228 protein-coding genes, 2 tRNA genes and 1 pseudogene (1 of these 231 cut by a window edge) are annotated in these 224,149 nt (G+C 62.8%); 98 read left to right on the plus strand and 133 right to left on the minus strand.

Annotation, left to right across the window (positions count from 1 at the left end; all coding sequences use genetic code 11):
• A partial coding sequence (locus ABFY71_RS10170; RefSeq protein ID WP_347945883.1) for a Crp/Fnr family transcriptional regulator occupies positions 1–228 on the plus strand: 228 nt, incomplete at its 5' end.
• Between the two features lie 86 nt (positions 229–314).
• Positions 315–1,538, plus strand: a complete 1,224-nt coding sequence (locus tag ABFY71_RS10175) for an NnrS family protein (protein ID WP_347945884.1) — start codon at positions 315–317, stop codon at positions 1,536–1,538.
• Here the strand turns inward: ABFY71_RS10175 and ABFY71_RS10180 are convergent.
• The 5 genes from ABFY71_RS10180 to ABFY71_RS10200 all read right to left on the minus strand — a co-directional run bounded on the left by ABFY71_RS10180 (position 1,535) and on the right by ABFY71_RS10200 (position 6,103).
• Entirely contained in the window at positions 1,535–1,990 is a 456-nt protein-coding gene (locus ABFY71_RS10180; RefSeq protein ID WP_347945886.1) for a globin family protein, read from the minus strand. The two genes, ABFY71_RS10175 and ABFY71_RS10180, sit on opposite strands and share 4 nt — an antisense overlap.
• Positions 1,991–2,133: 143 nt before the next feature.
• Positions 2,134–3,303 (minus strand): enoyl-ACP reductase FabV, encoded by a 1,170-nt coding sequence (fabV, locus tag ABFY71_RS10185; protein WP_347945887.1) that lies wholly within the window; start codon positions 3,301–3,303, stop codon positions 2,134–2,136.
• A gap of 205 nt (positions 3,304–3,508) precedes the next feature.
• The gene (pcaF, locus tag ABFY71_RS10190) at positions 3,509–4,711 is read right to left on the minus strand and encodes a 3-oxoadipyl-CoA thiolase (RefSeq protein ID WP_347945888.1); all 1,203 of its coding nucleotides are present in this window, start codon (positions 4,709–4,711) and stop codon (positions 3,509–3,511) included.
• Between the two features lies 1 nt (position 4,712).
• Positions 4,713–5,384, minus strand: coding sequence for a 3-oxoacid CoA-transferase subunit B (locus tag ABFY71_RS10195; RefSeq protein ID WP_305579306.1), 672 nt, complete (start codon positions 5,382–5,384; stop codon positions 4,713–4,715).
• Positions 5,381–6,103, minus strand: a complete 723-nt coding sequence (locus ABFY71_RS10200) for a 3-oxoacid CoA-transferase subunit A (RefSeq protein WP_347945889.1) — start codon at positions 6,101–6,103, stop codon at positions 5,381–5,383. The genes ABFY71_RS10195 and ABFY71_RS10200 overlap by 4 nt, the downstream gene beginning before the upstream one ends.
• Before the next feature lie 114 nt (positions 6,104–6,217).
• On the opposite strand from ABFY71_RS10200, the gene ABFY71_RS10205 reads away from it, so the two are divergent.
• Positions 6,218–6,979, plus strand: coding sequence for an IclR family transcriptional regulator domain-containing protein (locus ABFY71_RS10205; protein ID WP_347945890.1), 762 nt, complete (start codon positions 6,218–6,220; stop codon positions 6,977–6,979).
• A gap of 58 nt (positions 6,980–7,037) precedes the next feature.
• Here ABFY71_RS10205 and pcaG read toward each other — a convergent pair whose 3' ends face one another.
• The 19 genes from pcaG to ectA form a co-directional block, all read right to left on the minus strand.
• Positions 7,038–7,658: a protocatechuate 3,4-dioxygenase subunit alpha gene (pcaG, locus tag ABFY71_RS10210; protein ID WP_347945891.1), complete on the minus strand. Its 621-nt coding sequence runs from the start codon at positions 7,656–7,658 to the stop codon at positions 7,038–7,040.
• Positions 7,658–8,404, minus strand: a complete 747-nt coding sequence (gene pcaH / locus ABFY71_RS10215) for a protocatechuate 3,4-dioxygenase subunit beta (protein ID WP_347945892.1) — start codon at positions 8,402–8,404, stop codon at positions 7,658–7,660. Before pcaH ends, pcaG begins: the two co-directional genes overlap by 1 nt.
• Positions 8,401–8,787 (minus strand): 4-carboxymuconolactone decarboxylase, encoded by a 387-nt coding sequence (pcaC, locus tag ABFY71_RS10220; RefSeq protein WP_305579311.1) that lies wholly within the window; start codon positions 8,785–8,787, stop codon positions 8,401–8,403. Before pcaC ends, pcaH begins: the two co-directional genes overlap by 4 nt.
• Positions 8,780–9,574 carry a 3-oxoadipate enol-lactonase gene (gene pcaD / locus ABFY71_RS10225; RefSeq protein ID WP_347945893.1) on the minus strand — a complete coding sequence of 265 codons (795 nt, stop codon included), beginning with the start codon at positions 9,572–9,574 and terminating at the stop codon, positions 8,780–8,782. Before pcaD ends, pcaC begins: the two co-directional genes overlap by 8 nt.
• A 191-nt stretch (positions 9,575–9,765) precedes the next feature.
• Positions 9,766–10,143 (minus strand): monovalent cation/H(+) antiporter subunit G, encoded by a 378-nt coding sequence (gene mnhG / locus ABFY71_RS10230; protein WP_347945895.1) that lies wholly within the window; start codon positions 10,141–10,143, stop codon positions 9,766–9,768.
• Complete coding sequence (locus tag ABFY71_RS10235) at positions 10,140–10,421, minus strand: K+/H+ antiporter subunit F (RefSeq protein ID WP_347945897.1); 282 nt, start codon at positions 10,419–10,421, stop codon at positions 10,140–10,142. Before ABFY71_RS10235 ends, mnhG begins: the two co-directional genes overlap by 4 nt.
• Positions 10,418–10,903, minus strand: coding sequence for a Na+/H+ antiporter subunit E (locus tag ABFY71_RS10240; protein WP_347945898.1), 486 nt, complete (start codon positions 10,901–10,903; stop codon positions 10,418–10,420). The genes ABFY71_RS10235 and ABFY71_RS10240 overlap by 4 nt, the downstream gene beginning before the upstream one ends.
• A complete protein-coding gene (locus ABFY71_RS10245; RefSeq protein ID WP_347945899.1) occupies positions 10,900–12,507 on the minus strand; it encodes a monovalent cation/H+ antiporter subunit D in 1,608 nt (535 codons plus the stop codon). Before ABFY71_RS10245 ends, ABFY71_RS10240 begins: the two co-directional genes overlap by 4 nt.
• The gene (locus tag ABFY71_RS10250) at positions 12,507–12,839 is read right to left on the minus strand and encodes a Na+/H+ antiporter subunit C (RefSeq protein WP_305579317.1); all 333 of its coding nucleotides are present in this window, start codon (positions 12,837–12,839) and stop codon (positions 12,507–12,509) included. Before ABFY71_RS10250 ends, ABFY71_RS10245 begins: the two co-directional genes overlap by 1 nt.
• Entirely contained in the window at positions 12,839–15,778 is a 2,940-nt protein-coding gene (locus ABFY71_RS10255; protein WP_347945900.1) for a monovalent cation/H+ antiporter subunit A, read from the minus strand. Before ABFY71_RS10255 ends, ABFY71_RS10250 begins: the two co-directional genes overlap by 1 nt.
• 161 nt (positions 15,779–15,939) lie before the next feature.
• Positions 15,940–16,719 (minus strand): ectoine/hydroxyectoine ABC transporter ATP-binding protein EhuA, encoded by a 780-nt coding sequence (gene ehuA, locus ABFY71_RS10260; protein WP_347945901.1) that lies wholly within the window; start codon positions 16,717–16,719, stop codon positions 15,940–15,942.
• Positions 16,716–17,408, minus strand: a complete 693-nt coding sequence (gene ehuD, locus ABFY71_RS10265) for an ectoine/hydroxyectoine ABC transporter permease subunit EhuD (protein WP_347945902.1) — start codon at positions 17,406–17,408, stop codon at positions 16,716–16,718. Before ehuD ends, ehuA begins: the two co-directional genes overlap by 4 nt.
• 3 nt (positions 17,409–17,411) lie before the next feature.
• Positions 17,412–18,083, minus strand: a complete 672-nt coding sequence (gene ehuC, locus ABFY71_RS10270) for an ectoine/hydroxyectoine ABC transporter permease subunit EhuC (RefSeq protein WP_347945903.1) — start codon at positions 18,081–18,083, stop codon at positions 17,412–17,414.
• 84 nt (positions 18,084–18,167) lie between these two features.
• The gene (gene ehuB / locus ABFY71_RS10275) at positions 18,168–19,031 is read right to left on the minus strand and encodes an ectoine/hydroxyectoine ABC transporter substrate-binding protein EhuB (protein ID WP_347945904.1); all 864 of its coding nucleotides are present in this window, start codon (positions 19,029–19,031) and stop codon (positions 18,168–18,170) included.
• A 67-nt stretch (positions 19,032–19,098) separates the two neighbouring features.
• Positions 19,099–20,556, minus strand: a complete 1,458-nt coding sequence (locus ABFY71_RS10280) for an aspartate kinase (protein ID WP_347945905.1) — start codon at positions 20,554–20,556, stop codon at positions 19,099–19,101.
• Between the two features lie 70 nt (positions 20,557–20,626).
• Positions 20,627–21,556 (minus strand): ectoine hydroxylase, encoded by a 930-nt coding sequence (gene thpD / locus ABFY71_RS10285; protein WP_347945906.1) that lies wholly within the window; start codon positions 21,554–21,556, stop codon positions 20,627–20,629.
• 38 nt (positions 21,557–21,594) lie between these two features.
• Positions 21,595–21,987, minus strand: a complete 393-nt coding sequence (locus ABFY71_RS10290; protein ID WP_305579325.1) for an ectoine synthase — start codon at positions 21,985–21,987, stop codon at positions 21,595–21,597.
• A 14-nt stretch (positions 21,988–22,001) separates the two neighbouring features.
• A complete protein-coding gene (gene ectB, locus ABFY71_RS10295; protein WP_347945908.1) occupies positions 22,002–23,291 on the minus strand; it encodes a diaminobutyrate--2-oxoglutarate transaminase in 1,290 nt (429 codons plus the stop codon).
• 47 nt (positions 23,292–23,338) lie between these two features.
• Positions 23,339–23,893 carry a diaminobutyrate acetyltransferase gene (gene ectA, locus ABFY71_RS10300; protein WP_347945909.1) on the minus strand — a complete coding sequence of 185 codons (555 nt, stop codon included), beginning with the start codon at positions 23,891–23,893 and terminating at the stop codon, positions 23,339–23,341.
• A 333-nt stretch (positions 23,894–24,226) separates the two neighbouring features.
• Between ectA and ABFY71_RS10305 the strand changes: the two genes are divergently transcribed.
• The 4 genes from ABFY71_RS10305 (at position 24,227) to ABFY71_RS10320 (ending at position 28,369) form a co-directional block, all read left to right on the plus strand.
• Entirely contained in the window at positions 24,227–24,673 is a 447-nt protein-coding gene (locus tag ABFY71_RS10305) for a MarR family winged helix-turn-helix transcriptional regulator (RefSeq protein ID WP_305579328.1), read from the plus strand.
• Between the two features lie 465 nt (positions 24,674–25,138).
• Positions 25,139–26,188: a DUF2793 domain-containing protein gene (locus tag ABFY71_RS10310; protein WP_347945910.1), complete on the plus strand. Its 1,050-nt coding sequence runs from the start codon at positions 25,139–25,141 to the stop codon at positions 26,186–26,188.
• Positions 26,189–26,354: 166 nt separating this feature from the next.
• The gene (locus ABFY71_RS10315; RefSeq protein WP_347945911.1) at positions 26,355–27,482 is read left to right on the plus strand and encodes a Gfo/Idh/MocA family protein; all 1,128 of its coding nucleotides are present in this window, start codon (positions 26,355–26,357) and stop codon (positions 27,480–27,482) included.
• Positions 27,483–27,532: 50 nt separating this feature from the next.
• The gene (locus tag ABFY71_RS10320; protein ID WP_347945912.1) at positions 27,533–28,369 is read left to right on the plus strand and encodes a glycosyltransferase family 32 protein; all 837 of its coding nucleotides are present in this window, start codon (positions 27,533–27,535) and stop codon (positions 28,367–28,369) included.
• On the opposite strand, the gene ABFY71_RS10325 is transcribed toward ABFY71_RS10320, so the two are convergent.
• Both ABFY71_RS10325 and ABFY71_RS10330 read right to left on the minus strand, forming a co-directional pair.
• Entirely contained in the window at positions 28,366–29,244 is an 879-nt protein-coding gene (locus ABFY71_RS10325) for a glycosyltransferase family 8 protein (RefSeq protein ID WP_347945913.1), read from the minus strand. The two genes, ABFY71_RS10320 and ABFY71_RS10325, sit on opposite strands and share 4 nt — an antisense overlap.
• On the minus strand, positions 29,241–30,494 hold the full coding sequence (locus tag ABFY71_RS10330; protein WP_347945914.1) for an O-antigen ligase family protein: 1,254 nt from the start codon (positions 30,492–30,494) through the stop codon (positions 29,241–29,243). The genes ABFY71_RS10325 and ABFY71_RS10330 overlap by 4 nt, the downstream gene beginning before the upstream one ends.
• A 167-nt stretch (positions 30,495–30,661) precedes the next feature.
• Here ABFY71_RS10330 and ABFY71_RS10335 point away from each other — a divergent pair, with 167 nt between their 5' ends.
• The 3 genes from ABFY71_RS10335 (at position 30,662) to mbfA (ending at position 33,064) form a co-directional block, all read left to right on the plus strand.
• The gene (locus tag ABFY71_RS10335) at positions 30,662–31,117 is read left to right on the plus strand and encodes an RrF2 family transcriptional regulator (protein WP_347945915.1); all 456 of its coding nucleotides are present in this window, start codon (positions 30,662–30,664) and stop codon (positions 31,115–31,117) included.
• On the plus strand, positions 31,110–32,000 hold the full coding sequence (locus ABFY71_RS10340) for an NAD(P)/FAD-dependent oxidoreductase (RefSeq protein WP_347945916.1): 891 nt from the start codon (positions 31,110–31,112) through the stop codon (positions 31,998–32,000). The genes ABFY71_RS10335 and ABFY71_RS10340 overlap by 8 nt, the downstream gene beginning before the upstream one ends.
• An 83-nt stretch (positions 32,001–32,083) precedes the next feature.
• Positions 32,084–33,064: an iron exporter MbfA gene (gene mbfA / locus ABFY71_RS10345; RefSeq protein ID WP_305579336.1), complete on the plus strand. Its 981-nt coding sequence runs from the start codon at positions 32,084–32,086 to the stop codon at positions 33,062–33,064.
• 80 nt (positions 33,065–33,144) lie between these two features.
• On the opposite strand, the gene ABFY71_RS10350 is transcribed toward mbfA, so the two are convergent.
• The 11 genes and pseudogenes from ABFY71_RS10350 to ABFY71_RS10400 all read right to left on the minus strand — a co-directional run bounded on the left by ABFY71_RS10350 (position 33,145) and on the right by ABFY71_RS10400 (position 39,206).
• A complete protein-coding gene (locus ABFY71_RS10350; protein WP_305579337.1) occupies positions 33,145–33,780 on the minus strand; it encodes a peroxiredoxin in 636 nt (211 codons plus the stop codon).
• Positions 33,781–33,953: 173 nt separating this feature from the next.
• Positions 33,954–34,460, minus strand: a complete 507-nt coding sequence (locus ABFY71_RS10355; RefSeq protein ID WP_305579338.1) for a CreA family protein — start codon at positions 34,458–34,460, stop codon at positions 33,954–33,956.
• A gap of 58 nt (positions 34,461–34,518) precedes the next feature.
• Positions 34,519–35,319, minus strand: coding sequence for an amino acid ABC transporter permease (locus ABFY71_RS10360; RefSeq protein WP_347945918.1), 801 nt, complete (start codon positions 35,317–35,319; stop codon positions 34,519–34,521).
• Positions 35,320–35,486: 167 nt separating this feature from the next.
• Positions 35,487–36,287 carry a transporter substrate-binding domain-containing protein gene (locus tag ABFY71_RS10365; protein ID WP_347945919.1) on the minus strand — a complete coding sequence of 267 codons (801 nt, stop codon included), beginning with the start codon at positions 36,285–36,287 and terminating at the stop codon, positions 35,487–35,489.
• Positions 36,288–36,358: 71 nt separating this feature from the next.
• A complete protein-coding gene (locus ABFY71_RS10370; protein ID WP_347946111.1) occupies positions 36,359–36,559 on the minus strand; it encodes a YegP family protein in 201 nt (66 codons plus the stop codon).
• 12 nt (positions 36,560–36,571) lie between these two features.
• Positions 36,572–36,853, minus strand: a pseudogene (locus ABFY71_RS19315) (YegP family protein); the annotation flags it as partial.
• Positions 36,854–36,912: 59 nt separating this feature from the next.
• Positions 36,913–37,122, minus strand: coding sequence for a hypothetical protein (locus tag ABFY71_RS10380; protein ID WP_305579341.1), 210 nt, complete (start codon positions 37,120–37,122; stop codon positions 36,913–36,915).
• A 62-nt stretch (positions 37,123–37,184) separates the two neighbouring features.
• On the minus strand, positions 37,185–37,394 hold the full coding sequence (locus ABFY71_RS10385) for a cold-shock protein (RefSeq protein WP_347945921.1): 210 nt from the start codon (positions 37,392–37,394) through the stop codon (positions 37,185–37,187).
• A 466-nt stretch (positions 37,395–37,860) separates the two neighbouring features.
• On the minus strand, positions 37,861–38,499 hold the full coding sequence (locus tag ABFY71_RS10390; RefSeq protein ID WP_347945922.1) for a hypothetical protein: 639 nt from the start codon (positions 38,497–38,499) through the stop codon (positions 37,861–37,863).
• A gap of 86 nt (positions 38,500–38,585) precedes the next feature.
• Positions 38,586–38,960: a type II toxin-antitoxin system death-on-curing family toxin gene (locus ABFY71_RS10395; protein WP_347945923.1), complete on the minus strand. Its 375-nt coding sequence runs from the start codon at positions 38,958–38,960 to the stop codon at positions 38,586–38,588.
• Between the two features lie 6 nt (positions 38,961–38,966).
• Positions 38,967–39,206 carry a type II toxin-antitoxin system Phd/YefM family antitoxin gene (locus tag ABFY71_RS10400; protein ID WP_347945924.1) on the minus strand — a complete coding sequence of 80 codons (240 nt, stop codon included), beginning with the start codon at positions 39,204–39,206 and terminating at the stop codon, positions 38,967–38,969.
• A gap of 137 nt (positions 39,207–39,343) precedes the next feature.
• On the opposite strand from ABFY71_RS10400, the gene ABFY71_RS10405 reads away from it, so the two are divergent.
• Positions 39,344–40,258 carry an HNH endonuclease gene (locus tag ABFY71_RS10405; RefSeq protein ID WP_347945926.1) on the plus strand — a complete coding sequence of 305 codons (915 nt, stop codon included), beginning with the start codon at positions 39,344–39,346 and terminating at the stop codon, positions 40,256–40,258.
• Positions 40,259–40,572: 314 nt separating this feature from the next.
• Here ABFY71_RS10405 and lepA read toward each other — a convergent pair whose 3' ends face one another.
• On the minus strand, positions 40,573–42,378 hold the full coding sequence (gene lepA / locus ABFY71_RS10410) for a translation elongation factor 4 (protein WP_347945927.1): 1,806 nt from the start codon (positions 42,376–42,378) through the stop codon (positions 40,573–40,575).
• A gap of 102 nt (positions 42,379–42,480) precedes the next feature.
• Between lepA and ABFY71_RS10415 the strand changes: the two genes are divergently transcribed.
• Positions 42,481–43,413 carry an extensin-like domain-containing protein gene (locus ABFY71_RS10415; protein WP_347945928.1) on the plus strand — a complete coding sequence of 311 codons (933 nt, stop codon included), beginning with the start codon at positions 42,481–42,483 and terminating at the stop codon, positions 43,411–43,413.
• A gap of 9 nt (positions 43,414–43,422) precedes the next feature.
• On the opposite strand, the gene ABFY71_RS10420 is transcribed toward ABFY71_RS10415, so the two are convergent.
• Both ABFY71_RS10420 and ABFY71_RS10425 read right to left on the minus strand, forming a co-directional pair.
• On the minus strand, positions 43,423–43,908 hold the full coding sequence (locus ABFY71_RS10420) for a hypothetical protein (RefSeq protein WP_347945930.1): 486 nt from the start codon (positions 43,906–43,908) through the stop codon (positions 43,423–43,425).
• 52 nt (positions 43,909–43,960) lie between these two features.
• A complete protein-coding gene (locus tag ABFY71_RS10425) occupies positions 43,961–44,107 on the minus strand; it encodes a hypothetical protein (RefSeq protein ID WP_347945931.1) in 147 nt (48 codons plus the stop codon).
• 104 nt (positions 44,108–44,211) lie between these two features.
• On the opposite strand from ABFY71_RS10425, the gene ABFY71_RS10430 reads away from it, so the two are divergent.
• Positions 44,212–45,123, plus strand: a complete 912-nt coding sequence (locus ABFY71_RS10430) for a LysR substrate-binding domain-containing protein (protein WP_347945932.1) — start codon at positions 44,212–44,214, stop codon at positions 45,121–45,123.
• A gap of 53 nt (positions 45,124–45,176) precedes the next feature.
• Positions 45,177–45,467, plus strand: coding sequence for a hypothetical protein (locus tag ABFY71_RS10435; RefSeq protein WP_305579353.1), 291 nt, complete (start codon positions 45,177–45,179; stop codon positions 45,465–45,467).
• Between the two features lie 339 nt (positions 45,468–45,806).
• Here ABFY71_RS10435 and ABFY71_RS10440 read toward each other — a convergent pair whose 3' ends face one another.
• The 12 genes from ABFY71_RS10440 to ABFY71_RS10495 form a co-directional block, all read right to left on the minus strand.
• Entirely contained in the window at positions 45,807–47,099 is a 1,293-nt protein-coding gene (locus ABFY71_RS10440) for a bifunctional folylpolyglutamate synthase/dihydrofolate synthase (RefSeq protein WP_347945933.1), read from the minus strand.
• Between the two features lie 207 nt (positions 47,100–47,306).
• Entirely contained in the window at positions 47,307–48,287 is a 981-nt protein-coding gene (accD, locus tag ABFY71_RS10445) for an acetyl-CoA carboxylase, carboxyltransferase subunit beta (protein WP_347945934.1), read from the minus strand.
• Between the two features lie 215 nt (positions 48,288–48,502).
• On the minus strand, positions 48,503–49,327 hold the full coding sequence (gene trpA / locus ABFY71_RS10450; protein WP_347945935.1) for a tryptophan synthase subunit alpha: 825 nt from the start codon (positions 49,325–49,327) through the stop codon (positions 48,503–48,505).
• Positions 49,324–50,544: a tryptophan synthase subunit beta gene (gene trpB / locus ABFY71_RS10455; protein ID WP_347945936.1), complete on the minus strand. Its 1,221-nt coding sequence runs from the start codon at positions 50,542–50,544 to the stop codon at positions 49,324–49,326. The genes trpA and trpB overlap by 4 nt, the downstream gene beginning before the upstream one ends.
• A gap of 163 nt (positions 50,545–50,707) precedes the next feature.
• Positions 50,708–51,355 carry a phosphoribosylanthranilate isomerase gene (locus tag ABFY71_RS10460; RefSeq protein WP_305576806.1) on the minus strand — a complete coding sequence of 216 codons (648 nt, stop codon included), beginning with the start codon at positions 51,353–51,355 and terminating at the stop codon, positions 50,708–50,710.
• A gap of 8 nt (positions 51,356–51,363) precedes the next feature.
• A complete protein-coding gene (locus ABFY71_RS10465; RefSeq protein WP_305576804.1) occupies positions 51,364–51,723 on the minus strand; it encodes a LapA family protein in 360 nt (119 codons plus the stop codon).
• Positions 51,724–51,754: 31 nt separating this feature from the next.
• Positions 51,755–52,036, minus strand: a complete 282-nt coding sequence (locus ABFY71_RS10470; protein ID WP_305576802.1) for an integration host factor subunit beta — start codon at positions 52,034–52,036, stop codon at positions 51,755–51,757.
• Between the two features lie 37 nt (positions 52,037–52,073).
• The gene (gene sppA, locus ABFY71_RS10475) at positions 52,074–53,030 is read right to left on the minus strand and encodes a signal peptide peptidase SppA (RefSeq protein ID WP_305576800.1); all 957 of its coding nucleotides are present in this window, start codon (positions 53,028–53,030) and stop codon (positions 52,074–52,076) included.
• Between the two features lie 70 nt (positions 53,031–53,100).
• Positions 53,101–53,613: a GNAT family N-acetyltransferase gene (locus ABFY71_RS10480; RefSeq protein WP_347945937.1), complete on the minus strand. Its 513-nt coding sequence runs from the start codon at positions 53,611–53,613 to the stop codon at positions 53,101–53,103.
• A gap of 81 nt (positions 53,614–53,694) precedes the next feature.
• Positions 53,695–55,398, minus strand: a complete 1,704-nt coding sequence (rpsA, locus tag ABFY71_RS10485) for a 30S ribosomal protein S1 (protein ID WP_347945938.1) — start codon at positions 55,396–55,398, stop codon at positions 53,695–53,697.
• Positions 55,399–55,581: 183 nt separating this feature from the next.
• Positions 55,582–56,223 (minus strand): (d)CMP kinase, encoded by a 642-nt coding sequence (locus tag ABFY71_RS10490; RefSeq protein ID WP_347945940.1) that lies wholly within the window; start codon positions 56,221–56,223, stop codon positions 55,582–55,584.
• Between the two features lie 3 nt (positions 56,224–56,226).
• Positions 56,227–57,570 carry a 3-phosphoshikimate 1-carboxyvinyltransferase gene (locus ABFY71_RS10495; RefSeq protein WP_347945941.1) on the minus strand — a complete coding sequence of 448 codons (1,344 nt, stop codon included), beginning with the start codon at positions 57,568–57,570 and terminating at the stop codon, positions 56,227–56,229.
• Positions 57,571–57,736: 166 nt separating this feature from the next.
• On the opposite strand from ABFY71_RS10495, the gene ABFY71_RS10500 reads away from it, so the two are divergent.
• The 6 genes from ABFY71_RS10500 (at position 57,737) to ABFY71_RS10525 (ending at position 62,728) form a co-directional block, all read left to right on the plus strand.
• Positions 57,737–58,138, plus strand: coding sequence for a TIGR02300 family protein (locus ABFY71_RS10500; protein ID WP_347945942.1), 402 nt, complete (start codon positions 57,737–57,739; stop codon positions 58,136–58,138).
• A 140-nt stretch (positions 58,139–58,278) separates the two neighbouring features.
• A tRNA-Ala gene (locus tag ABFY71_RS10505) sits at positions 58,279–58,354 on the plus strand.
• A 271-nt stretch (positions 58,355–58,625) separates the two neighbouring features.
• On the plus strand, positions 58,626–59,771 hold the full coding sequence (locus tag ABFY71_RS10510) for a winged helix-turn-helix domain-containing protein (RefSeq protein ID WP_347945943.1): 1,146 nt from the start codon (positions 58,626–58,628) through the stop codon (positions 59,769–59,771).
• A 220-nt stretch (positions 59,772–59,991) separates the two neighbouring features.
• Positions 59,992–60,957 (plus strand): DUF4917 family protein, encoded by a 966-nt coding sequence (locus ABFY71_RS10515; protein ID WP_347945944.1) that lies wholly within the window; start codon positions 59,992–59,994, stop codon positions 60,955–60,957.
• A 90-nt stretch (positions 60,958–61,047) separates the two neighbouring features.
• Positions 61,048–62,358 carry a nicotinate phosphoribosyltransferase gene (pncB, locus tag ABFY71_RS10520; protein WP_347945945.1) on the plus strand — a complete coding sequence of 437 codons (1,311 nt, stop codon included), beginning with the start codon at positions 61,048–61,050 and terminating at the stop codon, positions 62,356–62,358.
• Positions 62,359–62,473: 115 nt separating this feature from the next.
• Entirely contained in the window at positions 62,474–62,728 is a 255-nt protein-coding gene (locus ABFY71_RS10525) for a hypothetical protein (protein ID WP_305576782.1), read from the plus strand.
• Here the strand turns inward: ABFY71_RS10525 and ABFY71_RS10530 are convergent.
• From ABFY71_RS10530 to trhO, 5 genes are all read right to left on the minus strand, one after another.
• On the minus strand, positions 62,725–62,967 hold the full coding sequence (locus ABFY71_RS10530; RefSeq protein ID WP_305576780.1) for a hypothetical protein: 243 nt from the start codon (positions 62,965–62,967) through the stop codon (positions 62,725–62,727). The genes ABFY71_RS10525 and ABFY71_RS10530 overlap by 4 nt on opposite strands.
• 123 nt (positions 62,968–63,090) lie before the next feature.
• A complete protein-coding gene (locus ABFY71_RS10535; protein WP_305576778.1) occupies positions 63,091–63,558 on the minus strand; it encodes a Fur family transcriptional regulator in 468 nt (155 codons plus the stop codon).
• A 9-nt stretch (positions 63,559–63,567) separates the two neighbouring features.
• Positions 63,568–64,047, minus strand: coding sequence for a ribosomal protein S18-alanine N-acetyltransferase (rimI, locus tag ABFY71_RS10540; RefSeq protein ID WP_305576776.1), 480 nt, complete (start codon positions 64,045–64,047; stop codon positions 63,568–63,570).
• Positions 64,044–64,658, minus strand: coding sequence for a tRNA (adenosine(37)-N6)-threonylcarbamoyltransferase complex dimerization subunit type 1 TsaB (gene tsaB / locus ABFY71_RS10545; RefSeq protein ID WP_347945946.1), 615 nt, complete (start codon positions 64,656–64,658; stop codon positions 64,044–64,046). The genes rimI and tsaB overlap by 4 nt, the downstream gene beginning before the upstream one ends.
• Positions 64,655–65,680 (minus strand): oxygen-dependent tRNA uridine(34) hydroxylase TrhO, encoded by a 1,026-nt coding sequence (gene trhO, locus ABFY71_RS10550; protein ID WP_347945947.1) that lies wholly within the window; start codon positions 65,678–65,680, stop codon positions 64,655–64,657. Before trhO ends, tsaB begins: the two co-directional genes overlap by 4 nt.
• Before the next feature lie 82 nt (positions 65,681–65,762).
• Here trhO and ABFY71_RS10555 point away from each other — a divergent pair, with 82 nt between their 5' ends.
• Both ABFY71_RS10555 and ABFY71_RS10560 read left to right on the plus strand, forming a co-directional pair.
• The gene (locus ABFY71_RS10555) at positions 65,763–66,800 is read left to right on the plus strand and encodes an aldo/keto reductase (protein WP_347945948.1); all 1,038 of its coding nucleotides are present in this window, start codon (positions 65,763–65,765) and stop codon (positions 66,798–66,800) included.
• Between the two features lie 200 nt (positions 66,801–67,000).
• Complete coding sequence (locus ABFY71_RS10560; RefSeq protein WP_347945949.1) at positions 67,001–67,792, plus strand: phytanoyl-CoA dioxygenase family protein; 792 nt, start codon at positions 67,001–67,003, stop codon at positions 67,790–67,792.
• A gap of 84 nt (positions 67,793–67,876) precedes the next feature.
• On the opposite strand, the gene ABFY71_RS10565 is transcribed toward ABFY71_RS10560, so the two are convergent.
• From ABFY71_RS10565 to rpmI, 10 genes are all read right to left on the minus strand, one after another.
• A complete protein-coding gene (locus ABFY71_RS10565) occupies positions 67,877–69,547 on the minus strand; it encodes a glycoside hydrolase family 3 protein (protein WP_347945950.1) in 1,671 nt (556 codons plus the stop codon).
• A gap of 152 nt (positions 69,548–69,699) precedes the next feature.
• Entirely contained in the window at positions 69,700–70,023 is a 324-nt protein-coding gene (gene trxA / locus ABFY71_RS10570; protein WP_305576762.1) for a thioredoxin, read from the minus strand.
• Positions 70,024–70,101: 78 nt separating this feature from the next.
• The gene (addA, locus tag ABFY71_RS10575) at positions 70,102–73,533 is read right to left on the minus strand and encodes a double-strand break repair helicase AddA (protein WP_347945952.1); all 3,432 of its coding nucleotides are present in this window, start codon (positions 73,531–73,533) and stop codon (positions 70,102–70,104) included.
• A complete protein-coding gene (gene addB, locus ABFY71_RS10580) occupies positions 73,530–76,547 on the minus strand; it encodes a double-strand break repair protein AddB (protein ID WP_347945953.1) in 3,018 nt (1,005 codons plus the stop codon). The genes addA and addB overlap by 4 nt, the downstream gene beginning before the upstream one ends.
• Positions 76,544–77,248: a nucleotidyltransferase family protein gene (locus ABFY71_RS10585; RefSeq protein WP_347945954.1), complete on the minus strand. Its 705-nt coding sequence runs from the start codon at positions 77,246–77,248 to the stop codon at positions 76,544–76,546. The genes addB and ABFY71_RS10585 overlap by 4 nt, the downstream gene beginning before the upstream one ends.
• A 199-nt stretch (positions 77,249–77,447) precedes the next feature.
• Positions 77,448–79,868 (minus strand): phenylalanine--tRNA ligase subunit beta, encoded by a 2,421-nt coding sequence (gene pheT / locus ABFY71_RS10590; protein ID WP_347945955.1) that lies wholly within the window; start codon positions 79,866–79,868, stop codon positions 77,448–77,450.
• Positions 79,869–79,880: 12 nt separating this feature from the next.
• Positions 79,881–80,513, minus strand: a complete 633-nt coding sequence (locus ABFY71_RS10595; protein WP_347945956.1) for a DNA polymerase III subunit epsilon — start codon at positions 80,511–80,513, stop codon at positions 79,881–79,883.
• 1 nt (position 80,514) lies between these two features.
• Positions 80,515–81,645: a phenylalanine--tRNA ligase subunit alpha gene (gene pheS / locus ABFY71_RS10600; RefSeq protein WP_347945957.1), complete on the minus strand. Its 1,131-nt coding sequence runs from the start codon at positions 81,643–81,645 to the stop codon at positions 80,515–80,517.
• A 194-nt stretch (positions 81,646–81,839) separates the two neighbouring features.
• Complete coding sequence (gene rplT / locus ABFY71_RS10605) at positions 81,840–82,241, minus strand: 50S ribosomal protein L20 (RefSeq protein ID WP_305576748.1); 402 nt, start codon at positions 82,239–82,241, stop codon at positions 81,840–81,842.
• A 20-nt stretch (positions 82,242–82,261) separates the two neighbouring features.
• Positions 82,262–82,462 (minus strand): 50S ribosomal protein L35, encoded by a 201-nt coding sequence (gene rpmI / locus ABFY71_RS10610; protein WP_035099236.1) that lies wholly within the window; start codon positions 82,460–82,462, stop codon positions 82,262–82,264.
• A gap of 360 nt (positions 82,463–82,822) precedes the next feature.
• Here rpmI and ABFY71_RS10615 point away from each other — a divergent pair, with 360 nt between their 5' ends.
• Positions 82,823–83,143: a hypothetical protein gene (locus ABFY71_RS10615; protein WP_347945958.1), complete on the plus strand. Its 321-nt coding sequence runs from the start codon at positions 82,823–82,825 to the stop codon at positions 83,141–83,143.
• Positions 83,144–83,187: 44 nt separating this feature from the next.
• Here the strand turns inward: ABFY71_RS10615 and ABFY71_RS10620 are convergent, their stop codons facing one another.
• Positions 83,188–84,036 (minus strand): glycosyltransferase family 2 protein, encoded by an 849-nt coding sequence (locus ABFY71_RS10620; RefSeq protein WP_347945959.1) that lies wholly within the window; start codon positions 84,034–84,036, stop codon positions 83,188–83,190.
• Between the two features lie 120 nt (positions 84,037–84,156).
• Here ABFY71_RS10620 and ABFY71_RS10625 point away from each other — a divergent pair, with 120 nt between their 5' ends.
• On the plus strand, positions 84,157–84,576 hold the full coding sequence (locus ABFY71_RS10625) for an Hsp20 family protein (RefSeq protein ID WP_305576738.1): 420 nt from the start codon (positions 84,157–84,159) through the stop codon (positions 84,574–84,576).
• A 15-nt stretch (positions 84,577–84,591) separates the two neighbouring features.
• On the plus strand, positions 84,592–84,879 hold the full coding sequence (locus ABFY71_RS10630) for a DUF1150 family protein (protein ID WP_305576736.1): 288 nt from the start codon (positions 84,592–84,594) through the stop codon (positions 84,877–84,879).
• An 87-nt stretch (positions 84,880–84,966) separates the two neighbouring features.
• Here the strand turns inward: ABFY71_RS10630 and ABFY71_RS10635 are convergent, their stop codons facing one another.
• The 9 genes from ABFY71_RS10635 to ABFY71_RS10675 form a co-directional block, all read right to left on the minus strand.
• Entirely contained in the window at positions 84,967–85,434 is a 468-nt protein-coding gene (locus ABFY71_RS10635) for a PTS sugar transporter subunit IIA (RefSeq protein WP_347945961.1), read from the minus strand.
• 47 nt (positions 85,435–85,481) lie between these two features.
• Entirely contained in the window at positions 85,482–86,051 is a 570-nt protein-coding gene (hpf, locus tag ABFY71_RS10640; protein ID WP_305576732.1) for a ribosome hibernation-promoting factor, HPF/YfiA family, read from the minus strand.
• Between the two features lie 234 nt (positions 86,052–86,285).
• Positions 86,286–87,797: an RNA polymerase factor sigma-54 gene (gene rpoN / locus ABFY71_RS10645; RefSeq protein ID WP_347945962.1), complete on the minus strand. Its 1,512-nt coding sequence runs from the start codon at positions 87,795–87,797 to the stop codon at positions 86,286–86,288.
• 151 nt (positions 87,798–87,948) lie between these two features.
• Positions 87,949–88,716 carry an LPS export ABC transporter ATP-binding protein gene (gene lptB, locus ABFY71_RS10650; protein WP_305576728.1) on the minus strand — a complete coding sequence of 256 codons (768 nt, stop codon included), beginning with the start codon at positions 88,714–88,716 and terminating at the stop codon, positions 87,949–87,951.
• Positions 88,713–89,165: an LptA/OstA family protein gene (locus ABFY71_RS10655; protein ID WP_305576726.1), complete on the minus strand. Its 453-nt coding sequence runs from the start codon at positions 89,163–89,165 to the stop codon at positions 88,713–88,715. Before ABFY71_RS10655 ends, lptB begins: the two co-directional genes overlap by 4 nt.
• A gap of 10 nt (positions 89,166–89,175) precedes the next feature.
• Positions 89,176–89,829 (minus strand): hypothetical protein, encoded by a 654-nt coding sequence (locus ABFY71_RS10660; RefSeq protein WP_305576724.1) that lies wholly within the window; start codon positions 89,827–89,829, stop codon positions 89,176–89,178.
• The gene (locus ABFY71_RS10665; RefSeq protein ID WP_347945963.1) at positions 89,829–90,446 is read right to left on the minus strand and encodes a ribonuclease D; all 618 of its coding nucleotides are present in this window, start codon (positions 90,444–90,446) and stop codon (positions 89,829–89,831) included. The genes ABFY71_RS10660 and ABFY71_RS10665 overlap by 1 nt, the downstream gene beginning before the upstream one ends.
• 105 nt (positions 90,447–90,551) lie before the next feature.
• A complete protein-coding gene (gene lnt / locus ABFY71_RS10670; RefSeq protein ID WP_347945964.1) occupies positions 90,552–92,162 on the minus strand; it encodes an apolipoprotein N-acyltransferase in 1,611 nt (536 codons plus the stop codon).
• Between the two features lie 133 nt (positions 92,163–92,295).
• Positions 92,296–92,787, minus strand: a complete 492-nt coding sequence (locus ABFY71_RS10675; RefSeq protein ID WP_347945965.1) for a chemotaxis protein CheW — start codon at positions 92,785–92,787, stop codon at positions 92,296–92,298.
• A gap of 412 nt (positions 92,788–93,199) precedes the next feature.
• Between ABFY71_RS10675 and ABFY71_RS10680 the strand changes: the two genes are divergently transcribed.
• On the plus strand, positions 93,200–94,987 hold the full coding sequence (locus tag ABFY71_RS10680) for a hypothetical protein (protein WP_347945966.1): 1,788 nt from the start codon (positions 93,200–93,202) through the stop codon (positions 94,985–94,987).
• Here the strand turns inward: ABFY71_RS10680 and ABFY71_RS10685 are convergent.
• The 3 genes from ABFY71_RS10685 to ABFY71_RS10695 all read right to left on the minus strand — a co-directional run bounded on the left by ABFY71_RS10685 (position 94,959) and on the right by ABFY71_RS10695 (position 96,574).
• The gene (locus ABFY71_RS10685; RefSeq protein WP_347945967.1) at positions 94,959–95,369 is read right to left on the minus strand and encodes an MmcQ/YjbR family DNA-binding protein; all 411 of its coding nucleotides are present in this window, start codon (positions 95,367–95,369) and stop codon (positions 94,959–94,961) included. The two genes, ABFY71_RS10680 and ABFY71_RS10685, sit on opposite strands and share 29 nt — an antisense overlap.
• 171 nt (positions 95,370–95,540) lie before the next feature.
• Entirely contained in the window at positions 95,541–96,197 is a 657-nt protein-coding gene (msrA, locus tag ABFY71_RS10690) for a peptide-methionine (S)-S-oxide reductase MsrA (RefSeq protein WP_347945968.1), read from the minus strand.
• A gap of 53 nt (positions 96,198–96,250) precedes the next feature.
• Complete coding sequence (locus ABFY71_RS10695) at positions 96,251–96,574, minus strand: hypothetical protein (protein WP_347945969.1); 324 nt, start codon at positions 96,572–96,574, stop codon at positions 96,251–96,253.
• 246 nt (positions 96,575–96,820) lie between these two features.
• Here ABFY71_RS10695 and ABFY71_RS10700 point away from each other — a divergent pair.
• The 9 genes from ABFY71_RS10700 to ABFY71_RS10740 all read left to right on the plus strand — a co-directional run bounded on the left by ABFY71_RS10700 (position 96,821) and on the right by ABFY71_RS10740 (position 104,951).
• Positions 96,821–96,910 (plus strand) — tRNA-Ser (locus tag ABFY71_RS10700).
• A gap of 280 nt (positions 96,911–97,190) precedes the next feature.
• Entirely contained in the window at positions 97,191–97,619 is a 429-nt protein-coding gene (locus ABFY71_RS10705) for a VOC family protein (protein ID WP_347945971.1), read from the plus strand.
• Positions 97,620–98,148: 529 nt separating this feature from the next.
• Positions 98,149–98,604 (plus strand): DUF3788 domain-containing protein, encoded by a 456-nt coding sequence (locus ABFY71_RS10710; protein WP_347945972.1) that lies wholly within the window; start codon positions 98,149–98,151, stop codon positions 98,602–98,604.
• Positions 98,605–98,817: 213 nt separating this feature from the next.
• Positions 98,818–99,819, plus strand: coding sequence for an Acg family FMN-binding oxidoreductase (locus tag ABFY71_RS10715; protein WP_347945973.1), 1,002 nt, complete (start codon positions 98,818–98,820; stop codon positions 99,817–99,819).
• Between the two features lie 420 nt (positions 99,820–100,239).
• Positions 100,240–101,418: an ABC transporter substrate-binding protein gene (locus tag ABFY71_RS10720; RefSeq protein WP_347945974.1), complete on the plus strand. Its 1,179-nt coding sequence runs from the start codon at positions 100,240–100,242 to the stop codon at positions 101,416–101,418.
• A 206-nt stretch (positions 101,419–101,624) separates the two neighbouring features.
• On the plus strand, positions 101,625–102,488 hold the full coding sequence (locus ABFY71_RS10725) for a branched-chain amino acid ABC transporter permease (protein ID WP_305575762.1): 864 nt from the start codon (positions 101,625–101,627) through the stop codon (positions 102,486–102,488).
• A 9-nt stretch (positions 102,489–102,497) separates the two neighbouring features.
• Positions 102,498–103,484, plus strand: coding sequence for a branched-chain amino acid ABC transporter permease (locus ABFY71_RS10730; protein ID WP_347945975.1), 987 nt, complete (start codon positions 102,498–102,500; stop codon positions 103,482–103,484).
• The gene (locus ABFY71_RS10735) at positions 103,481–104,242 is read left to right on the plus strand and encodes an ABC transporter ATP-binding protein (RefSeq protein WP_431021526.1); all 762 of its coding nucleotides are present in this window, start codon (positions 103,481–103,483) and stop codon (positions 104,240–104,242) included. The genes ABFY71_RS10730 and ABFY71_RS10735 overlap by 4 nt, the downstream gene beginning before the upstream one ends.
• Positions 104,235–104,951, plus strand: a complete 717-nt coding sequence (locus ABFY71_RS10740; RefSeq protein ID WP_347945976.1) for an ABC transporter ATP-binding protein — start codon at positions 104,235–104,237, stop codon at positions 104,949–104,951. The genes ABFY71_RS10735 and ABFY71_RS10740 overlap by 8 nt, the downstream gene beginning before the upstream one ends.
• On the opposite strand, the gene ABFY71_RS10745 is transcribed toward ABFY71_RS10740, so the two are convergent.
• The 3 genes from ABFY71_RS10745 to ABFY71_RS10755 are packed head-to-tail and all read right to left on the minus strand — an operon-like array spanning position 104,948 to position 106,881.
• On the minus strand, positions 104,948–105,814 hold the full coding sequence (locus ABFY71_RS10745; RefSeq protein ID WP_347945977.1) for an NAD(P)-dependent oxidoreductase: 867 nt from the start codon (positions 105,812–105,814) through the stop codon (positions 104,948–104,950). The two genes, ABFY71_RS10740 and ABFY71_RS10745, sit on opposite strands and share 4 nt — an antisense overlap.
• 22 nt (positions 105,815–105,836) lie before the next feature.
• Complete coding sequence (gene purU, locus ABFY71_RS10750; protein WP_347945978.1) at positions 105,837–106,685, minus strand: formyltetrahydrofolate deformylase; 849 nt, start codon at positions 106,683–106,685, stop codon at positions 105,837–105,839.
• Positions 106,686–106,698: 13 nt separating this feature from the next.
• On the minus strand, positions 106,699–106,881 hold the full coding sequence (locus ABFY71_RS10755; RefSeq protein ID WP_347945979.1) for a hypothetical protein: 183 nt from the start codon (positions 106,879–106,881) through the stop codon (positions 106,699–106,701).
• 214 nt (positions 106,882–107,095) lie between these two features.
• Here ABFY71_RS10755 and ABFY71_RS10760 point away from each other — a divergent pair, with 214 nt between their 5' ends.
• Together ABFY71_RS10760 and ABFY71_RS10765 are read left to right on the plus strand one after the other, a co-directional pair.
• A complete protein-coding gene (locus ABFY71_RS10760) occupies positions 107,096–108,016 on the plus strand; it encodes a methylenetetrahydrofolate reductase (protein ID WP_347945980.1) in 921 nt (306 codons plus the stop codon).
• Positions 108,017–108,139: 123 nt separating this feature from the next.
• Positions 108,140–109,264 carry a 5-methyltetrahydropteroyltriglutamate--homocysteine S-methyltransferase gene (locus ABFY71_RS10765; protein ID WP_305575778.1) on the plus strand — a complete coding sequence of 375 codons (1,125 nt, stop codon included), beginning with the start codon at positions 108,140–108,142 and terminating at the stop codon, positions 109,262–109,264.
• 80 nt (positions 109,265–109,344) lie between these two features.
• Here ABFY71_RS10765 and ABFY71_RS10770 read toward each other — a convergent pair whose 3' ends face one another.
• Genes ABFY71_RS10770 through ABFY71_RS10785 form a run of 4 tightly spaced genes read right to left on the minus strand, consistent with a single transcriptional unit; the run spans position 109,345 to position 111,559 of the window.
• The gene (locus ABFY71_RS10770) at positions 109,345–109,665 is read right to left on the minus strand and encodes a YciI family protein (protein ID WP_347945981.1); all 321 of its coding nucleotides are present in this window, start codon (positions 109,663–109,665) and stop codon (positions 109,345–109,347) included.
• Between the two features lie 2 nt (positions 109,666–109,667).
• Entirely contained in the window at positions 109,668–110,510 is an 843-nt protein-coding gene (locus ABFY71_RS10775; protein WP_347945982.1) for a class III extradiol dioxygenase family protein, read from the minus strand.
• On the minus strand, positions 110,503–110,853 hold the full coding sequence (locus ABFY71_RS10780; RefSeq protein WP_347945983.1) for an extradiol ring-cleavage dioxygenase: 351 nt from the start codon (positions 110,851–110,853) through the stop codon (positions 110,503–110,505). Before ABFY71_RS10780 ends, ABFY71_RS10775 begins: the two co-directional genes overlap by 8 nt.
• Positions 110,846–111,559: an alpha/beta fold hydrolase gene (locus tag ABFY71_RS10785; RefSeq protein ID WP_347945984.1), complete on the minus strand. Its 714-nt coding sequence runs from the start codon at positions 111,557–111,559 to the stop codon at positions 110,846–110,848. Before ABFY71_RS10785 ends, ABFY71_RS10780 begins: the two co-directional genes overlap by 8 nt.
• 209 nt (positions 111,560–111,768) lie before the next feature.
• Here ABFY71_RS10785 and ABFY71_RS10790 point away from each other — a divergent pair, with 209 nt between their 5' ends.
• Together ABFY71_RS10790 and ligM are read left to right on the plus strand one after the other, a co-directional pair.
• Positions 111,769–112,503: a GntR family transcriptional regulator gene (locus ABFY71_RS10790; RefSeq protein ID WP_305575789.1), complete on the plus strand. Its 735-nt coding sequence runs from the start codon at positions 111,769–111,771 to the stop codon at positions 112,501–112,503.
• Positions 112,504–112,725: 222 nt separating this feature from the next.
• A complete protein-coding gene (gene ligM, locus ABFY71_RS10795) occupies positions 112,726–114,138 on the plus strand; it encodes a vanillate/3-O-methylgallate O-demethylase (protein ID WP_347945985.1) in 1,413 nt (470 codons plus the stop codon).
• 236 nt (positions 114,139–114,374) lie between these two features.
• On the opposite strand, the gene ABFY71_RS10800 is transcribed toward ligM, so the two are convergent.
• Positions 114,375–115,166 carry a crotonase/enoyl-CoA hydratase family protein gene (locus ABFY71_RS10800; RefSeq protein WP_347945986.1) on the minus strand — a complete coding sequence of 264 codons (792 nt, stop codon included), beginning with the start codon at positions 115,164–115,166 and terminating at the stop codon, positions 114,375–114,377.
• Between the two features lie 119 nt (positions 115,167–115,285).
• Between ABFY71_RS10800 and ABFY71_RS10805 the strand changes: the two genes are divergently transcribed.
• From ABFY71_RS10805 to ABFY71_RS10840, 8 genes are all read left to right on the plus strand, one after another.
• The gene (locus ABFY71_RS10805; protein WP_347945987.1) at positions 115,286–117,142 is read left to right on the plus strand and encodes a feruloyl-CoA synthase; all 1,857 of its coding nucleotides are present in this window, start codon (positions 115,286–115,288) and stop codon (positions 117,140–117,142) included.
• Positions 117,139–117,900 (plus strand): SDR family NAD(P)-dependent oxidoreductase, encoded by a 762-nt coding sequence (locus tag ABFY71_RS10810; protein ID WP_347945988.1) that lies wholly within the window; start codon positions 117,139–117,141, stop codon positions 117,898–117,900. The genes ABFY71_RS10805 and ABFY71_RS10810 overlap by 4 nt, the downstream gene beginning before the upstream one ends.
• Positions 117,897–119,504, plus strand: coding sequence for an acyl-CoA dehydrogenase family protein (locus ABFY71_RS10815; protein WP_347945989.1), 1,608 nt, complete (start codon positions 117,897–117,899; stop codon positions 119,502–119,504). Before ABFY71_RS10810 ends, ABFY71_RS10815 begins: the two co-directional genes overlap by 4 nt.
• 295 nt (positions 119,505–119,799) lie before the next feature.
• Positions 119,800–120,291, plus strand: coding sequence for a MarR family winged helix-turn-helix transcriptional regulator (locus tag ABFY71_RS10820; protein WP_347945990.1), 492 nt, complete (start codon positions 119,800–119,802; stop codon positions 120,289–120,291).
• Between the two features lie 11 nt (positions 120,292–120,302).
• Positions 120,303–121,169, plus strand: coding sequence for an amidohydrolase family protein (locus ABFY71_RS10825; protein WP_305575805.1), 867 nt, complete (start codon positions 120,303–120,305; stop codon positions 121,167–121,169).
• 77 nt (positions 121,170–121,246) lie between these two features.
• Entirely contained in the window at positions 121,247–122,368 is a 1,122-nt protein-coding gene (locus tag ABFY71_RS10830) for a C4-dicarboxylate TRAP transporter substrate-binding protein (RefSeq protein WP_347945991.1), read from the plus strand.
• A 65-nt stretch (positions 122,369–122,433) separates the two neighbouring features.
• A complete protein-coding gene (locus tag ABFY71_RS10835) occupies positions 122,434–122,934 on the plus strand; it encodes a TRAP transporter small permease (RefSeq protein ID WP_347945992.1) in 501 nt (166 codons plus the stop codon).
• Positions 122,931–124,235 (plus strand): TRAP transporter large permease, encoded by a 1,305-nt coding sequence (locus ABFY71_RS10840; protein ID WP_347945993.1) that lies wholly within the window; start codon positions 122,931–122,933, stop codon positions 124,233–124,235. The genes ABFY71_RS10835 and ABFY71_RS10840 overlap by 4 nt, the downstream gene beginning before the upstream one ends.
• Before the next feature lie 65 nt (positions 124,236–124,300).
• On the opposite strand, the gene ABFY71_RS10845 is transcribed toward ABFY71_RS10840, so the two are convergent.
• A complete protein-coding gene (locus tag ABFY71_RS10845) occupies positions 124,301–125,728 on the minus strand; it encodes a mannose-1-phosphate guanylyltransferase/mannose-6-phosphate isomerase (protein WP_347945994.1) in 1,428 nt (475 codons plus the stop codon).
• Positions 125,729–125,930: 202 nt separating this feature from the next.
• On the minus strand, positions 125,931–126,740 hold the full coding sequence (locus ABFY71_RS10850) for a sugar transferase (protein ID WP_347945996.1): 810 nt from the start codon (positions 126,738–126,740) through the stop codon (positions 125,931–125,933).
• A 242-nt stretch (positions 126,741–126,982) separates the two neighbouring features.
• On the opposite strand from ABFY71_RS10850, the gene ABFY71_RS10855 reads away from it, so the two are divergent.
• The 3 genes from ABFY71_RS10855 (at position 126,983) to ABFY71_RS10865 (ending at position 129,661) form a co-directional block, all read left to right on the plus strand.
• Entirely contained in the window at positions 126,983–127,531 is a 549-nt protein-coding gene (locus ABFY71_RS10855; RefSeq protein WP_347945997.1) for a transglutaminase-like cysteine peptidase, read from the plus strand.
• A 58-nt stretch (positions 127,532–127,589) separates the two neighbouring features.
• Positions 127,590–128,267: a hypothetical protein gene (locus ABFY71_RS10860; RefSeq protein ID WP_347945998.1), complete on the plus strand. Its 678-nt coding sequence runs from the start codon at positions 127,590–127,592 to the stop codon at positions 128,265–128,267.
• Positions 128,268–128,644: 377 nt separating this feature from the next.
• The gene (locus tag ABFY71_RS10865) at positions 128,645–129,661 is read left to right on the plus strand and encodes an O-antigen ligase family protein (RefSeq protein ID WP_347945999.1); all 1,017 of its coding nucleotides are present in this window, start codon (positions 128,645–128,647) and stop codon (positions 129,659–129,661) included.
• Between the two features lie 208 nt (positions 129,662–129,869).
• Here the strand turns inward: ABFY71_RS10865 and ABFY71_RS10870 are convergent, their stop codons facing one another.
• A complete protein-coding gene (locus tag ABFY71_RS10870) occupies positions 129,870–130,532 on the minus strand; it encodes a hypothetical protein (protein ID WP_347946000.1) in 663 nt (220 codons plus the stop codon).
• A gap of 273 nt (positions 130,533–130,805) precedes the next feature.
• Between ABFY71_RS10870 and ABFY71_RS10875 the strand changes: the two genes are divergently transcribed.
• Both ABFY71_RS10875 and ABFY71_RS10880 read left to right on the plus strand, forming a co-directional pair.
• Positions 130,806–131,354, plus strand: a complete 549-nt coding sequence (locus ABFY71_RS10875; RefSeq protein ID WP_347946001.1) for a transglutaminase-like cysteine peptidase — start codon at positions 130,806–130,808, stop codon at positions 131,352–131,354.
• 122 nt (positions 131,355–131,476) lie between these two features.
• On the plus strand, positions 131,477–133,621 hold the full coding sequence (locus tag ABFY71_RS10880) for a GumC family protein (RefSeq protein WP_347946002.1): 2,145 nt from the start codon (positions 131,477–131,479) through the stop codon (positions 133,619–133,621).
• Here the strand turns inward: ABFY71_RS10880 and ABFY71_RS19320 are convergent.
• Together ABFY71_RS19320 and ABFY71_RS10885 are read right to left on the minus strand one after the other, a co-directional pair.
• Positions 133,606–133,869, minus strand: a complete 264-nt coding sequence (locus ABFY71_RS19320; protein WP_431021527.1) for a DUF488 family protein — start codon at positions 133,867–133,869, stop codon at positions 133,606–133,608. The genes ABFY71_RS10880 and ABFY71_RS19320 overlap by 16 nt on opposite strands.
• Before the next feature lie 52 nt (positions 133,870–133,921).
• A complete protein-coding gene (locus ABFY71_RS10885; protein ID WP_347946003.1) occupies positions 133,922–134,383 on the minus strand; it encodes a MarR family winged helix-turn-helix transcriptional regulator in 462 nt (153 codons plus the stop codon).
• Positions 134,384–134,610: 227 nt separating this feature from the next.
• Here ABFY71_RS10885 and ABFY71_RS10890 point away from each other — a divergent pair, with 227 nt between their 5' ends.
• The 14 genes from ABFY71_RS10890 (at position 134,611) to ureG (ending at position 147,671) form a co-directional block, all read left to right on the plus strand.
• Complete coding sequence (locus ABFY71_RS10890; protein ID WP_347946004.1) at positions 134,611–135,432, plus strand: alpha/beta fold hydrolase; 822 nt, start codon at positions 134,611–134,613, stop codon at positions 135,430–135,432.
• 53 nt (positions 135,433–135,485) lie between these two features.
• Positions 135,486–136,253, plus strand: coding sequence for an alpha/beta fold hydrolase (locus ABFY71_RS10895; RefSeq protein ID WP_347946006.1), 768 nt, complete (start codon positions 135,486–135,488; stop codon positions 136,251–136,253).
• Between the two features lie 438 nt (positions 136,254–136,691).
• A complete protein-coding gene (gene urtA / locus ABFY71_RS10900; RefSeq protein ID WP_371136200.1) occupies positions 136,692–137,978 on the plus strand; it encodes an urea ABC transporter substrate-binding protein in 1,287 nt (428 codons plus the stop codon).
• Between the two features lie 163 nt (positions 137,979–138,141).
• Positions 138,142–139,770, plus strand: a complete 1,629-nt coding sequence (gene urtB / locus ABFY71_RS10905; protein ID WP_347946007.1) for an urea ABC transporter permease subunit UrtB — start codon at positions 138,142–138,144, stop codon at positions 139,768–139,770.
• Positions 139,771–139,849: 79 nt separating this feature from the next.
• Positions 139,850–141,025, plus strand: coding sequence for an urea ABC transporter permease subunit UrtC (gene urtC, locus ABFY71_RS10910; RefSeq protein WP_347946009.1), 1,176 nt, complete (start codon positions 139,850–139,852; stop codon positions 141,023–141,025).
• Between the two features lie 3 nt (positions 141,026–141,028).
• A complete protein-coding gene (gene urtD / locus ABFY71_RS10915; protein ID WP_371136199.1) occupies positions 141,029–141,787 on the plus strand; it encodes an urea ABC transporter ATP-binding protein UrtD in 759 nt (252 codons plus the stop codon).
• Positions 141,788–141,930: 143 nt separating this feature from the next.
• On the plus strand, positions 141,931–142,632 hold the full coding sequence (gene urtE / locus ABFY71_RS10920; protein WP_347946010.1) for an urea ABC transporter ATP-binding subunit UrtE: 702 nt from the start codon (positions 141,931–141,933) through the stop codon (positions 142,630–142,632).
• Positions 142,632–143,462 carry an urease accessory protein UreD gene (locus tag ABFY71_RS10925; protein WP_347946011.1) on the plus strand — a complete coding sequence of 277 codons (831 nt, stop codon included), beginning with the start codon at positions 142,632–142,634 and terminating at the stop codon, positions 143,460–143,462. Before urtE ends, ABFY71_RS10925 begins: the two co-directional genes overlap by 1 nt.
• A gap of 10 nt (positions 143,463–143,472) precedes the next feature.
• Positions 143,473–143,775, plus strand: a complete 303-nt coding sequence (locus ABFY71_RS10930; protein WP_347946012.1) for an urease subunit gamma — start codon at positions 143,473–143,475, stop codon at positions 143,773–143,775.
• Between the two features lie 4 nt (positions 143,776–143,779).
• Complete coding sequence (locus ABFY71_RS10935) at positions 143,780–144,085, plus strand: urease subunit beta (RefSeq protein ID WP_347946013.1); 306 nt, start codon at positions 143,780–143,782, stop codon at positions 144,083–144,085.
• Positions 144,086–144,136: 51 nt separating this feature from the next.
• On the plus strand, positions 144,137–145,846 hold the full coding sequence (gene ureC / locus ABFY71_RS10940; protein WP_347946014.1) for an urease subunit alpha: 1,710 nt from the start codon (positions 144,137–144,139) through the stop codon (positions 145,844–145,846).
• Between the two features lie 28 nt (positions 145,847–145,874).
• Complete coding sequence (locus ABFY71_RS10945; RefSeq protein ID WP_347946015.1) at positions 145,875–146,339, plus strand: urease accessory protein UreE; 465 nt, start codon at positions 145,875–145,877, stop codon at positions 146,337–146,339.
• A complete protein-coding gene (locus tag ABFY71_RS10950) occupies positions 146,336–146,998 on the plus strand; it encodes an urease accessory protein UreF (protein WP_347946016.1) in 663 nt (220 codons plus the stop codon). The genes ABFY71_RS10945 and ABFY71_RS10950 overlap by 4 nt, the downstream gene beginning before the upstream one ends.
• Positions 146,999–147,038: 40 nt before the next feature.
• Positions 147,039–147,671, plus strand: a complete 633-nt coding sequence (gene ureG, locus ABFY71_RS10955) for an urease accessory protein UreG (RefSeq protein ID WP_305579942.1) — start codon at positions 147,039–147,041, stop codon at positions 147,669–147,671.
• Position 147,672: 1 nt separating this feature from the next.
• On the opposite strand, the gene ABFY71_RS10960 is transcribed toward ureG, so the two are convergent.
• Positions 147,673–148,272, minus strand: a complete 600-nt coding sequence (locus ABFY71_RS10960) for a HupE/UreJ family protein (RefSeq protein WP_347946017.1) — start codon at positions 148,270–148,272, stop codon at positions 147,673–147,675.
• A 555-nt stretch (positions 148,273–148,827) separates the two neighbouring features.
• Here ABFY71_RS10960 and ABFY71_RS10965 point away from each other — a divergent pair.
• The 4 genes from ABFY71_RS10965 (at position 148,828) to ABFY71_RS10980 (ending at position 151,785) form a co-directional block, all read left to right on the plus strand.
• A complete protein-coding gene (locus ABFY71_RS10965; protein ID WP_347946018.1) occupies positions 148,828–149,505 on the plus strand; it encodes an acylneuraminate cytidylyltransferase family protein in 678 nt (225 codons plus the stop codon).
• Between the two features lie 3 nt (positions 149,506–149,508).
• Positions 149,509–150,486 (plus strand): NAD(P)-dependent oxidoreductase, encoded by a 978-nt coding sequence (locus ABFY71_RS10970; RefSeq protein ID WP_347946019.1) that lies wholly within the window; start codon positions 149,509–149,511, stop codon positions 150,484–150,486.
• Positions 150,487–150,559: 73 nt separating this feature from the next.
• Complete coding sequence (locus tag ABFY71_RS10975) at positions 150,560–150,823, plus strand: spike base protein, RCAP_Rcc01079 family (protein ID WP_347946020.1); 264 nt, start codon at positions 150,560–150,562, stop codon at positions 150,821–150,823.
• On the plus strand, positions 150,823–151,785 hold the full coding sequence (locus ABFY71_RS10980; protein ID WP_347946022.1) for a phage head spike fiber domain-containing protein: 963 nt from the start codon (positions 150,823–150,825) through the stop codon (positions 151,783–151,785). Before ABFY71_RS10975 ends, ABFY71_RS10980 begins: the two co-directional genes overlap by 1 nt.
• On the opposite strand, the gene ABFY71_RS10985 is transcribed toward ABFY71_RS10980, so the two are convergent.
• The 10 genes from ABFY71_RS10985 to gmd (ABFY71_RS11030) form a co-directional block, all read right to left on the minus strand.
• The gene (locus ABFY71_RS10985; protein ID WP_347946024.1) at positions 151,782–152,954 is read right to left on the minus strand and encodes an MATE family efflux transporter; all 1,173 of its coding nucleotides are present in this window, start codon (positions 152,952–152,954) and stop codon (positions 151,782–151,784) included. The two genes, ABFY71_RS10980 and ABFY71_RS10985, sit on opposite strands and share 4 nt — an antisense overlap.
• Positions 152,955–153,019: 65 nt before the next feature.
• A complete protein-coding gene (locus tag ABFY71_RS10990) occupies positions 153,020–153,817 on the minus strand; it encodes a glycosyltransferase family 2 protein (RefSeq protein WP_347946025.1) in 798 nt (265 codons plus the stop codon).
• Entirely contained in the window at positions 153,807–155,177 is a 1,371-nt protein-coding gene (locus tag ABFY71_RS10995; protein ID WP_347946026.1) for a hypothetical protein, read from the minus strand. The genes ABFY71_RS10990 and ABFY71_RS10995 overlap by 11 nt, the downstream gene beginning before the upstream one ends.
• A gap of 28 nt (positions 155,178–155,205) precedes the next feature.
• Positions 155,206–156,273 (minus strand): 6-hydroxymethylpterin diphosphokinase MptE-like protein, encoded by a 1,068-nt coding sequence (locus tag ABFY71_RS11000; protein ID WP_347946027.1) that lies wholly within the window; start codon positions 156,271–156,273, stop codon positions 155,206–155,208.
• A 9-nt stretch (positions 156,274–156,282) separates the two neighbouring features.
• Complete coding sequence (locus ABFY71_RS11005) at positions 156,283–157,239, minus strand: glycosyltransferase family 2 protein (protein WP_347946028.1); 957 nt, start codon at positions 157,237–157,239, stop codon at positions 156,283–156,285.
• Positions 157,240–157,242: 3 nt separating this feature from the next.
• Positions 157,243–157,989 carry an FkbM family methyltransferase gene (locus ABFY71_RS11010; RefSeq protein WP_347946029.1) on the minus strand — a complete coding sequence of 249 codons (747 nt, stop codon included), beginning with the start codon at positions 157,987–157,989 and terminating at the stop codon, positions 157,243–157,245.
• Complete coding sequence (locus tag ABFY71_RS11015; protein WP_347946030.1) at positions 157,986–158,777, minus strand: class I SAM-dependent methyltransferase; 792 nt, start codon at positions 158,775–158,777, stop codon at positions 157,986–157,988. Before ABFY71_RS11015 ends, ABFY71_RS11010 begins: the two co-directional genes overlap by 4 nt.
• Before the next feature lie 26 nt (positions 158,778–158,803).
• Positions 158,804–160,051: a WcaI family glycosyltransferase gene (locus tag ABFY71_RS11020; RefSeq protein ID WP_347946031.1), complete on the minus strand. Its 1,248-nt coding sequence runs from the start codon at positions 160,049–160,051 to the stop codon at positions 158,804–158,806.
• Positions 160,048–160,995, minus strand: a complete 948-nt coding sequence (gene fcl, locus ABFY71_RS11025; protein ID WP_347946032.1) for a GDP-L-fucose synthase — start codon at positions 160,993–160,995, stop codon at positions 160,048–160,050. The genes ABFY71_RS11020 and fcl (ABFY71_RS11025) overlap by 4 nt, the downstream gene beginning before the upstream one ends.
• A 3-nt stretch (positions 160,996–160,998) precedes the next feature.
• Complete coding sequence (gene gmd / locus ABFY71_RS11030; RefSeq protein ID WP_347946033.1) at positions 160,999–162,066, minus strand: GDP-mannose 4,6-dehydratase; 1,068 nt, start codon at positions 162,064–162,066, stop codon at positions 160,999–161,001.
• A 363-nt stretch (positions 162,067–162,429) separates the two neighbouring features.
• Between gmd (ABFY71_RS11030) and ABFY71_RS11035 the strand changes: the two genes are divergently transcribed.
• On the plus strand, positions 162,430–163,197 hold the full coding sequence (locus ABFY71_RS11035; RefSeq protein WP_347946034.1) for a metallophosphoesterase family protein: 768 nt from the start codon (positions 162,430–162,432) through the stop codon (positions 163,195–163,197).
• A gap of 42 nt (positions 163,198–163,239) precedes the next feature.
• Here the strand turns inward: ABFY71_RS11035 and ABFY71_RS11040 are convergent, their stop codons facing one another.
• From ABFY71_RS11040 to ABFY71_RS11105, 14 genes are all read right to left on the minus strand, one after another.
• A complete protein-coding gene (locus ABFY71_RS11040) occupies positions 163,240–164,271 on the minus strand; it encodes a hydroxyacid dehydrogenase (RefSeq protein ID WP_347946035.1) in 1,032 nt (343 codons plus the stop codon).
• Positions 164,272–164,341: 70 nt separating this feature from the next.
• Positions 164,342–165,454, minus strand: coding sequence for a Gfo/Idh/MocA family protein (locus ABFY71_RS11045; protein ID WP_347946036.1), 1,113 nt, complete (start codon positions 165,452–165,454; stop codon positions 164,342–164,344).
• A 79-nt stretch (positions 165,455–165,533) separates the two neighbouring features.
• Positions 165,534–166,448 (minus strand): sugar ABC transporter substrate-binding protein, encoded by a 915-nt coding sequence (locus ABFY71_RS11050; RefSeq protein ID WP_305579619.1) that lies wholly within the window; start codon positions 166,446–166,448, stop codon positions 165,534–165,536.
• 88 nt (positions 166,449–166,536) lie between these two features.
• Positions 166,537–167,547, minus strand: coding sequence for an ABC transporter permease (locus ABFY71_RS11055; protein WP_305579620.1), 1,011 nt, complete (start codon positions 167,545–167,547; stop codon positions 166,537–166,539).
• Positions 167,531–168,328 carry an ATP-binding cassette domain-containing protein gene (locus ABFY71_RS11060; protein ID WP_347946037.1) on the minus strand — a complete coding sequence of 266 codons (798 nt, stop codon included), beginning with the start codon at positions 168,326–168,328 and terminating at the stop codon, positions 167,531–167,533. The genes ABFY71_RS11055 and ABFY71_RS11060 overlap by 17 nt, the downstream gene beginning before the upstream one ends.
• Before the next feature lie 337 nt (positions 168,329–168,665).
• Positions 168,666–169,499, minus strand: coding sequence for an IclR family transcriptional regulator (locus ABFY71_RS11065; protein WP_347946038.1), 834 nt, complete (start codon positions 169,497–169,499; stop codon positions 168,666–168,668).
• 8 nt (positions 169,500–169,507) lie between these two features.
• The gene (locus tag ABFY71_RS11070; protein WP_347946040.1) at positions 169,508–170,704 is read right to left on the minus strand and encodes an aminotransferase class V-fold PLP-dependent enzyme; all 1,197 of its coding nucleotides are present in this window, start codon (positions 170,702–170,704) and stop codon (positions 169,508–169,510) included.
• 62 nt (positions 170,705–170,766) lie between these two features.
• Entirely contained in the window at positions 170,767–171,258 is a 492-nt protein-coding gene (locus ABFY71_RS11075) for a RidA family protein (protein ID WP_347946041.1), read from the minus strand.
• Positions 171,259–171,271: 13 nt separating this feature from the next.
• The gene (locus ABFY71_RS11080) at positions 171,272–172,249 is read right to left on the minus strand and encodes an ABC transporter ATP-binding protein (protein WP_347946042.1); all 978 of its coding nucleotides are present in this window, start codon (positions 172,247–172,249) and stop codon (positions 171,272–171,274) included.
• Entirely contained in the window at positions 172,246–173,253 is a 1,008-nt protein-coding gene (locus tag ABFY71_RS11085) for an ABC transporter ATP-binding protein (protein WP_431021529.1), read from the minus strand. Before ABFY71_RS11085 ends, ABFY71_RS11080 begins: the two co-directional genes overlap by 4 nt.
• 8 nt (positions 173,254–173,261) lie before the next feature.
• Entirely contained in the window at positions 173,262–174,482 is a 1,221-nt protein-coding gene (locus ABFY71_RS11090) for an amidohydrolase/deacetylase family metallohydrolase (protein ID WP_347946044.1), read from the minus strand.
• Entirely contained in the window at positions 174,482–175,345 is an 864-nt protein-coding gene (locus ABFY71_RS11095) for an ABC transporter permease (protein ID WP_431021528.1), read from the minus strand. The genes ABFY71_RS11090 and ABFY71_RS11095 overlap by 1 nt, the downstream gene beginning before the upstream one ends.
• Entirely contained in the window at positions 175,345–176,286 is a 942-nt protein-coding gene (locus ABFY71_RS11100) for an ABC transporter permease (RefSeq protein WP_305579628.1), read from the minus strand. The genes ABFY71_RS11095 and ABFY71_RS11100 overlap by 1 nt, the downstream gene beginning before the upstream one ends.
• A 79-nt stretch (positions 176,287–176,365) precedes the next feature.
• The gene (locus ABFY71_RS11105) at positions 176,366–177,898 is read right to left on the minus strand and encodes an ABC transporter substrate-binding protein (RefSeq protein ID WP_347946045.1); all 1,533 of its coding nucleotides are present in this window, start codon (positions 177,896–177,898) and stop codon (positions 176,366–176,368) included.
• A 275-nt stretch (positions 177,899–178,173) separates the two neighbouring features.
• On the opposite strand from ABFY71_RS11105, the gene ABFY71_RS11110 reads away from it, so the two are divergent.
• The 3 genes from ABFY71_RS11110 (at position 178,174) to ABFY71_RS11120 (ending at position 182,036) form a co-directional block, all read left to right on the plus strand.
• Positions 178,174–180,702 (plus strand): membrane-bound PQQ-dependent dehydrogenase, glucose/quinate/shikimate family, encoded by a 2,529-nt coding sequence (locus tag ABFY71_RS11110; RefSeq protein ID WP_347946046.1) that lies wholly within the window; start codon positions 178,174–178,176, stop codon positions 180,700–180,702.
• A 72-nt stretch (positions 180,703–180,774) separates the two neighbouring features.
• On the plus strand, positions 180,775–181,527 hold the full coding sequence (locus tag ABFY71_RS11115) for a cytochrome c oxidase assembly protein (protein WP_347946047.1): 753 nt from the start codon (positions 180,775–180,777) through the stop codon (positions 181,525–181,527).
• On the plus strand, positions 181,524–182,036 hold the full coding sequence (locus tag ABFY71_RS11120; protein WP_347946048.1) for a CopD family protein: 513 nt from the start codon (positions 181,524–181,526) through the stop codon (positions 182,034–182,036). Before ABFY71_RS11115 ends, ABFY71_RS11120 begins: the two co-directional genes overlap by 4 nt.
• Here ABFY71_RS11120 and ABFY71_RS11125 read toward each other — a convergent pair.
• Positions 182,017–182,484 carry a DUF2231 domain-containing protein gene (locus tag ABFY71_RS11125; RefSeq protein ID WP_347946114.1) on the minus strand — a complete coding sequence of 156 codons (468 nt, stop codon included), beginning with the start codon at positions 182,482–182,484 and terminating at the stop codon, positions 182,017–182,019. The genes ABFY71_RS11120 and ABFY71_RS11125 overlap by 20 nt on opposite strands.
• Positions 182,485–182,646: 162 nt before the next feature.
• On the opposite strand from ABFY71_RS11125, the gene coxB reads away from it, so the two are divergent.
• The 4 genes from coxB (at position 182,647) to ABFY71_RS11145 (ending at position 186,326) form a co-directional block, all read left to right on the plus strand.
• Positions 182,647–183,252, plus strand: coding sequence for a cytochrome c oxidase subunit II (coxB, locus tag ABFY71_RS11130; protein WP_347946049.1), 606 nt, complete (start codon positions 182,647–182,649; stop codon positions 183,250–183,252).
• Positions 183,249–185,738 (plus strand): cytochrome c oxidase subunit I, encoded by a 2,490-nt coding sequence (gene ctaD, locus ABFY71_RS11135; protein WP_347946050.1) that lies wholly within the window; start codon positions 183,249–183,251, stop codon positions 185,736–185,738. Before coxB ends, ctaD begins: the two co-directional genes overlap by 4 nt.
• The gene (locus ABFY71_RS11140; RefSeq protein WP_347946051.1) at positions 185,735–186,049 is read left to right on the plus strand and encodes a hypothetical protein; all 315 of its coding nucleotides are present in this window, start codon (positions 185,735–185,737) and stop codon (positions 186,047–186,049) included. The genes ctaD and ABFY71_RS11140 overlap by 4 nt, the downstream gene beginning before the upstream one ends.
• A gap of 73 nt (positions 186,050–186,122) precedes the next feature.
• The gene (locus ABFY71_RS11145) at positions 186,123–186,326 is read left to right on the plus strand and encodes a CsbD family protein (RefSeq protein ID WP_347946052.1); all 204 of its coding nucleotides are present in this window, start codon (positions 186,123–186,125) and stop codon (positions 186,324–186,326) included.
• 247 nt (positions 186,327–186,573) lie between these two features.
• On the opposite strand, the gene ABFY71_RS11150 is transcribed toward ABFY71_RS11145, so the two are convergent.
• The 7 genes from ABFY71_RS11150 to ABFY71_RS11180 all read right to left on the minus strand — a co-directional run bounded on the left by ABFY71_RS11150 (position 186,574) and on the right by ABFY71_RS11180 (position 193,485).
• Positions 186,574–187,551 carry a Bug family tripartite tricarboxylate transporter substrate binding protein gene (locus tag ABFY71_RS11150; protein WP_347946053.1) on the minus strand — a complete coding sequence of 326 codons (978 nt, stop codon included), beginning with the start codon at positions 187,549–187,551 and terminating at the stop codon, positions 186,574–186,576.
• 97 nt (positions 187,552–187,648) lie between these two features.
• Positions 187,649–188,293 (minus strand): nuclear transport factor 2 family protein, encoded by a 645-nt coding sequence (locus ABFY71_RS11155; protein ID WP_347946054.1) that lies wholly within the window; start codon positions 188,291–188,293, stop codon positions 187,649–187,651.
• Positions 188,294–188,341: 48 nt separating this feature from the next.
• A complete protein-coding gene (locus tag ABFY71_RS11160; RefSeq protein ID WP_347946055.1) occupies positions 188,342–189,847 on the minus strand; it encodes a tripartite tricarboxylate transporter permease in 1,506 nt (501 codons plus the stop codon).
• A gap of 18 nt (positions 189,848–189,865) precedes the next feature.
• Positions 189,866–190,330 carry a tripartite tricarboxylate transporter TctB family protein gene (locus ABFY71_RS11165; protein WP_347946056.1) on the minus strand — a complete coding sequence of 155 codons (465 nt, stop codon included), beginning with the start codon at positions 190,328–190,330 and terminating at the stop codon, positions 189,866–189,868.
• A 57-nt stretch (positions 190,331–190,387) separates the two neighbouring features.
• The gene (locus ABFY71_RS11170; RefSeq protein WP_347946057.1) at positions 190,388–191,812 is read right to left on the minus strand and encodes an aldehyde dehydrogenase family protein; all 1,425 of its coding nucleotides are present in this window, start codon (positions 191,810–191,812) and stop codon (positions 190,388–190,390) included.
• A gap of 104 nt (positions 191,813–191,916) precedes the next feature.
• Positions 191,917–192,678, minus strand: a complete 762-nt coding sequence (locus ABFY71_RS11175; RefSeq protein WP_347946058.1) for an SDR family NAD(P)-dependent oxidoreductase — start codon at positions 192,676–192,678, stop codon at positions 191,917–191,919.
• A 33-nt stretch (positions 192,679–192,711) separates the two neighbouring features.
• Positions 192,712–193,485 carry an HpcH/HpaI aldolase family protein gene (locus ABFY71_RS11180; protein WP_347946059.1) on the minus strand — a complete coding sequence of 258 codons (774 nt, stop codon included), beginning with the start codon at positions 193,483–193,485 and terminating at the stop codon, positions 192,712–192,714.
• 191 nt (positions 193,486–193,676) lie between these two features.
• Between ABFY71_RS11180 and ABFY71_RS11185 the strand changes: the two genes are divergently transcribed.
• Complete coding sequence (locus tag ABFY71_RS11185) at positions 193,677–194,570, plus strand: beta-keto acid cleavage family enzyme (protein ID WP_347946060.1); 894 nt, start codon at positions 193,677–193,679, stop codon at positions 194,568–194,570.
• A 51-nt stretch (positions 194,571–194,621) separates the two neighbouring features.
• Positions 194,622–195,536: a cupin domain-containing protein gene (locus ABFY71_RS11190; protein ID WP_347946061.1), complete on the plus strand. Its 915-nt coding sequence runs from the start codon at positions 194,622–194,624 to the stop codon at positions 195,534–195,536.
• A 98-nt stretch (positions 195,537–195,634) separates the two neighbouring features.
• On the opposite strand, the gene ABFY71_RS11195 is transcribed toward ABFY71_RS11190, so the two are convergent.
• Positions 195,635–196,573 carry a DUF6282 family protein gene (locus tag ABFY71_RS11195; protein ID WP_347946062.1) on the minus strand — a complete coding sequence of 313 codons (939 nt, stop codon included), beginning with the start codon at positions 196,571–196,573 and terminating at the stop codon, positions 195,635–195,637.
• A 117-nt stretch (positions 196,574–196,690) separates the two neighbouring features.
• Here ABFY71_RS11195 and ABFY71_RS11200 point away from each other — a divergent pair, with 117 nt between their 5' ends.
• Positions 196,691–197,500 carry a helix-turn-helix domain-containing protein gene (locus ABFY71_RS11200; RefSeq protein WP_347946063.1) on the plus strand — a complete coding sequence of 270 codons (810 nt, stop codon included), beginning with the start codon at positions 196,691–196,693 and terminating at the stop codon, positions 197,498–197,500.
• A gap of 6 nt (positions 197,501–197,506) precedes the next feature.
• On the opposite strand, the gene ABFY71_RS11205 is transcribed toward ABFY71_RS11200, so the two are convergent.
• The gene (locus ABFY71_RS11205) at positions 197,507–198,511 is read right to left on the minus strand and encodes an NAD(P)H-quinone oxidoreductase (RefSeq protein ID WP_347946064.1); all 1,005 of its coding nucleotides are present in this window, start codon (positions 198,509–198,511) and stop codon (positions 197,507–197,509) included.
• Between the two features lie 235 nt (positions 198,512–198,746).
• On the opposite strand from ABFY71_RS11205, the gene ABFY71_RS11210 reads away from it, so the two are divergent.
• Both ABFY71_RS11210 and ABFY71_RS11215 read left to right on the plus strand, forming a co-directional pair.
• Positions 198,747–199,208 (plus strand): tripartite tricarboxylate transporter TctB family protein, encoded by a 462-nt coding sequence (locus ABFY71_RS11210; protein WP_347946065.1) that lies wholly within the window; start codon positions 198,747–198,749, stop codon positions 199,206–199,208.
• A gap of 2 nt (positions 199,209–199,210) precedes the next feature.
• Complete coding sequence (locus ABFY71_RS11215) at positions 199,211–200,707, plus strand: tripartite tricarboxylate transporter permease (protein ID WP_347946066.1); 1,497 nt, start codon at positions 199,211–199,213, stop codon at positions 200,705–200,707.
• 246 nt (positions 200,708–200,953) lie between these two features.
• On the opposite strand, the gene ABFY71_RS11220 is transcribed toward ABFY71_RS11215, so the two are convergent.
• Positions 200,954–202,336, minus strand: a complete 1,383-nt coding sequence (locus tag ABFY71_RS11220) for an MmgE/PrpD family protein (RefSeq protein WP_347946067.1) — start codon at positions 202,334–202,336, stop codon at positions 200,954–200,956.
• Between the two features lie 88 nt (positions 202,337–202,424).
• Complete coding sequence (locus ABFY71_RS11225; RefSeq protein WP_347946068.1) at positions 202,425–203,399, minus strand: Bug family tripartite tricarboxylate transporter substrate binding protein; 975 nt, start codon at positions 203,397–203,399, stop codon at positions 202,425–202,427.
• Between the two features lie 425 nt (positions 203,400–203,824).
• On the opposite strand from ABFY71_RS11225, the gene ABFY71_RS11230 reads away from it, so the two are divergent.
• A complete protein-coding gene (locus tag ABFY71_RS11230) occupies positions 203,825–205,252 on the plus strand; it encodes a mannose-1-phosphate guanylyltransferase/mannose-6-phosphate isomerase (protein WP_347946069.1) in 1,428 nt (475 codons plus the stop codon).
• A 260-nt stretch (positions 205,253–205,512) separates the two neighbouring features.
• On the opposite strand, the gene fcl (ABFY71_RS11235) is transcribed toward ABFY71_RS11230, so the two are convergent.
• The 3 genes from fcl (ABFY71_RS11235) to ABFY71_RS11245 all read right to left on the minus strand — a co-directional run bounded on the left by fcl (ABFY71_RS11235) (position 205,513) and on the right by ABFY71_RS11245 (position 208,770).
• Entirely contained in the window at positions 205,513–206,466 is a 954-nt protein-coding gene (fcl, locus tag ABFY71_RS11235) for a GDP-L-fucose synthase (protein ID WP_347946070.1), read from the minus strand.
• A 1-nt stretch (position 206,467) separates the two neighbouring features.
• Positions 206,468–207,535 carry a GDP-mannose 4,6-dehydratase gene (gene gmd, locus ABFY71_RS11240; RefSeq protein ID WP_347946071.1) on the minus strand — a complete coding sequence of 356 codons (1,068 nt, stop codon included), beginning with the start codon at positions 207,533–207,535 and terminating at the stop codon, positions 206,468–206,470.
• Between the two features lie 215 nt (positions 207,536–207,750).
• A complete protein-coding gene (locus ABFY71_RS11245; RefSeq protein WP_347946115.1) occupies positions 207,751–208,770 on the minus strand; it encodes an MraY family glycosyltransferase in 1,020 nt (339 codons plus the stop codon).
• A 330-nt stretch (positions 208,771–209,100) separates the two neighbouring features.
• On the opposite strand from ABFY71_RS11245, the gene ABFY71_RS11250 reads away from it, so the two are divergent.
• The 14 genes from ABFY71_RS11250 to ABFY71_RS11315 all read left to right on the plus strand — a co-directional run.
• On the plus strand, positions 209,101–210,915 hold the full coding sequence (locus tag ABFY71_RS11250) for a polysaccharide biosynthesis protein (RefSeq protein WP_347946072.1): 1,815 nt from the start codon (positions 209,101–209,103) through the stop codon (positions 210,913–210,915).
• A 216-nt stretch (positions 210,916–211,131) separates the two neighbouring features.
• Entirely contained in the window at positions 211,132–212,910 is a 1,779-nt protein-coding gene (locus ABFY71_RS11255) for an ABC transporter ATP-binding protein (RefSeq protein WP_347946073.1), read from the plus strand.
• 81 nt (positions 212,911–212,991) lie between these two features.
• Positions 212,992–213,765 carry a glucose-1-phosphate cytidylyltransferase gene (gene rfbF / locus ABFY71_RS11260; RefSeq protein ID WP_347946074.1) on the plus strand — a complete coding sequence of 258 codons (774 nt, stop codon included), beginning with the start codon at positions 212,992–212,994 and terminating at the stop codon, positions 213,763–213,765.
• Positions 213,762–214,838: a CDP-glucose 4,6-dehydratase gene (rfbG, locus tag ABFY71_RS11265; protein WP_347946075.1), complete on the plus strand. Its 1,077-nt coding sequence runs from the start codon at positions 213,762–213,764 to the stop codon at positions 214,836–214,838. The genes rfbF and rfbG overlap by 4 nt, the downstream gene beginning before the upstream one ends.
• On the plus strand, positions 214,835–216,070 hold the full coding sequence (locus ABFY71_RS11270) for a methyltransferase domain-containing protein (protein ID WP_347946076.1): 1,236 nt from the start codon (positions 214,835–214,837) through the stop codon (positions 216,068–216,070). Before rfbG ends, ABFY71_RS11270 begins: the two co-directional genes overlap by 4 nt.
• Positions 216,067–216,612, plus strand: a complete 546-nt coding sequence (gene rfbC / locus ABFY71_RS11275; protein ID WP_347946077.1) for a dTDP-4-dehydrorhamnose 3,5-epimerase — start codon at positions 216,067–216,069, stop codon at positions 216,610–216,612. Before ABFY71_RS11270 ends, rfbC begins: the two co-directional genes overlap by 4 nt.
• Positions 216,609–217,721, plus strand: coding sequence for a DegT/DnrJ/EryC1/StrS family aminotransferase (locus ABFY71_RS11280; protein ID WP_347946078.1), 1,113 nt, complete (start codon positions 216,609–216,611; stop codon positions 217,719–217,721). The genes rfbC and ABFY71_RS11280 overlap by 4 nt, the downstream gene beginning before the upstream one ends.
• On the plus strand, positions 217,718–218,752 hold the full coding sequence (locus ABFY71_RS11285) for an ATP-grasp domain-containing protein (protein WP_347946079.1): 1,035 nt from the start codon (positions 217,718–217,720) through the stop codon (positions 218,750–218,752). Before ABFY71_RS11280 ends, ABFY71_RS11285 begins: the two co-directional genes overlap by 4 nt.
• Positions 218,749–219,975, plus strand: coding sequence for an NAD-dependent epimerase/dehydratase family protein (locus tag ABFY71_RS11290; RefSeq protein WP_347946080.1), 1,227 nt, complete (start codon positions 218,749–218,751; stop codon positions 219,973–219,975). Before ABFY71_RS11285 ends, ABFY71_RS11290 begins: the two co-directional genes overlap by 4 nt.
• Entirely contained in the window at positions 219,975–220,781 is an 807-nt protein-coding gene (locus tag ABFY71_RS11295; RefSeq protein WP_347946081.1) for a class I SAM-dependent methyltransferase, read from the plus strand. Before ABFY71_RS11290 ends, ABFY71_RS11295 begins: the two co-directional genes overlap by 1 nt.
• Positions 220,782–220,807: 26 nt before the next feature.
• The gene (locus ABFY71_RS11300; protein WP_347946082.1) at positions 220,808–221,587 is read left to right on the plus strand and encodes a cephalosporin hydroxylase family protein; all 780 of its coding nucleotides are present in this window, start codon (positions 220,808–220,810) and stop codon (positions 221,585–221,587) included.
• 85 nt (positions 221,588–221,672) lie between these two features.
• The gene (locus ABFY71_RS11305; RefSeq protein WP_347946084.1) at positions 221,673–222,539 is read left to right on the plus strand and encodes an alpha-1,2-fucosyltransferase; all 867 of its coding nucleotides are present in this window, start codon (positions 221,673–221,675) and stop codon (positions 222,537–222,539) included.
• Positions 222,536–223,684: a glycosyltransferase family 4 protein gene (locus ABFY71_RS11310; protein ID WP_347946085.1), complete on the plus strand. Its 1,149-nt coding sequence runs from the start codon at positions 222,536–222,538 to the stop codon at positions 223,682–223,684. The genes ABFY71_RS11305 and ABFY71_RS11310 overlap by 4 nt, the downstream gene beginning before the upstream one ends.
• On the plus strand, positions 223,681–224,149 hold the 5' portion of the coding sequence (locus ABFY71_RS11315) for a glycosyltransferase family 2 protein (RefSeq protein ID WP_347946086.1). 407 nt of this gene lie beyond the right edge of the window; only the first 469 of its 876 coding nucleotides appear in the window; the start codon lies at positions 223,681–223,683; its stop codon lies beyond the right edge, outside the window. Before ABFY71_RS11310 ends, ABFY71_RS11315 begins: the two co-directional genes overlap by 4 nt.

Raw genomic sequence — 224,149 nt, forward strand, 5'->3', positions numbered from 1 at the left:
CACGCCGTGCTCCGGTTGATCATCCAGGCGGGCAAGACCGAGAGCGCCGGCATCCGCATCGATTTCCCGATTTCGCGGCAGGACATCGCCGAAATGACCGGCACCACCTTGCACACGGTGTCGCGCATCCTGAGTGCCTGGGAGGCCAAGGGACTGGTCAAGGGCGGCCGGCAGAAGCTGCTGGTACGCGATGCCACTGCCTTGCGTGAGCTGGCCGAGGGCGATTAGCCGATACTGCTTGCGCCAACGCAACGATACTGCTGGCCCGAGCCGCTAGACGCCTACCGAGCCAAGTGGCTCGCAGGAGATCGGGCATGCCGCCAACCGACGCCATAGCCAAGAAACGTCAACCCGTGCCGCGCGGCATTGCCCGCAGCGGACCGGTGCTGTTTTCCTACGGCTTTCGGCCATTCTTTCTTGCCGCCGGGATCTGGGCGGTTGCCGCCATGGCCTTGTGGATCGGCGCCCTGGCGGCGGGCTGGGAGATTGGCGGCAGCTATGGCGGGGCCTATTGGCACGCCCATGAGATGTTGTTTGGCTATGGTTCGGCAGCGCTGGCGGGATTTCTGCTCACCGCCGTGCCCAACTGGACCGGCCGCTTGCCGGTGTCGGGTCTGCCGCTGGTGATCCTGTTTGCTGCCTGGTGTGCGGGCCGGCTCGCCATGCTGGCGCCCGATGGCCTGGGGTTGCTGGCGTCGCTGGCAATCGAATCCGCGTTCTTGCCCCTGCTGCTGGCGATCTGCGCCCGGGAGATTATTGCCGGCCGCAAGTGGAAGGATGTCAAGATCCTCGCGGGCCTTGCCGCCCTGGCGCTGGCCAATATCGGCTTCCATACCCTGATCGCCACCGGCGGCGATGTTGGTTTCGCCAACCGGCTGGCCGTCGGCGCCTATGTCATGCTGGTATCGATCATGGGCGGCCGTGTCGTGCCCAGCTTCACCCGCAACTGGCTGGCCAAACGCCATATTGACCACTTGCCGGCGCCGTATGACCGGTTTGACACCATTGTCTTGTTGACGGGTCTGGCCGCCTTGCTGCTCTGGGTCACGACGCCGGAAACCCTGTGGACCGGCCTGGCCTGCGGGCTGGCTGCGGTGCTGCATCTGATGCGGCTATGGCGCTGGTGCGGGTGGCAGAGCTGGGACGAAAAGCTCGTGCTCATCCTGCATTTTGGCTATGGCTTCGTGCCATTGGGGTTTGCCTTGATCGCTCTGGCGCAACTGGGTTGGTTCGAGCCGGTGGCGGCACTGCATGTGTTCACCGTCGGGGCGATTGGCGTGATGACGCTGGCGATGATGACGCGGGCAACGCGCGGCCATACCGGCCAGCCATTGGCAGCCTCGCGCCTGACCAGCATCAGCTATCTGGCGCTGTTGACCGCAGCCGTGCTGCGTCCGATGACCAGCCTGTGGCCGGCGATGCACCTGGAGCTGCTCACGCTGAGCGGGGTGTGCTGGATGCTCGCCTTTTCGCTCTATGTGATCGAATATGGGCCGCTGCTCTGGGGACAGCGGCGGGAGCGTCCCATCAGGCCTTAGAGGCGCGCCATCAGCGCCCCTGCCCTCAGGCGGCCACGCACCTGCAACAGACGATCCTGCCGGGCGGCGCCCTGCAGCGCCACCACATCGCCCAACTGGCGCGTCAGGGCGTCCCCGATATCGGCGATCACCGCCGCGCTGTGCAGCGGCAATGCCACCAGGGCGCAATCGAGCAGGATATCGCCCAGGCGCTCCAGCGCCGTCTGGTCAAGCGCCAGCGCGGCGCGGTCAAACCAGTCGTCATCGAGCTGCGGGCAATCGAGCATGAACAAGGTGGCCCGCAAGAAGGCGCCGACTGTTGCTTCGGCGTCTTCCCAGCGATTGCCGATCAATCGATCCAGCACCGGTCGCAGGCTGGTATCGCGGCGGAGGCGTTCGCTGAATTCGCGCACCAGTGCATCAAGGTCGGCTTCGTCAAAATAGTTCGATGGGGCAATGGGCGAACTTGGCACGACGATATGCCTCTTCCAGCAACGGACAGTGGATGAAGGGCCAGTTCTAGTCTGTTCCGCCTGCGGCGAGGTTGATCCCGAACAAACAGGGCAGAGATCGCTGCGTTGATTGCCTGCGCGCCGGTCCCTGCCCGTTCCGGCGATCAGCCAATATCGCGCGGATCGACGTCGGCCGCGTAGTCTACGCCGCCCAGGCCGAAGCCAAACAGCTTGAGGAATTCGGCGCGGTGCTTGTCGAGATCGGCCAGATTGGCCAGGGTCTCGGTCGACAACAGGCCCCAGCGATAGGTCATTTCATCCTGCACGGTGCTGGACAATTCCCAGTCATCGACGCGGACACGATGGTCGGCGTCGAGCACGACCGGTGGCTGCAGCTTGTCGCGGAACAGCCGGTCGATCTGCTCGATGCAGCCTTCGCCAAGGCCCATTTCATCCATCACCCGAAGCAATAGCGTGCCATAGAGCGGCACGACGGGAATGGCGGAACTGGCCTGGGTCACCACCGCCTTGAGCGCCACGACATAGGCACTGTCGGCGCCAAACTGGCTGCGGATGGCGGCGGCGGCGCGGTCAAGGTCGGCCTTGGCGCGGCCCAGCGTGCCCTTGTTGTAGATGGGCCAGGTCAGCTCGCTCCCCAGATAGGTATAGTTCAGCGTCAGAAAGCCATCGGCCAGCACGCCGGCCTCCGACAGCGCGGCGATCCACAGCTCCCAGTCCTCGCCCCCCATCACCTTGACGGTGGCCTGGGCTTCCTCGGCGGTTGCCGGCTGGATCTCGACTTCGCTGACTTCACCAGTGCCGGTATTGAGGGTCTTGGAGCGCACCGCCGACTGCATCGGCTTGATGGCCGAGCGATAGACCTCGCCGGTCTTGGGATCGGTGCGAACGGGCGAGGCCAGGCTATAAACGATCAGATCGATCTGGCCGAGATGCTCGCGGATCTGGGCGATGGTATCGGCCTTGATGGCATCGGAAAAGGCATCGCCTTCAACAGTGATGGCGACACGCCCCGCCGCTTTGGCCCGCTTTTCGAAGGCCCGGTTATTGTACCAGCCGGCAGAGGCCGTCTTGGTTTCGCTGGGCTCTTTTTCAAATGACACGCCAATGGTGTCGGCGCCTGAACCAAAGGTATTGACGATGCGCGAGGCCAGGCCATAGCCCGTCGAGCACCCAAGCACCAGAACGCGCTTGCGGCTGGAGGTGATCGGGCCGGTGACGACCACATGGTCGATCTGGCGCTGGACATTGGTGGCGCAGCCAATGGGGTGGGCGGTCGTGCAGATGAAGCCGCGAATCTTTGGTTCAATAATCACTGTGTCATCTCCGCACTAACCTGCCCCTGTTCGTCAGGGGGCGCCTGTGAATCTATCGGGTTCTAGCCCGATGTGGCACTGAGCGCCAGCGCGACCTTGCCGAGAAACGTCGTTCTCGGCAAGCATTTGGCCGGTCCGACGGCAATTGCCACCGGGGCGCGGGGCCCTTGCCTCGCCCCTGCACCGGAGGTGCGCGGCGGCGGCCTCAGACCCGTTCGAGCGCCACGGCGATGCCCTGGCCGACGCCGATGCACATGGTGGCCAGGGCCCGCTTGCCGCCACCCAGCGCCAGTTCCAGCGCCGCGGTACCGGCGATGCGGGCGCCGCTCATGCCGAGCGGATGGCCCAGGGCGATGGCACCGCCATTGGGGTTCACCTGCGCCGCATCCTCGGCCAGGCCCAGTTCGCGCAGCACGGCGATGCCTTGGCTGGCAAAGGCCTCATTGAGTTCGATGACGTCGAAATCACGGGGCGACAGGCCGAGGCGGGCGCACAGTTTCTTGGTCGCCGGGGCCGGCCCCATGCCCATGATGCGCGGCGGCACGCCAGCAGCGGCGCCGCCCAGAATGCGGGCGATTGGGGTCAGGCCATATTTCCTGGCGGCCGCTTCGGAGGCGATGATCAGCGCGGCGGCGCCATCATTGACGCCCGAGGCATTGCCGGCGGTCACCGTGCCATTGGGGAACAGCGCGCGCAGCTTGCCCAGCAATTGCAGCGTCGTCCCGGCGCGCGGATGCTCGTCAGTATCGACGATGACGGGGTCGCCCTTTTTCTGCGCGATGGTGACGGGCACGATTTCCCTGGCCAGTCGACCGTTCTGCTGGGCGGCCAGCGCCTTGTCCTGACTGCGCACGGCAAATTCATCCTGCGCCTGGCGCGACACGCCAAACTCCTGCGCCACGTTCTCGCCGGTCTCGGGCATGGAATCGACGCCATGGAGCGACTGCATCAGGGGATTGACGAAGCGCCAGCCGATGGTGGTGTCATAGATTTCGGCTTTGCGCGAAAAGGCGCTCTCGGCCTTGGGCAGCACGAAGGGCGCGCGGCTCATGGATTCGGTGCCGCCGGCGATCAGCAGTTCGGCTTCGCCCGATTTGATGGCCCGCGCGGCGGTGATGATGGCGTCCATGCCCGAGCCGCACAGCCGGTTGATCGTGGTGCCGGTGACACTGACCGGCAGGCCGGCCAGCAGCAGGCTCATGCGCGCCACATTGCGATTGTCCTCGCCAGCCTGATTGGCATTGCCAAAGATCACGTCGTCGACTGCTTCCCAATCGACGCCGACATGCTCGGCCATCAGGGCCTTGAGGGGGATGGCGCCAAGATCGTCGGGACGCACCGACGACAGGGCGCCGCCAAAGCGGCCAATGGGGGTGCGCTTATAGGCACAGATGAACGCTTCTGCCATCTCAGATCTCCGGGGCTACGAGGTCGGCGATATCGCCGGCAATCACCAGTTCGGCGCCGGTCACTGCCTGCAGTTCTTCCAGGCTGAGGCCGGCAAGTTTTTCGCGCAGCACGAAGCGCTGGTCGACGATGTCGATAACGGCCAGGCTGGTATAGATCCGGGTAACGCAGCCGACGCCGGTCAGGGGCAGGCTGCAGCGTTTCACCAGCTTGGGCTGGCCATGCTTGGTCACATGATCGGTGATCACCGCCACGCGTTTGGCGCCATGCACCAGGTCCATGGCGCCGCCCACGGCGGGCACGCCCTTGGGGCCGGTGCTCCAATTGGCCAGGTCGCCATTCTCGGCGACTTCATAAGCGCCCAGGATCGCCACATCCAGATGCCCGCCGCGCACCATGGCGAAGCTGTCGGCATGGTGGAAAAACGCCGCGCCGGGCTTGAGCGTCACCGCTTTCTTGCCGGCATTGATCAGATCCCAGTCCTCCTCGCCCTCGGGCGGGGATTCACCGAAATTGAGGATGCCGTTCTCGGTGTGGAAAATGGCCTGGCGGCCTGGTGGCTGGAACTTGGCCACCATTTCGGGAAAGCCGATGCCCAGATTGACATAGGCCTCGTTCTCGATGTCCTGCGCGGCGCGCCAGGCGATCTGGGCGTTGGAGAGTTTGTTGCTCATGAGTAAGCCACCCCGGCGCGCATCAGCGCCTCTTCCTGTTGGGCATCGGCGATCTCGACGATGCGGTTCACAAACAAGCCGGGTGTGATCACCTGCTCGGGGTCGATCGCGCCCGGCTCCACCACGCGCATTGCCTGCACCACGGTGAGGCCGGCAGCAGCCGCCATCAGGGGGGAGAAATTACGCGCCGCCTTGCGATAGGTGAGATTGCCCTGGCGGTCGGCCAGTTCTGCCTTGATCAGGGCCACATCGGCCTTGAGCCAGCGTTCCTGCACATACATGCGACCGTCGAACTCGGCTTCCGGCTTGCCCTTGGCCAGATCGGTTCCATAGCTGGTGGGCGTGTAGAAGGCCGGGATGCCGGCGCCGCCAGCGCGGATGCGCTCGGCCAAAGTGCCCTGCGGCACCAGTTCAAGCTCGATCTGGCCGGCGAGGTATTTTTCGGTAAAGGCGCGCGGATCGGCCGAGCGCGGAAACGAGCAGATCATCTTGGCGACCATGCCGGCGTCGATCATGGCGGCGATACCAATGCGGCCATTGCCGGCATTGTTGTTGACGATGGTCAGATTGGTCGGGCTGCCGGTAGCGCGAAAGCGATCGATCAGCGCATGAATCAGCTCGATCGGCGCGCCAGCGCCGCCAAAGCCGCCAATCATCAGCGTCATGCCATCGGCAATGTCCGCCAGTGCAGCAGCAAGATCGGGAACAGTCTTGTCCATGGCCAGATTTCCTCGGTGTGGATTGGCCTGACCTAAGCCCGGGGGCGATTGGCCTGCAAGTCAATCTGTGCGATATTGTGCATTTGTTGACATATCGCACAAACTGGAGCGACCATGGCCACTGCCGAGCGCGACATCATGGGCGGCCTCGCCAAGGGCCTGCTGGCCATCGAGACCTTCACCGCCGAGCGACCGCGCCAATCCATCGCCGAGGTGGCCACGGCATCGGGACTGGACCGGGCCACGGCGCGGCGCTGCCTGCTGACGCTGTCGCATTTCGGCTATGCCGATTATGACGGCAAGTATTTCACCCTGACGCCGCGCGTCCTGCGGCTGGGCACGGCCTGTCTTGCCACCATGCCGCTGCCCCAGGTGATTCAGCCGCTGCTCGACCAATTGTCCAACCAGCTGGGTGAAAGCTCCTCGGTGTCCATTCTGGATGGCAGCGAGATTGTCTATGTGGCGCGCGCCGCCCAGCGCAAGGTGATGTCCATTGGCCTGATGCCCGGCTCACGCCTGCCGGCCTTCTGCACCTCGATGGGACGGGTGATGCTGGCCGCGCTGCCCGAAGCGGAGGCGCGCGCCGTGTTGACGAGCACACCCTTGCTGGCGCGGACCAGCCACACCATCACGGCGATACCGGCACTGATGGCCGAGCTGGCCCGGGTGCGCGAGGCGGGCTATGCACTGATCGATCAGGAGGTGGAACTGGGGCTGCGCTCGATCGCCATTCCGCTTTTCAACGCCCGCGGCGCTGTCGTGGCGGCGCTCAATGTTGGCGTAGCGGCCACGCAGGCGCGCAGCGAGGAGCTGACCACGCTCTATTTGCCAGCCCTCAAGCTGGTGCAGGACCAATTGCGGGCCCTGCTCAGCTGACACTGTGAGCGCCGCCAGCCCGCAACAGCGCGGTCCAGCGGCGCTCACTCAGGCGTCGTTACATATCAAAGAACACCGTTTCCTTGTCGCCCTGCAGGTGAATCTCCAGCACGTAGCGCGGCACATCGCCGGCCTCCTTGCGGGCGATCAGGGTCAGCCGGCGGCGCGGGTCCATGATCTTGTTGAGCACATAGTCCTGACCATTGGCCTCGGCCTCATCCTCGAAGTAGAGCCGGGTCTGCAGCCCGATATTGATGCCGCGCGCCACAATCCACAGATTAACATGCGGCGCCATGGGCTTGCCATCAGGACCAGGCACCGGGCCGGGCTTGATGGTCTCGAAGCTGAACACGCCATCGCCATTGGTTGGCTGGCGGCCCCAGCCGGTAAAGGCAGGCGCCGAATTGGAGTTCGGGGCCATGGGCGCCACATAGGACCCATCGCCATCGGCCTGCCATAGCTCGACCAGCGCGTCATTGACCGGCGCGCCCGCGCCATCAAAAATCTTGCCGACAATGGTGATGCGATCGCCCTTGGTGTCGGGCGTCAGCATGGTGCTGCCGGGATCGGTGTCATAGACGCCCTTGATCTCGGCAAAGTTGGGGGTCAGCCCGATATGGACATAGGGCCCAGCGGTTTGTGACGGCGTCTCTTTCAGCGTCGGAACCGGGTGCAACATCAGTTCCCCTCCAGCTTGTTCTCGAACATGGTCGAACGGCGGCCGCGCAACACGATATCGAAGCGGTAGGCCAGCGCATCCATCGGCGTGGTGTTGTGTCGGTCGAGCCGGGCCACGAGCTGGTCAATGGCCGACTTGTCGGCAATCGAGCCGACAATGGGGCATTGCCAGATCATCGGGTCACCCTCGAAATACATCTGGGTGATGAGGCGCTGCGCGAAGGCATGGCCGAACACCGAGAAGTGGATATGGGCCGGCCGCCAGTCATTGACGCCATTGGGCCAGGGGTAGGCGCCCGGCTTGACGGTGCGGAACGAATAGAAGCCGTTCTCATCGGTTATGGCCCGGCCGCAACCGCCGAAATTGGGGTCGATTGGGGCGAGATAGGCTTCCTTCTTGTGCCGATAGCGGCCACCCGCATTGGCCTGCCAGAATTCCACCAGCGTATTGGGCACGGCCCGCGCATTCTCGTCGAGCACCTGACCATAGACGATCAGCCGCTGGCCGATGGCCTCGCTGCCATCCTGGCTGTAATTGCGGATCAGGTCGTTATCCAGCGGGTTGATGGCGGAGTGACCGAAGGTCGGCCCCGTCAGTTCAGAGGCCGTGCCGCTCAGCGACAGCAGAGCGTTCCTGGGCGCCCGAAAGGTGGTGCTCTTGTAGCCCGGGGTATTGGCTGGCGGATGCCAGGCGCGGTCTCGCTGATAAAGGACGCCGTCAGCGCCCGGCAGGATGATATCGCTCATCGTTTCGTCTCCAACTTGGCCAGTTCTTCCTTTGCCACCCCGAAGGCCCTATTGGCGGCCGGAACGCCGGCATAGACTGCCACGTGCAGCAGGGCTTCCTTGATATCGTCCGGCGTGCAGCCGGTATTGGCGCAGGCCCGCACATGCATGGCCACTTCCTCATCATGTCCCAATGCCGCCAGCAAGGCGATGGTCACCATGGAGCGCTCACGCCTGGTCAGCCCCGGCCGCGACCAGACCGAACCCCAGGCCCCTTCGGTGATGAAGGTCTGAAAATCGGCGTCGAACGGGGTCTTGCGCGCCGTGGCGGCATCGACATGTCCGTTGCCCAGCACGGCGCGGCGGGTTGCCATGCCCTGCTCAAAGAGCGTGGTTTCAGCCATGAGAATTCTCTCCGAGAAAATGCTCGATCAACGCGGCCAGCGCCGCCGGTTGTTCAATGGATGGAATATGCCCGACGCCGGGCAGTATCTCAAAACGAGCGCCGGCAATCGCATCGGCGCAGGCCCGGACCAGCTCGACCGGCGTTGATAGATCGGCTTCGCCGACCAGCACCAGAGTCGGTGTGGTGATGGCGTCGATCTCGTCGGTCAAATCGGTGTCGCGCAGCGTCGCACAGGTCGCGGCGTAGCCGGCGGGGTCGCTGCGCACAAACAGATTGCGCCAGCCAGCCACGTCGTCGGGCCGCTGCTCGAGGAAACCCGGGCTGAACCAGCGCGCCATCACCGCATCGGCGATCGAGCCGAGCCCGTGCTTGCTCACCGCATCGATGCGGGCATTCCAGCCGGCAGTGTCGCCCACCTTGGCTGCGGTGTCGCACAATACCAGCGCCGTCAGGCGGTCGGGCGCGCGCAAGGCAAACCCCTGCGCAATCAGCCCGCCCACCGAAACCCCGGCCAGGGCCAGCCGCTGCAGGCCCAGATGATCGAGCAGGCCAAGCAGGTCATCGACATGGTCGGCCAGCGCATAGTCGCCTGGTGGCGTGTCGCTGAGGCCATGGCCGCGCTTGTCATAGGACAGCACGCGGTAGCGGCTGGACAGCTGTGCGATCACGCCATCCCAGATGCGCGCATCGGTGCCCAGCGAATTGACCAGCGCAACAACCGGCGCCCCGGCAGGGCCGGCCAGACGGTAGTGCAGCAGCACGCCATTGATCCGAACGAAACTCATGCCATCTCCTCACCCACGATATAAGGGCCTGCCGACGCCCAAGTAAAATGATGAGTGCCGGGACAGACATAACCTATAGGGTATGTAAACTGGGAAGAGACCGGTCAGACTGCAATATCACATAACCAGCGACCGCATTTGCCAGCAATCCCGGCGTCGCGCGTCGGTAGCAGTACGGCGCCCGGGCGGCGCTATAGGATGCGCGTAGCGTCCTCGACAGCTTCCTGGTCGGTGCCGGGTACGCCCTCATTGCCTTCGGCGCGGTCACGATACAGCGCGGCGCGCGCCAGCAGCATCAGCGTCACCGGCGTGGTCACGGAGATGAAGATGAAGATCAGGATTTCGTGCAGCACGGGTCGACCCGACGCCACCGAAAAATACAGCGACGAGCCGGCCAGCAACAGTCCTGCCCCCAGGCTGGTGCCGAGCGTGGGCGTGTGAACGCGCTGATAGAAGGTGGAAAAACGGGCCAGCCCGATGGTGCCGATCAAGGTAATGGCGGCACCGGCCAGCACCAGCACGGCAACCAGCACGGCCGCCCATTCCGGCAAGCTCGACGCATCAATCATTCGATGACCTCCCCGCGCATCACGAACTTGGCCAGCGCGACGGTGGCGACAAAGCTCAGCAGGCCGATGACCAGGGCCGCCTCGAAATAGAACAGGCTGGTGGTGCGAATACCGATGGTCACCAGCAGCAGCGCCGCGCTGACGTAAAGGCTGTCGACGGCGACCACCCGGTCCTGCGCGCGCGGCCCGCGCAGCAGGCGCCAGCAGGCTATTGCCATGGCCAGGGCCAGCATGATCTGGGCACCGGTGACCGACCAGAAAATAATGACGCCGCTCATTGGAATATCTCCATCAGACGCTGCTCATAATTGGTCTTGAGGGCCGCCGCCCAGACTGCGCCGTCCGGCGTATCGAGCACATGGATCATCACGGTGCCGAGCCGGGAATTGTGGTGAACCCAGGCGCTTCCCGGGGTCGCTGTGACGATGCAGGCCAACACTGCAAGTGCGTTGGGCTCCTTGAGTTCAAGCTGGATGGTCACAAAGACCGAGCGCGGTGGCCGGCTCCGCAGGATCAGTGCAATCACCGCGATATTGGACGCCACCACGTCAATGACCACCCGCCAGAGCAATCGCGCAATGGCGCCAACATTCCGGATTTTCGGCTGGGGAGGCTCGACGGCGGCCACGGCCCAGCAGGCCAGGCTGGCGATGATGACGCCGAGCAGCAACTGCCCCAGGCTGTAACTGCCATCCAGCAGCAGCCACATGCCCAGCATTGCCAGCCAGAGCAGTGGATAGGGCCATAGCCGCTTCATCATGGCACCCCTCCATCCGCGCCGGCCAGCACGCTGCCGAGATAACCGATGGGGACATGCAGATCCTGCGCGGTGGCCTGCATATAGCCCATCGCCGGACCGGCCAGCACTGTCAGCGTCAGGCAGAGGCCGAGCAGCAGCAGCACCGGCAGCATTTCCACCACGCGAATGCGCGGCACCTCGGCATCAAAGGAAATCCAGTAGGTGTTTATGCCGGCGCGCAGCAGGCCGATCATCGCGGCCAGCCCGGAAATGATCAGCAGGGCCACCAGCCACCAGCTGGCCCCCGACACCGCTTCGCTGGCGCCCAGCCCCTCAAGGTTGAGCACCGCGCCAATCATGGCAAACTTGGCCAGGAACCCCGAAAACGGCGGCATGCCCGCCAGCAAGATGGCACAGATGACGAAAGCCATGCCCAGCAGGGCCAGCGTTCGCGGCGTGGCGACGCCGACCTCTTCTTCGGGCTCGCCGTCATCGCCAAAGGCTTCCAGCGTCACCGCCAGCACATCAGCGCCGGCACCGCGCCCGCGTTCCACCAGTTCCACCAGCAGGTAGAAGCACGACAGGGCGAGCGTGGAATTGACCAGATAATACAGGGCGCCAGCAGTCACCCCGGCATTCTCGTAGCCAATCATTGCCAGCAAGGTGCCCGATGACACCAGCACGCTGAACCCGGCCATGCGCGCCATGCCCTGGGAGGACAACACGCCGATGGTGCCGAAGGCGATGGTCGCCATGCCGCCATAGAGCAGCCACTGGCCGCCGAAATGGGCGGAGACGCCGGCCTCCAGACCAAACAGCAGCAGCGAGAGACGCAGGATGATATAGACGCCGACCTTGCTCATGATCGCAAACATCGCGGCGACCGGCGGACTGGCCGCCGCATAGGTGGTGGGCAGCCAGAAGCTCAGCGGCCACATGCCGGCCTTGACCAGAAAGGCGATGCCCAGAATGGCGCCACCGGCTTCGAGCAGCATGCGGCTGTCATCGGGCACCAGGGGAATGCGCAGCGCCAGGTCAGCCATGTTGAGCGTGCCGGTGACCCCGTAGATCAGGCTCACGCCGATCAGGAACAGCGCCGAGGTGACCAGATTGACCGCAACATAGTGCAGCCCGGCCCGAACCCGCAGACTGCCCGAGCCATGCAGCATCAAGCCATAGGACGCGGCCAGCAGCACTTCGAAGAATACGAACAGGTTGAACAGATCGCCGGTGAGGAAGGCGCCGTTGACGCCCATCAGCAGCAGCTGGAACAGGGTGTGGAAGTGTTGCCCGGCGCGCGCCCAGCGCGCACTGGCAAACAGCGCCGCGCTGAGCGCCAGCACCGCGTTGAGCACCACCATCATGGTGGAGAGACGATCGGCCACCAGCACGATGCCAAAGGGCGCCGGCCAGTTGCCGAGCTGATAGGTACTGATGTTGTACCCGCCGGCATTGGTGTCCACCAGCAGGGCCACGGAGGCGGCCAGCAGGACCAGCGTCGCCACGATGCTGATCGTCAGCTTGAGCACATGGTGGCGATCTTCGATCAGCACCAGAATTATCCCCGCCAGCAGCGGCAGGGCAATGGGCAGGATGGTGAGATGGGTCAGCAGGCTATCCAGCATCAGCGCTCGCGCCCATCGACATGGTCGGTGCCGGTCAGCCCGCGCGAGGCCAGCAGCACCACCAGAAACAGGGCCGTCATGGCAAAGCCGATGACAATGGCGGTCAGCACCAGCGCCTGGGGCAAGGGATCGGCATAGGCGCCAAGGTCACTGCTGCCATTGACAATGGAGGCCGCGCCGCTGCGCAGCCGTCCCATGCTGAAGATGAACAGGTTGACGGCATAGGACAGAAGCGACAGCCCGATAATGACCTGAAAGCTGCGCGGGCGCAGGATCAGCCACACGCCCGAGCCGGCCAGCACACCGATACTGATCGCCAGGATCATGGCCATTACCGGGGCTCCCCGCTTTTTTGTGGCGCGACCGGGACCGGGCGCAACCGCGCCGGCTTGGCGCCGCGGATCGACTGGTGGGCAATGGCGATCAGGATCAGCACGGTCGCGCCGACCACCAGTACGAAAACCCCCAGATCAAACAGCAGCGCACTGGCCAGCGGCACTTTGCCGAGCAGCGGCAGGTCCAGATACTGGAAGCTGGAGGTCAGGAAGGGCGCCCCGAACAGCCAGGCGCCCGCGCCGGTCAGCAGGGCGATCAACAGGCCCGCGCCGATCCAGTAGGTGGGCAGGATGCGCAGGCGCTCTTCCACCCAGCGCGTGCCACCCCCCAGATATTGCAGCACGAAGGCAATCGACATGGTGATCCCGGCGATGAACCCGCCCCCCGGCTGGTCATGGCCGCGCAGGAACAGAAACAGCGCCAGCACGATGATCACCGGAAACAGCCAGCGCATGATGACCGAGGGCACAAACAGGAAATTGGAGACGATCGTTCCCTCGGCATCGGCTTCGGAGCTGCGGCCGGCCTCGAATTCGCGCTGGATGCGTTGCTGCTCCGGGCGCTCGATACTGTCGGCGGCGGGACGGAAGCGGCGCAACAGGGCGAAGGTGGTCAGGGCCACGATGGCCAGCACGGTGATTTCGCCCAGCGTGTCAAAGCCCCGGAAATCCACCAAGATGACATTGACCACATTGCGGCCGCCTCCCAGGGCATAGGCGTTGTCGAGGAAGAAGCGGGAGATGGAATCGGGTGCGTCGTGGCTCATCACCGCATAGGCGATCAGCGCGATACCCGTGCCGAAAATAACGGCCAGCACCACGTCGCGCAGGCGGCGAAAACGGGCGCCGCGTGATCGTGCGATGTCGATCCTGGCGGCCTCGTCACGCTTGGGCAACCAGCGCAGGCCGAGCAGGATCAGCACCGTGGTGACGATCTCGACCAGCAATTGGGTCAGCGCCAGATCGGGCGCCGAGAACCAGACAAAGGTGATGCTGGTGGCCAGACCGGCGCCGCCCATCAGCATCAGCGCGACCAGACGGTGGTACTTGGCCTGGATTGCCGCGCCGATGGCACAAATGGTGCCGACCACCCAGACCACCGCCAGCGCGGGATCGGCATCGGCCAGCGACAGGCTGATCGGCCCCAGGCCGGCCATGAGGGGCAGAGCGCCGGCCAGGACGGCAACGCTGATCAGAATGGCCAGCTGCGGCTGCAGCCGGCGCGTGCCGAACACCCGCTCCAGCGCCTTGGCCCATTTCACCGACAACAGGATCAGCAGCCGCTCGAAGACCCGGGGCGCCGCCAATCCGCGGATCAGCGGCGCGCCGTCGATGCCGCGCGCCAGATAGGGTTGCAGCGCCAGATAAAGGACGATGCCGCCCAACAGCGCCGCAAAGCTCATCAGCAACGGGGTGGTGAAACCGTGCCAGACCGACAGGCTGTAATAGGGGGCGTCTGGCCCCAGCACTGACAGCACCGCGCTGCCCAGATAGGGGCCTATGGTAATGCCGGGAATAACCCCGACCAGCAGGCAGATCAGCACCAGAACTTCGATGGGCCGGCGCATCAAGGCGGGCGGCTCATGCGGCACGCGGTCGAGTTCGGTGGGGGGTGGGCCAAAGAACACGCCATGGATGAAGCGCAGCGAATAGGTGACGGCAAACAGGCTCGCCAGCACGGCCACCACCGGCAGCGAGATATTGTAGAACGGGTTGGAATTGCGCAGCGCGGTCTCGGCGAAGAACATTTCCTTGGAGAGGAAGCCGTTCAGCAGGGGCACGCCGGCCATCGCCGCCGCGGCCACCATGGCCAGGGTGGCGGTGAAGGGCAGGAAGCCGAACAGTCCGCTGAGCCGGCGGATGTCGCGTGTCCCGGTTTCGTGGTCGATAATACCGGCGGCCATGAACAGCGAGGCCTTGAAGGTGGCGTGATTGACGATGTGGAAAATCGCCGCCACCAGCGCCAGCGGCGAACTCATGCCGATCAGCGTGGTGATCAGGCCGAGATGGCTGATGGTGGAATAGGCCAGCAGGCCCTTGAGATCGTGTTGGAAAATTGCCGAATAGGCGCCGATCAGCAGGGTGGCCAGGCCGACATAGGTAACGATCCAGAGCCAGGCTGCCGTACCCGACAGCACCGGCCAGAGCAGCACCAGCAGAAACACGCCGGCCTTTACCATGGTCGCCGAGTGCAGATAGGCCGACACGGGCGTCGGCGCCGCCATGGCGCGGGGCAGCCAGAAATGGAACGGAAACTGGGCACTTTTGGTGAAGGCGGCAAACAGTACCAGCAGCAGGAGCGGCAGATAGAGCGGGTGATCGCGGATGGTGTCGTCAGCGGCCAGCACCACATCGAGATCGTAGCTGCCCACGATATGGCCGATCAGCAGCATGCCCACCAGCAGCGCCAGGCCACCGGCGCCCGTGACGATCAGGGCCATGCGGGCGCCATCACGGGCCGTGGAATTATGGTGCCAATAGCCGATCAGGAAGAAGGAGAAGATCCCGGTCAGTTCCCAGAAGATCACCAGCTGGATCAGATTGCCCGACAGCACGATGCCCAGCATGGCGCCCATGAAGGCCAGGAAAAAGGAAAAGAACCGCGGCACCGGGTCCTTGGGCGACATGTAGTAGCGGGCATAGAGGACGACGAGAAAGCCAATCCCGGTCACCATCACCGTGAACAGCCAGGACAGCCCGTTCAGCCGCAACACGATGTTCAGCCCGAGGCTGGGCAACCACGCCAGATCATAGCGGATGATCTGGCCGTCGGCGATCTGGGGATAGCTGGCGATGGCCAGGCCAAAGCCGACCAGCGCAATGGTGCCGGCCAGAAGGGCCGCCGTGGTGCGGGCGCCTGCCTTGAGCAGTCCCGCAGCCAGACTACCGACAAACGGCAGGACGATCAGGACAATAAGAATCGTATCGCCTGCCATCCTGGGGTGCGGTTCCTCGCGTTATCGAATCGGGTATCTGCCTAGACAAAGCATATTGCGCGGCAAGACAACCGGAAATCAACTACGCGGGGCATTTGCTATGGTCTGTCGCGGCCATAGCGCTGGCTGGTCAGGTAATTGCCTGACCCCTGGATGGCGCCCTAGTCGAGTACGGCCTGCAGAAATTCGCGGGTACGCGCTTCGCTGGGGTTGGTAAACAGCTCTTCGGGCGTGCCCTCTTCGCGGATCTGGCCCTGATCGAAGAAGCAGACCCGATCGGAAATTTCTCGGGCGAAGCGCATTTCGTGGGTGACCAGCAGCATGGTCAGGTCATGCTCTTCGGCCAACCGGCCAATGACGGTCAGCACCTCGCCGACCAGTTCGGGATCGAGGGCCGAGGTGGGCTCGTCAAACAGCAGGATGCTGGGGCGCATGGCCAGGGCCCGGGCGATGCCGACCCGTTGCTGCTGGCCGCCCGACAGCTGATGCGGATATTTGTCGGCCTGATCGGACAGGCCGACCAGTTCAAGCAGTTCCAGGCCGCGCTCGCGGGCCGCCGTCTTGCTCAGGCCAAGTACCTTGACCGGTGCTTCGGTGACATTGCGCAGCACGCTCATATGCGGGAACAGATTGAACTGCTGGAACACCATGCCCAACTGCCCGCGCATCTTGCGCAGATGGGCTTCGCTGGCCGGCCGCAGACCGTCGGGACCCTGCTCGTGCCAAAGCGGCTCGCCATTGACGGTGACCATGCCGCCATCGATGCCTTCAAGCGTCATCAGGATGCGCAGCACGGTGGATTTGCCCGAACCGGACGGCCCGATAATGGTGACCTTCTCGCCGCGCTTGACTTCGAAATCGAGTTCGTTGAGCACCGTCAGATCGCCGAAGCGCTTGATGACCTTGTCGAATTTGATGATCGGATTGGTGGTGTCGGTCATTTCAAGGGTATCCCCTGCTTGGGCAGCCAGGCATCGAGCAGGCGGACGCCTGACGATGCAACCAGCGTCATGATGAGATAGAGGCCACCGACCAGCGACAGCGGGATGAGATAGCTGAAGGTGCGATCGCCGACAATTTTGGCGACGTTGAGCATTTCGAGCACGGTGACGACCGAGAGAACCGGGACGTCCTTCATGATCGACACCAGATAATTGCCCATGGCCGGCACGATGCGGGGCACGGCCTGCGGTACCACGATATGGGTAAACGTCCGCGCGGCCGTCAGGTTGAGGGCCCGCGCTGCCTCGTGCTGATCCTTGGGCACCGCTTCCAGACCCGCACGATACACCTCGGACGTGTAGGCGCTGTACTGGATGCCCAGGGCCAGGGCCCCGGTCATGAAGGCGGGCAGCACGATGCCGTATTCGGGCAGCACGTAGTAGAGAAAGAACAACTGCACCAGCAATGGCGTGTCGCGGATGAATTCGGTGATGAGGGTCGCCGGCCAGGAGATCCAGCGCGAGGGCGCGCTTTTGAGAATGGCAAACACCAGTCCCAGCACCAGCGCGACGAAAAAGCCGAGCACGGCAGCCTGAATGGTGACCCACATGCCGATCAGCAGGATCGGCATGATGGAGATGGCGAAGGCGAGCGGGCTGGAAAGGTCCCAGGCATATCCGAACAACATGGGCTAGCCTCCCACCGTGCGCCAGCGCGTCACATAGCGCTCGAGCAGTCGCATCGCGGCGGTGACCACCAGCGCCATGCCAAAATAGGTGAACAGCAGCATGGAGTAGATCGTCGTGCTGTCCTGGGTGAAATTGCGGATCTGCTCGGCGCGGAAGGTCAGGTCGCCCAGGCTGATCAGCGACACCAGCGCGGTGTCCTTGAGGTTCTGTACCGCCAGATTGCCGAAGGACGGCATCATCTCGGGAATGGCCTGCGGAATGGTGATGTTGAACAGGGTCTGGCGTGCGGAAAAGTTCAGCGCCCGCGCCGCTTCGTGCTGATCGCTATGGACCGCCTGGATGGCGCCGCGCACAACTTCAGCGCCATAGGCACCAATGTTGAGGCCCAAAGCCAGCACGCCGGCGATCACCGGCGGCAAGCGCAGGTCGATGCCTATCGCCGCGCCGGCCAGTGGCAGCGCGAAATAGAGCCAGAACAGTTGCACCAGCAGTGAGGTGCCGCGAAACACTTCGATATAGGCGACCGAGACGCCCTTGATGATCCAGTTGTGCGACAGCTTGCCGATGCCGGCGGCGAAGGCGAGCACGGTACCGAGCACGGTGGAGTAGAGCGTGAGCTGGACCGTGACCCAGGCACCCTCCATCAGCGGCGCAATATAATCTGTCCAATGCATGTGGAGATCCCTGCCGAGCGGCGTTGCAACACGACTTGGGCGGGCGCCGGAGCACCCGCCCAAAACTTTGTCAATTTGCGCAGTTTACTTGGCGCAGAGTTCTTCGGTGGTACGCTGGCCCGAGCCATCAATGTCAGACTGCGCGAAACCGTAGCCCGACAGGGTTTCGGCCCATTCGGGCGTCTGCTTGAATTCGGCGAGGGCCTCATTGACAGCATCGCGCAGTTCCTCATTGCCACTGGCAAAGGTGAAACCGCCCCAGCTACGCACCGCCACGCCGTCAATCACGGGGTCAGTGAAGTCGCCGGCCAGTTCGACGCCATCGCCCTGGTCTGCCAGACCGCTGGCGGTCAGGCTGGTAGCAGCATAGGCGTCTGCGCGGCCGGTGGCGACCGTGGAAATGGCGTCGGCATTGGCCGCAATGGTCACCATGTTGGCGTCGGCAACACCGAGCTTCTGCAGCATTTCCAGCTGATCGGCGCCGGCCATGATGGCCACCTTGTAGTCGGCATTGTCGGCGAAATCGCTATAGGCGTGGATGCCCTTGGGATTGCCCTCAGCCACCAGCAGGCCTTCGCCATAGGAGCTGTTGGGCTCCGAGAACAGCACCTGATCGCAGCGATCGGGCAGGATCGCCATTTCGGCGGCAACCATGTCGAAGCGATCAGCCTTCAGGCCGGGGATCAGCGAGGAGAAATTGGTGGTGACCCACTCGATATTCTCAACGCCCAGCTGTTCCATCAGCGCCTTGGCGACGTCTGGGCCGGCGCCCAGGGCCTCGCCATTCGGATCGACATAGCCATAGGGAATCTCGTTGGCCACGGCGATGCGGATGGTGCCCGATTCCTTGATCTCTGCGAGCGTGGCAGCGCTGACGGCCGTGGAGGCCATTGCGGACACGGCGATGGCAGACAGCGCCATCAGTGCAGTTGTTCCGAATTTCGTCATTGTGTTGCTCCTCGTTGATTTGGGCAGGTAAACCGGCTGCAGCCCAGAAATTTCAGCCGGCAAGGTGTCAGGCGGCGGCGTGCAGTTTCTCGCGCTGCGCCGGGGCCCAATTCTCGATCAGGCCCTTGTGCAGGGCCTTGATGGTTGCTTCGAAATCGACCTGCTCGACCACGACCTGCAGATCCACCTTGCGGATCAGGTCGTGCACGCCGAGCGGCTCGATGCTGGCATCGGCCAGCGCCTTGATGGCCTGCATCAGCACGGCGGTGCCGCTGAGGTCACGGCCAATGGCCGAGACGATCGACACCTTGCGCAGGCTGATTTCGGCGTTGGGAAAGGCCGCTGCAAGATCGCTTTCGACCCGGCGGATGGCCTTCATCGACCCCTTGAGAAAATGGGTGATGGTGTTGGCATTGGAGGTCTTGGAGATGATCCAGACGCTGTGGCGCTTGAGCGCATCGAGAATGCCGACGTCATAGCCTTTGACCCCCACCATGTCCTGATCGTAAAATTCGAAGGCAAAGACATTCTTCAGCCCGGTGACGATCTCGACCTGGGGGGCCCGGGCGCGCAGATCGGAACGGATCAGCGTGCCGGCATGCTCGGGGTCAAAGGCGTTCTTGACGCGCAGCGGAATGTCGGCCTGGCGCAGGCTCTTGGCAGCGCGAGGGTGGATGGCTTCCATGCCCATATTGGACAGCTGATCGGCCACGTCATAATTGGTTTCGCCAATCACCCGCACCACATCCACGCCAACCACCCGTGGGTCTGACGAGGACAGGTGGAACTCCTTGTGGATGATGGCTTCGCTGGCGCCGGTAACCACGGCCACGCGCGACAGGGTCACCTCGCTATAGCCGCGATCATAGGTGCCCATCAGGATTTCGCTGCACTGGGCATAGCCCGATACGATGGGCAGTTCGCTGCCCAGGTCGATATCGGCAAAGGCCCGGGTGATCACCTCGTCGAGCGGCAGATGGGTGTCGTCGCGCCAGCCGGTCAGATCAACGAAGCGTGCGGTGACGCCGTGCATGTTGAGCAGCATGGCCGTATTGAAAGCCGATTGCGCCTCCCCCAGCGAAGCGAGCATCTCGCGCACGGTGAGCAGGTGCTGCTGCAGCTGGAAATGGCCGAACGAGCACAGCCGCGACAGGTCAATCAGACAGGAGCGCACGCCTTCGACACGTTCCTGGGCAAAGCGGTTGGCGGTCTGGCGGGCGCCTTCATCGCTGAAAATCTCGGCGTTCTGGGCATACATCTGCTCGGCCACCGCGTTGAGGGCATTGCCCCAGCTCCAGCCGCCTTCGGCATTGGCGAACAGGGCATAGACGCCCGGCTCGCCCGATTTCTTGTGCTCGAGCAGGCTGTCGGTCATCCCGGCATAGGCCGAGACGACAAAGATGCGATTGTAGAGTTCGGCACCCCGGCGTTTGCCGATCAGCACCGTGTCGAGCAGTTCTGCGGTGCGCGACATCGAGGTGCCGCCGATTTTTTCGACCGTATGGCCGCTATGTGGTTCCGTCATGTCGTCTCCGGTGCTTCCCTGGACCAGCCAGGGAGGCGATGCCTTGGGGTAAAAATTCGGGGCGGCCGGCCTAGACGAGTTTGCCACCCTCGATCTCGATGGGCGCCTCGGGGTCGCGCGAGCTGAGGAAAGCCGGGCGCGGCTTGTTGGCGGCAAATGGCGCCACCACGCGATTGGACCAGGCGTTGTAGACAAAGAAGGCGTTCGAGCGCGGGAACGGGGTGATGTTGCCGTTCGAGCCATGGATGGTGTTGCAGTCAAACAGCACCACCGTGCCGGCCCGGCCCGCGGCGTAGTCGACGCCGAATTTCCCGGCCAGTTTGGACAGGCTCTCCTGCGAGGGCACCCCGATTTCCTGCTTTTTCAGCGAGGTCTTGTGGTTGTCCTCGGGGGTTTCGCCGGCACAGGCGATAAAGGTCTGGTGCGAGCCCGGCATCAGCATGAGCGGGCCGTTGAGCGCATCATTGTCGGTCAGAAGGATCGAGGCCGAGATGGCGCGCATGCGCGGCATGCCGTCCTCGGCGTGCCAGGTCTCGAAATCGGAGTGCCAGTAGAATTCCTTGCCGGTGAAGCCCGGCTTGTAGTTCAGGCGCGACTGGTGGAGATAGACATCGTCGCCCAGCAGATAGCTGACCCGGCCGGCCACCCGCTTGTCACGGGCGAGGCGGTCAAACAGGGCGTTCTGCTCGTCGAGCCGGAACACCGTGCGCACTTCGGCCGAATTGGGTTCGGTGATGACGTTTTCGGGCGCCAGCCCGGCATCGCCCGAGCGCATCCGGGCAGATTCGGCCTGCAGCGCCTCGATCTCGCTGGCGGAAAACACGCCCTTGAGCACGAGGTAGCCGTTCTTTTCAAACGACTGGGTTTCGGCGCGGGTGAGCGGCGCCTCGGGTGACCACTTGCCCCAGACCGTGGGGTCCTTGCGCTCAAGCCATTGTTCCTGTGGCAAGCGGGTGGGGTAGTCGTCCTGGGCAACGGGATTGGAAGCGGGCATTGTCATGTCATTTCCCTTCGATTGGAGGATGAAAAGGGACGCGACTAGGCGTCTTCGGGCACGGGGGCGTAGGAGCCATCTTCGCGATGGACCTCGGTGCCGGTCACCGGCGGGTTGAAGCAGCAGGCCATGACCAGTTCGCTGCGTGCGGTCAGGCGGTGCCTGTCGTGCTGGTCGAGCGCATACATCACGCCGGGGCGGATCTGGTGAACCTTGCCGGTGTCGAGCTCCTCGATGCTGCCCTCGCCGGACACGCAATAAACGCTCTCGAAGTGATGCTTGTAGTGGAACACGTGGCTGGTGTTGGCGTGGATGCGGGTGATGTGAAAGCTGAAGCCCATGGCGTCGCCGGCCAGCAACAGGCGGGTGCTGTCCCAGCCATTGGCCTTGACCAGGCGTTCGCCCGTGCGGGCTGTTTCAAGATCTCTGACGATCATGGTAAAATCCTTGGTTATTCGGCAGCAGCGCGGCGGGTGCCCATGGCCGATTCAAACGCGGCTTCAAGGGTGTCGAGGCCGGCGGCAAGCTGCTGCCTGGAGATGGTGAGGGGCGCCAGAACCTTGACGATTTCGTCAAAGCTGCCCGAGGTTTCGATGATCAGGCCATTGGCAAAGCAGGTCTTGCAGATGGCGGCGGCGTGTTCGCTGCTGCCGGCATCAACGCCCAGCATCATGCCGCGGCCCTTGACCGACAGGTCATGTTCTTCGGCAATGGCGCCCAGGCGATCAGCCAGATAGTCGGCCTTGCCGGCCACCTCGGTGGCGAAGCGGTCATTGCTCCAGAATTTCTCAATGGCAGCGGCAGCGGTGATGAAGGCGTGGTTATTGCCGCGGAAGGTGCCGTTATGCTCGGCGGGCTTCCAGATATCGTGCTCGGGCTTGATCAGCGTCACCGCCAGCGGCAGGCCCATGCCCGACAGCGACTTGGCCATGGTGATCAGATCGGGCGACAGGCCCATGCCGTCAAACGAGAAGAAGCCGCTGGTGCGGCCGCAGCCGGCCTGGATATCGTCGATGATGAACAGCGCGCCGTGCTTGCGGGCAATCGCCTCGATCTGGCGCAGCCATGCGGCGGAAGCCGCATTGAGGCCGCCCTCGCCCTGCACCGTCTCGACGATGATGGCGGCCGGCGCATCGACGCCGCTGGAGGGGTCCGACAGCTGACGCTCGAGCAGGTCGGCGGTGTTGATGTCGGGGCCGTAATAGCCATCAAAGGCGGCGCGGGTCACGCCGGACAGGGGGGTCGAGGCGCCCTGGCGATGCTTGCCATTGCCGGTCGCCGCCAGGGCGCCCAGCGTGACGCCATGAAAGCCATTGGTGAAGGAGATGACATTGGTGCGGCCGGTCACCTTGCGCGCCAGTTTCAGCGCCGCCTCAACGGCGTTGGCGCCGGTCGGGCCGGTGAACTGGACATGATACTTCATGTCGCGTGGCTTGAGGATGTGCTCCTCGAAACTGGCCAGGAAGTGCTCCTTGGCGTCGGTGAACATGTCCAGGCCATGGGCAATGCCGTCGGCCGAAATATACTCGATGAGCGCCGCCTTGAGGTCGCGATCATTGTGGCCGTAATTGAGGGTCGAGCAGCCGGCCAGAAAGTCGGTATAGGGCTTGCCATTGGTGTCGTAGATGGTGGCGCCGACCGCCTTGTCGAACATTTTCGGAAAGCTGCGCGAATAGGAGCGGACGCGGCTTTCAACGCGGTCAAAGGTGGCCAGTGGCGAAATTGTTTTGGTCAAGGTCATAGAGCAGGTCTCCCAGGCGGGTGTCGGTCAAATATGTGCAGGTCGGGTCAGGCAGCGCTGAGGCTGTCGACGCGATCCCGATGAATTGGTCCAATGGTGACGCCGAGTTCGCTGGCATGCTGCCCGGCAAAGTGGGCTGCCCGATCGAAGCGTTCGGCCCGCTGCAACGGCGCATCGAGCTTGCGGGCCACCGCCGTGAACAGCGCCCAGGACGCCGCATTGTCCTGGGTGATGGTGCAGGCAATATGCCGGATATGGGCATTGTCCGGACGCGCCAGAACCTCGCCGATCAACTGCCCGGCCAGGCCCCGGCCCCGTGCCGCGTCACTGACGCAGATTTGCCAGACAAACAGCGTGTCGGGCTGCATGGGCGGAATGTAGCCCGACATCCAGCCCACCAGTTCGCCATCTGTTTCAGCAAGGGCGCAGGTGGCCGAGAAGTCGCTGCACTGCAGCAGATTGGCATAGAGCGAATTGCCGTCGAGCGCCGGCGTGGCCGCGATCAGCGCCCAGACCCGGGGACCATCGGTTCCCAGCGGGGCACGCAGCCGGATTGCGGGGTTCCCGGACGCGTCTGTCAGACGCCGACCAGGACTATTCACAGTGGTGTTCCCTTCAATCATGTGGCATGTATTTAGCTTGTGAGAACTAAATGTCAACACGACGCTATGCGATGGACCGCGCTCCGAAACGGCATTAATAGGCCGTAACCCGCACATTTCCTCGTATTTCTCGATGGAAATCGCTTCGCAGATTATTTTATCCACCGGAGGCACATGGCGGGATATGGCAAATTACTTTGTCGTATCTAAGCAAAACTCGACAAGGGTGATCGTCTATTGTGCTTGGGTTCACGCGGCAGCGGCGCTAGGATAACAAAGAGGATCGACATGGGTGCCGCGGTGCAGAATCGTACAAAAATTGCCTTGACGGCCATGCGCAAAATTCTGCGCACCACCGAGCTCAACAGCAAGCGCCTGATGCGGGAGACGGGCCTGACGCCCTCGCAACTGATTTTCCTGCAGATGTTGGAGGATGAGCGCGAGCAGACGGCCGGCTATGTGGCGGGCCGCATGGGCATCACCCAGGCCACCACCACCGCCTTGCTGCAAAAGCTCGAAGCGCGGGGGATGATCCAGCGCCGCAAGGGGGAGGCCGACCGGCGCCAGGTCTGGCTCTCCCTGACCGATGCCGGGCACAAGGTGTTGCAGATCGCGCCGGACGGCGCCCATGCGCGCTTCCAGGAGGAATTCGGGGCACTCGAGGATTGGGAGCAGGCCATGCTGGTCGCCGCGCTGGAGCGGGTGGCTGCGATGCTGGGCAATGACGAACAGGGCGTCGCCGCCGTGCTGGACGCCACCGCCGTGCTCTCCAGTGACTAGCTGTTCAGTCCCGGCCTTTTGAGCGTCCGGGTTGCCGGATCATCGCGCGGGCACGCCCGCCAGAAACTTGTCCCCGCCCCGCTAGCCTGCCCCATACTGTGTCCGTTCCCGCCATTCACGCGGCCCCGACGCAGGGCCGGGCGGGAAGACCGTGGGATGGGGGCGCCTGTCCAGTGGGGTTGGAAACTCGGCAGCCGGGCCTGCAATACTGGTACCGCCTGAACCGGACCCTGCAGCAAAGCGGCTCGTGACGGGCGGCCTTTGGGCCCTTTATCTGTTTCGGAAGGTTCGATGGCCGTCCGTCACCCCGTGTCACCGCGACGCCGCAAGGCCGGGCGGCGCTGAGTCGTGTGGCGAACAGTTTCGCCGGCTGTCGGCAAAAGACGCCCCGTTGTTCGAACCCGGCTGTCCCGCTTGTCCCCGCCCCTCGTTCCAGCCGGATACTTCGTGCAAAGGAGAACCCCAATGGATCACACACCCCGCCTCACACTGCCATTCATCATGCCGGGCCAGGCGCAAAAGCACATCACGCACAATGAGGCCATCCAGACGCTCGACGCGCTGGTGCAGCCCACTGTGGAAAGCCGCACGCTGGCCACGCCCCCGGCCACCCCGATGGCCGGAGAAGCCTGGATCGTACCCGCTGGCGCAACGGGCGCCTGGTCTGGCCACAGCAATGAGATCGCCGCCTTCCAGTCGGGCGCCTGGAGCTTTCTTGATCCGGCTGCCGGCTGGCAGGTGTATGACCGTTCCGACCAGACCCAGATGGTGTTTGATGCCGGCGCCTGGACCCCGTTGGTGTCGCTCGGCGCCGCCCTGCCGCAGCTCGGCATCAATACCAGCGCCGACACCACCAATCGCCTTGCGGTCGCATCGGCGGCCAGCCTGCTCAGCCATGCCGGCAATGGTCATCAGGTAAAAATCAACAAGGCCGCGCCCGGTGACACCGCCAGCCTGCTCTATCAGACCAACTGGTCCGGCCGCGCCGAAATGGGTCTGGCCGGCGATGATCACTGGCGCCTCAAGGTCAGCCCCGATGGCGTCACCTGGATCGATGCGATTACCGTCAATGCGGCCACTGGCGCCGCGACCGTTGCTGCCAGCATCCAGCCCGCCACCGACAACGCCATGACGCTGGGCGGCCCCGGCGCGCGCTGGTCAACCCTGTGGGCGGCTACCGGCACCATCCAGACCTCCGACGCGCGTCTGAAAACCGACATCGGCGTCTGCGATCTCGGGCTTGATTTCATTCTGTCGCTGGCCCCGGTGCGCTATCGCTGGCGCGTCGGTGGCCAGGCGGCGGGCGCGAGCCTTCCCGGGCGGCGCACCCATTATGGCCTCCTGGCGCAGGACGTGGAGGCGGCCCTCGCCGGCAGGGATTTCGCCGGCCACATCCTGGCCGACCCCACCGATCCCGACAGCGAACAGGGCCTGCGCTACGATGCCTTCATCGCCCCCCTGATCGCGGCAGTGCATGAGCTGGCCCGCCGGGTGAAAGCACTGGAGAGTAATTGAGATCGCCGCCCGGTCGAAAGCTCCCCCGACAACGCTGTCGTGCGCCGGGGCGCTCCGGCCCGGCTGGCCCCGATACAGGGTGAGCGCGATAAATTTTGCCGCCCGGCTGGCGCGGCGCAATTCTCCCCGCTAGTTTGACGCACGTACGTCTGGGAGGAATACGCGCATGAGCGGCAAGCGCTTGGGGATCGGCTTTATCGGCGCCGGCAATATTTCGTCGGCCTATCTGCGGGCCATCACCGGCCATGAAACCATGGCCGGCTTTCCGGTCCTCGATATCAGGGGGCTGGCCGATATGCGCCCCGAGGCGTCGCAGGCCCGCGCCACCGAATTCGGCCTGAGCGCGATGAGCATCGACGAGATGCTGGCCAGCCCCGACATCCAGCTGATCGTCAACCTGACCATCCCCCGCGCCCATGTCGAGGTCGGCCTGCGCTGTCTGGCCGCCGGCAAGCACGTCTATTCGGAAAAGCCGCTTGGCATCAATTATGCGGAGGGGCGCCAGCTGCTCGACGCGGCCAACCGGGCTGGCCTGCGCATCGGCTCGGCACCCGATACCTTCCTGGGCGGCTCGCACCAGCAGGCGCGCAGCGTGGTCGATAGCGGGGCGCTCGGCCAGCTGGTCGGCGGCACCGCCTTCTTTCAGTGCCCGGGCCACGAAAGCTGGCACCCCGATCCGGCCTTCTACTACGATATCGGCGGCGGCCCGGTGCTCGACATGGGTCCCTATTATATCACCGACCTGGTCAACCTGCTCGGCCCGGTGGCGCGCGTCTCGGCCATGAGTTCGCGCCTGCGCGCCCAGCGCCCCGTCACCTCCGAGCCCCGGAAGGGCGAGATCATGGACGTCAGGATCGACACCCATGTCACCGGCGCGCTGGGCTTTGCCAATGGGGCCATCGTGCAGGTCGGGCTCAGCTTCGATGTTGCCGCGCACAAGCATGTGCCGCTCGAACTCTATGGCACCGAGGCCAGCCTGATCGTTCCCGATCCCAATTTCTTCGGCGGCGATGTGGAACTGCGCAAGCGCGGCAAGGGCGAGGACTGGACCCCGGTCCCGGTGACCCAGCCCTATGCCGATGGCAATTATCGCTCGCTCGGCGTCGCCGACATGGCGCACGGCATTCTCGACAATCGCCCGCATCGCGCCAATGGCGATCTGGCCCTGCATGTGCTCGAAGTCATGGAGGCCTTCGAAACCGCCTCGCGCGATGGCCGCACCATCGATATCAAGACCCCCGTCGCGCGTCCCGAGCCACTGGCAAGCTCGCTGCGCAACGGCGTGCTGGGCTGAGCCATGCTCCGGGGTGACAGCATGGCGCGTGCCGGGGTAAGCACACGGCAATGTCCCGTCACACCCGGACCACCATGACCGCGCAATTGCCCACCATTGTCAGCTTCTGGCATGGCCCGATGAGCTGGCTCGAGGCCCTCTCGATCGCCTCCTTCCGCCGCCATGGCCACGCCGTGGAGGTCTATTCATTCGACCCCATTGCGGGCCTGCCACCCGGCGCCATCGCGCGCGACGCCGCCGAGGTGCTGCCACGCGACAAGCTGGTATTCTACAAAGGCAAGGGCACGCCCGGCGTGTTTTCCGATTATTTCCGCATGATGGTGCTGCGGCAGGGTCGCGGCATCTATGCCGATCTCGACGTCTATTGCGTCCGCCCCATAGAAGGCCCGCCCGATTATCTGATGGCCTATGAGCGGCCCGGCTCGATCAACGGCGCGGTGCTGCATATCCCGGCCGATGCCCCGCTGCTCGACGATCTGCTGTCGATTTTCACCGACACCGAGCGCCCGCTGCTGGAGCCGCATCTGCCGCTGTTCCGGCGTCTCGAAGTCGCCGCTAGGCGCCTGCTGGGCGAAAAAATCGCGCCCGAAGACATGCAATATGGCGCCACCGGCCCGATGGCCCTGACCCATTATATGGCACAGCACGGGCTCGAGCATCTGGTGCGGCCCAGCACGGCGCTCTACCCCATCCCCTATGAAGGTATTCCCGCCCTGATGCTGGCGGGCTCCAGCATTGATGGCGCGATTGCCCCGGACACCCTGGCCGTCCATCTCTGGCGCAGCCAGCTGACCCGCCGCGGCCGCGCCGACCTGCCGCTGCCCGAACCCGGTAGTGCGCTCTGGACCCTGTGCGAGCGCGAGGGCATTGAACTCGATCAGCGCTAGCTGAGCCGCAGCAGCTTTTTCCACCAGCGCCGCCAGCGGTGCCGGGCGAAGCGATAGAACAGTTCATTGGTCATCACGTGCCGATAGAACCGGGCATGGGCGCTGGAGTGCAGGATGCCCGACAGCACCCCCCAGGGCTTGGCTTTGCGCGTGTAGTGCAGAATGGCCGGGTTCATCCCCTCATGGGCGGCATGGGCGTCGATGGTATTCCAGCGCCATGGCAGGGCCAGCCAGTTATTGTGAAAGATCAGGTTGAGCATGTCCTGGTCGTAATACAGCCGGCTCATGATGCCGCGCGCCGCCAGCTCCGTGACCTGCGCTCTGATATCGATGGCGCGCCACGCCACCAGATCGATCAGCAGCATGCCGGAGTTGAAATAGGGGTCGGCATATTCGAACAGATCCCGGTTCTGCACCATGTCGCGCTTGCCCATGATGAAGGGATCCACCGAGTCGCGTACGGCCGCCAGCGGGAAGCCTGCCAGATCGGTGTCATACAGCGTCTCGATCGGGTCGCGCACCATCATGTCGCAATCGAGATAGATCACCCGCTCGACGTGTTCGGGCAGGAGGCTGCCGAGCAGCAGGCGGCCATAGACCACCTTGGGCCATTGCGTGCTGGTGGGCAGGTCGCGGACGACGTGTTCGAATTCTGCATTGTCGGAGAGATTGTACCAGACGAGGCTGGCGCCGAATTCGGTGGTGATCGCGCCAAGGTCGGCCATATGCTGCTCGGTCAGCGGCAGATGCAGCAGATGAAACACTATATCGGCCCGCCGTCGGCTGCTCAGACAGATCGAACGCATCAGCGCATAGGCTGGCGCCCAGAAATTGTCGTCAAAGGTCAGGGCGATGTGGATCGGCGTGCCAGTCAAGCGGTCTCTCCCTGTGCCAGGGGCGCGGGTTGCGCCAATGCCGCGATCAGCGCCAGAATCACCGCATAGACCACGGTCTGGGTCAGGATGCCGAACATCGCATTGGTCAGCCCCATGCTCAGATAGCCCACACTGGCCGTGGCACCCAGATAGAGCGCAGCCTGTCGGTTCTGCCCCCGCGTCGCCAGCGCCCCGGCCAGCGGCGCCGCCAGCAGCAGGCCATAGCTGATCAATCCCAGCACGCCGCCGATCACCGCAAAATCGGCCAGATCGCTATGCAAATGCCCGGAGGGTGGATAGCCCGGTCCCGGGGGCGCAAACGGCGCGGCGCTGATCGTATAGTCGATCATGCCATAGCCAAACCAGGGCGAGGCCCAGAAGGCGTTCCAGGCGGTCTGATACATGAAAAGCCGCTCCCCGATCGCGCCGTCAGTGGGGCCGCCCGTCACCAGCGCCATGGCAGCCTCGCCCAGCCCCCCAAGCCGTCCGCCCAGCCCCAGGCCGATCATGGCGGTGCCGGCCACCGCAATCAGCAGGACCACCCCAGCAATGGCCGTCATGGCCTGCCTGCGCGACAGCGTCATCACGGCCAGAACAGTTGCGGCCACAACCAGCATCGGCACAAAGGCCACCAATGGCCCGCGCGAACCGGTGAACCACACCGCGGTCAGGGCCAGCACCGGCCCCAGCAGGAACACGAAGCGCACCCGGCGCCGGTCCAGCATGCCCACCAGCGCCACAAAGCCAAGCATCAGCGACAGATCGCCCAGATGGATGGGATTGTTGACCAGATACCCGCCGCGTTCCAGCTGCAGCACCAGCGCACCATAGGCGGCAATTGCGGCCCCAGCAGCCGCGCCGGCCAGGGCAAGACTGGCGATCACCAACGGCGTCAGCCGCGCTCCCAGCCAGGTCAGCAAACCGGCATGCGGGCCCGCCAGCCAGAGCGGCGCCAGCACCATGATCATGGCGATATGCAGCGGCGAAGACGCGGTAAACCCGAGCGCCACGAGCAGCACGACGCCCGCCGCCGCCGATAGCACAATGGCCGGCTGCCGCAATACCAGCCGCGCTGACGGCACCAGCGCCAGCAGCACCAGCCCCACCCCCATCAGCCCCAGCGTCGCAATATTTGCAACTTCAGGGGTCGGCGTTGGCAAGGTCAGCCCGGCGAACAAGGCCGCCCAGGCAAGCATGAAAACCAGTTTGGGCAGCACGTTCATCGACCCCGGCACAATTTGGCCGGACAATGTCGTTTCGCCACCGGGGCGTCAACTGCCCAACGTCACGCATCCGCGCTCGATTGGTCCAGATGGCGGCGCTATTTTCTTCAGTCAGGCTACCGCGCGACGTCGGCGCAACAGATTTCGGCCAGAGGCAGTTGACAGCAAAACCAAATTGTAACAAATGAAGTTACATGAAACGATCCAGCCGCCTGTCACTCGCCCTGCATGCTTTGGTGCATCTGCACCTGCAACCCGATACTGCCATGACTTCGGCCACGCTGGCCCAATGCCTGATGACCAATGCGGTGGTGGTCCGCCGTGTGCTGGGCGAACTGCGCGAGGCTGGGATTGTCGGCGCCACCAAAGGCCATGACGGAGGGTGGCGTCTGCTGCGGCCTGCCGATCAGCTGAGCCTGCAGGCCATCTATGTCGCCATGGGCGAGAGCCTGCTGATCCGCACCGAAAGCGATCCAGGAGATCAGCAATGCGGCATTGTGCGTGCCGTCGATACGGTCATGGGCGAGTTTCTGGCCGACGCCGAAGCGCTGCTGGCCGCCCGACTGGCCCGCGTCTCACTGGCCGATATAGTCCACCAGGCCACCCCCCATCCCCTCGGTCCTACGCCCGGAGTTTTATCCCATGGATGATGTTGTTATCATTGGCGGCAGCTTTGCCGGCCTGTCCGCCGCCCTGCAATTGGGCCGCGCGCGGCGCAAGGTCACTGTGCTCGACACCGGCCTGCCGCGCAACCGCTTTGCCGGCCATTCGCACGGCCTGCTCGGCCATGATCACCGGCCGCCTGCTGACATTCTGCACCTTGCCCGGCAGCAACTGGCCCGTTACCCCACGGTCAGGCTGGTCGCTTCGGGTGCCACCACGGCCAGCGGCACGCTCGACGATTTTGCCGTCCACACTGGTGCTGGTGACACGCTGCAGGCGCGTCGCCTGCTGCTCAGTTACGGCGTCACCGACCAGTTTCCCAGTCTGCCCGGCTTCGCCGAATGCTGGGGCAAAACGGTCGTACCCTGCCCCTATTGCGATGGTTTTGAAGTGGCCGACCAGCATTGGGGCCTGATCTATTCGGGCCTCCATTCGCTGCACATGGTCATGCTCTATGGCGATTGGACCAACCGGTTGACCCTGTTCGCTGATGGCCACCCTGTCGATGCCGAGGCCCGTGCCGATCTGGCCCGTCGCAATGTTGCGCTGGTCGAGGGCAAGGTCAGTGCCATCAATCATCGGCACGGCCGCATCGCCGCTGTCGAGCTGGATGATGGCAGGCAAATCGCGCTCGATGTGCTGTTCGCCCACCCCCGCAATCGCCCTTCGGCCGATTTGCACAGTCCACTGGGCCTGGAGCTGAGCGAGGGCCCGTTCGGCATTGCGCTCACCATCGATGATCGACGCCAGACCAGTCTCCCCGGCGTCTATGCGGCGGGTGATCTGGCCAATCCGATGGCCAGCGTGACCCTGGCGGTGGCGCATGGCGCCATGGCCGGCGTTTTTGCGCAGCAATCCATGCTGGTTTAGCCCCGATCGCGTATCGTCAGCAGTTGCCATCAGTTTAGAATGGTTCTAGAAAACTGCCAACTTCCTTCGGTAGATGGCACCTCATGTTCTCTCTCCTGCCCGACAATCGCCGCGCTTTTTCGTCTTTATCCGAACGCGAAATCCTTGCTCTGGCGATTGCCGGCGAGGAGGAGGACGGGCGCATTTATGCCGAGTTCGCGACTCGGCTGGCCGCCATCTATCCCGGCTCTGCCGCTCTGTTTGAAGGCATGGCTGCGGAGGAGAACGAACACCGCCGCCGCCTGCTCGATCTCTATGTCGCCCGCTTCGGGGATCATCTGGTACCAATCCGACGCGAACATGTGCGCGGCTTTCTCAGCCGCAAGCCGCTCTGGCTGATGAAGACCATGACACTTGAGGCGGTGCGCCAGCAGGCCTGGGAGATGGAGGAAAGCGCCTACCGCTTCTATCTGGCTGCCGCCGACCAGGCCACAGACGTCGCCATCCGCAAGCTGCTTGGCGATCTGGCCGAGCAGGAGCGCAAACACGCCCAGGCAGCCGACCGCATTGATGCTGACGTGCTCGGCGAGGACGGTCGCGACACCGAAAAGAGCGAAGCGCACCGCCAGTTCGTGCTGACTTATGTCCAGCCTGGCCTGGCCGGGCTGATGGATGGCTCGGTTTCCACCCTGGCGCCGGTGTTTGCGGCGGCCATGGCCACGGGCGATACGCACCAGACCTTCCTGGTGGGCCTGGCCGCCGCGGTCGGCGCCGGCATTTCCATGGGTTTTACCGAAGCGGCGTCGGACGATGGCAAGCTGACCGGGCGCGGTTCACCCATCAAGCGCGGCTTGGCCGCCGGTATCATGACTGCCATTGGCGGCCTCGGCCACGCCTTGCCTTATCTCATCGCCGATTTCACCGTTGCCACCACCATTGCCATTGCTGTGGTGCTCATCGAGCTGTGGGCCATCGCCTTCATCCAGAACCGCTACATGCAGACCCCGTTCTGGCGCGCCGCCCTGCAGGTGGTGGTCGGTGGCGCGCTGGTGTTCGCTGCCGGCATCGCCATTGGCATGGCCTAGCTGTTCAGGGCGGCGACGAGAAAGGGCGGCAGCTTCTGCTACCGCCCAGATCAGTCAGGGAGAAAACGGGCCGCCGCGGATTAGTCGCGGGGTTGCGGTACAACGCGGAGATAGGGCTTGAGTTCCTTCCAGCCCTCTGGATATTTCGCCTTGGCCGCCTCGTTGCTGACCGAGCCGGCAATGATGACATCATCGCCATTTTCCCAGTTCACCGGGGTAGCGACCTGGTGCTTGGCGGTCAGCTGCAGGCTGTCGATGACGCGCAGCACTTCGTTGAAATTGCGGCCGGTGGAAGCGGGATACTCGATCTTGAGCTTGACCTTCTTGTCGGGCCCGATGACGAAGACCGAGCGCACGGTCAGGCTGTTATCGGCATTGGGATGGATCATGTCGTATTTGCGGGCGACTGAACCATCGGTATCGGCCAGCAGCGGGAAATTGAGCGCGACGCCCTGGGTTTCCTCGATGTCCCTGGCCCAGCCGGCGTGATCCTCGAGCTTGTCGACACTCAGGCCCAGCACCTTGACGCCCCGCTTGTCGAATTCGGGCTTGAGCTTGGCGGTAAAGCCCAGTTCGGTGGTGCATACCGGGGTGTAGTTCTTGGGGTGGCTGAACAGCACGGCCCAGGAGCCCTCGATGTAATCGTAGAAGTGGATCGGGCCTTCGCTGGAGTCAGCGGTAAAATCGGGGGCGGTGTCGCCAATCAAAATGGACATCGTGCTGTTCCTTTTTGGGGCCGAAGCTGGCCCAGGTTTGCGTGGTACAAAGATAGAATTCTACGCGCTCGCCTAGTAGCCGCACCGGGCGGAATGATTTTGTGTTGTGCCCGAGGGCCACGCCAAGCCGTTCCAAGAAGCCAGCCCGGCACAGTATGGCGCAGATCGGCGTGCTATTGCGCGGCCGGACGGGCCGGGGCACCATTGCTCCAGACCACCTGCTCGGTATTGAGTGGTATGACCGACAGGCTCATCTTGCCGCTGCCCTGCTGGATCTCGCGGGCATGGGCAAGGTAGATCAGCGCATTGTTGGCAGTGTCATAGATGCGGGTGACGCGCAGCGACTTCCAGATCAGCGAACGACCCTCCTTGAAGATCTCTTCGCCACCGCCCCTGGTGGCAATATCGCCAATGGTGATGGGGCCGGTGACCGAGCAATCAAGGGCCGAATAGGAGGGATCTTCGAACCAGTTGCCCTGGCTGACGCGGTCGATGAAGGAGCGGTTGAAATAGGCCAGGTGGCAGACCACGCCATCGACCTCGGGATCGGCCAGAGCATCGACGGCAATGTCATTGCCGGTCCAGTCGACGCCGACGCTGCCGACCTCACGGGCATCGCCACAGGCGGCGAGGCTGACAGCAACCAGGGCGGTCAGGGCGAGGGTGGCAAGACGGTTCATCAGCAGGCTCCCAAAATTGTCTGCCACAGATGGGCCGCGCGCGTCGCCAGCGCAAGGGTCAATGCCGGTTTTCGCGCAGATGCCGCTCCAGCACCCGCACCAGCAGAGACAGCGAAATGGTCAGGGTGAGATAGAGCAGCGCCACCACATTATAGGTCTCAAAGAACAGGAAGGTGCCCGAGGAGTAGACCTTGCCCAATTGGGTGATGTCCTGCACGCCCAGCGCCGAGACCAGCGCGCTGTCCTTGATCATGGAGACAAAGTCGTTGGCCAGCGGCGGCAGGATGGTGCGCAGGGCCTGGGGGGCGGTGACCAGGCGGAAGCATTTCCAGCGGCTGAGGCCGAGCGAACGGGCGGCCTCGAGCTGGCCGCGATCGACCGACTGGATGCCCGCGCGAAAGATCTCGGCGATGAAGGCGGAGTAGCAGACGGTGAGCGCCACAATGGCGCGCCAGGCAAAATCGAACTGGCGCACGGTGATGGCGGTATCGAAGGGCTGCAGCACCCAGTTCAGCGCCCCGACCATGGCCGGGGCGCCGACAAAGGCGACGTAGAACAGGAACACCAGTACGGGAATGCCGCGGATGATCTCGACATAGAAGGTGGCCAGTTCGCGCAGGATGCGATTGTCGGAGGTGCGCGCCAGGGCGACCAGCAGGCCGAGCACGGTGGCGGCGAAAAAGGCAACGCCGGTGACCCACAGCGTGGTGCCCAGCCCACCCGCCACCGCGTTGAAGATCTGGCTGTAGCCGGCATCGGTGGCGATGCCCCAATAGCCGAGCACGAACAGCAGCAGGATCGCCATCAGCCACCAGGGGGTGCGGGCGAGAATGGAGGGTTTGCGGGGGATATAGGTCATTGATGATGTGTTCCACGCTGCAAACCGCGAACTCGGGGCAGCACCTGACCCTTAGCGGGGGAGGTTGGGAGGGGGTGCGAGAGCCGGGATATAAGGGCCGACCGCCCCCCACCCTTGATCCCTCCCCGCGACGGGGAGGGTGCCGACTGAAACTTCAGTGGTTCAAATCACTGCGCCGAATTGAACTCGTAGAACCATTTCTGCTGCAGGGCGTCCATGGTGCCGTCGGCCTTGATCTGGGCCAGAGCGGCGTTGATGGGGGCCGCCAGATCGGAGCCCGGGGTGAGGATGAAGCCGAAATCCTCGGTGCCGAGCGGGGTGCCGACCACTTTGAAGGCGCCCGGATTGGCGCCGATATAGCCATTGGCCGAGGTCTGGTCCATCAGCACGGTATCGACGTCATTGGCCTGCAGCGCCTGCACCGAAGCGCCAAAGGTGTCGAACAGCTTGATGCGCGGATTGGCCTCGTCGCCATCGAGAACATTGTAGACGGCGACGTAGAAATTGGTGGTGCCGGCCTGGGCGCCGACCAGCAGTTCGGCATTGGCGGCAAAGCTCTCGGCGCCGTCGAAGCGGTCTTCATCGGCGCGCACCAGCATCAATTGCTGGCTGGTGAGGTAGCTGTCGGAAAAATCGATCTGCGCCTTGCGCTCGTCATTGATGGTGATGCCGTCCATGCCGACATCGAACTGGCCATCGCGCACCGCCTGGATCATCACGTCCCAGCTCGAGAGCTCCCAGGTGACCGTGGCGTTGAGGCGCCGGGCGATCTCGTTGAACAGGTCATATTCAAAGCCGATGCCCTCGCCGGTGGCCGGATCGGCGAAGTTGAGCGGCACATAGGCGTTTTCGGTGACGGCGACGATGGCGCGCCCATCGAGGTCAGGCAGTTGCTGGGCGGCGACCGATGACAGGCCGAGCGAGGCGGTGACCGCAGCGGCGGCCAGCAATTTGGTGAGCGATGACATGAGGCGGCAGTCTCCCGGGCAATGATGTGGCCGGGAGACTAAACCAGCGGCTGGCGAAATGAAAATGGGCTTTACGCCTCGTCGACAAGTTCGGCGTCCGGGCCATTGGTCTTGACCGATTCGATGGCGTTCACCGCGCTGGCCTTGGCCTTGTAGCGCTCGGAGCGGACCATGGTTTCGCCATTGGAGGCGACAAAGCGCACATAGAACTGGCCATCGCTGGAGCCGGCGATCTCGAAGCGATAGCCGGTGCCGGTCTCGTCCCTGGTCAGATCGACCGTGGGCGCGCCGGGCGCGTTCTTCTTCAGCGATTCGATGGCCGACTTGGCGCTGGCCTTGGCCTTGTAGTTCTCCGACCAGACAATAGTTTCGGCATTGTAGACAAAGGCGAACTTGAACTGCTCGTTGGCGGCGGGGGTGATCTTGAATTTATGCGCCATGACGCTGGGCCTCCTCAACAAGGACAGCCTGCAGTGGCTGCCTGATGGGTGCAAGACTAGCCCGCGTGGCGAAAATTGGAAGGGGGCTGGTGGGCGCCGCGCGGCCTGGCCACGATGATAGCCCATGCTGCCGGCGCGGGGACAAGTTGCTCACCCCGCTGGCGTGCCCGCCGAGCGGGCGGCAATCAGGCCTGCGGCAGCGCTTCGGCGGGGACGCGCAGATCGGCTTCGCTGACGATGCGCTGATAGGCTTCCAGGCTCGACTGCACCTTGTACTGCACCATGTGGCCCTCGTAGGGCAGCAGGGCGACGATTTCGCAGGCAGCCGCCTTGCGGGCGCTGCTGCCGTGCAGGGGCAGCAATTCGAGGGTCTGGCCGACGGAATATTTGTGCATGATGGGCTCCGCAAATAGATTACGGGCCGCTGCGGCTAACCGCTGGCGGCCCGCAACAGGCTTTAGAGAACGGCGATATTGGTGGCGCTGGCGCGACCGTCGCGGCCCTTTTCGACTTCGAACGAAACCTTCTGGCCTTCATTGAGGCCGGACAGGCCGGCGCGCTCGACGGCCGAAATGTGAACGAAAGTGTCGTCGCCGCCCTCGTCAGGCTGGATGAAACCAAAACCCTTGGTGGCGTTGAAGAATTTGACTGTGCCGTTGATGGCCATGTGCGTAGATCCGAACTGAGTCCGCCCCACTGGGTGCGGGCAATTCCCCGTGGCAACATGCACACAGGGGCAGAAACGTTGACAAGGTTCCGGGGATCACCAGCGCGCCGGGATCGCCAGCAGCATGGGTAAGCCTGTGAAAGGCTGAAAACGTGGAGAGACCCTTAGCACCACGGGGGCCCAAGGGCAAGGAAAGCCATGGGCCGCGCAGGCCGGCGCGCCGGACGGCGCGGACGCCTCCGGGTGTTGCAGAAAGGCGGGTCCCGAGACGGCTTTCGCCTCTGAGGAATTGGATAGTGAGACGAACGCCGTCCCGGAACGCCGGTTTTTGGAACTGTACGGCGGCACGGGGATCGCTCGTCCCCACACGGCCGGACTGGAACCTGTGTGGCAGGCAAAGACCACACCCGGCTCACCCCGCCACTGTTCGCCTGCAGGCCGCCCATGCGGGGTGATGGGCATGAGTTTACGCCAGCCCGCGCAGCCGGGGATAAGTTTGCATGCCGCCCGACCCAGCCCCCAGCGGATCGGCGCCCGCCGCCTGGCCCGCCTCGACCGGGGTCTGGCCCGCAGCCGCGCGGGCCGAGAGGGAATCGGTGGGCGCCCCGGCCCGGGCGGCGCGCCCGGCCTCAAAACCCTCATGGTAGGCGCGCCGCTCGCGCTGCTTCATGCGCACCACCAGCTGGCCGCGTATGTAGTCCATGTCATCCCGTTCGAATTTCAGCGCTGCGGCGGGCGGCTTGAGGCGCATAATCGGCCGGTAGCCGGTGTGGAGGTTCCAGATGCGGCAGTTGAACTTCTCGTCCCAGGTGGTGTGGCGGCTCTCCCAGTCCTCGAGCCCGGCCAGCGCCTGGCCCAGCTGCACCGCCAGCCCCGCCAGGTCGGCCGCCGCGACCGGCAGGCGCTCCTTGGGCTTGCGGATGAAGGAGGCGCACTCGCTGAGCAGGCCTTCGGCGGCGATGCGCACGGGTTCGGACACCGGCGCGGTCGGCTTTTTGGCGCCGAGGGCGACGAGATCCTTATGCACGGCGCTGAGCCCCAGCCACAGCGTCTCGTGGCGCTCGGCAAGGGTGGCGGTGGTGGTGGGCAGATGGAAGTCGGGCATTGCTGGTACTCCTGGTGCGACGCGCCCTGGTGGCGCGGGGTGGACAGGAGAGGGTAAGGCCGGGTGGAGGGGGTGGGGATTAGTTGCTAGCGCGGCGCCACATGGTCACGCAGCCAGCTGTCCAGCACGGTCTTGGTAAAGGTCTGAGCCTCAAGATGGGTGTAGATAAAAGCGATAATGGCATCATTATCAGCAACAAGGCGCAGACCATTGAGACCCAGAAACAGGTCAACACAGGCATAGGCCACCCGCTTATTGCCGTCGATGAAGCCGTGGTTCATCGCCAGACTTTCCCATAGCGCGGCGGTTTCTTCGATGAGATCGGGGTAATAGCCAGTCTGTGGCCGCAGGAGCGCGGACTCGATCAGCCCCTTGTCACGCACGCCGGGCGCACCACCAAAGACGCGGATCAGCTCGGCGTGAATATAGAGCGCTTCATCAAGGGTGAGATAGGCCGTCACTGGCCGCTACTTGGCCAGCGCTTCATAGACGGTGCGGCGCTGCACCATGCTCTCGGCCAGCAATTGCTGCACGCGCGGGCTGACCTTGGCATCGGCATTGGCGGCGCTCAGCCTTGCATACTCGGCAGCGGAGATGACCACGGCGACATCGCGACCGTTTTTCTGCACATGCACGGGCGCGCGCTGGGCCTCGTCGAGGACTTGGCCGAATTTGTTCTTGGCGTCGGTGGCAGTGATCGTGGACATGGCGCTCGCTCCTGAATGGCTAATATAGCCATTTTAGGCGGTAAGCGCAAACGGGGGTCTCTGGCCAAAATGATGACTTAGGCTTGCAGCCTTGCTGCTCACGTTCCATGAATGGCGTGAGCAGCGGGGGCGGGTTTATGGGTTTCGGCGTTTTTATTCATCGCGCAGACTCGATCTACGACGACAGCCCGGCTGAACGCTATCAGTTCCCCAAGCCCTATCTCGACCGCGCCGCAGCCTGTGTGGGCGACTGGATTGTCTATTATGAGCCCGTGAAGGTGCGCGGCTCGAAGGGCTATTATGCCATCGCGCGGGTAGAGCGGATTGTGCCCGACCCCAGCGCCACCGACATGTATCTGGCACTGATCGAGCCGGGCAGTTATCTCGAATTTGCCTATCCGGTTCCGTTTGTCGATGCCGATGGCTGGGTGGAAAAGGGCCTGCTCAACGAACAGGGCCGGATTTCCGGACGGGCGCAGGCGGCGGTGCGGCCGATCTCGCCGCAGGATTTTGACCGCATTCTGGCGCGCGGGTTGGCCGAGGAGCAGTCGCTGCTGCCGCGCGTGGGCGCGGCGGAGGTGACAACGGACCTGCCCTATGGCCTAGGCGAGATGGGGCAATCGGCCTTTATCCATGAGCAGGAGCGCGAGCGAATCAGCGCCATGACCACGCGGGTGGTGCGCGACAGAGTGTTTCGCCGGGTGGTGCTGCGCGCCTATGGCGAGCGCTGTGCGGTGACCGGGCTCAAGCTGATCAATGGCGGCGGGCGGGCCGAGGTGGCGGCGGCGCATATTCGGCCGGTGGAGCACAATGGCCCCGACATCATCAATAATGGCGTGGCGCTATCGGGCACAGCGCACTGGATGTTTGATCGGGGGCTGATCGGGCTCAGCGATGAGTTCGACATCATCGTCTCACGGCAGGTCAATGACCGCGACGGCGTGGAAAGCCTGATCAACAAGACGGGCAAGCTGATCGGGCCGCTGATGGCGCGGGACCGACCGCATCCGGGCTATCTGGCCTGGCATCGGGAGAATTGTTTCAAGGCGTAGGCCCCCCACCTAACCTCCCCCTGAAGGGGGAGGGACCGCGCGGTGGGTGGGGCGGGATGGTGCACGGTCCGCTGGACGACTCCTCCCCCTTTCAGGGGGAGGCTGGGTGGGGGTGATCTTTGTGGTCGCGCGGCGATTGTGGGTGTTGCAGCATCTCAGGATGGGTCCCGGCCTGCGCCATGCGCCATTCGAGCGTAGCTCTCATGGCCTTCTCGCCTCGCATCGCGCCACTGGCGCGATGTGCCCTGTGGGACGGGTCGAAGCCCCTGAAGGGGGAGGGACCGCGCGGGGAGTGGGGCGCGGGCTGGGACTTGTTACTCGTCGCCCATCTTCAGCGCCTTGATGAAGGCTTCCTGGGGGATTTCGACATTGCCGTATTGGCGCATCTTGGCTTTGCCCTTTTTCTGCTTTTCCAGCAGTTTTCGCTTACGCGTGGCGTCGCCGCCATAGCATTTGGCGGTCACGTCCTTGCGCATGGCGCGGACGGTTTCGCGGGCGATGATCTTGCCGCCAATCGCCGCCTGGATGGGAATGACGAACAGGTGCGGCGGGATCAGATCCTTGAGCTTTTCGCACATCAGCCGGCCACGGCCTTCGGCGACGGAACGGTGCACCAGCATGGACAGGGCGTCGACCGGCTCGGCATTGACCAAAACCGTCAGCTTGACCAGATCGCCGACGCGGTAATCGGCCAGGGCATAGTCAAAGCTGGCATAGCCCTTGGAAATGGACTTCAGCCGATCATAGAAATCGAACACCACCTCATTGAGCGGCAGATCGTATTCGACCATGGCGCGGTTGCCGACATAGCTCAGATTGCGCTGGATGCCGCGGCGATCCTGGCAGAGCTTGAGGATCGAGCCGAGATAGTCGTCGGGGGTGAGAATGGTCGCCTTGATCCAGGGCTCGCGGATCTCCTCGATCTTCATCACATCGGGCAGATCGGCGGGATTGTGCAGATGGATCTGCGTGCCGTCGGTCATGGCGATTTCATAGACCACCGAGGGGGCGGTGGCGATCAGATCGAGATCGAACTCGCGGCTGAGCCGTTCCTGGATGATTTCGAGGTGCAGCAGGCCCAAAAAGCCGCAGCGGAAGCCAAAGCCGAGCGCCGCGCTGGTTTCCATTTCATAGGAAAAGCTGGCGTCGTTGAGCCGCAGCTTGCCCATGGCGGCGCGCAGCTCGTCAAAATCGGAGGCGTCGACCGGGAACAGGCCGCAGAACACCACGGGCTGGGCCGGGCGGAAATCGGGCAGGGCCTGGGCGGTGGGCTTTTTGTCCTCGGTGATGGTATCGCCGACATTGGTATCGGCTACTTCCTTGATCGAGGCGGTGAAGACGCCCAGTTCGCCGGGGCCCAGTTCCTTGACCTCGACCAGCTTGGGCGTGCTGACGGCGACGCGATCAAGCTCATAGACGGCGCCAGAGGCCATCATGCGGATCTTCTGGCCCTTCTTCATCACCCCGTCGATGATGCGCACCAGCACGACGACGCCGAGATAGGTATCGTACCAGCTATCGACCAGCAGCGCCTTGAGCGGCAGGTTGATATCGCCCCTGGGGGGCGGCAGGCGGTGCACGATGGCTTCGAGCACGGTGTCGATGCCCATGCCCGATTTGGCGGAGATTTCCAGCGCGTCGGAGGCGTCGATGCCGATGACGTCCTCGATCTGCTGCTTGACGCGCGGCACATCGGCGGCGGGCAGATCGACCTTGTTGAGCACCGGGACGATTTCGTGATTGGCTTCGAGCGCGTGATAGACATTGGCCAGGGTCTGGGCCTCAACGCCCTGGCTGGCGTCGACCACCAGCAGCGATCCCTCCACCGCGGCCATGGAACGGGAGACTTCATAGGCGAAGTCGACATGGCCGGGGGTGTCGATCAGGTTGAGGATATAATCCTCGCCATTGAGCGCGTGATATTTCAGGCGCACGGTCTGCGCCTTGATGGTGATTCCGCGTTCGCGCTCGATATCCATCGAATCGAGGACCTGCGCCTTCATCTCGCGCAGCTCCAATCCGCCGGTGAGCTGGATCAGCCGGTCAGCCAGGGTGGACTTGCCATGATCGATGTGCGCGACGATGGAGAAATTGCGAATGTGGGAAAGCGGCGTTGTCATGGGTGGCCTGATAGCAGATGCCAAAGGGCGCGCAAAGATGGTTTCCGCAGCGTTAAGGCGGCTGATGTGGCAACGAAGCGGCCGGGCCGGGCGTTGCAGGGGATGAAGATCACCCCAATCGCCCTCGCCCTCACCCTGACCTGCAGTTTCAGCCCCGCCTATGGGCAGGACTGGCTGGCGCCCCTGCAGGAGCTGGCCGACCAGCTGACCGGGCCCGCCAAGGCCAGTCCACCGCCGAAAGACAGCGGCGGCACGGCGCGCCCGGATTTCCCCAGGGCGCCGACGCCGCCGGTGGTGGCGCGGCCCGACGTCGCCCCGATTGCGCCGCCGATTCCCCTGGCGCGACCGGATTTTTCCGCCGCCGAGCCGGCAGTCGAGCCAGCGCCGGAAGAGGCCGAGACCGGGACGACGCCGGAACCCGTCGTGACGCCCGAACCCGAGGCCGAGGCGGCAGCAGAGCGCGCGGCACCGGCGCGGGTGTATCAGGGGGCCTGTCCGGCGGTGTTGCAGGGCCTGGTCGCGGCGACCATGCGGGCGCCAATTGCCGAGGGGGCGTGTGGGGAACAATCGCCGCTCGAGGTGACGGCGGTATTGAGCCGGGGTCGGCTGGTGCCGCTATCGAGCCCGGTCACCACCAATTGCGCCATGGCCAGCGCCCTGCCCGCCTGGGTGGCGCAGGTGGATGGCTATGCCCAGGCGATGCTGGAGAGCCCGCTGGCGCAGATCAATACCGGGCCGGGCTATATGTGCCGCAAGCGCAACAATGGCGAGACGGGTTTCGTCTCCGAGCACGGCTTTGCCAATGCGCTCGATGTCACCGGCTTCACCCTGCAGGACGGGCGGGTGCTGGCGGTCAAGACCGGCTGGCTACCGGGCAATGCGGCCGAGGGACGGCTGCTGCGGCTGGCGCATGACGCCGCCTGCGGCAGCTTCACCACGGTGCTGGGGCCCGAGGCCAATGCCGATCACGAGGACCATATCCATCTCGACCTCGGCTGCCACGGGCAGAGCTGCACGGCGCAGCTCTGCGAATAGGCGGCAGGCTTATTGCGCGGGGACGGCTGGTGCCGCCGGCGCGGCACTGGGGGCGGCGGTGCCGGGCGCCGGAACCGCGTCGGCCTTGGCATAAAAGGCGGTGACGGCGTCAACGCTGGCGCGGTCGGGGCTGCCTTCGGCGCAATCGGGCGCGGTGGCTTCGACATCGGCCCTGACCTTGGCATAGGCGGTGATGGCGCTGACTTCATCGAGGCCAACGCTGGCTTCGAGGCGCTTCTGGTCGCCGGCCATGCCGGCCTTGATCTCCTCGGGCACGGGCAGTGCACAGATCTCGATCACCGCCAGGGTGGCATAAAAGCCGGTCAGCAGCTTATCCTGCTTGGGGGTGCTGGGAAGGGTTGCCGCCGGATCGACCACGATATCGGTGGCCGCCGGAACAGCGGGCGCCGCCGGCGCGGGTGCCGGCGCGTCCTGCGCCAGGGCGGGATTGAGGCCAAGGGCGAGAACGGAGAGCACGGCGAGGGAACGGAACATGGTGACACCTTCAAGAAACTAGCTGTCTCCCTTGGACCTCCCGAATGTGGCCTCAGAACGACGTGGCGTCGGATTGAGGGTGATGCACGGGCAAATCCGCCCAATCGCGCAGCGACAGATTATCCAGTTCCCGATCAGATCGGGTGGTGGGGCTGGTGCGCGCGACGAGGCGGCGCACGAATTTGGCTAGACTAGACATTTTGTGACCTCCTTTGGGTCTTGCTGTGGTTATCGTCCGCATTATCAAGCCTAGAATGGCGATATACAATGGACAAGGTCGCGAAGCGGATATAGAAAAACTATATGCAGAACCCCTTCCCCATTCCGCTCAATGCACTGCGGGCCATCGAGATTGTGGCGCGGCGTGGCGCGCTGGCCCCGGCAGCCGAGGAGCTGGGGGTGACGATTGGCGCGGTGAGCCAGCATTTGCGACGGGCCGAGGAGCGGCTGGGGCTGGCGCTGTTCGAGCGCACGCCGAGCGGGCTGAAGCCGCTGCCGCCGCTCAAGGCCGCGCTGCCGCAGCTGACGGCGGGGTTTACCGGCCTGGCCGACGGGCTGGCGAGCCTGAAGGGCAGCGATGACAGCGTGCTCAACCTCACCGTGGGCAGTGTGTTTGCCTCGCGCTGGCTGATCTGGCGGATCAACAAGTTCAGCCAGGCGCATCCCGATATCGAACTGCGGCTGAGTGTCACCGCCAGCATGGTGGATCTCAGCCGGCCCGATGTCGATTGCGGCATCCGCTTCGGGCATGGGCGCTGGCCGGGAGTGACCGCCGAGCTGGTCGGCGGCACGGCCTATCAGCCGGTGTGCGCGCCATCGGTGGCGCCACGGCTGGGCAAGCTGGCCGATCTGGCGCAGGTGCCGGTGATCCAGGATGTGACCACCATGCTCAGCTGGGAGGCGTGGCGAAGCGAGGTGGGGCTGGACCCGTCGATCAAGCTGACCGGGCCGATCTATTCGGACGCCTCATTGGCGTTTGACGCGGCGATTTCCGAACAGGGCGTGCTGATGGCCGCCGACATGATGAGCGCCGACGCGGTCAGCGACGGGCGGCTGGTGCGGCCGTTCAACCATAGCGTGGAAGGGCCACAGGGCTATTTTCTGGTGGTGGCCAAGGGGCGGCGCGAGAGCGCCAAGCTGCGGGCGCTGCGCAGCTGGCTGGCCGAGGAAGTGCCGGCCAGCGTCAATGGCTATCTGGGACTGACGCGGGGATGAGGCCATGCGGCAATGGGATAGCCAGCGGACGGGCGCTCGCGCTATGGAGAGCCATGGCAGATAGTTATCGAGCATGGCTGCGCGGCGCACTCAAATGGCAGGACATTGCGGTAATCGACCTGCGGGACGAGGACGGCACCGGCAAGAAGCTGCAAAGCTGCGGGCTGAAAACCCTGGGCGAGATCGACAAGATCGCCGGCCCCAAACTGCTCGAAATCGAGGGCATGGGCATTGGCGTGATCAAGCGCGTGCGCGCCATCATCAAGAAATGCAAGGCAACGGAACGGCGCCGGCGACCGACGGCAGTGAGCTATGTGCGCACGGAGCGGGAATTTCCGGAGTGAGGGGATGGGCCGCCTTGAGCTCTGCCGACAGCCATTCGCCGCTGCGGGGCACAGGCGATTTTGCGGGGGTCGTGTCAGGCATTGCCTTGCCTTTGACCAGGCACGGTCCTAGAGACCGGGCATGAGTGCTGACAAGTTCTTTCTCGTGGCCACCATTCTTGCCCTGGGTATTGCCGTCGCCATCGCCATGTTTGGCGCCTGAGGCGGCAATTGATGGCTGCCGGGTGGAGCGGGACGCTTGATCCTCACCAATGCCGGGCGGCGGGTGGTGATCCACGCCGGCTCGCGCGTGAGTGGACGTGACCCTTCGACGGTAAGACGCGGCACGGCATGAGCACATCAGTCCGGGGGGGTGTGGTTCCTGGCCAGCACATCACCGGCCAGATAGAGCGAGCCACAGATCAACACCCGCGCATGGGGGATTGCGGCTGCCGCCTGCAGCGCCGACAGGATCGAGCGTTTGGCGGAGGCCGCAAACCCGGCCGCGCGCGCCATCCCGGCAATGGACTCGGCCTTGTGGGCATTGGGCTCGCCCGGCACGGTCAGCGTGAAGATCTGCTGCACCTGGCCGGCAAAGGGTTTGAGAAAGTCTGCCGGATGGCGCGTGTTCATCATGCCCATGATCAGCACCAGCGGCGCTGGCCGTGTCTGGTTCATCTCGGCGATGACCCGGGCCAGGGCGGTGGCGCCATGCTCATTGTGCCCGCCATCCAGCCACAGCTCGCCGCCCGGCCCCAGCATATCGCGCAGCCGGCCATGCAGCGCCATCATGCGCGCCGGCCACGCCACCTGGCGCAGGCCCTGGGCCAGCGCCGCCGCATCGACCGGCAAGCCGAAGTGCCGCGTCGCGGCAATCGCCAGCGCCGCATTGTCGAACTGGTGGGCGCCGATCAGCGCCGGCGGCGGCAGATCGAGCAGCCCGTCCTCGTCCTGATAGACCAGCCGGCCATCCTGGGCCGTGCCGTGGAAGTCCTCACCCTGCCAGATCGGCCTGATCCCCAGCCGATGAGCGGCCCGCTCGATCACCGCATGCGCCGCGTCCTGCTGCAGCCCGATCACCGCCTGGCTGCCGCGCTTGAGAATGCCGGCCTTGTTGGCGGCGATCTCGGCAATGGTGGTGCCCAGAAATCCCTGATGGTCCAGCGCCACCGGGGTGATGATCACCCCCAGCGGCTGCGCGACCACGTTGGTGGTGTCATAGGTGCCGCCCATGCCGGTTTCGAGTAGCAGATAATCCGCTGCAGTTTCGGCATAGAGCACTAGGGCGGCCACGGTGGTCACCTCGAAAAAGGTGATCGGCCGCCCGGCATTGACCGCCTCGACCCGCTCAAGCACCTGGTTGAGCCGCCGGGTGCCGACCAGTTTGCCGGCGAGGCGAATGCGCTCGTTGAAGCGCACCAGATGCGGCGAATTATAGACGTGCACGCTCTTGCCGGCAGCCTCGAGAAAGGCGCGCAGATAGGCAATCGTCGAGCCCTTGCCATTGGTGCCCGCCACATGGATCACCGGCGGCAGATTGTCCTGCGGCCGCCCCATCGCCTCCAGTAGCGGCATCATGCGCTCCAGGCTGAGATCGATCAGCTTGGGGTGCAGCTGCGCCAGGCGCTTGAGGATGGCATCGGTTCGCGACATGAGGGTTCACCAGAGCTCGTGGAGCCCCGGTTTACGCCGCCGGACCGGGCCGGCTCAAGGGCTTCCGCGCAGTGTCGTCAATAAAGCTCCGAAAAGCCCCGGGGCTTATCGACGCTGGCCGGCCGGTGCGGCTGATGGGCTGGAAGACAGTGGAGGGACGCCCGTGGCGTCCTTCATGTCCTGACCGTCTAAAGCGGGGCAGGCCCGCTATTCGGCATGGGCTGCCTGCGGCGGGGTATCCAGATCGCCATCTTCGCCCTCGGCCGCCACGGCGGCGTCGCGCATCGTGCTGCGGGCGACAGTGGTCACGGCGGTACTGGCCAGGGCGTCGGGCGCATCGTTCCGGGTCAGGATGGCGGCAAGCGAGCCGATGGTGGAGCGCAGGTCGTGGCGATGCACCACCATGTCCACCATGCCGTGTTCATAGAGGTATTCGGAGCGCTGGAAGCCCTTGGGCAGCTTCTCGCGAATGGTCTGCTCGATCACCCGGGCGCCGGCAAAGCCGATGCGCGCGCCGGGTTCGGCAATATGCACATCGCCCAGCATGGCGTAGGAGGCGGTGACGCCGCCCGTGGTCGGATCGGTGAACACCACAAAGAACGGCAGCCCGGCCTCGCGCAGCCGCAGCACGGCCACGGTGGTGCGCGGCATCTGCATCAGGCTGAGCACGCCTTCCTGCATGCGCGCGCCGCCCGAAGCGACGAACAGCACGAATGGCGTCTTGCTATTGGCTGCAGTCTCCAGCCCGGTAATGATGCCCTGGCCGGCCGCCATGCCGAGCGAGCCGCCCATGAAATCGAAATCCTGCACCGCCACGGTAATGGCGCGCTCGAACAGCTTGCCGGTCGCCACCAGCACGGCATCGTCATAGCCGGTCTTGGCCCGGCTCTCCTTGAGGCGGTCGGTATAGCGCTTCTGGTCGCGGAATTTCAGCGGATCGAGCGGCACGCTGGGCAGTTGCACCAGCTTGTAGGCGCCGTCGTCAAAGAATGTCTTCAGCCGGTCAGCCGGCTTGATCTTCATGTGGTAGCCCGAATTGGGCACCACCCACTGATTGGCTTCGAGATCGCGATAGAACACCATCTCGCCGGACTCGGGATCCTTGACCCACAAATTCTCGGCAATCTGCGACCTGTCGCCCAGAATGGAGCGGATTTTGGGGCGGACGAAGTTATCGATCCAGTTCATGGCGGGCCTCGCGTGGTGACACAGGTGTCACCTAAGCTTGAAATTGTGGCATTTCTTATCAGGGTGAGGGCAGGAGGGCAAAGGGTGCCGTGGTGCCTGTGCACAGACCCCCACCTAACCTCCCCCTGGAGGGAGAGGGACCGTTTGGCTGGCGGGGCGCGATCGTGCCGGATGCAGGGTCTGTCCCTCCCCTCCAGGAGGAGGTCGGGTTGGGGTTAGCCCCGCGCCCGCTTCACCCCGGCAAAGATATCGGCCACCAGCTCGCGCACCGCGCTCACCGTGGTGGGGCCGGCCTTGCCATCGACCAGCGAGCGGGCCACCGCATCGACCAGCACCGTGCCCACCACGATGCCATCGGCATGCTTGCCGATATCGGCAGCATCCTCGGCCGTCTTGATGCCGAAACCCACCGCTACCGGCAGGTCGGTGTGGCGCTTGATGCGGTCCACCGCTTCACCCACCGCACCGCGCGACTTGATCGCCGCGCCGGTGACGCCGGTCATCGACACATAATAGACAAAGCCCGAGGTGTTCCTGAGCACCGCCGGCAGACGCTTGTCGTCGGTGGTCGGCGTGGTTAGCCGGATGAAGTTGAGCCCGGCGGCCATCGCGGGCAGGCACAATTCGTCATCTTCCTCGGGCGGCAGATCGACAATGATCAGCCCGTCGACCCCGGCATCCTTGGCCGCAGTGACAAAGGCCGGCACGCCGAAACTGTAGATCGGGTTGTAGTAGCCCATCAGCACGATCGGGGTGGTCTCGTCCTTGCGGCGGAAATCCTCCACCATGCCGAGCACGCCGCGCAGCGTCTGCCCGGCCGCCAGCGCCCGCTGTCCGCCCAGCTGGATGGCGACGCCATCGGCCATCGGATCGGAGAACGGCATGCCCAGCTCGATAATGTCGGCCCCCGCCTGTGGCAGCGCCTCCAGAATGGCCTGGCCGGTGGCCAGATCGGGGTCGCCCGCCATGATGAAGGTCACCAGCGCCGGGCGGCCTTCAGCCTTGAGCGCGGCAAACCGCGTGTCGATGCGTGTGGTCATTTGAGCAGCCCCAGATATTTGCCGACGCTCTCGACGTCCTTGTCGCCGCGCCCCGACAGGCACAGCACGATTGACTGCTCCTTGCCCATGGTCGGCGCGATCTTCATCAACTGCGCCAGCCCATGGGCGCTTTCCAGCGCCGGGATGATGCCTTCGAGCCTGGTGCACAGCTGAAAAGCTGCCAGCGCCTCATCGTCGGTGATGGGCGCATAGGTCACCCGCTTGCTGTCATGCAGGAAGGAATGCTCGGGGCCGACGCCGGGATAGTCGAGCCCCGCCGAAATCGAATGGCCCTCCAGGATCTGCCCGTCGCCGTCCTGCAGCAGATAGGTGCGGTTGCCATGCAGCACGCCGGGGCGGCCGCCGGTCATGCTGGCGGCGTGGCCGTTTTCGACATCGATGCCGTGCCCGCCCGCTTCGGCGCCATAGAGACTGACGTCGCTGTCGTCGAGAAAGGCATGGAAGGCGCCAATGGCATTGCTGCCACCGCCGACGCAGGCCACCACGGCGTCCGGCAGTCCGCCTTCAGCCTCGGCAAACTGCTGCTTGATCTCGGTGCCGATCACGCTCTGGAAGTCGCGCACCATTTCGGGATAGGGGTGCGGGCCCGCCGCCGTGCCGATCAGGTAATAGGTGCTGTCGACATTGGTCACCCAGTCGCGCAGCGCCTCGTTCATGGCGTCCTTGAGCGTGCCGGCGCCCGCGGTCACCGCGCGCACTTCGGCGCCCAGCATCTTCATGCGCAAGACATTGGGCATTTGCCGCTCGACGTCGGTGGCGCCCATGAAAATGGTGCAGGGCAGATCGAACTTGGCGCAGACGGTGGCCGTGGCCACGCCATGCTGGCCGGCGCCGGTTTCCGCGATCACCCGGGTCTTGCCCATGCGCCTGGCCAGGAGGATCTGGCCCAGGCAATTATTGATCTTGTGACTGCCGGTATGGTTGAGCTCTTCGCGCTTGAACCACACCTTGGCCCCGCCCAGATGCTGGGTCAGCCGCTCGGCATAGTAGAGCGGGCTCGGGCGCCCGGCATAATGGGTGGAGAGATTGTCCAGCTCGGCCTTGAACGCCGGATCGTTCTGCGCCGCCCGATAATGGGCTTCGAGATCCAGGATCAGCGGCATCAGGGTTTCGGCGACAAAGCGGCCGCCAAAGATGCCGAAGCGCCCCTGGTCGTCCGGACCATTGCGCAGGGAATTTTTTCCGGTGGTGTCCACGTCAGCCTCAAAATGCTCCGGCGCCTGCGTCTCCCTCCCCCTTGTGGGGCGGGACGGCGCGCAGCGCCAAGGGTGGGGGTGGGCCAAGCGAGCCGGATGACGGAATACCCCATCCGACCCCGTCGGGGCCACCCTCCCCGCAGGGGGGAGGGAGAAGAAAGACTTATACGGCGGCGCGGGCGTTTTGGATGAACGCTTCGATCAGCCGTTTGTCCTTGACCCCGGGTGCGCTCTCGACCCCCGACGACACGTCCAGCCCGAAGGGGCGCACGGTCCTGACGGCGTCAGCGACAGTCTCTGGCGTCAGCCCCCCCGAAAGCATGAAGGGGATGGACGGGTCAAGCGCCTTGAGCAGGGCCCAGTCGAAGGTATCGCCCAGCCCGCCGGGGCGGTCGGCCCCCTTGGGCGGCTTGGCGTCGAGCAGCAGCCGGTCGGCCACCTCATGGAAATCGCTGACATGGCCGACATCTTCGGCCGAGCCGATCGGCAGCGCCTTGATGATTTCAACGCCCGCCTCGGCGCGGATGGCCTCCACCCGATGCGGGGTTTCGGGGCCATGCAACTGGATCCAGTCCGGGCCCAGCGCGGCAAATTCGGCCACCGTGCTATTGTCCGGATTGACCAGCACCACGCAGGTCTGCACCCGTCCGCGCGCCTGGGAAATCAAATCGGCAATGGTATCGACGCTGGCATGGCGCGGCGAGCGCGGGAAATGCAGGAAGCCCACCATATCGGTGCCGGCTGCGATTGCCGTCTCCAGAACGTCAGGGGTCTTGATGCCGCAAATCTTGATGATCAGGGGGTCGGCCATAGGGGTGCTCAGCGCAGCTCCAAGAGATCGTCGACATCGGCAGCGCCGCTGGACGGGCTGCGCGGGGTCTTGCGCAGGGTTTCCAGCTCGCCAGTAAGGGTTTGGGCCTCGCGGCGCCAGTGTTTTTCGCCGCGGCGATGGTGGCTTTGCGCAAACCAGGTGGCAATGCCACCGGCCAGCACACCCACCAGCAGCACCATATAGAGCACCACAAACATCGGCACGCCATAACCGGGCATGGCGGCGCCGTCACCGGGAGCGAAAGGATTGAAATTGACCACCACGAAGTGCCGGTTCGCCAGGGCGAACACCACCAGGCCCAGGCAGATCGGCACCAGTATCAACCAACCGACGATTTTATTGACCATTGCCTTGCGTGCCTATGGAGCCCTGGCCCCGTTACGAACGGTTGAGCCGCTCGCGAATTTCCTTGCCAGCCTTGAACTGCGGCACATATTTCTCGCCCACATCCACCTGCTCGCCGGTACGCGGATTGCGCCCGATCCGGGCCGGCCGGTTCTTCACCGAGAAGGCGCCAAAGCCGCGCAGTTCGACGCGATCACCGCGCGCCAGGGCCTCGCCGATCTCATCGAGGATCGCATTGACGATGTTCTCGATATCGCGCTGGAACAGATGAGGATTTTCCGCCGCAAGCTTCTCGACAAGTTCCGACTTGATCATCCCAGGCTCCACTTGGCAGGCTGCCGCCCCAACAGATTTATGAGGCGGCTCCAACCTGCCAAAGCGAGACCAGCCCGTCAAGCGTGATAGGGCCCTGCGGCAATCCGAGCATGCTGCGGGCCTGGCCGTTCAAAAAGGTGCCGATCAGGTCAAAGCCCTGGTCTGGCCGGGGCCAGATGGTCCTGATATCCAGATCGGCGGCCACGTCATGGCTCGCTTCCAGCCACGCCATGGCTTCAAGCTCGCCGCCGATTTCATCGATCAGCCCGCTTTCGAGGCCAATCCGCCCCGTCACGATGCGCCCGTCGGCCAGCGCCAGGGTCTGGCTCCGGCTCAGGCCGCGGCGTTCGGCGACAATATCGACGAACCACTGAAAGCTGTCATCGACCAGTGCCGCAATCGAGGCGCGCGGCGCCCCGCTCAGCGGCTCGTTGACGTCCGGCTCGGCCTTGAGCGGGCCCGAGGCGACCTTGTCCAGATCCACCCCGATCGTGTCGAGCAGCTTGCCGGCATTGACGTGCTGATACAGCACGCCGATCGAGCCCACGATCGACAGCCGACGCGCAAAGATGCGGTCCGTGCCGATTGCCGTCATATAGGCGGCCGAGGCCCCCAGTTCCTTGATCACCGCCACTGTCGGTTTGGCGGCGCGCAACTGCCCCAGCGCCTCGTACAATTCCTCGCCGCCCGCCGTGGTGCCGCCCGGCGAGTTGATCGCAATGATCACCGCCTTGACCGCATCGTCCTCGGCCAGCGCCGTCATGGCGGCCAGCCGGTCCGGATCGGAGGCAATGGCGCCATCCACGACCAGCCGCGCCACGTAATCGCCGCTGCCAGCTTCGGGCAGGGCAAAGCGCCCCACCCCGACAATGACGGCAATGGCCAGGGCCATGAACGCCAGTATCCGCCACAGGCCGCGCGACTTGCGGAAGGTCTCGGCGGCGATCACGCCATGCGGATCGCTGGCTGGGGCAGCTGGATTTGGGTCAGTCATCGGGGCCTCGCTCTTGGGCATTGCCGTCCGGTACGGCGACTGTCGGGCTTTGGCAAGACCGCGCGACGCGTCAGAATGTCTTGACCATGAAGCGGGCCGCCGCCTCATAGCTGGCCAGCTTGGCCAGCAGCTCCGGTGATAGCACAGAAGGGCTCAGCGCGCGAAAGCCATGCTTGTGCCAGAACGGCAGCGAGTCATTGACCGCCACCAGGCTCATATTGGCAAAGCCGTGCGCGCGCGCATGGCGCTGGATCTCGCCGACAATCCTGGCCGCCGCCCCGGTGCCGCGCGCCTTGTTGAGCAGCGCCAGATCATGAATGTAATAGGTGTCGGCGGGCTCGGGCACCGCGCCCAGCAGCGCATTGAGCGCCGGCAATTGCTTGAAGTGCCAGGGATGGCTCAGCACATAGCCCGCCGGAACGCCATCCAGCTCGAGCAGCCGCGTGCCGTCCGGATAAAGGCTCTGCCGTTCGGCAAACACGGCCGCATCCTCGGGAAAGCCCGGATGCACGATCGCGGCGATGGCTTCAACTGCCGGCAGGTCAGACGGCGTCAGCGGGCGCCAATGGATCGTGTTGCTCATGGGATTGTTAGAAAGCAAAAGGCCCGCGCTGTGAAGCGCGGGCCCAAGGTTTTGCAGGTAAGCTTGTGCAGCTTACAAGACCTATTCCTTTTCGCGATCCTTGAGGGCAGCGCCCAGGATGTCGCCCAGCGATGCGCCCGAAGCGGACGAACCGTAATTGGCAACAGCTTCTTTTTCTTCGGCGATTTCGAGCGCCTTGATCGAGAGCTGGATGCGCTGGGTCTTGCGATCATACTGGGTGACGCGGGCGTCAACCTTTTCGCCCTTGCTGAAGCGCTCAGGACGCTGATCGTTGCGATCGCGGCTGAGGTCGGCACGGCGGATGAAGGCAGTCATTTCGCTGTCGGCGAGACGGACTTCGATGCCGCCATCGTTGACCTCGGTGACGGTACCGGTGACGATCGAACCCTTGCGGATGCCGCCTTCGGTGCCGGCAGTGTCGGCGACTTCGCCGGTCGACAGCTGCTTGATGCCCAGGCTGATGCGTTCCTTCTCGACGTCAACATCGAGGACCTTGGCCGAAACCATGTCACCGCGGTTGTAGTCTTCCAGAGCGATTTCGCCTGACTTCTGCCAATCGAGATCGGAGAGGTGGACCATGCCGTCGACATCGCCGTCGAGGCCAATGAACAGGCCGAATTCGGTCTTGTTCTTGACTTCGCCTTCGATGACAGCGCCCACGGGGAACTTCTCGGCGAAGCTTTCCCACGGATTGGCCAGGGTCTGCTTGAGACCGAGCGAAATGCGACGCTTGTCCGGATCGACCTCGAGCACGACAACTTCGACTTCCTGGGAGGTCGAAACGATCTTGCCGGGGTGGACGTTCTTCTTGGTCCAGCTCATCTCGGACACGTGGATCAGGCCTTCAATGCCTGGCTCCAGCTCAACAAAGGCACCGTAGTCGGTGATGTTGGTGACGCGACCGGTGAACTTGGCCTCGATCGGATACTTGGCTTCGATGCCTTCCCATGGATCAGCCTGCAGCTGCTTCATGCCCAGCGAGATACGATGGCTCTCGTGGTTGATGCGGACGATCTGGACCTTGATGGTCTCGCCGATCGTGAGCACTTCGGAAGGATGGTTCACCCGACGCCATGCGATGTCGGTGACGTGAAGCAGGCCGTCAATGCCGCCGAGATCGACAAAGGCACCGTAATCGGTGATGTTCTTGACCACGCCGTCGACAACCTGGCCCTCTTCGAGCTGCTGCACGATTTCCGAACGCTGTTCGGCGCGCGACTCTTCGAGAATGGCACGACGCGAGACGACGATATTGCCGCGACGTTTGTCCATCTTCAGAATCTGGAACGGCTGCGGCACGTTCATCAGCGGCGCGATATCGCGGATCGGGCGAATATCGACCTGCGAACGCGGCAGGAAGGCAACGGCGCCTTCGAGGTCGACGGTGAAACCGCCCTTGACCTGGTTGAAGATGGTGCCTTCAACGCGCTCGTTGTTGTTGTACATGACTTCGAGCTTGACCCAGCTCTCTTCACGACGGGCCTTCTCGCGGCTCAGAACGGCTTCGCCGGCAGCGTTTTCGACGCGGTCAACATAGACCTCGACGATCGAGCCAACAACGATCAGGCCGTCACGGCCGGCGGCGCCGAATTCCTTGAGCGGAATGCGGCCTTCGGTCTTCAGACCGACGTCGATGATCGCCAGGTCCTTTTCGATCGCGACGACGGTGCCTTTGACAACCGAACCTTCTAGCGGCTCGTTATCAACGAACGAATCCATCAACAGCGATTCAAAATCTTCTTTCGTCACAGTTTGCTGTGCCAAATATCTTCTCCGTTGTGCCGGTGGTTGGGGGTGAGCATCGCCAGAAATGGAACCCGCCTGCTGAACCTTGCTCAGCAGCCGGCACACGGGGCCATTCGGGAATGGCGATGAATCTGATATCGGTCCGCTTGCTTCGCTGAGGCTGATGGCCGGGGCCGGTTCGCACAAGGTTGGATTTGAGCTTTACAGCCCTGCCTTGCGCGCCATGGTCCCATCGACAATCGCGATGGCTGCGCGGAGTGATGCCTCTATATCGAGAAGCGTCGTATCGAGCAAGTGCGCGTCGTCAGCTTTGTAAAAGCCGCCATGGGGATTGGCCATGTCGCGTGCGTCGCGCTCTTCGATCTGGTGATAGAGGGCGTAGCGGTCAACCGGCAGGCCGCGCAGTTCGAGCTGCCGCGCCCGGCGCTCCATGCGCACCTTGCTGTCGGCAACAATGAACAGCTTCGCATCGGCGTCCGGGCAGATCACCGTGCCGATATCGCGCCCGTCCAGCACCGCCCCGCCCGGCTGGCGGGCAAATTCGCGCTGATATTGGCGCATCGCCACGCGAACCTCGCCAATCACCGCGACGCGGGACGCCAAGATCCCGGTATTGGCGCTGGTCAGCGCCTCCAGATTGCCCAGATGGGCCGCGTCGAGCCTTTGCGCCGCAGCGATCGCCTTGGCCTCGAAGTCCGGCCCGTCGGGCTCGTCCCGCAGCGCCCAGCCCACCGCGCGATACAGCAGCCCGGTGTCCAGATGCGGCAATTGATAGTGTCGCGCCAGCCCTGCGGCCAGCGTGCCCTTGCCTGATGCGGCCGGTCCGTCCACGGCAATAATCATCGCTCAGCGTCCCTTGCTTGGGGGAAATCGGCCGCCCAGGGCGGTCATGGCGGCCACGAAATCGGGGAAGCTGTCCGCCATTGGGCCCACGTTCTCGATTGTCACCTTATGGCGGCTGGCCAGGCCCAGCACGGCAAAACTCATCGCCATGACCGGGTCGTCCTGGCAGTCGACCTTGCCGCCACCGGCCACCTTGCCGTCGCCGACAATGCTGAGGCTGCCGGGCTCCTGGCGCAGTTTGACCTTGTTGGCCCGCAGCCCCGCCGACAGCCGCTCCCAGGGGTCGCCATTGGACGCGGCAGCGCCGGTGTGGATCACCGTCTCGCCCTCGGCAAAGGCGGCGGCCACCGCCAGCATCGCCATATCGTCGCGCATGCTCTCGAGGTGGCGCTGGTCCACCCGCACCCCCTTGAGCCAGCTGGAGCGCACCCGCAGATCGGCGATGTGCTCGCCGGCGGTCTCGCGCTGGTTGAGAAACTGGATATTGCCGCCCATTTCCAGCAGCGTGTCGATCAGCCCGGTGCGCAGCGGATTGATCAGCACGTTTTCCACCACCACGTCCGATCCCTTGATGATCAGCGCCGCCACAATCGCGAAGGCCGCCGCCGAGGGATCGCCCGGCACGCTGATGGCCTGTGGCGTGAGCTCGGGCAGGCCTGCCAGCCGAATCGTCACGCCGCCGCCGTCATCGGCATCGGGCGTCACCGTGATATCGGCGCCAAAGGCGGCCAGCAGCTTTTCGGTATGGTCGCGCGCGACCATGGCCTGGTGCAGCTGGCTGTCGCCGGCCAGTTGCAGCCCGGCCAGCAGCAGCGCGGTCTTGGTGGCTTCGGCGGGGGTCACCAGATTGAGCTGCAGCGGCAAGGGCAGGCAGGCGCCATGCAGGGTCAAGCCGCTCTTGCCCCGCCGCTCGAGGCGCGCGCCGATGGCGGTCAGGCCCTCAAGCAGTTCAGGGTCGATGCCCTTGCCCACGGCCGGATCGGCGCGCAATGCGGTGGCAAAGCCATAGGGCGCCAGCAGCCCCAGCAGCATGGCCAGGCTGGTGGCCGATGGCCCCGCCTGCAGCGGCGCCTCGGGCTTGAGCAGCCCGGCCACGCCCAGCCCGGTCACCTGCGTCTGCGGCCCGCTGGTCTCGATGCTGACGCCCAGCTGGCGCAGCCCGGCAATACAGCGCTGCACATCGGCGGACAGGCGCAATCTGGTGAAGCTGCTGGTGCCCACGGTCAGCGCCGCCAGCAGCACGGCGCGCAGCGAGATGGCGGGGTCGCCGGGCGTCGCAAAGCGGCCGCTGAGCGGATCGGCACCGTGGGCGGTGAGCGGGGCGGAACTGGCTGGCAAATCGGTCATGACGCGCCCGGACTTAACACGGTCAGCCCCGTGATTGCCATCACCCCGTCGGCCCGGGAAGCTGCTCTCCACATTTTCGGTTTGACAGGGGCCTGCTTTGCTCATAACCGGACTGACCAAACACGGGGCGAAACCGCCCACCAAACCCCATCCACGAGGAACATCGATGGCCAGTTCCGACCGCGGCACCAAGCGGACCGACCCTGATACGGGTAAAAAGTTCTACGATCTCAACCTCGATCCGGTTGTCTCGCCCTATACCGGCAAGAGCTATCCGCGCGCCTTTTTCGAGCAGGCTGCGGTGACGCCCAAGGCGGCGCCCGCCAAGCCCAAGCCCGTCAAGCCGATTGACGACGAGCTCGACGACGAGATTGAAGACGTCGCCGCGCCCGAGATCGTTTCGCTCGAGGAAGCCGACGCCGAAGAATCGGGCGACGACATTCCCGAGACCGACGACGTCGAAGTCGATGAAGAACTGGGCGAAGATGACGCCGACACCTTCCTCGAAGAAGACGAAGGCGAAGACGACGCGCTCGGCTTTGACGTCAATACCGACGACGAGCCCTGATTTCATGTGATTTTTCAACCGGCTGGGTCACCCGGCCGGTTGAATCAAAAAGTGTCATTTAGGCACTTGCAAGGGCCGGGATCATCCAATAGGTTCCGCCTCGATTTGGAAGGCAATTGTCCTCCAAAGACCCAAATAATGGGGCCTTAGCTCAGCTGGGAGAGCGCTTGCATGGCATGCAAGAGGTCAGCGGTTCGATCCCGCTAGGCTCCACCAATTTTCACTTTTCATGTCCTGTTGCGTCCAGATGTTAGCAGACTGTTAACATTGAACGTCGACTCAAGGCACTTTCCGGCGCAGGGCGCGGTGAAAAACCCATCTCCGGCATTGGCTTGCGCGGTGGCTACTGGATGTTGCGCGCTCATCCGCCCCAGCCCGGACAGCATAGCATAAAAAAGGCGCCCCGTGGATTGGCCCTGCTGCCATGGATTGACGGGCCGGCGGGCCAGGGTGACGCTCCACTTCCAACCGGATTCGGATACCGCCCTTGGCCAAAGCCCCGCTCGTTCTCGACCCCGCCCGCGCCCGCCAGATCTGGATTGCCGCGCAGCGTCTCGACGGCGCCGCGCCGTTCGGCAGCGGCCCCGAGGCGGTGCGCGCCGCTATCGCCCATCTGGGCTATGTGCAGATCGACACCATCAATGTCATCGAGCGCTGCCACCATCACATGCTGTTCTCGCGCATCCCGGCCTATCGCCGCGCCGATCTGGTCGCGGCCCAGTCCGCCGACAAATCGGTGTTCGAATACTGGACCCACGCGCTCAGCTACGTGCCCAGCGCCGACCTGGCGTTCTTCCTGCCGGCCATGCAGGCCCAGCGCAATGGCGTCAGCCGCTGGTTCGGTTCGGTCACCCCCGCCGAGTCCAGAGCCATGCTGGCCCGCCTGCGCCGCGAGGGGCCGCTGTCGATGCGCGATATCGGCGACGACCGGCTGGTCGACAAGGATCATCCCTGGGCCAGCCGCAAGCCATCCAAGCGCGTGCTCGAAATGCTGTTCTACCAGGGCCATGTCACCGTCGCGGCGCGTCAGGGCATGCTCAAGAGCTATGATCTGATGGCGCGCCATTTCGGCTGGACCGGCAGGCCGAAGCCGGCCACCGCCCGCCAGATCATTGCCTATAAGCTCGATCGCGCCCTGCGCAGCCAGGGTGTGGTCAGTCTGGATTCCATCTGCCACCTCGACGCGCCCAGCAAGCCCATGGTCAAGGCGCTGATCGACAGCCGTGTCCGCGCCAGAAAGCTGGTGCCGCTGACCCTGGCCGGGCCGGACCAGACCCTCCATTGGGCCGCGCCGGAAACGCTCGAGGCCCCCGCCAGCATCCCGCCGGGGCTGGTGCACATCCTCTCCCCGTTCGATCCGCTGGTCATCCAGCGCAAGCGGCTCAAGCGCTTTTTTGGCTATGAGCATCTGTTTGAAGCCTATCTGCCGGCCGAAAAGCGCCGCTACGGCTATTTCGCCCTGCCGGTGCTGCTGGGCGACAATATCGTCGCCGCCCTCGACCTCAAGACCGACCGCAGCGCCGGCAAGCTGCTGATCCGGCAAGAGACCTGGCTGGCTGATGTCGGGGCCGAGGGCCGGGCCGCGGTGGATGAAGCGCTGGGACGGTTCGAGCGGTTTCAATTGGGGGATTGAGGGGCAACGGAGGCTGGCTGAGTGCTCTTTTCTCAGCAGTCATAGTTGCTGATACACAGCGTTCTACGGACAGACTATCTTCTGAGCCGACCATCCGGTCACGATTAGCGAATTCGTCAATAATTTCTACACACGGTGCCGATATTATCAATATATCGTTTTTATCGGCGCTTCCAATATCCGTACTTTAGATTATAGATTTTTGGTTTTGGAGAAAATATTGATTTCATTTAGTGAAGCTATTGAGCAAACTGCGGACGAAGATCGTGCACTGCTGATCGGAAATGGGTTTTCTTCAAAATACACATCTTATTCTACACTCCTTTCTAAATCTGGCCTCGAAGAAGGGTCGGATTTGCGTTCGCTGTTTGATGCTTTGGAGACCGTGGATTTTGAGGCCGTTGTACACTCACTCGAGCAGGCGGCTATCGTCGAGATGGCATATGGGAATGCTGTGCATTCAAATGAGCTCGTAACGGACGCACAAAAGGTTCGAGAGGCCCTAGTAAACGCGGTCAGAACTACTCACCCGGCACATCGGGACGAGTTGGCTGCATACTATGAAAGCGGGGCTTCGTTCCTGAGCAATTTCAAGAAGGTCTTCACTCTCAACTATGACTTACTGCTGTACTGGGTGAACCTAGAGAGCAGGCATCTGAGTGACGGCTTCGGGAAAGGCACCGACGCGGACAACTTCAAAGGACCATTCTATGAAGATGCTTGGTGCGACATCTACAATCTGCATGGGGGCCTTCACCTGTTCCAAGATGATAGGGGCGACGTGATTAAGGCGCTCAACGGCGGAGACGGCGTAATTGCTACAATTACGAAGACGATTGTAGAACGAAAGCGCTTACCTGTTTACGTCGCTGAGGGATCATCAAACGCCAAGATGCTGAAGATAAATTCAGTCGGATATCTTCGTCATTGTTACGACGAGTTGCTTTCGAACACTGCTAGCCACCTTTTCGTATATGGTCACAGCGCAGACGACAATGACGCTCACATCTATCGCGCAATTTTCAGCTCAGGTGTAAAAAAGGTCTATTTCGGAGTGTATAAGCCAACCGAAGAAAAAATTAGGGTCTTTAGGGGGCAGCTAGCTAGGCATAAGGAACTAGGAGGAAGAAGTATTGACTTCACGTTCTATGATGCTGCCAGCGCAGATCTTTGGGCTGACGCCTAGATCCCGACATGGGAACGCAATCCGCCCGCCCCCGGCCTTCCCATTGCCACCCCTGCGCGGTACAAGCCTCGCCGCGAACGGGGAACGACAATGGCAACTTTCACAGACATGGCCCGCCGGGTGTACAACCACACCTGGAAGCTCGATCCGATCGTGCGCAGCCTGCTCGATACCGATTTCTACAAGCTGCTGATGCTGCAGATGATCTGGGGGCTGTATCCCGGCGTCAACGCCACCTTCTCGCTGATCAACCGCACCAAATCGGTGCGGCTGGCCGACGAGATCGACATTGACGAGCTGCGCGCCCAGCTCGATCACGTGCGCGAACTGCGTTTCACCAAAAAGGAAATGATCTGGCTGGCGGGCAACAGTTTTTATGGCTCCAAGCAGATCTTTTCGCCGGCCTTTCTCAAATGGCTCGAGGATTTCCGCCTGCCCGACTACACGCTTGAGCGCCGCGACGGCCAGTTCGTGCTCGAATTCCCCGGCCTGTGGATGGAAACCTCGATGTGGGAAATCCCCGCGCTCGCCATCATCAACGAGCTGCGCAGCCGGGCCGCCCTCAAGCATTATGGCCCCTTTACCCTCGATGTGCTCTATGCCCGCGCCAAGGCCAAGATGTGGGAAAAGGTCGAGCGGCTGCAAAAGCTGCCTGATCTGCGTATTTCCGATTTCGGCACCAGGCGGCGGCATTCCTTCCTGTGGCAGCGCTGGTGCGTCGATGCGCTCAAGGAGGGCATTGGCGACAATTTCACCGGCACCTCCAACGTCAAGCTGGCCATGGACACCGACCTGGAGGCGCTGGGCACCAATGCCCATGAGCTGCCCATGGTGCTGGCGGCGCTGGCGTCCAGTGACGAGGCGCTGCTGGCCTCGCCCTATCAGGTGCTGACCGATTGGGAGCGCTATTATGGCGGCAATCTCAAGATCGTGCTGCCCGATGCCTTTGGCACCGACTCGTTTCTCGAGCATGCGCCCGACTGGGTGGCCGACTGGACCGGCTTCCGGCCCGACAGCGCGCCGGCCATTGCCGGGGGCGAGCGCATCATTTCGTGGTGGAAAAGTCGCGGTCGCGATCCGCGCGAAAAATTACTGATTTTTTCCGATGGGCTCGACGTCGACATGATCGAGGAGGCCTATCTGCATTTTGACGGCAAGGTACGCATGGCTTTTGGCTGGGGCACCAACCTGACCAATGACTTTGCGGGCTGCGAACCCGATGGGCCAAACCCCGGACTGGAACCAATTTCCATCGTTGCCAAGGTCAGCGAAGCGAATGGACGCCCCGTGGTCAAGCTATCCGACAATCCGGCCAAGGCCACCGGCACGCCCGAGGAAATCGCACGCTATATCCGGCTTTTTGGCGAGTCCGGGCGGGTTGAATACGCCGTCAAGGTGTGATCTAGGCGCCATTCCTTCAATAAAGCACCGCAGCGGAACAACCAGCCCGCACCGTGCGTTAAGAGCTCGGGATACTCCACGCGTGCCACTGCGTTGGGGGTCCCTCGGGGCCGGTATGACCTTTGAACTTATCGATATCGCTGTGCGGGACAAACAGTCCCATCCTCGGCTTGCCGGTCGCGTGACCGGTCACGTCCGCGCTGTGCTCAGCGAGGTGCTGGACGGGCATGCGCAGACCCATGAGCTGTCCATTGCCGTCTGGGCCAATGTCGCCCCTGATACGCCGCCCGCCGATGTCGATATGGCGCTGCTGCTCAAGGCCGCAGAAATCGTCGCCCGCATGAAGAAATCCATGGGTACGGACGATTAGGCCTTCTGCGCCAGCGCCTTGAGGAATGCCCGCTGCGTTTCGCTCAGCCCGCCTCGGGCAAGCCTGGGCGGTGGCGGCAGCACGGCCCGGCTCGGTTGATGCCGGTATTTGGGGGCATGGGCATAGTAGCGCGCCGACCGCGCCAGGGCGGCATGGGCGCGCAGCCGGCGTTCATCGCGCACAAACCAGATGATGGTGGTCAGCACCACCGCCCACATTGCCAGAACCTGCCAGACCATTGCCGTCTCCTTCAGTGCAGGAGCCAGACTTAGCTAACGAGACGTTAACGCCCAAGCCGAATCCGGCGTTAGGCTTACCCGCTAAAATTGCAATCAATCGGGCCGGCAAGGGCCCGGACCGGCCTACGCCTTGTCCTTGCCGCTGGTCAGGGGCACCGCATAGAGCTCGAGCCGGTGGTCGACCAGCCGGTAGCCCAGCCGCTTGGCAATGACCTCCTGGATCGCCTCGATTTCCTCATTGCGGAATTCGATGACCGCGCCGCTGCGAATATCGATCAGATGGTCATGATGCTCGTCCGGGATCAGCTCGAACCGCGCCCGCCCGTCCTTGAAGTCGTGCTTGGTGACCAGGCCCGCCTCTTCGAACAGATTCACCGTGCGATACACTGTCGACAGCGAGATGCGGTCATCAATCGCCGAAGCGCGGTGATAGAGTTCTTCCACATCGGGGTGGTCAGCAGCCGATTCAATCACCCGGGCAATCACGCGACGCTGTTCGGTCATGCGCATGCCTTTGGCGACGCAGGCTTCTTCCAGCGTTGGCTCGGTCTGGCTCTTGCTCACATCACGGCTCCCGACCGGATCTGTCATGGCACCGGCCTATCCAAGATCGGTGGCCATGACAAGCGCCGTGGCCGCCGAGCCATCGGCCCGGGGGTAATAGCCCTGGCGCTGGGCAATAGTGGTAAAACCCAGCCGCTGATAGAGCTTGATCGCCGCCGCATTCTCTTCGCTGACCTCAAGAAACATCCGCCTGGCCGGACTGGTCAGCAGATCGGCAAAGGCGGCCTGCAGCAGCGCCCGGCCCAGGCCCTTGCCGCGCCATTTGGGGTCCACCGCAATGGTCAGCAATTCGGCTTCATCGGCAGCGATGCGCACCAGCGCAAACCCGGCAATTCGCCGCTTGGCATCGCAGGCCACATAGACCGGCGTATCGCGCTCGCTCAAAAAGCTGGCAAATTCAGCGCTCGGCCAGCCGCGGTAAAACCCCTTGGCATGGATGCGCGCCAGCTCATCGGCATCCCTGGTCTGCCCCGGCTCGATATGCAGGCCCCCCGGGGCCATCCACAGCTTGATCACGTGGCGCTTCTTTCCACCCGGCCGGCCGTCTGCGGCTTGGCATCGGCGTCGCGCACATAGGCCGCCTCGGGCGGGTGGGTCGCGGGATCAGCCGTGGCGCCATATTGCGCCAGCAGCGCCACATCGACAAAGGGCGTGGAAATCAGCGTGGTTTCGGGCGGTGTCGCCGCCTGTGCCAGCGCCATGGGCAGCAGATCGGGCGCCGTCACCGCCATGCCGGCCCCGGCAAAAATCTGGAAATAGGCCTCGCCGCGCCGCGCATCGAGCAGCACGGTGGAGGGCCCTGCCACGCTCAGCGACAGCGCCAAAAGGCTCGGCACCCCGATCACCGGTATGCCCCGCGCCAGCCCGATGCCGCGCGCCGCGCTCAGCCCGATGCGCAGCCCGGTGAACGAGCCCGGCCCGGTGGTGGTCACCACCCGGTCGAGATCGGGGTAGCCCAGCTTGTTGCGCGCCAGCAATTGGGCAATCCGCCCGAAGATCGCCTCGGCCTGGCCGGTCGCCATGTCTTCCACCGACTCATCCACCCGGCCATCGGCCAGCAACAGCGCCAGCTGCAGCCGGGGCGCCGCCGTATCAATCGCCAGCACCGGCCCCTGAGTCGGGTTCATGGCCTGGCAGCCGCGTTGCGCGCCCGCGACGCCTCGGCCTCGGCCCGCTTGCGGGCCCGGGCATCAGCTGCCGCCTGCACCGCGCCATCGCCCAGATGCGCCGCGCCGCGCCGCGCGGCCAGCGCCATCTGTTTCTGCCGCTCCTGCGCCGCGGCGTGCCTGGCGGTGTCCTGGGCGCAATAGGGGCAGCTTATCCCCTCCACGTAGGCCTTGTCGGCCCGGTCCGCCGGCGTCAGCGGATGCCGGCAGGCGCGGCACAAGGTGGCCTCGCCCTCGACCAGCCCATGGCCCACCGCCACGCGCTCGTCGAAAACAAAGCACTCCCCGGCAAACCGGCTCTCGGCCTCTGGCACCACTTCGAGATATTTCAAAATCCCGCCCTTGAGGTGAAACACCTCCTCGAACCCCTGGCTCAGCAGATAGCTCGAGGCCTTTTCGCAGCGAATGCCGCCAGTGCAGAACATTGCCACCTTCTTGTCCCGGCTCGGGTCGAGATGGGTGGCGACATAGTCCTTGAACTGGGTGAAATGCTGGGTCTTGGGGTCCAGCGCCCGTTGGAAAGTCCCCAGCCCGACCTCGTAATCATTGCGCGTATCGACCAGCACCACATCATTGCGCTCGATCAGCCCGTTCCAGTCGGCCGGCTCGACATAGGTGCCCACCGCCCTGGCCGGATTGGCCTGCGGCGCCCGCAGCGTCACGATCTCGCTTTTCAGCCGCACCTTGAGGCGCAGGAACGGCATGGTGCTGGCGGCCGAATATTTCACTTCCGCCCCCTGCAGGCGCTGCCCGAACGGTCCATTGTGCAACAGGAAATCCGCCAGCGCGTCGATCGCCGCCGCCGTGCCGGCCACCGTACCATTGATGCCCTCGGGCGCCAGGATCAGCGTGCCCTTGATCGCCTGTGCGGCGCACAGTTCGGCCAGCGCCGGCTGCAACTGGGCGGCATCGGGCAGGTCAGCGAATTTATAGATCGCCATCACCTTGTATGGCAGTGCGTCTTGGGGCAGATTACGGGTCATGTGACTTTTTCGGCGGGTTGTTTGCCCGCTCATACCATTGCCCGCCCGCGCGGCCAAATCAGAACATGACACGGAGCCTACCATGACCTATCGGGCCGATACGGCACGCTATGACACCATGCAATACCGCCACTCCGGCCGCTCGGGCCTCAAACTGCCGGTGATCAGCCTGGGCCTGTGGCAGAATTTCGGCGGCACGCGGGACTATCCTTCGGCCATGGAAATCCTCGGCTATGCCTTCGACCAGGGCATTACCCATTTCGACCTGGCCAATAATTACGGCCCCCCGCCCGGCTCATCCGAAGAGCTGTTCGGCCAGGTGATGGCCCGCGATTTCCGCCCCTATCGCGACGAGATGATCGTCTCCACCAAGGCCGGCTACAATATGTGGCCGGGCCCCTATGGCGAATTCGGCAGCCGCAAATATCTGCTGGCCAGTCTGGATCAGTCGCTCCAGCGCATGGGCCTCGACTATGTCGATATCTTCTATTCGCACCGCTTTGACCCCCATACCCCGCTCGAGGAAACCATGGGCGCGCTGGCCCATGCGGTGCGCAGCGGCAAGGCGCTCTATGTCGGCATTTCCAGCTATCCCGAGGCCGAAACCCGCGAGGCCTATCGCATTCTGAAAGAGATGGGCGTCGCCACCACCATTCACCAGCCCTCCTATTCCATGATCAATCGCTGGATCGAGAACGACCGTACCCTCGACACCTGCGGCGATCTGGGCATTGGCGTCATCGCCTTCTCCCCGCTCGCCCAGGGCGTGCTGTCGGGCAAATACAACCGCGGCGACAAATCCGGCACCCGCGGCGAAAACCCCAATGGCAGCCTGCGCGCCAGCCATATCGAGCCGCGCGTGCTGGCCGCTGTCGACAAGCTCGGCGAGATCGCCAAATCCCGCGGCCAGACCATGGTGCAGCTGGCGCTGAGCTGGGTGCTGCGCCGGCCGGAAATGACCTCGGCCCTGATCGGCGTGCGCAATCTCGATCAGCTCAAGGACAATCTGGGCGTGCTCAACAATCTGGCGCTGTCGCCCGAGGAAATCGCCGCCATCGACGCCGCCACCAAGGATGGCCAGATGGAACTCCACCCCCGCCCCTCCGGCTGGCTGCGCTGAGCGTCGGCCCGCCCCTCAAGGGGGGCGGGTTACCCCGCCCGGCGATTGCGCCGCCACGCGCGGTCTACTAAATTTCGCCCATGGTGTTCCAGTCCACATTCTTCCCGCTCTGAGCTGACGACCCGTTTCGTCGCGGCACGCCAGTGCCGCTCAGCTTGTTGACAGCGCCCCGCAGAGGCCGCTGTGCGGAGAATTCCTGAATGTCGGATGCTTCTCATTGCGGACTGAGCACGGCTCAGCTCGATCACTTCATTGAACATGGCTATCTAAAGCTCGAAGCGGCCTTCGATGCCGAGCTCGCCCGGGCGGGACGGCACGTACTCTGGCGCGCCATGGGGCTGTCGCCCGATGCGCCCGAGACCTGGACGCGCCCGGTTGTCCGCCTGGGCTTCATGGCGGGGCCTCCCTTTGTCGACGCTGCCAACACGCCGCAGCTGCATCAGGCCTATGACGCCCTGGCCGGGGCGGGACGCTGGCTGAGGCCCAATGGGCTGGGCACCTTTCCGGTGCGCTTTCCCGCCACCGAGGAGCCGGGCGATGCGGGCTGGCATGTCGATGCCAGCTTCGGCCTGGAAAATCCCGACTGCATGCAATGGCGGGTCAACGTGAAAAGCGCGGGGCGCGCCTTGCTCATGCTGTTCCTGTTTTCCGACATTGGCCCCGATAATGCCCCCACCAGGGTGCGCAAGGGATCGCACCTCACCATCGCCCGCCGGCTGCTGCCCTTTGGCGAGAGTGGCCTGACGCTGGGCGAACTGGCTGCCGATGGCTTCGCCTCGACGGCGTCCTGCCCGGACGCCCTGGCGACCGGACGGGCCGGAACAGTCTATCTGTGCCACCCCTTCCTCGTTCATGCGGCCCAGCCGCATCGGGGAACCCAGCCGCGCTTCATGGCGCAACCGCCATTGCTGCCGCGCGGCGAATTCGACCCCGCCCTGCCGCCATCGCCGGTGCAACGCGCCATTCGCCAGGCCTGTGGCCTGACGTTCTAGCCCGGCGCCCCGCGCGCACCCCTCCCCTGGTGGGGAGGGGTGCGTGGTGGCCGGGATGGGACCGTGCCTATGGAAGCAGAATGATCAGTATTTGCCCTGGTCGCTGCCGACAAAGGGGTCGACGGGGCTGGTGCCGGTGAAGGGCGTGCGGCCCATAATGGCCTCGACCACCGCCGCCTGCAGGGCTTCGCTCGAACCATAGGCGTTGATATAGGCGGGCACGCGCGGCGCATCGTAGAGATAATAGGGATAGCCGAACGAGATCATCAGCGTGGGCACGTCGTGCCAGTAGCGGGTCATGCCGCCCAAGGTGGAGCCGGTGAGCTTGACCCAATCAAGGAAGATCCGGCTGCGCCCCAGAGTGGTCTCTTCGGCGAAGAGATAGAGCACCAGATCAAAATCCCTGGGATTGACCGCCATGCCGGGGGTGAAGACGGTGACGGCAAAGCCCTCCTCCTCAAGCCGCATCGGCACGCTGAGCGGCAGCGGCTCGGGCACGAAGGGCACGATGGCGCCGCCGGAATACACCAGCACGCGGTGGTGCCGGGACGGTGAGAGCGGCAGCAGCTTGTTGGTGTCCTTGACCAGGGTGGGGACGCGGGCCGTGACGGCGGTCGCGGTGGCCTGGTGTGCCTCGCTGGTCACCTGCGGGCGGGCTGCCTCCAGTTCAAGCAGCGGGCGGGGCCGGTGCAGGCCCTGGGCGGCCTTGAGGGCGAGCACGCGGGTAACGGCCTCGTCAACGCGGTCCTGGCTCAGACGGCCATCGGCAACGGCTTTGACCAGCCGCATCAGGTCGGCATTGGGGTCGTCGGAGAACAGGATGACATCGCAGCCGGCGATGACCAGTTCGGGCAGGGTCTGGTCGCGCGGGCCCCAATCGCCCATTCCGGCCATGGCGGTGGCGTCAGAGACAATCAGGCCATTAAAGCCCAGCTCGCGGCGCAGCAGATCCTCATTGAGAATGCGGCTGAGCGAGGCGGGGCGCCAGGCTTCGGCACCGGCATCGGGATCGAGCGCCAGCGCATAGGCGGGAAAGGCGATGTGGGCACTCATCACACTCATCACCCCGGCCGCGATGGCCTTGCGGTAGAGCCGGCCAAAGCTGGCCTCCCAATCGCTCATGGACAGTGGATTGACGGTGGTGACCAGATGCTGGTCGCGATCATCATAGCCTTCACCGGGCCAGTGCTTGACGGTGGCGGCAATGCCATTGGCCTGGAAGGCGGCGATCTGGGCCAGCGCGTGGCGCTCGACCTTGTCGATATCGCTGCCAAAGGAGCGGGTGCCGACAATGGCGCTGCGCCAGGCAATGTTGAGGTCGATGACCGGGGTAAAACTCCAGTTGAGGCCGACAGCCGCCGCTTCGCGCGCCATCAGGGTGGCGATGGCAGTGGTGGCTTCCAGATCATCAACAGCGGCCAGACCGAGCGGATTGGGCACGCTGGTGCCCAGTGGCAGGCTCATGCGGCTGCCCTCGAGATCGGCACTGACCAGCAGCGGCACGGCGCTGAGTTCAGCCAGTTCGCGGGCCAGGGCGATTTCGGAGGCCAGGTCGGCGGAATAGATACGGGTGATGCCACCGGGCTTGAAGCTGCGGACCTGTTCGGCGGCTTGCTGGGGGGTGCCGCGCGCCAGCAGCACAAACAGCTGGGCCAGCTTGTCGCGTGGACTGAAGCTGTCCCTGGTGGTGTGGACCCAGGCCATGGCGTCGTCATCGAGATGGAACGGGGCGGCTGCGAGATCGATGGGCGCCATGGGGCTTGCTCCCTGAAGTCTTCTTATGTGGCAAAAGGCTTAGCAGATGTGCCCCTGGGGGGGAACTCGCACGCCGCGCAGGCTGTTGTCAGGGCAAACGAAAACACCGCCGGGTCGCCCCAGCGGTGTAATTTCTGTCGCACTGCCTGCAATCAGGCTGCGTGGCCTTCGAGCCATTTGGTGAGACCGGCCTTGGGCGTGCCCGCGCCGACCTTCATGTCAGCCGCTTCGCCGCCCTTGAACAGGATCATGGTCGGGATGGAGCGGACGCCATATTTGCTGGCGGTACCCGGGTTCTCATCGACATTGAGCTTGACGATCTTGACCTTGCCGGCCAGTTCGGTCGAGAGCTCGTCGAGCACGGGAGCAATTGCGCGGCATGGCCCGCACCACTCAGCCCAGAAGTCCACCAGGACGGGCTGTTGGGAGTTGAGGACTTCCTCGCCAAAATTGGCATCGGAAACATGAGTAGTCATGGGATTCTGCCTTTTGTTCTGAGCGGCGGTCTGTGTGCGCCCAAAGCTGGTGCGTGTCCAGCATGGGTACAAGCAAGATCACTGCAAGGTGAAGCCCCGGGTGCCAGCCGACAGGGCGTCCGGGGAGAGATTGATCAATGATTCCAGTGTTGTCCATAAGATTGCGGCACGGATGGCCCGTCCCGGGAAGAGCTGAGTTGCAACCAACGCATATAGTCCAAGCTGGGTGACGTAACGCCCCGGTACCTCGCCCGGTCCCCCCGGCACTGACGCATCGGACTTGTAGTCGACCACCAATACCCCCTGTGCGTCAATCACCAGTCGGTCGATGCGACCACTCAGGCGAATGGGCTGGCCATCGCGTTGCGCGTCCAGCAAAAACGGCACTTCGGCGCGGCTGCCGGGGCCAAACAGATGGGCCAGTTCGGGGCGGGTGAGGATGGCGATGGCCTTGGCGGCCAGCCTTGCGTGGTCCGCAGGCGAATCAGGCAGCAGGGCGGCCAGCGCCTTGTCGGCGATCTCGGGCCAGATGGCGGGATCGAGCTTGCCCAGATGCTGCAGCAAGGCGTGCAGGGCAATGCCCTCGCGCCGCGCCGCCTCGGCATCGCGGACCTGTTCGGCGAGGCTATCGAGCGCGGCGCCGGGAAAAGCGGCCTTGCCGGCCAGCGATGGCGAAACCTGGGGAATGTTGAGCGGGGTGGGCAAGGGAGCAAAGCTGAGCGGCGCTGTGCGGGCGCTGGCCCGCTCGGGCGTGGCGCCGATGGCGGCGGGCGCGACGCGAAGCCGCGGATAGACCAGCGCCGATTCGGCGCCATCGGCATCGGTCTGGCTCTGGGCATGCGGGCGCAGGGCGGTCTCGATGGACTCGTACCAGCTGCCCTCAAGCTGCTTGCCGGCGTCCGAGCCCGGGGTCAGCGCGCCGGTGACATAGAGTTCATCCTCGGCGCGGGTCATGGCGACATAGAGCTTGCGCCAGTATTCGCGCTCGAGATTGTCGTCGCTCGCCTGCTTGATGGGCAGGGTGGCAGCGACATGGTCGGCGGTGCTGGAAGCGTGGATGAGTAAGGGCCCAGGCGCCTCGGCCAAGAGATAGACCGGCTTGCCGATCATCTGCTTGCGCTGCTTGGTCGCGGCATCGGCAAGGATGACGATGGGCGCTTCAAGCCCCTTGGCGCCGTGCACGGTCATCACCCGGACGCCGCCACCGGATTCGGGCAGTTCGCGCTTGATGGTGCCCGAGCGCTGGCGCATCTCGGCGACAAAGCCCTGCAGCGAGGGCTGGGGGCCCTGCTCGTGGTTGAGCGCCAGCTCGAGCAGTTCGGCGACCACGTCATCGACCTCGCCGCCAAAGCGGGCATGGAAGCGCTTGCGGCCGCCTTCGGCGTAGAGCACCTGGGTGAGGAATTCGAAGGGGCGCTCGAAATCCAGCGCGCCGCGCCAGCGGAGCAGGCGCTCGGCGGCGGCGACACAATTGGCGTCGGCGTGTTCAGCCAGTGCGTGCCAGAGAGTCTGGTTCTTGGCGCGGGGCTGGGCCAGGGCGAACAGGGTTTCTTCGTCGATATCAAACAGGGGCGAGCGCAACAGCGCCGCCAATTGCAGATCATCGGCAGGGTTGAGCAGCACGTCGCACAGCGCCAGCAGATCCATGACCGCGATATGGCTGGTGACACCAAGGCGGTCGGCGCCCGGCGTGGGGAGATTGGCATTGCGCAGGGCGCGAATGACTTCCTGAAACACCGGGCCGCGCGACTGCACCAGGATCAGCACGTCATCGGCGGTGACGGCGCGGCCACGGCCGGTGAGCGGGCGTTGCCCATCGACCCAGCGCCTGATCTCGCTGGCAATACGCTCGGCAATCTGGCGCGGGGCGCTGCGCTCGGTTTCGAGCACGGTGGTGGGCCAGTCGCTGCCGGCGGGGGCATCGGCCACCTGCTGGGTGGGGGGCCAGAGCGTCACCGAACCGCCGCGCATGGTGCGGGCGGTATTGTGGTGCACCTTGTCGGTTTCGAGCAGGGCGGCCTGAATGTCCTGCCGATCGCTGACCAGATCCACGGCGGCGAGGATTTCGGGCAGGGTACGGAAGCTGGTGCGCAGCGGCACCGGCTGGAATGGCAGGTCGACGCTGTCGGCCCTGAGCGAGAAGTCGCGCCCGGTATCGGCGAACAGGGCCGGCTCGGCGCCCTGGAAGGAATAGATCGACTGTTTCTGATCGCCCACCGCAAACAGCGAGCGCGGGCGGCTGACGGCCCCTGCCCCGGCGAAATACTCTTCGGCAATGGCCCGCACCACGCGCCATTGCTCGCCATTGGTATCCTGGCTTTCATCGACCAGAATGTGGTCGATGCCGGCATCGAGCTTGTAGCGCACCCAATCGCCGGACTGGTGCTGGAACAGATCGGCAAGGCGTTCCACCAGATCGTCGAAATCGAGCAGCGAGCGGGTGCGCTTTCGCGCCTCGTAGCGCTTGCCGACGGCGGCGACGATGTCGAGCAGGGCGTCGCTGCGCGCGACCAGGCTGGCGGCACGACGGGCGGCAGCGAGTTCGGCGAGGCGTTCGGCTTCGGCAGTGAGCAGATCGGCGAGATCCGGATCGGCCGTGCTGACCGCCTTGACGACAAGGCGGGCCGGCACGGTTTCGTCGGCGGTGAGGAAGGCGCGCAGCCAGGCGGCGGGCGACGGGTTGGCCGGGTCTATGGCGGCCAGTTTGTCCTCGAGTTTGCGATTGCCGCCCGAGGGCGGGCACAGGGCATAAAGCCGGGCGAGGTCGGCCCCGGTCAGCAGGCGCTCGGCGAGAATGGCGGTGTTGATCTCGCTGACGGAGCGATTGGCAGCGGCGCCGATCAGCGCGCGCAGATTGGCCTTGGCCTGTTCGGGATTGGCCAGCACCAGCTTGAGCTTGCGGCCATCGGCGAGGGCGGCATTGATGGCGTTCTTGATCTGCTCGTCGCTGAGGGTCTGGAACAGGGTTTCCACCGCCCCATCGACATCAAGACCGGCCGAGAGCACGGTTTCGCGGGCCGAGAGCAGCATGGCGCTGCGCTCATCATCCTCGATGACGGCAAAATCGAACGGTACGCCGGCCTCGAGCGGAAAGCGGTGCAGCACGGATTCGCAGAAGGCATGGATGGTGACGATCTTGAGCCCGCCGGGGGTTTCGAGCGCCTTGGCAAACAGGGTCCGGGCGCGTTCGCGCAGCTCGGGGGAAACATTGCGCCCTTCGACCTTGGCCAGTTCGAGATCGAGGTCGGCATCGTCGAACAGGGCCCATTTGGCCAGTTCGCCGGCGACGCGGCGGCGCATTTCGGCGGCGGCGGCCTTGGTATAGGTCAGGCACAGCACCGTTTCGGGCGCCACGCCGGCCAGCAGCAGGCGCAGCACGCGGCGGGTGAGCACGAAGGTCTTGCCCGATCCGGCATTGGCCGACACCCAGATCGACCAGGACGGATCGGCGGCGCGCGCCTGCTGGGCGCTGGTATCGAAGGGAACGACGAGGGTGCCACGATCGCTCATGAGGCGTCCTCCCCGCCATCGACAGCCGTCCATTCGGCGAGCCGGGAGAGATGATCATAGGCGCCGGCGAAGCGCTGGCCGGGCAGCGGCAGCAGGCGGGCCGGCATGGGCGTGTCGCGCAGCAGGAAGAATTCGACGTGGCGCTGCATGCGCGCGGTGATTTCGTCGGCGGCAGCCATGATGTCAAAGCCGTCGGCGGGCACGAAGGGCCGGGCGGTGAAGGCGTCGGGGCCGAGGCCGACCTTGATATAGGTGAGGGCCGAGGTGGCAGCAGGGGCGATATCGCCCTTGAGCGTGCCGGCATTGGCCATTTGCGCTTCGAGCAGCAATTGGGGGACTTCGAAGGCCTGCATGGCGCCCTTGCTGGGGGGCGAGCCGGTCTTGAAATCGATGATCTCGAGCGTGCCATCGTTGAGCGCATCGATGCGGTCGGCCCGGCCGCGCAGGGTGAAGGGTTCGCTCAGATGCAGCTTGAGCTCGCCATCGATTTCAGCGTGACGCCGAGCGACCAGGGGCTCGCGGGCGCGCTCGAAATCGAGGAACTGGGTGGCGGCGGTGTGGAAGCGGCGCAGCCAGATATCGCGGCGCTCGCCAATGGCGTCGAGCCCGGAGAACTTATCGGCGGCGATGGCCATCAGCGTGTCGATGGCGTCTGGCGCCATGACGTCGCACCTGTCCTGGACAAACTGGGCGAAGATATCGTGGATGATGGTGCCGCGCTCGCGGGCATCGGGGCTTTCGCCGAGCGGATCGAGCGGACGCAGCTTCAGCACATGCTTGGCATAGATATCATAGGGCGAGCGCATCAGTGTCTCGATCTCGGTGACCGAGAGGGCGCGCGGGCGAGTGCTGGCGGGCGGATTGGGTGCCGGGCGCGGCGCCGATTTTGTTTCTTCCACCGCATCGAGACGGCGGGCCTGCTCCAGCCAGGTGGCGCCGCGCTGCTCCCAGATTGCGGCGGTCTCGGTGCCGGCAAAGGCGGTGAGTCGCTGCAAGAGGCGCGAGGCAATGGCGGGGCTGGCGCCAACGCGGTCGGCATAGGCGATGATGACTTCGGCATTGCCCAGCGCCTGGGCAAAGTCATGCGCGGCCAGGCCCTGCCGGCGTTCGGGCGGGTTGAGCCCGGCCGCCAGGCGCATGCCACGGCTGAGCCAGGGGCCGGGATCGGCCGGTTCGGGCCATTTGTCTTCGTTGAGCGCCGCCAGAATCAGCAGATCGGGATTTTGCAGCCGGGCCTCGAGCTGGCCCCAGATGGCGATGTCGCTGCGGCGCTCCTCATGGGTGCGCACCTGGGCGCCGAGCATCAGGGCGGTCAGCACACCATCAAGCTGGCGCGGCCGGAAGGTGTGGCCTTCGCCGCTGAGGTCGGCCATTTGCCGGGCCCAATCGCCCAGCTCGAGACGCCCGGGAATGTCGGCGCCATCGGCCACGGCATCAAAGGCGGTGCATAGTGATGACGCCAGGGCGCTGGCCCGGATGGTCTTTTCCGCCAGCAGGGCGAACAGTGGCGCCAGCGCGGCTTCGATCTGGTCGAACAGGGCGGTGATGGGCGCGCGATCGCCTTCGCTCAGCTGGCGCGCGGGATGGGTGGTGGTGCCCGCGATATTGGCAGCGAGCAGCTGGCGCAGTCCGGCAAGGCCAGGATTGGCCCGCTGGCCACGCAGCAGCCCGAGTTCGATGGCGTCGGCCAAAGAAGAGATGGCGGCGCGGCTCTGGCCGAAGCGGGTGGCGCGGTTGCGCAGCAGGGCCATCAGATCGACGGCGGCACAATTGGTTGTCGCCAGCGCCAGTATCTGTCGCAACAGCCGGCCGGCACCGGACTGGAACAGCGGCACGCCTGCGGCGTCATCGACGTCGACATCAAAGCGGCGCAGCTCGGCGGCGATGCGACGGGCCAGATTACGGTCGGGGGTAACGATGCCGACGGTCTTGCTTTCACTGAGGGCCTGCCGGGCGGCCAGGGCGACGGCGCGGGCCTCCTCGTCCTCGGTGCGGGCGCGAATGACAGAGAGGTTCTCGCTGGCCTGGTCGAGCTGGGCCGTGGTCAGGCGCTGGGTGGACCAGCGGGCGGTGTCCTTGGTCAGGGCCAGAGCGCGATGGACCAGCGTGGTGCGGGGATGATCACCGGGGGCCAGCTCGGTGACGTCGCTGATGGCAGCACCCATGGAGCGCAGCAGCCTGGCCAGGCCGAACTGCGGATGGCCGTGCGGATTGTTGCTGTCATCGAGCAGGGCGGCGTGATCGTTCGCGCTCATGGTGCAGTCGAGCCCGGGCAGCACCACCGCGCCGCGCGGCAGATCGTTGATGGCCTTGAGCAGGCGCGCCGTGGCGGCGATGGAGCCGGTTGAGCCGGCGGCAATGACCGGCCGGTCACCATAGACCAGGGGCGCGGCCTTGGCCTGACGATCAAGGCGCTGGCCGCGCAGGGCGGCGGTATCGGCCTGCCCCTTGGCCTCGAGCCGCACCGGCCAATAGGTCAGGGCGATGTCGAGAAAGGTCAGCGTCTGCTGCCAGTATTCGCCCAGATTGGCCTCGATCTCGGGGACGATGGCACGGATCTCGGCGGCGCCGCGCTCCTCGGTGTGCAGATCATCGATCAGCAGGCCGAGCGATTCGGCCATGGAGAGGATTTCGCCAGCGGTGGGCGGGCTGGAAAAGGCGCGTTGGCCGGCAGCGGAATTGGCCCATTGGTCAACGAGGCTGGAGAGCACCAGACGGCGTTCGAGCCCCGAGGCAGCGGGCAAGGGCGTGGGCGCGTCGAAGGGCGGCAGGAAGGGTTCCTCGTCTTCGACTTCGCCGCCAAAGCTGCGGATGTCGGGCAGAAGACCGTGACCCCTGCGGGCGAATTCATCGGCCAGCGCCAGCTTGGCGCGGCGGGTGGGCAGCACGATGGTGACATCGGTGAGCCAGAAGGGCTGGGTCTGGTCGGCGCCGCCCAGCAGGGTGCCGTCAATGACCCGGTCGGCCAGGGTGGCGATGAAGCGGGCATGGGGGGCAATGGAAAACAGCGTCATGGCGCGGCCGGCGCGACGAGCCGCGCTTCGGCTGCGGCAAGGCCAGCCGCGTCGCCGACATGAAACCAGGGGGCATTGAGCGCAACGCCATAAAGGGATTCGCGCTCGAGGCACTGCTCGAACAGATGGTTGAGCGAGAAGGCGCCGTCGCGGGTATTGTTGAACAGGGCTTTGCCCATCAGCGCCACGCCGCCATAGATCACCGGCGCACCGGTATCGCGGGTGATGGTGCCGTGCGGCGACAGGCAGAAATCATGGCTGCGGCCAAAGCCGGCGGCGTCGCGCGGGTGCACGCAAAGCAGCACCATGTCAGTGCGCTCGTCAAAGCGCGCCAGCATGCGGGCGAGCGGGGTGTCGCTACCGGCGGGCCAGAAGGCGTCGGTATTCATCACCAGAATGGGGTCCGAGAGCAGCATGGGCAGAGCGCGCTTGACGCCGCCGCCGGTATCGAGAAGCTCGTCCTCGCGACTGACCTTGAGCAGGCCGCCGAAATGGGCCAGCAACTGGTCGGTGCGGTAGTGGGCATTGGCGACAAAGCGCCGGGCGCCCTCGGCCCTGGCATTGTCCATCACCCGCTCGATCAACGGCACGCCGGCCACCGGCACCAGCGGCTTGGGAATGGAATCGGTAATGGGGCGCAGGCGGGTGCCCAGGCCCGCGGCCAGCAGCATCACATCGGGGAATCGGCTGGGTTCGGTCATGTCGGGATAAGAGCCGTACACCGTCGCCGAGGCAAGAGCTGTAGACCGCTGCACCGATTTAGCAGTCGACACCGTCCCCCTTGCGGGGAGGGTCAGGGAGGGGATGGGCGCCCCGGTATCGGGGCTCTCACACCCCCTCCCAACCTCCCCCGTCGAGGGGGAGGTGCCGCTCCGTGGGCGGGGCGAAACGGTGCGCCCGCTATGCCCGCAGCACGCCGCCGGTGGATTTGGTGACGGCGGCGACGATGGCGGCGGATATCGTGTCGATGTCCTCGTCGGTCAGGGTCTTGTCGCTGGGCTGGATGGTGACGGCGATGGCGACCGACTTCCTGCCTTCGCCGAGATGGGCGCCCTCGAAGACGTCAAAGATGGTGACGTCCTTGATCAGCGCCTTGTCGGCACCGCGGGCGGCGCGGAGGATGGTGGCGGCCGTGACCGAAGCATCGACCACAAAGGCAAAGTCGCGGGTGAGCGGCATCAGGGATGACAGCGCCAGGGCCGGCTTGGTCTTCGTGGCTTTCTGGCGCGGCTCGGGGATGGCATCGAGGTCGATCTCGAAGGCGGCGACGGGAAAATCAATGTCGAGCTCGGCGGCCATGGCCGGGTGCAGTTCGCCGAACCAGCCCAGGGTGATCTTGGGGCCCAGGGCGATGCGGCCACCACGACCGGGATGGCTCCAGGGCGCGGGTTCGGCCAGGATCTGGACCTTGTCGATATCAACGCCGAGCGCATCGAGCGCGGCGGCCAGATCGGCCTTGGCGTCGAACACGCCGACCTTGTCGGCCTTGCCCGACCAGTGGCGGCCCGCGCCGGTAAGCCTGGCCGTGCCGGTGCGGATGCCGCTGGCATAGGTGTGCTGGCCCTCGGGACTGGCGGAGAGGAAAACCTGGCCAACTTCGAACAGGCCCAGATCATCTATGCCGCGATTGGCATTGCGACGGGCCGCGGCGAGCAGGCCCGGCAGCAGCGAGGGGCGCATATCGGTCATGTCCGCGGCAATGGCATTGGCCAGCTGCAGGCTTTCCTGACCACCGCCAAAACGGGTGGCTTCACCATGGCTGATGAAGCTCCAGGTCACCGCCTCATCGAGACCGCGCGACGCCAGCGCCCGGCGGGCGATGCGGCGGCGGTTCTGGATGGTGGTCAGCATGCGCGGCGCGACATGGCTGAGACGGGCCAGCGGCTCGACAGGGATATTGTCGACGCCGACCATGCGCATGACTTCCTCGACCAGATCGGCCTTCAGCGTCACGTCGGGACGCCAGCTGGGCACCTTGACGGTGAAGCTGTCGCCCTTGGCGGTCAGCTCGAAGCCGAGCCTGGTGAGGATGGCGGTAATAATCATCGGCTCGACATCGAGACCGGTGAGGCGTTTGACTTCGGACAGCGGAAAATCGACCACGGTATTGGGGTAGATATCGTCGCCGGAAATGGCAGGCTCCATCGGCTCGCCACCGCAAAGCTCGAGCACGAGGCGCGTGGCCAGTTCCAGACCGGGATCGGTCAAGGCCGGATCGACATGGCGTTCGAGGCGATAGCGGGCATCGGAGACAATGCCGGTCTTGCGGCCGGTGCGGGCGACCAGATCGGGGTCCCAGCTGGCGCATTCCATGAAGACATTGGTGGTGGCTTCGGTGACGCCGGAGCGCACGCCGCCCATAATGCCACCGAGGCAGAGCGGACCGAGATCATCGGCGATGACGGTCATGGTCTCGTCGAGCGTATAGACCTTGTTGTCGAGCGCCTCGAACGCCTCGTTGCGGGCATTGCGCAGCACGGGCTGGCCAACGATCTTGTCGGCGTCATAGGCGTGCAGCGGGCGGCCCCAGCCAAGCGAAACGAGATTGGTGATATCGACAATGGCGTTGATGGGGCGCAGGCCGACGGCGCGCAGGCGCTGCTGCAGCCAGGCGGGGGACGGGCCATTCCTGACCCCCGTGATATAGCGGCCACCAAAGCGGCGAATGGTCTTGGGCTCATCGGCGCTGAATAGCTGCGGCAGCGGCAGAATCGGGCTGGGGCCCCTGGAGGGGACCGGCGACATGTCGGTGGCTTTGAGCGTACCCAGGCCATAGGCGGCCAGATCGCGGGCAATGCCATAGACGCCGGTGGCGTCGCCGCGATTGGGGGTGATGGAAATGTCGAACACCACGCCACCAATGCCGGCATACTGGTCATAGGGCACCCCGATCGGCGCATCGGCGGGCAGCTCGATAATGCCGTCATGGTTGTCTGAGAGTTCGAGCTCGGCATCCGAGCACAGCATGCCATTGCTGACCTGGCCGCGGATATTGCCCTTGCCGATGGTCATGTCCTTGCCCGGAATATAGGTGCCGGGAGCGGCGAACACCGATTTGAGGCCGGTGCGGGCATTGGGGGCGCCGCAGACCACGTCGATCAGTTCGCCGGTGCCGGCATCGACCTTGCAGACGCGCAATTTGTCGGCATTGGGGTGCTGTTCGGCCGAGACGATATGGGCGGTGACGAAGCTGGAAAAGGCCTTGCCCTGATCTTCCATGCCTTCGAGTTCGAGCCCGATCAAGGTCAGCGTGGTGGCGATCTCGGTCGCCGACGCATCGGTGTCGAGGTGCTGCTTGAGCCAGTCGAGGGTGAATTTCATGAGATCGGCACCTTAGCGGAAGTCGCTCTGGCTGCCGGAGATCGGCGGCAGAGCGTGGGAAATTTTCATCAGTTCAACGAGCACATTGGCAAAGCCGCGGGCATCGTCGATGGCTTTATGGGTATGGGCGATGTGACCAAAGAACTCGGCGGGCAGCCGGCTCATGCCCCATTGCGGATAGGGGACGCCGCGCAGCGTGCCGGCCATGGTGTAAAGACAGACCCCGCCGCCCTTGAAGATCTGGCGCTGGGCAAAGGGGCCGCCCAGCACGCGGGTATCGGCGAAGCTGTCGAGATAATGGTCCATCCACAGCCCGTCAAACATCATCGGCGCGGCGGCAAAGACGCAGGGACCGGGCAGGCTGTCGACCCAATCGGCATAGCGCGGCATGACGATCTCGGCCGGCTCGGCGCCGGTGGTGGCTGCCGCCCAGGCTTCGGGCTGGGTGGCCCACCAATCCATGGTCATCGGGCTTTGCGTCTTGTCGGCGCGCGGCTCCAGCACGGCCTCGAACTCGCCATAGCGCTGGCCATCGGCATCAATGGCGACCGAGGCAAAACTGAGCATGGAATGGCGCAAGGGCGTGGGGCCATCGGCTTCAATGTCGGTGACGATGAAAATCGCATGGTCTGGCGCGTCAGTCATGCTAGCTGCTCAACCCACCAAACAGGGTCGGCAGGTCCAGCGGGCGGAAGCCGTAATGGTCGAGCCAGCGCTGGTCGGCGTCAAAGAAGGCGCGCAGGTCGGGCATGCCGTATTTCAGCATGGCGATGCGGTCGATGCCCATGCCCCAGGCGAAACCCTGGTAAATTTCGGGGTCGAGGCCGGCATTGGCGATGACATTGGGATGGACCATGCCGCAGCCCAGGATCTCGAGCCAGTCACTGCCTTCGCCGATCTTGACTTCGCTGCCGGAGCGGTCGCACTGCACGTCCACTTCCATGCTGGGTTCAGTGAAGGGGAAGAAGCTGGGGCGGAAGCGAAGGGTGACGTTGGGGACCTCGAAATAGGCCTTGAGGAACTCCTCGAGCACCCAGCGCAGCTGGCCGATATGGCTCGACTTGTCGATAACGAGGCCCTCGACCTGATGGAACATCGGGGTGTGGGTCTGATCGCTATCATTGCGATAGGTGCGGCCGGGCATGACGACGCGGATCGGCGGATCCATGGCGGGAGTGAGATAGGCCGCGGCGGGCTTTTCATTGGTTTTCTGCATGACGCGCATCTGCACCGGCGAGGTGTGGGTGCGCAGCACCTTTTTGACGCCATCGGGGCCCGGCTTCATGAAGAAAGTGTCGTGCATTTCCCGGGCCGGATGGCCTTCGGGGAAATTCAGCGCGGTGAAATTGAGGTAGTCGGTCTCGATATCGGGGCCTTCGGCGATGGAAAAGCCCATGTCGGAGAAGATCGCGGTGATCTCGTCAATGGTCTGGCTGATCGGGTGGATGCGGCCGCGCGCAGTGGGCGCGGGCTGGACTGGCAGGGTGACATCGAGGGTTTCGGCGCGCAGGCGGGCGTCGAGCGCGGCGGCTTTGAGTTCGTTGCTCTTGGCGTCGACAAGCCCGGCGATCTCGAGCTTGAGGCCATTGATGGCCGGGCCGGCGCTTTTGCGCTCCTCGGGGGCCATGGCGCCGAGCGAAGCCAGCAGCGCCGAGACGCTGCCTTTCTTGCCCAGGGCAGAGACGCGGACGGTATCGAGCGCGGCCTCATCGGCGGCTGCGGCAATGGCAGCGCTGAGGTCGCTGCGCAGGGTGTCGATCTGGGTATCGAGAGACATGGCATTCTCATTCGGTCGTTTTGCGGGCTTTAGAGCATTTTGAGCCAGCAGAGTCAGGTGCAAATTGCATGGTCGTCCCTCTCCAGTTGAGGGAGAAGGGTAAAAGAGGCCGACGCCAACAAACAGAAACGCCCCGCGCCAGCCCAGAGGGCGGCGCAAGGCGTCAAAATCGACCTCAGCGAAGCTGGGGAGAGTTAGGCGGTGACGCGAGCGTGGGTAACAGTGTCCACGTCTTCCAGATACGCCAGAGCAGCCTTGGCCTTGGTGACCAGCACGGCGAACGCTTCAGGCTGGGTGATCGCGAGATCGCTCAGCACCTTACGATCGACAGCAATCTCAGCTTTGCTGAGGCCGTCGATAAATCGACCATAGGTCAGGCCCTGGTCGCGCACGGCAGCATTGATGCGCTGGATCCAGAGGGCGCGGAAATTGCGCTTCTTGATGCGACGATCGCGATAAGCATACTGGCCGGCCTTTTCGACAGCCTGCTTGGCGATGCGAATCGTCGACTTGCGGCGGCCATAATAGCCTTCAGCAGCCTTGAGAACTTTTTTGTGGCGGGCGTGATTGGTAACGCCTCTTTTAACGCGTGACATGTGTCAGCTTCCTTTCAGCGTTAGCGATTGTACGGCATGTACCACTTGACCAGACCCTCGTCGCCCTTGGACAGGATCTTGGTACCGCGGTTCGTGCGAATGTACTTGGCATTGTGGTTGATCAGGCGGTGGCGCTTGCCGGCGACGCCTGCCTTGACCCGACCGGTCGCTGTGAAACTGAAACGCTTTTTGGCGCCAGACTTCGTCTTCATCTTGGGCATTTTGCGGGTCCTTATAAGAAGATTGGATGGATTTGGCCCATCGCATTCAGAGATCGCCACGGCATGCCTGTTGGCCGGGCGATCCGGAGAAGTTGGCTCTATAAGCGGAAACCGGGGACAGAGCAAGAGGCTCAAGCAGAGTCTGACGCCGTCAAATCCGTGGGGCGCGGCGGCCGCGATCGTCCAGCTTGCCGAGGCGCTGACAAATGGAAAAACGGGCCGCTTAACGGCATTGTTGATGACTGATCACGGCTCAGTGTTCAGCTTCTGCGAACGGCAGTGAAACTTCCTGCGCCGGCACTGCGTATTTCCCAGCGAGATCAAAACGACCTCTACCCCCATCAACGCAAGGAAATCACTATGAAACTGCTCAAGATCGTCGCCCTTTCCGCTACCCTTCTGGCCGGCGCGTCGAGTGCCAGCCTGGCCGCCAACCCGTATGACGTGATGGACGGGGTCAGCTCGCTCAGCGCCATTCAGGAGGCCTTTGGCGCCACCGTATTGCAGGTCAACCAGAACGAGGCGGCCGTCCTGTCATTCGACAACGACCTCAATTCGGTACAGGCCCGGGTGGGCAACAATCATCGCCTGCTCGAGACCATTGAGCGTCAGGGCTATACGCTCGAGCAGATTGTCGGCGTCAGCGGCGAACAGAACAGCCTGACCCTTTACGCACTGTAAGCCTGGCGACAGACTGGCCGGCTCCTGCGGGGGCCGGCCACAGGCTAGGCGCGTTTTGCCTGGGCGAGCCTGGGTTCCAGGTGATCCTCAAACAGCAGGCCGGGCTGTGCGGCCAGGGCGGGCCCATAGAGGGGCTCGGCAGCCAGCGAAATGTCGAGGAATTGTTCGAGCCCGGCGACATCCTCAGCCGGCAGGCCGTAAAAGCCGGCGCGCAGGCGCTGCAGCAGCGTGGTCTTTGAGGCGATCATGCCGGCAGCGACATTGGCGCCATTGCTCATCGAGGCGCTGCGCTTGATGTAATCGTGCAGCGGGGTGCCCAGATGAAACGAGGCCGGCACCTGGCGATAGAGCTGCAGCAGGAATTCCAGATCGGTCATATTGCTCATGGTGGCGTCATAGCGGCCATCGGTGCGGCGGCGATCCCAGACCAGCATTGAATCCATGGAGAGGCTGACCCATTTGTGCTGGCCCGGCGTCAGCGCCTGATCGGCCCCCTGCCCGACAAAACGCAGATGATTGAACGCTTCGTCCATCACATCGAGCGCGGTGGTGACAATGGCGTGCTCGGCGAGGGCCTCAACAGCCAGTTCGAGCTTTTGCGGCTTGAGCCGGTCATCGGCATCGAGAATGGCGGCAAACGGGGTGTCGAGACGCTCCAGCGCGCGATTGCGGGCGGTGGCGGCCCCCAGCCCGACCCCGCCGCTGCTCAGATGCAGGATGCGGCTGTCGTCCAGCCCGGCCTCCGCCAGCAGCCCGGCATAGTCAAAGCCATCATCGGCAATGAGCCAGAGCTGCCAATCGGCATGGGTTTGGGCCAGCACGGAGCGCACGGTGGCCAATATGGTGGGCTGGGCCCGAAAGGCCGGCGTGATGATGGAAACGGTGTGGGACACGGCAGCAAAACCTCGACCTTGAACGATGGGCGTGCAGGTCCCATATTCGTGGCAGACGCGCGATGCCACTGCAATCGGGTCGCGTGTCGGTGCGTTGCTTGACGATCAAGGACGGTGTGTATGACGCGTGTTTCGGTATTTTCCGCCCCATTTCTCCTCGGCTTTGACAGCTTTGAGGAGCGCGTCGATCGGTTGGCCAAATCTGCCGACGGGTATCCGCCCTATAACATTGAGCGCACTGTCGATGCCCAGGGCACCGAGCACTTTGTGGTTTCCATCGCCGTTGCCGGTTTTGGCGCCCATGAGCTTGAGGTTCTGGCCGAAGACAGCCAGATCATCGTGCGCGGCAAGCAGAAAGACGAGCCAGGGCGGGAGTTTCTGCATCGCGGCATTGCCGCCAGACAATTCCAACGCTCGTTCCTGCTGGCCGATGGCATGATGGTACTGGATGCAACTTTAGGGCACGGTATGCTCGTTATTACCATTGAACGCCCGCAAGCGCCCAAGAACGCCCGCCGTATCGAAATTCGCTCAATCTGAGGAAAGGCCGACACCATGTATGAAAAACCAACCGACGTGGCCGCAGCAGATCGCGTGATCCATCCGTTGAAATCACTGACACGGGCGCAATTTGCAGCCCTGGGCGGCGATGCCGTAGCCTATCTGCGCCCGGTGACCGGCGCTGTGCTGGGCACGCTGATCGAGGATGCGGTGTTTGAGGCCGAGACCGAGTATCAGCTGCTGATGGCGGCCAATGGTACGCCGCTGCTGGTGACCGACACCGAAGATTCCGTCAATGACTGGCTCGGCGAGAACAATCTGGGCCTGGCCACGCTGCACTGAACCCCACCAGGGCCAGCGACAAAATGAAAAACCCTCCAGCGTCACCCGCTGGAGGGTTTTTGTTGAGTGACTGACTGGCCCAGCCGATCAGGCGGCGTAGGTGCCCAGCAGGGATTGGGTGAGAATGGCGTGCATCTGGGCCGGGTCATCGGTCTGGCGCAGTTCATCGACCACATTATCGGTGCGCAGCAGCCGGGCCACGCGCGACAGCACCTTGAGATGATCGGCGCCGGCCCCGGTGGGCGCCAGCAGCAGGACCACCAGATCGACCGGCTGATCATCAACCGCATCAAACTCGATGGGATGATCCAGCCGCGCGAACAGCGCGGTGACACCCTTGAGTCCGGGGAGCTTGCCATGCGGAATGGCGATGCCATTGCCGAGCCCGGTGGAGCCAAGTTCCTCGCGGCCATTGATGGCAGCGAGGATGTCGGCCTTCGGGTACCCGGTCAGTTCAGCAGCACGGGTGGCAAGGTCCTCAAATAACTGGCGTTTGGCTGTTGTATCGGGATAAAATAGCACGGCACGCTCAGCCAGAATATTGGCCAATTCCATTCAAATTACCTTACGATTAACTGCGCCAGTTGTGGTTCAGGAGCACATCAACTGGCTCCGAGGGCGGGGTCGATCCAACCTATGTTACCGTCGGTGCGGCGGTAGACCACATTCAGTCCACCATGTCCAGCATGGCGGAACATCACAACTTGGCCACCGGTCAGATCGAGCTCCATCACCGCTTCCTCAACACTGAGCTGGCGCAGGCTCTTGGTGCCTTCGGCAATCACGGGCGGCGCATAGTCGGCGTCGAGCTCATCGAGCTGGGTGCCGGCATCAAGCACGGTATATTGCGCCGTCACGTCGCCGCCATTGGCGCCACGGCGGTGCTGCTTGAGCTTGCGGTTGTAGCGGCGCAGCCGCTTTTCAATGTTAAGTGCCATGACCTCATAGGCCGCGGTGGGGTCGCCACCCTGGGCACTGGCCTGCAAGGTCGCGCCGGAATCGAGGTGCACTACGCAATCGGCGCGGAAGCCGATGCCATCGGGTGAGAGGGTGAGATGACCGTCATAGCCGCCGTCGAAATACTTCCCGACAACGGTGTTGAAATGCTCCTCGGCTTTGCCGCGCAGCGAATCGCCGACATCCATGTTCTTTCCCGAAACGCGTAAGGTCATGGCTTCTATTCCCTTCTTGTCGTGTGCGACGTGAAGATCGCCGAAAGCCGTTCCCGGTTTCGGGATCACGCCTGCTGCCTACCCCTTGAGATATGGGTGGCCGCTACGCCAATGCTAGACCTGAGGGCGCGACCGAAGCAATGCGCAACTCCCGGTTCGGGGTGGTTTATCCCTTGGACTTGGCCACAAAAGCGCCTTATCCTGCGCGAGCCATCGGGCCGGGCGCTGGCGGGGTCAGGCCATTTGCTGGGAATTTTTCATCCGGCGGCGGCGCATCACCGATGAGGGGATATTCATCCCCTCGCGGTATTTGGCGACGGTGCGGCGGGCCAGCTCGATACCCTGCTCCTGCTTGAGCATCTCGGCAATGGTGTCATCGCTGAGCACCGCGGTGACCTGTTCAGCCTCAATCAGCTGCCGGATGCGGTGGCGCACCGCTTCGGCCGAGTGATCGCCGCCCCCATCGCTGGACGCAATGGCGGTGGTGAAGAAGTATTTCATTTCAAACAGGCCGCGCGGGGTGGCCAGATATTTGTTGGCGGTGACCCGGCTGACGGTGGATTCGTGCATCTCGATGGCTTCAGCCACCATGCGCAGGGTCATCGGCTTGAGATGGGCAATGCCGTGGGTCAGAAAACCATCCTGCTGGCGCACAATCTCGGCCGCCACCTTGAGAATGGTCTGGGCCCGCTGATCGAGGCTTTTGGTGAGCCAGTTGGCGGTGGAGAGACAATCGGACAGGAAGGCCTTTTCACCGGGGGCACGGGCCTGTTTGGTGACGCTGGCATAATAGACCCGGTTGACCAGCACACGGGGCAGCACCTCGGTATTGAGCTCGATCTGCCAACCCCCATCGGGGCCGCGCCGCACGAACACATCGGGCACCACGGTTTCGACCGGGCCGCTGTCAAAGGCCAGACCGGGGCGCGGATCGAGCCGGCGCAGTTCGGCCAGCATATCGACCAGATCTTCGCGATCACAGCCAATGACCCGCAGCAGGCCGGCCATATCGTGCGCGGTGAGCAGCTCCAGATTGTCGAGCAGCGCCTGCATCATCGGGTCGAGCCGGTCGCGCTCGCGCAGCTGGATGGCGAGGCATTCGGGAACGCTGCGGGCAAAGACGCCGACGGGATCGCAGCCCTGCAAGGCGAGCAGCACGGCCTCGATATCGGCCCGTTCGGCGCCCAGCTGCTCAGCCAGAGCATCCAGATCGGCGGTCAGGTAACCGGCTTCGTTGAGGCCATCGATCAGGTAGCGGGCGATCAGCCGATCGGCCGCCGTGCGCAGGATGAGGTTGGACTGGGCTTCAAGGTGTTCGCTCAGCACCGGGCGGGACGCGACAAACTGATCGATATCGGGCGCTTCGCCGGCCTCGGAGCTGCCATTGCGATCCAGCCGGCTGGCCGGATTGAGCTGATCCTGCGCGGTCTGGTCGGGGAACACATTCTCGACGGCGGTATCATAGCCATCGGCAATGGAATCGGCATCCTGGATGCGATCACCCCGATCGACAGTGTCTTCATAGGCAGTGATTTCGGTGGAGCGTTCGACCACTTCGGGGATGTCAGGCTCGCCGGGCTCGGCGCCATCGCCGCGCTCGAGCAGTGGATTGCGCAGCAATTCGTCCTCGACGAAATTGTTCAGCTCAAGGTGGCTGAGCTGCAGCAGGCGGATGGACTGCATCAGCTGCGGCGTCAGTGTCAGGCTCTGGGCCTGACGAAATTCCAGACGCGGCGAAAGTGCCATCAAACGAAACCCTGAGCACAAGTTCGGGCCAAAACTGCCCAATTTTCAGCGCGACCATGCCTCATTATTGCGCAGCGGGCAAGCAACGGCGCCCAATGCGGGCAAATTTCGTGCCAAGTCCCTTGCCAAGTGCGATGAGCGAGCTGCGCGGTCAGATTTCGAAATTTTCGCCCAGATAGACGCGGCGGGCATCGGGATCGGCGCTGATGGTCTCGGGGCGCCCCTGAATCATCACCTTGCCGCCGTGAATGACATAGGCGCGGTCGACCAGGCCCAGCGTCTCGCGCACGGCGTGGTCGGTGATCAGCACGCCAATGCCGCGCTGGGTGAGCTGGCGCACCAGTCCCTTGACCTCGGCCACCGCAATCGGATCCACCCCGGCAAAGGGCTCGTCGAGCAGCATGAAGGCGGGATCGGCGGCCAGCGCCCGGGCCAGTTCGACGCGGCGGCGTTCGCCGCCCGACAGGGCCAGCGCGTTGGATTTGGCCAGATGCTGGATGGAAAACTCCGCCAGCAAGGAGGCCAGCCGCGCCTTGCGCGCCGGCTTGTCGCTGATGTGGTTTTCCAGCACCGCCATGATATTGCCGCTGACCGTCAGGCCGCGAAAGATCGAGGGCTCCTGAGGCAGATAGCCAATGCCGAGCTGGCCGCGCTGGAACAGCGGCAGGTGGGTGATGGCGCGGCCATCAAGCTGGATGGAGCCGGCATCGGGTTTGACCAGGCCCATGATCATGGTGAACACCGTGGTCTTGCCGGCGCCATTGGGGCCGAGCAGACCGACGGCCTCACCGCGGCGCACCGCAATGGAGACATCGCGCACGACCACGCGCTTGCCAAAGCTCTTGGCCAGGTTATGGGCGACGAGCCAGCCGGTCTGGTCGAGGCGCGGCCTGGCCGGCTGATCGGGACTGGCGCTCATTGTGAGGTGAAGACGCCGGTAACCCGGCCCTTCTGGCCGCTGGTGAAAGTCGAGACATTGGTTTCAAGATTGACCACGAGCTCGTCGGAATTGACGGTACCACCGGCATTGACCACCACCACATCGCCAGTAAGGCGCAGCAATTGGTCGCCGGGGGTGAACACCGCGCGCTGACCGGTGGCAGTCTGATCGGTGGTTTCGAGCTTGACCGCGCCGGTGGCCTCGAAGGTCTTGATGTCGCTGGTGCCGCCGGCGCCATAGGTGGCCACCACCTTGGGGGCCCAGACCGTGACGGTGGGGTGAACCACCACCACATTGCCGGTGAACACGGCCGTGCTGGTCTGCTCGTCCAGCGTGAACAGGTCAGCCGTGATGTTGACCTCCTGCTGGGCAAGGGCCGGGGTGGCCGCAAGGGCCAGCGCGAGGAAAGCAAACAGGCGCAGCATCATGGTGACTTGATCATGGGGTGTCGGATCCGGGCGTGGAGGGCAAAGTGACGGTCACACGAGAAAATGTCCAGATGGCGTTGCTGACATCATAGGTCATGCCGACGCCATCGAGCGTGGTGCCGTCGGCATAGTCAATATGCACTGCGCCCTGGCCCACCAGGGTCTGGGCGGCATAGTCGAACAGCGAATCGCGGATGGTGCCGGTGGTGCCGGTCGATTCCTCGACCAGGGCGACGCCGGGGATGGTCACGGTCTCGCGGCCGGTATCGAGCGTGGCATCGCGCGCGGTGACCTCGGTCACCAGCCCGCTGCGGCGGCGCATGGTGAGGGCCGCCTCGCTCAGGGCGATCTGATCGGCGGCAGCAATTGCCGCCTCGGCCGACCTGGCCCAGACGCGGTAGGTGGTGCCATCGTCGAGCACGCCGGAATATTCGGGGGTCTCAATGGCGATGGTGTCGCGCGAGACCTCGATACGCCCGATTTCAAAGCGGCCGGTTAGGCTGGACAGATAGATCTGGCCGAGCAGCGCCACCAGGACGAGAAGGCCCAGCGCCGGCACGCCGATGCGCAGAATGGCGACCAGACGATTGCGCCCCTGCAGCCGGCGATAAATCGCCGCGCGCTGGGCGGCATCGGCCTGCAGGTCCAGCGCCAGATTATCCATCAGCTATGCGCGAAGATGTCGGTTTCGTCCCAGCCCAGCAAATCCAGTTCGCAACGCGTCGCGAGGAAGTCAAAGCAGGCCCGGGCGAGCTCGGTGCGGCCTTCACGGGCCAGCATGCGGTCGAGATGGCGCTTGAGATCGTGCAGATGCAGCACATCGGCGGCGGCATAGTCGAGCTGGGCATCGCTGAGCTTGTCGGCCCCCCAATCGGAACTCTGCTGCTGCTTGGACAGGTCGAGGCCCAGCAGTTCGCGGCTGATATCCTTCAGGCCGTGGCGATCGGTATAGGTGCGCACCAGCCTGGAGGCGATCTTGGTGCAGTAGACCGGGCCGGTGACCACATCGAAGCGGTTCCTGAGCACGGCCACGTCAAAGCGGGCATAGTGGAAGATCTTGGTGACCTTGGGATCGGCAAGCAGTTTGGTCAGATTGGGCGCCTGGCTGGCATCCTGCGGAATCTGGACGATATCGGCGCTGCCATCGCCGGGCGAGAGCTGGACGACACAGAGCCGGTCCCGATGGGGATGCAGGCCCATGGTCTCGGTATCGATCGCCACTTCGCGGCCGTCGTAATTGGACAAGTTGGGCAGGTCGCCGCGGTGCAGTCGGATCGCCATGAAAACTCTCGCAAGCTTGGGGTCTATCCCTGATGCCACAGCATCAAGGCGTTGGAAAGGCCGGCCCGCGATTGGCCGGCCCGAGATGGGGCGGCAGGCGACAGTCTAGGCCGGCCGCCGGCGCGGGCGGCGGGCCAGCACGGAAATGGCCAGGCCGAGCAGCAGCGCGATCAGCAGGGGCCAGTAGCGCAGCCGGGTGAACGGGGTGCTCTCGAGCCGATCATGGGGGCGAACATCAAGCGCCGCCATTTGCAGCGGTTCCAGTTGCGCGGTGATGCGGCCGAGCGGGTCGGTGGCAAAGGTCAGGCCGGAATTGGCAGCGCGGATCAGGCTCATGCCCTCCTCCACCGCCCGGATGCGGGCGTGATGGGCATGCTGGGCCGGACCGATGGAGTGATCAAACCAGGCATCATTGGTGATGTTGAACAGGAATTGCGCGTTCCCGGTATCGCCCAGATCGCCGGAAAACAGGATTTCGTAGCAGATCAGCGCCAGCAGGGAGGGCCTATTGGGCAGGCTGATCAGACGCCGACGGGCATCGCCATGGCTCCAGCCCTCAGCGCCGGGCACGAATTGCTTGATCCCCAGGCCGGCAAAGAATGGACCGAAGGGCAGGAATTCGCCGAACGGCACCAGATGGGACTTGTCATAGCTGGCGATGATTTCGCCATTGCTGTCGATGGCCAGAATGGCATTGAAGGGCGGGCCCGAGGGCAAAGCCGAGCCCGGCTCATATTGCTGGCGCGGCGCCCCGGCCAGCAGAGTGGTCTGTTCGGGCAGCAGCCGGGCAATGCGGGCCAGGGCCTCAGGATAGGTCGAGAGATAGAACGGCAGGCTGGATTCGGGCCAGACCAGCAGATCGATATCGGCCAGGCCCTGATCGGTCGGGTCCATGCGCATATCCGAGAGCATCAGCAGGCGATCGATGAGGGCGACAGGATCGGCATTGTTCCAATCGGCATGCTCATAGACCAGCGGCTGCACCAGCCGCATGGCGGTGTCACTGCGCTCGGTCGCGGTGATGCCGGCAAGGCGGTTGTAGCCATAGCCGAGCTGGGCGGCAATCACGGCAATGGCGACGAAGAAGGGCAGAAGCCGGCGGCTGAGACTGCGCCCGTCGGCCGGCCAGATCAGGGCCGGGGTCATGGCCAGCAGCGCTGCCAGCAGGGTCAGCCCGTAAATGCCGATGACCGAACTGAGCTGCATCATCTCGTCATTGGGGGTCAGGGCATAGCCGAGCAGATCAAAGGGAAAGCCGGTCAGCACATGGCCGCGGGCCCATTCGGCCAAGGTCAGAAAGGTGGCGAGGGTGACGATGCGCCAGGGCCCATGGCTCCACAACAGATGGGCCAGCGCACTGGCCAGCCCCCAGAACAGGGCAATCAGGGCGGCGAGCGCCAGAATGGCCAGCGGCATGACGGCCAGCATGATGCCGCCATCGACAAAGAAGGCCGCGCCCAGCCAATGGAAGGCGACAGCGAAATAGCCCCAGCCAAAGGCAAAACCGATGGTAAAGGCCGGGCCGAAAAGGCGGCGCCAGCCCCGCGGCGTCTCGGCCCCATCAAGGCACCAGATCCAGACCGGAAAAGCCAGGAACAGGGCGGGCAGGACAAAGAGCGGCGGCACCGACAGCCCGGCCAGTGCCCCGGCGGCCACCAGCAGCACGAAACGGCGCCAGCCGTGGCTGAGCATGGCGGTTTCGGCGAGCCAGGTCATGGCGGGTTAATCGGCGAATCAGGGCGCATGATGGCAAGCTGGCGGGTGCGACCCACAGCGTCAAGACACGGCGCGCCCCGGCCCGGGCGGGCGCGCGACGTTGGTTCGGGGGCGGCAATGCCGCCCGCTCGCTTCAGTGCATGCTGGCGTAGGGAAACAGGGCCTGCAGGTTCAGAATGGCGATCAGCCGATCTTCCTGGCGCACCAGGCGCGAAACCTTGGCGCTGGCGGGGTCGCCGCCATGGCCCGGCGCGTCCCGGAATTCGTCATCCTTGGCAAAAATGATATCGGACACCGAATCCACCAGAATGCCGACATTGGTCGCGCCCAGCGAGACCACCAGCACCACATGCCCGGGTGCCGCCTGCAGTTTTTGTCCGCCCAGCATGGCGGCAAGATCATGCACCTCCACCACGGTGCCGCGGATATCAAGCACACCGCAAGCCGAATGGGCGCCATCGGGCAGTTCGGTGGTGGGCGACCAACTGCGAATTTCGCGCACCGCCATGATGTCGACGCCATAGCCCTTGTCGCCGGCCGAGAAGGTCACGAACTGGTTGGCCTGCGTCGCGCCAAGCAGGTCTTGTCCGCCCTCTGATGGTTCAAATTGCAGTGCTGTACTCATCAAAAAACTCCGCCCATGCTGTCCGTGTCACGCTATCGCTCATCGCTCGCTGGCACCGGTTTTGTTCCTGCAGCGCGCCCCCATTGTTTTTCAAAATGCTTTCTAAACCATTGAACAAGTTCTGCGGGCATTGTTATTGCCGAATTAAATTCATGCACGCAGTGCCAAATGCTTGCAGAACAAGGAATTTTGATGGAGCTGCCACCGCAGGCAATGGTCCGTGGCGGTGCCGTCGGGCGCTGATGGGCTGCTCCGGGGACCCGCTGCGGATCCACAACGCCCCGTCCGCTGCCACTGTCTCGCGTGGCGCTATGGGGGGCCTGCGCGGCGCAATTGAGCGCAGCTCCTGCGTCGAACGCCATTTTAACCCGTTCTGCGCCAAGCTGATGGCCTCCAGCTTCAGGATCGCGCCTTGACCAGCTCCGCCCCACACCGCCGCAGCCCCGATTGGCGCCTGGTCCTGCTCGCTGGCGCTGGCGCTGCAGTCATCCTGGTCCTGCGGACACTGTTCGCCCGGGCCGAATTGCCATTCTTTGCCGATACCGACGACGCCATGCGCATGGTCAGGGTGGTGGATTTTATCCAGGGGCAGCCCTGGTACGATCTGACGACGTACCGGCTCAATACGCCGTTCGGCGCCGAACTGCATTGGTCGCGGCTGGTCGATCTGCCGCTAGCCGGTCTGGTCATGGCCTTCACCCCGCTGCTGGAGGCCGATCTGGCCATCATTGCCACAGGCTATGTGTGGCCCATGGCCCTGCTGGGAGTGCTGCTGTGGATCAGTGCGCTGCTGGCCAATCGCCTGGTGGGCCCCGAGGGCGTCCTGCCCGCCGTGGTGCTGCCGGTGCTCAATCCGGCCATCACGGCCGAATTCACCCCCGGCCGGGTCGACCACCACAACCTCGTCATCATTCTCACCCTGGCCACGGCCTGGGCCAGCATCGAGGCGCTGCGCCGCCCCCGCTTTGCCGTGCTCAGCGGCCTGCTGGCGGCGACCGCGCTGGCCATCGCCACCGAAGCCCTGCCCACCATTGCCGCCGCCATTCTGGTGCTGGGCCTGCTCTATGTGTTCGACGCCGGCAAGGCCGCCACCATGCGCAGTTTCGGGCTGGCCTTTGCTGCCGGCGCCGTGGGCCATCTGGCGCTGTTCCGCCCGCCCGGCCGCTGGCTAGAACCGGCCTGTGACGTGCTCTCGCCCGTCTATGTGGGGGTGGCGCTTGCCGTGGCCGCCGCCTTCACCCTGGCCAGCCTGATCCCCGCCCGGGCGGCCTGGCAGCGCTTTGCCCTGCTCGCCCTGCTGGGCGGTCTTGGCATGGGGCTGGTCGCCCTGGCCTGGCCGCAATGCCTGCAGGGACCCTATGGCGCGCTGGACCCCTGGCTGCAGGACAACTGGATCGCCAATATCGTCGAGGCCAAGCCCTGGCTGGTCAGTGTGTTTGAACTGCCCGCCTATGGCTTTGCCGTCGGCCTGCCGGCGCTGCTTGGCACGCTGGTGGTGCTCTATCGGGTGCTCAGGGTGCGAGAGGATCGGGGCGCATGGGCCGCGCTACTGATGTTCCTGCTCTGCGTCGCGCTGACCATGCTGGCCCAGGTGCGCGGCGCCCGGCTATCGGTAATGCCCGCCATGCCGGCCGCCGCCTGGCTGATCGTGGTGGCCCGCCAGCGCTATCTGGCCAGCCCGCGCCTGGCCAATATCGCCGGGCTGATGGGCAGCTGGCTGGCGTTTTCCGGCGTGATCCTGGCGCTGGTGGTGAGCCAGTTGACCACGCTGACGCCGGGCCGCGCGCAGGAGGTCACTGCGGCCCGCGCCAGCAAGGAGCCGTGCCTGTTGCCAGCGGCCTTCGTGGCACTGGCGGCCATGCCGCCGGCGCGCATCATGTCCCCCATCGATCTGGGCGCCCACATCCAGCTCTATACCGGGCATGCGGTGGTCGCGGCGCCCTATCACCGCAATCAGCAGGGCGTGCGGGACGCCTTCCGCTTCTTTAATGACCCGATTGCCGATGCCCGCGCCGTGCTGGCCGCGCGCGACATTGGTCTGGTCGTGCTGTGCCCCGGCATGGCCGAACTGCAGGGCCTGCCCAGCCGCGCCGAAGACAGCTTTGCCGCGCTCTATGCGCAGGACCGATTGCCGGCATGGCTGGTGGCGGTGAGCCCACCCGACAGCGTGCTCACGATTTATGCGGTGCAGCCGCAGTGAGCGGGTCGAGCCCCAGCTCGGCCCGGCGCTTGCGGGTCAGCCTGCTCGCGACCAACCGGTGCGCTTCGCGCACATAGGCGCGCAGATCATCGGGCGTCAGGGGCGATCCGGGCAGCACCTGCACCCATTGGGCGCGCGCCAGATAGGGGGCCGGGCGCACGTTTTCCAGTTCGGGCAGCATCGCGAAGGCCAACTCGGAGCACTTGAAGCTGAGCCCGGGTCCCCCATCGGCGCCCCAGCCCGAGAGGATGGCAAAGATCCTGCCACCCACTTTGGCGACGCTGGCATCGCCCCATTGCCGCACCAGCGTGGCGCCGGGCAGGCTCAGCGCGAAGGCTTCAAAGCCGGTCCGGTCCATCAATGCGCTGTCGGTAGCCGTCATGGTACACGCTCTGCTCGCCAATTGGGGCTTTGGGGTCTGACAGATCGCGGACCCTGCGGGCCGGTTCTGCCAGAGCATTTCACCGTTCGCTGAAACGGTGAAATCGCTCCAGGTCTTTGATCGGTCGCGCTTCCGAACCGCACAAATGGCGCCACTTTTGCCGAAAACGCTCTATGCAGCGGTAACGCCCAGCCCGATCGGGCAGCTCACCCCGGTCCCCTGCAAGCCGCAATAGCCGTTCGGATTCTTGGCCAGGTATTGCTGGTGATACGTCTCTGCGTAAAAGAACTCCGGCGCCGGTTTGATCTCGGTGGTGATCGTCCCCAGACCCCTGGCCTGCAGGGCTTCCTGATAGGCCGCGCGGCTCTGCTGCACCAAAGCTGCCTGAGCGGGCGTGGTGGTGTAGATGGCGCTGCGATATTGCGTGCCCACATCATTGCCCTGCCGCATGCCCTGGGTCGGGTCATGCTCCTCCCAGAAGGTCTTGAGCAGCGCCTCAAGGGTGACCCGGGCAGGGTCAAACACCACCTTCACCGCTTCGGTATGGCCGGTCTGGCCCGAACAGACTTCCTCATAGCTCGGATTGGGCGTGCTGCCGCCCTGATAGCCCACGGCGGTGACGACAACCCCGGGCACTTCCCAGAACAGCCGCTCGGCGCCCCAGAAGCAGCCCAGCCCGAAATAGATGGTTTCCGCCCCGCTCGGGTACGGCCCCTTCAGCGCCGCGCCATTGACAAAATGCTCAGCGGTTACCGGCATCTGCGCATCGCGTCCGGGCAGTGCTGCAGCGGCGTCCGGTATGGTGTTCGGCTTGGATTTGAAGAACATGGTATTTCCTTTCATGGGCTATTCGGCCCGTCGCGGCCATAGGTTACCCCCGCCTAGATCTGCTCCTGCCGCAGGAAGCGTTCGCGCCGCGGCTTGCGACCCAGCAGCGCCAGCAGCACGCCCGGCACAGCCGCTACGGCAAAGGCCGGATAACCCAGCAAGGCGCCCAGCGTGGCATCGAGCAGATCCCCGAAGAACCGGCTGTGCAGGAAATCCTGCACGCCCTGCAGGCCCACCGGGTGCAGCTGGTTCCACAGCGTACCCAGGCTGGTGAACAGCAGTTCATTGGCCCCCAGCGACTTGGTACCGTCAATAACCGCCAGAACCAGCGCCAGGCCAATCAGCCAGGTGCCCAAAACTCTCAAGATCAGCCGCATCCATATTCCCTGTGCCGGCGGGGACAAGTGCGAGGCTGGCCTGCCCCATCGGCGCCCCGCGCACGGCCTTGTTGTGCCATGGCGGCGGGACGTCTCACAAGGTGGTAGCGCCCGGCGATGAAAACAATTGCCCTCGCAACCCCGTGATCCCTTGCGCCCAGCCTCGCGATAAGTATATTGCGCCTCGCTCGCGTCGGCCAACCAGCCGACCCCTCCGGTGTTTCCAACCGGGGTTACAGGCGATGCGGAGAGGTGGCCGAGTGGTCGAAGGCGCACGCCTGGAAAGTGTGTAGGCGGGGAACCGTCTCAAGGGTTCGAATCCCTTTCTCTCCGCCACCCCTACTAAATGCAGCCATTACAACGGGGTACAGCGGCATACCGACCCTTTGTAGCCAGAATGTCCCTAGCGCATTTGGTCAGGGAAAGCTGCCATTTCCCTTCTCACGTCGCCATACTCATCTGCGATTATCCTCCACACGGACTATCACTTTAGCTTGCCTGTTGCCTATAATTACGGCGATCCTGGACAGGTGCGCGGTTGAGTGTTGCGCGTAGTTATCATTCACACCGCCGCTCAGGAAAAAATTCACAAGCTCAATTTGCGGGGAGAACCAACATGGAAGCCACCCAACTGTATCGCGGCCGGCTCATCGACCACATCCAGCTCGTCGTGCGCGATCTCGAGGCCAGCCAGGACTTCTATACGGCGGTGTTGGCCGTGTTGGAGATTCCCATCGTCGGCACGAGCGACGGCTATTTCTGGGCTGATGAACTCGTCGTGTCCTCGGCAGAAAGCCCGGCGGCATTAGGTGCACTGACAGGGCGCCATCACCTGGCCTTTCAAGCCAAGGATCGCGCGACAGTGGACGCTTTCTATCGCGCAGCGCTGGCCCACGGCGGTCGAGACAATGGGGCACCAGGAGAGCGGACATATCACCCCGGATACTACGCCGCTTTCGTGCTCGACCCCGATGGAAACAATATTGAAGCTGTGTACCATGGCGAGGCACGACGCAGTGCGCCTTCAGTGGTGATTGAATTCTAAGGTTCTATCGAGTGGCGCACGGCGGGGCGGCTGGAGAGATTCGCTGAACCAACGTAGCGTCGCACCCCAAAATACGGTGGCGAGGATTTCAGGGGCTGTGAGACACCTGACACCGGCACATTGGCAATTCCACAAATCGCAGCCTGAAATCTCAATGATCGCGCCCCGCTCGGATGCCGCGACGAATACATGATTTCTATCCGGCAGATGAAACGCGAGCAAGGCCGCGTTCATCGCTGCCGGACAGCGCCGCCGAACCCGGCCAGATCACACGTCAGCTCGACCGAGCCGGTTGTGCGGCCAGGTCGCCCTCAGTCGGCCCAACTGCACTTCCACGTCCTTGTGGGCACGATAGTGCGAAGCTGTAGCACTGACGTACGTTCAGCTTCGTTGTTTGGGTTTTCCGGCTTCCCGCAACCCGACTTTGGCGCTGCGGCTGGTTGATTGAGAGATTGCTTCAAGCCCAACAACAGATAGGCGATCCAGGACACAGCATCTAGGATGAACTTCGGTGCCAGAAGGATGAAGCATGGAACAGTCGCCCCAGGTCGGAGATCGTCTTGCGGACAAGTCCGCTCCACCGAGCAGCGAGACCGTTCGCGATTGGACCGGGCCGGAAGCCTTTGCGTATTGGAAGGCCCTTCAAGACTGGATCGAGAGCTCATACCCCGGGAGCTTCATTCCTGAGTGGATCTATGGCGGAAAGAAGCATGGTTGGTCTCTACGATACAAGAAATCGCGGGCCTTCTGTACTTTCCTGCCGGAGTATAGGCTGTTCTCTGTTGTGGTCGTTCTGGGGCGCGCGGAAAGGGATAAACTCGACGCGCGGCGCGAAAGCCTGAGCCCACAACTGGCTGATCTTTATGACTCGACCCAGACATACCGCGACGGCAAGTGGTTGAAGATCGGTGTATCGAACGCTGAAGATCTGCGGGATGTGACCGAGTTATTGGCTATCAAGCGGCCGCTCCGCTCACGCCATTGAAGGGCATATCCCTGAGCGGGTAGCGTCATCTGGCGGCAGGCCAATGAAGCACCGATGGCAGCGACCCCGCGCGTCGGTCTTTTGACCCAGATCAACCGCATGTTGCGCCACCCCGTGTAGAAGGGCGGTGAAGGGAGCTGACATGAAAAGGCGGGACATGCTTATCGGCGCAGGAGGTGCGTTGCTGTTGGCTGGCGGTCGGCGGTGGGTTTGATGGGCGATTTCGATGCCTATGCAGGCAGTCTTCGCGCTCCGATCCGCGTCGACGCGGGCATCGTCGACATCCTCCGATACGCAACACTTGCCGCCAACGGCCACAATACCCAACCTTGGCGTTTCCACGTCGAGGCAAACGCAATCGACATACTGCCCGACCTTTCGCGCGCGACACCGGTCGTCGATCCTGACGATCATCATCTTTGTGTCAGCCTGGGTTGCGCGGCCGAGAACCTGCTGATCGCGGCCACGGCGACCGGACGGCCCGGGCAGTTGGAAACGAACGCTGAAGGCGATCGCATCCGCTATTCCTTCTCCAGGGCTGAAGCCCGTCCTCACCCGCTGCTTGCCGCCATTCCCCTGCGACAATCCACCCGAGCGGAATATGACGGGCGCGCGGTGCCTGCCGCCGATATCGAGGCGCTTCGACAATCCGCCGAAACGCCGGGTGTGCGTCTCATCCTGCTTTCCGACCGGGCGCGGATCAGTCAGGTGCGGGACCTGATCGTTGCCGGCAACGATGCGCAGATGGCCGACGGAGCCTTCATGGCCGAGCTGAAACAATGGCTGCGGTTCAGTCCGCGTAGCGCCATGGCGTCCGGTGATGGGCTGTTCTCGGCGACAAGCGGCAATCCCGTGCTCCCGGATTTTCTCGGTGGTATCGCTTTTGACACGTTCTTTGCGGCTGGTGCCGAAAGCGACAAATATGCCCGTCAGATCGACTCCTCGGCCGGTATCGCGATCTTTCTGGCGGAGCGTGAGGACAAAGCGCACTGGATCGCGGTCGGTCGCGCCTGCCAGCGCTTCGCGCTTGCCGCAACCGCTTCCGGCCTCAAACACGCCTTCGTCAACCAGCCTGTCGAGGTCGCACTGCTGCGGCCTGAACTGGCGGCGCTGATTGGGGAAGGTGGAATGCGGCCCGACATCATCATGCGCTTCGGCTACGGCCCGACGCTGCCTTTTTCGCCCCGCCGCCCGGTGGACGCTGTTCTGGTCTAGCAACGCCAGCTACTTTTAAATCCCATAGATTGATTATGTTGTACAATTATAAGGCGGCGTTTCAGGTAGCAGCGCACACGCCTGCCTTATATGGCAGTCCAAGCTGCAGTCAGTCATCATCTCACCCTTAGTCAACACAATGGCTGCCGGCTTGCCGCACCTCGCGTGGGACCTTCGCCCGGCATGAGCGGCACCGTATCGTGGCAGCGCGAGGCGAGAATTCACGCCGGCACATACCGAGCGGCGGCGACCCTGCAAGTTGGCGTCGGCCGGGATGAGATTGTCGCGCTCAAAGAGGGATGCCGGACCACGCAGATACTTGGCGAAACCGGCCATCGTGTATACAGTCCGTCGCAAGAGGCACAAGAGAAGTCGCAAACGACCCTGTGCCCTCTCGTCAAAACTATCAGGGAGGATATCATGTTGAGAAGAACAGCAGTTGCCGCAGTGCTTGGCCTCGGCTTGGCCTGGTCGGCTGGGGTCATGGCGCAGGAAACGCTCAAGATCGGCGTTATCCTGCCCTATTCGGGGCCGTTCGCGGACGCGGCGAATCAGCTCCAGGCCGGCATTGATCTGTATCTGGCCGAGCACGGCAATGAAGTTGCCGGCCGCACCATCGAGCTTATCAAGCGCGACACTGGCGGCCCGGCTCCCGATGTGGCCCGGCGCCTGGCGCAGGAGTTGGTGGTGCGCGACAATGTCGACATTATCGCCGGTTTTGCCTTGACGCCCGAGGCTCTCGGGGCCGCCGAGATTGCCACCGAGGCCAAGAAGCTGATGGTGGTGATGAACGCGGCAACCTCTGTCGTTACCGAGCAGTCGCCCTATATTGTACGCACGGGCGTGACCATTCCGCAGCTCAACTATTCGTTCGGCAGCTGGGCCTATGAGCAGGGCATCCGCGAGGCCTATACGCTGGTTGCCGACTACGGTCCCGGCATCGACGCCGAGGCATCGTTTGCCAAGGGCTTTACCGAAGCCGGCGGCAAGATTGTCGGCGCCGACCGCACCCCGGTCGCCAATCCCGACTTCTCGGCCTATGTGCAGCGCGTCGCCGACGCGGCACCCGAAGCTGTATACATTTTCGTGCCTGGCGGCGCCCAGCCTGCTGCCATCGGCAAGGCGCTGGCCGACCGTGGCCTGTCCCCACCCGACATCAAAGTGCTGGCGCAAGGTGAACTGACGCACCCCGAGGCGCTCGAAAGCATGGGAGAGACGGCCCGCGGCATCATCACCACCTTCCACTACACGCTGGAACGCGATGATGAGATGAACCAGGCCTATGTCGAGGCCTACACGGCCGCCAATAATGGCCGCGAGCCGGACCTGTTCTCGATTGGTGGCTATGACGGCATGCATCTTATCTTCGAGGCGCTCGAGGCCACCGAGGGCGATTCCAGCGGCGATGCCCTGATTGAAGCTGCCAAGGGCATGGTCTGGGACAGCCCGCGCGGTCCGATATCGATCGACCCGGAAACCCGCGACGTGGTCCAGACCGTCTATATCCGCGAAGTCCAGGAGGTGGATGGCAAGATGCAGAACGTGATTCTGGAGGAAATCCCCGACGTCAAGGACCCGCTGCACGGCGCGGCGAAGTAAGGCTCGTTTGCCTGGATATCCCGCTGTCGCCACCATCCCCGATCTGCCTCCCTCCCCCCGCGGGGAGGGACTGAGGGTGGGGGGCGACGTCCCCGATATCAGAGCCAAACACCCCCACCCTTGATCCCTCCCCACAAGGGGAGGGAGACGACTGAGAGCTCCGGATAAGGTCAGCAGATGACGCGTGAACCAGTAGCAGGAATGCCATGATCAGCCAGATTGCCATTGTGCTGTTTGACGGCTTCGCCTTCGGTATGCTGCTGTTTTTGTTGTCGGTAGGCCTGTCGGTCACGCTGGGCATGATGAATTTCATCAACCTGGCGCATGGCGCCTTTGGCATGTTCGGCGGCTATGTCGCCGTCACCGCCATGCGCCAGCTCGGCCTGCCTTTCCTCGCGGCCCTGCCCCTGGCCTTCATCGCCATGGCGCTGCTCAGCGTCATCGTCGAACGCACCCTGTTCCGCCGGCTCTACCGGGCCGGTGAACTCAATCAGGTGCTGTTCACCATTGGTGCCGTCTTTGTCTCCGCGGCGGTCGCCACGTTCGTTTTTGGCACGGTGCAGCAGGTCATCATCCTGCCGTCCTGGCTGCGGGGCTCGGTGGAAATCGGCGACGTGCGCTTCGGCGTCTATCGCGCCTTCATTATCCTGGTGGCGCTGATCGTCACTGCCCTGCTGGTGTTCGGGCTGGAACGCACAAGGCTGGGCGCGCAGGTCCGCGCGGCCGTGGACAATCAGCGCATGGCGCAGGGACTGGGCCTTGATGTCGAGCGGGTTTTTGCCATCACCTTTGCCCTGGGTAGCGGGTTGGCGGGCCTGGGCGGTGCGCTGGCGGTCGAGATCGTCGGGCTGTCACCGTCCTTTGGCTTCCAGATGCTGGTCTATGTGTTGATCGTGGTGTCGGTCGGCGGGCTGGGCTCGATCACCGGCTCCTTTGTCGGCGCGGCCCTGCTCGGCATCGGCGATGTTGCGGGCAAGTATTTCTGGCCCGAGATCGGCAGCTTTCTCATCTACCTGATGCTGGTGGCCATCCTGCTGGTGCGGCCGCTCGGCCTGTTCGGCAAGCGCTAGGAGATGGCTATGCAAACACCGGTCTCCGCCCCCATCGAAGCGCGCGACTGGCTGCGTCGCCGCAGCCGCTGGTCACCCTTTGAAATCCTGTTCTGGCTGGCGACACTGCTGCCGTTCATCTTCTTTCCCACCTACCTGCCGCTGGCCAACCAGATCGCCATCGCCGCGCTGTTTGCCATCTCGGTCGACCTGATCCTGGGCTATGCCGGCATCGTGACGCTGGGCCACGCCATGTTCTTCGGGCTGGGCGCCTATTTTGCCGGCATCATCAGCGTGCATGGCTGGGGCGAGCCCATTTCCGGCCTGCTGATGGCCGGGCTGTTTGCCGGCGTCATCGGCTATATCATCAGCTTCCTCATCACCCGGGTGCAGCATCTGGCGCTGATAATGGTGACACTGGGCCTTGGCTTCCTGACCTACGAACTGGCCAACGCCCTGCACTGGCTGACCGGCGGCACTGACGGGCTGCGCGGCATCAGCACCTGGCCGGTGTTCGGCCAGTTCCGCTTCGATATGTGGGGCTATACCGCCTATGGCTATGCGCTGGCGGTGCTGTTCCTGTGCTTCCTGCTCAGCCGCCGCCTGGTCAATTCGTCCTTCGGACTGGCGCTGCGCGGTATTCGCGAGAACGTCAAGCGCATGCCGGCCATTGGCGCCGACCACAAGAGCCACCTGCGGCTGATCTATGCCATTTCGGCTGCCATTGCCGGGCTGGCCGGGGGACTGCTGGCCCAGACCACCAATACGGTAGCGCTGGACTCGCTGAGCTTCGAGCGCTCGGCCGATGTTGTGGTCATGCTGATCCTGGGCGGCACCGGGCGACTCTACGGGGCAATCCTGGGCACCTTCATATTCCTTGTCGCCCGCGATCAACTCGCCGGCATCAATCCGCAATACTGGTATTTCGGCATCGGCATGCTGCTGATGGTCGTCGTGCTGTTCATGCCCAAGGGCATTCTGGGCTTTCTCGCGCGCATCGTGGCGAGGGCCAAATGATGGCGGGCGAAGACATCGTATTGCGCGCCACCGGGCTCACCAAGAATTTCGGCAAGCTCGACGTGACCCGCGACGTCGCCATCGCCCTGCCGCGCGGCGCCCGCCACGCGCTAATCGGCCCCAATGGCGCGGGCAAGACCACACTGATCAACCTGCTGACCGGCCAGCTGCAGCCAGATGCCGGGCGGATCGAACTGGAGGGCGGCGATATCACCGCTCTGGCGCCGGCCAACCGGGTGCGGCTGGGCCTGAGCCGCACCTTCCAGATCAATACCCTGTTTCCCGACCTGACCCCGATCGAGGCGGTCACCCTGGCGGTGCTCGAGCGCCAGCGCTGCGCGGGCCAGTTCTGGCGCCGGCTGGCATCCCATAACGAGGCGATCGAGGAGAGCTTCACCATTCTGGGGCAGTTGGGCCTGGCCGATGTGGCCACCCGCACCACCCGGACCTTGCCCTATGGCCAGCAGCGACTGCTGGAGATTGCCCTGGCGCTGGCTGCTCGGCCGCGCGTGCTGTTGCTCGACGAGCCGGCAGCCGGCGTGCCCAAGGACGAGAGCGCGGCACTGTTTTCCGTGATTGCGGCGCTGCCCGCCGATATCTCGGTACTGTTCATCGAGCACGACATGGATATCGTCTTCAAATTCGCCTCCCGCATCATCGTGCTGGTGGGGGGCGCGGTGCTGCTGGAAGCTGATCCGCAAACTGTGCGCAGCGATCCACGGGTGCGCGAAGTCTATCTGGGGCGTGGACATGACTGAGCCGCTGCTGGAATTCCGTGACGTCCGCTCCGGCTATGGCGAGGCCGTGGTGCTCGACAACATGTCGCTAAGCCTGCCCCCCAATGGCAGCCTGGCGCTGCTCGGCCGCAACGGCGTCGGCAAGTCCACCCTGCTGCTCACGGCCATGGGTTTTGTTACGCTGGCGCGCGGCTCCATCCATTGGCGCGGCACCGATATTTCGTGGCTGGCGCCCCACAAAAGAGCCCAGCTCGGCCTGGGCTGGGTGGCGCAGGAGCGCGATATCTTTGCCTCGCTGACAATCGAGGAAAACCTCACCGTCATCGCCCGCCCCGGTCGCTGGGACCTGCCGGCCATCTATCGATTGTTTCCCCGCCTGGCTGATCGCCGGGCCAATATGGGCAATCAACTGTCGGGCGGCGAGCAGCAGATGCTGGCGACAGGCCGCACGCTGATGACCAATCCGGCGGTGCTGTTGCTCGACGAGCCGTTTGAGGGGCTGGCCCCGATCATTGTCGAGGAGCTGACGGCCGCCGTGCGCCAGATGGCGATCGACGAAGGCATTGCCCTGATACTGGTGGAGCAGCATGCCGAGGTGGCGCTGGGGCTCACCCAGCAGGCGATCATCATCGAACGTGGCATGATCGCCCACCGCGCCGCCTCCGCCGATCTGCTCAAGGACAGTGTCACGCTGGAGCGCTATCTGGGGCTCAAGCTCGGCGCCAGCTAGGCGTCGGACTTTGCCACCCTGCGCGCAAGAACCTGTTGCACGGTGTCGGGCAAGGGCGACTGTGGTGTAACGCCGGCGGCCCCCATCGCCTCCTGCACCGCCGCTATTTCGCGCGCCAAGGCGCCATGCAGGCCCAGCGCGTCGAGGGTCGCGCCGCTCTCGCGCATTTCAGCGGCGCGGCGATGGCCGTGGCGGGTGGTGCGCTCGAACTGGTAGGCGGCAAAGCGCGACCAGTCCAGGCCGGGATAGGATGCCGACAGCGAAGCAAGGATTTCGTCAAAGCACCCGGAGGCGCGCGCAGCCAGCAGTGTCTCAACGGTGATGGCTTCAAGGCCCTTCACGAACAGCGATCGGACCATCTTGATGGCGGTGGCCGCACCCGGTTCGGCGCCAGCTATACTGGCGGAGAACCCCAGCGCCAGCAATTGCGGCAGCAGGCGCTCGGCAGGTTCGCCCGCCAGCAATACCGGCGTGGCATGGTTTTTGGGATGGACCGGCGCCATGACCGCCATGTCGAGATAGTCGGCGCCCGCCGCTTCCACCGCCGCCGCCGTTTCACGCTTGCGGCCGGGCGAGACGGAGTTGATGTCGATGAGCAGTTGCCCCGGGCGCAGGTGGGGCAGCAGCGGCGCCACAGCGAGCAGGCTCTGGTCGGCGGTGACGGCGCTGAAAATCCAGTCGGCGTCGGCGAGGCCGGCAATGGCCACCGGCGTGGCGCCGCGCGATTTCATCGCCTCACGCATGGCATCGTCATCGTCATCGCCATCGCCATCGAGCAGGATGTCATAGGCCAGAACGGCTTGAGCCAACCCTTCATGGAAGGCACGGGCGGCTTCGCCATAGCCCAGGAAACCGATTTTCAACTGCACTCTCCTGTCCTGCGCACTAGCGCTGGAACACCACCGTCTTGTGCTTGTTGATCAGCACGCGGTCTTCCAGGTGCCAGGCCACGGCGCGGGCCAGCACCCGACGCTCGATGTCGCGGCCCTTGCGCACCAAATCCTCGGGTGTGTCGGCGTGACTCACCGGCTCCACATCCTGGCAGATAATCGGGCCTTCATCGAGATCGGCAGTCACGTAATGCGCGGTGGCGCCAATCATCTTGACGCCGCGCTCATGGGCCTGGTGATAGGGCTTGGCGCCCTTGAAGCCGGGCAGGAAGGAATGGTGAATATTGATGCAGCGTCCCGCCAGATAACCAGAAAAATCATCGGACAAAATCTGCATATAGCGGGCCAGTACCACCAGTTCGGCCCCGGTTTCCTCGATGATCGCCTTGATCGCGGCCTCCTGCGCTGCCTTGTTATCCTTGGCCACGGGCAGGTAATGATAGGGGATGCCCTCCATCAGTGTCAGGTTCAAGGCCTCGCGCGGATGGTTGCTGACGATGCCTACGGCCTCGATATCGAGTTCACCGATGCGCATGCGATAGAGCAAGTCGCCCAGGCAATGGTCGAACCTGGAGACAAGGAACAGCACCTTGCGCTTGTGGCCGATCAGGCGCAGCGAGAAATCGAGCTTCAGATTGGTCACTTCCTCGGCGATGCCGGCGCGGAAATCGGCCTTGGGCGTTGCCATGGTGAAGGCTACGCGCATGAAGAACATGCCGGTGGCCGGATCGTCGAACTGGTGAGCCTCGAAAATGTCGCCGCCATGGCTGGCGATGCGGGCGGCCACGGCGGCCACGATGCCACTACGATTGCCGCACCGCAGGGTGAGAATATAATCGGTCACTGCTGGTCTCGCTTCATGCAAAGGAATTTCTGTCCGGATCTGTCAGGCGCGAGGCGCGCAACCAGGCGACGCCGCCCTCGAGCAAGCCCGCGGTCAGCCCATAGAGGCGGATGGCGAAATCCAGGATCTCTCCGATCCGGTCGCCAAATCGCCCGAGGTGACCGAGACGGGCGACGCTAAAACTCGATTCGACCATGGCACCCTCCTCCCATCAGCCCCGCGCAAGCATTGCTGCGTCTCGCCTGTTCAATGCGCCGGTCTGAGCCGGTTTGTGTATGCACTATGCGACAACAGTCATGGCGTTGCAACGGTGGTTATAGGGCCAATATGGCCGATATCGGCGTTTTTACGACTCCACTTGATTTGAATCCTATTCGCTATGTATACATATAGGAGCTGAGGAGGAGCGAATGGCCTTGTTGAATTTTGATGCACATCCCGGCGCTAGGACGTCTCCTGAGCGCGGTGCCGACATCATCTCCGGCTGGTCCATCGAGGTCATGCCGCGTACGGCGGCCAAGATCGAGGACTTCCGGGCGCTGCTGCCCGCAGACACGCTGGTCTATGTCGCCCACATCGCCGGCACCCCCATTGAGGACATGGTGGCGACGGCGCGCCGTTTGCACGAAGAGGGTTTTGCCGTGATGCCGCACTTTCCGGCGCGCGCCATTGCCGATGCGGCGATGCTGGAGGAGTGGATCAAGCGCTATCGCGACGAGGCCGAGGTAACCAGGGCGCTGCTGCTGGGCGGCGGCAATGCGGCGCCGGTGGGCCGCTTTGACAGCTCGCTACAGCTGATCGAAACCGGGTTGTTCGACCGCCACGGCTTTACCCATTTGCATGTGGCCGGCCACCCAGAGGGCAATCGCGATATTGACCAGGGCGGCGGCACCGTCAATGTCGACAGCGCGCTGGCATTCAAGCAGGATTATGCGGCGCGTACCGATGCACAAATGGCCATCGTAACGCAGTTTGCCTTCGAGACGGCAGCGGTGACGGCGTGGGCCGAACGAATCGCTGATCTGGGCATTACCATGCCGATCCATGCCGGCATTGCCGGGCCCGCCAAATTGCAGACGCTGATCCAGTTCGCGCTGGCCTGCGGCGTCGGTCCATCGGTCAGCGTGCTGCAGAAGCGGGCGCGAGACCTGACCAAGCTGCTAACGCCGTATGAGCCGACCGAGGTGGTTGCCGGCTTTGTTGACTACAAGGCGCGCCATCCCGACAGCCTGATCAGCCAGTTGCATATGTTCCCGCTGGGGGGCATCAAGACGGCCGCCGAGTGGATGAACCGCCAGACCCTGCCACAGGCAAAAGCGGGATTTGCCTGAAGCAGGCGTGTACATTTGCTGGCAATTTCCGGCGGATTTCTGGCTGCGGCGGCTTGATACTTGCCGGGCGCGGCTTGGGCTGTGTACACAGTGATTGCAAAAGTGCCGCTTCAGGAGAGATCAATGACGATTGCCCGCCCCCCGTTTCGTGCCGACCATGTCGGTTCCCTGTTGCGCAATTCTGCGGTCAAGCAGGCGCGGCGGCAGCACCTTGATGAGCACAGCATCAGCCGCGAGGCATTGACTGAAGTCGAGGACGAAGCCATCCGCGAAGCCATCAAGTTGCAGGAGGATGTCGGCCTGCCGGTGGTGACAGATGGCGAGATCCGCCGTTCGTTCTGGCATTACGATTTCATGCAGGAGCTCGACGGATTCAAGTTTGTCGAGCGCGACGTGGCTACCGGCCATAACTTCAAGGGCGCCAATACGCGGCCGATCTTCCCGACCATTACCGGCCCGGTGGATTTCCCGGCCGACCATCCGATGCTTGAGCATTTCAAGTTCGTTGCCGCCAATACCAAGGTGATGCCCAAGATCTCGATCCCGGGCCCGAGCTGCTGCCATTTCCGCGTTAGCAAGGACGATATCGGCCACAAGCCCTATAGCGATGATCTCGAACTGCTGTTCGCCGATCTGGCCAAAACCTACAAGAAGGCTGTTCAGGCGTTCTACGACGTCGGCTGCCGCTATCTGCAGATGGACGACATCTTCTTTGCCTATCTGTGCGATCCCAAGATCCGCGCCGAAAAGCAGGCGCAGGGGCTCGATCCAGACTGGCTGATCGAGCAATATGCCAAGATGATGCATGACGCGATCGAGGGTCGTCCCGACGACATGGTGATCGGCATGCATATGTGCCGTGGCAATTTCAAATCGACCTGGATCGCCGAGGGTGCCTATGACCCGGCGGCCGATGCCGTATTCAACAAGACCGGCGTCGACATCTATTTCATGGAATATGACACTGACCGCGCTGGCGGGCTCGAGCCGCTGCGCCTGCTGCCCAAGGGCAAGAAGCGCGTCATGCCCGGCTTCATCACCACCAAGACCGGTGAGCTGGAAAGTCTCGACAGCCTGCGCCGCAAGTTTGACGAGGCGGCCAAATATGCCGATCTCGACCAGTTGGGCATTGCCCCGCAATGCGGGTTCTCGTCCACCGAAGAAGGCAATTCCATCACCATGGACGACCAGAGGCGCAAGCTCGAGCTGGTGGTCAAGACTGCAGAGGCGATCTGGGGCTCGGTTTAATCGCTGTCGCTCAAGGCCAAATAATCGCTGTCGCTCAAGCACATTTAATCGCTGTCGCTCAAGGCTAGCCCCGTTCGGGGCTAGCGCCGCGGCGTCATGGGTTCGACGATCCGGTGCGCCTGGAAAGTGTCAGGCAGTGCGGTCAGCTCGATGCTGGCGACAATGCCAGCCTGGTTGAACGGGTCACCCTCGGCAAAGGCGCGAGCCTGATCGAGGTCGGCCGCTTCAAGAACGCCGAAATTGCCCAGTCCATTGCCGGCGTCATCCAGCAGTGCCGATCCTATCAGCACCACTGCCAGCCCATCCCCGCCGGTCCGCACCCATTCGCGGTGGGCCGGCCGGTGCGCGTCACGGACAATGTCCTGTTGGGCATGGTGCAGGCAACGCATCAGGAAGAACATGGCTATGCCGCGTTCTCGACCACAATCATCCCGGCACCCGTCATCGAGGCCGGGGCGTGGTAATGCTTGTGGACCAGGTTGACGTCCTGGTTCATCGCGGCGCGCATCACCAGCCACATGATGAGTTCGGCCCCTTCGGAGCCGAACTGCTCGACATAATCCTGCCGGCTCATATTGCGGTAGGGCTCGGGATTGGCGGCAATGCCTTCGAGCCAGGCACGGTCGGCTTGCTGGTTGATGAAGCCGGCGCGCGCGCCCTGCAACTGGTGCGACAAGCCGCCGGTGCCCATGATGACCACGCGCTCATCGCCCGGCCAGGATTCGATGGCCTGGCGCAGCACCGTGCCCATGTCCCAGCAGCGCTGCGGCGTCGGGATCGGATACTGGATGGTGTTGACCCAGATGGGCAGTATCCTGACGGGCCAGGCGTCGGGCCGGCCGAAGAACAGCTCCATCGGCACCTGCAACCCGTGGTCCACCTCGATCTCGCGGCATACCAGCGGGTCGAAATGGCTCTCGACGAGCTTGTCGACGAAGTGCCAGGAGAGATCCACCGCACCAGCGAAGGGCGGAATAGCGCGTGGCCCCCAGCCTTCGTCGATGGGCTGGTAGCTCTCGGCCATGCCCACGGCGAAGGTCGGCACCTTGTCGAGAAAGAAGGTATTGCCATGGTCGTTGAAGATGACGACCGCAATGTCCGGCTTGGCGTCGCGCATCCAGGCCTTGCCGGCCTCGTAGCCGTCAAAGAACGGCTTCCAGTCCGCCGTGTCGCGCAGGCCCTTGTCGAGTGCCACGCCAATGGAAGGCACGTGGCTCGTACCCACCCCGCCGATGATCTTAGCCATTGCGCTGCTTTCCAAGTCGTTGGTAGAGAAAATCGTCGTGCGACATCCCGGCCTGCGCCGCGCCGATCTGGGTGATCGGCGTCGGATCGACCGCTGCGATCTTGAGGATGAAGAACAAATTGCCGCCCAGCCGCACCATTTCGTGCCAGTCGCGCGCCAGAACCGCGCGCTTTTGCGCGGCGCTGAGGCCGAAGCGGTCGAGATAGGCTTCCTCATCCGCCCGAAAGGCGTCGCGGTTGACCGCCTGGCTCAAGGCCATCGCCATCTTGTTGAGTTCGTAGCCCAGGATCGACCCGTCACGGTCGAACAGCGGCGTATCGGGTATAGCCCGGTGTTCAGGCATGTCGGTCTCCAAATCGGCGGTCGAGCCAGGATGTGATGGCGGTGGTGACTTCGTCCGGCCGCTCCAGCGGTGCGAAATGGCCGGCATTGTCGATGATGCTCAGTTCGGCATCGGGCGCCGCGGCCGCGATCTCGCGGTGCTGGGCAATGGGACTCCAGCCATCCTGCTGCGCTGCGACCAGCAGCATGGGGCAGGCGAGGCTGGGGATATAGGCCATGGCATCGGGCCGACCGAGCAGCGCGCGAATCTGGCGCTCATGCACGGCAGGGCCCGCCCGTCGCACCATGGCCCGCAACTGCGCCATCAGCGCCACATCAGTGGTCCGCGCCGGGTCCAGCATGGGCGGCAGCCACACATCGGCCAGTAGCTCGATATCGCGGTTGCCCAGATCTATCATTTCCTGGCGCCGCGCATCCTCGCCCGCGCGCCTGGGATGGTGACCGGTATTGGCCAAGACCAGACCGGCCAGTCGTTCCGGCGCCAGGCGCGCCATTTCCATGGCCACGCGCCCGCCCATCGAATGGCCGACAGCGATCAACGGACCTGTGGTCTCCGCCAGCAGGCGCTCGGCCATGGCCGTGATCGCGCTATCGCGCGTCAGGTCGGCATGATGGCTCCGCAAGGCCGCGGCGTCGGCAAGCGGCTGCCAGACGACAGCATCGGAAGCCAGGCCGGGTATGAGCACCAGAGTGGTCAATATGGTCATCCCTTCGGTCACGACACAGACATTATGCATACACCGCTGTCAATCCGAATGTATGCATCACTTGCCAATTGCGCTATTATTTCACGTATTGCGCTTGTTTTCATGCTGTCATGTATACACTATTGTCGGTTGAGAGACGGCAGCGCGCCGCAGGACTTCGCGCCGCCGCGGTGGGGTGCTATAGGATGCGACGGAACAGGAATCGCCCCATGAAGCCGACTGAAGTTGCGACCCATGGCCGCCGCGCCGTGATCGAGCTGCGCGAGAAAATCATCAATGGTGAACTGGCTGGCGGCACCCGCCTGTTCGAAGTTTCGCTGGCCGAGACCCTGCAGATATCCCGCACACCGGTACGCGAGGCGTTGTCACGGCTGGCCGAGGAAGGGCTGCTCGATCGGCTCCCCAATGGCGGCTTTGTGGTGCGCCGCTTCGGCTATGCCGATGTGGTCGATTCCATCGAACTGCGCGGCGTGATGGAGGGTACGGCGGCGCGCCTCGCCGCAGAGCGGGGCACGACGCCAGAGGCGCTGGCGCGCATGCAGGCCATCGTCGTCCGGCTCGATGCCTGTTTCGGGCCGACCGAAGACAGTGTCGACTTCGACACCTATTCCGATCTCAACGCAGCCTTCCACGTCGAGCTGGCCGCACTTTCAGGCAGCGAGATCATCCGCCGCGAAGTCGAGCGCGCTACCGTTCTGCCCTTCGCCTCGCCTTCGGCCTTCCTGCCCAACAAGATGGAAATCGTCGCCTTCCATCGCTCCCTGCGTATCGCGCAGGAGCAGCATCACGCCATGCTCAATGCGATTGCTGCGCGCGAAGGCGTGCGGGCCGAATTCATCGCCCGCGAGCACGCGCGGATCGCCCGCCAGAACCTTGAATACATTTTCAGCCAGGACCCCGAACTGCTGCAGAAAATCCCCGGGCTGGCACTGATCCACCACTAGCGGGGCCCGCCCGGCCCGTTTTCCTGCAACGGCAGCCTCCGGCGCCAACACGTCGCGTTCATCCCCACAAGCGCGGGCGTGAGCGCGGCTGCCGGTTCAGGCGCCTGTTTCCCAATCGCGATAATTCCCGCCATCCCACATTCATGCAGCGAAAGGGCTTGCAATCAGTCCATCATTTGGCACTATGTATACACAGTTCTAAAAATGACGGAGGAGACGGCCATGGCGCAATCCAGTTTAAGTGACATTTTGAGCGACAACCCGGACATTGTTGGCCGGTTGCGTAATTCGCAGATCGGCATGTATGTATACCCGGTGGTCACACCGGAGTTCAGCAACTGGAGGACCGAGCAGGCCGCCTGGCGCCATTCCGCCGTGCTGTTCGACCAGTCCCATCACATGGATGAGCTGACTGTCGAGGGCCCCGACACCGAGAAATTCCTCTCCCATCACGGCATCAATTCCTTCGCCAATTTTGACCTGAACCGCGCCAAGCACTTCGTGCCGGTGACGCCCAATGGCCACATTATCGGCGACCACATCATCCTGCGTGAGCGCCTCGACAAATTCGTGCTGGTGGGCCGCGCGCCGACCTCGAACTGGCTGATGTTCTGTGCCGCCAATGGCAAGTGGAATGTCCGCCTCAAGCACGATCCCCGTTCCACCTCGCGGCCCGAAGGCGAGCGGGTGCTGCGCACCCATTATCGCTACCAGATCCAGGGTCCCGAGGCGACGAAGATATTCGAGAAGCTGCATGGCGGACCCATCCCCGACATCAAGTTCTTCCACACCGATTTCATCAATATCGGCTCCAAGAAGGTGCGGGCACTGCGCCACGGCATGTCCGGTGCGCCGGGGCTGGAAATCTGGGGTCCCTACGAGGACAAGAGCTATATTCTCTCCTGCATCCTCGAAGCGGCCCAGGCCGCCAAGGTCGACCTGGTGCGCTGCGGTAGCCGGGCCTATTCCACCAATACACTTGAATCGGGTTGGATTCCCTCCCCGCTGCCCGGCATCTATAGCGGCGACGGCATGCTCAAGGAGTATCGCGACTGGCTCGCGGCCGACAGCTATGAATCCATTGGCGCCATTGGCGGCAGCTATGTCTCGGACAATATTGAAGACTACTACGTCACCCCGTTCGAGCTGGGCTACGACTTCTATGTGGGCTGGAAGAAGGACGATTTCGTGGGCAAGGCAGCCCTCGAAAAGATGAAGGGGCAGCCGCACCGCAAGAAGGTAACCTTCGAGTGGAATGCCGACGACGTGGTCAACGTCATCGCCTCGGCCTTCCGCCCGGGCGAGGATCACTACAAGTGGATCGACTTCCCGCAGCCTAACTATGCCTCGACCAGCGCCGATATGGTGATGCGCGATGGCAAGATGGTCGGCATGTCGATGTTCAACGGCTATTCCTATAACGAGCGCTGCATGCTCTCGCTTGGCGTGGTCGATCCCGACGTGCAGATCGGTGATGTGCTGACCCTGGTTTGGGGCGAGCCCGATGGCGGCACCAAGAAGACATCCACCGAACGCCACAAGCAGGCCGAAATCCGCGTACGGGTCTCACAGACCCCCTACGCCGCCGAAGCCCGCGAAAACTATGCCGACAGCTGGCGCAGCAAGCGGAGCTGATCGCCCGCGACAAATCTCCCTCTCCCGGCATCGGGGGAGGGAAAGTGGGGTAAGGGTGCGGCGACACTCCCGCGCACGCACCCAGCCTCCATTGAGGGCGGCAAGGCTGATGATTGCCGGAAGGCGAAGGACCATGCAGCCGCTAAACAGCAATCCCCGCTTGCGCGGGGATTCGTGAGAGGAGAACGGCAATGGGGCGGATGGCGTCGTTCACCAGATTTGCGGGCCGGTCCGGCTCACTCCGCGCTGGGCGCCTGCAATCGTGCCACCCGCTTCTCCAGAAACGCGCGCAGCCGCTGTTCGGCTTCCGGACTGGTGGCAGTGAACGAAGCAATGAAGGACTCGACGAACAAGCCGTCTTCCTTGGCCATGTCCTGGATGCGCGGCAGCGCGTTGATGATGGCGTAGTTGGAAATCTCGGCATTGGTCGCCATGATCTCGGCCAGCGCATGCGCCTTGTCCAGCGCAGCACCCTTGTCCACCACATACTGCACCAGATTCCAGCGCTCGGCCTCGTCAGGCGAAATCACCCGCCCGGTCAGCATCATGTCGCTCATTCGCGCCACACCCATCAGCCCGGCAATGCGCACCGAACCGCCGCCACCCACGAAAATACCGCGCTGACCTTCGGGCAATGCGAAAAACGCCGAGCGATCGGCTACCCGAACATGGGTCGCCGCCGCCAGTTCAAGGCCTCCGCCAATGACCCCGCCATGCAGCGCCGATACCCACGGGATCGTGCCGTGCTGCATGCCTGCGGTGACGGTGTGCCAGCGACGCGAGCCGCGCACGCCTTCGAACGGGGTTTTTTCCACATGCTCAGCCAGATCCAGCCCCGCGCAGAAGTGGTCGCCGTGACCGAACAGCACTGCCGCCTTGGCTTCGCTCTCGGCCCGCGCCACAGCTTCGGCCAGCATTTCAACAAAGCGGTCGTTCATGGCGTTGCGTTTTTCGGGTCGGTTGAGCCCAATATGGGCGACAGCGCCCTTCAGTTCGTAGCTGATAAATCCGCTGGTCTGTGCAGCCATTGCCGGCGCTCCCTCTTTCCCATGCAAGCCATGGGCTCCCCTGACATTTTTGATTGTTTACAGGTAGATAGTTTCCTTGTAAACAAAATTTGGGATTGGGTGACCGGAGGGGAAGCATCATGACCACAGGGGCCAAACACAGCGTCAAGCTATGGTCGCCGGTTGTCGCGTGGGAGGAACGGGCCAATGGTGAGTTCATCATCTGGCGCGAGGATCCACTCGGACCGTATCCAGTCAAGCTCAACGAGCGCCTGCTGCATTGGGCGGCTGTGGCGCCCGATCGTGTCTGGATGGCCGATCGTGAGGGCACCGGCCCCTGGCGCGAGGTAACCTATGCCGAGGCACTCGATAAGGTGCGCCGTGTCGGTCAGTTTCTGTTGTCGGCCGGCCTGTCGCCCCAACGGCCACTACTCATTCTGTCGGAAAACTCCATCGAGCACGCGCTGATGGCACTGGGCGCCCAGCATGTGGGCATTCCGTCCGCCGCCATCGCCCCCGCCTATGCCAGTGCCTCATCGGGCTTCGCCAAGCTGCACGACATTGCCGCCCAGATCGACGCCGGCATGATCTTTGCCGATGACGGGGCCCGTTTTGCGCCCGCCGTCGACGCCGTCTTCGGTACGGACATGGCTTTTGCTGCGGTGCGCAATTTGCCAGCCGGCCGCGCCAACACCTATGGCTTTGACGCCATTGTCGCCACCGAGCCCACTGAGGCGGTCGACCGCGCCTTTGCCGCGGTCGGACCCGATACCGTGGCCAAGTTCCTGTTTACCTCCGGCACCACCGGCTCCCCCAAGGCGGTGATCCAGACCCAGCGCATGCTGTGTTCCAACATGGAAATGGTCGCCGATTGCTATGCCTATATGCGTGACGAGCCCCCTGTGGTGGTCGACTGGGCGCCCTGGAACCATACCGCCAGCGGCAACAAGGTCTTCAACCTCACCATCTATAATGGCGGCAGCTATTATATCGACCGCGGCAAGCCGACGGCGGCGCTGATCGGCCAGACTATCGCCAATCTGCGGGAGATCGCCCCCACCTGGTATTTCAACGTCCCCGCGGGCTTTGAGATGCTGGTGGGCGCCATGCGCAGTGACCCGGCGCTGCGGCAGAACTTCTTTTCCCGGCTCAGGATGCTGATGTATGCTGGCGCCGGGCTGGCCCAGCATACCTGGGACGCCCTGGTTGAGCTCGCCGAGCAGACCACGGGCGAAAGCCTGCCGATTGGTACCGGCCTGGGTTCCACCGAAACCGGCCCCTTTGCGCTCTACTGCACCGAACAGCAGGATCGTCCGGGCAATATCGGCATCCCCTCCCAGGGCGTCACCGTCAAGCTGGTGCCCATTGATGACAAATATGAACTGCGCCTCAAGGGTCCCAATGTCACGCCCGGCTACTGGAACAATCCCAAGCTGACCGCAGAGGCCTTCGATGCAGAGGGCTTCTATCGCATCGGCGACGCGGTCAAGTTTGCTGTGCCCGGCGATCCGCGCCGGGGGTTTTACTTCGACGGTCGCACAGCCGAGAATTTCAAGCTCGATACCGGCACCTGGGTTGCCGTCGGCGTGCTGCGGGCACAGCTGGTCAACCAGTTTGGCGGGCTGATCCGCGATGCGGTCATTACCGGCGAGAACCGTCCGGAACTGGGGGCGTTGCTGGTGCCGTTTCTGCCGGCTCTGCGCGAATTGATAGCCGACGAGCCCGACCTGTCCGACGCAGAGCTGCTGGCCCACCCCAAGATCCGCGCGGAGCTGGCCGCCAGGCTTGCCGCTCATCAGCGCGAAGCCAGCGGCTCGGCAACCCGCATCAAGCGCGTGTTGCTGATGGCTGAACCGCTGCGCTTCGACAAAGGTGAGGTGACCGACAAGGGCTCGATCAACCAGCGGGCGGTATTGGCCCATCGCGATGACCTGGTTCAAGCGCTGTACGGCGATGGCGCTGACGTTATTCAGGCAGACAGGGAGGTCGTCGCATGAAGATCGAGGGTTCCAGCGCACTGGTCACTGGCGGCGGTTCCGGGCTCGGCGCGGCTACGGCGCGGCTGTTGGCGCAGCGGGGCGCCGTGGTGCATGTGTTCGATCGCAACAGGCAAGCCGCCGAAGCCGTGGCAGGTGAAATCGGCGGCGTGGCGCTGGCCGGCGACGTGACCAGCGAGGCCGATGCTGCCGCCGCACTCGACACGGCAGCGCGCGCCGGGGACGGCCTGCGCATTCTCGTCAACTGCGCCGGTATTGGCGTGGCAGGGCGTATTCTCGGCAAGTCGGGGCCGATGCCGCTGGCCGATTTCGAAACCGTCATCCGCGTCAATCTCGTGGGCACCTTCAACATGATGCGGCTGGCCGCCGAACGGATGGCCACGCTGTCCGAACGGGTGGACAAGGCGCGTGGCGTGATCGTCAACACCGCCTCGGTTGCCGCCTTCGAAGGCCAGATCGGGCAGGCCGCCTATGCTGCATCCAAGGGTGGCATTGTTTCCCTGGCCCTGCCGGCGGCGCGCGAATTCGCCCGCTTCGGTATTCGCGTCAATACGGTGGCGCCCGGCATATTCATGACGCCACTGTTGCACAATCTTCCGCAGGAGGCACAGGAGAGTCTGGCGGCTGCCATCCCCTATCCGTCCCGGCTTGGTGACCCGGCCGAGTTCGCCGACGCGGTGCGCTTCGCCATCGAGAACCAGTATATCAATGGCGAGGTCATCCGGCTCGACGGCGCCCTCCGGATGCAACCGAAATGAGCTTCACCGACCAGGCCAGCCGCACCCTCGCCATGCTCGCGCTGACACCGGGCTGGTCCCGCGTGCAGGCGCTGCGACCCGATTGCGACGATGACATCGTGGCGACCATGCTCGACGCCGCTGCCGGCTTTGCCGAAACCGTGCTGGCGCCCCTCAATCCGGTGGGTGATCGCATCGGCGCCCAGGTGACGGACGGGCGCGTCAAGCTGCCGCCGGGCTTTGTCGACGGTTTCCGCCAATATGCCGAAGCCGGCTGGCTCGGCATCGACGCGCCGATCGATTTTGGTGGGCTGGACATTCCCCTCACCCTGCAGGCGGCCTGTGGCCCGCTGTTTGATCGCGGCTGCATGGCGCTGATGATGGCTGCCGGCTCCAGCCGGGGCGCCATCCACCTGCTGGCCGCGGCGGCCGATGCCACCACGGCGGCCGAGTGGGGACCCAAGCTGGTATCGGGTGAATGGGCCGCCACCATCTGCATTTCCGAGCCCGAGGCCGGCTCCGACGTGGGCCGGATTCGCACCAAGGCCGAGTTGCGCGATGGTGCCTGGCTGGTTACCGGCCAGAAGATCTGGATTTCCTTTGGCGACCATGACATGGCCAGCCGCATTGGCCACTGCATGCTCGCCCGTACCAATGATCAGCCCGGCACGCGTGGTCTCAGCCTGTTCCTGGTACCCAACCAAATCGATGGCGCGCCCAATGGCGTCTCCCTGGAGCGCATCGAGGAAAAGCTCGGACTGCATGGCTCGCCCACCTGTGCCATGCGTTTCCGCGATGCAAAGGGCATCCTGCTGGGCGAAGAGGGAAGAGGCCTGCCCCAACTCTTCGCCATGATCGAACCAATGCGGCTGCATACCGGGATTCAGGGACTGGGTATCGCCTCGGCCGCCGCTGATATCGCCGAGGACTATGCCGGCCAGCGCCGGCAGGGCGGGCGCCCGGACCAGACGCCGCCACCGATCGCCAGCCATCCCGATGTGCGGCGCCAGTTGCACGATATCCGGTCCGCTACCGAAATCCTGCGCGCCGCCGTGCTGGAACTGGCGACGATCATGGATCTGGCCCGTCTCGAAGCCGATACCGGCAAGGCCGACCTTGCCGCCTGGATGCTGCCGCTGATCAAGACCTTCGGCGCGGAAACCGGCTTCGATACCGCCCATGCCGCCATCCAGGTGCTGGGTGGGGCGGGCTATGTCCAGGACTGGCCGCTGGAGCAGTATCTGCGCGATGCTCGCGTCATGGCGCTTTATGAAGGCACAACCGGCATGCAGGGTCTCGATTTCCTCACCCGCCGCCTGTGGCGCGACGACGGGCGGGGACTGGCAGCATTCCTGCAGCGAGCGCGGCACGAACTTGGTGAGGCGCCGGCCGGACGCGCCGAGGAGGCCCGCAGCGCCAGCGCCTTGCTGGACAGCTTTGAAGCGCTGAGCAGCCATATGGTGGCCATGCAGTCCGACCCCGATGCCGCGCTATACCGGGCCGACAGCTACCTGCGCGCCGGCTGGGCCGCTTTATCGGGCTGGATGGCGTTTCGCATCGGCGCGACGGAGGCTATCCATCTGTGTGTATTGGCGCATGCCCGTCACAGCGCCCGATGTGCCTGAGCTTGCCCAGGAAATTGTTGCTTTGCCACTTGACGCCAGATTGTTTATTTCCGAATAATTCAATTGTGGACTATATTGAACTACAGCAATAGCCAGGGCGGGGGAGCCTTGGACGCGGAGGCTGGCGGGGAGGAAATTTCTGCAGCACCAGGCTGGTAGCGGCGCCACAAGGCGGCCCTGCGGAAGCCTGATGTTCTGACCCGGCTGCGGGCTGTTTGTCTTGCTGACCTTTGCACAGCAGTCGTGCTCTCGATGCAGCGACGTGCAATACCAAAGAACTCTGGAGAACCGATTGATGGCCGTCCGTAAGCTCGATGACGAGGAAGTAGACCGCCTGGCCGGAAAGGCCGACGTCTCGCTGGGCGCGCTGGAAAACTCGGGTGGCTTCGTGCTGCGCATTGCCCAGCTTGCTGCCTTTGAGCGCTTCTTCACCGTGTTCGGCCAGAGCGAGATCAGGATTTCGGAGTTCACCGTCCTGCTGGCGCTGTCCGAGAATCCGGGTATTCGCCAGGGCGTGCTGGCCGACGTGCTGAAGATCAAATGGTCCAATATGACCAAGCTGGTGCGGGCGCTCGAAGAGCGCGGCCTGATCTCCCGGCGCATTCCACATGATGATCGGCGCTCCGTGGTGCTCAGCGTCACCGAAGCGGGCCGCAAGCAGATCGAGGCCTCGGCCGAGAAGATGTCTCAGTCAGACCGCGCCGCCCTGTCCATGCTGAGCGACGTTGAACATGCCCAGTTGATCGCGCTGTCGCGCAAGATCGCCGGCTGGCCGGAGACGAAGTGATGGGCGCGCCAATGAATCTGGACGACATCGTCGCCATCGACTTTCATACCCATGCCGAGGAAGCCTGCGGCATGCATGCCGATGACGGCTATGATGATCTGCAACAGGCGATGGCAGACTACTTCCATTCCCCGTTCAAGACGCCCCCGACCATTCCCGAAACGGCCGACTACTACCGCAAGCGCCGCATTGCCGCGGTGATCTTCGCCGTCGACGCCGAGGCTGCCACCGGTCACCGCCGCTACAATAACGAAGACATCGCCACGCTGGCGGCCGAGCATTCCGATATCCTCATACCGTTCGCCTCGATCGACCCGGCCAAGGGCAAGATTGGCGTGCGCGAGGCGCGTCGGCTGGTCAGCGAGTTCGGCGTGCGCGGCTTCAAGTTTCACCCGACTTATCAGGCATTCTACCCCAATGACCGCGCGGCCTATCCGCTCTATGAAGCGATTCAGGAAGCGGGCGTGCCGGCCTTGTTCCATACCGGACAGACCGGGGTGGGCGCGGGCATGCGCGGCGGCTATGGCATGCGGCTGAAATATTCCAACCCCATCTATATCGACGACGTCGCGGCCGATTTTCCCGACCTCAAGATCATCATGGCGCACCCTTCCTTCCCCTGGCAGGAAGAGGCGCTGGCCGTCGCCACCCACAAGCCCAACGTCTACATCGACCTGTCGGGCTGGTCGCCGAAATACTTTCCACCACTTCTCGTGAAATACGCCAACAGCTTGCTCAAGGAACGGATGCTGTTTGGTTCGGACTGGCCCGCTATCCTGCCTGATCGCTGGCTAACCGATTTCGAGAAACTGGATATCAAGCCGGAGGTTCGTCCGTTGATCCTCAAGGAGAACGCGCGACGCCTGCTCGGAATCTAACACCAAGACCGCAGCAAATGCGGCTCGTACTTAGAAACCATGAGAGCGGTCGGATTTCCGGCCGCGGGAGGACAACGATGAATAGATATGTCAGACTACTAGGTGTGGTATCGCTGGCGGCCCTTGCCGTTGGCATGGTTGAGGCCCGCGAACTACGCCTCGCCTCCGGCGCGCCGCCGGCGCACCCGGCGAGCGATCCGCTCTACAACAGCTTCGCGGAATTCCTGCCCGAGGAAACCAATGGCGAGCTGACCGGCCTGATGATCGGCCCCGAAGTCGTCAATATCGGCACAGTCAAGCAGGCGCTGCAGTCATCGCTGGCTGAAGTCGGCAATCTGCTGCCGCTCTTTGTTCCGGCCGACCTGCCCAATACGGCCCTGATGGGCGATCTTTCCTTCCTTGCCACGACGCCACACGCCATGGGCGCGGCGATGACCGAATATGTCGTCACCTGCGGGGAATGCCAGGCCGAGTTCAAGACCATGGGCGGCGTCTTCGTCGGTGCCGGTTCATCCGATGTCTATGTGCTGCTGACCACCAAGCCGGTCAATTCGCTGGCCGATATGAAAGGGCTGCGTCTGCGTTCGGGCGGCGCTCCCTATGCCCGCTGGGCCGAAAAGCTCGGCGCCGCACCGGCCCAGGTGCCGGTGAGCGATCAGTTCGAAGCGGTTTCCCAGGGCGTGCTCGATGGCACAATGGCGTCGATCTCCGACCTGATCTCGTATCGCCTGATCGACGTTGCCAAATACATCATCGACGTGCCGCTGGGCACCTATCACACGACGTCCAACTTCACGGTGGCCACCACAGCCTGGTCGGAACTTACTCCCGAGCAGCGTGAGGGCTTTGCCCGTGCCGCCAACAAGTCCAGCGCCCTGTTCACCCAGAGCTGGGGCTATGACCGGGCTGCATCGGCACGCCAGGCCGCTGTCGACGCCGGCATCCAGGTTATTCCTGCCAGCCAGGACCTGCTCGACGCCACCAACGAGTTCCGCTTCAGCGATATTCCCGATGCCGTCGCGCTGGCCGAAAGCCAGCTTGGCGTGACCGACGCTGCAGACAAGATCGCGCGCTTCCAGACCCTGGTCGACAAGTGGACCGCGATCACCGCTGCAACCGAAGGTGATGTCGACGCCATTGCTGCCGCCGTGCAGACCGAAGTCTGGGACAAGGTGGACTGGTCCACGTACGGTCTGTGATGCAAAGACCCGCGGCTGCGTCGCATCCGCGGGTCACTTTGCCACCTGTCGTTGGGAGCAAGAGCATGCGCGAAAGACTCGACCGGCTGGTCAACAGCGTGACAAGCGGCCTGGCCCTGCTGGGGTCCGTCGCCGTCATCGCCATGCTGGTACACATCACAGCCTATGTCATCCTGCGCAACCTGGCCTCAGCGCCGGTGCCGGCGACGGTTGAGATCGTCTCCCACTACTACATGGTCGCTATTGCGTTCCTGCCTGTCGCCTGGGCAGAGCGCCGCGGGGATATGATCTCCGTGGAAATCTTCAGCCGATTCCTGGTCGGTCGCGCCGGCCGGATCAACCAGATCTTTGTCGCTTTGGTCACCTTCGCTGCCTATCTGGCGCTGACCTACACGACCTGGCTGGTGGCCATGCGCGAGTTCTCGGCCCGCAGCTATGTCATTTCGCTCAGCGTGGCGATTCCGGTCTGGCCCAGCTATTTCATCCTGCCCGTGGCCTTCGCTCTGGCGGCTCTCGTGGCCCTCTACCGGGGCATCGCGCCACCGGTGCAAGGAACCGCCAAGTGAACGTGACACTGGGCCTGATCGGCCTCGCCATCCTGTTCGTACTCCTCGGCCTGCAGGTGCCTATCGCCATCGCCATGATCGCCGTTTCCTTCGTGGGCGTCTGGGTCATGCTGGGGCTGGGACCGGCGATCGGCGTGCTGGCCAATACACCCTATGAATTCATCGCCAGTTGGACCCTATCGGCCGTACCGATGTTTCTGCTGATGGGCTTTGTGGCCTTTCACGGCGGTCTTACTGCAGGCCTGTTTGACGCTGCCAAGGTGGGGCTGCGCAAGGTGCCGGGTGGTCTGGGTATCGCTGCCATCGTTGCCTGCTCGGGCTTCGCTTCGGTCTGCGGCTCCAGCCTCGCCACCGCCGCGTCACTGGGCCGTATCGCCATCCCCGAAATGGTCCGCGCCGGCTACAAGCCGAGCTTTGCCACCGGGGCACTGGCCGCCGGTGGCACCATTGGTGCGCTGATCCCGCCCTCCATCCTGATGATCATTTATGGGGTCTTCGCTGAGACCTCGGTCACCAGTGTGTTCATGGGGGGCATCGCCGTCGGCCTGTTCACGGCGCTGAGTTACGTTATCGTCATTCTGCTGGTCGCCTGGCTGCGCAAGGATATCATTCCGGCCGAACCGGTGGGGGTCGAACACCTCGATACCCGCAAGGTGATGCTGGCGGTATGGCCCATTCTGGTGCTTATCGCCCTGGTATTCGGCGGGTTGTTCTCGGGCCTGTTCACCGCCACCGAGGCGGGTGCCGTCGGCGCCGCCGGCGCCCTTGGCCTGGTGGTCATTACCGGCCGGATGAGCTGGGCCGTGTTGCGCCAGTCGGTGCTGGAAACGCTCGTCACTTGTGCCTCGCTGTTCATTATCGGCGTCGGCGCGGTGATGTTTACCCGCTTCCTGGGCCTCAGCGGTGTGGCCGGGCTGATCAGTGGCGCCGTGCAGGGTTCCGATCTGAACTACTTCCAGCTGATGTTCGTCATCGTCCTCATCTACCTGGTCCTGGGCATGTTCATGGAACCATTCGGCGCCATGCTGGTCACCCTGCCTGTGCTGCTGCCGGTGCTGCAGGCGCAGGACATCAACCTGGTCTGGTTTGGCGTATTCGTGGTGAAGCTGCTCGAAATCGGCATGATCACCCCGCCATTGGGCATGAACGTCTTCGTCATCCGAAACGTCGCCGGCCAGTACGCTTCGCTGACCGACGTGTTCAAGGGCGTGACATTATTCCTGGCGGCCGACCTGGTCGTGGTTGTCGCGGTGGTATTGTTCCCCGACATCGTGCTGTTTCTGCCGTCGCTGCTGCGCTAATCGCACATAACCCTGCAGCAGTCAGAGGGGGCCGTTTCAGGCCTGCATAGAGTTCGGCGGCCCGTTCAGGCGCGGCCGAACTCATCCTCGATGCGGATGATATCATCTTCGCCCAGATATGACCCGGTCTGCACTTCTATGAGTTCGAGCTCAATCTTGCCGGGATTGGCGAGACGATGGGCGCAGCCGAGCGGCAGGTAGATGGACTGATTTTCACTCAGGGTGGTCATGGTACCATCAATGGTCACGTCGGCCGTGCCGCGGACGACGATCCAATGCTCGGCGCGATGGTGGTGTTTCTGCAGGCTCAGCTTCTTGCCCGGTTTGACAAACAGCCGTTTGACCTGGAAGCGATCGCCGCTGAGAACCGATGAATAGCCGCCCCAGGGACGGTAGGCCGTCCTGTGGATTTCGGTGAGCCCGGAAGTATCCTTGCCGGCACGCAGCACCTTGACCATGGCGCCCACCTTCTGCGCCTCGGACAGCTTGCCGACATAGACGGCGTCGTCAGTGGCAATCACGGCGATGTCGTCAAGACCTTCAACGGCAATATGGGCATGGTCGGAAACGATCAGGGAGTTGCTGACATTACTCAGCGTTACCTTACCCTGGCTGACATTGCTCGAGGCGTCCTTGCTGCTGGTCTTCCAGACGGCATCCCAGCTGCCCAGATCTGACCAGCCGAAATTGACCGCCACGACCACGGCGTGACTGGTCTTTTCGAAGATGGCGTAATCCACCGAAATATCGGGCGCGGTAGCGAACGCTGCGGCATCGAGGCGCACAAAATCCAGATCAGTCGTGGACTGGCTCACCGCTGCCTTGGCTGCCGCCAAGGTTTCCGGTGCCAGAATTTCGCCCTCGTGCAGGAAGACGCCGGCGCCGAACATGAACATGCCCGAGTTCCAGAAATAGCCACCCTCGGCGAGCATTTGTTCGGCGCGCTGGCGGTCGGGCTTTTCCACGAAGCGTTCGATTGGACTGGCGCCACCGCCCAGTTCGGCTTGCGCCTTGATATAGCCAAAGCCGGTTTCAGCATGGGTGGGCAGCAGGCCGAAGGCAACCAGATCGCCGGCTCTGGCTGCGCGCGTGGCGTGCTGTACCGCTTCATGATAGCTGGAATCAACGCTCACATCGTGATCGGAGGGCAGCACCAGCATGATGGTGTCGGCGCCAAAGCGGGCGCTGACAAACGCGGCGGCAGCAGCGATGGCGACCGCCGTATTGCGCGCCACCGGCTCAAGCAGGATGCCGCTGAGCGGCGCGCCAAGTTCGGCGGCCTGCTCGGCCACAATGAAACGATACTCGGCATTGGTCATGATCAGGGCGGGCGCGTACTGGCTGGCGCCAGCCACCCGCTGCAATGTTTGTTGAAACAGGCTGAGCGCCCCCGTCAGGGGGAGAAACTGCTTGGGCCGTGCCGCGCGCGACATTGGCCACAGCCGCGTGCCTTGCCCGCCAGCCAAAATCACGGGGACGATCAGGTCTGACATCCGCAGGCACCTCAAATAATTGCTGTTAAGTGGGCATCACGACAACCGCAATGCACGTGTCATGGCCGCATTGCGCACTTGGTGCAACAGTCGTGACTTACGGTGGCGGCGCGAGAAAGGGTTTTCCAGAGTGGCATTTTGCTGGGCCCGCTGCGTCGCAGGCCAGATCGCAAAAGCGGGAATACTGCCTTGGTCACCATGGTCAGTGCGCCGTAGAACTCAGCAGTTCCGTGGCGATCGTCTTGAGCAGGATCTTTGCGTCCAACCACAGCGAGAAATTCTGTATATAGGCAAAATCATGGCCAACCCGTTGCAGCGCCTTATTGGGGTCGACAGTCGGACCGCGCAACCCATTGCATTGGGCCCATCCCGTCAGCCCCGGCCGCATTTCATGGCGGAAATCATACTGCGGCACCAGTTTTTCATAAGGTACGCCTGCAGCCAACATGCCCCTGACATGAGGCCGAGGTCCCACCAGAGACATATCCCCAGTCAGCACGTTGATGAGCTGCGGCAGTTCATCAATACTGGTCCTGCGAATAAAGCTGCCAATGGGCGTAACACGATGATCTTTGGCAACGGTCTGGGCCACGCCGGAAATATCACAACGATCCCAATGCATGGACCGGAACTTGAGTATCTCGAAGGCTTTGCCTTCCCGGCCCACACGCGTCTGGCGAAAAAACACCGGGCCGCGGTCCGTCAACTTCACGCAAATCGCGGTAATGGCAAGCAGAGGCGCCAGCACCAGCAATCCAATTAGTGCCCCGACAATGTCCAGGCCACGCTTCGCCACAAGCGCCGCCCGGCGCCTGGAATTCATGACAGGCGGTTTGGGGGCGTCCTCCTGCCAGAAAACGCGCAGGCCACTTTGGCGCCGCGACAGAGCCCAAGGTATGAGCAGACTGTCAGGCTCCAGATGCGATGGCTTGCTCTCCGTTGCGGAATGAAAAGCGATATGCGTCTCGGTAGCGGCCACATCGTGGCCCATTATGCCCGTTGTTTTGTCCATCTACCGGCCTTTAGCGCTTAGCCGTCAATTAACCTTCAGTAACTATTGCAGACCTCGAACTTTCTGTCTCCTGCATTCAAGACATGGGTGATATTTATATTAATACTGCGGCGGCAGCTCAACCCCGAGCTCGCCCCCTCAGATCCGCGACAAATTTCATAAAATTTGATTGGTTTTTTACAGAGTACGGCAAAATTGACCTCCTAGGCTGCTGGCATCGGATCAGTCCAAGGATGGACAATATGAAGACGCTAGTATTGGCAACCGTGATCAGCGCCATCGCCACTTTCGGAATGGCAAATGCCGCCTTGGCCAACCGCCCCAGCCAAGTCACCGTGCAGGAATTGGTCGGCTCGGCCGGCCCGATGAGCTTCCAGATGTTCTGCGCCATGACCCCGGCGGAATGCCGCCCCGGCGGCGCCGCCAAGATCACCCTCGATCAAGAGATGCTCCGCACGCTGGCGCGGGTCAATTCCCGGGTCAATCGCGCCATCCGCCCCCGGCTCGACAGCGCCTCCTTGCAGGTCTGGCGCGTCAATCCAAGTTCGGGCGACTGCAAGAGCTATGTGGTGAGCAAGCGCCACCAGCTGATCGGGGCCGGCCTGCCCTCCAGCGCATTGCGCATTGCCTATGTCAAAACCCGCAGCGGTCAGGGCCACGCCGTGCTCGTGGTCAAGACGTCGCAGGGCGATCTGGCGCTCGACAATCTCACCGGCGAGATCAAGCTCTTCGAACAAACCGGCTATCGCGTCGTCGCCATGTCAAAGGCAGATCCGCGCAAATGGGGTTGAAAACTACGCCATGATGGAGAGAATCTGTTTTGCTGATTTGCCTGACTAGAGTGATACCATGCGTAGATCGACGGGGGTGTGGCTGATAATGTTTGTGTCGGCCGCCCTGGCGACCGGCTCAAGTTTGGCAGCTTATCGGGAAATGATGCCGTTCATCGCCAGCGGCGGGACTATTGAGACGAAGTTCGAGGCCCTGTCGGGCGGCGCCATCAGGCCCGGCCTGTCGTTCTACTCGAAAAAGATACTCCTGGATGACTGCAATTATTCCCTGAATAGCTTTTCCATTCTGATGCTTGACGAAAAATTGCAGGATAAAATTCGCCAGAATTGCAGTGCCATGGCGTCTATGATCGTCGACGAAGCGCCGACCTTCTCCTACGCTTGGTATGTTCGGGCCTTGGCCAGCAGCTCGGCCGATGAACCCGGCACGTTCGAAGATGCTCTGTTGTGGTCCCAGCGCACGGCACCAAATCAGGAAGATCTGGCGTACTATCGGGCGGTGCTCGCTTACTACAACTGGAGTGCACTGGCCCCGGCGGCACGCGAGACGCTGGCCGCAGATATCGTGGTTTCGGCACATTCCAACCGGGGCCTCGCATGGCTCGCCCGCCGCTATGCCGAGGATGAAAGCTTCAGAGAGGTCATCATCAAGGCGCTGGAACAGGCTCCAGCAGATATCCAGCGCCGTTTCCTGCAAACCATAGCGATCACCAGCCGCCCCGGACCCAAGACATGACGCGGGCGAATGATCTTGCCGGATACTTCATCGTCGCAATCGTCGCCCTTTCTCCTATTCCGTTTGGCAGCAATCGCCCATTTTTCTGGGCCTTGTCAGGCACTCTGGTTGGTTTGGCGGCGACGACATATTTTGCGGTCGCCATTTTGCGCGACGCGCCCTTGCGCATGCCGCTTCGGCAAGTCCGAGCCTATGCCGCTTTGTGGCTTGCTCTTGCGGTCTGGCTCTGTTTGCAGGCCCTGCCGCTGGGCGCCATTTTCGGATCGTTCGAATTCAAACTGCCTGATGGCAGCACAGTCCTGTCAGACTCGCTCAGCCTTGCCCCTGGCTCCACCTGGCTCATGCTTGTTCGCATGACCAGCTACGCCCTGATCTTTGTGCTGGCGCTGCAAGCCGGAGCCAAAAGCAGTCGCGCGCGATGGCTGCTGATCGCCATTTTCTGGGCCATCGTGTTGCACGCCGCATTTTCCCTGCTGCAGCTGACCCAGCTTGGCGACACGATCCTGGGCTTTCCGAAAGACAGCTATTTGGGCGTTGCAACCGGGACCTTTGTCAATCGCAATTCATTCGCCACATTCCTCGCCATGGGCCTGAGCATCGGCGTATCATTGCTGCCGGGCATTGTGTGGAGCCCCCTCGCCCGCAACCAATCTCGGGCGGATGCCGTGTTCCGGGTGGCTTTTTACGGAGCAGGATTGTTCGTCATCGTGCTGGCCATGCTGGCAACGGAATCTCGCACGGGCCTCTTCGCCGGCGCCATGGGCGGCTTCGTCGTTACGCTCCTGGTACTCCGGTGGCTCCCCCGGGCGGTGATATTCATTCCCGCAGCAATCGCTGCCGCCTTGACACTGTCAGTGGTCGCCATCTGGGTATTTGGTCAAGGCTTGCTCGAGCGCGTGCTCGATCTGGGCGGCGCCACCACTGGCCGACTGGATTTGTACCAGCAAGTCCTCGTCATGATCGCGCAGCGTCCTTGGCTGGGCTATGGCGGTGGTTCGTTCGAGCTCGCCTATCCCAGCTTCTTTGGACCGCCATTGACCTTGACGCTCCTCTACAACAAGGCCCATTCGACATATCTGACACTGATATCAGAACTGGGGCTGGTTGGCGCCCTGCTGCCCATATTGATCTTCGTGTTGTTGCTTCTGCGCCTTGTCTGGAAGCAGCTAACGGTTTCCGAATTCAACGCACCGCGCCTTGCCGCGATCGGGGCTATTGTCGTGTCCGCTATCCATTCGACCGTGGACTTCAGCCTGGAAATTCAGGCAAACGCCTATCTGCTCGTCGTCCTGGTCGGCATCGGGCTCGCCTCTTCGCTGAACGTGGTCAGCAAGCGTGTCTCAAGCCAGACCAGTACAATCAGTGTTACCCGGCAGGAGATGCCTGTCGCCTAGAAAGGCAGCAATTGCTCGCCCTGGCACTGAGCGAGTCACCTTGCCTCACCGCGACTTTCGTCAGCCCAAGTGGTCACGGACAATAGTGTCGCACGCCGTCCGGCAGCGTCGGCTGGTTTGAATGCGCAGCTTTTGCCGGGGTAGCGGCGAAACACCACGAAAAAGCCCGGCAACAAGCCGGGCCTTGAAGAGAATATGGGTAAAGCGACTAGGTTGGGCTGGCTTCGTTCAGAGCACCGATCGCGGGATCAACTGTTGTGCTGCCGCTGGCTACTGCGGCTGCCGCTGTCTGCAACACAGCAATCTGGGGGCTGTTAGCCGGTAGGCTGGTCGCCGCCGCCGTGACCACGGCCTGAGCATTCTGACGAATGGGCGCGCCTGCCGGCGCCGCGGCGGCCTCTTCAGCCACATTGGCCGCGACGCCAACAGTGACTGAATTGAGCAGCGCGGTGTTTTCCGTCGCGAGCAAGGCCCCATTCAACTGCGCCATGGCTGCACCAACAGCAGCAGTTCCGCCTGTGCGCGCAGCACTATTGACGTTCGCTACCGCCGAAGCCACTGCGGCAAACTGAGCAGGCGGCAGGGAAACGATAGCTGTCACCTGATCGGGCCGCAGAGTGGCTACGGCAGCAATCTGGGCAGCCGGCAATGACAGGAGTGATGCGCGCTGGGCCGGAGAAAGCGCACTGATGTTTGCCAGAAGGCGGCGCTGTTGTGCGGCCGGCAAGACTGCAACTGCCGCCTGCAAGTCCGCAGGCAATGCCGCAACATCCTGGGACTGCTGGCCAACTGCCACCTGCGTCATTACAGGCGTTGCCGCAGCAAATGCCAATATGCTGGAGGCCAGAACAATCTTGACGAGCTTCTGCATGCCGCTCTCCAGTCTAATTGTTGGAAGTTTCAATAAGTGTAAACTCATTTCCAATCAAAAAGTCAATTCACTTTACGACCGCTGCCCCTCCCCCCGCGCAATGCTGCCCCTCCCCCCGCGCAATAGGGACCGTGGCAGTGACGATGAAGTCAGTTTTGGCCCGCCCCCCTCATATCCGCGACAAATTTCATAAAATTTGATTGGTTTTTTACAGAGTACGGCAAAATTGACCTCCTAGGCTGCTGGCATCGGATCAGTCCAAGGATGGACAATATGAAGACGCTAGTATTGGCAACCGTGATCACCGCCATCGCCACTTTCGGAATGGCAAATGCCGCCTTGGCCAACCGTCCCAGCCAAGTCACCGTGCAGGAACTGGTTGGCTCGGCCGGCCCGATGAGCTTCCAGATGTTCTGCGCCATGACCCCGGCGGAATGCCGCCCCGGCGGCGCCGCCAAGATCACCCTCGATCAAGAGATGTTCCGCACGCTGGCGCGGGTCAATTCCCGGGTCAATCGCGCCATCCGCCCCCGGCTCGATAGCGCCTCCTTGCAGGTCTGGCGCGTCAATCCAAGTTCGGGCGACTGCAAGAGCTATGTGGTGAGCAAGCGCCACCAACTGATCGGGGCCGGCCTGCCCTCCAGCGCATTGCGCATTGCCTATGTCAAAACCCGCAGCGGTCAGGGCCACGCCGTGCTCGTGGTCAAGACGTCGCAGGGCGATCTGGCACTCGACAATCTCACCGGCGAAATCAAGCTCTTCGAACAAACCGGCTATCGCGTCGTCGCCATGTCAAAGGCAGATCCGCGCAAATGGGGTTGAGTGCAACCTTGAGTAGTTCTGAGGCAAACTATTGACACCAGACGTTATATAGAGTGCCAAATGGGTTGCACTGATCAGCCGCACCGTTAATAAACATCCGGCGCCAAGTCACGGGTGAATCAATGGACGAGCAGGAAATCGATATTCGGGCGATCCTGGGAGTGCTGCAGCGCCACGCCCGGATGATCCTTTTGGTTATCGTCACTGTTCTCGTGGCTACGGGCGGAGTCGTTTATTCCCTTAAGCCAGGGTACACCGCAACGACACTGGTCTATGTGGACACGGCGCGTAAGGATCTGCTTGAGCCCGATGCTGGCAGCGGCGTGTCGAGTTCGGCCGACAACGCCCGGGTGGACAGCGAAGTCGAAATCGTTCGCTCCGTCCCAACCCTGCATCGCGTGATCGAGCAGGCCAATCTGCTCTCAGATCCTGAGTTCATGCCCCGGATCGGAATGCGCGAGCAGTTGATGGCCTTCTTTCGCCTGGCGGACCCGACCCTGGCCACAGGCGACCAGGCAATCAACAGCATTGTCGACCAGCTGCGCCAGGCTATTTCCGTGCAGCGGCGTGGCCTGACCTATTTGATTGCGATCAGCGCCAACGCTGCCTCTCCTGAAACAGCGGCGCGCATCGCCAACGCCACGGCAGACGCCTATATCGCGCTGCAGATTCAATCAAAGACCCAGTCTGTGCTCAATTCATTGCAGGTTCTTGAGCCCCGTATTGCCGAAGCGGCAAAGAGTCTGGCGGCCAGCGAAGGTGCCTTTGACAACTTTGTTGAAGACAATGTTGATCGCCTGACAGCACAGCCGGGCTTTGAGAATATCGCCGATCTGCGCGACCGCCTGACCGAGGCAACATCGGAGCGCGAACGACTGAGTGGCGTGCTTGAAAATGCCAGCCAGAATTTGGCCCAGCTAAACTACGACCAGCTTGCAAATTCATTGCAGTCAGAAGCCGTTGCCAGCCTCGAACGCCAGCGCTCGGCCTTGTTGGCCCGGCTCAACGCGTTGGCGCCGGAAAACAACGCGGCGGTCGATTTGCGCGGCGACCTCGCCAATATCGAACAGCAATTGCAGGCAACCGCAGGTCAGGAAATCCAGTCTCTGCAACAGCAGGTGGTCAGCTATCAGGACCAATCCGTTGCCCTGCGCGAGCAGGTGCGCCAAACCTTCATGGCCAGCAATCTGCCTCCAGAAATCCTCACCAGCATCTACGAGTTGCAGCAGAATGCTGCCCTTGCGCGTTCCAACTATGAGCGGCTGGTTGCGCGCGTCAACGACCTGCGCGCCCAGGCCGATCTGCAGATCGCCGATAGCCGCGTGGTGGCGACGGCAACCCCGCCATCCTCGGCGTCTTTTCCAAACACACGCCTAATTCTGGCTCTTGCCGCCCTGGTTGCCGTCGGCCTGGGCGTCGGCCTGGCATTTATTGTCGACAATTTCATTGGGGGCTTCACCTCCACGGACCAGCTCGAGACAGTCACGCGGCGCGAGGTGGTGACGGGCATTCCTCTGCAAAAGCCAGTCAGACTTGACGATGGACATATCGCCAGCGCCGCCGATCAAGTCATCAATGCACCGATCTCGCTGTATTCGGAGAGCTGGAGGCGCATCCGATTGCGGATAGACCAACGCCTGGCGCAGACGAATAAAGGCGCAGACACCCACCGTGGCCAGGTGATCGTCGTAACATCGTCTCTGCCGATTGAAGGCAAGACAACCGCTGCACTGTCCCTGGCCCGCACCTACGCGGCGGCAGGCCAACGTGTCCTGATCATCGACGCTGATCTGCGCAAGCCGTCGCTGCACAAGCAGCTCAACGTCACCTCATCGACGGGGCTGAATGAGTTTCTGGCAGGCGAAGTATCCGCCCAGGAAACTACATCGATCATCGTCCAGGATCCGCTGTCCAGCTTGTCCGCCGTCCTGAGCTCAAACCAGAATGACCTGCCGACAGAGCATTTGCTGACCAGCAAGCCGTTCGCCCGGCTTGTCGATGCGGCCAGGCAGACCTTCGACATCATCATCATCGATACGCCTCCTGCCGGCGTGGTCGTCGATGGCATCTATCTGATGCAGTTCGCCGACGCCGTGCTGTTCCTGACCCGCTATGCCAGCACTACCCAGAGGGAAGTGCTTCATGCCCTGCGCACCGTTGACCGCGCCATTTCAAGCGACACGCCTCTGGTTCTTGCGATGACACAGCAGCCGGTCAGAAGCCGGGCCTACCACTACACCTACCATTCCTACTATTCCGAGAGTTGAGGCAGATCGGCCAGGACCGCTGCGGCCAGGGCGTAGTCGGCATAGTTGTGAAAACTCTGGACCCGCCACATCCCGTGGAGACTGGGTTCGATATCCCTTTGCCCGGGTCGGCGCCCACCCAGAACCGGGCAATGCCGATAGGCGGTCTGCTTCCTGGCAAGGTCATCCGGCAAGAGGTCAGTATTGAACGCCGGGTTGGTGCGGGGTCGCGGAAACGTGCGGACGTCGACCAGAGACGCGTCTGTCACGCCATGCGGAAATGTAAACCAGAGTCAGGCCCCTCTGTGCTGATCGTCTCACTCAGACTTTGGCTTTGACACGGTCCCTGATGGTAACAAGGGTGTGCTGCAAGGTCTTGACGTCCTGGGCGTCAATGCCCACCACGTCGGCAATGCAACCGGGGATATGCGCGGCGCGCTGTTTCAGCGCCTCGCCCTGCGGGGTCAGCCGGATGGTCACCTTGCGCTCATCTTCGGTGCTGCGCGCCCGCACGATGAGACCGGCCTTCTCCATGCGCTTGAGCAGCGGTGTCAGGGTGCTGGAATCGAGAAACAGTTCATCGCCCAATTCCTTGACCGAGCGGCCGTCGCGTCCCCACAGGGCGACCATCACCAGATACTGCGGATAGGTCAGGCCGATGGCGCTCAGCAGCGGTCGGTACAATTGATTGAAGGCATGGCCATTGGAATAGATGGCAAAGCACAACAGGTCATCGATTGCAGGCATTGCGGGCGCTGCAGTCGTCGGATCGGATTTGGTCATCTGGACCTCCTGCACCCAAAATAAATCGCGCACGACTGAATAGCAAGCGATTGACGATGCGGCAACCGGCGCCATCGCGGAAGCTGCGCCCGGTTCTCTCACGCCCACTTCCAGAATAATTTGTGCACGATCTATTCGTTTGCGATTGACACCACGTGAAACTGCCGTCATATAGCTTGCACACCAATGATTTGTGTACGATCTAAATGAGGAAGATGAGGTTTCAGATGAGCAGTTTCACCACCACCGACGGAACGCGCCTGTTTTACAAGGACTGGGGCACCGGGCAGCCGATCCTCTTCGCCCATGGCTGGCCGCTATCGTCCGACGCCTGGGACCAGCAGATGCTGTTTTTCAGCCAGAACGGCTACCGCGTCATCGCCCATGACCGTCGCAGCCATGGCCGTTCCGACCAGACCTTCGACGGCAACAATATGGATCAATATGCCGATGACCTGTCCGAACTGATCGAAGCGCTCGACCTGCGTGATCTGGTCCTGGTCGGCCACTCGACGGGCGGCGGCGAAGTCGCGCACTATATCGGTCGTCACGGCACCGCCCGCATTGCCAAGGTCGTGCTTGTCGGCGCAGTTCCTCCCCTGATGCTGCAGACCGACGCCAACCCAGCCGGCACCCCGCTTTCGGTGTTCGATGGCATTCGCCAGGGCACGGCAAAGAACCGCTCACAGTTCTTCTTTGACCTGACCGTGCCGTTTTACGGCTTCAACCGCGATGGCGTTGAGAGCAATGACGGCTTGCGCGAGAACTTCCGCCGGATCGGCCTACAGGGCGGCATCAAAGGCCAGTACGACTGCATCCACGAGTTTTCCGAAATCGACTACACGCAGGACCTGCGCCGGATCGACAAGCCGACACTGATCATCCACGGCGACGACGACCAGATCGTGCCGATCGAGGCTTCGGCGCATCGCGCTGCTGACATCGTGCCCAATGCCACGCTGAAGATCTATGCCGGCGGGTCCCACGGATTGGCCGAAACCGAAGCTGACCGCTTCAACGCTGATGTTCTGGCGTTCATTGGCGGCTGATCACCGCTTTCCAAGACCGAACCCATAACGCTGAAATCGAAAAGGACGTTCCCATGTACAAACGTGTCGCTACTGCTGCTGTTATCAGTGCCCTATTCTCGGGTACCGCTTTCGCCCAACCCGCCAAACCGACGGTGGTCCTAGTCCACGGTGCCTTTGCCGACTCTTCGAGCTGGGATGGCGTGGTCGAAATCCTGAGGAAGGATGGCTATGCAGTCATCGCCGCCGCCAACCCGCTGCGCAGCGTCTCGGGTGACGCGGCCTATGTCTCCGACATCGTTGGCAGCATCGATGGCCCTGTCGTGCTGGTGGGTCACTCTTATGGTGGTCAGGTCATCTCGACTGCCGCCAATGGCAATGACAACGTCCAGTCGCTGGTCTACGTGGCCGCCTTCGCTCCCGACGCCGGGGAAGCCGCGGCTGATCTGGCCGGCAAGTTTCCAGGCGGCACACTCGGCGAGGCGCTGGCGGCGCCGGTAACGCTCGCCGATGGTGACATCGATCTGTCCATCGATCAGGCAAAGTTCCACGATCAATTTGCTCAGGATGTTCCGGCGGAAAAAGCGGCATTGATGGCTGCCGGCCAGCGACCGATCACCGAAGCCGCGCTGACGGAAAAATCCGGGGAACCTGCCTGGAAGACCGTGCCCTCCTGGTTCATCTATGGCGATGCCGACAGGAATATCCCGGCACAGGCACTCGACTTCATGGCGGAGCGCGCCGGGTCCAGGCACACCGTTGTCGTCGAGGGCGCATCCCATGTCGTCATGGTCTCGCAGCCTCAGGCCGTGGCCGATCTTATCGAAGAGGCCGCGCAGTAATCTCTGTTTGCCACGCACCAACCATGGTCATCGCTCACCAAGGAGCGATGACCATGCCGTATCAAAGCTTGGCGGCAACGACATTCTGCGGTCCTGGCGGCACTGCTGGCGCGGTTCTGGCCGGCGGCGTTGCATCATGCGAGATATTCCTGCCGCGGGCCACGAAGGGAGCTGGCTAGTCTGACCAGTCCGGCGCTTGCCAGGCAGAGTGCACAAAACGCCCGCACTGCCGATGCGCATATTTTAGGCCTAGTAGGCGATGATGCCTAAATTTTGGGCGTTAGTTCGAAGATGGTGCAGCGGCGTATATAGACCGCACTCTCAAACGCCATAAAACCCAACGACTTAGCCTTTCGATCGGCCTTGGCATGGGGTTTGCAAGTTTTCCGGCGGTGCAACCACACACTGTTGGGAGACAACATGACAGCCGTAAACCGGATGATTGCTGGCCTGGGGCTTGGCGTGACGATGACTATGGGAGCGATGGCCGTGCCGGCCCTGGCTCAGGATGAAACGATCAAGGTTGGCGTGCTGCATTCTCTCTCAGGCACGATGGCCATTTCCGAAACCACGCTGAAGGACACCATGCTGTTCCTCATCGAGGAGCAGAACAAGAAGGGCGGATTGCTGGGCAAGCAGCTTGAAGCCGTGGTGGTCGATCCGGCCTCCGACTGGCCACTCTTTGCCGAAAAGGCCCGCGAATTGATTGCCGTCAATGGCGTCGCCGCCGTGTTTGGCTGCTGGACCTCATCGTCGCGCAAATCGGTGCTGCCGGTGTTTGAGGAACTGAACTCCATTCTCTTTTACCCCGTGCAGTATGAGGGCGAAGAGAGCCAGCGCAATGTGTTCTACACCGGTGCGGCGCCCAATCAGCAAGCCATTCCCGCCGTCGATTACCTGATGGAAAACGAAGGCGTCGAGCGCTGGGTCCTCGCCGGCACCGACTATGTCTATCCCCAGACCACCAACAAGATCCTTGAGCAGTACCTCATGGACAAGGGCGTGGCCAAAGAAGACATCATGATCAACTACACGCCCTTCGGTCATTCCGATTGGCAGACCATCGTCTCGGACATCAAGAGCTTCGGCTCGACCGGCAAGAAGACCGCCGTTGTCTCGACCATCAATGGCGACGCCAATGTGCCGTTCTACAAGGAACTCGCCAACCAGGGCATCAAGGCCGAGGACATCCCGGTCGTCGCCTTCTCGGTCGGTGAAGAAGAACTCGCCGGCTTTGACACCACCCCGCTGGTCGGCCACCTGGCTGCCTGGAACTACTTCCAGTCCGTCGATGTCCCGGAAAACGCCGCCTTTATCGAAGCCTGGCAGAGCTTCATGGGCAATCCGGACAAGGTGACGAACGATCCGATGGAAGCCACCGTCATTGGCTTCAACCTCTGGGTCCAGGCTGTTGAAAAGGCCGGCACCACCGATACCGATGCCGTGCTCGACGCCATTATCGGGCTGGAAACCCCGAACCTGACCGGTGGCGTCGCCACCATGCTGCCGAACCATCACATCACCAAGCCGGTGCTGATCGGGGAAATCCAGGCTGACGGTCAGTTCGAAGTCGTCTCGGAATCCGATCTCGTCCCCGGTGATGCCTGGTCCGATTTCCTGCCCGAATCCAAGATGATCGAGGCCGATTGGACCGCGCCGATCTCGTGCGGCAACTACAATACCGAAACCAAGATGTGTGGCGGCGACGTCGCGGCGGCAAGTTAGCATTCTGATAACACCGATGAGGGCGACGGGTTCGCCCTCATCACTGCTGCTTCAACAAGCACGGTGTCGCCCCGGCTTCGAGCCGGGGCCATCCTGCGATCCCAAAATGGATCCCGGATCACGTCCGGGATGACATCGAGTTTCTGACCAGATCGGGGCCGCCATGGCGCTTCTCAGACACCTCATCATTGTGATGATGCTTCTCGGCACCGCAGCCATGGCCGTTCCAGCCCACGCCCAGGTCGCGGATGACGAGCTTTCCGCGCTGGTCGATGCCCTCGCGCCGGGCAGCTTCAAGGATCGCGAAGCGGCCATTGCCGCACTGGTCGCGACCGGCGATCCACGGGCCGTGCCCGTGCTGCGCGTGCTGCTCGATGGCGAACTCTATGTCGAGGACACCTCGGGCAAGGTCGTTTTTACCGCCAATGCCGGTGGCAAGGGCGCCCGCACCGACCCGATAAACGGCGCAGAATTGCCCGAACTGGCCGAGGCCAAGCTCGGCAAGGTCAAGGTCAACAACAACCTGCGGCGCACCCTGCGTACGGCCATTGGCCAGATGACGCTGCTCAGCCAGAAGGATGATGTCCGCCTTGCTGCCGCCCAGTCGATCCTGCGCGACGCGGATCCTGAAAATCTTGAGCTGCTCGACAGCGCCATGGCCGCCGAAACACAGCCCGCCATCGCCCTGGTGATGGCACAGGCCCGCGCCGCCATTATCGTCAAATCGCCCGACGCCACGCTCGCCGACTGGCAGGCCGCCATCCCTGTCCTGCGCGATATCGGTGGCCGGGACGCGCTCAATGTCCTGACCAATGCAAGAGGCAGCGCCCCAACCGAGGTGGTGCCGGCAATTGATGCCGCCATTGAGGGCCTCGCCCGCGACCGGGCCGTCTGGGATGTTGCCCAGAACGTCTGGTTCGGCATTTCGCTTGGTTCAGTGCTGCTGCTGGCCGCCATCGGTCTGGCCATCACCTTTGGCGTGATGGGCGTCATCAACATGGCGCATGGCGAGATGGTCATGCTGGGCGCCTACACCACCTTCGTGGTGCAGGAGATCATCCGGCAGAATTTCCCGGGCCTGTTCGACTGGTCGCTGGCCATCGCCCTGCCGCTGGCCTTCCTGGTTACGGCCCTGATCGGCATCGCCATTGAGCGCGGCGTCATCCGCTTTCTCTATGGTCGACCGCTGGAAACCCTGCTGGCCACCTGGGGACTGTCGCTGATCATCCAGCAGGCCGTGCAGCGCATCTTCACTGCCAATATCCGTGAAGTGGGCAATCCGAGCTGGATGTCCGGCTCGTTCGATCTGGGCGGGCTCGCCATCACCTGGAACCGCTTCTACATCGTCATTTTCGCCGCCATGGTGTTTGCCGCCCTGCTGCTGGTGCTGAAATATACCGCCATTGGCCTGCACATGCGCGCCGTGACGCAGAACCGCCGCATGGCTTCGGCCATGGGCATCCGCACCCCGCTGGTTGACGCCTTGACCTTTGGTCTGGGCTCGGGCGTCGCTGGCCTCGCCGGCGTGGCGCTGAGCCAGATTGGCAATGTTTCACCCAATCTGGGCCAAGGCTACATCATCGACAGTTTCATGGTCGTGGTGTTCGGCGGCGTTGGCAATCTGTGGGGCACCCTGGTCGGCGCGCTGACGCTGGGCATCGCCAACAAGTTCATCGAGCCCTATGCCGGGGCCGTGCTGGGCAAGATCATCATTCTGGTCCTTATCATCCTGTTCATCCAGCGCCGTCCCCGCGGGCTCTTCGCGCTCAAGGGAAGGTCTGTCGAAGCATGATTTTGTCTGACGCCAATGTCGCAGTCGTCCTTCCCACCCCCTTGAGGGGAGGGGAGCCAACGGCCGGAGGTATCAATCCATGCTGACGCAAGCCCTGTTCCGCGCGCTGGACAAGAAGGCCATCTGGCTGGTCTCGATATTGCTGGTCGTCGCCATCGCGGTACCGATGTCCAATCTGGTGCTGCCAGAGGGCCATCCGCTGCACCTGCCCAATTATGCCGTGCCGCTGCTGGGCAAATACCTCATCTTCGCCATGCTCGCTTTGGCGCTCGATCTGGTCTGGGGCTATTGCGGCATTCTCTCACTCGGTCATGGCGCCTTCTTTGCCATTGGCGGCTACGCCATGGGCATGTATCTGATGCGCCAGATCGGCACGCGCGGCGTCTATGCCAATCCCACGCTCCCCGATTTCATGGTGTTCCTGAACTGGAAGGAACTGCCCTGGTACTGGATGGGCATGGACAATTTCTGGTTCGCCATGGCGATGGTCGTGGTTGTGCCCGGCCTGCTCGCCTTCGTCTTCGGCTTCCTGGCCTTCCGCAGCCGCGTCACCGGCGTCTATCTTTCCATTATCACCCAGGCCATGACCTACGCCCTGTTGCTGGCCTTTTTCCGCAACGATATGGGCTTTGGCGGCAATAACGGGCTGACCGACTTCAAGGACATCCTCGGCCAGCCCATCTCGGCCACGACAACCCGTGCCGCGCTGTTCGCCGCTTCGGCCATCGCCCTGGCGCTCGCCGTGCTGGCCTGCTCGATGATTGTCAATTCCAAGCTCGGCAAGGTCATGGTGGCGGTGCGCGACGCCGAAAGCCGGACACGTTTCCTCGGCTATCGCGTCGAATATGTAAAACTGTTCGCCTTCGTCGTCTCGGCCGTGATCGCCGGGATCGCGGGGGCGCTTTACGTGCCGCAGGTTGGCATCATCAACCCAAGCGAATTCGAGCCGGCAAATTCCATCGAGGTGGTGATCTGGACTGCCGTCGGCGGCCGCGGCACGATTGTCGGGCCGATCATCGGCGGCATCCTGGTCAATGTCGGCAAATCCTATTTCACCGGCGCCTTTCCCGAATACTGGCTCTTCGCCCTTGGCGCGCTGTTCGTCGTCACCACCCTGTTCCTGCCCAAGGGCATAGTCGGGCTGATCGGGCAGTACCGTACCGCCACCACCAGGCGCGAACAGCACGACCGCGACGCGCCCACGCCGATACAGGTCGAAGCCGGTGTCGATCCCCAACCCAAGCCGGCGGAGTAAGCCATGACAGCAATGGCGGACAAGACTGGCACCATGCTCTATCTCGATGGCGTCTCGGTTTCCTTTGATGGCTTCAAGGCCATCAACAAGCTGTCGATCATCGTCCACCCTGCCGAAATGCTGGCCATTATCGGCCCCAATGGCGCGGGCAAGACCACGATGATGGACATCATCACCGGCAAGACCCGGCCTGACGACGGCCAGGTGCTGTTCGACGGACGGACCGATCTGACCAAACTGGACGAGGCGGCCATTGCCAATCTGGGCATTGGCCGCAAGTTCCAGAAACCCACCGTGTTTGAGAGCCAGACGGTCTGGGACAATATCGAGATGGCGCTGAAAAAGCCGCGCGGGGTGTTTTCAGCGCTGTTCTACGTCGCAGACCAGGCCGATATTGATCGCATCACCGAAATTCTGGAGACCATCCGCCTGCTGCCCCGCAAGGACGAGCTCGCCGCCGACCTCAGCCACGGCCAGAAGCAATGGCTCGAAATCGGCATGCTGCTGGCGCAGGACCCCAAGCTGCTGCTGGTCGATGAACCCGTCGCTGGCATGACCGACAGTGAAACGGTCGAAACCGCCAAGCTGCTCAGGGAGATCGCCAAGACCCGCTCGGTCGTGGTGGTCGAACACGACATGAGCTTCGTGCGCGAACTGGGCTCGCGCGTCACCTGTCTGGCTGAAGGCGCGGTTCTGGCAGAGGGAACACTGGATCAGGTCAGCGCCAATCCGGTTGTCATCGAAAGGTATCTGGGACGATGAGCACCAGCTACGCAGTCGCTTGCTCCTTGTGGGGCGGGATCAAGGGTGGGAGCGGGTCACCAACACCGTGCTCGTGACTCCCCACCCGACCCCTTCGGGGCCACCCTCCCCACAAGGGGAAGGGAGAAGAAAGAAGGCAAACAATGACCGCCCTCACCATCAATGCGATCGACTTGCACTATGGCGCCGCCCAGGCGCTCAAATCGGTTTCCATCACCTGCAAGCCCGGCCGCATCACGGCCGTTCTCGGCCGCAACGGCGTCGGCAAATCCTCGACGCTGCGCGCCATCACCGGCATTAGCAACATCACGGCCGGTGAGATCCGCTTCGGTGACGAAATGCTGAAGAAGTCGCCGCCCTACAAGCGCGCCCGCATGGGCATTGGCTATGTGCCGCAGGGCCGAGAAATCTTTCCGCTGCTGACGGTGAAGGAAAATCTCGAAACCGGCTATGCCGGTCTGCCCCGTGCCGACAGGACTATTCCACCTTACATCTTCGAGCTTTTCCCCGTGCTCAAATCGATGCTCGGCCGGCGCGGTGGCGACCTCTCGGGTGGCCAGCAGCAGCAATTGGCCATTGCCCGGGCGCTGGTCACCCGACCCAAGGTGCTGGTGCTTGATGAGCCGACCGAAGGCATCCAGCCCTCAATCATCAAGGACATTGGCCGGGCGCTGCAATTTTTGCGCGACGAGAAAGGCATGACCATTCTTCTGGTCGAGCAATTTCTGGATTTCTGCCGCGAAATCGCCGACGATATCTATGTGATGGATCGCGGCGAAATCCAGCATGCGGGACCGGCGAGCGATCTCGACCTGCCCGCAGTACGCCGCCATTTGATGGTTTGATGAACGCTACACTCGCCCTCCAACTGCCAGCAATGATGCAGCGTGCGCGCGGCAATGGCCGCATCGCGACCAAATTGCGCGCGGGTGTCACCGTCATCGATCGCCTCTATCAGGATGGCTGCGCCAAGATCCGCCTGCCGCACACCCATTCTAATGCGCTTGAGGCGGTGCTGATCAACACGGCAGGCGGCCTGACCGGCGGCGACCGGATGGACTGGACCGCTGAGATTGCAGCCGAGGGCAAGGCCGTGCTGACCACCCAGGCCTGCGAGCGCATCTATCGCTCGCTGGGCGATCCGGCCAGCGTGCACACCCGGCTCAGCATCGGCGCCGCGGCTCATCTCGACTGGCTGCCGCAGGAAACCATGCTGTTTGCCAGCAGCCAGCTCAACCGCCGCATCGACATTGATCTGGCCGAAGGCGCCAGCCTGACCGCTGTTGAAGCCATTCTGCTGGGGCGCGATGCCATGGGCGAGCTCGCCCTTGATGCCAAGCTGCGCGACAATTGGCGGGTGCGTCGCAATGGTCGACTGATTCATGCCGAGGCCACGCAGCTGACCGGGACCGGCAGCGAGCGCGGTGCCGCATCGCTGCTCGACGGCGCCTGCGCCTTTGCCACCATCGTGCATATCGCTCCCCTGGCCGAGCGCCGACTCGAAACGGTTCGGGCGCTGCTGCCCACCACGGGTCGCATCGCCGCTAGCGCCATGGGCGAGCGCCTGATTGTCCGGGCGATGGCCGAATCCGGCCTGGCGCTGCGCCGCATGATCGTCCCCATTATTGCCGAACTGTCGGCGGCGGGCAGCCTGCCGCGCCTCTGGCATCTCTAGGAATAGCCACATGAACCTGACGCCGCGCGAAAAAGACAAATTGCTGATCTCGATGGCCGCCATGGTGGCGCGCAAGCGGCTGGAGCGCGGGGTCAAGCTCAACCATCCAGAAGCCATCGCGCTGATCACCGACTTTGTGGTGGAAGGCGCGCGCGACGGCCGCCCGGTGGCCGAATTGATGGAGGCGGGCGCCCATGTCATCAGCCGCGACCAGGTGATGGAGGGGATTGCCGAGATGATCGCCGATATCCAGGTCGAAGCCACTTTCCCCGACGGCACCAAGTTGGTGACCGTGCACGAACCCATTCGGTGAGCCCATGATTCCCGGCGAAATCATCCCAAAATCCGGCGAGATTGAACTCAATGCAGGCGCGACCCAGATTACCCTGGAAGTCGCCAATACCGGCGATCGACCCATTCAGGTCGGCTCGCACTTTCATTTCTACGAGACCAATGCCGGCCTGCGCTTTGATCGCGAAGCGGCACGCGGCATGCGGCTCGATATTGCCGCCGGCACGGCGGTGCGGTTCGAACCGGGCCAGGCGCGCGATGTGAAGCTCGTGCCGCTGGGGGGCGCGCGGATCGTTTACGGTTTCCGCCAGAAGATCATGGGGCCGCTCTAGACCCCAATCGTGCCATCAGCCATTCGACCACTGAGTCAGACGGAGCCTGCCATGCCCGCTCGCATTTCCCGCGCCACCTATGCCGACATGTACGGCCCGACCACCGGCGACCGCGTGCGGCTGGCCGATACGGAGCTGTTCATCGAAGTGGAGAAAGACTTCACCACCTATGGCGAGGAGGTCAAGTTTGGCGGCGGCAAGGTGATCCGCGATGGCATGGGCCAGTCGCAGCGGACGCGGGCCGAAGGGGCGGTGGATACGGTCATCACCAATGCGCTGATCGTGGACGTGACCGGCATCTACAAGGCCGATATCGGGCTGCGCGACGGACGCATCCACGCCATTGGCAAGGCCGGCAATCCCGATACCCAGCCCGGTGTCAGCATTGTCATCGGCCCGTCAACCGAAGTGATCGCGGGCGAAGGCCGCATCGTTACGGCCGGGGCGATGGATGCCCATATCCACTTTATCTGCCCGCAACAGATCGAAGAGGCGCTGATGAGCGGCGTCACCACCATGCTGGGCGGCGGCACCGGCCCGGCGCATGGTACGCTGGCCACGACCTGCACGGGCGCCTGGCATATTGGCCGGATGATCGAGAGTTTCGACGCGTTTCCGATGAATCTGGCGCTGGCGGGCAAGGGCAATGCGTCGCTGCCGGCGCCGCTGGAAGAGATGATTTTGGCGGGGGCATCCTGCCTCAAGCTGCATGAGGATTGGGGCACCACCCCTGCCGCCATCGACAATTGCCTGTCGGTGGCCGACGCCAATGATGTGCAGGTGATGATCCACACCGATACGCTCAACGAAAGCGGGTTTGTCGAGGATACCATCGCCGCCTTCAAGGGCCGCACCATCCACGCCTTCCATACCGAAGGGGCGGGCGGCGGGCATGCCCCCGACATCCTCAAGGTCGCCAGCCTGCCCAATGTCATCCCCTCTTCGACCAATCCGACGCGGCCCTACACGGTCAACACCATTGCCGAGCATCTCGACATGCTGATGGTGTGCCACCATTTGTCGTCGTCAATTCCCGAGGATGTTGCTTTCGCCGAAAGCCGGATCCGCAAGGAAACCATCGCGGCCGAGGACATCCTGCACGATATCGGCGCACTCTCGATCATCTCATCGGACAGCCAGGCGATGGGCCGGGTCGGGGAGGTGTTGATCCGCTGCTGGCAGACCGCCGACAAAATGAAAAAGCAGCGCGGCAAACTGGCCGGCGAAACCGGCGACAACGATAACTTCCGGGTCAAGCGCTACCTTGCCAAGTACACCATCAACCCGGCGATTGCCCATGGCATGAGCGCCCATATCGGCTCGGTGGAAGTGGGCAAGCGGGCTGATCTGGTGCTGTGGAGCCCGGCCTTTTTCGGCGTGAAGCCGGAACTTGTGTTGCTGGGTGGCTCGATCGCGGCGGCCCCGATGGGCGACCCCAATGCGTCGATCCCCACGCCGCAACCCATGCATTACCGGCCGATGTTCGGGGCCTATGGCAAGCTGCGCACCAGCTCGTCGGTGACCTTTGTTTCGCAGGCGGCGCTCGACGATGGGCTGCGCGGAAAGCTGGGCGTCGACAAGCAGATGGTGGCCGTTGCCAATACGCGCGGCGGCATCGGCAAGGCGGCGATGATCCACAATTCGGCGACGCCGCAGATCGATGTCGACCCGGAAACCTATGAAGTGCACGCCGATGGCGAATTGCTGACCTGCGCGCCGGCAACCGTGCTGCCGATGGCGCAGCGCTATTTCCTGTTCTAGAACCAGACCACTCCGAAAAGGCAAAGCCATGCTGCGCGCCGTCTCCCACCTGCCTGCCGGCCACAACCAGGGCACGCCATTCGATGGTGTCGAGCTTGAGCACGACGCGCGGCGGCTGCGGCGCAAGCTGCTGACCCTGCGCGGTGGTGGTGAGGTGATGGTGGATTTTCTCCAGACCATAACGCTCGAACACGAGGGCGCCCTGCAGCTCGATGATGGGCGGCTGGTGGCGGTCATTGCAGCGCCCGAACAGCTCTATGCTGTGCACGGGCGCGATAGTGGACATCTGGTCCGGCTGGCCTGGCATATCGGCAATCGCCACACTGCAGCGCAGCTTGAGGCCGATCGCATCCTGATCAAAGCCGACCATGTACTCAAGCCGATGCTGGAGGGGCTGGGCGCGCGGATCACCGCCGTGCGCGAACCATTTTTTGCCGAGCATGGCGCCTATCATAGCCATGAAACGCCCGGCCACGCCCTGTTGGCGCGATGACTGCGACGGGCGACCTGCAGAAGCTGCTGACCTGGCTGTCACCAGCGTTTCCGGTGGGCGCGTTCGCCTGGTCGGCGGGACTGGAGACGGCCATTGTGACGCGCGCGGTGCGGGATCGCGTCACAACGCAGGACTGGATCGCTGGCAATCTGGCACATGGTGGCATGCGCACCGATGCCATCCTGCTCGCCCATGCGCATCGCTGGGCGGACAACGCGCCGGCCCTGCGCGACCTGGCTGAGTTGTGTCTGGCATTGACCCCGGCGCGCGAGCGCCATGACGAGGCGGTCACCACCGGCGAGGCATTTGCCATGGCGGCCAAGGCCTGGCCAGCGCCGGTCTATGGGCTGCTGCCGCAGCCCTGCCCCTATCCGGTCGCTGTTGGCGCCGTGGCCGGGGCGCACGGGATCGCGCTGGAGGCAAGCCTGACCGCGTTCCTGACTGCGCTGGTGCATGGGCAGGTGTCGGTGGCGGTACGGCTGGTGCCGATTGGCCAGAACGATGGCCTGGCCATCATGGCAGCGCTGGAGCCTGCCATCGCGCTGGTCGTGGGGCAGGCGCAGTCCGCCAGCCTCGACGATATTGGCAGCATGGCCTACGCCACCGACATTGCGCAAATGGCGCATGAGACTTTGCCGACGCGGATTTTCCGCTCATGATCGACACCAATTACCCATCCATCACGCATGCGAGGTTGCTATGAAATCCCCCAATGGACCGCTGCGCATCGGTATTGGCGGCCCGGTAGGCTCGGGCAAGACCACGCTGTGCGAAATGCTGCTCAAGGCGATGCGCGACCGCTATTCGATGGCCGTGGTGACCAACGATATCTACACCAAGGAAGACGCGCTGATCCTGGCGCGCGCGCAGGCGATCTCGGAGGACCGCATTGTCGGGGTGGAAACCGGCGGCTGTCCGCATACCGCCATTCGCGAGGATGCCTCGCTGAACCTGGCGGCGATTGCCGGCCTCAACCGCAGCTTTCCCGATCTCGACATCATCCTGATCGAAAGCGGCGGCGATAATCTGGCGGCGACATTTTCGCCCGATCTGGCCGATATGACGCTCTATGTCATCTCCGTGGCGCAAGGCGAAAAGATCCCGCGCAAGGGCGGACCGGCCATCGCCCGCTCGGACCTGCTGGTGATCACCCATACCGATCTGGCCCCCCATGTGGGCGCCAGCCTGGCGGTGATGGAAAGCGATACGCAAAAGGTGCGCGCGGGGCGCCCCTATGTGTTTACCGATCTGCTGCGGCGCGACAGCCTCGAGGTGATCATCGCCTTTATCGAGAAAGCCGGCGGCTTGAGCAGCACCCAGGCCGCTCAATAGGTCATAGCACGCCGGTCAGCAGCCCCACGCCGGCCATGGCAGCGAGGCCACCGGCAGTGCGCGACGCCATCGCGCCATAGCGCCTGCTGAGCCGGCCAAGCAGGGAGCCGGCAAGAATGCCACCGGCGTGCAGCAGCGCCGTGGCAATGAGGAAGCCAGCACCATAGGCCAGGCCGGTTGCCTGCACCGGCATTTCACCCCCATGCGCGTGGCCATGAAATATCGCGAACAACCCCACCAGTCCCATGGCTGCCGCCACCGGCGCGTTGATACCAAGTGCCACCACCAGACCGAGCACGACCACCGACAGGGCAATGCCCAGTTCCACCGAGGGGACCGGGATGCCGGCGGCTCCCAGCGCACCGCCCAGAGCCATAACCAGCATGAAGCTGCCCGGCACCAGCCAAAGTGCACGACCGCCCTGCCGGAAGGCCAGCATGCCCACCAGCAGCATGGCAAGGATGTGATCCAGCCCCGACATCGGGTGAACCATGCCGTGGATGAAACCGGCGCTGCCATCTCCCGAATGGGCGAAGGCTGCCGTGGGCATGATGGCCAGCGCCACGCCAATGATCGAAATTCTCAACAGTCTGGCCGCCATTCCTGCACTCCATTTATTGCTCGCGGCGAGCAACGCCCTACCGTCGGCATGTCCCGCGCAACAGCAGTTTGCTGGATATAACGGCAATTTGTCAAATTGCCTTCATATTGGTCACTATGCCTGTTTTATTCCCGGACCGACGGCGCCTTGCCACGGCAAAGTCCGTGCAGGCAGAAAGTGATGGCCGGCCCGGCCCGCGTCCAGTCGGTTTGCTGAACTTGCCTAAATCTATACTGGTAAAGTTCCGCTGCAACCCAGTTGCGGCGGGCAGCGGAATGTGCGTTTACACTCGGTTTTCCCACCGCTACTGTATGATCTACCCCTACGTAAAGCACGGGCCAGCGCTTAAGGAGTAGTATTCTTTTAATACTGGAGACGCCGCTACCTTCACGCTGGGCATCGGAAGTCATTCGATCGACATCTGGCCCAGCAAGGATGGACAGGCCCGTTCTTGGTGCTGCAAGGAATTTCAATGCGACCCGCCACAGATAAACTGCCTTGGCGCCCGGCAACCTGGCGGAACACCCCTCAGTCGAATAGTGGATGGCAGGACAATTGCACAAACTCGTCGCCCTGATGCCGATGCGGCATTCCTCCGAACGTATCAAAGGCAAGAACTATCGGTCGTTTGGCGATGGCCGCCCGCTGTTCCAGCACATGCTGGACGTGCTGGTGAGCACGGATGGCATAGACCAGGTCGTTATCAATACCGACTCGCCGGTGGTCATGGAGATCTGCCAGCGCGACTATCCGCAGGTCATTGTGCTGGAGCGGCCCGAGCATCTGCGCGCCGGCACCACACCCATGAACAATGTGCTGATGCACGATGTCAGCATCGTCGACAGCGAGTTCTACCTGCAGACGCACTCGACCAATCCGCTGCTGTCGGCTGAAACGTTGAAGCGCGCCGTCGACACCTTCTTCGAGCATTACCCGATCAACGATTCATTGTTTTCGGTAACCCGTCTGCAGACACGGCTGTGGGATCAACTGGCGCGGGCGATCAACCACAACCCCGCTATCCTGCTGCGCACGCAGGATCTGCCGCCGATCTTCAACGAGAATTCGTGCCTCTATATCTTCGAAAAACGCACCCTGCTGGAGCGCCAGAACCGCATCGGCAATCGGCCGTTCATGCTGGAAATGGACCCGTTCGAGGCGCAAGACATCGACGAAGAAATCAACTTCCACGTCGCCGAGGCGATCTTTCGTTCTACCCGGATGAAGGGGTAGGCGATGAAAAAGCTCCTGGTCACGTGCGGGCACCTGCAGCGCCATATCGGCCGCTATGACGCGGAACTACGATCCCATGGCATCGAGCCCTGGGTGCCGACCCTTGCGGGGCAGCAGTTCGACGCCGCCGAAATGGCCGCGATGCTGCCCGAAGCTGACGCCGCCATTGCCGGCGATGACGACCTCAGTGGCCCGGTGCTGGAAGCGGGTGTCCGGGGGCGCCTGCGCGGTCTGGTCCGCTGGGGTATCGGCACGGACAATGTCGACAAGCCGGTGGCGACACGCCTCGGTCTGCCGGTGTTCAACACGCCGGGAATGTTCTCGAACGAAGTGGCGGACCTGGCCTTCGGTCACGTGCTCAACCTCGCCCGGCACATCCACAAGATGGACCGCGAGGTGCGGGCGGGGCGATGGACGCGTTATGAGGGGACCTCGCTGGCCGGCAAGACGCTGGGCGTCGTCGGGCTCGGGGGCATCGGCCGCGAAATCTGCCGCCGCGGCGCGGCGTTTGGCCTGCGTGTGACCGGATCGGATGTGGTGCCGATTGATCCGGCATTGCTCGCCGCGGTGGGCGCTGTGCAGCAGCCGTTCGAGACCGTGATAGGGCAGGCCGATATCATCATCGTGGCGTGCAACCTGACGGCGGAAAATACCCATCTGTTCAACGCCGAGGCCTTCGCACGGATGCGGCGGGGCGTGATGTTCGTCAATGTGGCCCGCGGGCCGATCGTGGCGGAAACCGCGCTGATCGCGGCGCTGCAATCGGGGCAGGTCGGTTCGGCCGGGCTCGACGTCTTCGAGGTGGAGCCCCTGCCCGCCGACAGCCCGTTGCGCGGCTTCGACAATTGCCTGTTTGGCACCCATTCGGGCTCGAGCACGGGTGAGGCTATCGAGCGGACCAACCGGATCAGCGTCGATATCGCCATGGCCATGCTCGGCATTGGCGCCGACCGGCTGGCCGGGTGGAACCGGGTGGCCTGACAGCCAAGTTATCCCCGGCCCTGGGCGCGCGCTTATGCTGGCTCGCATTGTCACTGATGCTGCGAGGGCCGCGATGCCAGACCGATTTGCCGACCATGCCCAGGGGCTGACCGCCCCTGCCGACCACGCCTTTGCCATCACGCCCCATGACGGCGCCGATCTGGACGAGGTCACGCGGGCGCTCTATGTGGGGAGCGGGGGAAACCTCGCCATTGTCTTTGCCGGCGGCAGCGAAGCCAGCCTGCTCAATGTGCAATCGGGCACGGTGCTGCCGGTCCGCTGCCGCCGCATCAAGGCCACCGGCACCACGGCCACCGATCTGGTGGGGTTGCTCTGATGCTGGGCAGCGCCATCAGCCTGGCCTCAGCCCGCGCTCCGATTGCGCCCTGGTGGCCCGCCGGGGCTCGCTACGCCGCCGATTTCACGCGCGGGCTCTATATGCGCGACGGCCAGCTCATCCCGGCGAGCCAGGCCTTCTCGTTCACCCGCGCCAGCAGCAAGATTGCCCAGGGGCGGGATGGCCGCTGGACCAGTTTCGGCGTCGATGTCCCGTGCATTACCGAGCGCGGCATCCTGCTCGAGCCGGAGCGCCAGAACACGGCGCTCAATTCGAGCTGGTTCGAACATTGGGGCCTGGTCCGGGCGGCGGTAACCCCGAACGGACGGCTGGGCATTGACGGAACGATGAGCGCCGATCTCATCACCGCGAGCTCCAGCAACATCAACGGCGCCTTCGCCGGCGCCAGCAGCCAGACCGTGGTGCCGGGCCTGCCCTACACCTTCTCGATGATCGTGGAGCGGGCAAACTCGGACTGGGTGGCGCTGATGGCCACGACCGCCGATTTTTTGCACCGGCAGACCGTATGGTTCAACCTGGCCACGGGGGCGGTGGGAAGCACGAGCGGCGTGGGGAGCGAGATCGTGCTCGCGGGAGCGGCGACGATTGAGGTGCTGGGGGCGGCGCAGTATCAGGTGGGGATGACGGTGAGCACCAGCGCAACGATCACGCCCGCGTTTCGACTTTACCTGTGTGATGGCAATGGCGCACTTGCAGTTAGCTTGGGTACCAACGTTTGGGCATTGCATGGGCAAGTTGAGGCCGGCGAGGTGGCAAGTTCTCCAATAATCACATTCGCAGACGTTCACGTACGTGCAGTAGACGTTTTGCTGTTGCAGGTGCCGACGAGCGCAGAGTTTGCCTCGTTGACCTTTGAGGATGGGCCAATTGAAGTCATCGATGGTACACAGCCCTATGAGGTGCCGACCTCCGTCCGACTTTGCCAGGCTTGGTGCACCTAGAATGGGCCGGGCCTAACAGCAACGGCTCTGGGGCCGACGAGCGCCGCGATTACATAGGAAGTCATCAATCCTCCGGCGTACGCCATCGCATAGCCCGTGACGGGCAAGTGGGGGACTAAAACCAAGGCCAGCAAAGCGGTCACACAAAGCGAGACTATAACAGACAAAATCGCAACCCATTCTCCGCCGCGCAAAAGTACTATCTGTCCGTACGCGCCAAATATGCTAATCAGACCGTATGTTGCAATCAGGACCTGCGCCCCTAGAACAGCTTCTTTAAAATCTGATCCAAACAGCATGTAGATTACCGGAGGGACCAGAATAATACCAATCCCTGCCACAGGGAGCCCGATTAGTCCGATACGTGATGACTGCCGAGCCACTTGCTGAACTTCACTTAGACTGCCTCTTCCTATTCTGGGGGAGTAGTACATAGCGAGACTACCGACACCTAGCTGCATCACCATCCCGAAGACCAGTGAAACTCGCACTACGCCAGCCGTCTCTACAGAGGACATAACTCCTGCAAGCAAGAGTGGCGTTTGGTTGAGAAGAATGTTTAACGCCCCTACGATGAAAAAGCGGAACCGCTCCGCAACACGCGGGCGACTAATTTGAACTCTTCTCCAAAAGTAAGGCGGCAGCCTGGCCTTGGCTCCGAATGTCAGCGCGGCCGCAGTGCTGAGAACCATCGCGGCTGCGTATAAAGTTGCCAACGGTGCGATCGTTAACCCCGTCATCGCAGCAATGACGAGAACGACGATATATATAGACTGCCGCATCCCTCCGGCTACGAACTCCGCCGTCACAAACCATCGCCGGGATCTCAGAGTTTCGCTCAACAAGAGTTCAAAAGCGAAGCCCATGCCGATGGGAGCAACCAGAACATATAGCCACTTGTCTGGATATGCCCGGACGGCCAAGGCCAACATCACAAGAACGAGCAGGACGGCTAATCCTCTAGCGGCGATGTCAATCGCCGTAGCTCCGAGAGCTCGCCGAACGCGCAGACGAGACCCCATAAGAAAAGTCCGACTGTGCTTACGAACATATATCGTCGAGCCAAAATCCAACACCGCCGCTACAAATGTAGCCGCGGCCAGAAGCAGAGATATAGTTCCGAAGTCAGATAGGGTAAGCACGCGCGAAGCAATGATGGTCGACGACATGACCAACAACGCTCCGGCCACCTTCCCACCAACCATCGATATCAGTGCCACAATAGGAGGCATGGCTAGCGATAATTATAGTACAAATTTGTAGCGAGACGCCGAACGGCGCTGAAAGCGCGGTGAGGCAGAGGCACACCCAAGATCGTTCTCTGGATACTCCACGCCTCGCTTATCCTCGACCATAGATTTCGATTGCTGACACTGGCGGTGTTGTTTGAAAATCTTGACACAACACGATCCCATAAAAGCGTTCGGGCAGTTTCCTCTAATTGCATCTCCGCCATCACGGCATAGTCTGCCGAGATCTTGTACCGCTCGTAGGGGTAACGGTGCCTCTGATGCGCTGCAAGGCTGAAAAATACCGATTGGTGTAGCGTGGGCTGGCCATGCCAGATGTACTCTAGGTTCCGAACGCGTCTCAAGAACACGCTTCCATTCTGGAACTCAATTAATGTGTGGCCATAGACTATTGTAGGCGCCTGCTGGCTCATAGAAAGAAGCTGAGCAAAATCAGCCAAGACGTGTGCATCCGCCAGTCCGTCCCCAGAGTTTATGAAGATGACATACTGACCGTGGGCTCTGGCTATTCCCTTGTTCATGGCGTCATAGAGACCGCAGTCGGGCTCCGATAACAAGTTGATGCAAGGCAGGGCTTCGCCATTTCTGCGAATAATGTCCACCGTTTCGTCTGTTGAAGCTCCGTCCACCACCACCAGCTCAAACTCACGGAACTCCTGTTGAGCTAAGGTGTCTAGCGTATCTTGAATGGTTTCAGCAGCATTGAATGTGACCGTTATAACGGTCACTAACGGCCCCGGAGCCTGCAATGCGGCGGCCCCTTTTCCTAAATCACGCATCATGACGTTCTTTCAAGGTGGCCAGCACGGAGTTACTGCTGGAAGCAACAGCTGATGGCCTTGAACAAACTACGAAGAAAACAATGATATAAAGAGGTATAGAAAACCCATGCATGAAGAGCGGGCTTAGTAGCGGCACGACCATTATGAATGCGCATATGTAGGTGGCGGCAAACTGCCCAAGACCGTCGGATCTATTTGCGGCCATTCGCCATACGCCTCCGAGGAGTGCAAACATAGCGAAACCAAATACTGGCGCACCTAAGCTGCCGAAATCGATGAACCAGTCTCGGTAGGAGGAGGCCCAAGGATTCGTACTGGGGCCGCGCAAACTCCAAAACTCAGTAATACCCGCTCGCACCGAAATCCAGTCCGTAAGACCAAACAGGTCCAAGATACTAAAATTATATGCCCCGAACGCATAAAGGCAGCGACAAGATTCATGCTCCCGCATAAACCTCTCAAAGAAGGTCAGTGTTGATGAAAAATAGCTAGCACTCGCCGCAATAATACCAGCAACACCCCCCGACCGATCACTCAAATTCAAAAGAAACGCAGATGGAAATTCTCCCGCAATATTTCTGTAATAATACGGAAATCTATCCGCAAGATCCGGAACCCTTTCAATAAAATATACATATAGAAAGTAATACAATCCTACCGCAGATAGAATTATAAACACAGAGAACATAAGATAATTTCTTTGGATGTTTCCGGCAACTGATCCGCTATGTTTTTGTAGCGACGCAAGAATTACAACAAACGAATAAAAGATAATTGCAGTTCTCGATGCATCGGAAAGAGCCAAAACCATGATGAGACAGAATGCCAGTAACGACCCGAAGTAGGCCAGGGATCTTGAACGCATCACGCTCCATGAAAGCGCAAATGGTATAGCGACATAGCTCGCAAGGTACACCAATGCGTCTAAAGCGGTAGCCGCTCCAAAACTCTCCCAGTGTTCGGCCCGGATTTCGGAAACGCTGGACGAAAGCAGCCTAGAAACATCGACAAAAAATTGCCCGGTACCCAGGTAGAGCAATATAAACGGGAGCGCGAAAAGGAAAAACAAGCGGCCCGATTGTAGTGCTGAAAGGCCTATGTTGACGCGCGTAAATTTTATTCTGGAACCCAAAGTCCACCCCAATATACTCGCACCAGCGGCCAAAAAATAGAATGTGAACCACCAATATTGAATAGCGGGATCGCGCTGAGATAGAGGCAATAGCCACAAGAGGCTGATGGCGAGTAGCACGCGGCGGTAAAGTACTATTGGGTCCCAAATGCCTTGGCGATGAATTCCAGACGTCGCGTGACGCGTTGCAGCCCAGAATACAGCGAGACAAAGCAAGTAAATTGGCATTCAGCAGCGGCCCTTTATAGTGCCGGGTTCAGCGGATGAGCTTCAGTATCTGAATCAGTGTTTGGCCATCTTTAAGTCTGCGCTGGCGGGTCATCTCAGTAACCTTATCCAGCGCGACATTCACCGCTACCACCGATAATCCTCCGAACATTAAAAACAGAGCTAGTAGGAGTGGGAGAAGTCGGTCATCGCTTACGATTTGTAGGAGTAGCCAAAAAGAACCAATGGCGAAGGCCGCTACACCGAAAGGAACTAGGAACTTGCGCAGCCTCCCGTTAAGCAAAAATTCCGCCAGGGGGCGTTTACCGACAACAATTGGTATGTCCATAGCCTCAGACTCGGTTGGAGTGAGTGGAGGTTCAGATGCCTCGGTCGAAAACCCGCCGATTTTAGGAAATACCATGAGTTTGCCGCCGACGGTGCCATCATAGATGTTACGGCCACCTACCCGGAACACCTCGCGTGCTACTGCGAAGTTTAGTTCAGACTCGACCAGATCAGGAAATTGCCAAATTACATTTTTTCCGAAGTAGCTTGGATCAAAATGATTGATATCGGGACCTTTGGCTGCCGACTCTAGGTGAGGCCGTCCCGAAGATGCAAAATTATGGTCCACGCCAAGCAGAACAACCTCAGAAAAACCAAGATGATACGCAAACTGCAAAGCGCAGTATGTTACTGTGGCTCCAGTGTACCAAGTATGATTTGATAGGTCGGTGTTGAAGCCGATGCCAGCCGCCGATTGCATAAATACCGTGCTGGAATCGGGTTCTATTGACGCGGCCGCCTTGCTGCTCAGCAGCTTCAGGCCGGGCTGTTGGACGATCTCTTTTCCGAACTGCCGTAGCACGTGATCATTGACGCAACATATTGCACTGGTGGCATATCCCATATCTGGGAATTTGAGATATATTCGGTTGAGGCCAATCGTAAATTCGTTCTTTAGATTGTCCAATCGGGTCTTGTTTAAGCTAGGGCCATTTCCCAAAATGAAGCATTGGCGCCCTTGGTAGCGTCCGGCTAGTTCAGCAAGATTTTGCATTGATGGCTCGCTACTGGAGAAGGCAGTTGTCACGGTCTGATCAATTGAAACCACGATCTGTTCCTAGCTCTTATATTCGATGTTGGCCGTGAGCGTCGAAGGTGTCCCGTTCGAGCTGACTGCGGCACTGTCGGGTTGCGTTTCTGCGGGATAGTAAAACCGCTCCCGCAGCGCCCCGTCCACCGCGCCCGGGGCGGCGTGGCCGCGCCAGGTGCCGTAGAACTGGTTGAAGCGGAACAGGGCGATCTCGGCCCATTGCTGGCGCAGCTGGCGCTGGCGGGCGGCGGCCTTGAGGTCGGACACGATATTGGACGTGGTCAGGCCGACGAAATCGGCCAGGCCGAAGCGGATCGAGGGTTCGATCTGGCGCAGGGCCATGGCCTCGCGGCGGTAGCGGTTGCGGATGCGCGACCAGGTCTCTTCATGCACATGGGCAATAGCGGCTTCGGCGACATAGGCGATATGGCCACCCTGCTGGCGGGCCAGCCGGGCCCAGGCCAGATCCTCCAGCCCGGTCAGCACCTCGTCATAGCGCCGCTCCTGCCAGCCCTGACGGCGGATGGCGCAATTGGCGTTGTTGCAGAAATTGTGCGGCTGGCGGCGCGTGGAAACGGCGGGAAACCAGGCCTCGAACACCTGATGCTCGGAAAACCTCGTGCACTCATTGCCAACCTGGCGCCCATAGGACAGCGCCACCTGCGGATCGGCCAATGGCGCCACCAGGTGTTCGAGCCAATCCTTGCGCAGCGGATAGACATGGGCGCTGGCGAACACCAGGATATCGCCGCTTGCCGCCGCGCAGCCCCGGTTCAGCGCCCGCCCGAAGGAGAACTCCTCCTTGGCGATATGCACGATGCGGGCGCCGCCACGCTCGGCAAGGGCAACCGTGTGATCGGTCGAGCCGGAATCCACCAGGATCACCTCGACATCGTCCAGCGTCTGCGAGCGGATGCCGGTCAGCAGCTTGGCGATGTGCTTTTCTTCGTTGTAGGAGCGGATGACAACAGAAACGGCCGGCATGGATCAGGCTCCCCGCGCGTCGCGGGCCGGCGCAGCGGCCATGGCCCGGTTTTCAAACAGCAGATCGGCCTGGGTCGGGCCATAGCTGGGCGATTGCACCACATTATAGACGCCGCGCAGCGCAAAACCGGCGTCATCGAGCATGCGGATCAGTTCACCGGCCAGCGGCTGACCGGCGTAGAGTTCGACAAAGGCCACCTCGGCATAGACATGGCGAATGGCGCCATAGAGACCGCTGGCGCCGGTAATCACCCGGGCCTCGGCGCCCTGTACGTCGATCTTAAGCAGGGTGGTGCCCTGCAGCGTTTCGGGCTGCAGCACCTCATCGAGGCGGCGCAGCTGCACGGTCTGCGTGCTGGCTTCGGCGACGCTGAAGGCCCTGGTCTGGCCGGCGCCAATGGGCAGAAGCGACGAGCTGTCCGGCCGATCGGCGACGTGGAAGGTCGCTTCGCCGGCCGCCTCGGCCAGGGCAAAGCGATGCAACGTCACCCGGCTGTCGCTGCCCAGATTGCGCACGAACAGGTCGGCTTCGCTTGCCAGCGGTTCGAAGGACACGACGCGGCTGGCGCCGGCGGCGAGGGCGGCCAGGGCGAACTGGCCCTTATTGCCCCCCACATCGATCACCGTATCGGGCCGGATGCGCTGCAGCATCTGCATATGCTCGACGGCCGCAGCGGTGCGCGTCGCGATCAAGGCCGGCCAGGTCGCGGGATAAAGGGCCAGGGCCCCGAGTTTGGCAAGGCGGCTCATAGGTCGGCCTCGGCGCGCTTCTGAATATAGATCATCAGAACGGCCCCCATGGGCGACGGAGTGAGCCAGAACATGAGCTGCGCCAGGCGCCACATGAACACCGACTTGCCAAAATAGGCGGGCTCGTTGGTGTGGCAGTGAATGTAGACCTTCCAATGCCCGGGATCGAAATGACGCTCGATGTCCCGCCGTGTATTGAGCAGATAGTGCGTGGGAAACACGTCCTTCTGTTCGCGATCGGGCTGGGCCCACCCAAGCACGAGATCGTGCAGCCTTTCCGGTATCAAGCGTGCGGCGACGCTGATGTATCCCCACTTGTTCGGCGTTCTGGCGCAAAACCAGCCGCCGGGTTTGAGCACACGGTGAACCTCGCGGCTAAAGGCAGCCGGATCGGGGATGTGTTCCAGGGTCCAGTCGGCGAAGGCGACATCGACGCTGGCATCGGGCAGAGGGAACTTGTTGTCCTTGATCAGATGGGCCTCATCGAGGGCCGGATTGGTCAGGACGACCTCGTCGACGTCCAGCCCGATCATCCTGGCGACCCGTCCCTTGAAGCCGATGAGGTGGCGACGGTAGGCAGAGGGGTCCTCGATATGGTTCTGGCCGCGGCCGGCGCCGATGTCGAGCACGGTATCGGTCGGCTGCACCAGCGCATTCACCCGCTGGTAAAAATGCACGATGCCATCGACGCGGCTGAAGCCACCGACGTCAACTTCGGGGTAGATGATCTGCATGATGCCGCGGGGCCCGGCGGCATCCCGCTCAGTGGTCTGGTCCTTGGTCGCCATGGCTTGAGCCTGGTGTGTCTGGGTCATCACGCGCTCCGGAACTCGGTCGCGAGCCCTGTCAATGCATGCAGGGCACGGTCGAAATTGGCGAAGATGGATGCCGGGCTCCATCGTTCCAGGGCCCGGGCATAGGCGGCTTGGGAGAATTCATGCCGCAGATCGGCGTCGTTGAGCAATTGCTCGATGGCAGCGGCAAACTGCTCGGCATCCTGGGGCGGGGTGGCGATGCCGCAACCATCGATCTCAATTGCCAGGTCGGAGCCGGGAGCGGCAGTGGCAATCACCGGACGGCCCGAGGCCAACATATTGGTGAGCTTTGAGGGCAGGACGGCGCCTGCCGCGCCGGCAAGCTGAGGCAGCAGGTGCACCGTGGCCAGCGCGAGCAGCTCGTTCAGTTCCGAATGCGGCTCAAGGCCATGAAACTGCAGATTGGTCAGGCCCGCAGCCTGTGTCTCGAGGTTGGCCCGGCTGGTCCCGTCGCCGCAGATGACAAAGGTCAGGTCGGTCCGATGCGCCAACCGCCGAGCCGCTTGCACGATAATCTCCAGCCCCTGCTTGTTGGCGATATTGCCGGAGTAAAGCGCAACATAGGGGGTGGTGATACCCCAGCGTTGGCGAAAGGCCGATGGTCGACGTAGCGGCGCAATATTGCCCAGATCGGCCCAGTTGCGGAATTCAAAGATGCGGTCGGCCGCTACACCCTTGTGGTGAAGCTTGCGGCACATCTGCGGGGAAATCGTGCTGACCGTGTCGAAGCTGCCCAAAATGCCGCGCTCGACGGCCCGGGCCAGGCGGACGAGTGAACCGGAGCCGGAAACCAGCCCGGTACCAATGGCGGCGTCGATCTCGAAGTCCTGAATATGCAGCCATGCCTTGGCCCCGCACAGCCGCGCTGCGATGCGTGCAACCGGCGCGGCAGCCAGCGCTGGCGCCACCGCAACAACGATGTCGGGGCGTCTGGTGAGCGCGGCCCAGAGGGTCGGGAACAAGCTGGTCAGGGCAAAGCTCAGATAGTGCAGGATGCGGCGTGCTGCACCTGGCCGGGAGGGTACATAGTGCGGGCAACGCGTGATGCGCACGCCGTTTTCCACGGTTGCGCTGTACCAGAAGCGGGAATAGCCCGGCCGGACGCGCCACTCCGGATAATAAGGCTGGCCGGCCACAACCTCGACCTGATGACCACGCTCAGTCAGAATCTCGGCCATCCCGGCGGTGTAGACCGCGATGCCGACACGCTCCGGCGCGTAGTTGAGTCCGAGAATGAGGACCTTCACGGGACTGGTTCCTCGGCCAGGTTTTCGAGAAACCACTGATACGTCGCGGCCAGACCCTGCCGCAGGCCGATGCGCGGCTGCCAGCCGAGGGCACGGAGCTTGTCGGCGCTCATCAGTTTGCGCGGCGTACCGTTCTTCTTGCTCAGGTCGTGGACGATCTCGCCTTGGAAGCCCACCACATCGCAGACCATCTCGGTCAGGGCCAGAATGGTCAGATCCTCGCCCGAGCCGACATTGACATGTTCGTCGCCGGAATAGGTCTTGAGCAGAAAGACCAGTGCGTCCGCACAATCGTCGGCGTGCAGGAATTCGCGCCGCGGCGTGCCAGTGCCCCAGACGACGAGCTGGCGATCCCCGTGCAATTTGGCTTCATGAGCCTTGCGCATCAACGCCGGCACGACGTGGCTTGAGTGAAGATCAAAATTGTCGCCCGGCCCATAGAGATTGGTGGGCATGGCCGATATGTAGTCGCGCCCATATTGGCGCCGATACGCCTGGGCCAGCTTGATGCCGGCGATCTTGGCAATGGCGTACCATTCGTTGGTTTCTTCGAGCGGGCCTGTGAGCAGGGCGCTCTCCTGGATCGGCTGCGGCGCAAGCTTTGGATAGATGCAACTCGATCCCAGAAACAGGAGGCGCCCGACATCATTGGCATGAGCGGCAGCCACGATATTGGCCTCCATCATGAGATTGTCGTACAGGAAATCGGCCGGATAGGTCTCGTTGGCGAGAATGCCGCCGACCTTGGCCGCTGCCATGACGATCGCATCGGGCCGCGTATCGCGCAGGAAGACTTCCACTTCGGCCTGGCGTTTGAGGTCGACAGCGTCGCGCCCAGCCGTGATCACCGTACAGTCTTCACGGGCCAGACGCCGCACGACGGCACTGCCAACCATGCCCCGGTGACCGGCGACCCAGACCGACTTGCCCGCGAGGTCATACATCGATCAGGCTTCCTTCATCACGGCGTCGGTCTGCATGACCTCAAGGTCGGCCTGAACCATTTCGCGTGCCAGATCACGGATCGGGGTCGTATGGACCCAGCCCAGCTTTTCCCTGGCCTTGGTCGGATCGCCCAGCAGCAATTCCACCTCGGTGGGACGGAAATAGCGTGGATCCACGGCGACCAGCTCCCGGCCGGTTGCCGCATCGACGCCCTTTTCCGCGATCCCGGTGCCGCGCCATTCCAGCGTGACGCCGATCTCCTCAAAGGCCCATTGCACGAAATCGCGGACGGCAGTGGTGACGCCGGTGGCCAGCACATAGTCGTCGGCAACGTCCTGCTGCAGCATGCGCCACATGCCTTCCACATATTCCCTGGCATGGCCCCAGTCGCGCTTGGCGTCGAGATTGCCGAGATAGAGCCGTTCCTGCTTGCCCAGCTTGATGGCCGCGACGGCGCGGGTGATCTTGCGCGTAACGAAGGTCTCGCCGCGCAGGGGGCTCTCATGGTTGAAGAGGATGCCGTTGCTGGCATGCATGCCATAGGCCTCGCGGTAGTTTACCACGATCCAGTAGGCATAGAGCTTGGCAGCGGCATAGGGCGAGCGCGGATAAAACGGCGTGGTTTCGCGCTGCGGCGTTTCCTGCACCAGGCCGTACAGTTCGGAGGTCGAGGCCTGATAGAAGCGGGACTTTTTCTCGAGGCCCAGTATGCGGATCGCCTCCAACAGGCGCAGCGTGCCGATGCCATCAGCATTGGCAGTATATTCGGGGGTTTCGAACGACACCTGAACGTGGCTCTGGGCTGCCAGATTGTAGATCTCATCGGGCTGCGTTTCCTGAACGACGCGAATGAGATTGGTCGAGTCGATCATGTCGCCATAGTGCAGAACAAGCCGGGGGTCGGTTTCGTGCGGGTCCTGGTAGATATCTTCGATGCGGCCGGTGTTGAATGAAGACGACCGACGCTTGATGCCGTGGACGATATACCCCTTGTCCAGCAGAAGCCGCGAAAGATAGGCGCCGTCCTGGCCAGTGATGCCGGTAACCAAAGCTACTTTTCTCAAGGTCATTCAGTTCTTATCCAACAAACATTTATGACAATATGATGGAACTGCGCAATGTACCTCGTCCACTGTAGAGTGACGAAAGCCTGTTCGATCAATACACTAAAACTGCGAGCGAGCGGAGGGTATAATTGCATTGGTGGCTTGCGCCATCGTCACGTATCATGGCTGTGGTGTCGTTTCCGGCAGGTTGGGTTCTGCGGCGGTGATGGCATTGTCCAATCTTCGCCTGCATTTGACCCGGCGCCGCATGCAGGAAACCCGCCACGGTCATGATTGTCGGTCGGGGTTGTGAAAGTCCTGGCGCTCCGTCAATACTGGGACTGGCAGCACGGCGCGATTGACTGTATCGCGCTCGGGGATGGATCGATGTTTGGCATGTTTGGACGCGGGCATGCGTCGCCCGGCGCAAATCCACTTGGTGTACATCTGTCCCAGCCACCGGCAGTGATTTACGCCATTGGCGATATTCACGGGTGTCTCGACAAGCTCAAGCATCTTGAGGCCCGCATCGTCGCCGATGCCGAGTCTGTTGCAGGCGAAAAGCTCATCATCACCCTGGGTGATTATGTTGACAGAGGTCCCGCTTCGGCGCGCACGCTTGAGTGGCTGATGCGTCCCGCGCCGCGCGGCTTCCGGCGCATTTGTCTGCGTGGGAACCACGAAGCGGCGTTTCTCGCGGCCATCGGCAAGCCTGCCGCCTGCGGGGAATGGCTAAGCTGGGGTGGCCGGGAGACGCTGGCGTCCTATGGTGTCGATCCCGACAATTTCGAGCGGCTTTCGGGCCCGGCGCGCGGACTGGTTCTGCAATCGGTTGTTCCCCAGGAGCAGATCGCCTTTATGGCCAATTGCCCCTATTACGTATCGACGAATGGCTTTGTCTTTGTTCACGCGGGCATCAGGCCCGGCGTTGCGCTGGAGCGGCAACGGGCCGAAGATCTGCTGTGGATCCGCGAGCCCTTCCTGTCGCAGGCCCATGGCTTGCCGATGGTTGTGGTGCATGGCCACACACCGATGGCCCAACCGAGCATCACCGACTATCGCATCGGGATCGATACGGGCGCCTATGACGGCGGGCCACTGACGGCGGTGAAAATCCAGCCGTCCGGGCAGCTGACTTTTTTCACCGATCACTAACATCCGTTCAGCACGCTGTGGGGCGTTTCACGGCAGGTTTGGTCAGTTCTTGTCGACCGGGCGCGAGCGCATGCGCGAAACGGTTTCGCGTTCGGCCCGCTTGCAGCGCATCGGGGGCAGCCCGCGATCCATCAGGCTCATGTCTTCGAGCACCATATCACCCATGCGCTTGAAGGCGATATCGAGCGCCCCGGCACGATGGGCCGAGCGCAGAAACCCCTTAAGCTGGCGTAGTTTGTGGTCGGCGGCCAGCGGCTCTTGCGGGAACACGTCGCTGGCAGCAACGATGTGGCCACTCTCGACCGCGTCGATCAGCGCCGGAAAATCGACGACATCGGCGCGGCTGAGCAGGATGAGGGCGGCGCCCCGGTGCATCCTGGCAAAGCAGCGAGCGTCCAGAAAACCCTGGTTTTCCGAGGTAACGGCCGCCACCACGAAGACAAGGTCGGACTGGGTCAGCACCGCGTCGAGGCTGGCCGGCGTGACATTGTTCTCCACCAGCACCGATGGCGGCAGCCAGGGGTCATAGACCTTGATTTGGGCCCGGAAACCGGTCAGCAGGCGATTGAGTGCCCGGCCCAGATCGCCAAAGCCGACAATGCCGATATCGGCGCCTGACAGCAGCCGCGCCGAGGTGTTGCCATCGCCTCCCCAGCGTTCGCGGCCCTGCTGGAAGGCGATATCGGCCTCGGTAATGCCGCGAAACAGGTCAAGCGCCAGACCGAGCCCCAGCTCGGCCACGGGCTCGGCAAAAACCGCGCCGGTGGTCACCACATGGATGCCGCGCTGAAACAGGGTCTCATAGGGCATATTGTTGATCAGATTGCTTTCGACATTCAGCACGCAGCGCAGGCTGGCCAGCTTGGCCAGGGTCTGGTCGGAAATCGGCGGCTGCCCGATAATATAGACCGCGCGGGCCAGCACCGCGTCACCCAGCAGGGCAAACCGATCCGGCGCGGTCTCGACCACCTCATAGCTGTCAAACAGCTTCTGCTTCTGCGCCGGGGTGAAGATAAGATCGAGCGTGCGGGGCTCGGGAACGCTGATGACAAGTGGCTTGGTCTGGCTGTTCAACTTGGACTCCTCGGCGCTGGGCCCATCCAGGGACCTTGGCAATATCGGACGCGCATGGCGCGGTGGCGGGCTATAGCGTCACCCATTCCCCGCTGTGATGCGAACGGGCCATGGCATGCACCGCCTGCTCGATTTGCAGCCCGCCGGCAAAGTCGATGATCCGCGCCGGGCGACCGGCAATGGCGGCCAGCACTTCATGGGCCTCGATGACCTTGAGGTCGTTAAAACCCAAGCCGTGGCCGGGCGCCGGCACAAAGTGCTGATAAGGCTCGTGCGCCGGTCCCATCAACACATTGGTGAAACCTTGTGTCCGGGTCGATCCGTCGGCGCGATAGATCGAGAATTCGTTCATCCGCTCCTGATCATAGACGATCGTGCCGCCTGAGCCGAACAGCTGCAGCGCCAGGCGTCCCTTGCGCCCCCAGGCCGCGCGGTTGAGGGCCAGAATGCCCGAAATCCCGCCCTCGATCTCCAGCATGACATTGGCAATATCCCAGGTTTCGACCGGGCGCTGCCCGCCCTCGGGGGTTGGCCTGGTCGGATAGGGCTTGGCCATGGTTGCGCAGACCCGCTCCACCCGACCCAGCAATACGGCCAGCAGGGACAGCGGATGCACGCCGAAATCGTCGAGCGCCCCATAGCCGGAGGAGGCCTGGCTCTTCCAGTAGAACTGTGCCGCGGGGTCGGCCATGAAATCTTCGTCCATCTCCAGCCGGACATGGTTGACCACGCCGATCGCGCCCTCGGCAATCAGCGCCCCGATCTGCCTGATGGCCGGGTTCTGGATATAGTTATAGCCCAACGCCGCGACCGTCCCTGAGCGCTGCGCTGCGGCGGCCATCCGTTCGGCGTCGGCCAGCGACACCGCCATCGGCTTTTCGCACCAGACATGCTTGCCCGCCTCGAGCGCTGCGATCGCCATCTCGGCATGGAACTGGTTGGGTGTGGTGATCGACACCACCGCCACGTCGGGGTCGGCGATCAGCACGCGCCAATCCCCGGTGGCTTTGGCAAAGCCAAATTCATCCGCCTTTTGGGCTGCCAGTTCGGGGCTGACTTCTGCCAGATGCACGAGACGCGGGCGTAGCGCGTCCCCGAACACCGGGGTCACCGCATTCCACGCCAGGGCGTGGCACTTTCCCATATAGCCGGTGCCGATAAGGCCGACGCCAATCGTGTTCACAGCCAAGCCTCCCCTAGCGACCGGTCAAAAGGAAAGCGCTCCTAAGAGCGCTTTCCCAGTGCAATGGCGAGAGCCGCCCTTACTGATATTCGGCGGCATTCTCTTCGGTTACCAGCACGGTGCCGGTATCGATCCAGGCATCCAGCGTCTTGCCGGCGGTGAGATCGACCAGCGCCTGGATGCCGTAGCCGCCGATATTGCCGGGGGCCTGGGCAATGGTGGCGGTCATTTCGCCAGCCAGGATGGAAGCGGCTGCGTCCGGATTGGCGTCGAATCCGACAACCATCACCTTGTCCAGCATGGCGGCGGCCTTCAATGCCTCAACGGCGCCCAGGGCCATATTGTCGTTCGACCCGAAGATCGCCTTGATGTTGGGATTGCCCGCCAGGATGGTTTCGGTAACGGTCAGGCCCTTGGCGCGGTCCCATTCAGCGGTCTGCTCGGCCACGACCTTGAGGCCGCAGGCTTCAAGTCCGGACTTGGAGCCTTCGGCGCGAGCCTGGCCGGTCGACTGGCTGACCAGACCCTGCAGGATGGCGACGTCCGAACCGGATTCGACATTGTCGCAGATATATTTGGCGGCAAGCGAGGCGCCAGCGGCATTGTCGGTGCCGATAAAGGTCACGCCCTCATTGGTGCCGCGGGTGTCAACGAAGACCACCGGGATGCCGGCCGCCTTGGCTGCTTCAACCACCGGCGCCAGCGCATTGGGGTCGGTGGGGGCCAGCGCGATGCCGTCAACGCCCTGGGCGATGAGGTCTTCCATCTGGCTGATCTGCGCCTGCACGTCCGATTCCGCGGGCGGGGCCACCACAATCACCTCGACGCCGAGTTCGGCGCCCTTGGCCTTGGCGCCGGCCTCGACCGCTGCCCAGAATGGATTGCCTGCGCCCGGGCCCTTCATGCCCAGCACATAGGTCTGGGCCTGGGCGCCCAATGTCGTTGCGCCTACCATGGCAATGAGCGCCACGCCGGCATAAAGCCACTTGTTCATGTTCTTCTCCCTTGTCGTCTCCCTCTCCCGTGCTGCCGGTCGGGAGACATAACCCGGCAGCTTATCCCTTGATTGCCGCGACCCGGTCTCAGTGACGGAGCGAGGCCTTCCGCCGCAGCACGTCGATATAGACGGCGATGATGATGACCAGTCCGATCAGGATCTGCTGCCAGAAGGCGCTGACATTGTTGATGTTGAGCCCATTGCGCAGGATGCCCATGATCAGCACGCCCGCCAGCACGCCCAGCACGGTGCCGCGCCCGCCGAAAAACGAGGCCCCGCCAATGATCACCGCCGCAATGGCATCGAGCTCGATGCCGATGCCGGCATTGGGAAAACCACTGTCGGTGCGTCCCGCCAGCAGCAGACCGGCCAGCCCGGCAAAGAACCCGCAGATCATATAGACGACGACCAGAACCCTATCGACATTGATGCCGGAAACCCGCGCCGCATGCGGATTGCCGCCAATGGCATAGATATGCCGACCCATCGACGTGCGGGTGAGAAAGAACCACAGTCCCACCGCGCAGACCGTAACCACGATAAGGCTGGCGGGCAGCCCGGCGGGCGGCGCGAAGATGCCGAAATCGAAATAGGCCTGGCCCAGATAGCGGACCTCGGGCTGCAGGCCGGAAACCGGGGCGCCATTGGTGACGAGGAAGGTCAGGCCCCGGGCGATATTGAGCGTGCCCAAGGTCATGATGAAAGGGTGGGGCAGCCGGAGCCAGGTGAGCCCGACCCCGTTGACCCAGCCCACCACGATTCCCACCGCCGGCCCGATCAGCAGCACGAGCGGCCAGGGCACGCCGGCGCGGCTGGCAATGGCGATGGTGACCATGGAAAGCGCCATGGTGGAGCCCACGGACAGATCGATGCCCGCGGTGATGATCACCACCAGCATGCCCAGCGCCAGCAAGGCCAGGCTGGCATTCTGCTTGAGGATATTGGTGAGGTTCTGCGCGCTGAGAAACACGTCGGGCCGGATCGCCGCCAGCACCAGCATCATCACCACGACGACGATGAGAATGCCGTAGCTCTCGAGGAACTTGCCCATGTTGAAGCCGTCGGCCATGGCGCCCCGGTCAGTTGAGTTGGTCATGCGCCAGGCCCTCGTTGTGTCCCTTGGTGCCCATGATCCAGCCGATGACCTCGTTGCGATGGGTCCCATCGAGTGGGGCCTCGGCGAAGTTGGATCCCTGGTACAGCGCCATCACACGATCGCAGCAGTAGAATATATCGTCCATGCGGTGCGAGATGATGATCACGGCGACGCCGTGTTGCTTGAGCGACTTGATGAGGTCGAGCACCTTGCCCACTTCCTTGATGGCAAGGGCAGCGGTGGGTTCGTCCATGATGACAAGCTTGGCGTCGAACGCGGTGGCGCGCGCAATGGCCACCGCCTGGCGCTGCCCCCCCGAGAGGTCCTCGGCATTCTGATCAACTGACTTGACGCTGATATGGAGCCGATCAAGGTGCTCGGCCGCCATGGTCCTGGCCTTGGCATGGTCGACCAGCGTAAGCGGCCCCAACTTGCGGCCCGGCTCGCGCCCCAGATAGATATTCTCGTAGATTGGCAGGTTTCCGGCCAGCGCAAAGTCCTGATAGACCATTTCGATGCCGCGCCGCTGGGCATCCTTGGGGCTCGCAAAACGCACCGGCTGGCCGTCAAACAGCAACTGGCCCTCGCTGGGAACGAAGAGTCCCGAGAGGATTTTCATCAGTGTCGACTTGCCGGCGCCATTGTCGCCGACGACGCCCAGCACCTCGCCCGGCGCCACGTGAAAATTGATGTCGTGAAGCGCCGTGATCGCCCCGAAATATTTGGATATGCCGCGCGCCTCCAATAGCGCGCCCGGTGGCGATTGCCGCACTGGCTCCATGCAAACCTCCTCGAACGCCGCGCTCTCTTGGTGGAACGATTTCAGCGCTACAAATTACTTTGGAACTTTCATTCTATTTTTGTCCACTCGTCAAGTGCTGCTTTGATCATGCGGGACTGCACCAGATAAGCAAGTGTCATCAGGGGTCACCAGCGCCATCGATTGCTGGTGGTCGCCGCCATCAGCTCCGGTGGCTGGATGACAGGCTGGCGTTATCACGCCCTGGCCTCGTGCCGGATGTGGGGAGCGCCCTAACGGCCGCAATCGGGCATGCGGATGACGACCGGCCGCAGTGCAAAGCCCGGAATCCAGCTCTGAGGCTACGCTGATCGTCGGGTCAGTTTTCCGTGGGTCGGGTCCAGCCGAGGCGGCTCTCGACCCGACGGGCAGCATCCCGGACCAGCGCAATCAGATCGGGGTTCTGCTGATGCACCTTGTGCTCGGGCACCACGATGGACATCGTGGCGTGGCACCGTCCTGAACGGTCCAGCACAGGCGCGGCAATACAGGCGACGGCAAAATCGGACTCGCCTGCCTGGATCGAAAGCCCCTGCGCCAGCGCTTCATGGGCATTGGCGGCCAGCACGCGCGGATCGGTTTCAGCCCGCCCGGTGGGCGACACGCGCGCAGATCGGCCAAAAATGGTCAGCAATTCGTCTTCGGGCAGATGCCCGACCAGCAAGCGTCCCGAAGCGGTCCAGTTCAGGGGGCTGCGCGAACCAATGCGCGAGCTGACATTGAACTGACCCGTGCCGTCCTCCATGGCCAGCACCACCATCATATCCTGGTCGCGACCACACACTTGCACCGTTTCGCCCGACTGACGCGCCAGCTCATGCATTTCGGGCGTGGCTGCACTCAACAGGTCCAGGCTGCGCGCATAGCTCAGACCGTAGTGATACAGCCGCTGCCCCAACCAGATCAGGCCATTGTCGTCGCGGTCGAGCAGATCCTTGGCCACGAGGTCATCTATAATCGAGTAGATGGTGGACAGCGGTGCGCCGACAGCCCGGGCGATCTCATAGGCGGTGCTGGCCTGCTCGACCCGCTGCAGATGATCGAAAATCTGCAGCGCCCGGTCGATGCCGCTGGTGCGCGAGCGCCGGGGCGCCGGATCGGTGTTGCTATCGGTATCGCTCACAATGGGCTCCAGCCGCTCGGGTCGGTTCATCTACGCGTTCAGTCGGGCCAATTCAATATTGCCGCTTCCTGCGCCAGCAGGCGCTCGTGGAGTGGGGTGAAGATAATTTCATTGGAGCGCTGCGCGCGGTCCAGTTCCTCGATCAGCCGCTCGGCGACGATGGCTTCCTCATCGGGGTGCAGGTTGCACGGATCAAGGAAGAAATGGCCATGCTCGGCCTCGTGGTCGCGCACGATGACCGGGCGGTCGCCGCGCGCCAACGCGCCGGCCAGGTCCCAGGCGGTGATGCGCGCCGTCTCGGGATCAATACCGACCTTGAGCCGGTCCAGCGGATTGTCGGTGGGGTCGGGGACGATGGTGGCGGTGACGCCGGGACGACCGGCCAGGGTCTCGACCCATAGATCAAGCGCGGTGCGCTCACGGGCGCGAATGCCGGCATGGTCACGCACCTTCCAGGCTTCGAGTGCGGCGATGACGCCGGCAATGCCCTCCTTGCCGACCTTCATGCCGCGACCGATGCCGCGGTTCTGCAAGTAGATATTGCGGACGAACTGCTTGTCGCCTGCGCAAATGCCCGAGGTCGGGCCACCGAGGAATTTGTGGCCCGAATAGAGCACCACATCGGCGCCATCAGCGAGGAACTTGCGCAGGTCATATTCCGACGCCGCATCGACAATGACCTTGACGCCCCTGGCGTGACAGACTTCGGCGAAGGTCTTGAGCGGGATCTGGCCGTAGTCGACCACGTGATGGGAGACAACGAACACCGCCGCGACGGTGCGCTCGGTGATGGCACCGGCCAGCTGATAGGCGTGGGCGCTGGTTGCCTGACCGACCGGCACGAGCTTGCCGCCGGCCAGGCGGATGGCCTGGTCCACCGGCGCGCCATAGCTGACCATATGACCGGTCTGGATCAGCACTTCGTTATTGAGACTGCCGGTATCGGGCAGTTGCTCAATAGCCCAGAGATTGTCGCCGGTGATGGCGGCCGCCACAGCAAGGCTGATGCCTGCCGAGCAGGATGCCGTGACGAACCCGGCTTCGGCACCGGTGAGGTCGCTAATCGCCGTGCTGGCGCGGCGGTACAGTTCGCCCATCTCGACGAACTGGCTCAGAATTCTGGTGATGGCCGTCACCGCTTCGGGCACCACGATGGACGCCCCCAGCGAGGTCATGGTGCCCGAGACATTGATCACCGGGCGGAGGCCCAACTGGGCGCGGATATCCTGAGTCATCTATTCACTCTCGATTGGTGCTGCCGCGCTGCGGCATTGATTTATCTGGTTGGCTAAACGACCTAGTCGAAGGCCACGATCGCCTCGATCTCGACGGTGATCTGGTTGGGCAAGGAGGCAAATCCAACCGCCGAGCGCGCATGGACGCCGCGCTCGCCGAACACCGCATTCATCAGATCCGAACAGCCATTGATGACCGCCGGATGATCGCCAAAATCCGGTGCGGCGTTGACCATGCCGAGCAATTTGACCACCCGTCGTACCCGGCCGAGATCGCCGAGCGCGGCATGCATCACGGCAACCAGATTGATCCCGGTGAGCCGTGCATGGGCATAGGCCTCCTCTACCGACACGTCAGTGCCGACCTTGCCAGCATAAAGCCGGCCATCGGGTTCAGTGGGGCCCTGCCCCGACAGGAACAGCAACTGGCCTTCAAACACATGAGTGACGAAATTGGCGATCGGCGGCGGCGCATCGGGCAACACAATACCCATGGCCGCCAGCCGATCGTAGGGGGCCGCAACTGGCCGCTTGGCAAGCTCGGAAATGCTCATAGGTAGAACTCCACTAAAACGAAAGCTCGCCGTGACGAATGCAGGCGACATGATGATTGCCGCCGATATGCTCGACAGGCGGAATGACTTGGGCGCAGGCCTCGATCGCCATCGGACAGCGGGTGCGGAAGACGCAGCCAGAGGGTGGATTGATCGGGGAGGGAATGTCGCCCTGCAACGGCACATGGGTGCGCTTGCGCGTGGGATCGGGCACTGGCGCCGTGGCCAGCAATGCCTTGGTATAGGGATGGCGCGGACGGGCATAGACTTGGCGCGACGGGCCGCGCTCCATCACCCGGCCGAGATACATCACCACGACATCGTCGCACAGATACTCAACCACGCTGAGATCATGGGCGATGAACAGCATGGTCAGGCCCAACTGCTGCTGCAACTCACCGAGCAGGTTCAGCACCTGTGCCTGCACCGAAACGTCGAGCGCTGATACCGGCTCGTCAGCCACAATGAAGTCGGGCTCGACCGCCAGGGCGCGCGCAATGCCGATCCGCTGGCGCTGACCGCCCGAGAATTCATGGGGGAACCGTCGCGCATAGTCGGGCGACAACCCCACCAGCGTGAGCAGTTCTGCGATGCGCTCGCGCCGTTTGCTGCCGCGAGGATAGCCGCAGGCATCGAGCGCTTCGCTGATGATGGCATCGATGCGCAACCGTGGATTGAGGCTCGAATAGGGGTCCTGGAAGACGATCTGCAGGCGCTTGCGCCACTGTTTCATCTCGCGCGGCTGCAGCGCGAAGATATCGGTACCGTCAAAGATTGCCTGACCCGACGTGGGCTCGACCAGTCGCAGGAGCGAGCGGCCAGCAGTGGTCTTGCCCGAACCGCTTTCGCCGACCAGGCCAACAGTGGTGCCGCGACGGATATCAAAGCTCACGTCTTCGACGGCGTGGACAATGCGGCCATTGCGGCCAGTGAAATGCTTGGTCAGCCCGCGCACGCTGAGCAGCGGGGTCTCATCGCTCGGCTCGGTCATAGCTCGTGGCTCCTGATGCAGCGCGAAAAGGTCTCTGGCCCGGCCGGGATCAGGGGCGGCAAGGCGGCGCTGCAGGCCGCAATGGCCATTGAGCAGCGTGGCTCGAAGGCGCAGCCGGGTGGCAGATTGGTGATCGGCGGCACCGAACCGGGAATGGAATAAAGTGCCCGACGCTCGCCGTCGGTACCCAGGTCACGCGTGGCGTCGGGCGTGCAGGCCAGCAGTCCTCTGGTATAGGGATGCTTCTGGTGCGCGAACAGTGAGTTGACCGGCGCCTGCTCGACGACGCGGCCGCCATACATCACCACAACGTCATGGGCGACTTCCGCCACCACGCCCAGATTATGGGTGATGAACAGGATCGACATGCCGAACTGGGCCTGCAGGCGCTGCAACAGATCAAGGATCTGCGCCTGGATGGTCACGTCCAGCGCCGTGGTCGGCTCGTCGGCGATCAGCAGCGAGGGATTGCAGCTCAGCGCCATGGCGATCATGACGCGCTGGCGCATGCCGCCCGACATCTGGTGCGGATATTCGTCCAGCCGCCGCGCCGCATCGGGGATTTCGACATGCTGGAGCATTTCGAGCGCCCTGGCCCGGGTCTCACCGCGAGCGAGCGGGGTGTGCAGCGCGATCATCTCGCCGATCTGGTCGCCCACCGTATAGAGCGGGTTGAGAGAGGTCATCGGCTCCTGGAAGATCATGGCAATCTCGCGGCCTCGGATGGCGCGAAACTGGCTGGGCTCGAACTGCGCCAGGTCCTCCACCTGTCCGGCCCGGTCGCGGAACAGGATTTCGCCACCGGCAATGCGTCCCGGCTTGGCCAGCAGCCCCATGATGGAGAGGCTGGTCACCGATTTTCCCGAACCGGATTCCCCGACCACGGCCAGCGTCTTGCCGCGCTTGAGGTCAAAGGTCACGCCATCAACGGCCTTGGCGGTAGCGCGCTTGCTGACGAACCAGGTCTTGAGGTCGCGGACCGATAGAATGGTGTCCGCTGGCAGGGGCGCCGTCATGACGTCCACCCGCAGCTGGGGCATTTGTGACCGGGGTCCCCGGCGGCAATCGGCTGGTGCCGGTGGGCGGCAACGGCCTCGGCGCCCAGGATGGCGTAGCGTGGCTCGAAGGTCTGGTGCAGCGTGCTGCTTGCGCCCTGACTATCGGTGACGACGAGGTCGCCATCGACCAGGTCGAACAGGGTGAACTCGGCCGGCTTGCCTTTGCTCAGCAGGGTGTCGGCGGGCTTGTTGATGGCGCGCTTGGGGGCCGTTGAGGAGGCGATGATCACGTCCTCCATGCCCATGCCGAGCGACAGCAGTTTGCTCATCGTCGTCGCCAGATCCCACACCGAGGTGTCGAGCGAGCGATTGTGCAAATCGGTGGATATGGTGGTTGGCTTCAACCCGCGCTCCAGCGCTGCCTTGCCCACATCGAACGAGAACGATGCGCCGCCATGGCCGACATCAAGGATGATACCGCGCCGGGCGGCTTCCTCAGCGAGGGTATAGAGATCCTCGTCCTCGATGATCGAGCCGCCCTGCTTGCCATTGAAGCAATGGGTGACGATGTCGCCCTCGGTCAAGAGGCCCAGCACGTCATCGTAAAGCGGCGGCGGTTCGCCGACATGCACCATGACGGGCAGATCAAGCACGCGGCAGATCTTCTTGGCCAGCTTGAGCGGCACCAGATCCCAACCGCCCGAGATAACCGCGCTGGCGCGAACCTTGAGGCCAACGATGACGTCACGATTTGCCTTGATCACGGCAATGGTGCGGTCGATGTCGATCGAGCGCATATCCTGCAATTCGGTTACCCGGTTGCAGGCGACCAGCCCGATCGAGCCAAGGTTGAGAAAGGCGTAGATATTCTCGCGGGCCGGCTCGATGATGAATTCGCGCAGGCCGTGGAAATTGGCTTCACCGGCCGAGCCGGCGTCAACGATGGTGGTGACGCCGCGCGCCGCGCCACCCTGTTCGGGGCGGATCGAAATATCGGTGCCGCCATACCAGACATGGGCATGCAGATCGGTCCAGCCGGGCGAGATGAAGGCTCCCCTGGCCTCGACCACCTTGGCCGTGTCAGCAGCAATCGTGGCGCCGACATCAAGGATTGCCCCATCAGCGCCTACCAGCACATCGAGCACTGGCGGCAGGCCGGGCTGCGCAAAGCCGACGGGCCTGGCGCCCTTGATCAGCAGGTTCTGGGGTTGCGGTTTGAAACGGTTATCGAACATCAGATATCCTTGGCGAGGCGCGGGTCGAGGAAATCGCGCAGGCCGTCGCCCACAAGTTGCAGCGAAAGTACGGTGATGATGATGGCCCCACCGGGGAACCACATGATCCAGGGCGCCTGCTCAAGATATTGCCGGCCGACAGAAATCATGGTGCCCCAGGTCGGGATGTCGGGCGAAATGCCGACACCGAGAAATGACAGTCCGGCCTCGGCCAGGATGGCATTGGCGAAGATGAAGGTGGCCTGCACCAGCAGCGGCGAGGTGAGGTTACGCAGCACATGGCGCACCAGGATCACCGGCGTCGGCACGCCAAGCGCCCGCGCTGCCTCGACATAGGGCAGCTCCCGGATCACCAGCGTCGAGGCGCGCACAACGCGGGCCAATCGCGGCGCATAGACCACACCCAGGGCAATCACCACATTGGTGGCCGATGCACCGAGCGCCGCCACCAATGCAATGGCCAGCAGGATGTCAGGAAAGGCCATCATGGCATCGATCAGGCGCGACACCGGGGCATCAAGCCGACGGAAGAAGCCCGCCAGCAACCCGAGGAATACCCCGACGATCGATGCAAAGATCACCACGGCAAAGCCGACTGTGATCGAGGTGCGGCCTGAATACAGCACGCGGGTGAACACGTCGCGACCCAGATCATCGGTGCCGAACAGATGCTGCCATGTCGGCGGCTGCAGGCGGCTGCGCACTGCCAGTTGGGCCGGATCATAGGGCGAGATCACCGGAGCCAGCAGCGCCAGCACGATCATGGCGATGATGATCAGCAATCCGGCCATGGCTGTCGGCCGGCTGGCCATCTTCATCAGCAGATTGGGTTCGCGGAACCCACTTTGAGCAATGGCGGCCATCAGTAACGCACCCGGGGGTCGACGATGAGATAGAGCATGTCGATGATGAAATTGACGAGGACGTAGAGCCCGGCGACTACCAGCAGCGCCCCCTGGATCAGGGGATAATCACGCCGCAGCACCGCCGAGACGATGAGGCTGCCCACCCCTGGCAGGCCGAATACGGTTTCGGTGACGATGGCACCCGAAATCAGCAGCGCCGCCGTCAGGCCGATCACCGTCAGGATGGGGATCAACGCATTCTTGAGCGCATGCTTGACCACAACGCGCCACTCGCTCATGCCCTTGGAGCGGGCGGTGCGCACATAGTCGTCATTGAGCACATCGAGCATCGAGGCGCGGGTGAAGCGGGTGATCAGCGCCGAGCTGATCAAACCCAGCGTGACCGCCGGCAGCACCAGATGGTGCATGCGTTCGCCGAAACTGGCGCCCGGCCCGCCATAGCCGGAAGTATCGAACCAGCCGAGCTTGACCGCAAAGAACTGCATGAAAATCAGCCCGAGCCAGAAGCTGGGGATGGAGGCGGCAAACATGGCCAGCGTCGTCGCGGCCTGGTCGAACGCCGAACCGCGCCAGTAGGCCGACAGCACCCCCACCGGCAGGGCGATCAGCGTGGCAATGGCCAGCGAGAAAACGGTGAGGAAGAAAGTCGGTTCGGCGCGCTGCCAAAGCGCATCGGTAACCGGCATGTTGAGAAAGATCGACTGGCCGAAGTCGCCGCGCAGGATGCCGCCAATATAGCTGAGGAATTGCTGGGGAATCGAGGCGTCGAGGCCCAGCCGTTGGCGCAAGCTGGCGATGTCGGCTGCGGTGGCGTCAGGCCCCAGCATCACTGCGGCCGGATCACCCGGCGTTACCCGAACGATTACGAAGACGATGGTGACGACCAGCGCCATCACGATCAACATGCCGAAAATGCGATTGAATGCGGATCGGATCATGGTGCTGTCAGAATCCTCGTCAAACAGATGCGTAAGAGGCCCGCCGCAGCTGAAACTGCGACGGGCAGGCCTATTAGGCCTATTCGGTCAGGTAGGCATTCCAGAAATAGGGCCACGGCGACGGTGTCACACCATCAAGGGCCGGGTTCTGGGCAGCCAGAGCGTTGAAGTTGCCGACCTTGTAGCCGGGCACTTCATCATAGATCACCTTCTGCACCTCGACGAACAATTCAGCGCGCTTGGCGGGGTCGCTCTCAGCGTTGAAGGCTTCGACTGCAGCATGCTTGGCATCAGTTGCCCACCAGCCGGGCGAGGTGTCCGACATGATGCCCATCAGCGAGGGTTCCGGCAGGAACGGACTATGGGTGATGTAGATATCCCAGAGCGCCGGATCGGCACGGTTGGTGGTCAGCGTTGCCCATTCCACCACATCGAGTTGCACCTTGAAGCCGGCAGCTTCGAGGTATGCCTGAGCCACGAGCGCCATCTTGTAGTGGAACTCATACTGGCGGCTGGTCAGGATGCGGAGCGGACTCCCGTCATAGCCGGCTTCGGCCAGCAGGGCCTTGGCAGCCTCGGTGTCGCCGAGCGGCTTATAGGCTTCGGTGCCCACTTCGGAATGCCAGGAGAAGCTGTCCGGGTACCAGGCAGCGTCGATCGAGAAGAAATCTTCCGAGCCGAATGCCGCCAGCATCATGTCTTCGGGCGCCAGGGCGGCCTGGATCGCCTTGCGAACGCGGATGTCGGCATTGAGGCCTTCCTTGGTGTTCATCATGAACACCGGCCAGCCGAATGGCGCCAGCACCACAGGTTCGGTCGCACCGTCGGTGATCTGCTGGAAGGCTTCGACCGGCAACTGGTCGACATAGTCATACTGACCAGCCATGGCCGCGCCGATGCGGGTATTGGGATCGGGAACCGGCACAAAGCGGATTTCGTCGAGATACTGGTTGCGTGCGCCGCCGTAACCGTCGATCTCGCCGCCCAGTGACTGGTAGCCATCAAAACGAACCAACTGGATGTACTGGTCCGGAAGGCGTTCCTTCAGCTTGTAAGGACCCGTACCGATGAAGCTGGTCAGCGGATCCTGGGCAGCATTGGCCGCCGGGATGATGATCGCGGCAGCATTGTTCAGCGAGAGCAGCGCCAACAGCGGCGCAAAGGGCTTCGACAGCGTGATGGTGACGGTGGAGTCATCGGTGGCAGCGATGCCGGTGATGACTTCGCCGGCCTGTTTGCCGCGGGTGGCGATCTTGATCCAGCGCTCGAGCGAGGCGACAACGTCGGCAGCAGTCATGACGCTGTCGTCATGGAACTTGATGCCGGTACGCAGCGGAATGGTCAGCGTCATGCCGTCTTCGGAGACTGTTGGCAGCGCGGCGGCCAGCAATGGGGTTGGGCCCCACTTGGCGTCGAACGTGTAGAGCGTCTCGAACATGTGCTGGGTGATGATCCCGACCAGATCGGCGGTCGATGCCATCGGGTCAAGGGTCGGCGGCTCACCGATGGTGGCAACATCAATGATGCCGCCATTGGTCTGGGCATAGGCCAAAGTGTTTGTCGAGATCAGTGCAACGGCTGTGGTGGCTACTGCCAACGCAATACGCTTCATCAAGTCCTCCTGTTATTCCATATTACCGGAATATCATCTATTGTTACGGAGGTAGCTTATAGCGGTTGGAGTGGACGTCAAGCTGCAAAAATCAGTTCGCCAGCGTTCAGTGCCGCAATCCCATGACCGCGCCTGCGGGGACGGAATCTGGCGCGAGGCGGAACCGTGGCCAATTTGTGGCGTTGTTTTCCATTGCAATGTTGGAGGGATCGATGGCCACGCACGAATTATCACGACCGACCCGCAAAGGTTTTGGCTTCTGGTGGACGATGTTGGTGGCTTCGATACTGGTGGTATTTGGCCTGCCGATTGCGGCAGGCGGGCTGTGGCTCATCACCCTTGGTGGGTCCTGGTATTACCTGCCCGCCGGGATCGGGCTGTTGCTGACCGCTTATTTCCTGTTCCGCCGGGAGGTGGCAGCGATCTGGACCTATATCATCGTTTTTGCCGCGACTGTGATCTGGGCGCTTTGGGAAGCGGGGCTGGACGGCTGGGCGCAGGTGCCTCGGCTGATCGCGCCCACCGTGGTGCTGCTGCTGGTCTTGACGACGCTTCCAGTGCTCCGGGGCTCCACGCGGCGCTTCGGCTCCGGGATGGCCGCAGCCATGGTAACCCTGGCCGGCGCGCTCGGGGCAATCGGCGTGGCACAGCACAGCGTGGACAGCGCATTTGCGCAAGAGGCCGAGCAGCCGGCCGAGACGGATCCGGAGGGGACGCCGCCCGCGGCTGCGCCGTCGGGTCCGGCCAGCGAGGCCACACCTGCTGAACCTGCTGATCCGGGGGCTCCTGCGGCACCCCCGGTGCCAACAGAGCCAACAGAGGCGACTGAGCCAGTAGAACCCGCCGCACCGGTTGCCAACTATGTGCCGCTCGAGACGGGCGTGGACTGGCCGGCTTACGGGGGCACGCACAAGGCGACCCGCTATTCTCCGCTGACCCAGATCACCCCGGACAATGTCGGCCAGCTCGAGCAGATCTGGGAATTCAGGACCGGCGATCTGCCTGAGAACGACGAACCGTTCGGCAATCAGAATACCCCGGTCAAGGTCGGCGAGCGGCTATACCTCTGCTCGGCGCTCAACAGGATCAGTGCGCTTGATGCCGCAACGGGCACCGAACACTGGACCTATGACCCGCAGACATCAATTGATGCCATCGGCTACAACGCGTCGTGCCGCGGGCTGGTATATTTTGAAGATCCGACTGCGGACCAGACAGAGCTGTGCGCAACGCGCGTCGTCAACCTTACCCATGACGCGCGGATGATCGCGCTCGATACCGAAACCGGCCAGCTCTGCGCAGATTTCGGCAATGGCGGGATCGTCAACCTGCTTGAAGGCATCGGCGATACGGCACCGGGTTTTTACGCGCCGACGTCTCCTCCGACCCTGGTGCGGGACGTGCTGGTCGTGGGCAGCCAGGTCAGCGACGGCCAGACGCGCGAGGCGCCCTCGGGCGTTATCCGCGGCTATAGCGCGGTGACGGGCGAACTTGAATGGGCCTGGGACATGGGCCGTCCAGGTGAAACCGGGCTGCCGCCGGAAGGGGAAATCTATACCCCGGGCACACCCAATATGTGGACCATTGCCTCGGGCGATGACGAGTTGGGACTGGTTTATATGCCCATGGGCAACTCGGCTGTGGACTATTGGGGCGGTGACCGCTCGGACGCGGAGAACACCTATTCGACCGCCATCGTGGCGCTCGATGTCGAGACCGGCGAAGTGCGCTGGCACTACCAGACGGTGCACTATGACGTTTGGGACTATGATCTCGGCGGCCAGGGCACGCTAGTGGACTTCCCCACCCCCGATGGCCCTGTTCCGGCCATCGTCATGCCGTCCAAGCAGGCGCAATTCTATATCCTGAACCGCGAGACCGGGGAGCCACTGGTCAATATTGAGGAACGCCCGGCGCCGCAGGGCGGGGTCGAGCCCGAGCGGCTGTCGCCGACCCAGCCTTATGTGACGGACTTCCCCAACCTGCTCAAGCCGACCATCACCGAGGCCGACATGTGGGGCACGACGCCGCTCGACCAGCTATGGTGCCGTATTCAGTTCCGCCAGGCTTCCTACGAGGGCGTGTACACCCCGCCGACGGTTGATCAGCCCTGGATCCAGTTCCCCGGCTATAATGGCGGGACCGATTGGGGCGGCGTGGCGATCGACCCGGAAAAGGGCATCATGATCGCCAATTACAACAACATGCCCAACTACAATCAGCTGGTCCCGCGCGAGGAAGTGGACGCCCTGGGCGTGCTGCCGATCACCGATCCGAACTATGATGCGGATGCAGGCGGCGGGTCCCACGGCAGCATCAGCCCGCAGGCGCAGACGCCCTATGGCATCCGCGTCAATGCGGGGTGGCGGGTGCCGTTCACGGGGCTGCTGTGCGCGCAGCCACCCTATGGCGGGATCGCAGCGATCGACCTCAACACCCGCGAGGTGCTGTGGGATCGTCCGTTCGGCTCTGCCCGCAAGAACGGCCCGTTCGGCATCCCCTCCATGTTGCCGCTGGAAATCGGCACCCCCAACAATGGCGGCGGGGTGATCACCGCTACGGGCCTGTTCTTCATCGGGGCGGCGACGGACGACATCCTGCGCGCCATCGATATCGAAACAGGCGAGGAGGTCTGGCAGACGATTCTTCCGGCGGGCGGCCAGGCGACGCCGATGACCTATGAGGCCAATGGCCGACAGATCGTGGTGATCAACGCAGGTGGCCACGACTTCATGGAGACTCCGATCGGGGATTACTTCATCGCCTATGCGCTGCCGCAGGGTGACGAGGCGGCCCAGCCTTGATTATCGGGCATCTCGGGGCCGAGCGCCTCGGGATGCCCCAAAGCTTTTCCTGAAGACTTCAGTTGGGATGGAATGGACATAGCGTCAGCCTTTTCCTTCGATATGAGCTATTGCGGCCCCCCGCCCTCACCGGACACGCTGTGGGGACGGTGGAATTTCGACCCGGTTCTGCTGGCGGGACTGCTCTGCGTTCTCGGCCTTGCAGCCTTTGCATTGCGCGGCGCGGAACCGAGGCGGCAGCTGGCCTTTGGTGGCGCCTGGGGTATTGCAGCGCTGCTGTTCATTTCGCCGATCTGCGCCCTGACCGTGGCGTTGTTTTCGGCGCGGGTGGGACATCACATCGTCCTGACCATGGTCGTAGCGCCGCTTCTGGCATTCGCCCTGCCGGTTCGCTGGCGGCACGGCGCCAACCTCTTGCCGGCGTTGAGTGTTTCCACGATGGCGCTGTGGCTCTGGCATGTGCCGGATTTTTATGCCTCGGCCTTCATGCATCCCGCACTGTACTGGGCGATGCAGCTGAGCCTGCTTTCGAGTTTCGCCTGGCTCTGGCTTGGATTGCTGCGATCGCCCAACCCACTGGCGGCGGGCGTAACCGCGCTGGCCAGCGCAACCCAGATGGGGCTGCTTGGCGCCTTGCTGGTTTTTGCGCCGCAGCCGCTCTACCTGCCGCATCTGGCGACGACATTGGCGTTCGGGGTCTCACCGGTCGATGACCAGCAGCTTGGCGGATTGATCATGTGGGTGCCGGCCAACCTGCCGCTGCTGGCCGTGGTGCTGTGGCGGCTGGTTGATGTGCTGCAGCCGGGCCGATCGGCGGCCCGATGATCCAGGACTTTGCGATTACCTGGCTCAAATTCATCCATGTCGGCGCAATAGCGCTTTGGTCAGGGGGATTGATCGCCCTGCCGTTTCTGTACCGCCAGCGCCGGGGACTGCAGGATGAGGCCCTGCATCGCCTTCATGCCTTCACGCGGTTTTTCTACGTGGTGCTGGTTTCGCCAGGGGCATTTGCGGCCATTGCTTCGGGCACGGCGCTGATCCTGCTGCAGGGCACCTACGAGAACTGGTTCTCGGCCAAGCTGGTTGCCGTGGCTGCCATGACCGGGCTGCACATCCTGTCGGGGCTGATGATCCTCAAGATCTTTGAACGCACAGGACGCTACCCCACCGTCCAGTTCGTGTTGGTGGTACCGCTGACGCTCGTCGTCGTCAGCGTGATCCTGGCGCTGGTGCTGGGCAAGCCGCGGCTGGACTGGCCCGCAGGGCTGACGACGTTCTTTGCGCCCGGCGCCCTGGGGGAAATGGCGGAACCCCTTATTGGCGGGTGGATATGATGAGGCCGACGCCATGATCGAATACCAGTTTTCCGCCATGCCAACCGGCAAAGGCAACGGCCATGCTGGCGAGCGTCGACAGCATGAGGCCGTTGGGCAGGACCTGCTCGGGGTGGTAGAGCCGCAGCCCGGCATTTGCCCCGGCGGTGGCGACCAGGACCATGGCAGCAATGGCATGGTTCCAGCTGGCGACGCGGACACGAATCCCGGGCACGGCGAGCAATTCGAGCGTCCCTACGATAGAGGCCAGCACGCCGAGCAGGAAGGCGGCGCTGGCAGACCAGATGCCGACCTGCACCCAGAACGGGTCGGCGCTCCACCAGTAGAAGACATCGACGCCCAGGGTTGCGACGACGAAGGCGATTGGAAAATGCACCAACATGGCGTGCAGGGGATGACCGGCGACGGCGACGGCCGAGCTGATATCCTTGTCGGCGACCGAGCGAATATGCGGGTTGGGGTGGGCGGAGTGCGCTTCGGGCGGGGTTTCGTCCTGCTCGTCGGGCTTTTCGTCGGCTTGGCTCGCTTTGTCGCTCACTGGAAGACTCCTCTGATCAAGACGTTGCTGATTGGTGCAACGCCATTGGCGATGGCGGGTTGCAGCGGCGCGTTGTCCGCCCTGGACCCGGCGGGCCCGCGCGCGGCCAATCTGGCGACCTTGTGGTGGGTCATGCTGATCGGCGCGACGCTGTTGTTTGCGCTGGTCATGGTGCTCCTGCTGCTGGCCTACACGCGAAGCGATTGGATCAGCCGCGTGACGCCGGGGCAATGGATTATCGGCGGCGGGCTGATGCTGCCCGTCCCCATTCTCGTGTTGCTGACTGGCACGGCGCTGGTGCTGGGCGAGCAATTGCTACCGCATGGGGAAGCGCCGGTGCGGGTGGAAGGCGAAGCCCGGCAATGGGCGTGGACGTTCCGCTATCCCGGGACCGCCATGCCGCCGACGGAGACCCTGCATATTCCGGCCGGTCAACCAGTGGACATCGTCGTGACAGCGCGCGACATGATCCATTCGCTCTGGGTGCCGCGGCTGGGCGGCAAGATCGATGCGATCCCCGGGCATCCCAATGTCATCCGGCTCGAGGCCGACGAGGCCGGAATCTATTGGGGCCAGTGCGCCGAATATTGCGGCGAAGGTCATGACGGCATGCAATTCCGGGTGGAGGCACACGATCCCGCTGCGTTTGCGGCCCTGATGGAGGGCGGCAACCCATGAGCCAGTCCAACCTCTCCCCTATTCGCCTGCACCGCGCGCTGAACGAGATATGGGGCACGCCGCCTGGTTTGGGGCGGTTGTCCAGCGTCAACCACACGGTGCTGGGGCGCCGCTTCATGGTGGTGGCGCTGATTTTCTTTGCCATTGGCGGCCTGCTGTCGATGCTGATCCGGGCGCAGCTGGCGACGCCCAACAGCGCGTTTGTTGGCCCGGAAATCTACAACCAGATCTTCACCATGCACGGCACGGTGATGATGTTCCTGTTTGCCATTCCCATGTTCGAGGGCTTCGCCATCTATATCCTGCCCAAGATGCTGGGTGCCCGGGATATGGCCTTCCCCCGGCTGACTGCCTACGGGTTCTGGTGCTATCTGTTCGGCGGCTCGATTCTGATCATCGCAATGCTGATGGGGGTGGCGCCCAATGGCGGCTGGTTCATGTACACGCCGCTGTCCTCGCGCCCCTATACGCCGGGCATCAACGCCGACGTATGGCTGCTGGGTATCACCTTTGTTGAAATCTCGGCCGTGACGGCGGCGGTGGAACTGTTCGTTACCATTCTCAAGGTGCGGGCGCCCGGCATGTCACTGATCCGTATGCCATTGTTCGCCTGGTACATGCTGGTGACCTCGGGGATGATGATCGTTGGCTTTCCGCCGCTGATCCTGGGCTCGATCCTGCTCGAACTGGAACGGGCGTTCGGGCTGCCGTTCTTTGATCCCACGCGTGGCGGCGATCCCCTGCTGTGGCAACACCTTTTCTGGCTGTTCGGGCATCCTGAGGTCTACATCATCTTTCTGCCTGCAGCCGGTGCGCTGTCGACCATCATCCCGGTCTTTGCACAGCGGCCAATCCTGGGCTTTCGCGCCATTATCGCCGCGATCGTGGCCATGGGGTTCCTCAGCTTTGGGCTTTGGGTGCACCACATGTTCACGGTGGGCATCCCCCACCTGGCGCTGGCGTTCTTTTCGGCGGCCAGCGCGCTGGTGGCGATACCGACGGCGATCCAGATCTTTGCCTGGATCGGCACGCTCGCGTCGGGGCGGCCGCGGTGGGACATTCCCATGCTTTATGTGGCCGGGTTCTTCGTGGTGTTCGTCATTGGCGGACTGACCGGCGTCATGCTGGCCATGGTGCCGTTCAACACCCAGGCACACGACAGCTATTTCGTGGTCGCTCATCTCCACTATGTGCTGGTGGGCGGATTCGTGTTCCCCATGCTCGCGGCCATCTATCACTGGATGCCCCATATTTCGGGGCGACAGAGCCTTTACCGGCTTTCGGTGCCGGCGTTCTGGTTCATCATGGTGGGCTTCAATCTCACCTTCTTCCTGATGCACCTGACCGGCCTGATGGGCATGCCACGGCGCATTTCCACCTATCCGTCCAACTGGGGCTGGGACTGGCTCAACCTGCTTTCGTCGGTGGGCAGCTTCATTCTCACCATGGGGTTTGCGCTGGTTCTGGCCGATATCGTGATGCAGTTCCGCTTCGGGCGGCCGTTTCGCCGCGATCCGTGGCACGCCGGGACACTGGAATGGGCGATACCGACGCCGCCGACCAACTATTCCTTTGCCGCCCTGCCGCGCATCGATGCCCCGGGGGATCAGTTGGCGCCGCGCCTCATTGGTCCGCAACTGGCCGGCGGGCGCGGCTATCTCGGTTTTCCGCGCGACGGCCAAATGGAGACGCTGGGCGTCGACATGGTGACAGGCGAGGCCGAGCAGCTGATCGTGTTGCCCCAGTCTAGCTTCCTGCCCCTGTGGACCGGACTGGCCACCGGCAGCATCTTTGTGGCGCTGCTGTTTGGCTTCTATTGGCTCGCGCCATTGGGAGCGCTGCTGACGGTGGCCCTGTTCCTCCTCTGGACCGTCAAGCTCGGGCGAAAACACGATAGCGGACCGGTTGACATCGGGATGGGCGAACAGGCGCCGCTCGATGTGGAATGCCCCGGCAACGTCACGGTGCTGGCCAACCGGACGGCCGTGGTGATGGACGCGATACTGTTTTCTTCGCTGCTGTTTGGAGGCCTCTTTCTGTTGGTTGTGGCGCCGAACTGGGATGGCTTGACGCCGCTCGACCTGCCCTTGTGGCTATTGGCACTGGCATTGGTGGCCAGCACGGCGGGAGCCGGCTTCAGCTGGCTGGCGCGCCGCACCAACGCAAGCGGATTGCTGGTTGGCGCAGCTGTGGCGCAGGTCCTGGCGGTGGTCGCGCTGGCGGTGTTGATGGCCTGGGTGCCGGAGCCGACAGGCCATGCGCGGCAGGCGACCATGTTCGCGCTTCTGGCCTATGCAACAATCCACACGGCACTTGGCGCACTGATGTCCAGCTACGGTATCTGGCGCGTGCAACAGGGGTTTGTATCGACGCGACGCAATACCGAACTGGTGCTGGCGTGGTTATGGAATGGCTATGCCGCCGCCGCACTGGTGCCCGCACTCGGCCTGGTGCTCATGCTGGCGCTGGCAGGAGAGGGCGCATGAGCGCGCAGGAGCGACGGGCGCTGCTGTTGCTGGTGGCAGGGTTCACTGTGTGGTCGGTCGCCTTCGTGGTGCTCTATGGCATGCAGGCACTTGGCTGTGCGTTCGGCTGGGGTGACTGGCATCGGCCCATGCTGATCGGCGCATACCTGATTTCGCTGCTGCCGCTTGGCTGGTTGGCGCGGCAGCGACCGTACAGCACCGGGGAGCCGGCAACCACGCTGTCGATCTCGGCGCTCTGGGCCAACCGGGCGGCGCTGGTGGCGGGGATACTGGTGTATTTTCCGGTGACCTTTGCGACAGTTTGCATCTGAGCGGCGGGCTTTTTGCCAGGAACCACACCCGCTCTCATTCGTTGGTCTCTCACACCACACAGGAGATATACCGATGGATTGGAACCGCGTTGAAGGTAACTGGAAACAGATGACCGGCAAGATCAAAGAGCAGTGGGGCAAACTCACAGACGACGACCTGGCCCAGATCAATGGCAATCGCGAGCAGCTCGAAGGAAAGCTCCAGGAGCGCTACGGCAAGGCCAAGGACGAGGTGAAAAAGGACGTGGACGACTGGTATGGTCGTCAAAGCTGGTAGACCAGCAAAGCAAATCAGCCCCGCCACGGTGCGGGGCTTTTTGTTGCCGCTAGACGCGCGCCCTTGCCCCTGGGGATGAAGGCAATCTTGGTGCCCGCTTCCCTATCCCGGGCCGCACGAACAGCTTTGGGACTGAAAATCTGGGATTTGGATGACGGGGCGACGACCTAGGCAGCCCCTTTGCCAAAGGACACCGCCCCGCAAATTGCGAGGCGGTGTTTCGATTTTGCGGCTCTTCGAGGCCGGGTTAGCTCGGTTGCACCAGGCCGGCATCCACCAGTGGCTGGATGGCCTGGATTTCCTGGGCCACCGTTGCCCGCATTTCATCCGGGGTATTGAGGACTGCCGCGACGCCGAAGGATGCGAGCAAAGCCTGCGACTCTGGGAGCGTGCTCCAGGCCTTTAGCGTGTCGTTGATCTTGGTGACGATCTCGGCCGGCATGCCCTTCGGGCCCACAATGCCAAACCAGAGCGTCTGGTCGTAGCCCTCGAGGCCCTGCTCGGCAACCGTCGGCACATCCGGCAGTTGAGCCAGGCGCTTGGCTGAGGTTACGGCCAGGGCCTTCAGCTTGCCTGCCTTGATATGCGGTATGTAATTGGCCGGCGCGTCGAGCGAAAACTCGATATGGCCGCCCAGAAGGTCGGCCATCAGCGGGGGCGAACCCTTGTAGGGCACGTGGTTGATTTCAACCCCGGTCGACTGGCCGATGATTGCCGCGCAGATGTGCCCCTTGGTTCCAGCCCCCGGATTGCCAATGTTCAGCTGGCCCGGGTTTTCTCTGGCATAGGTGAGCATTTCCTGCAGGGTGTTGGCCGGGGCGTTCATGCTGGCCGTCAAGAGTGCCGGGCTGGCCGCAAGCACCGTGATCGGCTCGAAGTCGGCTTCGGGATCATAGGCAAGGCTGGTCTGCACGACCTTGTTGGCCGCCAGGGGCGCGCTGCCGCTGACAAGAATGGTGTAGCCATCAGGCGCCGAACGGGCGAGCTTGCCCCCGGCCAGGGCGCCGGCAGCGCCGGCTACGTTTTCCAGGATAAATTGCTGCTTGAATTCGGCGGTCAGGATATCGGCCACAAGACGGGCCAGGATGTCGCTGGTGCCCCCCGGCGGATAGGCTGAAATCACCGTGACCGGCTTGCTGGGCCAGCTGTCTTGCGCAAAGGAAATCCCCGTCGAGGCCAATAGTCCTGCGGTGCCACCCAGGACGATGAATTCACGTCTTTTCATGTGCTTCCTCCTGCTTGCCCGATTTCAGATGCCCGGGTTTCGCTGTGATCAACCTAGCCCACCAAGGTGCCCGCCCAAATTCATGACGCTGACCGTTTCATCTCTCGAAACACCCGGCCCTAGCCCTCCCCGCAAGCCAGCGGTCTTCCCCGGCATGGAAGGCGGCAAGTTCGTCCGGCCGGTCGTCCCCCAGCAGATCCTGGTTGACCTGGATGCCGCGGCTGCGCTGGATATAGGTCAGAAACTTGTAGGAGGGCCTCATGGTATCGAGCAGGGCGCGGTCAATCGGCAATGGGGCGGACGAAAAGACCGGCGCCATGGTGTCGCGCTCGAACAGGACGTGGAAGCTGGCCAGCTTCCATTCCCCGGCCTCACGCACGGCCCGGGAGAAAAACCGGCAGAACACCTGAAAGTCGATCTCGGTGCCGTCCAGCGTCGCGCGATTGAAGATCATGGCTGGACTCTCCACGGTCGCCCGATCACCCCGCACCAGGGCGAAGGCCGGGAACACCCAGTGCTTGCTGTTGCCGGTGTTGCTCATCCATTTACGGCTTGCCTCGACATAGGCGTTGCCACCGGTTCCGTCATACCAGCTCGTGCGGACATAGGCGTCACGGTGGAAGCATGCCGCCATGACGTCGAAACGGCGCTGGTCGCGCGCAAATCGCTCCCGGCGAACGAGGTCGAACAGACTCTCGCGATCGAGATGGTCTTGCAGGCGTTTGTCGCCGATGGAGGTCATGTCCGTTCCTGATGTTTGTCGCGGGTTGCTCGCCACCCTGCCCCTGTGTCAATCGACTTCCTGCAGGCCTTCCTCCCGCACCCGGCGGAACGAGGGTAGCAGGATCGATACCAGCAGGACCGCGGCGATCAGCAGCGTGCCAATGCTCACCGGACTGGTGAAGAAGACGCTGGCATTGCCATGGGAGATCAACAGCGCGCGGCGCAGATACTCCTCCGCCATCGGCCCGAGAATCAGCGCCAGGATCAACGGCGCCGGCTCGGCGCCTGCCTTGCGGAACACATAACCCAGCACGCCAAAGAGCGTCATCAGGTAGACGTCGAAGGCGCTGTTTCTGATGCTGTAGACGCCGATGGCCGTGAACACGCAGATCAGCGGGAACAGATAGCGGTAGGGGATGGAGATCAGCCTGGCCCACAGCCCGACCAGCGGCAGGTTGAGAATGAGCAGCAGCAAATTGCCGATCCACATTGACACCACCAGCCCCCAGAACAGTGCCGGTTGCTCAACGAGGATATTGGGGCCGGGCTGCACGCCCTGGACGACCAGCGCGCCGATCATCAGGGCCATGGTCGCAGTGCCCGGCAGGCCAAGGGTCAGCATGGGAATGAAGGCGGTCTGCGCTGCGGCATTGTTCGCCGCTTCGGGCGCAGCGACGCCCTCGATAGCCCCTTTGCCGAACTCATCAGGGTGGTTGGAAATCTTCTTTTCGAGGGCATAGGCAGAGAACGAGGACAGCAGCAGGCCCGCCCCCGGCAAAACGCCCAGCAGGACACCGATGCCCGTACCCCGCAGGATCGGGCCGGTCATCCGCCGCCAGTCGTCGCGGGTCGGAAACAGCGAACTGACCTTGGCGATGCTGGCAGCGCGGGTACTCTCGTTTTCGAGGTTTGCAAGGACATCGCCCAATCCGAAAATGCCGGTGGCAATGACGACGAAGTTCAGCCCGTCCATCAGATCGGGCGAACCGAACGTATAGCGGGCCGCGCCTGAGTTCACGTCGGTGCCGACCATCCCCAGCAGCATGCCAAGGAGCACCATGCCAAACCCGGTAAGCAACGAACCCGACGTCAGGACCATCGAGGTAACAAGGCCCAGCACGATCAGCGAGAAATATTCAGTGGGACCAAAGCTCAGCGCCATGCCTGCCAGAAGGGGCGCGGCAATCACGATGAACAGGGTGCCCACGGTGCCGGCAAAGAAGCTGCCGATAGCGGCGGCGGCCAGGGCGCGGCCCGCCTTGCCCTGCTTGGCCATGGCATGGCCATCGAGCGTGGTCACCACCGAGGAGGCCTCGCCGGGCAGGTTCATCAGGATCGCCGTGGTCGAGCCACCATATTGCGAGCCATAGAAGATGCCGGCCAGCATGATCAAAGCCGTGTCGGCGGGCAATCCGAACGTGAATGGCAGCAGCATGGAGATGGTGGCGATCGGCCCCAACCCCGGCAGCACGCCGACGGCGGTGCCGAGCAACACCCCGGCAAAGCAATAGGTGAAATTGGTGAGCGTGCTGGCCGTCTGAAGGCCGAGCAGGAGCCCGCTGAAAATGTCCATGTCGAACTCCGGGAGTTATCAGGGGGCGCCCAGGACCGGCAGCCAGCTACCGACCAGCGGTATGGGCAGGCCCAGCAGGGTGACGAACAGAATGCCGCAGACGATCGAGAAAACCGCAGCTCCGGCCACTGCCTTCCAGCTCCACTCGAAGCGAACGCTGGCCGTGGCCGCGCCGATGCACAGCAACAGCACGGCGAGCGGCAGGCCCAGCTTGTCGAGCAGGAAGCCGAAGGCAATGATCGCGCCCGAGACGATGAAAAGCGGCATCGAGCGCGCCAGGCGGATAAGCTCCGACATGCCGAGGCGCGCGCGCAGCAGAATGCCGATGCCGGTGAGGGCCAGCAAGGCGGAGATCATGATCGGAAAAAAGCCCGGCCCCATCCGCCCCGGCGTGCCGAGCGGATAGTCGAGGCCCATCAGCAGGGCCGCCATGCCAATGGCCAGGAACAGGCCTCCCTGAACGACATCCTGAGTTAACTTCACGGGCACTCCTCCTGTGCTGACGCTTCGTTTGCCGGTCTTGCGCCGGCGTGTGCCTGCCTAGCCGGAATAGCCCAGCACGGCCTTGACCTCGAGATATTCCCGGAAGCCATAGATACCGAATTCCCGGCCATTGCCGGACTGCTTGTAGCCGCCGAACGGCAGGCTGCGGTCGAAGGCTGCGCCATTGAGATAGACACGGCCGGCCCGGATGCGTTTGGCCACCCTGAGCGCGCGCTCGGGATTGGTGGACTGGACAAAGCCGGCTAGGCCAAAGGGCGTGTCATTGGCGATCTCGATCGCCTCGTCCTCGGTCTCATAGTTGAGGATGGACAGAACGGGACCGAAAATCTCCTCGCGCGCAATGGTCATCTGCGGCGTGACATTGCCGAATACCGTGGGGTGCACAAAGTAGCCGTGGTTCATCTCGGCCGGGCGGCCTGGCCCACCGGCGACCAGCGTCGCCCCTTCGTCGATGCCGGCCTGGATGAGTTTCTGCACCTTGTCGAACTGGCCCTGGCTGACCAGCGGGCCCAGCGTCGTTTCCGGCAGCAGCGGATCGCCCAGACGGATAGCGGCGACAGCCGTCCGCGCAGCGTCGAATGCAGCCTCGCGCTGTGAAACGTGCACCAGCATGCGCGTGGGCGACTGGCAGTTCTGGCCGGCATTGGTGTAGCAGGCATGCACCCCGGCGATTACCGAGGCGCGCAGGTCGGCATCATCGAGAATGATGTTGGCCGACTTGCCCCCGAGTTCCTGCGCGACGCGCTTGACCGTGGGGGCGGCGAGCGTCGCCACGCGAATGCCGGCCCCGGTGGAACCAGTGAACGATACCAGGTCCACCTCGGGATGGGAGGCGAGCGCTTCGCCGACCGTGGGCCCGTCGCCATTGACGAGATTGAACACGCCCGGCGGCAGGCCGGAATCATGGATGATCTCGGCCAGGATCATGGCGCTGAGCGGCGCCATCTCGCTGGGTTTCAGCACCACGGTGCAACCGGTCGAAATAGCGGGCGCGACCTTGGAGGCAACCTGGTTGAGCGGCCAGTTCCATGGTGTGATCAGCCCACAGACGCCGATCGGCTCGTGGCGCACGATGCCGGGCCCCATGCGCTCCTCGAAGGCAAAGCTGCCGAGGACGCGGACCGCCTCCTCAAAGTGGAACAGCGCAACCGTCGCCTGGCGCTCGGTGGCAAAAGTGATGGGCGCGCCCATTTCGAGCGTCATGGTGCGGGCCAGTTCGGGAAGGCGGGCGCGGAAACCGTTGATGATGCCGCGAAGCCAGCCAAGACGCTGCTCGACACTGGTTTGGGAATAGCTGGCGAAAGCGCGGCGGGCCGCCTTGGCAGCACGGTCGACATCAGCCGAAGAGCCCAGGCTGATCCTGGCGAAGGTTTCCTCCGTCGCCGGGTTGACCACGCCAAGTATCGCGGGAACGGCGGGATCGACCCACTTGCCGTCAATATAGAATTTCAACCTGTCCATGCCGGCCTGCCTTGTGCCCTTCGGGCAATTACTGCCTCAGTAGTAGATCACCCGCCCCCAGCCGCAACGCGCAAGGCGGCGCGTTCCGTCAGGCGACGGCCCAGTCACAGATGCCGTCCCTCGTCCACCGGCACGACAATGCCAGTCGAACTGGTGAGATCGACGATGCAGGCAATGACGGCGCGCGCCACATCATCGGGTGTGGTGAGGTGGCCAAGCGGCAACCGCTCGGCCGTCTTTTGCAACTGCTCGCGTGTACGGCCTGGTACGAAGCCGGTATCCACGCCGGCCGGGGAAACCGAAAACACGCGCACCCTGGGCGCCAGCACCTTGGCCAGCGCAATGGTCAGGGCGTCCACGCCCGCCTTCGCGGCTACATAGGCGAGGCTGCTGCCCATGCCCGTGCGCGCTGCAATCGAGGAGACATTGACGATTGCCGCACCATTGCCGCGCTCAAGCAGACCGCGGAACGCGCGCACCATGGCGAAAGGCCCACGCAAATTGATCATCACCGTATGGTCGAATATCTCGTCGCTCAGGGCGGCAAGATCGGCGGCGGCAACCGGCGTCGTGGAGCCGCCGGAATTGACCAGCGCGTCGAGGCTCCCGAACCGCTGGTCGATGACCGTGGCGGCTTGGGTGATGGAATCGGCATCGTCCATGGCAATGCGCATGGCCAGGTGGCCACTGCCCGCGAGGCCCGAAACAACCTCGTCAGCCAGGGCCGACCGGCTGTTATAACCAATGATCACTGTCGACCCCAACGCTGCCAGACGCGCCGCCGTGGCCCGGCCAATGCCGCTGCTGCCGCCGGTAATCAGCACCGTTCGCGGCACCGCAAGCGGCGGAATCTCAATCAATGGCATGGCGATCTCCCCTCTCCTCGCAGCGCCCCAATGTCAGGCACCATAGTCCTTGAGCGCTGCCGTGGCGGCCGAGCGGATGAAGCCATGGTCGCTTGAAATCACCATGGCCGACGCGCCGATCGACGCGGCGAACTCAAAATCGGACTTGCTGGTCGGCAGCATCATGAGCGGCGTATTGGCCGCTTTGGCGGCCGCAGCCACGTGCCGGCTGATCTCGGCGACCTTGGTGGCTGCCTCAGGATCATCGCGGAACGAGGCGGTCAGATCACCCCGCCCGATGAACAGCGCGTCGATACCATCCACCCTGGCGATGTCGCCGGCGATGTCGATGGCGTGCTGGTCCTCGATCATGGGGATAACGGCAATCTGGCTGTCCTGCAGCGCCATATGCTTCACAGGTCCCGCGCTGCCCCAGTTGCTGGCCCGCGACAGGCCGACAAAGCCACGGCTGCCGCCCGAATAGTGGCTGGCGCGGACAATGGCAGTCGCTTTCTCCACCGACGCTACATGGGGCACCATGATGCCCATGGCCCCGGAATCGAGCGCGGAAAGCACCTTGGCCTCGGTGAATTCGGCAATGCGAACGACAGGGGCGAGGTTGGAGGCGCGCGCCGCAAAAATCATCAGCTCGGTCATGCCCCGGTCGAGGGCGGCATGCTCCTGGTCGATGATGATGAAGTCATAGCCGATCTGCCCCAACATCTCGATCACCTGCGTTGTCGGCAGCTTGACGAAAGTGCCGAACATGCGCTGACGGTCCAGCAGGCGTTGGCGGAACGAGGAAAAGTGGGGGCGCTGGTCGGACATGTGATCTCCTTGTGCGCCCTTTCTACACAACAGCCGGCATGGCACCGATCTTGAACGGCCGCCGTTTCTCTGTGCGAAATGCATCGGCCTCATCGTTTCTGTAAGCGAAACGCCGGGCGAAACCCGTTGCCGCGACGACAGGGTGAGTGGGACCAAGGTCGCCAATGCGTTCCGTTGCAAGGACCCAAGACGTGGCCAATCCAACTATCCTCACCTGCGCGGTGACGGGCAATATTACGACGCTCGAACAGACCCCTTACCTACCGGTAACGCCGGAGCAGATCGCCAATGCCGGCCTCGAGGCCATCCGCGCCGGCGCCGCGATCATCCATATCCATGTGCGCCACGATGATGGCCGGCCCAGCATGGAGCTCAAGCACTACCGCGAAGTGGTCGAGCGCCTGCGCGCGGCCGAGGAGGACGTTGTCATCAACCTGACGACAGGGCCCGGACAGCGCTTCATTCCCAGCGAGGACAATCCGAGCGTTGCCGCCCCCGGCACGACGCTGATCCGCCCCGAACCCCGAGTCACCCATATCGAGGCCCTCCGGCCCGAGCTGTGCAGCCTCGATTTCAACACCATGTATTCGGGCACCTCGGTGGTCATCAACACGCCGACCAACCTGTCGATCATGGCCGAGCGCATTCAGGCCGCTGGCGTCCGCCCCGAAATCGAGGCCTTCGACAGCGGCGATATCCAGCTCCTCAACGACATGGTGCGCCAGGGCCGGCTGGAAGCGCCGGTGTTTTGCCAGATCGTGCTGGGCATTCGCTATGGCGCGATCGCCACGCCCGAAACGCTCGCCTATCTCAGGAACCTGCTGCCGGCTGGGTCGAACTGGGGCGGCTGTGGGGTGGGCCGCTTTGAATTCCCCATGCTGGCGCAGGCCTGGCTTCTCGGCGGCCATGTGCGCGTCGGACTGGAAGACAACATCTTCCTGGAAAAGGGCGTGCTCGCCAAGAGCAATACCGAGCTGGTCGAGAAGGCGGTGCGCATCGTGCGCGACCTGGGCGGCACCATGGCCACTCCCGGCGAGGCCCGCGAAATCCTCGGACTGAAGAAGCAGGCGCCCCGTCCGGAGTGAGACCGCTACCGTTTGGCGTCAGCGCACAAGACAATCGAAGGAAGGACCACCATGTATACCGCTAGCGATCCCCGATCCACTCTGGCCGGAAGCGGGCCAAAGCCTGAGGCCAACTGGGTGCACACAAGCTTTTTTGGTTCCCAGCTGGCCCTCTTTTACGGAACCGAGCCCCAGGTCAGGGACGCCAGTAGCGAGACCTGGATCAGCCGCGGGCAGAATTTCGTCGTGGCCTATAGCAAGGGCCTGCAGGACGGTGCCTTTGTGCGCAGCGCGCAGCCCGATGAATATGCCGTCATCATCCCCGAGGCAGAAACGCGGGTCGAGATCACGACCGACGCCGGTACCGAGGTCGTTCCGGGATATTCCGTGGTCTTTATCCCACCGGGCAACAGCACCATCCGCATGTTGACCCCAGGCACGATCATCCGGCTTCTGACGCCAAAATCGGAGGACATGGCCAACGCAGCTTCGAACGCTGAGGCATTTCGGCAGGTGCATCCGAACGTGCCGCCGTTCCAGCCCTGGCCCGAACCGGCTGGCGGCTTGAAACTGCGGTGGTACACACTGGATGTGCCGGAGGATCCTTCCCGCTTCGGCCGCATCTACCGTTGCACCACCTTCATGGTGAACTTCCTCACCCCCCGCATCGGTCCGCGGGCCCGTGACAATGTCTCACCGCACCACCATGATGATTTCGAGCAGTGTTCACTGGCACTCAGCGGCGCCTTCACCCACCATCTGCGCTGGCCGTGGACGACCAACATGAATGTCTGGCGCGAAGACGAGCACCTCTATTGCGAGTCACCGTCGGTCTGCGTGATCCCGCCGCCCTCAATCCACACGACGACCGCCGAGGGTCCCGACGTCAACCAGCTCGTCGATATCTTCTCGCCACCGCGCCTGGATTTTTCGGCCAAGCCTGGCTGGGTGTTGAACGCCGACGACTATCCCATGCCGACACCCTGAGACGAAGCAGCCCTCTCCCGAGATCTCAAAAAGCCGGGATGCTTGATGCATCCCGGCTGTTCTTATTGATTGGTAGGGAGGCGCTGAGTTGGCTGATGTCAGGGTGCCAGGCCAACGAGGCGCGCGGGATTGTCCGCGACCATGGTGCGCACATCGGCCTCGCTGAAGCCCAGGGCCAGGCATAGCTTGATGGCCTGCCGCATACCCTCGACCGGCGTTGGATTATCGACCTGGCCGAGATCCGAGCCGATGGATGAATTCGCGACGCCCGCTGCCTCGATATGCTCCTTGAGCTCCTGGGGCGAATACACGTTGAAGCGCGAGTCGACATACATCGCCGCCGACTGTTCGACGATCACCCCCAATTTGGCGAAGTCGGCAATGTCGGCATAGGTGAAGTGCAGTCCATACATCGGATGGTTGATCAGCAGGCGCTTGATGCCACGACTGCGCGCCTCGTCAAACAGCTTCCAGATTTCCCAGACATGCAGGTGCCCCGACGACAGGATCACGTCGAACTCGGCGACCTTGTCGAGTATCTGCTTCACCGAATCCAGAATGTTGCCGAGTTCATCGACCACGGTCAGAGCCGGCGAAGCCATCAACTGGACATTGGACACGAGCCGCGACTTGCGATGTGAACTTCTGATGTGATTGGCGGCCTGCGCCGTTGGCATCCAGATCAGCTTGGCGCCCATCTTTAGCTGCGCATCGACCACATAAGGGTTGAAGCCGCCCGTGGAATTGTTGAGCACCAGGCCGCTGAACATCGAGAAGTCCGGATTGGCAATCAGTCGTTCCATCAACGGAATGAACGGCGCTGCGGAATAGTGGTGATCCTTGAACAGCACGCCGCGCATACCGGCCGCGATGGCCTCCTCGGCCGCCTGCAAATGGTCAAGCTGGCGCGGCATCGTGGATGGGCCGGAATGGACATGAAGGTCGATCGCGCCCCTGAGCAACCTCGCAGCAAGGTCCTCATCGACCCCCGCCATGAGGCGTCGCGCTTCTTCCCGGTTCTGCTCGCTCGTCGCCATTATGCTCTCCCGCATTGTACCGGTTCGGCATAGTGGTTGACGCTGGCGCGTCTCAACCTATAGTCCGCCCTGTTTCGTGCTACGAAACGAATTGCAGTCTCTCAGGGAGGGGTGCCGGTGGGTATCAGATCGATCGAACGCTGTTTGAATGTCCTGCTGGAATTGAACCAACAGCCGATAAACACGATCGCGCAGTTGCATGCCCGAACGGGCCTGCCCAAGCCCACTCTTGTCCGCATCCTCAAGACGCTCGAGGAGGCAGGTTACGTCGAGAACGACTCCCGCCAGGGCGGATATCAGGTCAGCGCCATGGTGACCTCGCTCAGCTCGGGATATCACAAGGGGCCTCTCGTCGTGGAGGCAGGTCGCGCCTGGGCCCTCGCCATCACCCGCAAGCACAAGTGGCCCATTGCCATCGCCCTGCCCGCCTATGACAGCATGGTGGTGCGCTTCAGCACGGTGCCCGACAGTCCGGTTTCGCCATTTCACAGCACGGTCAACATGCGCCTGCAAATGCTGACCCGAGGCCTGGGACTGGCCTATGCCGCCTTTATCGAAAGCGAAGAGTTCGACCTGATCCTCGACGTGCTGATGAAATCCGACGACCCCGAGGACGGGTTGAGCCACCATCCCGACCAGATCAGGCGATTGCTGGCACATATCCGCAAGGTTGGCTACGCAACCCGCTCCTCAATGGTCGAGCCGCGCAACTCCAACACCATTGCAGTGCCGATCATCAGCCACGAAGGACGCGTTCTCGCAAGCCTTGGCCTGACCTACTTCAAGTCCGCCTTCGCTTCCGAGCTTGAGGCCTGCGAGCGGTTCGCGCCCATTCTGCAGTCAGCCGCGATCGCCATATCCGATGACCTCGACCGACTGTCGAAGAACATGTCGGTCGATGTAACGGAGTTCGGCTCCATCGCCTGACGCGCCCTAGGGGCGCTCGGCTGCATGATCCGCACTGACCGCCAGGACGACCTTCCCCAGCTGTTCATTGGCGTCGAGCAGGGCGTGGGCCTGCCGCACCTCTTCGAGCGGGAAAACGGCGTGAATCCGGGTGACCATCCGTCCGTCCGTCAGCAGCGGCCAGGCCGCTTCCACCAAAGCCTTGGCGATCCGACCCTTATAGGCCGCGGGTCGCGGTCGCAGCGTCGAGCCGGTCAGGGTCAGCCGGCGACGCACGAGATCGCGGATATTGACCTCCGCCGTGGCGCCCTGGTGGCTGGCGATGAAAACCAGCCGGCCATCGGGGGCCATCAAATCCAGTTGTTGCTGCACATAGGGGCCGGCCTGCGCATCGAGAGCCACGTCGAGGCAATGCTCGCCGGCATGCTGCCGGATGGCATCGGCCCAATCCTGCCGATAGTCGAACACGGCGTCAGCGCCTAGCTCAAAACAGGCTGCGCGCTTTTCGGCACTGCCCGCAGTGGCGAAGACGCGGGCGCCGCGCAGCAGCTTGGCCATCTGGATGCCGGCCATGCCGACGCCGCTCGTGCCGCCCTGGATCAGCAGCGTCTCCCCCTCGGCCAACCGGCCAAGCCAGATGATATTGTTCCACGCCGTAAAGAAGGCCTCAGGGAGGGAAGCCGCCTCAATGAAGCTGAGGCCGGCTGGTATCGGCATGCATTGCACCGCCGGGACGACCACGAAATCCGCATAGGCGCCGCCATTGGTCAGCGCACACACGAAATCCCCCACCTTGGGCGAATCGACCCCTTCGCCGATAGCGGCTACCCTTCCCGCGGCGTCGAGCCCAGGGATATCGGTCACACCCGGCGGCGGGGGATAGAGTCCGCGCCGTTGCTGGATATCGGGACGGTTCACGCTGGCGGCATAGACCTCCAGCAGCACTTCGCCCGGACCGGGTACAGGGACCGCCCGCTCGACGATGTCGAGGACTTCCGGCCCACCTGGCCGGGTAATTTGAACGACACGCAAACTCGCCCCTCCTTGCTTCTCCAGCCCCGCTATCACTTTGCGACGCGACCGCATATCGGCGCATCTCGCGTTTTCGCAGGATGAAACGCGAGCGCCGAACGGCGCCGGTCATTCCGCCAGCCGAAACTGCGGCTGATCCACCTTGTTCCCCAGCCCTCCTGCCGCGAGGGTTGGGTGTCGACTCGGCGACCAAGTAACGTCAGAAATCGATCACCACCCAACGAACTGCCGAGCCATGACCATACATTCCGACCTCCTCGCCGCCTTGATCTTCCTCGTCTTTGGCACACTCGCCCTGGCCATCGGCTATAGCTATGGCTTTGGCACCCTGGCCGCGCTGGGTTCGGGCGCCATGCCCATGCTGGTTGGCGCGGGCCTGTTCGCCATGGGCCTTGTGCAACTGGTGCAGACCAGCGCCGCTCGCCGCAAGGGGCAGCAGGTCGTCTCGGCTTTTTCTCGCCGGGAGACACGGCCGCTGTTGTTCATTCTGAGCGCCATTCTGGCGTTTGGGCTGCTGATCGACCGCGTTGGACTGCTGCCATCGCTGGCGGCGCTGGTCGGCATCAGCTGGTTCGCCGATGAGAGCGGTCGCAAACGCGAGTTGCTCGGTGTCCTGCTGGCCGTAGCCGCACTCATCGTCGCCATCTTTTACCTTGGCCTGGGCATCCCGTTCCGCCTCGTCGCCTGGAGATTCTGAACATGGACCTCATTTCCTCGCTGGCCATGGGCCTGCAGGTGGCGGTGACGCCGGTCAACCTGATGTACTGCCTGTTGGGCGTCACCCTGGGAACCGCCATTGGCGTCTTGCCGGGTGTTGGCCCCATCATCACGATCTCGCTGCTGTTGCCGCTGACTTTTGGCCTCACGCCCGAAGCATCAATCATCATGCTTGCGGGCATTTTCTACGGCGCTGCCTATGGTGGCTCCACCACCTCCATTCTGGTCAATCTACCCGGCGAGGCATCCTCGGCCGTGACCTGCATCGATGGGCACCAGATGGCGCGGCAGGGACGCGCCGGCGCCGCGCTCGCGGTTGCAGCGCTGGGCTCGTTCTTCGCCGGCACCGTGGGCACACTGCTGATCGCGCTGGCCGGGCCACCCCTTGCCGGCATCGCCATGCGGTTCGGCGCTGCCGAATATGCCGCCCTGGTCTTTGTAGCACTGCTCAGCACCGCAGCGATGACGCGCGGCGGCGTGATCAAGGGGATCGGCGTTGCCTTGCTGGGCATGGTCTTTGGCACCGCGGGCTCGGACGTTTCAACCGGCATGTTCCGCTTTACCTTCGGCATTCCCGAACTGCGCGATGGCGTTGAATTCGCTGTCCTGGCCGTGGGCCTTTTTGCCGTGGCCGAGATCATCGGCAATATCGGCGAACCACAGGGTGAGGCCGTGGCCTCAAGCAAGATCGGCCGGCTCTGGCCGACCCGCGACGACTTCCGGCGCTCCTGGCCCGCCGTGCTGCGGGGCACCGGGCTCGGTTCCTTGCTGGGCGTGCTGCCCGGCGCCGGCCTCGCCATGAGCTCCTTCACCGCCTACATGATGGAAAAAAGCGTCTCCAGGCAACCGGAGCGCTTCGGCCTTGGCGCCGTCGAAGGCGTCGCGGCCCCCGAGGCCGCCAACAACGCCGCCTCCCAGACCGCGTTCATTCCGACGCTGCTGTTGGGCGTCCCCGGCAGTCCGACCATGGCGCTGATGCTGGGGGCCTTCATGATCCACGGCGTCCAGCCCGGTCCGCGCATGATGGGCGATCACCCGCAGCTGTTCTGGGGGCTGATTGTCTCGATGTGGGTCGGCAACCTGTTGCTGGTCGTTCTCAACCTGCCGCTGATCGGCCTGTGGGTCCGGCTGCTGCGGGTCCCCTATCACTGGCTCTACGTCTTCGTGCTGGCCTTTGCCTGTGTTGGGGTATTCACCCTCAGTTCGTCGGCCTTCGACATCTATTCCCTCGTCTTCTTCGGCGTGCTTGGCTACCTGCTCAAGGCGGCAGGCTGCAATCCGGCGCTGTTCATTCTCGGCTTCATCCTGGGCCCGATGTTTGAGGAGAACTTCCGTCGCGCCATGACCCTGTCGCGTGGCGATCCTCTGGTATTCCTCGAGCGCCCGATCAGCCTGGTGCTGGTGCTCATCGGGGTGGCGGTGCTCCTCGCCACGACCACTTCCTTCGTCCGCCGCGGCCGGGCCGAAGCAACAGACTAACCACCAATGCCAACCGCAAAAGAAGCTACGCCGCGACAGTGTTGCGGCGTAGCTTTTTTGCGTGGGCGTTCCTGACAGATTGCGGCGTGTTCAGAGCGCGTCGCGTTTGGTGATGGGTCCAGGCAGTCCTGATGGTGAGCCTGTGGAACCACGCGATCGGGCGCTTGGAGACCCGTGTGCCATGACCTTGCCCTTCGACAAGCCCAGGACGAGGTCTGCTCCGTGAATCTGGTCTCTGCGCTGCGCCTAGCGCCGCAGCGGCGCCAGCAGAGCCTCGACGTCGGCAATTTCATCCATGCGCAGCAGGCCGTCGATGAGCTCGTCGGCCAGGTCAGGGGCGAGGAGGCCATCGATATTGGAGCGGAACTTTTCGATATAGACTGCCTCGCTGGCCGGATTGCGCGCCGTGCCCAACATATCTTCCACCGTGTGGGTGAGCACCCGCCCGTCGGCCAGTTCGACCGTCACCACGCCCCGGGAGCGACTGGTGTCGGCTGCGGCGATGGGATCGGGCAGATAGGTAACCTTGTCGGCCAGCAGGTTGATGACCGGATCGCGCAGGCTCGCTTCGGCATAGGCGGACTTGTCGAAGCGCCCCAGGGCCAGCGCCTCAGCCACGGTGTGCTGCAGGCTGATGCGGCCGTGCCAGGAGGTGCGGGGCCGCCGCTTGTCTTGCACCGGCTCGCATACCGTACGGAACGAGCGCGGCATGATCTCGCAGCGGATTTCCTTCACCGCTGCCGGATCCACGCCATATTGCTCGCGCAGTGCCAGCGCTGCGGAAATGAATGGCATCAAGGTATAGGCGCAGGGATAGAGCTTGGGGGCGATGTTGAGCACCTCCCAGCGCGAACCCAGTTCCCGGGTCAGCGCCGCGAAATCGAAGCTCTCGGCCGCCTGCACATGGCTGCGATACCAGCCGAAACGGCCCTCGAACACCGTAGCCGGGCCCGAAATGCCGTGCTTGGCCAGCGCGACCGCGCGCACGGCGGCGGACGCAGCAAAGCCCACATGCATGGTCTTGGTCGAGGTGCCATCCTCGAACGAGGCGATCGACCCCGCCGACAGGCTGGCGGCCGTGCCCACGGCATCGGCCATCTGCTGGCGCGGCAGTTGGCGCAACCGTGCTACGGCATAGGCGGCGGCAAAGACGCCATAAACGCTGGTGGGGTGAAAGCCCATTTCGTGCATGCGCACCGGGGTGACCATGCCGAGCCGGCAGACGATCTCTGAGCCAACGAGCAGCGCCTCCAGCAGCGCCCGCCCGGACATGGCGCCGGCCTGGGCTATCGGCAGGGCCGCCGCGGCGACGGCGCAGGTGGCATGAATATTGGTGGCAAGGTGAGTATCGTCGAATTCGAGCACCGCCGCGGCCACGCCATTGATGAAGGCGGCGCTGGCAGGCGCGGTTTGTTGCTTGTCCATCATGGCATGGGCGCCCCGCCCCCCGGCATCGGCGTCAGCGACGGCGCGGCGTGCCGAAGCCACGCTGGGATGGCTGTCGGAAGCGATCATGACGCCCACCACGTCGAGCAGCCGCAGCCGCGTATTGTGAATGACCTCGGCCGGAGCCGCGTCCAGCGAAAAGCCGATTGCCCAATCGGCAAGCTCGGAACTCAGGCCAGCCATTATCTACCTCGATATGCATCTGCAGGACATGGAAAAGCGTCGGCCGGCAGCATGGTTCTGGTGCTGCCGGCCGTCATATGGCGCGTGATTATTTGGCCAGGCCCAGCCCGGTCAATATCTCGTCGAAGCGCTCAAAGTCCGCCCGCAGTGCGGCGTCGAGTTCGGCACTGCCCATGAACCGCGGTGAAACGCCTGCCTTGGTCAGCTTGTCGATGAACTCGGCATCGGCGCTGGCGTCCTTGAGCGCGGTCTCGACCCGGCTCACGACTTCTGCCGGCATGCCTGCCGGCCCCATGATCATCTGCCAGCCAGTGCCGCTGATGCTGTTGTAACCGACGGAAGCGAGCGCGGGAACATCGGGGAATTCAGGCAGTTGTTCGCCGCCGGGAACGGCCAGCGCAGTGACTGTGTCCTGCCGTGCCTGCGGCACTGCAGCGGCATCCATCATGAACTGCACGTCGCCGGCAAGCACCGCCTGCACCACGTCCGCAGCACCCTTGTAGGGAATATGGGTCGCCTCAAGGCCCATGGCGCTGAGCATGTCCACCGTCGCCACATGGCCGGTCGAACCGACGCCGACCGAGCCATAGTTCAACTCGCCGGGATGTTCCTTGCCATAGGCGACAAACTCTTCGACGGTCGTGACCGGCAGGGATTTTGACGCCACCAGCATGCGCACCGCCTCGCTGATATTGGCGATTGCGACAAAGTCCTCGAAGGGCTCGAAGCCGACATCGGCAAGATGGGGGGCCGTGGTGAAGATGGCATTGCCTGCCAGCAGCAAGGTGCTGCCATCGGCAGGCGCGCGCGACGCCTGCTCTGCGCCGATCGTGCCGCTGGCGCCGCCGATGTTCTCGACGACGACGTTCACCCCGAGGCGTCGGCTGAGTTCATCGGCCACCAGACGCCCGACGATGTCACCAGCGCCACCGGCCGCATAGGGCACGATCATGGTCACCGTGTCGGCTGGATAGGCCTCCTGCGACACAGCAGGCGCGCTGCTCGTCGAGATCAGCAAGGCTGCCACCACTGCGGCGCCCACGGCTTTCATTTTGGTCTGCATTATTGTTTTTCCTCCCGTGCATAGGGCACTACCCCAGCATGCCATTTCCGAGGAGATAGCGCACATGGTGCTGCGGCGCATTCCGTTCAGCGAAACATATGGCTGTGGCACCGTGGTTGTGGCTGGTCGGTTATCGCAGGGTCTTCGAGCGTCAAACTTCAGAAGGTCGGGGACCGGGCCGATAGGCTTCTGCATCTATTTTGCCCAACGCACCATCCGCGCTCACCAAAATTCGTGCGTCCTGTTCCAAGGGTTAAGACGTTGAGCCACACACAGCTTGCAGCGCTGGATTTTTTGCGTAGCGCCACAATGTCAGCTAGAGAGACGGCAATCTGGGGGATGTCTTGGTGAACACGATGCGAGCGCGCGTGGTTGCGATATAGCCTCTGGTGTTCTTCGTATCCACGCAAGGCAGTTGAGGCCTCATGTCGACCAGAATTGTTCCCGTTATCCTCGCCGGTGGTCAGGGCACTCGTCTGTGGCCAATGTCACGGGCAACACGCCCCAAGCAGTTCATCGAGTTGATGGGCAACCGTTCGCTGTTCCAGCAGACCCTGGAGAGATTGGGCGGACTGGAGCAGTATGATGCACCCATCGTCCTGACCAATGAACAATACCGCTTCGTTGTTGCCGAGCAGGCCCAGGAAGCCGGCATTGCGCTCGGGGCCATTCTGCTCGAGCCAGCAGCGCGCAATACCGCCGTCGCAATCGCATCTGCGGCCCAATACGCGCTCAGCCAGAACGAAGATGCAGTGCTTCACATTCTCGCCTCCGATCATGCCATCACAACTGACGGAGCCTATTATGACGCCGTCAAAACGGCCGAAGCCGTCGCCCGCGACGGGTGGCTGGTGACCTTCGGCATTGTGCCTGCCGCCCCCGAGACGGGGTACGGTTACATCGCCGTCGGCGAGGCACTCGGTCGCGGCGCCAGCAAGGTTGGCCGCTTCGTGGAGAAGCCCGACCTGGCCAAGGCCGAGGCTTTCCTCGCCGATGGCAGCTACGTGTGGAATTCGGGCATGTTCATGATTGATGCCAGGACTTTTATTGCCGAGTGCGAGACCCTGGCGCCTGAAACGGCAGAAGCGGCGCGGCGGGCGGTCGAATTGGCACGGGTCGATCTGGACTTTGTTCGGCTGGACGCAGGCGCGTTCGAGCTGGCACCAAACATTTCCGTTGACTACGCCATCTTTGAAAAGACCAGCAAAGCGGCGGTATTGCCCGTCAGCTTCGCCTGGTCCGACCTTGGGTCGTGGGACGCGGTGTGGAAGGCGCACCAGGCTGACGCAGCAGGCAATGTCCTGCTCGGGCCAGCGCTATTGTCGAACACCACCAACTCCATGGTGATGACAAATGGAGCCCATGTTGTTGTCGAGGGATTGGACGACATCGCCATCATTGCCAGCGAAGATGCAATCTTCGTTGGCCGCCTGTCCCAGGCGCAAAGGGTCGGCGCATTGGTGAAGTCGCTCAGGGCCGACCCTGCCACGCAGGCTCTGACAGAGATCCACAAGACCAGTTACCGGCCATGGGGCGGATATTCATCGGTACTGATGGGTGACAGGTTTCAGGTGAAGCGGCTATTCGTCAAATCGGGCAAGAAGCTCTCGCTGCAAAAACACCACCATCGCTCCGAGCATTGGATCGTCGTCAAAGGCACTGCCGAGGTGACTATCGATGGCATTGTGTCGACGTTGAGCGAAAACCAGTCCATCTACTTGCCACTGGGGTGCGTGCACCGGCTCGCCAATCCCGGCAAAATCGAGCTCGAGCTGATCGAGGTCCAGACTGGTTCCTATCTGGGCGAAGACGATATTGTACGCATCGAGGATGATTTCGGGCGGGTTGGATGAAGTGAACATCGGCCCATTGGATCTGCTGATGACGATAGAACTGTAGCTCTACATTGTGACGTCCATGCAGGAGGGCGCAGGGGAGAGATCGTGATGGTCACGCACCTCTCAAAAAGCTCCGATTCGGCGCCCCAAATCCGGCAGCCGGCCGTCATCATGTTGGCCACGACTCGGTTCCTTCCCAAGTGGTACTGCGCCACTCTGGCGAGGCGCTACGGCTACAGATATGCTGACGCGGTGTCGGCAAGCTGTGCGGTATGTCAACCGGTCGCGCCAACCGGTGAATGCATGTTCTCCAGGAACCATTTATATGTATCGGCAATGCCCTGCTCGAGGCCGATCCTGGGTGACCAGCCCAAGCCGCGTATCACACTGGCATCCATCAGCTTGCGTGGCGTACCATCCGGCTTGGAGGTATCTCGGATGATTTCGCCTTGGTAGCCGACGACCGTTGACACCAGTTGTGCCAGCTCGAGAATCGAGATGTCTTCCCCTGATCCAACATTGACGTGCTCGTGACCTGAATAGTTTTTCAACAGGAACACCAGCGCGTCGGCACAGTCATCGGCATGCAGAAACTCACGGCGCGGCGTCCCCGATCCCCAGATCGTCACCGTCTCGCTGCCCGCAATTTTGGCTTCATGCGTCTTGCGGATCAGGGCCGGCAGCACATGGCTGGAAGTCAGGTCAAAATTGTCGCCAGTGCCGTAAAGGTTGGTCGGCATGGCAGAAATGTAGTCCCGGCCATATTGCTTGCGATAGGCCTGCGCCAATTTGATGCCGGCGATCTTGGCAATGGCATACCATTCATTGGTGGGTTCGAGCGGCCCGGTCAGCAGCGCGCTCTCCTGGATCGGCTGGGGTGCCATCTTTGGATAGATGCAGCTTGACCCCAAGAACAGCATCCGATCCACGCCGTTTTCATGCGCGGCCTGGGTGATATTGGCTTCGATGATCAGATTGTCGTAGAGAAACTCTGCCGGCAATGTCTCATTGGCCAGGATACCACCGACCTTTGCCGCCGCCATGACGATGGCATCGGGGCGGGCTTCGGCTAGAAAATCCTCGACTTGCGATTGTCGTTTGAGATCGACGCGGTCGCGGCCGGCCGTGATGACCTCGCAGGCTTCCGAAGCCAGTCGTCGCACCAGAGCGCTGCCAACCATGCCGCGGTGACCGGCGACCCAGACCTTCTTTCCTGCCAGGTCGTACATGTCAGGCTTCCTTCATCACCATCGAGCTCTGCATGACCTCTAGATCGGCCCGTACCATTTCTGCAGCCAGTTGCTGGACCGTGATCGATGGGCTCCAGCCAAGCTGCTGTTTGGCCTTGCTTGCGTCACCCAGCAGCAGTTCCACTTCGGTGGGTCGGAAATACCTTGGATCGACCGCTACGCGCAGTTCGCCAGTGGCGCGATCAACGCCGCGCTCCTCTAGGCCTGTTCCTTGCCAGTCGAGCATGATGCCGGCTTCTTCAAAGCTCCAGGTCACAAAGTCGCGCACCGGCGTCGTCACCCCGGTGGCCAGAACATAGTCATCGGGGATTTCCTGCTGCAACATCAGCCACATGCCCTCGACATATTCGCGCGCGTGACCCCAGTCGCGCTTGGCATCGAGATTGCCCAGATAGAGGCACTGCTGCTTGCCCAGCTTGATGGCAGCAACGGCACGGGTGATCTTGCGCGTCACAAAGGTCTCACCACGCAGTGGGCTTTCATGGTTGAACAGGATGCCGTTGGAGGCATGCATGCCATAGGCTTCGCGATAGTTGACGACGATCCAATAGGCATAGAGCTTGGCCGCAGCATAGGGAGAGCGCGGATAGAACGGCGTGGTCTCGCGCTGCGGTGTTTCCTGGACCAGGCCGTAGAGCTCGGACGTCGACGCCTGATAGAAGCGCGAACTCTTTTCCATTCCCAGTATGCGCATAGCCTCAAGCATTCGAAGCGCACCAATGCCGTCGGCATTGGCAGTATATTCAGGCGTTTCGAATGAGACCTGAACATGGCTCTGCGCCGCCAGGTTGTAGATTTCGTCCGGACGCGTTTCCTGAATTACGCGGATCAGGTTGGTCGAATCCGTCATGTCGCCATAGTGCAGGATCAGCTTGGGATCGACATCATGGGGGTCCTGATAGATGTCCTCGATCCGCCCCGTATTGAAGGACGAGGACCGACGCTTGAGCCCATGGACCTCATAGCCCTTTTCCAGCAGCAGGCGCGCCAGATAGGCGCCATCCTGGCCGGTGACGCCGGTGATCAAGGCTACTTTGGAATTCGACATGGCTGTTAACCCAATACTTGGTGTTGGCTGAAAGGCAGCTTGCTTTAGCGCACCACTCCCCAAAAGGCAGCGCCCTTATTGCTCTTTACAGGGGAATGCGACTGCGACAAGGCTAGATGCAGCTGCCGTGAGGTCGCTGTGAATATCCAGACCGCAGAGCTTGGCGCCAAGGCATGGTCAATTGCCAGTCCCACTTCGCCGGGGGAGTACGGACCTTACAACGTCGGGCGCGCAGCAGACATTTCTTCTCGCGCCCCAGCCCCGGCCGCTAGGACAGCTATCGCCAGCGGCAGCACTGCCGCCGCAGCCAGGATCCACTCGAAATCCGGCAACTGCACAGCTAGCACAGCTAGAGGCAGCGCCCACAGCAGGGTGGCAACGCCATAGACAATGGCAACGGGCCGATGGCCGAATCGCCGGGACAGGCGCTGGTAAGCGTGCTGCCGGTGCGCAGCCCAAGGTCTCTCGCCACGCGCCGCCCGGCGGACAAGGGTGACGGTGGCATCGCTGATGAAGACGGCCGCCATAGCCAAGACTGCGCCATAGCCCAAAATGCCACGGCCAACCAGGGTTAGCATCACCACGAGGATGACGAACGCGAGGAAGTTGGAGCCGGCATCACCCATGAAGATGCGGGCGGGCGGCCAGTTGCTGAGGAGAAAACCGGTGGAGGCCCCGACTGTGGCGACCCCGAGCAGCCAGACCGGCTGCCCGATCACGCCGCCCTCGGCCGAGAACCACAGACCCAATGCGCCGGCCAGGATCAGTATGGCCTGGCTACCGGCCAAGCCATCAATGCCGTCCATGAAATTGAACAAGTTGATCCACCACAGACAGGCGACGACGAGGAAAACGCCGAGCGCGGCCGCACTCAGTTGATAAAACCAGAACTGCAGTTCGGGTAGTGGCCACGCCAAGGCGACGGTAGCTGATACGACAACGATCTGCATGATCAGACGGATGGCAGGACTGAGGTCCCAGACGTCGTCAGCAATGCCCAGACCCGCAATAACGCTGCCGAGAGCCAGCCATAGAGCGGCACGGAGTGGAAACTGCCCCAGCAATACAAGCGCAAGGGCGCAGCCGACGACAGACACAGCCACCGCCGCCCCGCCACCGGTCGGCGTCGGCACGATGTGCGAGGACCGTTCGTTGGGAGCCTGCACGAGCCCAAGCCTGGGCGCCCACGCAATGAGCAGCCGCGTTATCGCCGAGCCGAGCAGGAGGGCGATCACAAACAACAGAAACGTACTCAAGCAAGCCATCCTGTTGCACGGGTAAAACGGCTTGTATGTGTCACTAGTAGGACCACAGCGTCAAGCGACTGCCAAGATCCACAGCCTTCCCTGGTGTCAGACGTTTAGGGCTTGCACACACTAGTTTATTCCGTTTACCGAGACAGGGCGCACCTCGGTGCGCGGTAGGAAATATTGGTGCGGATCTGCGAACACTCCCGCGCGTTTAGACCGGGCAATCGGTCATAGTCTTCAACCAGAGTACTGCTCACCATGATGCGTCTTATTTCAACGCTTGCAGGTTTACCCCGGCATTGGAAGCGTGTCGTCATGCTGAGCTTTGACATTTTTGCGCTCTCTGCCAGCCTGTGGATGAGTTTTGCACTGCGCTACGGACAGTGGTCTCCGCCGACCCGACCGCTCGATTTCCTTATTATCCTGTCCGCGCCGCTGGTGGCGATCCCAATATTTGTTCGCCTGGGGCTATATCGGGCTGTCATTCGATACCTGCCGGAGCGGGCGCTGTGGACCATCCTGCGGGCAACCACGCTGGCAACGCTGTGCTGGGTCGTGGTGATCTTTCTCTCGCAGATCACCGTCAGCTTTGTCGTGCCCCGTTCGGTGCCAATACTCTATTGGGCGCTGTCCACCATCGCCATTGGTGGCAGCCGCTTCATCGCCAAAAAGCTGCTTTGGCCCAATGGCAGCAACCGGCTGCAGAACAAGCCCATTGCCATCTATGGTGCCGGCGAGGCCGGGGCCCAACTGGCCAATGCACTGCGTCGCCAGGGTAATCACCGCATTGTTGGTTTTCTCGATGACAACAGGACGTTGCATGGCCGTGACGTCGCCAGCATCAGGGTGTTTCCACCGACAGATATCGGCATGCTGACCGAGCAGTACGGCGTCCAGGAAGTCATCCTGTCCATTCCCAACCTTACCGCCGCCCGACGCCGGGAAATTGTCGCCTACATTGGTGGGCAAGGGATCAAGATCAGGACCATCCCGCCCATTACCGACCTCGTTGACGGCCGCTACCTGGTCACCCAGATTCGCGAGATTGACATCGACGAATTGCTGGGCCGCTCATCGGTACCACCGGAACCCAAGCTGCTGCGCTCGATGATCGAAGGGAAAGCTGTCATGGTGACCGGGGCCGGCGGCTCCATCGGCTCGGAATTGTGCCGGTTGATCGTCAAGCTCGCGCCCAAGAGCCTGATCCTGTTCGAAGCCAATGAATTTGCGCTCTACAAGATTGAACGCGAACTCTGCGCCGACCAAACTGTCACCGTGGTTCCCATTCTGGGGTCAATCGTCAACCCGCAGCTTGTCGAACGGGCTATGGCTGATCACGCTCCCGACGTGGTGTTCCACGCTGCAGCGCACAAGCACGTGCCCCTGATTGAGGCCAATGCTCTCGAGGGTATCCGCAACAATGTGCTGGGCACCAAGATGGTATTGGATGCGGCTTACGCCGGCGGTGTCGCCAATTTCGTGCTGATCTCGTCGGACAAGGCGGTGCGGCCGACCAATGTGATGGGGGCGACCAAGCGCTGGGCCGAACTGCTGGTGGCGCAAAAAGCAGCGGAGGCCGCCGCAGCCGGCACCGGCCAGCGCTTTGCCGCGGTACGTTTCGGCAACGTACTGGGCTCCAACGGGTCGGTGGTACCGCTGTTCAAGGAACAGATCGCCAAGGGTGGCCCCGTCACCCTGACCGATCCAACCATGACCCGTTACTTCATGTCCATTCATGAGGCGTCTGAACTGATCGTCCAGGCGGGGGCCTTGTCCCAGGGTGGCGACATCTTCCTGCTCGACATGGGCAAGCCGATGCTGATCCGCGATCTTGCGGAGAATATGATCCAGCTGGCTGGGCTGACTGTGCGAGATGCCAATCATCCCGAAGGAGACATCGAGATTGTCGTCACCGGCAAGCGGCCGGGTGAGAAGATGTTCGAGGAGCTTTTCTACGACGAGAGTGCGGTCGAGACGACCGACCATCCAAAGATTCGTCGGTCGCCGAAGGAGAACGCGATCTCCATCGAGGCAGCTTTTGACGAGCTCATGGCGGCGGTGGAGGCTCAGGATGAGCCACGGGCCCGGCTGTGCCTGTTCAAGCTTATTGAAAAGCCGGCGGCCGCGTGACGTCGGCGGGCAGGGTTAGGGCGCTCGTAGGTGCCGGCGAGGCGCCTTTTCGCAGGACCGACGCACCCTGCCGGTCATTCACAGCTGACCATGTTTGGACTGGACGCTTGCGGTGCCCGGAGGGTAGACCACAACCTCCCCTTGGGCTCGCAGATTACTATATCCCGAGTCAGGCACACTAAGCTCGTGCCGGAATGGAACTGATTGAGGATTTTAGTGTCGAGCAATGATATCTCGCCAGTTGCGCGCGGAATGAGCAGGGCGATCCACGCCTTCTGGCAGAGGCTATCGCACCGTCGCCGCATGCAGTTTTTCGTGCTTGTAGGTTTGTCGTTGATCGCGTCAGTCGCCGAGGTTGCCAGCCTTGCGATGCTGTTTCCCCTGCTCATGCTTCTCACCACTCCGGAGCAGGCCCTCAGCCATGGCCTTATTCGCCGTTTTGCCGACTTCCTGAATATCTCCGACAATTCTGATCTGGCGTTTGCGGCCCTTGCGTCATTCATTGTCGCGTCGCTGGCCGCAGGCGTGGTGCGGTTTGTCGTTCTCATGGCAAACAATAAATACACATTTGGGCTAGCCGCCGAATTGAGCGAGCAGACCTATCGAAAATGCTTGTACCAGCCATACTCTGTACAATTGCAGAGGAGTTCGAGTTCGCTGATTGACGGCGTTATTCATAAGACCCTGGCCGTAACAACGAATGTTGTTTCTCAACTACTCGTCCTGATGACATCCACCTTGATCGGCACCAGCATTCTCATCACTCTTTTTGTTACCGACCCGATGGTTGCCGGCATCACTGGCGGCACATTTACTTTGGTTTATACCATCATCACCCTGACGGTTCGAAAGCAGTTGAAGCAGAATGGCGAAACGATCGCCCGCCAGTCGACTCAGGTGACAAAGGCCCTGCAGGAGGGGCTGGGTGGGATCCGCGACGTTCTGATCGACGGAACGCAGAACGTCTACGTCCAGGTGTTTCGGGCTGCAGACCGCCCGATCAAGGCAGCGCTTGCTCGCAACGCTGTCATTGCCGGATCGCCTCGGTTCATTGTGGAGACCCTGGGCATGGTTCTGATTGCAACACTCGCGTTCCTACTGATGGGACCAAACGGCGGCGCTGGTTCGGCCATCCCGACGCTTGGTGTCCTGGCACTTGGGGCCCAGCGCTTATTGCCCATGTTGCAGCAAAGCTACGCTGCCATTGCCACGATACGCGGCACAGAAGCGTCCCTGCGCGAAGTCATCGAACTCCTTGATCAGCCTGATGAGCCGGTCCAATCGGCCGAGTTGGTCAGCTTTGAACACAACATCCAGCTGAAAGGGGTTGAGTTTCAATACCCAACCACATCTGCGCCGGCTCTGCACAACGTGGATCTGACGATTGCCAAGGGTAGCCGCATCGGTTTGTACGGCGCGACGGGCGGTGGCAAAAGCACGACACTGGACGTCATAATGGGCTTGCTCAGTCCCACAGGCGGCAGGCTGCTGGTCGACGGCGTCGAGATAACAGAAGAGCGGCAGGTTTCGTGGCGGCGCCAAGTGGCGCATGTGCCGCAAGCAATCTACCTCTCAGATGGCACCATCGCGGAAAATATAGCCTTCGGCTTCCCGCGAGAACAGATCGACATCGAGCGATTGCATGCGTCGGCGACATCAGCGCAGATCGCTGACACCATCGAGAGTTGGCCGGACGGCTACAATACGAGGGTGGGTGAGCGCGGCGTTCGAATCTCGGGCGGCCAGCGTCAGCGTATTGGCGTCGCTCGTGCACTGTACAAGAGAGCTGATTTGATCATTCTTGATGAGGCAACCAGCGCTTTGGACAACAAAACCGAAAGCGCTCTCATCGCAGCCATTGAGTCACTTGGGCCAAATGTGACAATCATCATGGTGGCCCATCGCTTGAGCACACTGAGGAACTGTGACTGGCTGGTGGAAATCGAAGGCGGCAGCGTGAAGCGCATTGGCAGCTACGAGGATATTGTCGCCTAATCAGCGGAGGGGATTGAACTAATACCCCCCCCCCCCCCGAAAACGAGCCCCTTGTCGCCACAGACAGATACCGAGGTAATTTTGAAAGCGGTCATATTAGCAGGCGGGCTTGGCACCCGGATCTCCGAGGAGACCAGCATCAGGCCAAAGCCGATGGTCGAGATCGGTGGACGCCCGATCCTGTGGCACATCATGAAAATCTTCGGTGCCCATGGCATTACCGATTTCGTGATCTGCTGTGGCTACAAGGGCTACATAATCAAGGAATATTTCGCCAATTATTTCCTGCATATGTCGGACGTTACCTTCGACATGCAGAACAATGAAATGCTGGTGCATCAGCGTTATGCCGAGCCATGGCGGGTGACGCTGGTCGATACCGGCGAGAATACCATGACCGGCGGGCGACTGCGGCGCGTCCGCGACTATGTCAAGGATGAGGAAGCGTTCTGCTTCACCTATGGCGATGGCCTGGCCGATATCGACATCACCGCCCAGATCGCCTTTCACAAGGCGCATGGTAAACTTGCGACCGTGACAGCGGTGCAGCCACCCGGCCGCTATGGTGCCCTCGACATGAACGGCACGGCCATTCGCGGCTTCATCGAAAAGCCCCAGGGCGACGGCGGCTGGATCAATGGTGGTTACTTTGTCCTGTCGCCCAAGGTCATTGACGCCATTGATGGCGATTCCTCGTCCTGGGAGGGTGCACCCTTGCAGACCCTGGCCAATGCGGGCCAGTTCGAGGCCTATCGACATTCCGGGTTCTGGCAGCCGATGGACACGTTGCGGGAAAAAATGATGCTTGAAGAGCTCTGGACGAGCGGCAAGGCGCCGTGGAAGGCCTGGGCTTGACCTCTTCCCACTCATCCTTGGCCAGTCTGGCTGGCCGGCGCGTCTTTCTGACAGGCCACACCGGTTTCAAGGGCGGCTGGACAACCGCGCTTCTCCGTCGACTTGGCGCAGAGGTCTGCGGTTACGCCCTGCCCGCGGCCAGCACACCCAACCTGGCCGCATTGGGCAATATCGGCGGCTTGCTTGCCCAGGAAACCCTCGCTGACATTCGCGACGCCCAAACCCTGAGCCGAGCGATGCATCAGGCGCAACCAGACATTGTCATTCACATGGCGGCGCAGGCACTGGTCAGGCAAAGCTATATCGACCCCGTCGAAACCTGGTCAACCAATGTCATGGGCACGGTCAATGTGCTGGAAGCGGCGCGATCGGTCGCCAGCATCCGGGCCATTGTGGTGGTCACCACCGACAAGTGCTACGAAAACCGCGCTTGGGAATGGGGCTATCGCGAAACCGACCCGCTGGGCGGACACGATCCCTATAGCGCGAGCAAGGCGGCTACCGAACTGGTGGCGCAGAGCTACCGCAAGAGTTTTTTTAGCGACACCGGCACCCTGCTGGCCACCGCCCGCGCCGGCAATGTCATTGGCGGCGGTGACTGGAGCGCCGACCGGATCCTGGCTGACGCCGCTCGGGCGGCAGCGGCGGGCGAGCCACTGGTCGTCAGAAACCCACTCGCCACCCGGCCCTGGCAACATGTACTCGATTGCCTTTCCGGTTACCTTACCCTGGCCGGCGCCCTATGGGCGGGTGACCAGGCGGCTGCCTCCGCCTTCAATTTCGGCCCGGACAGCGCCGACAATGTCAGTGTCGGCGAGCTGCTCGACCGATTGGGGCGCCACTGGCCCGAACTCCGCTGGCGGCACGAAACCGGTCCAGTGCTGGCCGCGCCGCACGAGGCAGCCTATCTCTATCTGGACTCCAGCCGGGCGCGGCAGGCATTGCGCTGGCGGTCCAGATGGACATTGAACGAGGCCGTGCAGAAAACGGCGGAATGGTATCGGGCGGTCGAGCAAGAGCCCGCAGCGGCGGCCAGCCTGATGGTCGACCAGATAGACGAGTATCTCCAATGAGCATTGCAATGTGCATGTCCTGCGGCAGCCCCCTTTCCCGGGTGGTCTGCGACCTCGGCCTGTCGCCGATCTCCAACGCCTTCATCAGGGCCGAAGATGCGGCAAAGGGAGAGATGTTCTATCCGCTCAAGGCTTGCGTCTGTGAAAGCTGTTGGCTGGTGCAGCTGGAATCCAGCCCGGACTCGGGCGCCCATTTCCACGAGGACTATGTCTATTTCTCGTCCTTCTCCAGCGGCTGGGTCGGGCATGCGCGCCGCTATGTCGAGGCCATGACCGCCAGGCTGGCGCTGAACGCCTCAAGCCGGGTGATGGAACTGGCGAGCAATGACGGCTATCTGCTGCAGTTTTTCGTTCAGGCCGGCATTCCCGCGCTCGGTATCGAGCCCACCGCCAATACCGCCGCCGCAGCGCGGCTCAAGGGCGTCGAGACCCGGGAGATGTTCTTTGGCCGGCAGAGTGGCGCACAGCTGGCGGCCGATGGCTGGACGGTGGACCTGCTGCTGGGCAATAATGTGCTGGCGCATGTGCCCGACATCAATGACTTCGTCGGCGGCATGCCGTTGGTGCTGAATCCCGAAGGCGTCGTTACGCTCGAATTCCCGCACCTGCTCAATCTGCTGACACTCAACCAGTTCGATACCATCTATCACGAGCACTATACCTATCTCTCGCTGACCGCGCTGGAACCGATCTTTGCCCGCGCCGGTCTGCGCATTTTTGACGTCGAGACCATTCCGACCCATGGCGGCAGCCTGCGGGTTTTCGTCTGTCATGCCGCAGCGGGTCATGCGACGGCCCCGTCGGTACTGCAGATGCTTGAGCTGGAACGGGCCGAGGGATTGGCCAGCGGCGCCCGATTTGACGCCTTTGCCCAGGCGGTAATCGAGACCAAGCGGGCGCTGCTAAAATTTTTGATCGAAGCCGGCGCGGCCGGCAAGACCGTCGCGGCCTATGGCGCGGCAGCCAAGGGCAATACCCTGCTCAACTATTGCGGCATCCGTCCCGACATGGTGGCTTTCGTGGCGGACAAGAACCCGACCAAGCAGGGGCGGCTGCTGCCGGGTTCGCGCATTCCCGTGCTGGCGCCCGACGCAATCGCCACGCGCCAGCCGGACTACCTGCTCATTCTGCCGTGGAACATCCGCAACGAGATCATCGAGCAGATGGCGGAAATCCGCAGTTGGGGCGGACAGTTCGTGGTGCCGGTGCCGGCCCTGGAAGTGGTGCCGTGAAGTTCACCGAAACATCGCTGGCCGGCGCCTGTGTGCTCGAGATCGAGCCGCATGCCGATGAGCGGGGCTTTTTTGCCCGCACGGCCTGCAGCACGACCTTTGCCGAGCACGGGCTCAACGGCAACTTCGTGCAACAGTCAGTTTCGTTCAATGCCCATAGAGGTACCTTGCGTGGCCTGCATTTTCAGGCGGCGCCCCATGAGGAAGACAAGCTGGTCCGCGTGACCCAGGGCGCCATATTCGACGTCATCGTCGATATCCGCCAGGGCTCTGCCTGCTTTGGTCAGTGGTTTGGCGTTGAGCTGTCAGCGCGAAACCACAAGCAGCTCTACATCCCCAAGGGCTTTGCCCACGGCTTCCAGACGCTGGAGGACAATTGCGAGGTGCTCTATGCCATGACAGTACCGTTCCAGCCTGGCTCGGGCCGCGGCATTCGCTGGGACGACCCGGCGCTGAATATTGCCTGGCCAATGGGAAACCCTGCCATGATCGGCGCAAATGATCGCGACCTTCCAACACTTGCAGAGTGCCAGTTGCCATGACGCGTATTCACTATACCAAGCCCTCGATTACCGACCTGGAAGTGGCTTATGCCACCGATGCTGCGAGGAATGGCTGGGGCGAGAAATGCTACGAGTATATCGGCAAGTTCGAACGGGCCTTCGCCGCGCATCTCGGCGTCAAGCACGCCATTGCCACCTCGAGTTGTACGGGTGCCATTCATCTGGGCCTGGCGGCGCTGGATATCGGGCCGGGCGACGAAGTCATTCTGGCGGATATAAACTGGATCGCCTCTGTTGCGCCGGTGACCTATCTCGGGGCGACCCCCGTGCTCGTCGACATCCTGCCTGACACGTGGTGTCTGGATCCAGCCAGGGTGGAAGCAGCGATAACCCCGCACACCAAGGCGATCATTGCTGTCCATATCTATGGCAATCTCTGCGATATGGATGCGCTGCTGGATATCGGGCGACGGCACGGCATCCCCGTGATCGAAGATGCGGCCGAAGCAATCGGCTCGCAGTGGCTAGGGAAACGAGCTGGCTCCCTGGGCAAGTTTGGCACATTTTCTTTCCATGGGACCAAGACCATAACTACCGGCGAAGGTGGCATGTTCGTGACCAATGACGACGCTCTCTATGAGAGGGTCCTCACGCTGTCCAATCACGGAAGGGCACGCAGCCAAACCAAGCAGTTCTGGCCCGATGAGGTGGGCTACAAATACAAGATGTCCAACATCCAGGCGGCTATCGGGCTCGCGCAGGTAGAGCGGATAGAGGAACTGATCGCGGGGAAACGGCGGGTTTTCGGTGAATACCAAAACCGGCTTTCCCACCTGCCACTCAGCATGAATCCTGAGTTTGAGGGAACAACCAATGGGTACTGGATGCCGACCATCGTCATAGATGAGTCAGTTCCATTCTCGCGTGAAGAACTGCTGGCCGAGTTCAAGGAAGATGAAATTGATGGTCGCGTGTTCTTCTGGCCACTTTCCATGTTGCCATATTTTCCAGATAACCCGGAAAACCGGATAGCCCACGAACTTTATGAGCGCGCCATCAACCTGCCCAGTTATCACGACTTGGAAACGCAAAGTATCCAGCAGGTCTGCTCCATTATCGAGCGCGTTGTCAGGACGGCCACCCGATGACGGCCACTTCGTCGCTTAATGTAATGATCGCCGGCATAGGCGGCGCCTCCCTCGGGACAGAGCTGATGAAGTCTCTTCATCTTGCCGGTGGTTACCGCATATTCGGCTGCGATATCTCCTCTACGGCATTTGGTCTCTATGACGATCGCTTCGAAAAGACCTTTCAGGTCGACCGAGACAATTATATTGCCTCGGTGGTCGAGGCCTGCCAACAGGCAGATGCTCAGTGGCTGGTGCCAGGTGGTGAACAACCCATGGTGCTGCTGGCAGCGGCCAAGCCCGCGCTCGATGCAGCGGGTATCGGGCTGATCGCCAACGATCCCGAGCTCATTCGAATCTATTCTGACAAGGCGGAAACTTTCCGCCGATTGGCTTCATTGGATATACCTGTGCCCGTGACTCGCGAGGTGCATGAGGACGCGGACATATTGGCTGTCGGCCTGCCTTGCGTCATCAAGCCCGCTACCGGATCTGGCGGCAGTGCAATGGTATTTTTTGCGGTCGATCTGGATGAGGCACGTATCTACGCAGAGTATATTGCCCGCACCGGCGGTGTGGCTATTGCCCAGGAATATATCAGCCTCGAGACCGGCGAATTTACCGTCGGCGTGTTGTCGACACCAGACGGGGCGGTAGCCGCCTCAATTGCGCTGCGACGCAGTCTCGACAGCAAGTTATCCGTGATGTCGCGGGGGCGTGGTGGGTTGATCTCAAGCGGATATACTCAAGGCTATATCGGCGCATTCTCTGACATTTGCCAACAGGCTGAACGTATCGCTTTGGCCATTGGGAGCCGCGGTCCAATCAATATTCAGGGTCGGCTGCGCGATGGCCTTCTGGTCCCTTTCGAGATCAATCCGCGTCTGTCCGCCTCTTCCTACTTGAGGGCCATGGCCGGGCACAACGAGCTGCATTGGCTGCTCCAATATCTCGCCAACGGAATCCCAATCCAGCGGGTCAACGCTAGAGAGGGCTGGTATCTGCGGTCATTGACCGAGGCATTTGTTGCGCCGGAGCGCGTTAAGGCATGATCCGCTGGATTACCCCTTTTCTCGGCACCGCCGCTGCGGGATCGTCGGATATCGATGCTACCATCCAGATTGTTGACGTGCGCGACCTGGTGGACAAACACGGCAACAACACGGACGCAATCCGCTCCAAGATCGACCAGGGCATCGCCCTGCTGAACGGGGGCCACAGGGTCGTCATCTGCTGTGACTACGGAATTTCACGCAGCAATTCCATCGCCGCGGGAATTCTGTCCCGACATACGACAATTCCATTCGACGCCGCTGTTCGCGAAGTACGCCGTGCAACCGGCGAGGACGAAATCAAACTTGAGCCTCTCAATGCCGTTCGTGCCGCGTTGATGCAACAGGGATCGGTGCCCACTGTCGACGGCCCGCGCGTTCTGATCACTGGGGGAGCCGGATTCATCGGCTCCGCGCTTCAGAAGGCGCTCAAGGGCGCTGCCTTCAATATCGCTCCAAGTAGGGCGGATGCGGATCTTTCGGCGGGAGCTCTCGCGCTCGACCTGCTTGTTAAGGAAAATCGCATCAATACTCTGGTGCACTTGGCAAACCCGCGTGTCTATACGTCGGCTAGGGCAACGGGCGATACGGTGACAATGCTGCGGAACGCCCTCGACGTTTGCCGAGAGAATGGCTTACGGCTGGTTTATCTTTCTGGATGGGAAGTCTATTCAGGATATCGCTCGACGGACCTTCTCGCCGATGAGACGCTACCAATATTGCCCAAGGGTCCATATGGCGAAGCCAAGATGCTGTGCGAGGCATTGATCAGCCATTATCGGCTATTGTACCAAATCGACGCGACAATCCTGCGTTCTTCACCCGTTTACGGGTTAGGAAGCGACCGCCCCAAATTCATCTACAATTTCCTCAACAAGGCGCTAGTTGGGGGGCCCATTCACACCCATGCATATCTTAACGGGTCTCCGCGACTTGACTTGTTGCATATCGACGATCTGACAGCGGCGCTCGTCGCCATCGCGAATTCAAATGCATCAGGAGACTATAATGTGGGGACTGGCCACCTAACCAGCACTTTGGATATTGCGTCTGCTATCGTAGAAAAAACGCACTCCAAAAGCAAAATTGTCCAGCAGCAGATCGCCGACCATGCTCCGAACATCCGAATGGACTACACGCGGGCACGAAAAGATTTCGGCTGGAGTCCAAAAATTTCGATTCTGGTTGGGCTGGACCCGATCATCACCCGAGGAAGAGCATAATGGCAGAACCAGAAACGACGACGCCGGCCGACGAAATTGCCTTGCAGGAGGGCTTCTCGTGGGCACGATCAGTCAATTTCAGCGATTACAACAGCTATCTTGGCCATTACCAGGTGATGTCATGTCTGGATCATGTGCGGGGTGAATCGCTCCTCGACATGCCAATCGGGGATGGTTTCCTGACCGAGAAAATGGCGCACCGCTTTGAACGCATCGTCGGCGTGGACGCGTCGAGCAAGCACCTGGCAGAGGCCCAAAAGCGCCTGCCACAGGTGGAAATGCATCACGCGCTAATAGAGGACCTGAATATTGATGAGAGATTCAGCACGGTCACTATGCTGAATGTCTTGGAGCATGTTGAAGATCCCATCCAGGTGTTGCAGAAGGCATCCAGTTTTCTTGAAGACGACGGCGTCCTCATCGTCCACGTTCCTAATGCGCACGCGGTCAACCGGAAGATCGCCGTGTTGATGGGAACCCTTGAAAGTTGCGAAGAACTATCGCCATTCGATATCAATATTGTGGGTCACAGGCGCTCCTACACGATGGAGAGCTTCAAGGAAGATTTCCGCAAGGCTGGCCTTAATATCGTGGCCACGGGCGGCGTATTTTACAAAATGATGTCGACGCCTCAGATTGATTGGTTTCTCAAGAACGGGCCATGGGAAGAGGGCGGCTTTGGCTGGGGGCGCGTTGGTGCCGAGCAGCGCGATTGGAAATCCGAATTCTGCCGGGCCTGCTATGAGTACGGCAAGGACCATCCCGAAGACTGCAACGTCATCTACATCTGCGCCACTAAAGCCTAGTGCGAACGTCGACATAAGGAAAATAAATGGATCCGATCAAGGATTTCGCCGCCCAAGTCGCCCGGAACATTCGGGGCCTTGGCGCAGACGACGGTTTGAGAGCCGACACACTAAAGTGGGTCGAAAGAGCGAACGTGAACGGCTACACCTACAACTTCAGTTGGCTAGGCCGGCCTATCATTCAATATCCGCAAGATATGGTCGCCATGCAGGAGTTGATTTGGGCGACCAAGCCCGATCTCGTCATCGAGACCGGAATTGCCCATGGAGGCTCCCTGATCCTCAGCGCCTCGATGCTGGCCATGTTGGACTATTGCGACGCCATAGAGGCAGGTGAGCTGCTGGATCCGGCAAAGCCCAAGCGACGCGTGCTCGGCGTCGATATCGATATCCGGGCGCATAATCGCAGCGCGATCGAAGCGCATCCATTTGCCAACCGCATCGATATGATCCAAGGATCATCCATCGAGCCGGAAACCATTGCTGCCGTTCGCGCCAAAGCGGCGGGATACAAGCGCGTCTTGGTGTCACTCGACTCCAATCACACCCACGCGCATGTTCTGGCTGAGTTGGAGGCCTATGCGCCATTGACGACCCCTGGCAGTTATTGCGTCGTTTTCGACACGCTTATCGAAGATATGCCGGCGGGCTCATTTCCAGATCGCCCCTGGGACAAGGGCGATAACCCCAAGACGGCAGTATGGGAGTACCTCAAGACGCATCCAGAATTCGAGTCCGATCTGGACTTTGACCACAAGCTCCTCATCACCGTTGCGCCGCATGGGTTCTTGCGTCGGAAGAAGTAGGCGCGAAGGCAGGGTCTTCGTGTTGGTCGATATAACCAGTTCAGCGGACTAAACGGCAGTTTCTGATGACGTCATAGGACCTGGCATGGCAAACGCCTATATCACCGCCCTGACGGGTGGCCTGGGCAACCAGATGTTTCAATATGCCGTCGGCCGGGCGCTGAGCGCGCGCCACGGCGCGCCGCTGCTGCTCGATATCCGCGGGCTGGCCGATGATCCGCTACGCCGCTTTGCCCTCTCGCCCCTGCGTATCAGCGCTGTGCTGGCGACCGACGCGGAAATGCCGCGCGCGCTGGGCCCCATTGGCCGACGGCTGCATCGCCTGCCGCGCTGGCTGACCGGTAACAGACGGTTTGTCGAACAGGGCTTTGCTTTCGATCCCGCGATAGCGGCCCTCAGACCGCCCGTGCACCTGGCGGGAAACTGGCAGAGCGAGAAGTACTTTGCAGATCAGTCAGATTTGATCCGAGCAGAATTCCAGCTGCGGGAGCCGCTGACCGCCGACCGGCAGGCCATTGCCAGTGAGATTGCCGACCGGCCCATGGTTTCCGTGCATGTCCGGCGCGGCGACTATGCCAGCAATCCTGCGACCAATGCCTATCATGGTACCTGCGAGCCGGACTGGTACGCAAGGGCGCAGCAGACCATCGAACAGCGGGTGGATGCACCGACCTATATGGTGTTCAGCGACGACCCGGACTGGGCCCGGGCCAACCTGCCTTTCCTCGGCGGCGCACTCTTCGTCGAGCCCAGCACGGACGGGCGCGACGAGCAGGACATGCACCTGATGGCCCGCTGCCATCACCATATCATCGCCAATAGTTCGTTCAGCTGGTGGGGGGCCTGGCTCAATCCGCGTGCGGACAAGGTTGTCATCGCGCCGCAGCAGTGGTTCCGCTCCGGCAAGCACGATACGCGTGACCTGCTGCCGAAAGACTGGATACGGCTGTGAAAGTACTCCTGACCACACCAACCTATCCGCCCTTCAACAGCGGGCTCGGCAATGCGGTGCACCGCCACGCCGTCGGCCTGAGGCAGCATGGGTTTGACGTCGTGGTGGCAACGGGCGGACAGCAGCGTGCTACTGCGCTGATTGACGGCATTCGCGTTGAGCGTTTCGCCGTGACCGGCGCCGACTACCTGCGCAGTCCGATCCGCGGCGATGTGGAAGGCTACAGCAAATTCCTGCTGTCGGAGCACTGCGACGCCATCGTTGTGGAGGCTTGGCAGACCTGGAGCACCGACATCGCGCTGCAGCTTGCCGACCAGATCAAGGCACGAAAATACCTCTATAGCCATTGCGTCTCCACCAATAGCTGGCTGCCCTATATGCCGGTGCGGTCGCTGGCCTTCTATCTGCTCTGGCGGCCCTATTGGTGGACTATCAAACAGAAGATCGCCAAGCTCGATGGCATGATCTTTCTGGCCGATGGCGGCTCCGACGACCGCTTTGACGATATGGAAGCCGCGAGGAAAGTCGGCCTGCCGATCCACATCATTCCCAATAGTTGCCAGGACGGTGCCCAGGACATGGCGACGACCGAGCGCAACCAGATCATCTCGGTGGGCTCGTACACACCCGCCAAGGGCTTTGACTATGTGCTGGACGCCTATGCTCGTTCCAAGGCCAAGAATGTGATCCCGCTGGCGCTGTTTGGTCAGGAGCACACGGGGTTCTCCGAGAGACTGCGCCAGCAGGCCCAGGATCTGGGCCTGCACCCCTCGATGGTCAGCTTCAATAGCGGCGTCGCCGGAGAGGCGCTACTGCAGCAATATGCCCGGTCGCGTCTGTTCATCTCCGGTTCGCATACCGAGTGCCAGCCGCTGGTGCTGCTCGACGCCATGGCCGCGGGTACGCCGTTTATCGCGCGCTCGACCGGCTGCATCGCAGGGATGCCGGGCGGCGAAGCTGTCATCAGCGCTGCCGAGGCTGCAGAAGCAATCGATCGCCTTCTGGCCGATGCCGACGCCTGGTCGCGTCACCAGGCGGCAGGGCTACAGGCTGCCCAGTCGACCTATGCCGACCAACGCAACAGTGCCCTTCTGGCCGACCTGCTCGGGAATGATCACCTACACACAAAGGCCGCCGCCTCTTGAGCCAGATCGGACCATCCCCGCAGGTCACCATTGCGATGCCGGTGTTTAACGGCGGCCCGCTGCTGCGCGTCGCCCTGGCATCGATTGTCGCCCAGACGTTTGGGGACTGGGAGCTGCTGCTGATCGACGATGGCTCAAGCGATGGGGCGATCGCCGCCCTGCCTCAACCGCTGGATGCGCGCATTCGCGTGCTGTCCGACGGCACCAACCAGGGCCTGGCGGCGCGGCTGAACCAGGCTATCGCCATGGCACGCGGAACCTATTTCGCCCGCATGGACCATGATGATGTCGCCCATCCCGAGCGCCTTGAACGTCAGCTGCGTTATATGGAGGCCAATCCGGCGACGGATCTTCTGGGCACCAAGTGCGTCGCCATTTCCCAGGGCAGCCGTGTCCTTGGAGAGCTTCCGTTCCGGCAATCGCACGAAGAGATCTGCCGACGCCCCTGGCTCGGCTTCTATCTTG

This window comes from Devosia alba, assembly GCF_039938915.1.
GTDB classification, from domain to species: Bacteria; Pseudomonadota; Alphaproteobacteria; order Rhizobiales; family Devosiaceae; genus Devosia; species Devosia alba.

What these genes read in the sequence shown, in the direction of transcription:
- ABFY71_RS10175 (WP_347945884.1), top strand. Translation starts at nt 315, where the DNA reads ATGCCGCCAACCGACGCCATAGCCAAGAAACGTCAACCCGTGCCGCGC.
- pcaF (WP_347945888.1), bottom strand. Translation starts at nt 4,711, where the DNA reads ATGGCAGAAGCGTTCATCTGTGCCTATAAGCGCACCCCCATTGGCCGC.
- ABFY71_RS10195 (WP_305579306.1), bottom strand. Translation starts at nt 5,384, where the DNA reads ATGAGCAACAAACTCTCCAACGCCCAGATCGCCTGGCGCGCCGCGCAG.
- ABFY71_RS10200 (WP_347945889.1), bottom strand. Translation starts at nt 6,103, where the DNA reads ATGGACAAGACTGTTCCCGATCTTGCTGCTGCACTGGCGGACATTGCC.
- ABFY71_RS10205 (WP_347945890.1), top strand. Translation starts at nt 6,218, where the DNA reads ATGGCCACTGCCGAGCGCGACATCATGGGCGGCCTCGCCAAGGGCCTG.
- pcaG (WP_347945891.1), bottom strand. Translation starts at nt 7,658, where the DNA reads ATGTTGCACCCGGTTCCGACGCTGAAAGAGACGCCGTCACAAACCGCT.
- pcaH (WP_347945892.1), bottom strand. Translation starts at nt 8,404, where the DNA reads ATGAGCGATATCATCCTGCCGGGCGCTGACGGCGTCCTTTATCAGCGA.
- pcaC (WP_305579311.1), bottom strand. Translation starts at nt 8,787, where the DNA reads ATGGCTGAAACCACGCTCTTTGAGCAGGGCATGGCAACCCGCCGCGCC.
- pcaD (WP_347945893.1), bottom strand. Translation starts at nt 9,574, where the DNA reads ATGAGTTTCGTTCGGATCAATGGCGTGCTGCTGCACTACCGTCTGGCC.
- mnhG (WP_347945895.1), bottom strand. Translation starts at nt 10,143, where the DNA reads ATGATTGATGCGTCGAGCTTGCCGGAATGGGCGGCCGTGCTGGTTGCC.
- ABFY71_RS10235 (WP_347945897.1), bottom strand. Translation starts at nt 10,421, where the DNA reads ATGAGCGGCGTCATTATTTTCTGGTCGGTCACCGGTGCCCAGATCATG.
- ABFY71_RS10240 (WP_347945898.1), bottom strand. Translation starts at nt 10,903, where the DNA reads ATGATGAAGCGGCTATGGCCCTATCCACTGCTCTGGCTGGCAATGCTG.
- ABFY71_RS10245 (WP_347945899.1), bottom strand. Translation starts at nt 12,507, where the DNA reads ATGCTGGATAGCCTGCTGACCCATCTCACCATCCTGCCCATTGCCCTG.
- ABFY71_RS10250 (WP_305579317.1), bottom strand. Translation starts at nt 12,839, where the DNA reads ATGGCCATGATCCTGGCGATCAGTATCGGTGTGCTGGCCGGCTCGGGC.
- ABFY71_RS10255 (WP_347945900.1), bottom strand. Translation starts at nt 15,778, where the DNA reads ATGGCAGGCGATACGATTCTTATTGTCCTGATCGTCCTGCCGTTTGTC.
- ehuA (WP_347945901.1), bottom strand. Translation starts at nt 16,719, where the DNA reads ATGACCGACACCACCAATCCGATCATCAAATTCGACAAGGTCATCAAG.
- ehuD (WP_347945902.1), bottom strand. Translation starts at nt 17,408, where the DNA reads ATGTTGTTCGGATATGCCTGGGACCTTTCCAGCCCGCTCGCCTTCGCC.
- ehuC (WP_347945903.1), bottom strand. Translation starts at nt 18,083, where the DNA reads ATGCATTGGACAGATTATATTGCGCCGCTGATGGAGGGTGCCTGGGTC.
- ehuB (WP_347945904.1), bottom strand. Translation starts at nt 19,031, where the DNA reads ATGACGAAATTCGGAACAACTGCACTGATGGCGCTGTCTGCCATCGCC.
- ABFY71_RS10280 (WP_347945905.1), bottom strand. Translation starts at nt 20,556, where the DNA reads ATGACGGAACCACATAGCGGCCATACGGTCGAAAAAATCGGCGGCACC.
- thpD (WP_347945906.1), bottom strand. Translation starts at nt 21,556, where the DNA reads ATGACAATGCCCGCTTCCAATCCCGTTGCCCAGGACGACTACCCCACC.
- ABFY71_RS10290 (WP_305579325.1), bottom strand. Translation starts at nt 21,987, where the DNA reads ATGATCGTCAGAGATCTTGAAACAGCCCGCACGGGCGAACGCCTGGTC.
- ectB (WP_347945908.1), bottom strand. Translation starts at nt 23,291, where the DNA reads ATGACCTTGACCAAAACAATTTCGCCACTGGCCACCTTTGACCGCGTT.
- ABFY71_RS10305 (WP_305579328.1), top strand. Translation starts at nt 24,227, where the DNA reads ATGCGCAAAATTCTGCGCACCACCGAGCTCAACAGCAAGCGCCTGATG.
- ABFY71_RS10310 (WP_347945910.1), top strand. Translation starts at nt 25,139, where the DNA reads ATGGATCACACACCCCGCCTCACACTGCCATTCATCATGCCGGGCCAG.
- ABFY71_RS10315 (WP_347945911.1), top strand. Translation starts at nt 26,355, where the DNA reads ATGAGCGGCAAGCGCTTGGGGATCGGCTTTATCGGCGCCGGCAATATT.
- ABFY71_RS10320 (WP_347945912.1), top strand. Translation starts at nt 27,533, where the DNA reads ATGTCCCGTCACACCCGGACCACCATGACCGCGCAATTGCCCACCATT.
- ABFY71_RS10335 (WP_347945915.1), top strand. Translation starts at nt 30,662, where the DNA reads ATGAAACGATCCAGCCGCCTGTCACTCGCCCTGCATGCTTTGGTGCAT.
- ABFY71_RS10340 (WP_347945916.1), top strand. Translation starts at nt 31,110, where the DNA reads ATGGATGATGTTGTTATCATTGGCGGCAGCTTTGCCGGCCTGTCCGCC.
- mbfA (WP_305579336.1), top strand. Translation starts at nt 32,084, where the DNA reads ATGTTCTCTCTCCTGCCCGACAATCGCCGCGCTTTTTCGTCTTTATCC.
- ABFY71_RS10350 (WP_305579337.1), bottom strand. Translation starts at nt 33,780, where the DNA reads ATGTCCATTTTGATTGGCGACACCGCCCCCGATTTTACCGCTGACTCC.
- ABFY71_RS10355 (WP_305579338.1), bottom strand. Translation starts at nt 34,460, where the DNA reads ATGAACCGTCTTGCCACCCTCGCCCTGACCGCCCTGGTTGCTGTCAGC.
- ABFY71_RS10360 (WP_347945918.1), bottom strand. Translation starts at nt 35,319, where the DNA reads ATGACCTATATCCCCCGCAAACCCTCCATTCTCGCCCGCACCCCCTGG.
- ABFY71_RS10365 (WP_347945919.1), bottom strand. Translation starts at nt 36,287, where the DNA reads ATGTCATCGCTCACCAAATTGCTGGCCGCCGCTGCGGTCACCGCCTCG.
- ABFY71_RS10380 (WP_305579341.1), bottom strand. Translation starts at nt 37,122, where the DNA reads ATGCACAAATATTCCGTCGGCCAGACCCTCGAATTGCTGCCCCTGCAC.
- ABFY71_RS10385 (WP_347945921.1), bottom strand. Translation starts at nt 37,394, where the DNA reads ATGGCCATCAACGGCACAGTCAAATTCTTCAACGCCACCAAGGGTTTT.
- ABFY71_RS10390 (WP_347945922.1), bottom strand. Translation starts at nt 38,499, where the DNA reads ATGCCCGACTTCCATCTGCCCACCACCACCGCCACCCTTGCCGAGCGC.
- ABFY71_RS10400 (WP_347945924.1), bottom strand. Translation starts at nt 39,206, where the DNA reads ATGTCCACGATCACTGCCACCGACGCCAAGAACAAATTCGGCCAAGTC.
- ABFY71_RS10405 (WP_347945926.1), top strand. Translation starts at nt 39,344, where the DNA reads ATGGGTTTCGGCGTTTTTATTCATCGCGCAGACTCGATCTACGACGAC.
- lepA (WP_347945927.1), bottom strand. Translation starts at nt 42,378, where the DNA reads ATGACAACGCCGCTTTCCCACATTCGCAATTTCTCCATCGTCGCGCAC.
- ABFY71_RS10415 (WP_347945928.1), top strand. Translation starts at nt 42,481, where the DNA reads ATGAAGATCACCCCAATCGCCCTCGCCCTCACCCTGACCTGCAGTTTC.
- ABFY71_RS10420 (WP_347945930.1), bottom strand. Translation starts at nt 43,908, where the DNA reads ATGTTCCGTTCCCTCGCCGTGCTCTCCGTTCTCGCCCTTGGCCTCAAT.
- ABFY71_RS10425 (WP_347945931.1), bottom strand. Translation starts at nt 44,107, where the DNA reads ATGTCTAGTCTAGCCAAATTCGTGCGCCGCCTCGTCGCGCGCACCAGC.
- ABFY71_RS10430 (WP_347945932.1), top strand. Translation starts at nt 44,212, where the DNA reads ATGCAGAACCCCTTCCCCATTCCGCTCAATGCACTGCGGGCCATCGAG.
- ABFY71_RS10435 (WP_305579353.1), top strand. Translation starts at nt 45,177, where the DNA reads ATGGCAGATAGTTATCGAGCATGGCTGCGCGGCGCACTCAAATGGCAG.
- ABFY71_RS10440 (WP_347945933.1), bottom strand. Translation starts at nt 47,099, where the DNA reads ATGTCGCGAACCGATGCCATCCTCAAGCGCCTGGCGCAGCTGCACCCC.
- accD (WP_347945934.1), bottom strand. Translation starts at nt 48,287, where the DNA reads ATGAACTGGATCGATAACTTCGTCCGCCCCAAAATCCGCTCCATTCTG.
- trpA (WP_347945935.1), bottom strand. Translation starts at nt 49,327, where the DNA reads ATGACCACACGCATCGACACGCGGTTTGCCGCGCTCAAGGCTGAAGGC.
- ABFY71_RS10460 (WP_305576806.1), bottom strand. Translation starts at nt 51,355, where the DNA reads ATGGCCGACCCCCTGATCATCAAGATTTGCGGCATCAAGACCCCTGAC.
- ABFY71_RS10465 (WP_305576804.1), bottom strand. Translation starts at nt 51,723, where the DNA reads ATGGTCAATAAAATCGTCGGTTGGTTGATACTGGTGCCGATCTGCCTG.
- ABFY71_RS10470 (WP_305576802.1), bottom strand. Translation starts at nt 52,036, where the DNA reads ATGATCAAGTCGGAACTTGTCGAGAAGCTTGCGGCGGAAAATCCTCAT.
- sppA (WP_305576800.1), bottom strand. Translation starts at nt 53,030, where the DNA reads ATGACTGACCCAAATCCAGCTGCCCCAGCCAGCGATCCGCATGGCGTG.
- ABFY71_RS10480 (WP_347945937.1), bottom strand. Translation starts at nt 53,613, where the DNA reads ATGAGCAACACGATCCATTGGCGCCCGCTGACGCCGTCTGACCTGCCG.
- ABFY71_RS10490 (WP_347945940.1), bottom strand. Translation starts at nt 56,223, where the DNA reads ATGATTATTGCCGTGGACGGACCGGCCGCATCAGGCAAGGGCACGCTG.
- ABFY71_RS10495 (WP_347945941.1), bottom strand. Translation starts at nt 57,570, where the DNA reads ATGACCGATTTGCCAGCCAGTTCCGCCCCGCTCACCGCCCACGGTGCC.
- ABFY71_RS10500 (WP_347945942.1), top strand. Translation starts at nt 57,737, where the DNA reads ATGGCCAGTTCCGACCGCGGCACCAAGCGGACCGACCCTGATACGGGT.
- pncB (WP_347945945.1), top strand. Translation starts at nt 61,048, where the DNA reads ATGGCAACTTTCACAGACATGGCCCGCCGGGTGTACAACCACACCTGG.
- ABFY71_RS10525 (WP_305576782.1), top strand. Translation starts at nt 62,474, where the DNA reads ATGACCTTTGAACTTATCGATATCGCTGTGCGGGACAAACAGTCCCAT.
- ABFY71_RS10530 (WP_305576780.1), bottom strand. Translation starts at nt 62,967, where the DNA reads ATGGTCTGGCAGGTTCTGGCAATGTGGGCGGTGGTGCTGACCACCATC.
- ABFY71_RS10535 (WP_305576778.1), bottom strand. Translation starts at nt 63,558, where the DNA reads ATGACAGATCCGGTCGGGAGCCGTGATGTGAGCAAGAGCCAGACCGAG.
- tsaB (WP_347945946.1), bottom strand. Translation starts at nt 64,658, where the DNA reads ATGAACCCGACTCAGGGGCCGGTGCTGGCGATTGATACGGCGGCGCCC.
- trhO (WP_347945947.1), bottom strand. Translation starts at nt 65,680, where the DNA reads ATGACCCGTAATCTGCCCCAAGACGCACTGCCATACAAGGTGATGGCG.
- ABFY71_RS10555 (WP_347945948.1), top strand. Translation starts at nt 65,763, where the DNA reads ATGACCTATCGGGCCGATACGGCACGCTATGACACCATGCAATACCGC.
- ABFY71_RS10560 (WP_347945949.1), top strand. Translation starts at nt 67,001, where the DNA reads ATGTCGGATGCTTCTCATTGCGGACTGAGCACGGCTCAGCTCGATCAC.
- ABFY71_RS10565 (WP_347945950.1), bottom strand. Translation starts at nt 69,547, where the DNA reads ATGGCGCCCATCGATCTCGCAGCCGCCCCGTTCCATCTCGATGACGAC.
- trxA (WP_305576762.1), bottom strand. Translation starts at nt 70,023, where the DNA reads ATGACTACTCATGTTTCCGATGCCAATTTTGGCGAGGAAGTCCTCAAC.
- addA (WP_347945952.1), bottom strand. Translation starts at nt 73,533, where the DNA reads ATGAGCGATCGTGGCACCCTCGTCGTTCCCTTCGATACCAGCGCCCAG.
- addB (WP_347945953.1), bottom strand. Translation starts at nt 76,547, where the DNA reads ATGACGCTGTTTTCCATTGCCCCCCATGCCCGCTTCATCGCCACCCTG.
- ABFY71_RS10585 (WP_347945954.1), bottom strand. Translation starts at nt 77,248, where the DNA reads ATGACCGAACCCAGCCGATTCCCCGATGTGATGCTGCTGGCCGCGGGC.
- pheT (WP_347945955.1), bottom strand. Translation starts at nt 79,868, where the DNA reads ATGAAATTCACCCTCGACTGGCTCAAGCAGCACCTCGACACCGATGCG.
- ABFY71_RS10595 (WP_347945956.1), bottom strand. Translation starts at nt 80,513, where the DNA reads ATGACTGACGCGCCAGACCATGCGATTTTCATCGTCACCGACATTGAA.
- pheS (WP_347945957.1), bottom strand. Translation starts at nt 81,645, where the DNA reads ATGTCTCTCGATACCCAGATCGACACCCTGCGCAGCGACCTCAGCGCT.
- rplT (WP_305576748.1), bottom strand. Translation starts at nt 82,241, where the DNA reads ATGTCACGCGTTAAAAGAGGCGTTACCAATCACGCCCGCCACAAAAAA.
- rpmI (WP_035099236.1), bottom strand. Translation starts at nt 82,462, where the DNA reads ATGCCCAAGATGAAGACGAAGTCTGGCGCCAAAAAGCGTTTCAGTTTC.
- ABFY71_RS10615 (WP_347945958.1), top strand. Translation starts at nt 82,823, where the DNA reads ATGAAACTGCTCAAGATCGTCGCCCTTTCCGCTACCCTTCTGGCCGGC.
- ABFY71_RS10625 (WP_305576738.1), top strand. Translation starts at nt 84,157, where the DNA reads ATGACGCGTGTTTCGGTATTTTCCGCCCCATTTCTCCTCGGCTTTGAC.
- ABFY71_RS10630 (WP_305576736.1), top strand. Translation starts at nt 84,592, where the DNA reads ATGTATGAAAAACCAACCGACGTGGCCGCAGCAGATCGCGTGATCCAT.
- ABFY71_RS10635 (WP_347945961.1), bottom strand. Translation starts at nt 85,434, where the DNA reads ATGGAATTGGCCAATATTCTGGCTGAGCGTGCCGTGCTATTTTATCCC.
- hpf (WP_305576732.1), bottom strand. Translation starts at nt 86,051, where the DNA reads ATGACCTTACGCGTTTCGGGAAAGAACATGGATGTCGGCGATTCGCTG.
- rpoN (WP_347945962.1), bottom strand. Translation starts at nt 87,797, where the DNA reads ATGGCACTTTCGCCGCGTCTGGAATTTCGTCAGGCCCAGAGCCTGACA.
- lptB (WP_305576728.1), bottom strand. Translation starts at nt 88,716, where the DNA reads ATGAGCGCCAGTCCCGATCAGCCGGCCAGGCCGCGCCTCGACCAGACC.
- ABFY71_RS10655 (WP_305576726.1), bottom strand. Translation starts at nt 89,165, where the DNA reads ATGATGCTGCGCCTGTTTGCTTTCCTCGCGCTGGCCCTTGCGGCCACC.
- ABFY71_RS10660 (WP_305576724.1), bottom strand. Translation starts at nt 89,829, where the DNA reads ATGGATAATCTGGCGCTGGACCTGCAGGCCGATGCCGCCCAGCGCGCG.
- ABFY71_RS10665 (WP_347945963.1), bottom strand. Translation starts at nt 90,446, where the DNA reads ATGGCGATCCGACTGCACCGCGGCGACCTGCCCAACTTGTCCAATTAC.
- lnt (WP_347945964.1), bottom strand. Translation starts at nt 92,162, where the DNA reads ATGACCTGGCTCGCCGAAACCGCCATGCTCAGCCACGGCTGGCGCCGT.
- ABFY71_RS10675 (WP_347945965.1), bottom strand. Translation starts at nt 92,787, where the DNA reads ATGAGTACAGCACTGCAATTTGAACCATCAGAGGGCGGACAAGACCTG.
- ABFY71_RS10685 (WP_347945967.1), bottom strand. Translation starts at nt 95,369, where the DNA reads ATGACGGCTACCGACAGCGCATTGATGGACCGGACCGGCTTTGAAGCC.
- msrA (WP_347945968.1), bottom strand. Translation starts at nt 96,197, where the DNA reads ATGTTCTTCAAATCCAAGCCGAACACCATACCGGACGCCGCTGCAGCA.
- ABFY71_RS10695 (WP_347945969.1), bottom strand. Translation starts at nt 96,574, where the DNA reads ATGCGGCTGATCTTGAGAGTTTTGGGCACCTGGCTGATTGGCCTGGCG.
- ABFY71_RS10705 (WP_347945971.1), top strand. Translation starts at nt 97,191, where the DNA reads ATGGAAGCCACCCAACTGTATCGCGGCCGGCTCATCGACCACATCCAG.
- ABFY71_RS10710 (WP_347945972.1), top strand. Translation starts at nt 98,149, where the DNA reads ATGGAACAGTCGCCCCAGGTCGGAGATCGTCTTGCGGACAAGTCCGCT.
- ABFY71_RS10715 (WP_347945973.1), top strand. Translation starts at nt 98,818, where the DNA reads ATGGGCGATTTCGATGCCTATGCAGGCAGTCTTCGCGCTCCGATCCGC.
- ABFY71_RS10720 (WP_347945974.1), top strand. Translation starts at nt 100,240, where the DNA reads ATGTTGAGAAGAACAGCAGTTGCCGCAGTGCTTGGCCTCGGCTTGGCC.
- ABFY71_RS10725 (WP_305575762.1), top strand. Translation starts at nt 101,625, where the DNA reads ATGATCAGCCAGATTGCCATTGTGCTGTTTGACGGCTTCGCCTTCGGT.
- ABFY71_RS10730 (WP_347945975.1), top strand. Translation starts at nt 102,498, where the DNA reads ATGCAAACACCGGTCTCCGCCCCCATCGAAGCGCGCGACTGGCTGCGT.
- ABFY71_RS10735 (WP_431021526.1), top strand. Translation starts at nt 103,481, where the DNA reads ATGATGGCGGGCGAAGACATCGTATTGCGCGCCACCGGGCTCACCAAG.
- ABFY71_RS10740 (WP_347945976.1), top strand. Translation starts at nt 104,235, where the DNA reads ATGACTGAGCCGCTGCTGGAATTCCGTGACGTCCGCTCCGGCTATGGC.
- ABFY71_RS10755 (WP_347945979.1), bottom strand. Translation starts at nt 106,881, where the DNA reads ATGGTCGAATCGAGTTTTAGCGTCGCCCGTCTCGGTCACCTCGGGCGA.
- ABFY71_RS10760 (WP_347945980.1), top strand. Translation starts at nt 107,096, where the DNA reads ATGGCCTTGTTGAATTTTGATGCACATCCCGGCGCTAGGACGTCTCCT.
- ABFY71_RS10765 (WP_305575778.1), top strand. Translation starts at nt 108,140, where the DNA reads ATGACGATTGCCCGCCCCCCGTTTCGTGCCGACCATGTCGGTTCCCTG.
- ABFY71_RS10770 (WP_347945981.1), bottom strand. Translation starts at nt 109,665, where the DNA reads ATGTTCTTCCTGATGCGTTGCCTGCACCATGCCCAACAGGACATTGTC.
- ABFY71_RS10775 (WP_347945982.1), bottom strand. Translation starts at nt 110,510, where the DNA reads ATGGCTAAGATCATCGGCGGGGTGGGTACGAGCCACGTGCCTTCCATT.
- ABFY71_RS10780 (WP_347945983.1), bottom strand. Translation starts at nt 110,853, where the DNA reads ATGCCTGAACACCGGGCTATACCCGATACGCCGCTGTTCGACCGTGAC.
- ABFY71_RS10785 (WP_347945984.1), bottom strand. Translation starts at nt 111,559, where the DNA reads ATGACCATATTGACCACTCTGGTGCTCATACCCGGCCTGGCTTCCGAT.
- ABFY71_RS10790 (WP_305575789.1), top strand. Translation starts at nt 111,769, where the DNA reads ATGAAGCCGACTGAAGTTGCGACCCATGGCCGCCGCGCCGTGATCGAG.
- ligM (WP_347945985.1), top strand. Translation starts at nt 112,726, where the DNA reads ATGGCGCAATCCAGTTTAAGTGACATTTTGAGCGACAACCCGGACATT.
- ABFY71_RS10800 (WP_347945986.1), bottom strand. Translation starts at nt 115,166, where the DNA reads ATGGCTGCACAGACCAGCGGATTTATCAGCTACGAACTGAAGGGCGCT.
- ABFY71_RS10805 (WP_347945987.1), top strand. Translation starts at nt 115,286, where the DNA reads ATGACCACAGGGGCCAAACACAGCGTCAAGCTATGGTCGCCGGTTGTC.
- ABFY71_RS10810 (WP_347945988.1), top strand. Translation starts at nt 117,139, where the DNA reads ATGAAGATCGAGGGTTCCAGCGCACTGGTCACTGGCGGCGGTTCCGGG.
- ABFY71_RS10815 (WP_347945989.1), top strand. Translation starts at nt 117,897, where the DNA reads ATGAGCTTCACCGACCAGGCCAGCCGCACCCTCGCCATGCTCGCGCTG.
- ABFY71_RS10820 (WP_347945990.1), top strand. Translation starts at nt 119,800, where the DNA reads ATGGCCGTCCGTAAGCTCGATGACGAGGAAGTAGACCGCCTGGCCGGA.
- ABFY71_RS10825 (WP_305575805.1), top strand. Translation starts at nt 120,303, where the DNA reads ATGAATCTGGACGACATCGTCGCCATCGACTTTCATACCCATGCCGAG.
- ABFY71_RS10830 (WP_347945991.1), top strand. Translation starts at nt 121,247, where the DNA reads ATGAATAGATATGTCAGACTACTAGGTGTGGTATCGCTGGCGGCCCTT.
- ABFY71_RS10835 (WP_347945992.1), top strand. Translation starts at nt 122,434, where the DNA reads ATGCGCGAAAGACTCGACCGGCTGGTCAACAGCGTGACAAGCGGCCTG.
- ABFY71_RS10845 (WP_347945994.1), bottom strand. Translation starts at nt 125,728, where the DNA reads ATGTCAGACCTGATCGTCCCCGTGATTTTGGCTGGCGGGCAAGGCACG.
- ABFY71_RS10850 (WP_347945996.1), bottom strand. Translation starts at nt 126,740, where the DNA reads ATGGACAAAACAACGGGCATAATGGGCCACGATGTGGCCGCTACCGAG.
- ABFY71_RS10855 (WP_347945997.1), top strand. Translation starts at nt 126,983, where the DNA reads ATGAAGACGCTAGTATTGGCAACCGTGATCAGCGCCATCGCCACTTTC.
- ABFY71_RS10860 (WP_347945998.1), top strand. Translation starts at nt 127,590, where the DNA reads ATGCGTAGATCGACGGGGGTGTGGCTGATAATGTTTGTGTCGGCCGCC.
- ABFY71_RS10870 (WP_347946000.1), bottom strand. Translation starts at nt 130,532, where the DNA reads ATGCAGAAGCTCGTCAAGATTGTTCTGGCCTCCAGCATATTGGCATTT.
- ABFY71_RS10875 (WP_347946001.1), top strand. Translation starts at nt 130,806, where the DNA reads ATGAAGACGCTAGTATTGGCAACCGTGATCACCGCCATCGCCACTTTC.
- ABFY71_RS10880 (WP_347946002.1), top strand. Translation starts at nt 131,477, where the DNA reads ATGGACGAGCAGGAAATCGATATTCGGGCGATCCTGGGAGTGCTGCAG.
- ABFY71_RS10885 (WP_347946003.1), bottom strand. Translation starts at nt 134,383, where the DNA reads ATGACCAAATCCGATCCGACGACTGCAGCGCCCGCAATGCCTGCAATC.
- ABFY71_RS10890 (WP_347946004.1), top strand. Translation starts at nt 134,611, where the DNA reads ATGAGCAGTTTCACCACCACCGACGGAACGCGCCTGTTTTACAAGGAC.
- ABFY71_RS10895 (WP_347946006.1), top strand. Translation starts at nt 135,486, where the DNA reads ATGTACAAACGTGTCGCTACTGCTGCTGTTATCAGTGCCCTATTCTCG.
- urtA (WP_371136200.1), top strand. Translation starts at nt 136,692, where the DNA reads ATGATTGCTGGCCTGGGGCTTGGCGTGACGATGACTATGGGAGCGATG.
- urtB (WP_347946007.1), top strand. Translation starts at nt 138,142, where the DNA reads ATGGCGCTTCTCAGACACCTCATCATTGTGATGATGCTTCTCGGCACC.
- urtC (WP_347946009.1), top strand. Translation starts at nt 139,850, where the DNA reads ATGCTGACGCAAGCCCTGTTCCGCGCGCTGGACAAGAAGGCCATCTGG.
- urtD (WP_371136199.1), top strand. Translation starts at nt 141,029, where the DNA reads ATGACAGCAATGGCGGACAAGACTGGCACCATGCTCTATCTCGATGGC.
- urtE (WP_347946010.1), top strand. Translation starts at nt 141,931, where the DNA reads ATGACCGCCCTCACCATCAATGCGATCGACTTGCACTATGGCGCCGCC.
- ABFY71_RS10925 (WP_347946011.1), top strand. Translation starts at nt 142,632, where the DNA reads ATGAACGCTACACTCGCCCTCCAACTGCCAGCAATGATGCAGCGTGCG.
- ABFY71_RS10930 (WP_347946012.1), top strand. Translation starts at nt 143,473, where the DNA reads ATGAACCTGACGCCGCGCGAAAAAGACAAATTGCTGATCTCGATGGCC.
- ABFY71_RS10935 (WP_347946013.1), top strand. Translation starts at nt 143,780, where the DNA reads ATGATTCCCGGCGAAATCATCCCAAAATCCGGCGAGATTGAACTCAAT.
- ureC (WP_347946014.1), top strand. Translation starts at nt 144,137, where the DNA reads ATGCCCGCTCGCATTTCCCGCGCCACCTATGCCGACATGTACGGCCCG.
- ABFY71_RS10945 (WP_347946015.1), top strand. Translation starts at nt 145,875, where the DNA reads ATGCTGCGCGCCGTCTCCCACCTGCCTGCCGGCCACAACCAGGGCACG.
- ABFY71_RS10950 (WP_347946016.1), top strand. Translation starts at nt 146,336, where the DNA reads ATGACTGCGACGGGCGACCTGCAGAAGCTGCTGACCTGGCTGTCACCA.
- ureG (WP_305579942.1), top strand. Translation starts at nt 147,039, where the DNA reads ATGAAATCCCCCAATGGACCGCTGCGCATCGGTATTGGCGGCCCGGTA.
- ABFY71_RS10960 (WP_347946017.1), bottom strand. Translation starts at nt 148,272, where the DNA reads ATGGCGGCCAGACTGTTGAGAATTTCGATCATTGGCGTGGCGCTGGCC.
- ABFY71_RS10970 (WP_347946019.1), top strand. Translation starts at nt 149,509, where the DNA reads ATGAAAAAGCTCCTGGTCACGTGCGGGCACCTGCAGCGCCATATCGGC.
- ABFY71_RS10975 (WP_347946020.1), top strand. Translation starts at nt 150,560, where the DNA reads ATGCCAGACCGATTTGCCGACCATGCCCAGGGGCTGACCGCCCCTGCC.
- ABFY71_RS10980 (WP_347946022.1), top strand. Translation starts at nt 150,823, where the DNA reads ATGCTGGGCAGCGCCATCAGCCTGGCCTCAGCCCGCGCTCCGATTGCG.
- ABFY71_RS10985 (WP_347946024.1), bottom strand. Translation starts at nt 152,954, where the DNA reads ATGTCGTCGACCATCATTGCTTCGCGCGTGCTTACCCTATCTGACTTC.
- ABFY71_RS10990 (WP_347946025.1), bottom strand. Translation starts at nt 153,817, where the DNA reads ATGATGCGTGATTTAGGAAAAGGGGCCGCCGCATTGCAGGCTCCGGGG.
- ABFY71_RS10995 (WP_347946026.1), bottom strand. Translation starts at nt 155,177, where the DNA reads ATGCCAATTTACTTGCTTTGTCTCGCTGTATTCTGGGCTGCAACGCGT.
- ABFY71_RS11005 (WP_347946028.1), bottom strand. Translation starts at nt 157,239, where the DNA reads ATGCCGGCCGTTTCTGTTGTCATCCGCTCCTACAACGAAGAAAAGCAC.
- ABFY71_RS11010 (WP_347946029.1), bottom strand. Translation starts at nt 157,989, where the DNA reads ATGAGCCGCCTTGCCAAACTCGGGGCCCTGGCCCTTTATCCCGCGACC.
- ABFY71_RS11015 (WP_347946030.1), bottom strand. Translation starts at nt 158,777, where the DNA reads ATGGCGACCAAGGACCAGACCACTGAGCGGGATGCCGCCGGGCCCCGC.
- fcl (WP_347946032.1), bottom strand. Translation starts at nt 160,995, where the DNA reads ATGTATGACCTCGCGGGCAAGTCGGTCTGGGTCGCCGGTCACCGGGGC.
- gmd (WP_347946033.1), bottom strand. Translation starts at nt 162,066, where the DNA reads ATGACCTTGAGAAAAGTAGCTTTGGTTACCGGCATCACTGGCCAGGAC.
- ABFY71_RS11035 (WP_347946034.1), top strand. Translation starts at nt 162,430, where the DNA reads ATGTTTGGCATGTTTGGACGCGGGCATGCGTCGCCCGGCGCAAATCCA.
- ABFY71_RS11050 (WP_305579619.1), bottom strand. Translation starts at nt 166,448, where the DNA reads ATGAACAAGTGGCTTTATGCCGGCGTGGCGCTCATTGCCATGGTAGGC.
- ABFY71_RS11055 (WP_305579620.1), bottom strand. Translation starts at nt 167,547, where the DNA reads ATGACCAACTCAACTGACCGGGGCGCCATGGCCGACGGCTTCAACATG.
- ABFY71_RS11060 (WP_347946037.1), bottom strand. Translation starts at nt 168,328, where the DNA reads ATGGAGCCAGTGCGGCAATCGCCACCGGGCGCGCTATTGGAGGCGCGC.
- ABFY71_RS11065 (WP_347946038.1), bottom strand. Translation starts at nt 169,499, where the DNA reads ATGAACCGACCCGAGCGGCTGGAGCCCATTGTGAGCGATACCGATAGC.
- ABFY71_RS11070 (WP_347946040.1), bottom strand. Translation starts at nt 170,704, where the DNA reads ATGACTCAGGATATCCGCGCCCAGTTGGGCCTCCGCCCGGTGATCAAT.
- ABFY71_RS11075 (WP_347946041.1), bottom strand. Translation starts at nt 171,258, where the DNA reads ATGAGCATTTCCGAGCTTGCCAAGCGGCCAGTTGCGGCCCCCTACGAT.
- ABFY71_RS11080 (WP_347946042.1), bottom strand. Translation starts at nt 172,249, where the DNA reads ATGACCGAGCCGAGCGATGAGACCCCGCTGCTCAGCGTGCGCGGGCTG.
- ABFY71_RS11090 (WP_347946044.1), bottom strand. Translation starts at nt 174,482, where the DNA reads ATGTTCGATAACCGTTTCAAACCGCAACCCCAGAACCTGCTGATCAAG.
- ABFY71_RS11095 (WP_431021528.1), bottom strand. Translation starts at nt 175,345, where the DNA reads ATGGCCGCCATTGCTCAAAGTGGGTTCCGCGAACCCAATCTGCTGATG.
- ABFY71_RS11100 (WP_305579628.1), bottom strand. Translation starts at nt 176,286, where the DNA reads ATGATCCGATCCGCATTCAATCGCATTTTCGGCATGTTGATCGTGATG.
- ABFY71_RS11105 (WP_347946045.1), bottom strand. Translation starts at nt 177,898, where the DNA reads ATGAAGCGTATTGCGTTGGCAGTAGCCACCACAGCCGTTGCACTGATC.
- ABFY71_RS11115 (WP_347946047.1), top strand. Translation starts at nt 180,775, where the DNA reads ATGGACATAGCGTCAGCCTTTTCCTTCGATATGAGCTATTGCGGCCCC.
- ABFY71_RS11120 (WP_347946048.1), top strand. Translation starts at nt 181,524, where the DNA reads ATGATCCAGGACTTTGCGATTACCTGGCTCAAATTCATCCATGTCGGC.
- ctaD (WP_347946050.1), top strand. Translation starts at nt 183,249, where the DNA reads ATGAGCCAGTCCAACCTCTCCCCTATTCGCCTGCACCGCGCGCTGAAC.
- ABFY71_RS11140 (WP_347946051.1), top strand. Translation starts at nt 185,735, where the DNA reads ATGAGCGCGCAGGAGCGACGGGCGCTGCTGTTGCTGGTGGCAGGGTTC.
- ABFY71_RS11145 (WP_347946052.1), top strand. Translation starts at nt 186,123, where the DNA reads ATGGATTGGAACCGCGTTGAAGGTAACTGGAAACAGATGACCGGCAAG.
- ABFY71_RS11150 (WP_347946053.1), bottom strand. Translation starts at nt 187,551, where the DNA reads ATGAAAAGACGTGAATTCATCGTCCTGGGTGGCACCGCAGGACTATTG.
- ABFY71_RS11155 (WP_347946054.1), bottom strand. Translation starts at nt 188,293, where the DNA reads ATGACCTCCATCGGCGACAAACGCCTGCAAGACCATCTCGATCGCGAG.
- ABFY71_RS11160 (WP_347946055.1), bottom strand. Translation starts at nt 189,847, where the DNA reads ATGGACATTTTCAGCGGGCTCCTGCTCGGCCTTCAGACGGCCAGCACG.
- ABFY71_RS11170 (WP_347946057.1), bottom strand. Translation starts at nt 191,812, where the DNA reads ATGGACAGGTTGAAATTCTATATTGACGGCAAGTGGGTCGATCCCGCC.
- ABFY71_RS11175 (WP_347946058.1), bottom strand. Translation starts at nt 192,678, where the DNA reads ATGCCATTGATTGAGATTCCGCCGCTTGCGGTGCCGCGAACGGTGCTG.
- ABFY71_RS11180 (WP_347946059.1), bottom strand. Translation starts at nt 193,485, where the DNA reads ATGTCCGACCAGCGCCCCCACTTTTCCTCGTTCCGCCAACGCCTGCTG.
- ABFY71_RS11190 (WP_347946061.1), top strand. Translation starts at nt 194,622, where the DNA reads ATGTATACCGCTAGCGATCCCCGATCCACTCTGGCCGGAAGCGGGCCA.
- ABFY71_RS11195 (WP_347946062.1), bottom strand. Translation starts at nt 196,573, where the DNA reads ATGGCGACGAGCGAGCAGAACCGGGAAGAAGCGCGACGCCTCATGGCG.
- ABFY71_RS11210 (WP_347946065.1), top strand. Translation starts at nt 198,747, where the DNA reads ATGACCATACATTCCGACCTCCTCGCCGCCTTGATCTTCCTCGTCTTT.
- ABFY71_RS11215 (WP_347946066.1), top strand. Translation starts at nt 199,211, where the DNA reads ATGGACCTCATTTCCTCGCTGGCCATGGGCCTGCAGGTGGCGGTGACG.
- ABFY71_RS11220 (WP_347946067.1), bottom strand. Translation starts at nt 202,336, where the DNA reads ATGGCTGGCCTGAGTTCCGAGCTTGCCGATTGGGCAATCGGCTTTTCG.
- ABFY71_RS11225 (WP_347946068.1), bottom strand. Translation starts at nt 203,399, where the DNA reads ATGCAGACCAAAATGAAAGCCGTGGGCGCCGCAGTGGTGGCAGCCTTG.
- ABFY71_RS11230 (WP_347946069.1), top strand. Translation starts at nt 203,825, where the DNA reads ATGTCGACCAGAATTGTTCCCGTTATCCTCGCCGGTGGTCAGGGCACT.
- fcl (WP_347946070.1), bottom strand. Translation starts at nt 206,466, where the DNA reads ATGTACGACCTGGCAGGAAAGAAGGTCTGGGTCGCCGGTCACCGCGGC.
- gmd (WP_347946071.1), bottom strand. Translation starts at nt 207,535, where the DNA reads ATGTCGAATTCCAAAGTAGCCTTGATCACCGGCGTCACCGGCCAGGAT.
- ABFY71_RS11250 (WP_347946072.1), top strand. Translation starts at nt 209,101, where the DNA reads ATGCTGAGCTTTGACATTTTTGCGCTCTCTGCCAGCCTGTGGATGAGT.
- ABFY71_RS11270 (WP_347946076.1), top strand. Translation starts at nt 214,835, where the DNA reads ATGAGCATTGCAATGTGCATGTCCTGCGGCAGCCCCCTTTCCCGGGTG.
- ABFY71_RS11280 (WP_347946078.1), top strand. Translation starts at nt 216,609, where the DNA reads ATGACGCGTATTCACTATACCAAGCCCTCGATTACCGACCTGGAAGTG.
- ABFY71_RS11285 (WP_347946079.1), top strand. Translation starts at nt 217,718, where the DNA reads ATGACGGCCACTTCGTCGCTTAATGTAATGATCGCCGGCATAGGCGGC.
- ABFY71_RS11290 (WP_347946080.1), top strand. Translation starts at nt 218,749, where the DNA reads ATGATCCGCTGGATTACCCCTTTTCTCGGCACCGCCGCTGCGGGATCG.
- ABFY71_RS11295 (WP_347946081.1), top strand. Translation starts at nt 219,975, where the DNA reads ATGGCAGAACCAGAAACGACGACGCCGGCCGACGAAATTGCCTTGCAG.
- ABFY71_RS11300 (WP_347946082.1), top strand. Translation starts at nt 220,808, where the DNA reads ATGGATCCGATCAAGGATTTCGCCGCCCAAGTCGCCCGGAACATTCGG.
- ABFY71_RS11305 (WP_347946084.1), top strand. Translation starts at nt 221,673, where the DNA reads ATGGCAAACGCCTATATCACCGCCCTGACGGGTGGCCTGGGCAACCAG.